Source organism: Pseudomonas sp. F2 (genome assembly GCF_057174385.1).
Genome location: NZ_CM169904.1, coordinates 980418 through 1211103, shown reverse-complemented (window position 1 = coordinate 1211103; position 230686 = coordinate 980418). Strand labels below are relative to the sequence as shown.

At 60.6% G+C, this 230686-nt stretch carries 195 protein-coding genes, 1 tRNA gene and 4 pseudogenes (1 of these 200 running past the window's edge); 100 read left to right on the top strand and 100 right to left on the bottom strand.

What is annotated here, in order from left to right; genetic code table 11:
* Positions 1 to 92 precede the first annotated feature (92 nt).
* The 13 genes from AC193Q_RS05315 to AC193Q_RS05255 all read left to right on the top strand — a co-directional run bounded on the left by AC193Q_RS05315 (position 93) and on the right by AC193Q_RS05255 (position 16632).
* Complete coding sequence (locus AC193Q_RS05315) at positions 93 to 872, top strand: hypothetical protein (protein ID WP_483879623.1); 780 nt, start codon at positions 93 to 95, stop codon at positions 870 to 872.
* 10 nt (positions 873 to 882) lie between these two features.
* On the top strand, positions 883 to 2334 hold the full coding sequence (locus AC193Q_RS05310) for a DUF1254 domain-containing protein (RefSeq protein ID WP_121185258.1): 1452 nt from the start codon (positions 883 to 885) through the stop codon (positions 2332 to 2334).
* Positions 2335 to 2347: 13 nt separating this feature from the next.
* Positions 2348 to 3751: a DUF1254 domain-containing protein gene (locus tag AC193Q_RS05305; protein ID WP_121185256.1), complete on the top strand. Its 1404-nt coding sequence runs from the start codon at positions 2348 to 2350 to the stop codon at positions 3749 to 3751.
* Positions 3752 to 3763: 12 nt separating this feature from the next.
* A complete protein-coding gene (locus AC193Q_RS05300) occupies positions 3764 to 4714 on the top strand; it encodes a SphA family protein (RefSeq protein WP_121185254.1) in 951 nt (316 codons plus the stop codon).
* 22 nt (positions 4715 to 4736) lie between these two features.
* A complete protein-coding gene (locus tag AC193Q_RS05295) occupies positions 4737 to 5717 on the top strand; it encodes an AAA family ATPase (protein WP_121185252.1) in 981 nt (326 codons plus the stop codon).
* Positions 5714 to 6649 (top strand): DUF58 domain-containing protein, encoded by a 936-nt coding sequence (locus AC193Q_RS05290; RefSeq protein WP_121185250.1) that lies wholly within the window; start codon positions 5714 to 5716, stop codon positions 6647 to 6649. The genes AC193Q_RS05295 and AC193Q_RS05290 overlap by 4 nt, the downstream gene beginning before the upstream one ends.
* Complete coding sequence (locus AC193Q_RS05285) at positions 6646 to 7248, top strand: DUF4381 domain-containing protein (protein ID WP_121185248.1); 603 nt, start codon at positions 6646 to 6648, stop codon at positions 7246 to 7248. The genes AC193Q_RS05290 and AC193Q_RS05285 overlap by 4 nt, the downstream gene beginning before the upstream one ends.
* Positions 7235 to 8227: a vWA domain-containing protein gene (locus AC193Q_RS05280; RefSeq protein WP_483879263.1), complete on the top strand. Its 993-nt coding sequence runs from the start codon at positions 7235 to 7237 to the stop codon at positions 8225 to 8227. Before AC193Q_RS05285 ends, AC193Q_RS05280 begins: the two co-directional genes overlap by 14 nt.
* Positions 8228 to 9808: a VWA domain-containing protein gene (locus tag AC193Q_RS05275; RefSeq protein WP_121185244.1), complete on the top strand. Its 1581-nt coding sequence runs from the start codon at positions 8228 to 8230 to the stop codon at positions 9806 to 9808. It abuts the gene before it with no gap.
* Positions 9805 to 11238, top strand: a complete 1434-nt coding sequence (locus tag AC193Q_RS05270; RefSeq protein ID WP_121185242.1) for a BatD family protein — start codon at positions 9805 to 9807, stop codon at positions 11236 to 11238. The genes AC193Q_RS05275 and AC193Q_RS05270 overlap by 4 nt, the downstream gene beginning before the upstream one ends.
* Complete coding sequence (locus AC193Q_RS05265) at positions 11235 to 12257, top strand: HAD family hydrolase (protein WP_121185240.1); 1023 nt, start codon at positions 11235 to 11237, stop codon at positions 12255 to 12257. Before AC193Q_RS05270 ends, AC193Q_RS05265 begins: the two co-directional genes overlap by 4 nt.
* A 69-nt stretch (positions 12258 to 12326) precedes the next feature.
* The gene (locus tag AC193Q_RS05260) at positions 12327 to 13916 is read left to right on the top strand and encodes an arylsulfatase (protein ID WP_121185238.1); all 1590 of its coding nucleotides are present in this window, start codon (positions 12327 to 12329) and stop codon (positions 13914 to 13916) included.
* Positions 13917 to 14127: 211 nt separating this feature from the next.
* Positions 14128 to 16632 (top strand): fused MFS/spermidine synthase, encoded by a 2505-nt coding sequence (locus tag AC193Q_RS05255; protein WP_121185236.1) that lies wholly within the window; start codon positions 14128 to 14130, stop codon positions 16630 to 16632.
* A 133-nt stretch (positions 16633 to 16765) separates the two neighbouring features.
* Here the strand turns inward: AC193Q_RS05255 and AC193Q_RS05250 are convergent, their stop codons facing one another.
* On the bottom strand, positions 16766 to 17443 hold the full coding sequence (locus AC193Q_RS05250; protein WP_121185234.1) for a DUF3313 domain-containing protein: 678 nt from the start codon (positions 17441 to 17443) through the stop codon (positions 16766 to 16768).
* Between the two features lie 213 nt (positions 17444 to 17656).
* On the opposite strand from AC193Q_RS05250, the gene AC193Q_RS05245 reads away from it, so the two are divergent.
* Positions 17657 to 20017, top strand: a complete 2361-nt coding sequence (locus AC193Q_RS05245) for a tetratricopeptide repeat protein (RefSeq protein WP_121185232.1) — start codon at positions 17657 to 17659, stop codon at positions 20015 to 20017.
* Between the two features lie 99 nt (positions 20018 to 20116).
* Here the strand turns inward: AC193Q_RS05245 and AC193Q_RS05240 are convergent, their stop codons facing one another.
* The 3 genes from AC193Q_RS05240 to AC193Q_RS05230 form a co-directional block, all read right to left on the bottom strand.
* Positions 20117 to 21091: a hypothetical protein gene (locus tag AC193Q_RS05240; protein WP_108182587.1), complete on the bottom strand. Its 975-nt coding sequence runs from the start codon at positions 21089 to 21091 to the stop codon at positions 20117 to 20119.
* A gap of 306 nt (positions 21092 to 21397) precedes the next feature.
* Positions 21398 to 21877 (bottom strand): DUF934 domain-containing protein, encoded by a 480-nt coding sequence (locus AC193Q_RS05235; protein ID WP_095666680.1) that lies wholly within the window; start codon positions 21875 to 21877, stop codon positions 21398 to 21400.
* A complete protein-coding gene (locus tag AC193Q_RS05230) occupies positions 21874 to 23547 on the bottom strand; it encodes a nitrite/sulfite reductase (RefSeq protein WP_121185230.1) in 1674 nt (557 codons plus the stop codon). Before AC193Q_RS05230 ends, AC193Q_RS05235 begins: the two co-directional genes overlap by 4 nt.
* A 344-nt stretch (positions 23548 to 23891) precedes the next feature.
* On the opposite strand from AC193Q_RS05230, the gene ccoN reads away from it, so the two are divergent.
* Together ccoN and AC193Q_RS05220 are read left to right on the top strand one after the other, a co-directional pair.
* Positions 23892 to 25319 carry a cytochrome-c oxidase, cbb3-type subunit I gene (gene ccoN, locus AC193Q_RS05225; protein ID WP_047294666.1) on the top strand — a complete coding sequence of 476 codons (1428 nt, stop codon included), beginning with the start codon at positions 23892 to 23894 and terminating at the stop codon, positions 25317 to 25319.
* Between the two features lie 18 nt (positions 25320 to 25337).
* Positions 25338 to 25556 (top strand): cbb3-type cytochrome c oxidase subunit 3, encoded by a 219-nt coding sequence (locus tag AC193Q_RS05220; protein ID WP_483879262.1) that lies wholly within the window; start codon positions 25338 to 25340, stop codon positions 25554 to 25556.
* Positions 25557 to 25671: 115 nt separating this feature from the next.
* Here AC193Q_RS05220 and AC193Q_RS05215 read toward each other — a convergent pair whose 3' ends face one another.
* The gene (locus tag AC193Q_RS05215) at positions 25672 to 26163 is read right to left on the bottom strand and encodes a hypothetical protein (protein ID WP_047294136.1); all 492 of its coding nucleotides are present in this window, start codon (positions 26161 to 26163) and stop codon (positions 25672 to 25674) included.
* Between the two features lie 205 nt (positions 26164 to 26368).
* Here AC193Q_RS05215 and AC193Q_RS05210 point away from each other — a divergent pair, with 205 nt between their 5' ends.
* Entirely contained in the window at positions 26369 to 27061 is a 693-nt protein-coding gene (locus tag AC193Q_RS05210) for an aspartate/glutamate racemase family protein (protein ID WP_483879261.1), read from the top strand.
* Positions 27062 to 27082: 21 nt separating this feature from the next.
* Here the strand turns inward: AC193Q_RS05210 and AC193Q_RS05205 are convergent, their stop codons facing one another.
* Complete coding sequence (locus tag AC193Q_RS05205; protein WP_095666684.1) at positions 27083 to 27592, bottom strand: GNAT family N-acetyltransferase; 510 nt, start codon at positions 27590 to 27592, stop codon at positions 27083 to 27085.
* A 387-nt stretch (positions 27593 to 27979) separates the two neighbouring features.
* Between AC193Q_RS05205 and AC193Q_RS05200 the strand changes: the two are divergent.
* The 4 genes and pseudogenes from AC193Q_RS05200 to AC193Q_RS05185 all read left to right on the top strand — a co-directional run bounded on the left by AC193Q_RS05200 (position 27980) and on the right by AC193Q_RS05185 (position 34545).
* Positions 27980 to 28350 (top strand): annotated as a pseudogene (locus tag AC193Q_RS05200) (DUF6124 family protein).
* Positions 28351 to 28534: 184 nt separating this feature from the next.
* Positions 28535 to 30976, top strand: a complete 2442-nt coding sequence (locus AC193Q_RS05195) for a hypothetical protein (protein ID WP_483879260.1) — start codon at positions 28535 to 28537, stop codon at positions 30974 to 30976.
* 462 nt (positions 30977 to 31438) lie between these two features.
* On the top strand, positions 31439 to 31810 hold the full coding sequence (locus AC193Q_RS05190; RefSeq protein WP_047294128.1) for a DUF6124 family protein: 372 nt from the start codon (positions 31439 to 31441) through the stop codon (positions 31808 to 31810).
* Positions 31811 to 31980: 170 nt separating this feature from the next.
* Positions 31981 to 34545, top strand: coding sequence for a hypothetical protein (locus AC193Q_RS05185; RefSeq protein ID WP_483879259.1), 2565 nt, complete (start codon positions 31981 to 31983; stop codon positions 34543 to 34545).
* Between the two features lie 93 nt (positions 34546 to 34638).
* Here the strand turns inward: AC193Q_RS05185 and AC193Q_RS05180 are convergent, their stop codons facing one another.
* The 13 genes from AC193Q_RS05180 to AC193Q_RS05120 all read right to left on the bottom strand — a co-directional run bounded on the left by AC193Q_RS05180 (position 34639) and on the right by AC193Q_RS05120 (position 48098).
* Positions 34639 to 35616 carry a LysR family transcriptional regulator gene (locus tag AC193Q_RS05180; RefSeq protein ID WP_483879258.1) on the bottom strand — a complete coding sequence of 326 codons (978 nt, stop codon included), beginning with the start codon at positions 35614 to 35616 and terminating at the stop codon, positions 34639 to 34641.
* Between the two features lie 165 nt (positions 35617 to 35781).
* Positions 35782 to 36729, bottom strand: a complete 948-nt coding sequence (locus tag AC193Q_RS05175) for a peptidylprolyl isomerase (protein WP_131670337.1) — start codon at positions 36727 to 36729, stop codon at positions 35782 to 35784.
* Positions 36726 to 37196, bottom strand: a complete 471-nt coding sequence (locus AC193Q_RS05170; RefSeq protein WP_047294122.1) for a YbjN domain-containing protein — start codon at positions 37194 to 37196, stop codon at positions 36726 to 36728. Before AC193Q_RS05170 ends, AC193Q_RS05175 begins: the two co-directional genes overlap by 4 nt.
* Positions 37197 to 37217: 21 nt before the next feature.
* Entirely contained in the window at positions 37218 to 37847 is a 630-nt protein-coding gene (locus AC193Q_RS05165) for a DNA repair protein (protein ID WP_483879257.1), read from the bottom strand.
* A gap of 18 nt (positions 37848 to 37865) precedes the next feature.
* Positions 37866 to 39563 carry a putative porin gene (locus AC193Q_RS05160; protein WP_483879256.1) on the bottom strand — a complete coding sequence of 566 codons (1698 nt, stop codon included), beginning with the start codon at positions 39561 to 39563 and terminating at the stop codon, positions 37866 to 37868.
* Positions 39564 to 39602: 39 nt separating this feature from the next.
* A complete protein-coding gene (locus AC193Q_RS05155; protein ID WP_086791030.1) occupies positions 39603 to 40307 on the bottom strand; it encodes an energy transducer TonB family protein in 705 nt (234 codons plus the stop codon).
* 3 nt (positions 40308 to 40310) lie between these two features.
* The gene (locus tag AC193Q_RS05150; RefSeq protein ID WP_007955109.1) at positions 40311 to 40736 is read right to left on the bottom strand and encodes an ExbD/TolR family protein; all 426 of its coding nucleotides are present in this window, start codon (positions 40734 to 40736) and stop codon (positions 40311 to 40313) included.
* Positions 40737 to 40747: 11 nt separating this feature from the next.
* A complete protein-coding gene (locus tag AC193Q_RS05145; protein ID WP_483879255.1) occupies positions 40748 to 42547 on the bottom strand; it encodes a DUF2341 domain-containing protein in 1800 nt (599 codons plus the stop codon).
* Between the two features lie 12 nt (positions 42548 to 42559).
* Positions 42560 to 44158, bottom strand: coding sequence for a ShlB/FhaC/HecB family hemolysin secretion/activation protein (locus AC193Q_RS05140; RefSeq protein ID WP_483879254.1), 1599 nt, complete (start codon positions 44156 to 44158; stop codon positions 42560 to 42562).
* 57 nt (positions 44159 to 44215) lie between these two features.
* A complete protein-coding gene (locus tag AC193Q_RS05135; protein WP_080963271.1) occupies positions 44216 to 44827 on the bottom strand; it encodes a transposase in 612 nt (203 codons plus the stop codon).
* A gap of 229 nt (positions 44828 to 45056) precedes the next feature.
* Positions 45057 to 46265 (bottom strand): DSD1 family PLP-dependent enzyme, encoded by a 1209-nt coding sequence (locus AC193Q_RS05130; RefSeq protein ID WP_483879622.1) that lies wholly within the window; start codon positions 46263 to 46265, stop codon positions 45057 to 45059.
* Positions 46266 to 46339: 74 nt separating this feature from the next.
* The gene (locus AC193Q_RS05125; protein ID WP_483879621.1) at positions 46340 to 47668 is read right to left on the bottom strand and encodes a D-arabinono-1,4-lactone oxidase; all 1329 of its coding nucleotides are present in this window, start codon (positions 47666 to 47668) and stop codon (positions 46340 to 46342) included.
* A gap of 76 nt (positions 47669 to 47744) precedes the next feature.
* Positions 47745 to 48098, bottom strand: coding sequence for a c-type cytochrome (locus AC193Q_RS05120; protein WP_483879253.1), 354 nt, complete (start codon positions 48096 to 48098; stop codon positions 47745 to 47747).
* Between the two features lie 381 nt (positions 48099 to 48479).
* On the opposite strand from AC193Q_RS05120, the gene AC193Q_RS05115 reads away from it, so the two are divergent.
* The 3 genes from AC193Q_RS05115 to AC193Q_RS05105 all read left to right on the top strand — a co-directional run bounded on the left by AC193Q_RS05115 (position 48480) and on the right by AC193Q_RS05105 (position 53160).
* Positions 48480 to 50105 carry an NADP-dependent glyceraldehyde-3-phosphate dehydrogenase gene (locus tag AC193Q_RS05115; protein WP_182400965.1) on the top strand — a complete coding sequence of 542 codons (1626 nt, stop codon included), beginning with the start codon at positions 48480 to 48482 and terminating at the stop codon, positions 50103 to 50105.
* Between the two features lie 46 nt (positions 50106 to 50151).
* Positions 50152 to 51192, top strand: coding sequence for an FUSC family protein (locus AC193Q_RS05110; RefSeq protein WP_179294985.1), 1041 nt, complete (start codon positions 50152 to 50154; stop codon positions 51190 to 51192).
* A gap of 78 nt (positions 51193 to 51270) precedes the next feature.
* Entirely contained in the window at positions 51271 to 53160 is a 1890-nt protein-coding gene (locus AC193Q_RS05105) for an acyltransferase family protein (RefSeq protein WP_483879252.1), read from the top strand.
* Here AC193Q_RS05105 and AC193Q_RS05100 read toward each other — a convergent pair.
* Positions 53147 to 54043 (bottom strand): DMT family transporter, encoded by an 897-nt coding sequence (locus AC193Q_RS05100; RefSeq protein ID WP_095666699.1) that lies wholly within the window; start codon positions 54041 to 54043, stop codon positions 53147 to 53149. The two genes, AC193Q_RS05105 and AC193Q_RS05100, sit on opposite strands and share 14 nt — an antisense overlap.
* Before the next feature lie 151 nt (positions 54044 to 54194).
* Between AC193Q_RS05100 and AC193Q_RS05095 the strand changes: the two genes are divergently transcribed.
* Together AC193Q_RS05095 and AC193Q_RS05090 are read left to right on the top strand one after the other, a co-directional pair.
* Positions 54195 to 54632 (top strand): Lrp/AsnC family transcriptional regulator, encoded by a 438-nt coding sequence (locus tag AC193Q_RS05095; protein ID WP_007915449.1) that lies wholly within the window; start codon positions 54195 to 54197, stop codon positions 54630 to 54632.
* 59 nt (positions 54633 to 54691) lie between these two features.
* Positions 54692 to 55018, top strand: a complete 327-nt coding sequence (locus AC193Q_RS05090; RefSeq protein ID WP_047294089.1) for a YceK/YidQ family lipoprotein — start codon at positions 54692 to 54694, stop codon at positions 55016 to 55018.
* Positions 55019 to 55081: 63 nt separating this feature from the next.
* Here AC193Q_RS05090 and AC193Q_RS05085 read toward each other — a convergent pair whose 3' ends face one another.
* On the bottom strand, positions 55082 to 55753 hold the full coding sequence (locus tag AC193Q_RS05085) for a Bax inhibitor-1/YccA family protein (RefSeq protein WP_027613775.1): 672 nt from the start codon (positions 55751 to 55753) through the stop codon (positions 55082 to 55084).
* 123 nt (positions 55754 to 55876) lie between these two features.
* Here AC193Q_RS05085 and AC193Q_RS05080 point away from each other — a divergent pair.
* From AC193Q_RS05080 to AC193Q_RS05065, 4 genes and pseudogenes are all read left to right on the top strand, one after another.
* Positions 55877 to 55964, top strand: a tRNA-Ser gene (locus AC193Q_RS05080).
* A gap of 258 nt (positions 55965 to 56222) precedes the next feature.
* Positions 56223 to 56387: pseudogene (locus tag AC193Q_RS05075) on the top strand (DUF159 family protein); the annotation flags it as partial.
* A gap of 426 nt (positions 56388 to 56813) precedes the next feature.
* Positions 56814 to 57263, top strand: a complete 450-nt coding sequence (locus AC193Q_RS05070; RefSeq protein WP_041072612.1) for a hypothetical protein — start codon at positions 56814 to 56816, stop codon at positions 57261 to 57263.
* A 973-nt stretch (positions 57264 to 58236) separates the two neighbouring features.
* Complete coding sequence (locus AC193Q_RS05065; protein ID WP_483879251.1) at positions 58237 to 58416, top strand: hypothetical protein; 180 nt, start codon at positions 58237 to 58239, stop codon at positions 58414 to 58416.
* A 102-nt stretch (positions 58417 to 58518) separates the two neighbouring features.
* Here the strand turns inward: AC193Q_RS05065 and AC193Q_RS05060 are convergent, their stop codons facing one another.
* From AC193Q_RS05060 to AC193Q_RS05045, 4 genes are all read right to left on the bottom strand, one after another.
* Entirely contained in the window at positions 58519 to 59895 is a 1377-nt protein-coding gene (locus AC193Q_RS05060; protein WP_095666709.1) for a GntP family permease, read from the bottom strand.
* Positions 59896 to 59985: 90 nt separating this feature from the next.
* Positions 59986 to 60816: an amidohydrolase family protein gene (locus AC193Q_RS05055; protein ID WP_483879250.1), complete on the bottom strand. Its 831-nt coding sequence runs from the start codon at positions 60814 to 60816 to the stop codon at positions 59986 to 59988.
* A 28-nt stretch (positions 60817 to 60844) separates the two neighbouring features.
* Positions 60845 to 62134: an MFS transporter gene (locus tag AC193Q_RS05050; protein WP_483879249.1), complete on the bottom strand. Its 1290-nt coding sequence runs from the start codon at positions 62132 to 62134 to the stop codon at positions 60845 to 60847.
* Positions 62135 to 62267: 133 nt separating this feature from the next.
* On the bottom strand, positions 62268 to 62999 hold the full coding sequence (locus AC193Q_RS05045; RefSeq protein WP_047294081.1) for a GntR family transcriptional regulator: 732 nt from the start codon (positions 62997 to 62999) through the stop codon (positions 62268 to 62270).
* 718 nt (positions 63000 to 63717) lie between these two features.
* On the opposite strand from AC193Q_RS05045, the gene AC193Q_RS05040 reads away from it, so the two are divergent.
* The gene (locus AC193Q_RS05040; RefSeq protein WP_483879248.1) at positions 63718 to 63933 is read left to right on the top strand and encodes a hypothetical protein; all 216 of its coding nucleotides are present in this window, start codon (positions 63718 to 63720) and stop codon (positions 63931 to 63933) included.
* A gap of 211 nt (positions 63934 to 64144) precedes the next feature.
* On the opposite strand, the gene AC193Q_RS05035 is transcribed toward AC193Q_RS05040, so the two are convergent.
* Together AC193Q_RS05035 and AC193Q_RS05030 are read right to left on the bottom strand one after the other, a co-directional pair.
* Positions 64145 to 66535 carry a membrane-bound PQQ-dependent dehydrogenase, glucose/quinate/shikimate family gene (locus AC193Q_RS05035; RefSeq protein ID WP_095666711.1) on the bottom strand — a complete coding sequence of 797 codons (2391 nt, stop codon included), beginning with the start codon at positions 66533 to 66535 and terminating at the stop codon, positions 64145 to 64147.
* Between the two features lie 93 nt (positions 66536 to 66628).
* A complete protein-coding gene (locus tag AC193Q_RS05030) occupies positions 66629 to 67393 on the bottom strand; it encodes a glucose 1-dehydrogenase (RefSeq protein WP_086791013.1) in 765 nt (254 codons plus the stop codon).
* A 358-nt stretch (positions 67394 to 67751) separates the two neighbouring features.
* Between AC193Q_RS05030 and AC193Q_RS05025 the strand changes: the two genes are divergently transcribed.
* Positions 67752 to 68213, top strand: coding sequence for a (R)-mandelonitrile lyase (locus tag AC193Q_RS05025; protein ID WP_373557820.1), 462 nt, complete (start codon positions 67752 to 67754; stop codon positions 68211 to 68213).
* Between the two features lie 90 nt (positions 68214 to 68303).
* On the opposite strand, the gene AC193Q_RS05020 is transcribed toward AC193Q_RS05025, so the two are convergent.
* Both AC193Q_RS05020 and AC193Q_RS05015 read right to left on the bottom strand, forming a co-directional pair.
* Positions 68304 to 69221, bottom strand: coding sequence for a LysR family transcriptional regulator (locus AC193Q_RS05020; protein WP_086791012.1), 918 nt, complete (start codon positions 69219 to 69221; stop codon positions 68304 to 68306).
* A 171-nt stretch (positions 69222 to 69392) separates the two neighbouring features.
* On the bottom strand, positions 69393 to 69623 hold the full coding sequence (locus tag AC193Q_RS05015; protein WP_027613841.1) for a hypothetical protein: 231 nt from the start codon (positions 69621 to 69623) through the stop codon (positions 69393 to 69395).
* A gap of 214 nt (positions 69624 to 69837) precedes the next feature.
* Between AC193Q_RS05015 and AC193Q_RS05010 the strand changes: the two genes are divergently transcribed.
* Both AC193Q_RS05010 and AC193Q_RS05005 read left to right on the top strand, forming a co-directional pair.
* On the top strand, positions 69838 to 70362 hold the full coding sequence (locus tag AC193Q_RS05010; RefSeq protein WP_047294079.1) for a GAF domain-containing protein: 525 nt from the start codon (positions 69838 to 69840) through the stop codon (positions 70360 to 70362).
* A gap of 371 nt (positions 70363 to 70733) precedes the next feature.
* Complete coding sequence (locus AC193Q_RS05005; protein ID WP_095666713.1) at positions 70734 to 71282, top strand: Hsp20/alpha crystallin family protein; 549 nt, start codon at positions 70734 to 70736, stop codon at positions 71280 to 71282.
* A 95-nt stretch (positions 71283 to 71377) separates the two neighbouring features.
* Here the strand turns inward: AC193Q_RS05005 and AC193Q_RS05000 are convergent, their stop codons facing one another.
* The 4 genes from AC193Q_RS05000 to AC193Q_RS04985 form a co-directional block, all read right to left on the bottom strand.
* Positions 71378 to 71632 carry an Lpp/OprI family alanine-zipper lipoprotein gene (locus AC193Q_RS05000; protein ID WP_047294075.1) on the bottom strand — a complete coding sequence of 85 codons (255 nt, stop codon included), beginning with the start codon at positions 71630 to 71632 and terminating at the stop codon, positions 71378 to 71380.
* A gap of 190 nt (positions 71633 to 71822) precedes the next feature.
* Positions 71823 to 72710: a universal stress protein gene (locus tag AC193Q_RS04995; protein WP_095666714.1), complete on the bottom strand. Its 888-nt coding sequence runs from the start codon at positions 72708 to 72710 to the stop codon at positions 71823 to 71825.
* A 66-nt stretch (positions 72711 to 72776) separates the two neighbouring features.
* Complete coding sequence (locus AC193Q_RS04990) at positions 72777 to 74171, bottom strand: MBL fold metallo-hydrolase RNA specificity domain-containing protein (RefSeq protein WP_095666715.1); 1395 nt, start codon at positions 74169 to 74171, stop codon at positions 72777 to 72779.
* An 82-nt stretch (positions 74172 to 74253) separates the two neighbouring features.
* A complete protein-coding gene (locus AC193Q_RS04985; RefSeq protein WP_047294072.1) occupies positions 74254 to 74487 on the bottom strand; it encodes an Lpp/OprI family alanine-zipper lipoprotein in 234 nt (77 codons plus the stop codon).
* Positions 74488 to 74720: 233 nt separating this feature from the next.
* Here AC193Q_RS04985 and AC193Q_RS04980 point away from each other — a divergent pair, with 233 nt between their 5' ends.
* Entirely contained in the window at positions 74721 to 75368 is a 648-nt protein-coding gene (locus AC193Q_RS04980; protein WP_047294071.1) for a BON domain-containing protein, read from the top strand.
* Positions 75369 to 75395: 27 nt separating this feature from the next.
* Positions 75396 to 75821 carry a potassium channel family protein gene (locus tag AC193Q_RS04975; protein WP_108182555.1) on the top strand — a complete coding sequence of 142 codons (426 nt, stop codon included), beginning with the start codon at positions 75396 to 75398 and terminating at the stop codon, positions 75819 to 75821.
* Between the two features lie 4 nt (positions 75822 to 75825).
* Here the strand turns inward: AC193Q_RS04975 and AC193Q_RS04970 are convergent, their stop codons facing one another.
* Positions 75826 to 78201: a phosphoketolase family protein gene (locus AC193Q_RS04970; RefSeq protein WP_483879247.1), complete on the bottom strand. Its 2376-nt coding sequence runs from the start codon at positions 78199 to 78201 to the stop codon at positions 75826 to 75828.
* Between the two features lie 176 nt (positions 78202 to 78377).
* On the opposite strand from AC193Q_RS04970, the gene AC193Q_RS04965 reads away from it, so the two are divergent.
* Entirely contained in the window at positions 78378 to 79361 is a 984-nt protein-coding gene (locus tag AC193Q_RS04965; protein WP_483879246.1) for a zinc-dependent alcohol dehydrogenase family protein, read from the top strand.
* 55 nt (positions 79362 to 79416) lie between these two features.
* On the opposite strand, the gene AC193Q_RS04960 is transcribed toward AC193Q_RS04965, so the two are convergent.
* Positions 79417 to 80922: a sensor domain-containing diguanylate cyclase gene (locus AC193Q_RS04960; RefSeq protein ID WP_483879245.1), complete on the bottom strand. Its 1506-nt coding sequence runs from the start codon at positions 80920 to 80922 to the stop codon at positions 79417 to 79419.
* 401 nt (positions 80923 to 81323) lie between these two features.
* On the opposite strand from AC193Q_RS04960, the gene AC193Q_RS04955 reads away from it, so the two are divergent.
* Both AC193Q_RS04955 and AC193Q_RS04950 read left to right on the top strand, forming a co-directional pair.
* Complete coding sequence (locus AC193Q_RS04955; protein WP_047294060.1) at positions 81324 to 82019, top strand: SDR family NAD(P)-dependent oxidoreductase; 696 nt, start codon at positions 81324 to 81326, stop codon at positions 82017 to 82019.
* A gap of 120 nt (positions 82020 to 82139) precedes the next feature.
* The gene (locus AC193Q_RS04950) at positions 82140 to 83129 is read left to right on the top strand and encodes an AraC family transcriptional regulator (RefSeq protein ID WP_483879244.1); all 990 of its coding nucleotides are present in this window, start codon (positions 82140 to 82142) and stop codon (positions 83127 to 83129) included.
* 6 nt (positions 83130 to 83135) lie between these two features.
* Here the strand turns inward: AC193Q_RS04950 and AC193Q_RS04945 are convergent, their stop codons facing one another.
* Positions 83136 to 83549 carry a cupin domain-containing protein gene (locus tag AC193Q_RS04945; protein WP_483879243.1) on the bottom strand — a complete coding sequence of 138 codons (414 nt, stop codon included), beginning with the start codon at positions 83547 to 83549 and terminating at the stop codon, positions 83136 to 83138.
* Between the two features lie 301 nt (positions 83550 to 83850).
* Between AC193Q_RS04945 and AC193Q_RS04940 the strand changes: the two genes are divergently transcribed.
* Positions 83851 to 84885 carry an alpha/beta fold hydrolase gene (locus AC193Q_RS04940; protein ID WP_483879242.1) on the top strand — a complete coding sequence of 345 codons (1035 nt, stop codon included), beginning with the start codon at positions 83851 to 83853 and terminating at the stop codon, positions 84883 to 84885.
* Between the two features lie 25 nt (positions 84886 to 84910).
* Here the strand turns inward: AC193Q_RS04940 and AC193Q_RS04935 are convergent, their stop codons facing one another.
* From AC193Q_RS04935 to AC193Q_RS04915, 5 genes are read right to left on the bottom strand one after another with little or no spacing between them, the layout of a single operon-like run.
* A complete protein-coding gene (locus AC193Q_RS04935) occupies positions 84911 to 85933 on the bottom strand; it encodes a GlxA family transcriptional regulator (RefSeq protein WP_483879241.1) in 1023 nt (340 codons plus the stop codon).
* A 50-nt stretch (positions 85934 to 85983) separates the two neighbouring features.
* Positions 85984 to 87105 carry an agmatine deiminase family protein gene (locus AC193Q_RS04930; RefSeq protein ID WP_483879240.1) on the bottom strand — a complete coding sequence of 374 codons (1122 nt, stop codon included), beginning with the start codon at positions 87103 to 87105 and terminating at the stop codon, positions 85984 to 85986.
* A gap of 47 nt (positions 87106 to 87152) precedes the next feature.
* Complete coding sequence (locus AC193Q_RS04925) at positions 87153 to 88256, bottom strand: extracellular solute-binding protein (protein WP_182404432.1); 1104 nt, start codon at positions 88254 to 88256, stop codon at positions 87153 to 87155.
* Between the two features lie 2 nt (positions 88257 to 88258).
* Positions 88259 to 89167 carry an N-carbamoylputrescine amidase gene (gene aguB / locus AC193Q_RS04920; RefSeq protein WP_483879239.1) on the bottom strand — a complete coding sequence of 303 codons (909 nt, stop codon included), beginning with the start codon at positions 89165 to 89167 and terminating at the stop codon, positions 88259 to 88261.
* Between the two features lie 3 nt (positions 89168 to 89170).
* Positions 89171 to 90223, bottom strand: coding sequence for an agmatine deiminase family protein (locus AC193Q_RS04915; RefSeq protein WP_483879238.1), 1053 nt, complete (start codon positions 90221 to 90223; stop codon positions 89171 to 89173).
* 111 nt (positions 90224 to 90334) lie between these two features.
* On the opposite strand from AC193Q_RS04915, the gene AC193Q_RS04910 reads away from it, so the two are divergent.
* Complete coding sequence (locus AC193Q_RS04910) at positions 90335 to 91195, top strand: LysR substrate-binding domain-containing protein (RefSeq protein WP_483879237.1); 861 nt, start codon at positions 90335 to 90337, stop codon at positions 91193 to 91195.
* Here the strand turns inward: AC193Q_RS04910 and AC193Q_RS04905 are convergent.
* Positions 91173 to 92099, bottom strand: a complete 927-nt coding sequence (locus tag AC193Q_RS04905; protein WP_483879236.1) for a LysR family transcriptional regulator — start codon at positions 92097 to 92099, stop codon at positions 91173 to 91175. The genes AC193Q_RS04910 and AC193Q_RS04905 overlap by 23 nt on opposite strands.
* Positions 92100 to 92221: 122 nt before the next feature.
* Here AC193Q_RS04905 and AC193Q_RS04900 point away from each other — a divergent pair, with 122 nt between their 5' ends.
* The 5 genes from AC193Q_RS04900 (at position 92222) to phnE (ending at position 96020) form a co-directional block, all read left to right on the top strand.
* Positions 92222 to 92626: a RidA family protein gene (locus AC193Q_RS04900; RefSeq protein ID WP_047294050.1), complete on the top strand. Its 405-nt coding sequence runs from the start codon at positions 92222 to 92224 to the stop codon at positions 92624 to 92626.
* 151 nt (positions 92627 to 92777) lie between these two features.
* Positions 92778 to 93641: a putative selenate ABC transporter substrate-binding protein gene (locus tag AC193Q_RS04895; RefSeq protein ID WP_483879235.1), complete on the top strand. Its 864-nt coding sequence runs from the start codon at positions 92778 to 92780 to the stop codon at positions 93639 to 93641.
* A complete protein-coding gene (locus AC193Q_RS04890; RefSeq protein WP_239777368.1) occupies positions 93638 to 94435 on the top strand; it encodes a phosphonate ABC transporter ATP-binding protein in 798 nt (265 codons plus the stop codon). Before AC193Q_RS04895 ends, AC193Q_RS04890 begins: the two co-directional genes overlap by 4 nt.
* Positions 94429 to 95256, top strand: coding sequence for a PhnE/PtxC family ABC transporter permease (locus AC193Q_RS04885; protein WP_047294048.1), 828 nt, complete (start codon positions 94429 to 94431; stop codon positions 95254 to 95256). Before AC193Q_RS04890 ends, AC193Q_RS04885 begins: the two co-directional genes overlap by 7 nt.
* Positions 95253 to 96020 carry a phosphonate ABC transporter, permease protein PhnE gene (phnE, locus tag AC193Q_RS04880; protein WP_483879234.1) on the top strand — a complete coding sequence of 256 codons (768 nt, stop codon included), beginning with the start codon at positions 95253 to 95255 and terminating at the stop codon, positions 96018 to 96020. Before AC193Q_RS04885 ends, phnE begins: the two co-directional genes overlap by 4 nt.
* Positions 96021 to 96030: 10 nt before the next feature.
* On the opposite strand, the gene AC193Q_RS04875 is transcribed toward phnE, so the two are convergent.
* Complete coding sequence (locus AC193Q_RS04875) at positions 96031 to 96804, bottom strand: PAS domain-containing protein (protein WP_483879233.1); 774 nt, start codon at positions 96802 to 96804, stop codon at positions 96031 to 96033.
* 200 nt (positions 96805 to 97004) lie between these two features.
* Between AC193Q_RS04875 and AC193Q_RS04870 the strand changes: the two genes are divergently transcribed.
* From AC193Q_RS04870 to AC193Q_RS04845, 6 genes are all read left to right on the top strand, one after another.
* Entirely contained in the window at positions 97005 to 98633 is a 1629-nt protein-coding gene (locus tag AC193Q_RS04870) for an APC family permease (protein ID WP_483879232.1), read from the top strand.
* A 22-nt stretch (positions 98634 to 98655) separates the two neighbouring features.
* Positions 98656 to 99582: a 4-hydroxyproline epimerase gene (locus AC193Q_RS04865; protein WP_483879231.1), complete on the top strand. Its 927-nt coding sequence runs from the start codon at positions 98656 to 98658 to the stop codon at positions 99580 to 99582.
* A 51-nt stretch (positions 99583 to 99633) separates the two neighbouring features.
* Positions 99634 to 100581: a dihydrodipicolinate synthase family protein gene (locus AC193Q_RS04860; RefSeq protein WP_047294039.1), complete on the top strand. Its 948-nt coding sequence runs from the start codon at positions 99634 to 99636 to the stop codon at positions 100579 to 100581.
* A gap of 58 nt (positions 100582 to 100639) precedes the next feature.
* Complete coding sequence (locus AC193Q_RS04855) at positions 100640 to 102217, top strand: aldehyde dehydrogenase (NADP(+)) (protein WP_483879230.1); 1578 nt, start codon at positions 100640 to 100642, stop codon at positions 102215 to 102217.
* Between the two features lie 2 nt (positions 102218 to 102219).
* Positions 102220 to 103485, top strand: a complete 1266-nt coding sequence (locus tag AC193Q_RS04850) for an NAD(P)/FAD-dependent oxidoreductase (RefSeq protein ID WP_483879229.1) — start codon at positions 102220 to 102222, stop codon at positions 103483 to 103485.
* 68 nt (positions 103486 to 103553) lie between these two features.
* Positions 103554 to 104516: a Dyp-type peroxidase gene (locus AC193Q_RS04845; RefSeq protein ID WP_315438413.1), complete on the top strand. Its 963-nt coding sequence runs from the start codon at positions 103554 to 103556 to the stop codon at positions 104514 to 104516.
* A 27-nt stretch (positions 104517 to 104543) separates the two neighbouring features.
* On the opposite strand, the gene AC193Q_RS04840 is transcribed toward AC193Q_RS04845, so the two are convergent.
* The 3 genes from AC193Q_RS04840 to AC193Q_RS04830 all read right to left on the bottom strand — a co-directional run bounded on the left by AC193Q_RS04840 (position 104544) and on the right by AC193Q_RS04830 (position 107199).
* Positions 104544 to 106532 (bottom strand): peptidase U32 family protein, encoded by a 1989-nt coding sequence (locus AC193Q_RS04840; RefSeq protein ID WP_047294032.1) that lies wholly within the window; start codon positions 106530 to 106532, stop codon positions 104544 to 104546.
* Between the two features lie 150 nt (positions 106533 to 106682).
* Positions 106683 to 106847 (bottom strand): hypothetical protein, encoded by a 165-nt coding sequence (locus tag AC193Q_RS04835; RefSeq protein ID WP_179294925.1) that lies wholly within the window; start codon positions 106845 to 106847, stop codon positions 106683 to 106685.
* 109 nt (positions 106848 to 106956) lie between these two features.
* Complete coding sequence (locus AC193Q_RS04830; RefSeq protein ID WP_042559423.1) at positions 106957 to 107199, bottom strand: DUF465 domain-containing protein; 243 nt, start codon at positions 107197 to 107199, stop codon at positions 106957 to 106959.
* Between the two features lie 203 nt (positions 107200 to 107402).
* On the opposite strand from AC193Q_RS04830, the gene AC193Q_RS04825 reads away from it, so the two are divergent.
* Positions 107403 to 107924, top strand: coding sequence for a DUF4142 domain-containing protein (locus AC193Q_RS04825; RefSeq protein WP_121185148.1), 522 nt, complete (start codon positions 107403 to 107405; stop codon positions 107922 to 107924).
* A gap of 62 nt (positions 107925 to 107986) precedes the next feature.
* Here the strand turns inward: AC193Q_RS04825 and AC193Q_RS04820 are convergent, their stop codons facing one another.
* On the bottom strand, positions 107987 to 108253 hold the full coding sequence (locus tag AC193Q_RS04820; RefSeq protein WP_047294029.1) for a hypothetical protein: 267 nt from the start codon (positions 108251 to 108253) through the stop codon (positions 107987 to 107989).
* A gap of 251 nt (positions 108254 to 108504) precedes the next feature.
* Between AC193Q_RS04820 and AC193Q_RS04815 the strand changes: the two are divergent.
* The 6 genes and pseudogenes from AC193Q_RS04815 (at position 108505) to AC193Q_RS04790 (ending at position 113931) form a co-directional block, all read left to right on the top strand.
* Positions 108505 to 109355, top strand: a pseudogene (locus AC193Q_RS04815) (STAS domain-containing protein).
* A gap of 4 nt (positions 109356 to 109359) precedes the next feature.
* Positions 109360 to 109722: an STAS domain-containing protein gene (locus tag AC193Q_RS04810; RefSeq protein ID WP_041072523.1), complete on the top strand. Its 363-nt coding sequence runs from the start codon at positions 109360 to 109362 to the stop codon at positions 109720 to 109722.
* Positions 109719 to 110123 carry an anti-sigma regulatory factor gene (locus tag AC193Q_RS04805; RefSeq protein WP_041072521.1) on the top strand — a complete coding sequence of 135 codons (405 nt, stop codon included), beginning with the start codon at positions 109719 to 109721 and terminating at the stop codon, positions 110121 to 110123. The genes AC193Q_RS04810 and AC193Q_RS04805 overlap by 4 nt, the downstream gene beginning before the upstream one ends.
* A complete protein-coding gene (locus AC193Q_RS04800; RefSeq protein WP_483879620.1) occupies positions 110120 to 111130 on the top strand; it encodes an ATP-binding protein in 1011 nt (336 codons plus the stop codon). The genes AC193Q_RS04805 and AC193Q_RS04800 overlap by 4 nt, the downstream gene beginning before the upstream one ends.
* Positions 111123 to 111998 (top strand): sensor histidine kinase, encoded by an 876-nt coding sequence (locus AC193Q_RS04795; RefSeq protein WP_239777386.1) that lies wholly within the window; start codon positions 111123 to 111125, stop codon positions 111996 to 111998. The genes AC193Q_RS04800 and AC193Q_RS04795 overlap by 8 nt, the downstream gene beginning before the upstream one ends.
* Positions 111988 to 113931 (top strand): response regulator, encoded by a 1944-nt coding sequence (locus AC193Q_RS04790; RefSeq protein WP_483879228.1) that lies wholly within the window; start codon positions 111988 to 111990, stop codon positions 113929 to 113931. Before AC193Q_RS04795 ends, AC193Q_RS04790 begins: the two co-directional genes overlap by 11 nt.
* A 1678-nt stretch (positions 113932 to 115609) precedes the next feature.
* Here AC193Q_RS04790 and AC193Q_RS04785 read toward each other — a convergent pair.
* The 3 genes from AC193Q_RS04785 to AC193Q_RS04775 form a co-directional block, all read right to left on the bottom strand.
* On the bottom strand, positions 115610 to 118243 hold the full coding sequence (locus tag AC193Q_RS04785) for an excinuclease ABC subunit UvrA (RefSeq protein WP_483879227.1): 2634 nt from the start codon (positions 118241 to 118243) through the stop codon (positions 115610 to 115612).
* Between the two features lie 173 nt (positions 118244 to 118416).
* A complete protein-coding gene (locus AC193Q_RS04780; RefSeq protein WP_121185137.1) occupies positions 118417 to 120528 on the bottom strand; it encodes a hybrid sensor histidine kinase/response regulator in 2112 nt (703 codons plus the stop codon).
* A gap of 135 nt (positions 120529 to 120663) precedes the next feature.
* Positions 120664 to 121353: a GntR family transcriptional regulator gene (locus AC193Q_RS04775; protein WP_047294016.1), complete on the bottom strand. Its 690-nt coding sequence runs from the start codon at positions 121351 to 121353 to the stop codon at positions 120664 to 120666.
* Positions 121354 to 121372: 19 nt separating this feature from the next.
* Here AC193Q_RS04775 and AC193Q_RS04770 point away from each other — a divergent pair.
* A pseudogene (locus AC193Q_RS04770) lies at positions 121373 to 121471 on the top strand (hypothetical protein); the annotation flags it as partial.
* A 121-nt stretch (positions 121472 to 121592) separates the two neighbouring features.
* Here the strand turns inward: AC193Q_RS04770 and AC193Q_RS04765 are convergent.
* From AC193Q_RS04765 to AC193Q_RS04730, 8 genes are all read right to left on the bottom strand, one after another.
* A complete protein-coding gene (locus tag AC193Q_RS04765) occupies positions 121593 to 122252 on the bottom strand; it encodes a DUF799 domain-containing protein (RefSeq protein ID WP_027613674.1) in 660 nt (219 codons plus the stop codon).
* Positions 122249 to 122617 (bottom strand): DUF4810 domain-containing protein, encoded by a 369-nt coding sequence (locus AC193Q_RS04760; RefSeq protein ID WP_003225593.1) that lies wholly within the window; start codon positions 122615 to 122617, stop codon positions 122249 to 122251. The genes AC193Q_RS04765 and AC193Q_RS04760 overlap by 4 nt, the downstream gene beginning before the upstream one ends.
* Positions 122618 to 122646: 29 nt before the next feature.
* Positions 122647 to 123333: a CsgG/HfaB family protein gene (locus AC193Q_RS04755; RefSeq protein WP_177325722.1), complete on the bottom strand. Its 687-nt coding sequence runs from the start codon at positions 123331 to 123333 to the stop codon at positions 122647 to 122649.
* Between the two features lie 253 nt (positions 123334 to 123586).
* Positions 123587 to 126664: an error-prone DNA polymerase gene (locus AC193Q_RS04750; RefSeq protein ID WP_047294012.1), complete on the bottom strand. Its 3078-nt coding sequence runs from the start codon at positions 126662 to 126664 to the stop codon at positions 123587 to 123589.
* The gene (locus tag AC193Q_RS04745) at positions 126661 to 128076 is read right to left on the bottom strand and encodes a Y-family DNA polymerase (protein WP_483879226.1); all 1416 of its coding nucleotides are present in this window, start codon (positions 128074 to 128076) and stop codon (positions 126661 to 126663) included. The genes AC193Q_RS04750 and AC193Q_RS04745 overlap by 4 nt, the downstream gene beginning before the upstream one ends.
* 7 nt (positions 128077 to 128083) lie before the next feature.
* Positions 128084 to 128701, bottom strand: coding sequence for a translesion DNA synthesis-associated protein ImuA (gene imuA, locus AC193Q_RS04740; RefSeq protein WP_483879225.1), 618 nt, complete (start codon positions 128699 to 128701; stop codon positions 128084 to 128086).
* Positions 128701 to 129318, bottom strand: a complete 618-nt coding sequence (lexA, locus tag AC193Q_RS04735; protein WP_239777416.1) for a transcriptional repressor LexA — start codon at positions 129316 to 129318, stop codon at positions 128701 to 128703. The genes imuA and lexA overlap by 1 nt, the downstream gene beginning before the upstream one ends.
* A gap of 207 nt (positions 129319 to 129525) precedes the next feature.
* Entirely contained in the window at positions 129526 to 130443 is a 918-nt protein-coding gene (locus AC193Q_RS04730; RefSeq protein ID WP_121185129.1) for a LysR family transcriptional regulator, read from the bottom strand.
* Between the two features lie 103 nt (positions 130444 to 130546).
* Here AC193Q_RS04730 and AC193Q_RS04725 point away from each other — a divergent pair, with 103 nt between their 5' ends.
* The 3 genes from AC193Q_RS04725 to AC193Q_RS04715 all read left to right on the top strand — a co-directional run bounded on the left by AC193Q_RS04725 (position 130547) and on the right by AC193Q_RS04715 (position 135025).
* Complete coding sequence (locus AC193Q_RS04725) at positions 130547 to 132289, top strand: amidohydrolase (RefSeq protein WP_483879224.1); 1743 nt, start codon at positions 130547 to 130549, stop codon at positions 132287 to 132289.
* A 139-nt stretch (positions 132290 to 132428) separates the two neighbouring features.
* The gene (locus AC193Q_RS04720; RefSeq protein ID WP_121185125.1) at positions 132429 to 133166 is read left to right on the top strand and encodes a TorF family putative porin; all 738 of its coding nucleotides are present in this window, start codon (positions 132429 to 132431) and stop codon (positions 133164 to 133166) included.
* A 200-nt stretch (positions 133167 to 133366) separates the two neighbouring features.
* Positions 133367 to 135025: a phosphoethanolamine--lipid A transferase gene (locus AC193Q_RS04715; RefSeq protein WP_121185123.1), complete on the top strand. Its 1659-nt coding sequence runs from the start codon at positions 133367 to 133369 to the stop codon at positions 135023 to 135025.
* Between the two features lie 125 nt (positions 135026 to 135150).
* Here the strand turns inward: AC193Q_RS04715 and AC193Q_RS04710 are convergent, their stop codons facing one another.
* The 11 genes from AC193Q_RS04710 to AC193Q_RS04660 form a co-directional block, all read right to left on the bottom strand.
* A complete protein-coding gene (locus AC193Q_RS04710; protein WP_121185121.1) occupies positions 135151 to 135429 on the bottom strand; it encodes a DUF971 domain-containing protein in 279 nt (92 codons plus the stop codon).
* On the bottom strand, positions 135426 to 136388 hold the full coding sequence (locus AC193Q_RS04705; RefSeq protein ID WP_121185119.1) for a HEAT repeat domain-containing protein: 963 nt from the start codon (positions 136386 to 136388) through the stop codon (positions 135426 to 135428). The genes AC193Q_RS04710 and AC193Q_RS04705 overlap by 4 nt, the downstream gene beginning before the upstream one ends.
* A complete protein-coding gene (locus AC193Q_RS04700; protein ID WP_121185117.1) occupies positions 136385 to 137233 on the bottom strand; it encodes an ABC transporter ATP-binding protein in 849 nt (282 codons plus the stop codon). The genes AC193Q_RS04705 and AC193Q_RS04700 overlap by 4 nt, the downstream gene beginning before the upstream one ends.
* Positions 137233 to 138015 carry an ABC transporter permease gene (locus tag AC193Q_RS04695; RefSeq protein ID WP_121185115.1) on the bottom strand — a complete coding sequence of 261 codons (783 nt, stop codon included), beginning with the start codon at positions 138013 to 138015 and terminating at the stop codon, positions 137233 to 137235. Before AC193Q_RS04695 ends, AC193Q_RS04700 begins: the two co-directional genes overlap by 1 nt.
* Before the next feature lie 133 nt (positions 138016 to 138148).
* Positions 138149 to 139552 (bottom strand): ABC transporter substrate-binding protein, encoded by a 1404-nt coding sequence (locus AC193Q_RS04690; RefSeq protein WP_483879223.1) that lies wholly within the window; start codon positions 139550 to 139552, stop codon positions 138149 to 138151.
* A 240-nt stretch (positions 139553 to 139792) separates the two neighbouring features.
* Positions 139793 to 140038, bottom strand: a complete 246-nt coding sequence (locus tag AC193Q_RS04685; protein ID WP_042559450.1) for a 4Fe-4S dicluster domain-containing protein — start codon at positions 140036 to 140038, stop codon at positions 139793 to 139795.
* A 25-nt stretch (positions 140039 to 140063) separates the two neighbouring features.
* Positions 140064 to 141794: a fumarate reductase/succinate dehydrogenase flavoprotein subunit gene (locus AC193Q_RS04680; RefSeq protein WP_483879222.1), complete on the bottom strand. Its 1731-nt coding sequence runs from the start codon at positions 141792 to 141794 to the stop codon at positions 140064 to 140066.
* Positions 141791 to 142543 carry a GntR family transcriptional regulator gene (locus AC193Q_RS04675; RefSeq protein ID WP_483879221.1) on the bottom strand — a complete coding sequence of 251 codons (753 nt, stop codon included), beginning with the start codon at positions 142541 to 142543 and terminating at the stop codon, positions 141791 to 141793. The genes AC193Q_RS04680 and AC193Q_RS04675 overlap by 4 nt, the downstream gene beginning before the upstream one ends.
* Before the next feature lie 186 nt (positions 142544 to 142729).
* Positions 142730 to 143695, bottom strand: a complete 966-nt coding sequence (locus AC193Q_RS04670) for a Gfo/Idh/MocA family protein (protein ID WP_047293973.1) — start codon at positions 143693 to 143695, stop codon at positions 142730 to 142732.
* A 27-nt stretch (positions 143696 to 143722) separates the two neighbouring features.
* Complete coding sequence (locus AC193Q_RS04665; RefSeq protein ID WP_095666760.1) at positions 143723 to 144610, bottom strand: Dyp-type peroxidase; 888 nt, start codon at positions 144608 to 144610, stop codon at positions 143723 to 143725.
* A 141-nt stretch (positions 144611 to 144751) separates the two neighbouring features.
* Positions 144752 to 145792 carry an AraC family transcriptional regulator gene (locus AC193Q_RS04660; RefSeq protein ID WP_095666761.1) on the bottom strand — a complete coding sequence of 347 codons (1041 nt, stop codon included), beginning with the start codon at positions 145790 to 145792 and terminating at the stop codon, positions 144752 to 144754.
* Positions 145793 to 146002: 210 nt separating this feature from the next.
* Here AC193Q_RS04660 and AC193Q_RS04655 point away from each other — a divergent pair, with 210 nt between their 5' ends.
* The 3 genes from AC193Q_RS04655 (at position 146003) to AC193Q_RS04645 (ending at position 147672) form a co-directional block, all read left to right on the top strand.
* Positions 146003 to 146950 carry a SphA family protein gene (locus AC193Q_RS04655; RefSeq protein ID WP_121185105.1) on the top strand — a complete coding sequence of 316 codons (948 nt, stop codon included), beginning with the start codon at positions 146003 to 146005 and terminating at the stop codon, positions 146948 to 146950.
* A 253-nt stretch (positions 146951 to 147203) separates the two neighbouring features.
* Complete coding sequence (gene relB, locus AC193Q_RS04650; RefSeq protein WP_095136765.1) at positions 147204 to 147398, top strand: type II toxin-antitoxin system RelB family antitoxin; 195 nt, start codon at positions 147204 to 147206, stop codon at positions 147396 to 147398.
* A complete protein-coding gene (locus AC193Q_RS04645) occupies positions 147304 to 147672 on the top strand; it encodes a type II toxin-antitoxin system RelE/ParE family toxin (protein ID WP_483879220.1) in 369 nt (122 codons plus the stop codon). Before relB ends, AC193Q_RS04645 begins: the two co-directional genes overlap by 95 nt.
* A 48-nt stretch (positions 147673 to 147720) precedes the next feature.
* Here the strand turns inward: AC193Q_RS04645 and AC193Q_RS04640 are convergent, their stop codons facing one another.
* The 9 genes from AC193Q_RS04640 to gspG all read right to left on the bottom strand — a co-directional run bounded on the left by AC193Q_RS04640 (position 147721) and on the right by gspG (position 170467).
* Complete coding sequence (locus AC193Q_RS04640) at positions 147721 to 160212, bottom strand: filamentous haemagglutinin family protein (protein WP_121185101.1); 12492 nt, start codon at positions 160210 to 160212, stop codon at positions 147721 to 147723.
* A 203-nt stretch (positions 160213 to 160415) separates the two neighbouring features.
* On the bottom strand, positions 160416 to 161528 hold the full coding sequence (locus AC193Q_RS04635; protein ID WP_121185099.1) for a substrate-binding domain-containing protein: 1113 nt from the start codon (positions 161526 to 161528) through the stop codon (positions 160416 to 160418).
* Between the two features lie 490 nt (positions 161529 to 162018).
* On the bottom strand, positions 162019 to 163233 hold the full coding sequence (gene gspF, locus AC193Q_RS04630) for a type II secretion system inner membrane protein GspF (protein WP_121185097.1): 1215 nt from the start codon (positions 163231 to 163233) through the stop codon (positions 162019 to 162021).
* Positions 163233 to 164639, bottom strand: a complete 1407-nt coding sequence (gene gspE / locus AC193Q_RS04625) for a type II secretion system ATPase GspE (protein ID WP_121185095.1) — start codon at positions 164637 to 164639, stop codon at positions 163233 to 163235. The genes gspF and gspE overlap by 1 nt, the downstream gene beginning before the upstream one ends.
* A gap of 307 nt (positions 164640 to 164946) precedes the next feature.
* A complete protein-coding gene (gspD, locus tag AC193Q_RS04620; RefSeq protein ID WP_483879219.1) occupies positions 164947 to 167328 on the bottom strand; it encodes a type II secretion system secretin GspD in 2382 nt (793 codons plus the stop codon).
* Positions 167325 to 167873 carry a type II secretion system protein GspM gene (gene gspM / locus AC193Q_RS04615; RefSeq protein WP_476284450.1) on the bottom strand — a complete coding sequence of 183 codons (549 nt, stop codon included), beginning with the start codon at positions 167871 to 167873 and terminating at the stop codon, positions 167325 to 167327. The genes gspD and gspM overlap by 4 nt, the downstream gene beginning before the upstream one ends.
* Positions 167866 to 169050, bottom strand: coding sequence for a type II secretion system protein GspL (gene gspL / locus AC193Q_RS04610; RefSeq protein WP_483879218.1), 1185 nt, complete (start codon positions 169048 to 169050; stop codon positions 167866 to 167868). Before gspL ends, gspM begins: the two co-directional genes overlap by 8 nt.
* A complete protein-coding gene (gene gspK, locus AC193Q_RS04605) occupies positions 169047 to 170000 on the bottom strand; it encodes a type II secretion system minor pseudopilin GspK (protein WP_483879217.1) in 954 nt (317 codons plus the stop codon). The genes gspL and gspK overlap by 4 nt, the downstream gene beginning before the upstream one ends.
* A gap of 8 nt (positions 170001 to 170008) precedes the next feature.
* Positions 170009 to 170467 carry a type II secretion system major pseudopilin GspG gene (gspG, locus tag AC193Q_RS04600; RefSeq protein ID WP_003225640.1) on the bottom strand — a complete coding sequence of 153 codons (459 nt, stop codon included), beginning with the start codon at positions 170465 to 170467 and terminating at the stop codon, positions 170009 to 170011.
* A 148-nt stretch (positions 170468 to 170615) separates the two neighbouring features.
* On the opposite strand from gspG, the gene gspI reads away from it, so the two are divergent.
* Both gspI and AC193Q_RS04590 read left to right on the top strand, forming a co-directional pair.
* Entirely contained in the window at positions 170616 to 170990 is a 375-nt protein-coding gene (gspI, locus tag AC193Q_RS04595) for a type II secretion system minor pseudopilin GspI (RefSeq protein ID WP_483879216.1), read from the top strand.
* A 247-nt stretch (positions 170991 to 171237) separates the two neighbouring features.
* Positions 171238 to 171876, top strand: coding sequence for an EcsC family protein (locus AC193Q_RS04590; RefSeq protein WP_047293947.1), 639 nt, complete (start codon positions 171238 to 171240; stop codon positions 171874 to 171876).
* Between the two features lie 246 nt (positions 171877 to 172122).
* On the opposite strand, the gene AC193Q_RS04585 is transcribed toward AC193Q_RS04590, so the two are convergent.
* The gene (locus AC193Q_RS04585) at positions 172123 to 172482 is read right to left on the bottom strand and encodes a DUF6124 family protein (RefSeq protein ID WP_095666773.1); all 360 of its coding nucleotides are present in this window, start codon (positions 172480 to 172482) and stop codon (positions 172123 to 172125) included.
* 900 nt (positions 172483 to 173382) lie between these two features.
* Between AC193Q_RS04585 and AC193Q_RS04580 the strand changes: the two genes are divergently transcribed.
* From AC193Q_RS04580 to AC193Q_RS04565, 4 genes are all read left to right on the top strand, one after another.
* Positions 173383 to 174021, top strand: coding sequence for an HIT family protein (locus tag AC193Q_RS04580; RefSeq protein WP_483879215.1), 639 nt, complete (start codon positions 173383 to 173385; stop codon positions 174019 to 174021).
* Positions 174018 to 175277 (top strand): phosphotransferase family protein, encoded by a 1260-nt coding sequence (locus AC193Q_RS04575; RefSeq protein WP_483879214.1) that lies wholly within the window; start codon positions 174018 to 174020, stop codon positions 175275 to 175277. The genes AC193Q_RS04580 and AC193Q_RS04575 overlap by 4 nt, the downstream gene beginning before the upstream one ends.
* Positions 175226 to 176323, top strand: a complete 1098-nt coding sequence (locus AC193Q_RS04570; RefSeq protein ID WP_483879213.1) for a thiamine-phosphate kinase — start codon at positions 175226 to 175228, stop codon at positions 176321 to 176323. The genes AC193Q_RS04575 and AC193Q_RS04570 overlap by 52 nt, the downstream gene beginning before the upstream one ends.
* A gap of 281 nt (positions 176324 to 176604) precedes the next feature.
* The gene (locus AC193Q_RS04565; RefSeq protein WP_483879212.1) at positions 176605 to 177186 is read left to right on the top strand and encodes a hypothetical protein; all 582 of its coding nucleotides are present in this window, start codon (positions 176605 to 176607) and stop codon (positions 177184 to 177186) included.
* Between the two features lie 170 nt (positions 177187 to 177356).
* Here the strand turns inward: AC193Q_RS04565 and AC193Q_RS04560 are convergent, their stop codons facing one another.
* From AC193Q_RS04560 to AC193Q_RS04545, 4 genes are all read right to left on the bottom strand, one after another.
* Positions 177357 to 177587 carry a hypothetical protein gene (locus AC193Q_RS04560; RefSeq protein WP_483879211.1) on the bottom strand — a complete coding sequence of 77 codons (231 nt, stop codon included), beginning with the start codon at positions 177585 to 177587 and terminating at the stop codon, positions 177357 to 177359.
* 236 nt (positions 177588 to 177823) lie between these two features.
* Complete coding sequence (locus AC193Q_RS04555) at positions 177824 to 178762, bottom strand: SIR2 family protein (protein ID WP_483879210.1); 939 nt, start codon at positions 178760 to 178762, stop codon at positions 177824 to 177826.
* Positions 178743 to 179756, bottom strand: coding sequence for a ParA family protein (locus AC193Q_RS04550; RefSeq protein WP_483879209.1), 1014 nt, complete (start codon positions 179754 to 179756; stop codon positions 178743 to 178745). Before AC193Q_RS04550 ends, AC193Q_RS04555 begins: the two co-directional genes overlap by 20 nt.
* A 432-nt stretch (positions 179757 to 180188) precedes the next feature.
* Complete coding sequence (locus tag AC193Q_RS04545) at positions 180189 to 180620, bottom strand: type II secretion system protein N (protein ID WP_483879208.1); 432 nt, start codon at positions 180618 to 180620, stop codon at positions 180189 to 180191.
* A gap of 132 nt (positions 180621 to 180752) precedes the next feature.
* On the opposite strand from AC193Q_RS04545, the gene gspH reads away from it, so the two are divergent.
* Together gspH and AC193Q_RS04535 are read left to right on the top strand one after the other, a co-directional pair.
* The gene (gene gspH / locus AC193Q_RS04540) at positions 180753 to 181205 is read left to right on the top strand and encodes a type II secretion system minor pseudopilin GspH (RefSeq protein WP_047293930.1); all 453 of its coding nucleotides are present in this window, start codon (positions 180753 to 180755) and stop codon (positions 181203 to 181205) included.
* Positions 181202 to 181810, top strand: coding sequence for a prepilin-type N-terminal cleavage/methylation domain-containing protein (locus tag AC193Q_RS04535; RefSeq protein ID WP_483879207.1), 609 nt, complete (start codon positions 181202 to 181204; stop codon positions 181808 to 181810). The genes gspH and AC193Q_RS04535 overlap by 4 nt, the downstream gene beginning before the upstream one ends.
* 141 nt (positions 181811 to 181951) lie before the next feature.
* On the opposite strand, the gene AC193Q_RS04530 is transcribed toward AC193Q_RS04535, so the two are convergent.
* The 3 genes from AC193Q_RS04530 to AC193Q_RS04520 are packed head-to-tail and all read right to left on the bottom strand — an operon-like array spanning position 181952 to position 184135.
* On the bottom strand, positions 181952 to 182890 hold the full coding sequence (locus AC193Q_RS04530) for a FecR family protein (RefSeq protein WP_483879206.1): 939 nt from the start codon (positions 182888 to 182890) through the stop codon (positions 181952 to 181954).
* Positions 182891 to 182921: 31 nt separating this feature from the next.
* A complete protein-coding gene (locus AC193Q_RS04525; RefSeq protein ID WP_041062424.1) occupies positions 182922 to 183473 on the bottom strand; it encodes an RNA polymerase sigma factor in 552 nt (183 codons plus the stop codon).
* Positions 183470 to 184135 carry a secretin and TonB N-terminal domain-containing protein gene (locus AC193Q_RS04520; RefSeq protein ID WP_483879205.1) on the bottom strand — a complete coding sequence of 222 codons (666 nt, stop codon included), beginning with the start codon at positions 184133 to 184135 and terminating at the stop codon, positions 183470 to 183472. Before AC193Q_RS04520 ends, AC193Q_RS04525 begins: the two co-directional genes overlap by 4 nt.
* A gap of 207 nt (positions 184136 to 184342) precedes the next feature.
* On the opposite strand from AC193Q_RS04520, the gene AC193Q_RS04515 reads away from it, so the two are divergent.
* Positions 184343 to 184687, top strand: coding sequence for a hypothetical protein (locus AC193Q_RS04515; RefSeq protein ID WP_047293921.1), 345 nt, complete (start codon positions 184343 to 184345; stop codon positions 184685 to 184687).
* A 217-nt stretch (positions 184688 to 184904) separates the two neighbouring features.
* On the opposite strand, the gene AC193Q_RS04510 is transcribed toward AC193Q_RS04515, so the two are convergent.
* Together AC193Q_RS04510 and AC193Q_RS04505 are read right to left on the bottom strand one after the other, a co-directional pair.
* The gene (locus tag AC193Q_RS04510; protein ID WP_041062432.1) at positions 184905 to 185345 is read right to left on the bottom strand and encodes a carboxymuconolactone decarboxylase family protein; all 441 of its coding nucleotides are present in this window, start codon (positions 185343 to 185345) and stop codon (positions 184905 to 184907) included.
* A gap of 56 nt (positions 185346 to 185401) precedes the next feature.
* Positions 185402 to 185671: a hypothetical protein gene (locus AC193Q_RS04505; RefSeq protein ID WP_483879204.1), complete on the bottom strand. Its 270-nt coding sequence runs from the start codon at positions 185669 to 185671 to the stop codon at positions 185402 to 185404.
* Between AC193Q_RS04505 and pdxR the strand changes: the two genes are divergently transcribed.
* From pdxR to AC193Q_RS04485, 4 genes are all read left to right on the top strand, one after another.
* Entirely contained in the window at positions 185660 to 187093 is a 1434-nt protein-coding gene (gene pdxR / locus AC193Q_RS04500; RefSeq protein ID WP_483879203.1) for a MocR-like pyridoxine biosynthesis transcription factor PdxR, read from the top strand. The genes AC193Q_RS04505 and pdxR overlap by 12 nt on opposite strands.
* 123 nt (positions 187094 to 187216) lie before the next feature.
* Complete coding sequence (locus AC193Q_RS04495) at positions 187217 to 187510, top strand: putative quinol monooxygenase (RefSeq protein ID WP_047293918.1); 294 nt, start codon at positions 187217 to 187219, stop codon at positions 187508 to 187510.
* A 188-nt stretch (positions 187511 to 187698) separates the two neighbouring features.
* Positions 187699 to 188100, top strand: a complete 402-nt coding sequence (locus AC193Q_RS04490; RefSeq protein ID WP_476284439.1) for a cupin domain-containing protein — start codon at positions 187699 to 187701, stop codon at positions 188098 to 188100.
* A gap of 241 nt (positions 188101 to 188341) precedes the next feature.
* Positions 188342 to 189055, top strand: coding sequence for an ATPase (locus AC193Q_RS04485; RefSeq protein WP_483879202.1), 714 nt, complete (start codon positions 188342 to 188344; stop codon positions 189053 to 189055).
* A 192-nt stretch (positions 189056 to 189247) separates the two neighbouring features.
* Here the strand turns inward: AC193Q_RS04485 and AC193Q_RS04480 are convergent, their stop codons facing one another.
* On the bottom strand, positions 189248 to 194143 hold the full coding sequence (locus AC193Q_RS04480; protein WP_483879201.1) for an NAD-glutamate dehydrogenase: 4896 nt from the start codon (positions 194141 to 194143) through the stop codon (positions 189248 to 189250).
* A gap of 646 nt (positions 194144 to 194789) precedes the next feature.
* Here AC193Q_RS04480 and AC193Q_RS04475 point away from each other — a divergent pair.
* Both AC193Q_RS04475 and cui read left to right on the top strand, forming a co-directional pair.
* Positions 194790 to 195986, top strand: a complete 1197-nt coding sequence (locus tag AC193Q_RS04475) for a colicin-like pore-forming protein (RefSeq protein WP_483879200.1) — start codon at positions 194790 to 194792, stop codon at positions 195984 to 195986.
* 117 nt (positions 195987 to 196103) lie between these two features.
* Positions 196104 to 196640: a colicin immunity protein Cui gene (gene cui / locus AC193Q_RS04470; RefSeq protein ID WP_483879199.1), complete on the top strand. Its 537-nt coding sequence runs from the start codon at positions 196104 to 196106 to the stop codon at positions 196638 to 196640.
* 49 nt (positions 196641 to 196689) lie between these two features.
* Here cui and AC193Q_RS04465 read toward each other — a convergent pair whose 3' ends face one another.
* Positions 196690 to 198084: a hypothetical protein gene (locus AC193Q_RS04465; protein WP_483879198.1), complete on the bottom strand. Its 1395-nt coding sequence runs from the start codon at positions 198082 to 198084 to the stop codon at positions 196690 to 196692.
* A 358-nt stretch (positions 198085 to 198442) separates the two neighbouring features.
* On the opposite strand from AC193Q_RS04465, the gene AC193Q_RS04460 reads away from it, so the two are divergent.
* From AC193Q_RS04460 to AC193Q_RS04415, 10 genes are all read left to right on the top strand, one after another.
* Positions 198443 to 198796, top strand: a complete 354-nt coding sequence (locus AC193Q_RS04460; protein ID WP_483879197.1) for a hypothetical protein — start codon at positions 198443 to 198445, stop codon at positions 198794 to 198796.
* 290 nt (positions 198797 to 199086) lie between these two features.
* Positions 199087 to 200046, top strand: coding sequence for an AAA family ATPase (locus tag AC193Q_RS04455; RefSeq protein WP_003218556.1), 960 nt, complete (start codon positions 199087 to 199089; stop codon positions 200044 to 200046).
* A gap of 5 nt (positions 200047 to 200051) precedes the next feature.
* The gene (locus AC193Q_RS04450; protein ID WP_047293911.1) at positions 200052 to 200996 is read left to right on the top strand and encodes a DUF58 domain-containing protein; all 945 of its coding nucleotides are present in this window, start codon (positions 200052 to 200054) and stop codon (positions 200994 to 200996) included.
* Entirely contained in the window at positions 200993 to 201490 is a 498-nt protein-coding gene (locus tag AC193Q_RS04445; RefSeq protein WP_047293910.1) for a DUF4381 domain-containing protein, read from the top strand. Before AC193Q_RS04450 ends, AC193Q_RS04445 begins: the two co-directional genes overlap by 4 nt.
* On the top strand, positions 201483 to 202562 hold the full coding sequence (locus tag AC193Q_RS04440) for a vWA domain-containing protein (protein ID WP_483879196.1): 1080 nt from the start codon (positions 201483 to 201485) through the stop codon (positions 202560 to 202562). The genes AC193Q_RS04445 and AC193Q_RS04440 overlap by 8 nt, the downstream gene beginning before the upstream one ends.
* Positions 202559 to 204295 (top strand): tetratricopeptide repeat protein, encoded by a 1737-nt coding sequence (locus AC193Q_RS04435; RefSeq protein WP_483879195.1) that lies wholly within the window; start codon positions 202559 to 202561, stop codon positions 204293 to 204295. Before AC193Q_RS04440 ends, AC193Q_RS04435 begins: the two co-directional genes overlap by 4 nt.
* A complete protein-coding gene (locus AC193Q_RS04430) occupies positions 204292 to 205929 on the top strand; it encodes a BatD family protein (RefSeq protein ID WP_483879194.1) in 1638 nt (545 codons plus the stop codon). Before AC193Q_RS04435 ends, AC193Q_RS04430 begins: the two co-directional genes overlap by 4 nt.
* A gap of 299 nt (positions 205930 to 206228) precedes the next feature.
* Positions 206229 to 207473, top strand: a complete 1245-nt coding sequence (locus tag AC193Q_RS04425; protein WP_483879193.1) for an exonuclease SbcCD subunit D C-terminal domain-containing protein — start codon at positions 206229 to 206231, stop codon at positions 207471 to 207473.
* On the top strand, positions 207470 to 211111 hold the full coding sequence (locus tag AC193Q_RS04420; protein ID WP_483879192.1) for an AAA family ATPase: 3642 nt from the start codon (positions 207470 to 207472) through the stop codon (positions 211109 to 211111). Before AC193Q_RS04425 ends, AC193Q_RS04420 begins: the two co-directional genes overlap by 4 nt.
* Positions 211108 to 211692: a glutathione S-transferase gene (locus tag AC193Q_RS04415; protein ID WP_483879191.1), complete on the top strand. Its 585-nt coding sequence runs from the start codon at positions 211108 to 211110 to the stop codon at positions 211690 to 211692. Before AC193Q_RS04420 ends, AC193Q_RS04415 begins: the two co-directional genes overlap by 4 nt.
* Positions 211693 to 211852: 160 nt before the next feature.
* On the opposite strand, the gene AC193Q_RS04410 is transcribed toward AC193Q_RS04415, so the two are convergent.
* From AC193Q_RS04410 to AC193Q_RS04375, 8 genes are all read right to left on the bottom strand, one after another.
* Complete coding sequence (locus AC193Q_RS04410) at positions 211853 to 212110, bottom strand: hypothetical protein (protein WP_047598405.1); 258 nt, start codon at positions 212108 to 212110, stop codon at positions 211853 to 211855.
* Positions 212107 to 212316 (bottom strand): hypothetical protein, encoded by a 210-nt coding sequence (locus tag AC193Q_RS04405; protein WP_047293899.1) that lies wholly within the window; start codon positions 212314 to 212316, stop codon positions 212107 to 212109. The genes AC193Q_RS04410 and AC193Q_RS04405 overlap by 4 nt, the downstream gene beginning before the upstream one ends.
* A gap of 261 nt (positions 212317 to 212577) precedes the next feature.
* A complete protein-coding gene (locus AC193Q_RS04400; protein WP_041062495.1) occupies positions 212578 to 212757 on the bottom strand; it encodes a hypothetical protein in 180 nt (59 codons plus the stop codon).
* Positions 212758 to 212914: 157 nt separating this feature from the next.
* Entirely contained in the window at positions 212915 to 214090 is a 1176-nt protein-coding gene (locus tag AC193Q_RS04395) for a lactonase family protein (protein WP_131670257.1), read from the bottom strand.
* Positions 214090 to 214389, bottom strand: coding sequence for a DUF5629 family protein (locus tag AC193Q_RS04390; RefSeq protein WP_041062501.1), 300 nt, complete (start codon positions 214387 to 214389; stop codon positions 214090 to 214092). The genes AC193Q_RS04395 and AC193Q_RS04390 overlap by 1 nt, the downstream gene beginning before the upstream one ends.
* A gap of 155 nt (positions 214390 to 214544) precedes the next feature.
* Entirely contained in the window at positions 214545 to 216125 is a 1581-nt protein-coding gene (locus AC193Q_RS04385) for an aldehyde dehydrogenase (NADP(+)) (RefSeq protein ID WP_483879190.1), read from the bottom strand.
* A gap of 9 nt (positions 216126 to 216134) precedes the next feature.
* Positions 216135 to 217127, bottom strand: a complete 993-nt coding sequence (gene araD1 / locus AC193Q_RS04380; RefSeq protein ID WP_121185031.1) for an AraD1 family protein — start codon at positions 217125 to 217127, stop codon at positions 216135 to 216137.
* A 158-nt stretch (positions 217128 to 217285) separates the two neighbouring features.
* Positions 217286 to 218608: an MFS transporter gene (locus AC193Q_RS04375; protein ID WP_095666800.1), complete on the bottom strand. Its 1323-nt coding sequence runs from the start codon at positions 218606 to 218608 to the stop codon at positions 217286 to 217288.
* Between the two features lie 194 nt (positions 218609 to 218802).
* On the opposite strand from AC193Q_RS04375, the gene AC193Q_RS04370 reads away from it, so the two are divergent.
* Positions 218803 to 220539, top strand: coding sequence for an IlvD/Edd family dehydratase (locus AC193Q_RS04370; protein ID WP_483879189.1), 1737 nt, complete (start codon positions 218803 to 218805; stop codon positions 220537 to 220539).
* A gap of 186 nt (positions 220540 to 220725) precedes the next feature.
* On the top strand, positions 220726 to 221445 hold the full coding sequence (locus AC193Q_RS04365; protein WP_483879188.1) for a FadR/GntR family transcriptional regulator: 720 nt from the start codon (positions 220726 to 220728) through the stop codon (positions 221443 to 221445).
* 178 nt (positions 221446 to 221623) lie between these two features.
* On the opposite strand, the gene AC193Q_RS04360 is transcribed toward AC193Q_RS04365, so the two are convergent.
* Positions 221624 to 224008 carry an efflux RND transporter permease subunit gene (locus tag AC193Q_RS04360; RefSeq protein ID WP_483879187.1) on the bottom strand — a complete coding sequence of 795 codons (2385 nt, stop codon included), beginning with the start codon at positions 224006 to 224008 and terminating at the stop codon, positions 221624 to 221626.
* Entirely contained in the window at positions 224005 to 225048 is a 1044-nt protein-coding gene (locus AC193Q_RS04355) for a WD40/YVTN/BNR-like repeat-containing protein (RefSeq protein WP_047293884.1), read from the bottom strand. Before AC193Q_RS04355 ends, AC193Q_RS04360 begins: the two co-directional genes overlap by 4 nt.
* A gap of 462 nt (positions 225049 to 225510) precedes the next feature.
* Between AC193Q_RS04355 and AC193Q_RS04350 the strand changes: the two genes are divergently transcribed.
* From AC193Q_RS04350 to AC193Q_RS04320, 7 genes are all read left to right on the top strand, one after another.
* Positions 225511 to 226101: an amino acid synthesis family protein gene (locus tag AC193Q_RS04350; protein ID WP_007968626.1), complete on the top strand. Its 591-nt coding sequence runs from the start codon at positions 225511 to 225513 to the stop codon at positions 226099 to 226101.
* A 31-nt stretch (positions 226102 to 226132) separates the two neighbouring features.
* Complete coding sequence (locus AC193Q_RS04345; protein WP_095666804.1) at positions 226133 to 226966, top strand: alpha/beta fold hydrolase; 834 nt, start codon at positions 226133 to 226135, stop codon at positions 226964 to 226966.
* Positions 226963 to 228444, top strand: coding sequence for an aldehyde dehydrogenase (locus tag AC193Q_RS04340; protein WP_047293879.1), 1482 nt, complete (start codon positions 226963 to 226965; stop codon positions 228442 to 228444). Before AC193Q_RS04345 ends, AC193Q_RS04340 begins: the two co-directional genes overlap by 4 nt.
* Positions 228445 to 228456: 12 nt before the next feature.
* Entirely contained in the window at positions 228457 to 228942 is a 486-nt protein-coding gene (locus AC193Q_RS04335; protein WP_041062538.1) for a flavin reductase family protein, read from the top strand.
* 131 nt (positions 228943 to 229073) lie between these two features.
* The gene (locus AC193Q_RS04330; RefSeq protein ID WP_007968634.1) at positions 229074 to 229463 is read left to right on the top strand and encodes a carboxymuconolactone decarboxylase family protein; all 390 of its coding nucleotides are present in this window, start codon (positions 229074 to 229076) and stop codon (positions 229461 to 229463) included.
* 58 nt (positions 229464 to 229521) lie between these two features.
* Positions 229522 to 230274 carry a GntR family transcriptional regulator gene (locus tag AC193Q_RS04325; protein ID WP_007968636.1) on the top strand — a complete coding sequence of 251 codons (753 nt, stop codon included), beginning with the start codon at positions 229522 to 229524 and terminating at the stop codon, positions 230272 to 230274.
* 1 nt (position 230275) lies between these two features.
* Positions 230276 to 230686, top strand: partial view of an NUDIX hydrolase gene (locus tag AC193Q_RS04320; RefSeq protein WP_098964282.1) — the 5' portion only. Its footprint extends 153 nt past the window's final position; the window shows 411 of its 564 coding nt (coding positions 1-411); it begins with the start codon at positions 230276 to 230278; the stop codon falls past the right edge of the window.

Here is a 230686-nt window from a genome sequence, read left to right as displayed (position 1 = left end):
GCTTGATAAGAAAGGAAATACGTCCAACGGCCGGGAAGCGCCGGGACGTCCATGCAGTAGCCACCAGGGAAACGGGGATCATGTCGAAGAAAATGGGGAGTCGCGCCTTGCTGCTGGCGAGTTCGCTGGTGCCTGTGGTGTGTGCCTTGGCGAATAACGCCGAAGAGGCCAACAAAAGCAACAACCCGCTGAACCTGGCGCCCGGCGCCAACCTGCAGGATTACTACACGCCGAAGCTGTTCGACAGCAACCTGCACACCAACGACGCTCTGCTGCGCGGCACTTTGCCGATTGCGCCCAACGATTTCATCGGCGTACCGCAACTGCTCCGCGCAACGATGCCGATCAGCACCCGACCCGATCCGCACGGCGGCTACAGCACCGGCATCGGCGATCTCAATCTGTTCGACATCTTCCTGCTCAAGACCGACGGCGTGCAGTTGGGCATCGGCCCGCAAATCACCGCACCGACCGCTGCCGAAGATGAGCTGGGCACCGGCAAGTGGCAGGCCGGCCTCTCGGCGGTGGCGATTGATTCGTCGCCGCGTGGCCTGCTCGGAGCGCTGGTGCAGTACCAGAGTTCGTTCGCCGGCGACCACGACCGTGCACACGTCGAAAGCGCAACCCTGCAGCCCTTCATCATCCGCAACCTCGACAAGGGCTGGTACCTGCGCTCCACCGGCATCTGGACGTTCGACCTGAAGAACAACACCCACTACATCCCGATCGGCCTGGGTGCGGGCAAGGTCTGGAAGTCCGGCAGCAACATTCTCAACGCCTTCCTCGAACCGCAGTGGACCGTCGAACGCAAAGGCGATGGTGTGCCGCAGTTCACCCTGTTCGCGGGGATCAACGTGACATTCGGAAAATAAGGACATGGCCATGCACATCGCTTTACGCGCCGCCGGTTTCAGCCTGATGACCCTGTTCGCCAGCTGCGGCGTCGGTGCTCAGGATCTGGACACCCGTATCGGCAAGATCGCCATGGAAGGCGAACTGCCGGCCCATGAGTCGATTGCCAGACTCTACGCCGAACTGGATTTCCAGCAGGCCACCCAGAGTTACCTGTGGGCCTTGCCACTGGTGTCCTACGCGCAGTGGCAGGAAGAATTTCGCGACAAGCTCGGCGCGCGCAGCGGCGACTTGCTGGTGCTCAACAGCTACGAAGACAAGCTCGGCGTGATCACCGCCAACGCCACCACGCCGTACATTCTCGGTTTCGTCGACCTGAGCGAAACCGGGCCGCTGGTGATTGAACTGCCACCGGGACCGACCGCCGGCGGCATTGGCGATTTCTGGCAGCGGGCAATCATCGACATGGGCCAGACCGGCCCGGACAAAGGCCAGGGCGGCAAATACCTGGTGCTGCCACCGGGCGCGGAGCCACCGGCCGATGCCGACAAGTATTACCTGGCCAAATCGGAAACCATGAACGTGCTGGTGGGCTTCCGTGTGCTGGATCCGGATCCGGCCAAGGGCAAGGCACTGGTCGAAAAATTCAAGATGTACCCGTACGCCAAACGTGCCGAGCCGAGCAAGACCCGCCTGCTGTCGCCTGACGGTAAAAAGTGGTCGGGTACCCAGCCACGCGGCATCGCTTACTGGCAGCGGCTGCACCAGATCATCCAGAAAGAACCGGTCAATGAACGTGATCGCTTCTACATGGCGATGCTCGCCAGTCTCGGCATCGAGAAGGACAAACCCTTCAACCCCAACACTCAGCAGCGCCAGGCTCTGGAGTCCGGCGCGCAGGTCGGTGAGCTGATCGCCAAGGCCAACACGTTTGCCAAGCGCTTTCCTGACGCGCAGTACTGGCCCGACCGGCATTGGGACACGGTGCTGAACATTGCCGAACCGTCGCAACGCGTGGCCTATTACGACCAGTTGTGGGAACGCAGCGCCTGGTTCTATGAAGCGGTAACCAACACCAAAGGCATGGTCTCCAAAACCCCGGGCCTCGGCCAGACCTACCTCGGTGCCTACACCGATGCCAAGGGTGACTGGCTCGACGGCGGCAAGACCTATCGCCTGCATGTCGGTGCCAACCCGCCGGCCAAGCAGTTCTGGTCGATGACCGTGTACGACATCGACAGCCGTTGCCTGATCGACAATCCACAGCGCAAGGCCGATCTGTCTTCGCGTCAGGATCTGAAGAAAAACCCCGATGGCTCGGTGGACCTGTACTTCGGCCCGAGTGCGCCCAAAGGCTTCGAAAACAACTGGGTGCAAACTGTGCCCGGCAAGCACTGGTTCAGCTATTTCCGCCTGTACGCGCCAACCGAAGCCTATTTCGACAAGAGCTGGAAACTTGACGACATCACGGTCGTGCAATGAATAAGGACGCCGCATGAACGCACGCAATCTATGGCTGGCCGCTCTGACCCTCGCCCTGAGCAGCAGCGCCTGGGCCGATTTCAGCGCCAGCCCCGAAGAAGCCCGAAGCATCGCCAAGGACGCCTACTTGTATGGCTTCCCGGTAGTGGAAATGTACAAGACCCTGTACACCCAGGCCGTGGACCGCAAGAGCCCGAACTTCAAGGCACCGTTCAACCAGATCGGCAACACCGCCAAGGCCTTCACCGCCAAGGACACCGCGTTCGTCACACCGAACGCCGACACGCCCTACTCGTTTGTCTGGATGGACCTGCGCAGCGAGCCATTGATCCTGACCTTGCCGCCGATCGAAGAGCACCGTTACTACTCGGTGCAACTGATCGACGCCTACACGCAGAACTTCGCTTACCTGGGCACCCGCAGCACCGGCAACAACGGTGGTCATTTCATGATCGCCGGGCCTGACTGGCAGGGTCAGCAACCGATCAACATCGACCGCCTGGTGCGCAGCGAAAGCAACATTGCCTACGCGCTGTACCGCACGCAGCTGTTCGACGAAAAAGATCTGGGCAAGGTCAAGCAGATCCAGAAAGGCTACAAGGTCGAGCCGCTGAGCAAATACGTGAAACAGAAAGCTCCGGCGCCGGCACCGAAAGTCAGTTGGCCGAAACCGACGCCGACCATGAGCGAAACCCCGGATCTGTTCCGCTACCTGAACTTCATGCTCGCCTTCACCCCGCCGCAGGACGTTGAAAAAGACCTGCTAGCACGCTTTGCCAAAATCGGCATCGGTGCCGGTCAGCCATTCGACCTGAAACAGCTCAGCCCAGAGCAACGCATGGCTCTCGAAGACGGCATCAGTGACGCCAAGGCTGAATTCGCCGCGTTCAAGAAAGACAAGGTCGACACGCACGAACTCAGCAGCGGTGACCTGTTCGGCACCCGCGATCACCTCAAGGGCAATTACCTGTATCGCTACGCCGGCGCCAACATGGGCATTTTCGGCAACTCTGCCGAAGAGGCGAACTACATCGGTTATTTCGTCGACAAGGACGGCCAACCGGCCGACGCGGCGAAACACGACTACACCCTGCATTTCGACAAGGGCGCCCTGCCCCCGGCCGACGCCTTCTGGTCGCTGACCCTGTATGACGGCAAGAGCAAATTGCTGGTGGCCAACCCGCTCAATCGCTACCTGATCAACTCGCGAATGCTGCCCGACTTGAAGCGCGATGCCGACGGCGGCCTGACCCTCTACGTGCAGCACAAAAATCCCGGCAAGGACAAGCAGGCCAACTGGCTGCCGGCACCGGACGGGCCGTTCTACGGTGTGTTGCGCCTGTACCTGCCGAAACCGGAAGTGGCCAGCGGCGAGTGGAAGATGCCGCAGCTCGACCCGGTCAACTCAAAACAATAAACGGAGCCAGTGATGGTCAAGCCTTACGTTGTGCGTCCGCTGCTGGCGCTGTGCATGATCGGCAGTCCTCAACTCTATGCAGCCGAAGGTGGCGTGGGCCGACCGATTACCGGGCAACAGGTGTACTCCAACGCCGGGATCATCCCGCCCGAACCGGGCTGGGTCGTCTCGGTGACCAGCATCTGGTACGACGGATCGCTCAAGGGCAGTCGCGGCGCGCCGATTTCCGGTGAGGTCAGTGCCGGGATCGACATGAAAGTCTCCTACACCATGACCAACCTGACGCACATCTGGGACACCGGCAAAGGCCCATGGAACTTCGCCTCGGCAATCGGCATACCGCTGCAATACACCGACATCGACGCGGCCATCACCGGCCCGCGCGGGCGCACCCTCGGCACCAGCGATTCCGGCACCCAGTTCGCCGACGCGCTGATCACCCCGATTGCCGCCGGCTACCACTTCGACGAGCTGAACCACATCGCGTTGTCCCTGCCGATCTATGTGCCGACCGGCGCCTACAACGACAATCGCCTGGCCAACCCGGGCCAGAACAACTACACGTTCATGCCCACCGTGGCCTTCACCCATCTGGACGGCAAGGGGGGCGAGTTCACCCTGTCCAGTGGCCTGGAGTTCTATACCGAAAACACCGCCACCGATTACCGCAACGGCAACATCTTCACCCTCGAAGCCCTGTGGACTCACGGCTTCGGCAGTGGCTGGAGCGCAGGCCTCGCGGCCGGTTATGTCCAGCAAGTCACCGACGACAAGGGCCAGACCGCCGACAGCCTCAATGGCTTCCGTGGCCGCTCCGTCGGCGCCGGGCCGGTGGTGGTCTGGACTGGCAAATTCGCAGACGCCCAGGCCAGCTTCAGTGCGCGCTGGGTGCCGGAGTTCGACACCAAGAACCGCCCTGAAGGTAACGGCATTGCCGCCAACATGACCCTGGCGTTTTTCTAGACCGGCCACCAAGGACTGTCCCATGACCGCACTCACCGACCTCAACGCCCTGCAAGCAAGCATCGCCGAAGCCGTGCTCGGCCAGGATCAAGTCATTCGGCAGCTCCTTCTCGGCCTGCTCGCCAACGGGCATTTGCTGCTGGAAAGCCTGCCAGGGCTGGCCAAGACGCGCACGGTCAAGGCGCTGGCCACCCATCTGGACGCGAAGATGAGCCGCATCCAGTTCACCCCCGACTTGCTGCCCTCGGACATCACCGGTGCCGAAGTGCTGCACCAGGTCGCCGGGCAGAACGAGATCCGCTTCCAGCCCGGCCCGCTGTTCGGCAATCTGATCCTCGCCGACGAGATCAACCGCGCCCCGGCCAAGGTGCAGGCGGCGCTGCTGGAGGCCATGGAAGAACGGCAGATTACCGTGGCCGGCACCAGCCACGTGCTGCCGGAGCTGTTCATTGTGGTCGCCACACAAAACCCGATCGAGCAGGAAGGCACTTATCCGTTGCCGGAAGCGCAGATGGACCGGTTCCTGATGAAGGTGTTGCTGGATTACCCCAGCGCCGATAACGAAAGCCAGGTGCTGCGCCTGTTGCGCGCCGAAGAGTTTGCCCAGGGTGCGAACACCGCGCCGGGCAAGGGCTTCACATTGCCGCAGGAGGTGATCTTCGCTGCGCGCAAGGAGGTCAGCGCGGTGCACGTATCACCGGCCATCGACCGCTACCTGATCGACCTGATCAACGCCACTCGCCACCCGGCCAATTACGACGAAGACCTCGGACGCTGGATCAGCATTGGCGCCAGTCCCCGTGGCGGCATCGGCCTGGATCGTTGCGCGCGGGCCGACGCGTGGTTGCAGGGCCAGGATTTCGTCTCGCCGGATAACGTGCGCGCGGTGGTGCATCCGGTGCTGCGTCACCGCCTGCAATTGAGCTACGACGCAGTCGCGGATGGCGTGACAGCCGATCAGGTGCTCGACCGGTTGCTGGATAAAGTGGCGATTCCGGCATGAACACGGAGGGACTGGTCTACGTCTCTCTGGCGCAATTGATGGCGCTGGAGTTCAAGGCCCGTGACCTGAGTTTTCTGGCGCGCCAGCCCCAGGGCAGCATTCTTGCTGGCAACCATGCCTCGCGCTTGCGTGGCCGTGGCTTGAACTTCGATGAGCTGCGCCGCTACCAGCCCGGTGATGATTTACGTCACCTCGACTGGCGCGCTTCGCTGCGCACCGGCAAACCGGTGGTACGCACTTTTACTGAAGAGCGCGATCGCCCGGCGCTGATCGTGGTCGATCAGCGCATGTCGATGTTCTTCGGCTCGCAACGCAGTTTCAAATCGGCCCTCGCCGCTGAACTCGGCGCACTGGCGGCGTGGATAGTGTTCAACGCCGGTGACCGGGTCGGCGGTCTGGTGTTCAACGATCAACGCATCGACAGCATCGCACCGCTACGCAGCCGCAAACGGGTCGAAGCCTTGCTCAGCTGCGTGGTGCAACAGAATCAGGCGCTGAACGCCGCCAACCCCGACGCCGAGGACGAAGACCAACTGGACAAGGCCTTGCAGCGTTGCCTGGTGCTGGCCGGTCACGACCATTTGATCTGCATCGTCAGCGACTTCGCCGGGGCGGGTGAACGTACCTTGCAATTGATGCGGCAACTGCGCGCGCACAACGACGTGATCGCCCTGCAAGTCTACGACCCGCTGGCTCTGAAGTTGCCGAGTGATGGCCGGCTGCTGATCACACAGGGCCAATTGCAGGTGGAACTGGCTGTCGATAAGCGCAGCGTGCATCAGCCATTGGGTGATTATCTCGGTGGCCGCCTTAAGGACGTCGCCACCCTGCTGCGCCGCAGTCAGGTGCCGCTGATGATGTTCAGCACCGCCGAAGAGGCCCACGCGCAATTGCGCGCCGAGCTTGGCAAGTCTGCCGGCCCACGGCGATGAACCCGACTATTCCTGACATCAGCCAGCTCAAGGAGCTGAGCCTGCCGGCGCCAGTGAGTTATGCGCCGCAGACCTGGGGCTGGTGGCTGTTACTGGCGCTGTTGGTTGTGCTGGCACTGGTGGTTGGCGTGCGGCGCTATTGGCAATGGCGACGGGATCGATATCGGCGCGAAGCGTTGGTGCGGCTGGCACAGCTGCGTGAGCGCAGTGATGATCTGAATGCCCTGCGCGAACTGCCCGAGTTGCTCAAGCGCGTGGCCGTTTCGATGCCCATACCCAGCGCTCGCTGGTGGAACACAATAGCTGTGGGAGCTGGCTTGCCAGCGATGAGGCCATCTCCTGCAACATCCGAGCTGAATGACAGGACGCCATCGCTGGCAAGCCAGCTCCCACAGGATCCTGCGGCGTTGGGGGGATCGGTTTGGCAGGCGTTTCTGCAGCAGCACAGTAAAAACAAGCTGCCCGACGACTTCAGCGCCCAGCTCGCCCAACTCGCCTACGCCCCCGACGCCACCCTGCGCGCGCTCCCGGCCGAACAGCGCCAGGCGCTGTTTGACACCTGTCAATACTGGATGGAGCAGCACCATGTGGCAGCTTGATTACCCGTGGTTGTTGCTGCTGTTGCCGCTGCCGTGGCTGACCTTGCGTTATCTGCCGGCGTATCAGGAAGCCCGCAGCGCCGTGCGCGTGCCGTTTTTCGGCGCCATGAGCCGTGCCGTCGGGGAAGCGCCGAGCCGGGTTGGCAATCGTCAGAACCCTTGGCAACGGTTGCTGAATCTGTTGGTGTGGATGTTGATCCTGCTCGCCGCTGCGCGCCCGGTGTTCGTTGAAAAACCCATCGAGCGCCAGCAACCGGTGCGCGACCTGATGCTCGCCATCGACATTTCGCAATCGATGGAAACCGAAGATTTCAGCAATGCCGACGGCCAGAAAATCAATCGCCTCGCCGCCGTCAAACAGGTGGTGCAAGGGTTCATCGACAAGCGCAAGGACGACCGCATCGGCCTGATCGTGTTCGGCAGCGGCGCCTATCCGCAGGCGCCGCTGACCCTTGATCACGCCAGCCTGTCGCTGTTGCTGGCCGATACCGGCATCGGCATGGCCGGGCCGAACACTGCCATCGGTGACGCCATCGGCTTGAGTCTGAAACTGCTCGACCAGGCCCACGAGCAGCAGAAAGTGCTGATCCTGCTCACCGACGGCAACGACACCAGCAGTGCGATCACTCCTGACCACGCCGCCGAAATGGCCGCCAACAAAGGTGTTGTCATTCATACCATCGGCATCGGCGACCCGACGGCTTCCGGCGAGGCGCAGGTCAATCTGCGCGGGCTGCAACAGATCGCCCAGACCACAGGCGGGCAGTTTTTCCGCGCCGAAGACCGCGCAGCACTGGATCAGGTCTACACCACCCTCGACCGCCTCACGCCACATCAGGTGAAAACCCTCAGCCATCAGCCGCAACGTGAGCTGTTCCAATGGCCGTTGGGCGCGGCACTGGGGTTGTTGGCGCTGTATCACCTCGGTGCCCTGCTACGCCCGCGCCTGGCGCTTGCCCGCCAGCGGCAGGAGGCCTGAATGGAGATCAATCTCGGTGACTTCCACTTCCTGCGCCCGCTGTGGTTGCTGCTCGCGCTGTTCGCCGCGCTGCTGCCGCTGCTCTGGCGCCGCAGCCGCGACTTGCAGCGCCGGCTACGCAACAACATCGCCGAACATTTGCTGCCGCACCTGCTGGTCACGCCAAAGGATCAGCAGCACCTGCGCCCGGTGCACTGGCTATGCGCGATGCTGCTCATCGGCGCCATTGCCGCCGCCGGGCCGACATGGGAGCAGGATCGCCCGGACTTTCTGGAGAATCGTGCGCCGCTGATCGTCGCCATGGACCTGTCGCCGTCGATGGACGCCAACGACGTTCAGCCGACGCGGCTGGAAGCGGCCAAGCACAAACTGCACGACCTGATTCAGCGTCGCGCCAGCGCCCGCACCGCGCTGATCGCCTATGCCGGCAGCGCGCATCTGGTGTTGCCGCCAACCGACGATCCGGCGTTGCTCGACACCTTCATTCAGGCGCTGGGCACTGGCCTCATCGACAAACCCGGCAAGGACGTCAGCGCGGTCATCGAGCAGGCCAAACGCCTGCTCCGTGCCGAGAAAACCCCGGGCAGCCTGCTGCTGATCACCGACGGTGCCGACACCGCGCAACTCGATGGCCTCGACAAACAACTCGATGACAGCCAGTTGCAGGTGCTGGTACTGGCGGTCGGCAATGAGGACGGCGGCATGATTCAGGGAGCCGGCGGACAGCCGAAAGTCGACAGCAACGGGCGCCCGGTAGTCGGCCGCTTCGATATGGCGGCGCTCAAGCAACTGGCCGCCGCTGCCGACGCGCCGCTGGGCAGCCTCACCCTCGACGACGATGATCTGGACTGGATCGAGTTGCACGCGCAACAACACTTCCAGAGTGCCAGCGCCGAACAACAGCAATTGCACTGGAAAGACGCCGGTTACTGGCTGTGCTGGCCCCTTCTATTGTTGGCGCTGCTCGGTGTGCGCAAGGGCTGGAGCGTCAACTGGGTACCGGCGCTGCTGTTGGCCACAAGCCTTGGCTGGCCCGCCGCGCCCGCTCAGGCCAGTGCACTGACCGATGCATTCTTCACCCGCGATCAACAAGGGCGCTGGGCCGCCGAGCATGAGCATTGGCCGCAAGCGGCGGCGCTGTTTGTCGATCCGTACTGGAAAGGCGTGGCGGCCTATCACGCGGCGGACTACGACCTCGCGCTGGCAACCTTTGCACGCCTGGACACAGCGCAAGCATGGTTTTATCTGGGCAACATTTACGTGCGGCGTTTCAAGTTCGATCAGGCGATTGCCGCTTACACCCAGGCCCTGCAAAGACAACCGCAATTTCCCGAAGCCACGGCCAATCTGGCGCTGGCGCAGGCGTTGCTCAAGGACACCGACAGCGCCGAAAAAAATGCCCCCGAGACCAAACCGGATGAAGTGAAATTCGACAAGACGCCGGGCAAGGGTCAGAGCAAAAAAGTCGAGACCGAGCAGGCAGCGTCCGACGCGTTGTGGCTGCAGAACCTGAGCACCTCGCCAGCGAAGTTTCTCAAGCAGAAATTCAGTTTGCAGGATCAAACGGGGGCGAAACCATGAACCGGGTTGGCTTCATCGCTGGCAAGCCAGCTCCCACAAGGTTTTGCGCTGTTAACTCGATTGGCGATAACACAGACACCCCCTGTGGGAGCTGGCTTGCCAGCGATGAGGCCAGATCTGCCGGCAAAAAAATCTGCACCTTGCTCATAACCAGCTTGCTCAGCCTGAATGCCTCTGCCGCCGAACCCCAACTGAAAATCCACGCCCACCTGCAACCCGCCGAAGGCGTGATGGTCGGCGGACTGGTCGAGCTGCAAGTCGACGTGCTCACCGACACCTGGTTCACCAGCGCCGCGACTCTGCCCGAACTGAAACTCGACGGCGCCCTGGTGACGCCGCCCGATGGCCGCGCCCAGCACCTGAATCAGACGATCGACGGACAATCCTTCAGCGGCTTGCGCTACAGCTACCTGATCACCCCGAATGTCGCCCGCCGCTTCGACATCCCGCCGTTGACGGTCTCTGCGACACCGGGTCAGGCCAGCAATGCAATCAATGCACACAGCCAACCCTTGCACTTCAGTGCCGCCCAGCCGCCAGGCTTTCAACCCGGAGAAACGCCGTTGGTGGCCAGCGATGTGCGCCTGAGCCAAAGCCTGATCAACTCGGCAACCCCGTTGAAAACCGGCGACAGCGTGACCCGCCAACTGACCCTGCAGGCCGATGACGCACTGGCGATGGCGCTGCCGATTCCGCCACTGGGTGAGGTAGCCGGTCTGAGTCGTTATCCGCAGACCCCACAAGTCAGCCGTCTGGATGATGGCCGCGGCAACGTGCTCGGTGGTCAGCGGATCGACGCTGTCACCTACCGCATCGACAAGGCTGGCGCCTACACCCTGCCGGACATCGCGGTGAAATGGTGGGACGTCAAAACGCAGCAGAGCCGCATTGCGCAAGTGCCCGCCGTGACCTTCGAAGCCGCAGCCAACAGCGCCTACAAACCGGTGTTTTCGATCACCGATGATCTCAGGCAGCTTGGCCGCGACAATGTGCACGTCTCCGCACGCTGGCTGCTGTGGCTGGCGCTCCTCAGTGTCTTCGTCGGTGCTGGTTATTGGCTGCACCCTGTTGTGCTGCGCGCCCGGCGCCAATGGCTGGCACGCAAGCACGCGCGGCAATTGGCCCGAGAGCAATCGGCGGATTACGCCTGGCAGCAGATCAACCCGCAACTGCAGGCTCGGCCGGCGCAATTGAGCGCGGTGTATGTGTGGCTGCGCCGCCGTCGCCTCGGGCTGCGACTGGTGAATGCCGGCCCGCGCTTGCAGGGCCTGTTGCGCGGACTTTACGGGCGTGATCCGCAGACCGAACAAACACTTGTTCAACTGCGCCAATCGTTGACTACGCTTCACAGTCAGGTCGAACAACAGCCGCACAAACCAGCGTCGGCCCTGCGCCCACTCAACCCTGTTCAGGAAAGGGAATTCCCATGACCACCCCGCCGCCGCAGCGTCAACGTTTCAGCCTGGCATTGTTGTTTGCGCTGGCATTGCCATTGCTGGCCCAGGCCAGCGAACCTTTGCCGTCATGGAATGACGGACCTGCGAAAAACAACATCATTGCGTTCGTGCAAGCGGTTACCGACCAGAGCAGCAAGGACTTCGTCAAACCCGCCGAGCGTATCGCGGTGTTCGACAACGACGGCACCCTGTGGAGCGAGCAGCCGATGTATTTCGAGTTGCTGTTCGCCCTCGACGAGGTCAAGCGCAATGCGTCACAGCATCCGGAATGGAAAACCACTCAGCCATTCAAAGCGGTGCTGGAAAATGACCACAAGGCACTCGCCGCCGCTGGCATGGACGGCATCCTCAAGATCTTCGCCGCCACCCACACCGGCATGACCACCGAGGCTTTCGACGATTACGCCAAGACCTGGCTGAGCCAGGCGCGGCATCCGAAGACCGGCAAGCCCTACACCGAAATGATCTTCCAGCCGATGCTGGAAATGCTCGACTACCTGCGCAGCCAGGACTTCAAGACCTACATTGTTTCCGGCGGCGACACAGGGTTCATGCGCGCCTTCGCCGAGAAGGTCTATGGCATCCCGCCGGAACAGGTGATCGGCACCACGTTCGTCACCGCATTCCAGTTCAAGGACGGCCAGGCCTCGATCCTGCGCACCCGAAAACTGGCACACAACGACGACGGCCCGGGCAAACCGGAGAGCATTGATGCGGTGATCGGCAAACGGCCGATTCTCGCGTTCGGCAATTCCGACGGCGACCTGCAAATGCTGCAGTGGACCGCCGCTGGCCCCGGCAAACGCTTCATGGGGCTGGTGCACCACACCGACGCCAGACGCGAGTGGGCCTATGACCGAAAATCCGATATCGGGCGGCTCGACAAAGCCCTCGACGAAGCAAATTCCCGTGGCTGGACCGTGGTCGACATGGCGTCCGAATGGCGCCGGATCTACCCGTACGATCCACCGGCAAACGAGCAGGTGCAATAAGAAAAGCGTGATGCAGGACTGCAGGAAACGTAAGTCGCAATAAACGACCCCCGAAAAGGAGCAAGTCAGATGACTCGCATACGCAAATGGCTGCCGAAACTTGCCCTGGTGGCAACCTCGGTGATGGCGCTGTCGGCGACCGCCACAGCGGCTGAAAAACCCAACATTCTGGTGATCTTTGGCGATGACATCGGCCAGACCAATATCAGCGCCTATTCCATGGGCGTGGTCGGCTACAAGACCCCGAACATCGACCGGATTGCCAAAGAAGGCATGATGTTCACCGACTACTATGCCGAGAACAGCTGCACAGCTGGGCGATCGTCGTTCATCACAGGGCAGACGCCGCTGCGAACCGGCCTGTCGAAGGTCGGCTTGCCAGGTGCAACTGTCGGCCTGCAAAAGCGTGACATCACCATTGCCCAGGCCCTCAAGTCCCAGGGCTACGCCACGGGTCAGTTCGGTAAGAACCACCTCGGCGACCGCGATGAGTACCTGCCGACCAACCATGGCTTCGACGAGTTTTTCGGCAACCTGTATCACCTCAACGCCGAAGAAGAACCTGAGCGTCCGAACTGGCCCAAGGACAATCCCGAATTCACCAAGGCCTTCACGCCGCGTGGGGTGATCCACAGCTTCGCCGACGGCAAGATTGAAGACACCGGTGCCCTGACCACCAAGCGGATGGAAACCATCGACGACGAAACCACCGCCGCGGCCCAGGCGTTCATCGAAAAACAGGCGAAGGCGGACAAACCGTTCTTCGTCTGGATGAACACCACCCGCATGCACTTGTTCACTCACGTGCGTGATTCGATGAAAGGCCAGAGTGGCATGGCCGGTAACGAATATGCCGACGGCATGATCGAGCATGACGGCGACGTCGGTAAACTGCTGAAAACTCTCGACGACCTGAAAATTGCCGACAACACCATCGTTGTCTACACCACCGATAACGGCCCGAACCAGTTCTCCTGGCCGGACGCGGCGACCACGCCGTTCCGTAACGAGAAGAACTCCAACTGGGAAGGTGCCTATCGCGTACCGGCTATGGTCCGCTGGCCGGGCAAGATCAAACCGGGTGAAGTGTCCAACGAACTGTTCTCGGGCATGGACTGGTTCCCTACGCTGCTCGCCGCTGCGGGCGAAGCCGATGTGAAAAACAAACTGCTCAAAGGCTGGGCACCCACTTCCGGTGGCACCAGCTTCAAAGTGCACCTGGACGGTTACAACCAACTGCCTTACCTGACGGGCCAGGCACCGAAGAGTGAGCGCCGTGAGTTCTACTACTTCAACGACGACGGCGTGCTGGTGTCAATGCGTTACGACAACTGGAAAGCGGTGTTCTGCGAACAACGTGCCCCCGGTGGTTTCAAAGTCTGGAGCGAGCCTTTCGTGTGCCTGCGGGTACCGAAAATCTTCAACTTGCGCATGGACCCCTATGAGCGCGCCGACGTGGTTTCCGATCAATACTATGACTGGACCACCAAGAACGTTTACCTGACCGAAGTGGCAGTGATGAAGTCGGCAGAGTTCCTGCAAACCTTCGTCGATTACCCACCAAGCCAACGGCCGGCGAGTTTCAGCATCGACCAGATCCGTCAGGCGGTGGACGCCAAAATCGCTGAAAAAATGAAAGCGGCTCCGGCTGCACAGTAAGACCGTTGAACTGCCGCCCGCCCTCATCGGCGGGCGGCCCTGATTTTCACCTGAGACCGTGCGGGACCCAATCGCTGGCAAGCCAGCTTCCACAGGTATTTCTGTCGACCACAACATGAGTGTTCACTGAAGATCCCTGTGGGAGCTGGCTTGCCAGCGATGAGGCCCGCACCGTCACAGATATTGTGTGATTTGAACAAGGCCCCCCCGCATGTCCTCACGTATCGCCAGCAAGCCGTCGGCCATACCCACCGCCCGAGCCGCCACCCCGGCGCTGCTGATCCCCGCCCTGCTGTTGTGCATCTCTGGCGCCGCCGCGCTGGTATATCAGGTGCTGTGGATCAAGCAGTTGTCGCTGGTGGTCGGCGTCGAGGTCTATGCCATCACCACCGGCATCAGCGCGTTTTTCGCCGGGCTGGCCATTGGCGGCTGGCTGTTCGGGCGCTGGGCTGATCGCTTGCAGCAACCGGTGCTGCTCTACGCCGGGCTGGAAGTGCTGGTGGCGATACTTGGTGTCGGCGCCACGGTTGCGATGAGCCTGGCGGCAAGCCCGTTTGCCTGGTTGCAAAGCCATGTCGGCCTGCTGGCCTGGCTGTTGCCATTCGCGCTGGTGGGGATTCCTGCGGTATTGATGGGCGGCACGCTTCCGGTATTGGTGCGCTCGCTGGCGGCTGACCCGGGCAAGGCCGGCGGTCAGCTGTATGCGGCCAACACCCTCGGCGCAATTGTCGGCACCCTGCTCGCCGCGTTCGTGCTGATCGCCACCCTCGGTGTGCGTGGCAGTGCGCTGTTTGCCGCAATGCTCAATCTGCTGGCCGCAACCGCTGCGCTGTGGCTGCAACGTCAGCGTCCGACGCCAGTTGCAGCGCCCGTCAAACCTCATACCGGGAAAGCCGCAGACCGCACCGCACTGTGGCTGTACGCCATCGCCGGCGGCGTGGCGCTGGGGTATGAAGTGGTCTGGTCACAGTCGATCGTGCAGTTCATGAGCACCCGCACCTACGCGTTTGCCGTGGTGCTCGCCACGTACCTGACCGGGCTGTTCATCGGCAGCGCCGTGCTCGCTCGTCGCGTCGAGCGCATTCGCGATCCGTGGGGCGTGTTCGGTCTGCTGATAGCCGGTGCCGGGCTGATCGCTTTGCTGGAAATTGCCCTGCTGGGGCGCTGGCTGGTGTTGGCGCAAAGTCAGGCCGAGCAGTGGGTGCTGGCGTTTGGCGCCAGCGAACTGGCCGGCATGAGCGCACGCTTTGCAGTGGCGGCGCTGAGCATCGTGTTCGTGCCGACGCTGTTGCTCGGCGCAGCGTTTCCGCTGGCGCTGCGGCTGAGTGTGGGTCTCGAACGAATCGGTCGTGACGTGGGTGCCGTGGTCGCGTTCAACACGCTGGGCGGGATTGTCGGGGTGATGCTCTGCGGTTTTCTGCTGATTCCGCTGCTGGGGCTGGTGCGCACGCTAGGCCTGCTGGCAATCATCGCGGCCGGCACTGGCTACTTGGCTGTGCGCAAGGGTCACCACGTCAAAAAAGGCCGACGTCAGGCAGTGGTCGCGTTGGGCCTGGTATCGGTGGTATTGGCCGTACTGACGCCGGTCGACAAACTCGCCAGTCTGCTGCCCGGTGCGCGCAACGGCACGCTGGCGTTCTACGAGGAAGGCCGAGGCGGCACCGTGGCGGTGGTCGCTCAGGGCCGCGGTGAGAACAGCTTCCACCGCCTGTACATTCAAGGTGTGTCGAACACCGGCGATGCCATGCCGTCGCTGCGCTACATGCGCATCCAGGCCCTGCTGCCGTTGCTGATCCACAACGGCGAGCCACGCTCGACACTGGTGATCGGTTTCGGCACCGGGATCACCGCCGGCGCCCTGCTGCGCTATCCGGGCCTGGAACATCGGGTGGTTGCCGAGTTGTTACCGTCGGTGGTCAAGGCTGCGCCCCTGTTCAAGGGCAACTTCAATGCCGCCAGCGATCCGGGAATCGATGTGCGCCTTCGCGACGGTCGCCAGGAACTGCTGCGCAGCCCGCAGACCTACGACCTGATTACCCTCGAACCGCCACCGCCGTCGGCAGCCGGCGTGGTCAATCTGTACTCGCGAGACTTCTATCAGTTGGCGGCCAGTCGGCTGGAGCAACACGGCATCGTCGCGCAGTGGTTACCGTTGCCGACCCAGAACATCGACGACTCGCGCGCACTGGTACGCAGCTTCCTCGACGTGTTCCCGTATGCCTCGCTGTGGACCAGCGAGTTCCACGAGATGCTGCTGGTCGGTTCGCTGCAGCCGATGCAACTGGACGCGGCGAAAATCACCGAGCGCTTCCAGCAGGCCAGCGTGCGCAGCACTTTGCAGGATGTCGGGATTGGCTCGGCGGCCGCGTTACTCGCGACCTGGGTCACCGATCGCGCAGGCCTTGAACGTTTCGCAGCCAATGCCCCGGCGGTCACGGACGATCAGCCCCGGATCGAATACGCGCCATGGGTACGCAGCAAGGAAATCACTCGGGTGTTGCCGGCACTGCTGGACTTGTATCAGCCACCGCCGCTAGTGAATGCCGATGCCGGGTTCACTGAGCGACTGGAGACGCAGCGCCAGCGCCTGATGCAGTTCTACCGCGCCAGCCTGCATGCGTATGACGGGGATCGGGATGCGTGGGGGCGGGATATGCGTGAGGTGATGCGTTGGGATGGCGGCAACCCGTATTTCCGCTGGTTTACCGGGCAATGATGTAGCGCCTGACCGAATGCCATCGCGGGCAAGCCCGCTCCCACTTGGACCGATGTGAATCAATAATCGCATTCACAGCACAGAACCCTGTGGGAGCGGGCTTGCCCGCGATGAGGCCATCAGCCCCGCTGCATTATTTAGCCTCTGCCTTGAGCTTCACATACATCTGATGCATGTCATTGGCCCAGCCATCAATCACCGGTTTGACGTCAGTGGCCTTCATGGCTTGCGTGTCGTTCTCCAACGGTTTGCCGGTGCCTTTGCGCACCACCTGCGCCACGACCTTGTTGTTCGCACCGTCAAGGAACACCGCTTCGGTGGCCAGCGTGGTTTCCTGATCACGGATACCGCTGGCAGTGCTGACGGCTGCCGCCACCAGAGCCACCGGGATCACTTCATAAGCGTGCAGGCCTTCGGTCTTGCTGCTCACAGCAGTGATGGCCGCACGCACCACAATCACGCCTGGGCCAGGGCCATTGGCCAACGGCAGATCCTTGCTGATTTCACGCTTGAGCGCCTGATCGTAATAGGAGGTGATGCCGTTGAGGGTCTGTTGGGAAATCTTCGCGGTCGGTTGCGGCTTTGGATAGAGCTGGGTCGGCTCGATGTACACGCTGGTGAACTTGCTGATATCCACTTTCGGATCAATCCAGCGCATCACCTCGGCACCGGACGGCGACTTGGCCTCCTTGAGCTGGCTGTAGTCCTTGAGAAAGCCGGAATACTCATCGGGAGCGACGGTTTTGCTGGAGCAACCCACCACGCCAAGGGTGGCAATGCAGAGGGTGCCCATCATTACTGCTAGCTTCATGCTGTAACTCCTGTCAGAAGGCCTGAATGTATTGCGTAGGGGGAGTTACAGGTATAGCTAAAACCGCGGCAATTGCGCTGAAAACCAGAAAATTCAGACAACACCGGGCGCCGTGTCACAACTGACGTTTGACAGATGGCGGGCATCCGGCAAAGCTGCATCAAGCTTGAACGCACGCCAGCAGGCCAATGCACCTGGACCATGGAAGTCGTAATGCCCAAGCATAAAAATAACGTCGTACCGCCTGAACCTGATTCGTCCCGACCGTCCCTTTCGCGTTATCTGTTCCCTCTCACCATTGGCGTGCTGCTGGCCGCTGTGGCGGGCATTGGCTGGTTTCTGTTCAGCCCTGCGCCCGCGCCGTACAAGGCCCCGCCGATCAGCGCGGCGGCGCCTGTCGTCGCCAGACCGCAACCGGTGGCACAGAAGCCCGCCAGCATGGTCGATGAGCAACAATGTCAGGGCTGCCATACTGAGCAGGTCAAGGACTGGCAAGGCTCGCATCACCAATTGGCGATGCAGCCAGCGAATGCCGACACCGTGCTTGGCGACTTCAACAACGTCACCTTCAGGGCCGAAAACGAGACCACCCGGTTCTCCCGCAAAGACGACCAGTTCCAGGTCAATACGCCGGGTATCGATGGCAAGAACGCTGACTTCAAAGTCGCCTACACCTTCGGCATTGCACCGTTGCAGCAATACCTGATCGACGTCGGCGAAGGTCGTTTGCAGGCGCTCGGTGTGGCGTGGGATACCGAGAAACACCGCTGGTTTCACCTCTATCCCGGCCAAGGCGTGAATTTCAAGAATCCGCTGCACTGGAGCAAGCCCAGCCAGAACGCCAACTTCATGTGCGTCGAATGCCACACCACTGGCTTCAAGCGCAATTTCGATGCGGCCAGCAACACGTTCAACAGCCAGTGGAACAGTCTCGGGGTTGGCTGTCAGGCCTGCCACGGCCCGGCCTCGAATCACCTGGAGTGGACGCAGAAAAAAGACGACCTGATCCACAAGGGTTTTGCCGTCGACCTCAAGGACAAGAATGCTACCGTCGAAATCGAAACCTGTGCCCGCTGCCATGCGCGCCGTGCGCCGCTGGGCGATGGCTTCACCGTCGGCAAGCACTTGATGGACGACTACCTGCCGAGCACTCTCACCCGCGAACTGTATGCGCTGGACGGCAAGATCAAGGATGAGGTGTTCGAGCACGGTTCGTTCCTGCAGAGCAAAATGTTCGACAAAGGGGTGCGCTGCAGCAATTGCCACAACCCGCACAGCAGCGAACTCAAGGCGCCGGGCAACGCGGTGTGTCTGCAATGCCACAACACGGCGGGCAAGACCTCGGTCGAAGGTGTCGATGGCAAGGGCCTGCAAGCGAAGAACTACGACTCCATCGAACACACCCGCCACACCCCGGGCCAGCCCGGCTCGCAGTGCGTGGATTGCCACATGCCCGGCAAGTTCTACATGGGCAACGACTGGCGCCATGACCACAGCTTCAGCATCCCCAACCCGGAACGCGCGCAAAAACTCGGTACGCCCGATGCGTGTCTGAGCTGCCACCAAGGCAAGGCCGGTGACAAGGTCACCGCGCAATTCAAGGTGTGGAACGCCTCCGCGGCGACCCCACAGGCACCGCGCTATGACGAGAGCCTGTGGCTGATTCGCAACGGCCAGCCCGGCGCAGCAAACGCTCTGTATGAGCAATTGCAGCGCAGCGATCTGCCGGCGATTCAGCGGGCAACGTTGCTGACTGAACTGCCGCTGTATCCGAGTGATCAGGCTTTGAAACTGGCGACTCAGAATCTGAAAGATCCAGCGCCGCAGGTTCGCGAAAGCGCGGTGCGCGCCATCAGTGCCTTCCTGCCGCCCGCCGAGCGCGCCTCGTTGCTGACACCGCTGCTCGGCGATCCGGTGAAAGCCGTGCGCATCGTCGCGGCGCGGGACCTGCTCAGCGTGGCGCGCAACAACGGCCTCGGCGCCGCACAGCCCCATTGGGACGCGGCGATTGCCGAGTATGAGGCGGTGCAGAACAGTCTCGCGGAACGGGCCGAGGCCAACCTGAACCTGGCAATGCTGTATCAGGCCAGTGGCCGTGCTGCCGAGGTCGAAGGGTTGCTGCGCACCGCACTCAAACGCGATCCGGATTTCTACCCGGCGCTGGTGACGCTGGTGCAATGGCTGGAGGCCAATGGTCGGGTTCAGGAAGCGCAGACCCTGCTGGACGACGGCCTCAAGGCGCACCCGGACGCTGCATTGCTGCAGCACACCCGTGGCCTGTCATTGATCCGCGCCGGCAAGACTGCCGAAGCCATGACCGCGCTGCACAAAGCCGCACAACTGGAGCCGCAGAACCCGCAGTACGGTTACGTGCTGGCGGTGGCGTTGCACGACAGTGGCAAGGTGACCGAGGCGTGTGACGAGCTGGAGCGTCTGCTCAAAGTCCAGCCGGCGAACCGCAATGCCCGTCTGTCGCTGATCCAGTACTACCTGGAGAACGGCCAGGAGCCGAAGGCCCAGGTGCTGTTGCAGGGGTGGAAGAAGATGAACATGGGCGATCCGGCGCTGAAATAAAGCGCCCTGTAGGAGCTGCCGCAGGCTGCGATCTTTTGATGTTGCTTTTAAAAGATCGCAGCCTGCGGCAGCTCCTACAGGGTCATGTTCAGGCCTGTGTCACCAGGAGGATGTCGCCCCGCTCTTCAACGCCATCTCCCGGCGACTGTTGGCGCGCATCGCCTTGATCAGCGACACCGAGCCCACCAGCAGAATCGCTGCGCCAAACAGGAAGTCGATGTTGTACAGCTGGAAGTCCTGCACCGGTCCCACCAGCAGCACGCGCACCACGGCAATCGCCACCAGCGTAGCGAGGAAGTCGATCCCCGGTTCGTCGCGATAGAACACGTGCAGCAGCGGCAGGCACAGCACCAGCAGCAACAACAGCACCACAACCTTGAACGAGCCTTTGCGCTCGACGCTGAACGCGCATTCGTGCGGGCCGTAGGCCTTGTAGTCCTCGTCGCGGATCATCGAGTTTTTCTCGTTGATGTACTCGACTCGGTTGTATTTCTGAATCGGGGTGAAGGTGTTGGACAGGTCCATCAGCGTGGTGATGTTCTTGAAGCGCAGGTCGATGCGCTCGCTGCCCTTGAGGTAATACAGCACCGGTTTGTAGCCGTAACGATAGGTGTCGAACGGAAAGTCGGTGACCTGACCCTGCACGCCGATTGGCCGTGGTTCAAGCTCGGCGTAGGCGCTTTTGGTCGGTGAGGCGAGGTTGCGGCTCAGCGGCTGAACCTTGACCTGCTCGAGGAAGATCGGCGTGACGCCGTAGGACCACTGTAACGGTTCGAGGCGCAGACGCAGTTCGTTGCGACCCAGATCGTAGCGGTTAAAGGTGCGTTCGGAGACCACCAGCGAGCCACTGAGCATGAACTCGCCGCGCAGGTTGTTGGTGACGCGCAGGGTCAGTTGATCCTTGCCCAACAGCGCCGCTTCAGTGGACGGCGGCGTGCCGCACCACGCGGTGCTTTCACCGGCGCCGCCCAACTGGCCGTCGCGGTTTTCCTTGAACACATAGAAGTAACTGGCCCACAGCGTCAGCATCAACAGCAACGCCGTGAGGCCCAAAATCTTTTTGCCCGCACTCACTACCCAGACTCCCTTCTTCGTTCCGTCGTCCAGCCGAAAACCCGCTGGCGACGGCGACTCTACCAAAAGGCCAGCATCGACCCAAGGGAAAATCCGGGAATGGTGCGGGGTGTAAGGGTTTCCCCTGTATAGAAGGGGCGCTAGACAATTGTGGTGAGGGGATTTATCCCCGACCGGCTGCGCAGCGGCCGCAGAACCAGCCAACAGGTTTTAGCTGAAGAAATGCTTCGGCAGATTTTAGGTCTGCTTCGCAGCCCATCGGGGATAAATCCCCTCACCACAAAGTATCTATCAAGCAATGGATATTCAGCGTCTGCGGAATAGCGGGCGCGGCTCGATCACCGAGCGGCCGTACAGCACGCTCATCCCCGCCAGGCCCTTGAGCGCATCTTCGGCCGACTTGTCCTCGCGCACTGCGAAGCTGTCGAATCCGCATTGGCGCATATGGCTGAGCTGGTCACGCAATACATCGCCAATCGCCCGCAACTCACCGCTCCAGCCAAACCGGCTGCGCAGCAGATAGGCCTGACTGTAGGCGCGACCATCGCGAAAGCTCGGGAAATCCAGGGCAATCAGCGGCAGCGAAGCCAGCCACGGCACCACGCTTTCAACGTCGTCGTCCGGCCCCAGCCACACCGCGTGCGTCGACGGCGATTGCAGCCAGTGCGCCAGCGGCAGGATCAGCAATCCTTGCGGCCTGCCCTGCTCCGGCTCGCGGATCAGCGTCCACGGATCATCCTCGACCTGCCGCGCCACACCCTGCTCCAGCCGCAGCAGATTGTTCATGCCGACACCTCCAGCGCTTTCGGGTAGACCCGCTCCTTGAACGGCTCCAGGCCAATGCGCGCCACGGTGTCGACAAATAACTCCTCGCTTTCGCGGTATCGCACGAAGGTGCCGATGATCCGCTCGATCACCTGCGGCACCTCCGCCGCGCTGAAGGACGGGCCGATGACTTTGCCCAATGCGCTGTGTTTGCCCTGCGCGCCGCCGAGGGTGATCTGGTACCACTCGCTGCCGTTCTTATCGACACCGAGAATGCCGATATTGCCAATGTGGTGGTGGCCGCAGGCGTTCATGCAGCCGGAGATGTTCAGGCTGATGTCGCCCAGATCGTGCAGGTAATCGAGGTTGGCGAAACGCGCCTGAATCGCCTGGGCAATCGGGATCGACTTGGCGTTGGCCAGCGCACAGAAATCACCGCCCGGGCAGGCGATGATGTCGGTCAGCAGGCCGACATTGGCGCTGCCCAGCTTGTGTTCGCAGGCCAGTTGCCAGAGCGCATACAGTTCAGACTTCTGCACATCGGGCAGAACGATATTCTGTTCGTGGGCAATGCGGATCTCGCCGAAGCCGAAACGCTCCGCCCAGTCGGCCACCGCCAGCATCTGCAACCCGGTGACATCCCCCGGGGGCGCACTCAGGCCGGGTTTGGTCGACAGCACTACGCTGGTGTAACCCGCTTTCTTGTGCGGCTGCACATTGCGCGCAACCCAGCGAGCGAACGCCGGGCTTTCGGCCAGACGCGTGCCGAAATCCAGATCGGTATCGGCCAGGGTGTGATAGATCGGCGGCACGAAGGCACTGGCGACTCGCGCATATTCAGCCTCGGTCAACTGCGCCGGGCCGTCCTTGAGGTGTTGCCATTCTTCCTCGACCTCTTTGGCGAACGCCTCGATGCCCAGCGCCTTGACCAGAATCTTGATCCGCGCCTTGTACTTGTTGTCGCGCCGGCCGTGGCGGTTGTAGACCCGCAGGATCGCCTCGACGTAGGACAGCAGATGCTGCCACGGCAAACCTTCGCGGATCTGCACACCGAGAATCGGCGTGCGCCCCAACCCGCCACCGACGATCACACGCAACAGCATTTGCCCGTCGCGCCCCGGATAAAGATAGAGGCCGATGTCATGCATCATGATCGCCGCGCGATCCTGTTTTGCCGAGCAGATGGCGATCTTGAACTTGCGTGGCAGGAAGAGGAATTCCGGGTTGATCGTCGACCATTGCCGGAGGATTTCTGCCAGCGGGCGCGGATCGATCAGCTCGTCCGCCGCGACCCCGGCGAAGGCTTCGGTGGTGATGTTGCGCACACAGTTGCCGGAGGTCTGGATCGCATGCATGTTGACCTGCGCCAGACGTTCAAGGATGTCCGGCACCTGCGCCAGTTCGATCCAGTTGAATTGCAGGTTCTGCCGCGTGGTGAAGTGGCCGTAACCGCGATCGTAGTCGGCGGCGATGCTCGCCAGCGTGCGCATCTGCTCGGCACTCAGGGTGCCGTAGGGAATCGCCACCCGCAGCATGTACGCGTGCTTCTGCAGGTAGAGGCCGTTTTGCAGGCGCAGCGGCAAGAACTCCTCTTCGCTCAATTCACCGGCCATGAAGCGCTCGACCTGATCGCGAAACTGCGCAACGCGCTCGAACACCAATGCGCGGTCGTAATCGTCGTATTGATACATGTGCCTGCCCCACCTCATCAATTAATTCTGTGGGAGCGAGCCTGCTCGCGAATGCGGTGTGTCAGGCAACTGCATTGTTGGCTGACACACCGCATTCGCGAGCAGGCTCGCTCCCACAGTTTTCGTAAAGGCACTATGGACGAGCAGCGCAGCACGCAACAGATTCACCTGAAACGATAAAAACCGTATCAGGACGCGGCGGAACGCCGCAGGCAGCACTCCAATCTGATCCGCACAAATGAAATATTCCTGAGCCTGTTTTGTTTCTGGCGGTATTCCTACAGTGCAGCTCGTGCCAGACCAGGGTGGCCTGGCAAGACTTTGCAACCGTGGAAGAACTGACCATGAGCACAGCAACAATCGGACAGGCTTATAACTACAAGGTCGTCCGCCAATTCGTTATCGCGACGGTGTTCTGGGGTGTCGTCGGCATGGCGATGGGGGTATGGATCGCCTCGCAACTGGTGTGGCCGGACATGAACCTCGACCTGCCCTGGACCACCTTCGGCCGCTTGCGGCCATTGCACACCAGCCTGGTGATTTTCGGTTTCGCCGGCAGCGCGCAATTCGCCGCCAGTTACTACGCGGTGCAGCGTACCTGCCAGGTGCGGCTGTATTCGGACAAGCTCGCCGCCTTCACGTTCTGGGGCTGGCAATCGGTGATCGTGATCATGCTGATCACCCTGCCGCTGGGCTACACCACCACCAAGGAATACGCCGAGATCGAATTCTCCGGCGCGGTGTGGATGGCGGTGGTCTGGGTGGCGTATGCCATCGTGTTTTTCACCACCGTGGTGCAGCGCAAGACCAAACACATCTACGTCGGCAACTGGTTTTTCGGCGCGTTCATTCTGGTGATCGCCATGCTGCACGTGGTCAATCACCTGTCGATTCCGGTGGACTGGTTCAAGTCCTATCCGGTGTATTCCGGGGCCACCGATGCCATGGTGCAGTGGTGGTACGGGCATAACGCGGTGGGGTTCTTCCTGACCACCGGCTTCCTCGGAATGATGTATTACTTCGTGCCGAAACAGGTCAATCGCCCGGTGTATTCCTACCGGCTATCGATCGTGCATTTCTGGGCACTGATCACCCTGTACATCTGGGCCGGCCCGCACCACTTGCACTACACCGCGCTGCCGGACTGGGCCCAGTCCCTCGGTATGGCAATGTCGCTGATCCTGCTGGCGCCGAGCTGGGGCGGGATGATCAACGGCATGATGACCTTGTCGGGCGCCTGGCATAAGTTGCGCACCGACCCGATCCTGCGTTTTCTGGTGCTGTCACTGGCGTTCTACGGCATGTCGACGTTCGAAGGCCCGATGATGGCGATCAAGACCGTCAACGCCCTCTCCCACTACACCGACTGGACCATCGGCCACGTTCACGCCGGGGCGCTCGGCTGGGTGGCGATGATCACCTTCGGCGCGACTTATCACATGGTGCCGAAAGTCTTTGGCCGCGAGCAGATGTACAGCACACCGCTGATCAACCTGCACTTCTGGCTGGCGACCATCGGTACGGTGCTGTACATCGCCTCAATGTGGGTCAACGGCATCACTCAGGGCCTGATGTGGCGGGCGATCAACGAGGACGGCACGCTGACCTACTCGTTTGTCGAGGCGCTGCAGGCCAGTCATCCGGGCTTCATCGTGCGCTTTGCCGGCGGGGTGTTCTTCCTCAGCGGCATGCTGCTGATGGCCTACAACGTCTGGCGCACGGTGCGGGTCGCCGACGTGGCGCTGGCGCGCAGTCAGGCGCAGATCGCCTGAGGCCGGGAGCTGAAGAGGATGGATATTTTCTTGAATTTGCTGGGCGTGGTGTTTCTGTGGCTGGCGGTGGAGTACTGCCTGCGCCACCAGACGGCGGAAAGCCTCGACGATGCGAGCATGGTGCCATTTGCCGATGATCCGGAGGTGGCACGGCGGGTGGAACTGGCGACCGGAAAACCCGTGAAAGCGGTGGCGCCGGAAGAGGCGAAACCGGGCTGGATCAACCTGGAGATGTAGCCCCACCACCGCCCCTGTAGGAGCTGCCGCAGGCTGCGATCTTTTGATTTTGATTTTCTAAAAACAAGATCAAAAGATCGCAGCCTTCGGCAGCTCCTACAGGGTTTGTGGCGGGTCAGGCGCGATCGCGGGGAATCAGGCTCTGCAACTGCTGCGCGAGAAAGTCTGCATCAAACACAAAGGTGTCCGGATCCTTCAGGCCATTGGTCTTGCGCCACTGCCACTCGCCGCTCGGTAATCCCACCAGCGAAATGCTGCCATAGCGCGCCGCGGTCAGGCCCATCACCGCCAGGGAAATCTGCCCGGCGCTGCCCATCACGTCCGGCACGAATTCCACCATTTTGCCGGCAATCACGATGCTCAGTTTCTCGGTCTTGAAGGTCGAGGTTTCTACCGGAGTGCTCGGCCCGAATGCGACGTAAGCTTCGCGGCTCACCGCCAGCAGGTTCGGTGCCTGCACCGGTTCCAGCCATTGCTGGATCTGGCCGAACAGTTCGGTGATGCGGCTGGCCCACGCCTGCGACTGGGTTTCGAACAGTTGCTTCTTGTGCGCTTCACTCTCGGCATAGTGACGAAGCATTTCGCCCAGTTGTTGTACGTCGTTCATCGGTACGTTCCTCGGGGAGAGCCTGCGAGAGTCGATAGTGACAGATCGAGGCGCCGGCGTACGTTTAACCTCGAACGCCGACACCGTGACACTTGGCAAATGGATCAACGGTACAGTTGCTTTGTACTGGCATCCGTCGTGCAACCGATGGACACTCGGCCGGAGCCCGACTTTTCCAATACGGGCCATTGAACGAGGAACTTCAATGCGTACCATCGGCTTGATCGGCGGCATGAGCTGGGAATCCAGCGCTGAATATTATCGACTCATCAATCAACAGGTCCGCGACCGCCTCGGCCCGCTGCGCTCGGCGCAAATCCTGATGTACAGCGTCGATTTCGGTCCGGTCGAACAGGCCCAGCATGCCGGGCGCTGGGACGATGCGGCGGCGATTCTAGTGGATGCCGCGCGCAGGCTGCAGGCCGGCGGCGCCGAATGCGTGGTGCTGTGTACCAACACCATGCACAAGGTCGCAGAGCAGATTCAGGCAGCGATCAGTATTCCGTTCCTGCACATTGCCGAACCGGCAGCGCAGGCCGCGCTGAATATTGATGCGCACACGGTGGGCCTGCTCGGCACGGCATTCACCATGGAGCAGGACTTTCTCAAGCAGCGGCTGATTGCGCAGGGTCTGACGGTACTGGTGCCGGACGACGTCGAGCGCAAGGACGTGCACCGGATCATCTACGACGAACTGTGCGTCGGAGTGATCAGTGACGAATCACGCAAAATCTATCAGCGAGTGATCGAATCGCTGACCGCGCGCGGTGCCCAGGCGATCATCCTCGGCTGCACGGAAATCGGTCTGCTGGTCAAACCCGAACACAGCGCCCTGCCCCTGCTCGACACCACCGAACTGCATGCGCAGGCGGCGGTGGCGTTTGCATTGAGCGACTGACTCCCACAGGATTTTTTTGGCTTATCGACGGCGCAGGCGGGCCATGCTCAGGGTGTCGACCCATTGCCCGTCGCGCACCGCGTAGTCACGGAACAGGCCTTCGTTCTCGAAGCCGAACTTGCGGTAGAGCCCGATGGCCGCCTCGTTGTCGGCGTACACCGAAAGCTCGACCCGGTGCAGGTTCATCCAGTTGTCCGCCACGTCCAGCGCCGCTGCCAGCAGCTTCGAACCGACGCCCTTGCCCTGCCACGCCAGCGCAACGGCCATGCCGACACTGCCGGCGTGGCTGCGACGAATCCGCGAAAAAGCCTCCAGTCCGAGATGCCCGATCACCGCACCTTGATGCAGCGCCACCAGTTTCACCATCCGCTCATTTTCCGGCATCAGTCGTTGGCGCCAGATCTCGGCAGACTGAAACGGCATCTGCAACACCTGCCGGGTCACGGCCGGGTCGTTGTAAAGCGCGGTGACGCCCTCGACGTGGGATTCGCTGAAGCGTTCGAGGTGAATGGCGGGGTTGTGCTCAGGCATGAAAGATCCCTCCTGGATCAGTGCGTGGCCGGTCACTTTAAACTGCTTCTTCACGGACTCGCCACGACTGTTTAAAGCCGTTGACCGAAACGTCCGGTGAGCCACAACGCCTTGCGCCATTGCCTACGCATCCGCCAGAATCCGCCGGCTTGTACGCCTTGAGGGCCGGCTCTATCGTTTCCGGGTCGCTGATGAATCAGCGATCGGGTTTAGCAGCTCGGCAATTCTCAAGGCACGCTGGTTTCGCCATTTCTGTTTTATGGCGGCTTGCGTGGGGCACTTCGGTGCGCCGGGATCCTTGAGCCTGGACTGCTAACCCGCGTACAGCCGCCACCCCATTCGTTTAGCAGCGATGGATGACGGCTCCATTTCTCAAGGAGCTTCACCATGAGCAAACCAACGCCAAACCCACCCGAACCGACACCACCTCGCCTTACGAATCCGTGGATTCGAAGACCTTCCACGAAGCCGCCGAACGCGCCCTCGACCACTACTTCAATCCCCTGCTCCCCAGAAAACCGCTGCTCAAACCCAACACCCGCTACCTCATCGCCCCCGGCATCGACAGCGAAGAACTGCTGGCCGACGCCTGCGAAACCCTGACCTCGGCTAAAACCATGGCCGCCGACTTCGCCGGGCTGGTGGACGGCTCGCATCGGCATGTGCTGCTGGGGATTGCGCAACTGATCATGCTGGCGGAACTGGCGGTGAACCGGGTGCTGGATAATCTGGATGTGGCGGCTGAACCTCAGCCCTGAGTGTTGAAACTGAAACGGCCCCTTCGCGGGCCGTTTGTGCGTCTGCAGGAAAACTGTTCATTGATGACCATTCGTCTTGAAACCACGCTCACCTGTCAGATCTGACAGGTGACGGTTCTCTTCTATCGCGGTGTGATGGGGCACGTCCCGAAGATAGCTACGCACCCTACGCCAGGAGAGCAGCATGAGCACGAGCATCAACATCAATTCGACACAGATCAGCGCCTTGCTCCAGCTATATCCGATGGCCATCCCGGGCGCAGTAGAAAACCTGCAACCGCCAGGGGCCTACCATCTCGGCATTCCCGAAAGCATTCATTCGCCATCCACCAAACTCTTCATGGTGATCGACCCGGTCACGTTGTTTTCTACTCCCTCTGAAGCAGGTAACTCCGTAAGGCTGTGGGTCAACGGCCAGGCGACATCCGTGATCAAGCCGATCAAGCCGGGCGAAGAGAACAACCGCATTTTTATGGAGTTGCTTTGGGGAGTGATGAAGGATGGCCTCAATACGCTGTACTACGAAGTCACCCGGGTCAGCGGTAATAAAGATCAATCCACCCCGATACTGAATGTGCTGTTCAACAACCCGGTCTCCGGTATCACGGTCAGCCATCCGGCCAGCATTGGCCCGGGGCAGCCGGCCACGTTCACCCTCACGCGCGACTACCCGCGCGAATATGACGTGATGACGCTGACCGTGGGGACGTGGAGCAAAACAATTCCCTACGTCCATCCTGCCAACCCGGTTACCTACACCCTGACGACCCTTGACCTCCAGCAGATCGGTGACGGTACTCGTTCAGTGAGCGCCACCAATGAAGATCAACTGAGTAACCTCAGAGTGTCGCCGACGACCTCCATCGTCATCACTGCCAACACACTTGTTTTACCGCCCCCTTCCGTCACAGGGCAGACAGGCAACAACTTCAATCCGACGTTGCAGAATGTCGAGGGAGTGGTGCCTGCGGGCACTTTGCTGCCCAGCGACAAGATCCACTTCGTGTGGGAGGGCGCGATCAGTGCGCCAGGGGCTTCCTTCACCAGTCCGCAACGCCTGGTCAGTGCCGGTCTGAAATTCGTGGTACCGCGCTCGGTGCTGGCCTACAGTCTGGGCAACGGGATCAAGGTCTCCTATGTCATCGAACGCAATGGTGTTACGACCTCGTCGAAAGTCTTGCCACTGAATATCCTGCCATTGCCCGCCACGGCGTTGGTCCCTCCGAAGATTGTGGAAGCGGACGCGAACAACGTGCTGGACGTTATCGCGCTGGGCGCGAAGAACGCGACGATTCACGCCTTGCTCTGGACGCTGATTGCCGATGGCATGCCGTGCTGGCTTTCGCTGGAGGGCAAGAAGGCGGACGGCACGGCGCACAATCTGGTCTTGTGGAATGGTCTGCCGGCGCGGGTCAATCCGACTTGGGTCAGCCAGGGTTTCTGGCCTCAAGCGTTGGTGAACAGTTACTTGAAGCAGCTGGGAGATGGCACTTCACTGATCATCAAGTTCGCGGTGTCGATGGACATGAGCAATGTCAGGGCGACGGCCGTGGAGTTTCCGGATCGGGCCTACATGATCAAGGCTGTGGCACTGGTCGTGCCGACCATCGGCAACGTGAACGAGGACACCGCCACCGGTAAACCTGTTGCGGGCGCAGGATTCACCACAGCGACCACGCTGGTGATTAGAGGCAAGCTGAGCCCTGACCAGCAGGGCGAGTTGTACGATGGCAGCGGCGCGAGCGCGAAGCCGTTGGGCAAGATGACCGCCAACCCGGCGGGAGACTATTCGATCACCATCACGGTCGCTCAGGGCGCCCATCGGTTCTACATTCAGTCGCTGTATCACCCCGGGACTGTGTACTCCAATGTCTGGACCCTGACTGTGGTGGCCAACGTCAACGCAATCATTGACTGGATAAAAGAAAACAGCGCCACCGGTGCACTCGTTCCGAAGGGAGGGTCGACCACGGCGACCACGCTGGTGATCAGCGGTAAAGCGAGTGCCGGTCACACGCTCCAGTTGCTGGATCATGCTGCCTTTAAAGCCACGATCCCGGTCGATGTTAAAGGCGTTTACACTTACACACTCACGGGCCAGGCACCGGGGGAGCACAGTTATACGGTAAAAGCGAATTATGGGAGTGGAGTGGAGTCTTCAGCGTGGGCTCTCAGAATTATCCTGTTTTCTCCACTATATGATCTGACTGACTTTAATGATCTATCAATGCGTGGTTGGATAAAAGGTCCTGCAGGTAGGGAACTCCAATTCTGGCCTACTCAAGATCGCCCTGGATATCATTTATTTAACAATACTTCCGGCTCGGGCTCTCATGCTGGAACAGTGTTGTCGAAGGAGTTTGAGGTTTTCAGCGGACGAACATATGAATTTAGAGTAACCGCAAAAAAAGTTAATCCCGGCACACCTAATGATGCACTTTTAGTTTTGTACATTGGAAATAGTGCTTCTTCAACATTTAGAATTTCCAGTAATCCGTTTCAGGATTATTCATTTAGAGCTGTGGCCCTGACAACGGGAAAAATTGCTTTTCAGATTGTCAATCTTCAAAGTGCTATGGATGGTAACGACTATGATATTGATAGCCTTCTGGTTCGATCATTGTGATTTTTTTGGGGAATGATAAAGGGGACGCATTTATTTAATTCTGAAGCGCTCGAAGTGAATGGCGGGGTCGTGCTCAGGCATGAGAAATCCCTCCTGGATCAGTGCGTGGCCGCTCAATGTAAACCGCTTCTTCACGGATTCGCCACGACTGTTTAAAGCCGTTGACCGAAACGTCCGGTAAGCCACAACGCCTTGCGCCATTGCCTACGCATCCGCCAGAATCCGCCGGCTTGTACGCCTTGAGGGTGGGCTCTATCGTCTCCGGGTCGCTGATGAATCAGCGATCGGGTCTCGCAGCCCGCGATCTCTAGACGCACAACATCCTCCAGTTTTATGGCGGCTGTACGTGGGAGACCCTCGGGTCTGCCGGTTCTAGAGTCCCGGTCTGCGACCCGCGTATAGCTGCCCCCCCCTTCGTATCGCAGCGAATCGTGGCGGCTCCATGACTCTGGAGATTCAATCATGATCAAACCAACACCAAACCCACCCGAAACCGACTCGACCTCGCCCTACGAAACCCTCGATTCAAAGAAATTCCACGAAGCCGCCGACCGCGCCCTCGACCACTACCTCAATCCGTTCCACCCCAGAAAGCCGCTGCTCAAACCCATCACCCGCTACCTCATCGCCCCCGGCATCCCGAATGAAGAACTGCTGGCCGACGCCTGCGAAAACCTGACCTCGGCCAAAACCATGGCCAGCGATTTCGCCGGGATGATCGATACGCCGCAGCGGCATGTGCTGCTGGGCATCGGGCAACTGATCATGCTGGCGGAACTGGCGGTGAACCGGGTGCTGGATAATCTGGATGTGGCGGCTGAACCTCAGCCCTGAGTGATGAAACCAAAACGGCCCCGCATGGGCCGTTTTCGCGTCTGTAGGAAAACCGTTCTCCGACGACCATTCGTCTTGAAACAGCGCTCACCTGTCAGATCTGACAGGTGACGCTTTCACGTATCCAGCGTTTGATGACGCCTGCATCCCTACCTCGCCGGAGCATCGACATGACTACGCCTACCTCACTACAAAACACCAATCTGGTGCTGGCACCTCCTTTCGTGCAGGGCGCCACTGATTCAGTTATCGGCGCGCGCATCGGTGTCCCGCTTGCCATTTACAATCTGGTGCCCGACGGCCTGGGCGCGAGAGTTCGAATCGATCCGCCACTGGCAGGCACGGTCGATCCGACTGATACCATCGTACTGAAGCTCAAGGGTGAGGTGGCGCCACTGGACAGCAAGCCTGTCGGCAACCCGGACGCCCCGATTGAAATGCGTATTCCAGTGGGGCGACTGCACTCCGACCGAGTCAACGAGCTGTACTACGAAATTTTTCGCAACAGCCAGAACTTCAGCTCTTCCACGCCGATGCTGGAAGCGCTCTTCAACATGATCCGGCCTGGCTTGAAAGACGTCCGCCCCGATATCGTGGGCCATTCCGAACTCGGCATGACGCTGCCTGACGAGATCAAGAATGGCGTCGGGCCAGGGTTTGTCAGCGCACAGGTGTGCTTCACCTATCCCTATTGCCGGGCCTACGACACGATCACACTCAAGTGCAATGGGGAGATCGTCACTTTCGAAGTGGGCGCCAACGACGCACCGCAACCACCTGCCCCCGGCTCGCCGGCACCGACCACCGTGTGTTTTATCGTGGATCGCGCATTCCTCGACAAGGCCATCAGGCCGAGCGGCAAACTGGACTTTTCATTCACCGTGACTGACCAACTCCTCAATACACCCGACCCCGACGCCGTGTGGTCAGCCTCGCAAACCGTCGACGAGGACCTGGATGGCAAACGCTTGCAGGGGGTGATCTATCGTGAGCGCCCGAACGATCCTGGCGATGTGTCCGAGATCATCGACCTGGAGTTACTGGGTACCAATCGACTGCAAGTGATTGTGCTGACCAACGACCCGCGCCTGCTTGCGGGGGATGTAATCGATGGAACCTATACGGCAAGCGCTGAAGGTAAACTCGACGTTGTGGTGCCGTTGAAGGGAGTCGTGGAAGCCGACGAGTTCGGACAGAAAAAGGTCTTGATCCTGTGGGTAGACAATAACAAGGTGATCGCCGGCAGCACAGTGAAGAGCATGTATGCGGTGCTGCGCAATGGCACATCTATCGGCCAATCGGTAGCGGCCATGGCCCGAGTGGTGGGTGAAGGGTTACCGGATCTGCTGCCACCACGTTTTCAGAAATCGCTGGGTGGTGTTCTGGACCCGTTGGATCCCGCTAACCTGAAAGGTGCAAACGGCCAGGTGGAAGTGCTCGGTTTCCGTTCAGGCGATGTCGTAAAACTGATTGGCTCTTGGGCTGGCTCACCGACATTCGATTTCAAACCATTGAATTCCGCAAGCCGGGCCAACTTTCCTTTGGACAGCGCATTTCTCGCGGCGAACATGGGTAAACAGTTGAAGTTACGTTATGTACTGCAACGTAGTGGCAAGCTGTACGACTCGCAAGTACTGGACGCTTCAGTAAAGAGAATTGCGGATCACGATCCGAGACTGCCTGTGCCGACGATTGATGGGAACGACACATCTAACCTGGACGCTACAAAACTGCTTCCGTCCTCCGTGCTTCAGTTGCCGGCGTACGCACATCAAGTGTCGGGACAGAGCGGATGGTTACGCTATGAGGGGGTGGACAGCAAGGGTAATCCGGTCTTCCACGACGACCTGAATGGTGACGCCCTGAGCGCCGGACCGGGACTGGTCCGGCCTGTACCGTTGACTTGGTTGCAAGGGCTCATGGATGGCAGTGTGTTGACCATCCTGTTCAGTTTGAACTATGACGGGGTGGCCAATGCGGGATTGGCGGTGAAGTTTCCGGTTCGCAGTTACACCGTTCAGGCACAGCCTGATGTCGTGGTGGCGTTTCTCAATGCGCCTTACACCGCTACGACGGGCGAACAGGTGACGGGGATTGAACTGCTTGTCACTCAGGCAGGGCTGCCCAGTGCAGGACAGACTGTCACCATCACCTTGCCACAGGGGACGACGTTTGCCGGAGGGGCGGGAACCAAGGACTTCGTGACCGGCGTTGACGGGAAGATAGCGGTTAATGGGGTTAAGGCGGGGAGTGTGGAAGGGGATCATTCAATTACTGCTGTCAGTGGTAGAGCAACGGCCAGCGCGAGGTTGAGCATTCGTGCGGATGAAGGAGAAGTGATCGACCATACGGACTTCACTAATGGTACAAATGGTTGGTCGGTTCGTACCAGAGCTCAGACATTAATGAAGGAAGGCCAAGATGGATTCTTACGATTCGTCTCCGATCCCAATTCCCTCTCAGCCATTACTAAGACATTCAGCTTAACCAAAGGAAAATACCAACTCACAATAACAGCGAGAAGGACTCTTCAAACTTCGAACTTATACTATATTTTCAATAGTACTGACTGGACAATAGCGCCGCTCGGCACATTCTGGAGCGAAGTTAGCAGCGAACTAACCTTAAACGCAGACGTAAATAAATCCGTATCTTGCGGCTTTGCATGGGCCGGTACCTATGGCAATCAGGGCGACATAACCTCTATAAAAATCATAAAACTAAAGACCAATTAACCCGACACATCCAATACAGCAAAAAAAATGAAAAATGGGACAAGGAAAAAGTGGACGGATTTATTTAACTGGATAAATCCGTCTTTTTTACCGTTATTCAAACCACTCCCCACGTTCGCTAAACGTCCGCCGAATCAACTCCACGAGCACCTGTACCTCTTCAACACCCTGCGAGTCACTGTTCACCGCCAACCACGCCTGCAACCGCATCGCCTCCTCAAACAACCCCGGCAACGCCACCAACCCGCGATCAAACCGGCTCATGTACATCGGCAACAAACCAATGCAAGCGCTGCACCGGATCATCTCCAGCATCAGCTCGTAAGACTGCATCTGCACCACCCCGGCCAAGCGCTGTTCGACGAGATTGTTCCACGGCCGGAAGCTATCGATCTGCCGGTCATGCTGCCATTGCACCAGCATGAAATCGGCAAGATCATCCGGGCTCCCTGGCCGTGCGGTCACGCGGGAATAGCGTTTGGCAATGTGCGGCTGGTATTCCAGTTGCGCGAGGCGTTGCGGTTCGCTGGTGGCGAAGGTCGGGCCGGGGTACGGGATTTCACCATGGGCGAGCCACAGCACGATGTCGGCGCTGACGGCGCGCAGAGCCAGTTCGCTGTCGAGGGCGATGATCTCGAGGCGCACGCTGGCGTTGCGGCGCAGCAGTGCGATGAGGTCGCGGCCGAGGATGTCATGCAGGATAGATTCGGCGACCGCCAGCCTGATCAGGGGTTGCTCGATCACCGGCAATTTGCGTTCGTGAGCCAGCGCGATCAGTTGCGCCTGCAATTGCTGGCCTTCGCGGGTCAGGCTCAAAGCGCTGCCCTGAAAGCTGAACAGCGCGCATTGCAGTTGTTGTTCGAGCTGCGCCAGTTGTTTGCGCAGCAGGGTCGAGCGCACGTTGAGGCTGCGGGCGGCCTGCATGAAGCAGCCGCAACGGGCGCTGACCAGAAAGTATTGCGCGACCTCGGCATCGATGCTCGCGACTTGCGCCAGCCAAGGCTCGCGCTCGTCCTGTGCCCAGCGATAGTCGGGGCTACCCTGTCGTCCTGCGGGTTCGGTGAATGACATCGATGACTCCCTGTCGATCTTTGTTGTTGATGCTTCCGGCGCGGTATGGAACGTCTGAACCTGTGAAGATCCTGTGGGAGCTGGCTTGCCAGCGATGGGGGACTCACATCCAGCCCCTGTGTTGCCTGACACTCCGCCATCGCTGGCAAGCCAGCTCCCACAGGGTTATTGGTGGGTTTCGAGGACCTTGTTCAGCTCGGCCCCGTCGATACTCAGCGTTGCGGTATTGAGCATCCCGTCCAGATACGCCTGGGCAATCTGCTCCTGCCGTTGCGCCCGCAAGGCCTGGGTCAGTTGATCGCGCAATTCATCCAGAGTCGCGGTACGCGCCGGTTGCTGTTCAGTGAGTTTGATCACATGGAAACCGGCTGCGCTCTGCACCGGGTCGGACACCGCGCCGACCTTCAACTTCGCCACCACGCCCCGCACCTCCGGCACCAGTTGCTGCAACGGTTGCAGCCCGCTGTCGCCGCCGCGTTCGGCGGTCAGCCGATCCTGCGAGTACTGAGTCGCCAGCGCGGCAAAATCCCCCGGCGTGCCCTGGGCTTTCTTGCTCAGCTCGGCCGCCTGTTTGCGCACGGCGTCCAGGCTCTGGGCATCCGGCACTGCGAGGAAAATCTGGCTGACCCGATACAACGGCGGCGTCATCCAGTTGGCTTTGCCGGCGTCGTACGCCTGTTGCAACTCGGCCGTACTCGGGTAGTCCGCCGGCACGGTGCTGACCGAGCGCAAATAATCGCGAAAGACGATCTGCTCGCTGGCCGCGCGGGTTTGCCGCACCACGTCCGGACGCTGCGCCCAACCCTGAGCGTCGGCCTGCTCGAGCACGGCTTTCTCCGCCAGACGGGTACGAATCCAGCGCTCCAGTGCTTCACGGTTGCCGCGCAGTTGCTCGGCACTTGCCGGTGGCAATGTCGCCAGCAACGCCTGCAACTCCTGCGGCGTCACCTGCTGATTGCCCAGTCGCGCCACGGCCGGCCCCGCAGCAACCGCCGCCAACGGCGACGATTGCTGGGCGGCAACCGGGTCAGTACCCGGTCGCAGCACCAGCGCCACGGCTACCACCAACAGCGCCACTGCCCCGGCGCCGATCACCATGGCAGGCTTTTTCACAGCGCGACTTCCTCTTGCTCAGTGGTAGCGACTTTGGCTGTCGAGGCTTGCGCGGCCTGGGTGAAATCACGCAGGTAGACGATGAATTCCTGCAGCAAACGGTCCCACAGCTCCAGGCTGCCACGCAGGTGATCGTTGCTCACACCCGCCGCGACCACCACGTCCATTTCCATCACCAGAAACTCGCCCTGCAACGACAACCGGGCAAAACGCCGGGTGGCGTTCCACTGCTCGGCCACACCTTGTGGCAACTCACCTTGCACCCGCAGCGCACAGCTGAAGGTGAAATCGACATAGCTGCCCTGCTCCACCGCCGGGTTGCCGAAACGCACGGCATAACCGATGCCCTGACTGGCGCTGAGCAACTGCACGATGCCGTTCTGTTCCGTCTGGTTGACGCGATAACCGGCCGCTTGCAGGACTTCGGTCAGGGATTGCGGGGATACATGGCTGATCAATTGAGTCATGACTTCTTCCTTGTTTGTTAATCAATGCGCGAGCGCAGCTTGCGGCGCGTCGAATTGAGTCTTGTAGAGCTCGTCACCGAACCCCTGCGCCAGTTCATCGAACTTGACCCGGGCGCTGCCCGCGAAGGGCTGGCGGATCTTCATCACCTCGGCCACATCAATGTTTTCGTAGGCGCTGAGGATCTGCTTGGCGACGCCGTACATCTGCTGATTCTTGACTGAACATTGCTGCACTTGTGTGTCACGTTCAGCCAATTGCGCTTGAAGCTTAGACCGTTCTGCCTCTTTGGCACGGGCCATGACCAGCAACTCGTCGTAGGCCTTCTTGAACTTGCCGACCTGTTCGCTACTGGCGGCGACTTGCGCTTGGGCCTGGTTGTGCAGGTTCTGCTGCTGGCCGGCCAACTGCTCGGCCAGGCCTTTAGCCTTGGCCAGTTCAGCGGTCAATTGCTTGATCTGCGCCTGCGCGGCCTTGGCCTCATTCTGCGCCGCCAGTTGCGCGGCGCTGGCCTGGGCCTGCTGGCTCTGCAGGGCCTGCAATTGCTGGGTGGTGCTGCGCAACTGGGTGCGCAGACGCTCCTCCATGCCTTCGGCGTGCGCGCCTTGCGCGATGAAAAAACTCAGCCCCAACCATAAAACTCGTGCGTGCATGACCGTACTCCCGGCGCCTTAGAAGCGCGTGTTGATCTCAAGCTGCAAGACGTCGATGTCGAACGGCGCACCGTACACGGCCTCGGTACTCATCCAGCGGCCGGTGGCGTAGACATTCTTCGCCAGACCGTAGTTGCCGCCGAGGATATAGCCCTTGGCGTTGGTGCCGCCGAGGTGGAACGACGAGTCGTTGAAGCCATCAGGCAAGGCGTCCGGCTGGATGTACTTGTAGCCGGCGAACAGGTTCCAGTCGCCCTGCTTCTTCAGGTCCAGCGCGTTGCCGAGGGTGAACTGGACCATCCACGCATTGGCGCCGCTTTCGATCTCGCCGTTGCTGTTGAGGTTGTTGACGATCTGCCCCTCGGAACGCTTACGCATGTCGCCTTCGTCGTAACCGAGGTTGTGGATGTAGTTGCCCTGGCTGCGCAATTTGAAGTCTTGTGGCAAATCGGCGTCCCACACCAGGTTCAGGTCGAGCAGGTTGAATTCCGACGCCAGGCCGACGAATTGCGGCTGCGGCGTGGTGGTTGGATTGGCCGGGTTCGGCGTGATGTCACGCAGCAGGAACACGCTGTTACCCTTCTGCATGAACGCCGCCCGAGTGCCGTCGGTGTCGCAGCCCGGCGCACCGGCCCACGGTGCGCAGGGGCTGGAACGCTGCCCCTGAATGTCGTCGAAACGGTAGTAGGCCAACGCGCCCTTGAGGCGGTTGTTGCTGTTGATTGCCCACTTGGCGCCGAGCTGCGCGCCGTACAGCCACTTGTTGTCGCTTTCTTCCTTGTCAAAGCCATTGCTGGTGCTGGTGTCGTTGGTGTAATCCACCGGGAACGCCCCGACGGTGCCGAACACGCCCCAGTCGCGGTTGAGCGTGTGATCGAAAATCGCCGCCACGCCGTCGAAGTTGAGGTCGTTGGAATAGAGCATGTCGGTGGACATGAACGGGTTGGCGAAACGCCCGCCGGTCAGGGTCAGCTCATCGGTCGGCTTCCAGTTCAGATAGCCCTGATCGAGCCAGATATCCTTTTTCGAGAAGCCGCCGCCGAGGTTCTGCGTGGTCGATACCGGGTTGTTGTCCGAACCGGTGCCGATGCGGATGCCGGCGGTCCATTCTGGCGAGATCACCGCTTTCATGCCCAGCCGCGCGCGCAGCCGGAACAGGTTTTCGCGATCTTCGCGGGTGTTGAGCAACGGCGGCAGGTTGGTGCTGCTGTTGGGGTTCACGTCGTACGGGCCGTTGTTGTTGAGTTTGGCGAAGTCGACGATTTCGTTGCTGTTGCTGCCCGAGTAGTAGCGCGATTCGTCACGCAGACGAATGTCGCCGTCGAAGCTGATGCGCGATGCCCAGTCCGGGAAGGTATTGGGCGCGGCCCAGTTTTCCTGCTTGGCGGTGGCCATGACTTCGGCCTTGACCTGATCGCGGATCTGGTCGCGCACTGCCGCTGGCACGTACTGCACGCGCACATCGCCCGGAGCGGCCACCGGACCGGCTGCGACCGCTGTCGAAGCCGCTGCCTGTTTGGCCTGAGCGGCTTCGTTCTGCGCCTGCGCGATCAACGCGTCGGCCTTGTCTTGTTTCAGAATGCCCTGCTCGACCAGCAAGCGGATCAGATTGATCGTGGCGTTCTCCGAAGGCGCAGGCGCTGCCGCGGCCTGACCGACCAGGGTCGCGATGACCATGCCGACCGCCAGGGACAATCGATTCACGTTGGAAATCATCTGCACACAACTCCTTTTCATACAGCTTTATGAATTCGGTTAACCCGGACGCCGCCCTTGCAGGGACAGGCGCACAGGCAAGGTGATGGAGGCCGGTGGCCGTTCGCTCAGATGCGGCGCGTTACGCAATGCGGCCAGCACCTGAGTGTCGATCTCGGGCTTGCCGCTGGACTTGACCAGCTCGACCCGGGTGATTTCGCCGACGCTGCTCAGCCACACATCGGCCTGCAACGAAAACGCGAGGTTGCGCAGGTCCGGGTTCTCGCGCAGCAAACGCTGGAAGGTGAACGCCAGGAACTGGCTGTAGGTGCCGGTGCCCAAGCGTCCGCCACCGGCTCCGGCCATGCCGCCGCCCTTGCCGGCGCCGATGTTGAAAGCGTCATTGCCGCTCTGGGCGTCGCCGTCGATTTGCATCGGGTTGGCCAGATCGTCCGCCGGTGATGGCGGCGCCTCCTCCTCGGGCTTGACCTCTTGCGGCTCGGGCGTGGGTTCGGGCTCGACGACTTTTTCTTCCACCGGGGTTTCCGGTTCCGGCGGTTTTTCCGGAGGTGGCGGTGGTGGTGGCGGCAACGGAATGATCGTCGGCACCTTCGGCGCTTCACGGCGGATGCCGCTCATGTCATTGGCCCACTGCCACAGGAACCACGCGGCGAGCGCGCCGAGCAGCAGCCCGGCGCCCCACTTCAGGTAACGCAACGGCGAGCGCTTCACCGGCAGCGGCTCAATCGGAAGTTGTGCGGTCATCACTCAACCCTGCGTCGGTTTGCCGGTCACCAGACCGACCTGAGACAGTTCGAGCCGGCGCAGCAGATCCAGCACTTCAATGACCTTCTGGTACTGCACCGTGGCGTCGCCGCGCACGATCACCGGGAAGTCCGGGTTCTGCGCTTTCTCGATGCGCAGGCGCTCTTCCAACTCCGGCAGGGTCACCGGGTAGGCATCGAGGAACACCTGACCGCCATCATTGACCGAAATCGCCTTGGTCTTGGCCTCCGACAGCGACACCGCGGCGCTGGCCTTGGGCAGGTTGATCTGGATCCCGGAGACCTGCGCGGTGGCAGTGAGGATGAACATCACCAGCACCACCATCAGCACGTCCACCAGTGGCGTGATGTTGATGCTGTCCACCGCTGCATCTTCGTCATCGTCGTGGGAGGCATTTACGGACGCCATGGCAATGCTCCTCAGGCCGGTACGGAGTGGTTGGCGTGATGGCCGCGCTGATGCGCCGCTTCACTGGACTGACCTTCACCGTGCATCTCCGCCAGACGGGTAATGAACTCGTCGACGAACACGCGCATGTCGGCGCTGACTTCCTTGTTACGGGTGATCAGGCGGTTGTAGCCAAACAGCGCCGGGATCGCGACAAACAGGCCCATCGCCGTGGCGAGCAACGCCGCCGCCATGCCCGGCGCGATGGCGTTGATGTTGACGTCGCCGGCCATGGCGGTGCCGAGGAACACCACCATGATCCCCAGCACGGTGCCGAGCAGGCCGATGTACGGGCCGCCAGCAATGGCGTTGGACAGGGTCGAGAGTTTCGAACTGAGCGCCTGGTTCTCGCGGGTACGTACGCCGTCCATCGAGCAGCGAATGGCTTCGATGGTCGCTGCGGACACCGAAGAGGTGTCGGCGCCCTGCTCGCGGCGAGTACGGATTTCCTTGACCGCCACCGAGTACAGACGCCACAGCGGCGAGTGCTGCAGACGCTGGGCCAGTTGCGCGTCGTCGGCGAACATCTCCAGACGGGTACCGACCTTGGCGAACTGCTCGCGGAAATCCTCGTTGGCCTTGCTCACGCGGCTGAGGGTGCGGTTCTTGCGCAGCATGATGATCCACGACTGAAACATCATCAGCACCAGCACGGCGATGATCACCCAGGCGTCGACCGGCACCGCGTTGAGCAGGAAACCGAGGCTGCCGAAGCCGAAACCGGACTGTTCTTCGTCGACGCCGTAGGTCACCAGTTTCGACTCGGCACCTTGCGCGGTGGCATCGGCCAGCAGCAACGGCGCCGGGCGGGCAACTTTGGAAAGGCGCAGTTCGTCGATAGCCCCTACAAATGGCTGGTACGGGCCAGCGGCCAGATCACCGCCAACCGCCATCACTGAATTGAACGCCGGCATCGCTTGCGCGAGGGTCGCACCCTCACGACCGTTGATGTACAGGCTGACTTTCGAACCTTCCGCGGTCAGCGCAACATGCTGCCATTGCCCTGGATTCAGCGGCTGAGTGGCCACGGCGCGCTGGCCGTCTATCTCCACAAACGGCACGCCTTGATTGACCCCGACCAGCAGACTGTTGGCGCCTTCGCGACGGGCCAGAATCAGTTGCTCGCCATTGGCCTGATCCAGCCGCAGCCAGGCACTGAAGGTGAACGCACTGCCAGCGCTGTGCTGCAACGACGGACTGGCCGGCAGCAACAACGGCTGGCCGCTGAACTGCAAGGCGCGCCCGACCACGCCGTCAATCGCCGCGCCGGTGGCGCTTTGTGCGGTGTTGCCGTAGGCGGTGGTGTCTTTGGCCGGAGTGCTGGTGGCGCCGTCGAAGTGATACAGCGCGGTGTAATTCGGATCGAAGGTCAGCTGGCCGTTGCCAGTGGCCGGGGCCTTCTGGTTGCCGTAATACATCCAGATGTCCTGACGCTGGCCGCCCTCGACATTCGGCACATCGACCCAGATCAGCGCCATGCCCATCAGCGCGTCGAAGCTTTCGATCTGGTGATTGAGCACGGTCTTGTCATCGGCGGCGACGAAGCGCAAATCCGCGCCGTCTTCCTTGACCCCGTCGAAGGTGAAATTGCCGGTGTGCAGGCGCACCAGCAGCGCGGTGCGGCCCAGGGCCTGATTGATCCCGGCGCCCTGCGGCGTGGTGTCGACGGCGATCTGTTTGCGGTAATGCCAGTCGTCCTGCCACCAGGCCTGCGCCGTGGCCGGGAGCACGAAGCCCAGGCAGATCAACAACGAAAGAATGAGGCGCTGCATGAACGTGCTCCTTTAGAACGTGGCTTGAAGGTTGAAGTGCAGGCGCGATGCCTGCTTCGAGGTGTTCGGCCCTTCGAGTAGCGGGTAGCCCCAGTCGAGGCTGCCGGACAGCCATTTGCTGAGGCTGGCGCGGGTACCGAGGCCGACGCTGGCCAAGGCGTAACTGGCGTCCTGGTCCGGTAACTCGTCGCGCAGGTACAGTTGCGCGCCTTCGGCAAAGGCGTAGAAGCGCCATTCCTGCATCCAGTTGCCGGCGTATTTCGCCAGCGACGGCGTGCGCAGTTCCTGACTGAGCAGCACGCCGTCATCCCCGGTGCGTTCAGCGGCCAGATAGCCGCGCACCGAAGTGGCGCCGCCGGCGGAGAATTGTTCGTTGGAGACCAGTGGCCCCGACGCCAATTGGAACGCGCCTTTGCTCGCGCTTTGCCAATCGTTGTCGAAGGTCCAGGTGAAGGTGCTGTCGCCCTTGACCACCGCGAAACTCGGGTTGGCGCGGTAGCGTTTGTAGTCGAAGTCTTCGTCGGAACTGCCGTAGCCGAAGATGCTGCGGGTGGCCGCCACCAGGCTCAAACCGAGGCCGAGCTGACTCTTTTCGGTGTAACGGAAGCCGTTGTAGGCGAAGGTGAACGGCGCGTATTTCAACGGCACCTTGTCGCTCTCGCCGGACAGGGTCAGGCGCTCGTCGAAATCCTTGAAGTCGATGCCGGCCGACAGCGAGTTCGACCAGTTGCCGCTGGACGGCAACGTGTAGATCGCCGACACGCCATAGGAATGGCCCTTGCCCAACACGTTGCTGCCGCCGAGGGTGGCGACATTGCTGTCGGACTGGTAACCGGAGAACTGCACGCTCCAGCGCTCGGTCAGCGGCGCGCTGTAGGACGCCGACCAGACCTTGGCGTTGTCGGTGTCCTGCGGCGCGGTGAAGTACGTCAGGTTGATGCTGTGGCCAAGCTGCCAGAGGTTGTTGTAGCCAAGGCTGGTCACGGCGCGGAGCTTTTCGGTGTCGGCGCTGTAGTCGTTGTTGAGGCCGACGCTGGCGCTCCACGGGTTCTGGTCTTCGACCTGCAAGTCGACGTCCATGGTCCCCGGGCGTTGACCTTCGCGCACCAGCGGCATGACCTGGCGCCCCGGGGTTTTATTGAGCTGCGCCAGTTCACCCTGGACCTTGGCGAAGTCCGGCACTTCGCCCTCTTTCAGCGCCGGGACGTTGTCGCGGATGTCCAGCGGCGAATAGTGTTTGGCGCCGACCACCCGCACCCGGCCGACCTTGGTTTCGCTGACTTGCAGGTAGACGATACCGTCAGCCACTGCTTGCTCCGGCAACTCGACGAACACCGATTGATAGCCACGCTCCTGATAAGCCTTTTGCAGGGCATCGCGGGCGCCTTCGATGTCAGTCATGGCTTTCTGCGGGCCGAGAAACGGGTACACCGCCTCTTCGATCGCCCGCGCGTCGAGCACGGTGTTGCCGCGCACGAAGTATTCGTTGACGTCCACCAGACGCTGCGGCGCGGCATTTTCGGCAGCCTCTTCGGCGAATGCCGGTTGCGCGCCGACCGTCACCAGCAGCCAGCCCCACAGCGCCAGCCGTGACGTGAAAATCTGATCCACACTACCCCCTGAATTCGCGATGACCTGTTGGCGCTGTCGCGCGCCTTGTGAATTGCGTCAGTTGCTGACTGTCGAGGCACCGCTGTGCTTGCCGAGCCAGGTGTGCAGCAGCGCGAAGTTCAAGGAGAACTCAGGCATTTGCAGCAAGGCACCGCAGAACACTTCGCCAATGATTTTTTGAATGAGCAGCACCGCACGCGGCTCGTTGAGCAGCGTGGCGATGTCGCGACTGAGGACGTTGAAGCTCCAGACTTTCTGGTTCAGGCCAAGACCGACGAACCAGCGGAACAGCAGGTTGTAATTGAGCTGTTCATACAGTTGCTGCTCGCTGGGCACCGAATACAGCAGTTGCAGGAGCAGGATGTGCATGACCGTTTGCGCGGGAATCAGCATGCCGGGCTCGGCATTGAGGTCATGCAGCAGGTCTTGGTGGGCCGCAAACAAGTCGTCGATCTGCGGGCGCAGCAACACCAGCGAATGGCCTGGCGGAATGTAGCTGGAGACCTCTTTCAAGGCGCCCTGCCAGTCATCCTGCGACACGATCCAGACCCACGGCGCACCGTAGCGATACACCGACACCGGCTTCTTGCGCGCCGCTTCGACGATCTTCGACAGGCGCTGATCGAGTTCCTGCATGCCCACTTTCGAGTAGCGTTCCATAGTCCCCATTGCCTCACTCCCGGCGTCCCGCCTCGGCTTGTGAAAAGCGCCCCGTTGGGCCCCTCAAGCGCGTTACATAGGCATGACCGGACTGGCTATGTGCTACCGAACTTTTGTCATGAAAGCTTCATGCTGGAATTGATGGGAGAGCAAAATCAAAAGATCGCAGCCTTCGGCAGCTCCTACAGTGGGACTGAGTAGACCCTGTAGGAGCTGCCGAAGGCTGCGATCTTTTGCTTCAGGAATAGACCGGCCAGGTATCGACGATCTTGCCGCCACGCACCGCCAGCAGATCACCGAATTGCAGGAGGACGGCTTCGGTCTGGGTCGGGCGCAGGAAAACTTGATCCTCGACGGTCAGGCCCACCGCATTCGAACCGTTGACCATTTCCTGATTCGAGCTGCGCCCGTACACCCCATTGCTCTGCAGTCCGGGCGGCGATTCGAACTCGGCCATCCAGTTGCCGCCGTAGATGAAAAAGGTCTGGCGCTGGTTGGTGTCCCACCAGGAGAACAGTTTCGACTTGTCGTCCAGCGCCGGGATATTTACCGCACCGGTACTCTTCAGCACCGGGGTGGCGATGTAGGTCGCCGGCACGTGGTCAACCAGCGATGGCAGGTCGTAATGCGTCGGTTTGAGCATCGCCGTGCCCACTGACACCTCGGTGCTAAGTTTCTCGTTTTCGTGGATGCGGTAACTCGGGCTGCCGGCGGTGTTCAGGCACAAGTGAGCATTCCATAACGCCGGAAACTGCTGGCGAGTGAAATCCACGCAACGCTGATAAATCAGCATCACCTTGGCGAATAGTTCTTCCGGTGAGCCGAGTATCCCCGGCACGCCCATGCCCACAAACGGGTCGTAACCCATAAACCCGGCGAACACCAGGTGCTGCGGGTTGGCGCTGATCAGCGCGAGCATCTGCCCCAACGCACTTACATCACTGGCCCCGCCGCGATGCAGGCCGACATCCAGCTCGATGTTGATGCGCATCCGTGTGCCCAATCCCTGCGCCAGCGCCAGGTATTGCTGCAGACGTTCGGGGTTGTCGATCAGCCATTGCAACTGCTTCGCCGGGTCGAACGGGCCTTTGTGGGTTTGATAGAACAGCTGTGCCGTACGCACCGGCAGCGGCTTGCCGAGCAGGATGTCAGACTGGGGAAACATGACGGCATCGTGATTAAGGAACGGCTGGTGAAACGACATGAGCTTTTGCGTCCCGGCCCGTTGCGCGATGTAGCTCAACAGTCCGGGTGACGGCAGGGATTTCTCCACCAATCGCAATTGCTTGCCGCCGCGTCGCACCGGCTGCATGACCACGTCGATGTTGTGGTCGAGCCGATCCAGATCGATCAAAAGCACCGGACGCATTGGGCCGTGGTCTTTCAACTCTTTATTCAGGGCGCGGAAATACTCGCTGTACGGGCCGCCGTGATCGCCCGGTCGCAACCAGGCACCGACTCCCAGCAAGAAGGCGCCAACGCCCACGGTGCCCAGCATGAAATTGCGTCGATTGACCGCCATCAGCTCACCCCCAGAATTGACGACAGATGCGCATTGAGAAAACGTCCGCAGGGGTCCAGTGCCTGGCGTACGTCGACAAACTCACGCCAGCGCGGGTACAGCGGTTGCAGGGTGCGCGCATTGAGCGTGTGCAATTTGCCCCAGTGCGGGCGACCGTTGTACTTCCAGAAAATCGGTTCGATGGCGGCGAAGAAGTTGTGATGGTCCATCTGATAATGCTGGTGCACCGAGATCGAACAGCTGTCGCGGCCCTCGAACATGCTCAGCGCAATGTCGTCGGCCTTGACGTAGCGGTACTCGATGGGAAACCAGGTGCGCAGGTCCTTGTCCTGAATCAGCTTGAGGATTTCGCGCAGGCAGGCCGGGCCGTGTTCGGCGGGCACCGAGTACTCCATCTCGTTGAAGCGCACGGTACGCACGTTGGCGTAGATGTCGAACGAGTCGCCGACCCGATCATCGAAACTCGCCAGATGCCGCAAACTGTTGAGCAACGAGGTGCGCAGGCCGGGGAAATCACTGCCGTACTTGTCGATCTTCTCGATCAGGGTCACGAACTCGTTGCCACCCTCCTCCTCGGGCGGGATCGGCGGCGTGGCCGGGTCGCCGGTTTCGTTGAGGGCGATGGACAAGGCGTAGTCGGAATGGGTGACCACGAGCATTTCCCAGTGCTGGTTTTCGCGGGTGTTCTTGTCGAGGTCTTCCAGCAACTCTTCGGTCCTGGCGATCCACTGGGTTTCCCGCAGACGATACGCCGGACGGTTTTGCAAACGGATTTTAGTGGTAACGCCCAACGCGCCGAGGGATACCCGGGCAGCGTTGAATACGTCCGGATGACGCTGGCTGTCGCAGTCCAATACCTCACCACTGGCGGTCACCAATTGCATCCCGCAGACGTGGGCCGAATAAGACTGAAAGGTCTTGCCGGTGCCGTGGGTCGAGGTGGAAACGGCGCCGGCGAGGGTCTGGTAGTCGATATCGGCCATGTTCTGCAGGGCCTGGCCAATGTCCTTGAGCGGCTTGCCCATACGCGACATCGGCGTGCCGGCGGCGAATTCGGCCTGCAGGGTTTTCGGGTCGTGATCGAGCAGACCGTTGAAGTAGCTCAGCGACAGCAACGTGCCGTCGGTGGGCACCAGCGCACTGAAGGAATGCGCCGAACCGACCGGACGAATCTTGCCCGGTGCCTGTTGGATGACTGCGGTCAATTCGTCCAGATTTTTTGGTGCTATCCGCGCCGCCGGCAGGCAACTCTGCCCGCCCGACCAGTTGCGCCAGGGAATCAGCCGTGGCGCGCGCATCAACTGGCCCAGCGCCGGATTGGAAGCCAGCGCGCTGAACGCGCCGACGATACTTGCCCGTTGCAACAACTGACGGCGTGTCAGATCCATGCTCATGCGCGCGCCCTTATTGTGGGAGGGGCTGATCGGCCATGAAGCCGATCAGTTGCAGGAATTGTTCTTCCGAACACTCGACGCACTGGCCCATCGGCGGCATGCCGTTGTAGCCGTTGATGGCGTGATCAAGCAGGGTGTCGGTGCCCTGCCGCAGGCGTGGTTCCCAGGCCTTGCGGTCGCCGGTCAGCGGCGCGTTGGCGGCCGGGTTGGCGTGGCACAGCTGGCAGCTGTTGGCGTAGATCTGCGCCAGTGCCGGGTCGGAGGGCATGGCGTTGTGGGTGGTCGCCGGCGGTGCGGCTTTTTCGCCGCAGCCGCACAGGGCGACAGACAGCGCCAGCATTAAAGTGAGTGGGATTGCCCGCATAACGATCCTCGCCTGGGTAGCGCTTTTTGTTGTGATCACACCTTAAGGCAGGCACGGCAGCGGGTTGAGGGCATTGCGGGACAACGAGGGGGGCATCCGGGGCCAGCCAGAATTGAGCTCGGGCTCGGACAGCACCACAAAACCTGTGGGAGCTGGCTTGCCAGCGATAGCGGAGTGTCAGCCAATGAAAGTCGCGCAAGTGCCGGCCTAATCGCTGGCAAGCCAGCTCCCACAGGGTAAACGGCGTTGCTGATTCCGCTCTGTTCCGCCTCTCTGCGTGACATTCGCGTGACATTCGCGGGTTTAAATTCCCGCGTATTCAGGCGTATAACCTGTACTGACTTTTGGATCTGCATACGGACATCAATACGGGGTAGCGACATGACCACAGCAAACATCCTTGGCAACCTGTTCCCTTCTGTCAGCGACATCCCGGAAAAATACCGCCTCGACGCTCAGGTCGAGCAACGCGAATACCTCGTCGATGGCGAACTGCGGCGCTGGGACGGCCCGCTGGCCACGGTACGCAGCCCGGTGTACCTGCACGGCGAGAATGGCGATGAACAAGTGATTCTCGGCAGCACCCCGCTGCTGGATGCCGACACCGCCCTCACCGCCCTTGATGCCGCCGTACGCGCGTACGATCGCGGTCAGGGCCTGTGGCCGACCATGCGCGTGGCCGAACGCATTCAGCACGTCGAAGCGTTCCTCGGCCGTATGCGTCAGCAGCGCGAAGCCGTGGTCAAATTGCTGATGTGGGAGATCGGCAAGAACCTCAAGGACTCGGAAAAAGAGTTCGACCGCACCTGCGACTACATCGTCGACACCATCAACGCGCTGAAAGAACTCGACCGCCGCTCCAGCCGGTTCGAACTGGAACAGGACACCCTCGGCCAGATTCGTCGCGTGCCGCTCGGTGTCGCGCTGTGCATGGGCCCTTACAACTATCCGCTGAACGAAACCTTCACCACGCTGATCCCGGCGCTGATCATGGGAAACACCGTGGTGTTCAAACCGGCCAAACTCGGCGTGCTGCTGATCCGCCCGCTGCTTGAAGCGTTCCGCGACAGCTTCCCCACCGGCGTGATCAACGTGATCTACGGCAGCGGCCGCGAGACTGTCAGCGCGCTGATGGCCAGCGGCAAGATCGATATTTTCGCCTTCATCGGCACCAACAAGGCCGCCAGCGACCTGAAGAAACTGCACCCGAAACCACACCGTTTGCGCGCCGCGCTGGGTCTGGATGCGAAGAACCCGGGTATCGTCCTGCCGGAAGTCGATCTGGACAACGCGGTCAGCGAAGCGGTCACCGGTTCGCTGTCGTTCAACGGCCAGCGCTGCACCGCGTTGAAGATCCTGTTTGTGCATGAGGATGTGGTCGACGCCTTCATCGAAAAATTCAACGCCAAACTCGCTACGCTGAAACCTGGCATGCCGTGGGACAGCGGCGTGGCACTGACCCCGCTGCCGGAGTCGGGCAAGGTCGACTACCTGCACGGTCTGGTGGCTGACGCGCAGAGCAAGGGCGCGCAAGTGGTCAACCCCAATGGTGGCGAGAGTCGAGAGTCGTTCTTCTACCCCGCCGTGCTATACCCGGTGACGCCGCAGATGCGCGTGTACAACGAAGAACAATTCGGCCCGGTGGTGCCGATCGTGCCGTACCGCCACCTCGATACCGTGATCGATTACGTGCTGGAATCGGACTTCGGTCAGCAACTGAGCCTGTTTGGTACCAACCCGGTGGCGATCGGCCGACTGGTCGATACCTTCGCCAACCAGGTCGGGCGGATCAACCTCAACGCCCAGTGCCAGCGCGGCCCGGATACCTACCCGTTCAACGGGCGCAAGAACTCCGCCGAGGGCACGCTGTCGGTACACGATGCACTGCGGGTGTTTTCGATCCGCACACTGGTGGCAACCAAGTTCCAGGACAGCAACAAGGAGCTGATCAGCGAAATCATTCGCGGCCGCGATTCGAGCTTCCTGACCACCGACTACATCTTCTGACGAGGACCTTGCACTGAGTACATTCAGCACCCACCGACTGCCACCGCTGCTGCGGCGAATCCTGCGTCCGTTGCTGGACCCGTACCGCCGCTACCGGCATGCCCGGCTGATCCACGCGGTACGGGTCGCGTTGGGGCTGCTGGCGACCATCCTGCTGACCACCGGCATCAACCTGCCCCATGGCGAATGGGCGTCGGTGACCATGCTGGTGGTGATCGGCGGCTTGCAGCATCACGGCAACATCGGCAAAAAAGCCGCCGAACGCGCCACCGGCACCCTGATCGGTGCCGGCGTCGGACTGGTGCTGGTGGCGCAACAGGCATGGCTGGGCCTGCCATGGCTGACCTACTTTGCCATGGCGGTGGTCTGCGGATTCTTCTCCTATCACGCGATCGGCAAAGGCGGATACACCGCCCTGCTCTCGGCGATTACCGTCTTCATCGTTGCCGGTCATGGCGACAACCCGATCACCGACGGCTTGTGGCGCGGGGTCGACATCCTGATCGGCATCGCCCTGGCCCTCGCCTTTTCCTTCGCCCTGCCGCTGTACGCGGTGTATTCGTGGCGCTACAACCTGGCCGATGCCCTGCGCGACTGCGCCACGTTGTACGGGCGAATCATCAGCGGCCAACCGGTCAGCGCCGATGAACACCTGAAGCTGATGGGCAGGGTGACCGCGGTGATGGTGCAACTGCGCTCGCTGATGCCTTCGGTGTCCAAGGAAGTGAAAATTTCCATGACCGAACTGGACGCGATTCAACGCAACCTGCGCATGTGCGTCAGCACGCTGGAAATCCTCGGCAACACCCGCCCGGATGCGAACGACCCCGACGCCATGGCGCACCTGCAATCGGCACTGCGGGCCGAGCACCGGGTGATCCGCGTGCAACTGATCGGCATGGCCCGGGCCTTGAAGTCCGGCGCCACGCAGCGCCTGCAGCGCCCGCTGGAATTGCCTGACGCGAGCCTCGACACACCGGTCTACAGCACACTGGACGGTTACCGGTTACTGACCCGACAACTGGCCGCGAACATTGGTGAACTGCGCCAACGCCTGGCGATGACGGCGCCGCGCTGGAACATCTGAATCAGCGGAAAAATCCGTGTAACAAAGCGGACACCATCACTACAATGCGCCCACAACGGATGTGACATGGACGCATAAATGCAATTCAGGAAGAGTATCAACGCCCTGCGGGCACTGGCCGTGCTTTCGGTCGTGCTGTTTCATTTCAAGGTGCCAGGGTTCGAGGGCGGGTTTGCCGGGGTTGACGTGTTCTTCGTCATCTCCGGATTCCTGATGACCGGCATCATCGTCAATGGCGTGCAACAACAGAACTTTTCCTTCCTCGGCTTCTACGCCTCCCGCGCCCGCCGCATTATTCCTGCCCTGTTGGTGCTGTGCGTTACGCTGCTGGTCTTCGGTTACCTTTACTTGCCGCTGGACGACTTGCGCGAGACGATCCGCACGATCAAGAGCAGTCTGCTATTCAGTTCGAACTTCAGTTTCGCCGACAGCGGCAATTATTTTGCCGCGCCGCTGCATGAAAACTGGTTGTTGCATACCTGGTCACTGTCGGTCGAATGGCAGTTCTATCTGCTCTATCCCGTGCTGATCATGGGTTTGCACAAGTGCTTCGGCGCCGATAAAACCCGCTTTGCCCTGGTTGCCCTGGCGTTGATGTCGCTCGCGGCGTCCATCGTCGTGACCCGCGTCAACCCGACGTTCGCTTTCTACATGCTGCCCACCCGCGCCTGGGAAATGATCGCTGGCGGCCTGGTTTTTCTGTTTCCGCTGCGATTGAGCCCGCGCGGCGGCGCGATTTGCGAAAGTCTAGGCCTGCTGGCGATTGCCGTCAGTGTGCTGGGCTTTTCTGAAGCCGATCTGTGGCCGGGCTACCTGGCACTGCTGCCGGTGCTGGGGACGATGCTGGTGATTCACGGCAATACCCGGTCGGTGTTCAGCAGCAATTTTGCGCTGCAATTTGTCGGGAGTATTTCCTACTCGGTGTATCTGTGGCATTGGCCGCTGGTGGTGCTGCTGTACTTGTGCGGGCTGTTGACCAGTTGGCCACATGTGATCGGCGCGATCATCGCCTCGTTCACGCTCGGCACCCTGTCCTTCTACAGGGTTGAGTCGAAGGTGAACAAAGGTACGACCGCCACACGCACAGTAATCAAGTTCGCGTCGCTGACGGTGGCTGTGGTTGCCGTGTCGGCAGTCACGTCGTCGCTGGTCAAGCAGCATCCCGATTGGCGCCCGGCGCTGGTCGAACTCGGTCAGCCGGAATACACCAGCAAGCTGTATCCGCAGGAATGCTACCCCAACGCTTATGCAGCGGCGGATTGCAAACTCGGCACAGGCGAGGTGTCGGTGATTCTGTATGGCGACAGCCACGCGCAATCGACTGCAGCAGCGGTGCAGATAGACAACCCTCAAGCCGCGCTGTCTTGGTCACGGGGCGGTTGCCCGACCCTGGCGCACTTCGCCATGCACGACAAAACCGTCGAAAGCCAATGTCGAGGCTTCAATCAGGAAAAGCTGCAACAACTGAAAACCGCGTACGCCGGCGTGCCCGTGGTGCTGTTCAGCCGCGCGGCGCTGTACGCGGATTCAGGGCGGGAAAACAGCTATCGGATTTCCTTTCCCGAGCGTCAGGCCGCGTTTGCCGAAGCCTATACCGAAGAGTACGTCAGCACGGTCTGCTCAATCGCTGAAAACCATCCGGTGTATATCGTCAAACCGATCCCGGAAATGCCCTTCAGCGTCTACAAGGGTTTGAATCTGAATCAGCGGTTGTTCGGGCAAACCTCGGACATTTCCCTGCCGTTACAGGCTTACGAGAAACGCAATCGCATCGCCATCGCGACCATCGAAGCGGCGGCCAGCCGCTGCAACGCGACGGTGATCGACCCGACGCCGTACCTGTGCCCCGATGGCCACTGCATGGGCTCCATGGACGGCGTCCCGCTGTACTTTGACGACAACCATCTGGTGGATGCCGGCAATCAGCAGTTGAAAGGACTGTTCCGGGCTGTGATCAAACCGATCTGAGCTGACGCCGGGCTTTCAAGCCCCAGCCCTGTTGCATCCCGGCGGCGGCCAGCAGAATCGCCGCCACGCCGACCCATTGCAGGATCTGCAGGCGATGGCCGAAGGCAAACCAGTCGACGAAGATCGCCGCAATCGGGTAGATGAACGACAGCGCACCGGTCAGGGCGGTCGGCAGTTTCTGGATCGCGCCGTACAGCAGCACATACATCAGGCCGGTGTGGACGATGCCCAGCGTCACCAGACTGGCCCAGGCTCCGTGTGTTTGCGGCAAGCCGTTTAGGTGCGCGAACGGCGCGAGCAACAGCACTCCGGTGCAGACCTGGATCAGCGCGATCAGATGCGGCGGCGTGCCAGTGAGGCGCTTGATGATCAGCGCCGCCATCGCGTACAGCAACGCCGCGCCCAGCGCCAGCGCAATGCCCAGCAGATATTCGTGACCGCTCTCGCCCTGCCCGCCGTGGGCGCTGACGATCGCCAGCATGCCAAGGAAGGAAATCGCTAGCCAGAACAGTTTCTGCAAGGTGATTTTCTCGCCGAGAAACAGTGCCGCCAGGCCAACCAGCATGAACGGCTGCACGTTGTAGACGGCCGTCCCGATGGCAATTGAGGCCCGGGAATACGAAGCGAACAACAGCACCCAGTTGCCAACAATCGCGGCGCCGCTGAGGACGGCCAACAGGAACGTGGTACGGGTCAGAATGCCCGGACGCAGGAAGCCGAACGCGGCACAGATCAGCAGCAAGGTGCCGGCGCCGAACACGCAGCGCCAGAACACTACGTCCAGCACCGGCTGCCCGGAGACCAGCACGAACCAGCCAATGGTCCCGGAAATCAGCATGGCAGCGGTCATTTCCAATGAACCACGGCGGATTGAGTTGTCCATCATCGATCTCCCTAAACGTTTTGACGAAAGCGTGGGCAAAGTATGCCAAGCCGGCTCCCTGCGCCTCCAGCGCAAAAAGCAGGCTAAACTCGGTTTCTGCCTTTTTTATCGCGGGTGGTTTCCCGCAAATGCCTTATGCCGGAGTTGCGCCATGACCGACGATATCGACCAGATCCTCATCAGCGCCCTGATGGAAGACTCACGCCGCTCGCTCAAGGCACTGGCGCAGATCAGCGGCCTGTCGTCGCCCAGCGTGGCCGAGCGCCTGCGCCGACTGGAGGAGCGCGGCGTGCTCAAGGGCTATACGGTTGAGATCGACCCGAAATGCTTCGGCTATCAACTGCAGGCCATCGTCCGGGTGAGACCGCTGCCGGGGCAATTGCAGGAAGTGGAACGACAGATCCTGTCAATTCCGGAATTCACCGAGTGCGACAAAGTCACCGGGGAGGACTGCTTCATCGCCCGCCTGCACGTGCGCTCGATGGAACAGCTCGACACCCTGCTCGACCGCCTCAACACGCTGGCCGAAACCAACACTGCGATCGTCAAGAAGACGCCAGTCAAGCGCCGGTTACCGCCGATGGCGTAAGTGCTTTTTGTACCTGTTCGGCGTAGATTGAGGTTTTTTCCGGCTAAGGATTGGCGGTGATGAAGGTTCAGGCATTGATGCTGTCGGCAGTATTGCTCACTGGCTGCGGGACGGTGCAAACGGTTGCGTTCAGCGACAAGTTTTCCGTGGACCAGCTGAAAACCAAGAAAACCTACTGTGGCGCCGTTCCGCGCATATACAGCGGTGCGACCTACGACTTTTGCATGCTGCACGCCGAAAAACCGGATGACGTCGACGCGTTCAATTACAACAATGCCTCGTTTGGCCTGGTGGTAGATGCCGCGGTTTCGGGTGTGCTGGATACATTTCTGCTGCCCTACACCATTTACAAGCAACAGGCCGATGGCAGCATCGTGATCAACTGATCTGCTTTTCGCAGACAACAAAAAACCCGCCGATGCGGGTTTTTTGTTGTTTCAGGCCAGCGATCAGTCGTCGCGGCTCATGATGCCGAAGATCTGCAACAGGCTGATGAACAGGTTGTAGATCGATACGTACAGACTGATGGTCGCCATGATGTAGTTACGCTCGCCACCGTGGATGATCGCGCTGGTCTGGAACAGAATGCAGACCGACGAGAACAGCACGAAACCGGCGCTGATCGCCAGTTGCAGGCCGCTGATCTGGAAGAACATGCTTGCCAGAGTGGCACCCAGCAACACGAAGAAACCGGCGGTGATGAAACCACCGAGGAAGCTCATGTCCTTGCGGGTGATCAGCACGTAGGCCGACAGACCACCGAACACCAGCGCGGTCATCGCGAACGCCGAACTGACCACTTCAGCGCCGCCCTGCATGCCAAGGTAACGGTTGAGGATCGGGCCGAGCAGGAAGCCCATGAAACCGGTCAGCGCAAAGGCGGAAACCAGGCCCCACGCGGAATCACGGAGTTTGTTGGTGAGGAAGAACAGCCCGTAGAAGCCGATCAGCACCACGAAAATGTTCGGGTAGCCAACACGCATCTGCTGGGCCACAAACGCCATCACACCGCTGAATGCGAGCGTGAGCGCCAGCAAGCCGTATGTGTTGCGCAGGACGCGGCTAACCTCTAGCTGCTCAGCCTGCACGCTGTTGTGAACTGCGTAATCCTGTTCGCGCATGGCGACACTCCTGTTGGTTTGAAACGTTCAGTGGCAAAGATCATAACAGACGCTCTGTAACAAGCCATGCACAGAGTTTGACAGTGTGTTTCATTCAGGTATTATGGCGCCCGCAACGCAAACGGAGGTGTGGCCGAGTGGTTTAAGGCAACGGTCTTGAAAACCGTCGACTGTAACAGGTCCATGAGTTCGAATCCCATCGCCTCCGCCATCTTATGTACGACAAAGCCCTGATTATTCAGGGCTTTGTCGTTTCTGGCGTTTACTAAAATTTATGCCTTTCGATATGTGTTCCATAACTTTTGTGGGCGCGTTCCATAACTCCGACCGATTTCTCCCCTCTCCGGCGTCCTGCCAATCGTTAAAACACTCTTCATGTAACACGGTGCTACGCCGATGCCTTGGCTGCCAAGGAAACCAAAATGCCCAACTCCGACCTGCTCCCTTCCCTGCTCTTCAAGATCAACGAAAACTCGCCCGGGAGTGGTTGGACCCGGCCACGCCGAAAGAACGCGCCGAACAGATGGCGCTGCACCAAGGTGAACCGACAGAGGCGTTCGAGTGGTTCAAGGTTGACCAGGCCGTGGGGAACGTCCGGAATCAAGGCCCCGACCTGATTAAGCCTATCGGATGATGGTTAGAACAGCCGGTGACCAACAACGCCAGAACGCATGCCCACAGGATTTTCATGGTAGCCCCTATAAAAAATAGGAATGTGCCGCCGCGAATGCAAAAATGAGCAGCGTTACTGAGAAATTTCACGCACATAGGCTAGCTCGGAAAAATGGGTGTGGGGAGCCGGAAACGAAAAAGCCCCGGCAAATGCCGAGGCTCGTTGACTTCCTTAACACGAAAAACTCGTCTTCGCGACAGTCTTTGCACGAAAAAATCGAAAATCAACTGAAATTTATAGCAGTCTTTGGCCTGCCTTCACTCGGACGACTTAACTTAAGACCAATCTGCAGAGCACGTGTAATATTACGTCGCCATCAGCCCACTGCTGATCGAGCGCTTTGGAAAGCGCCGGAAACAACCAATGCTTTCAAGAATGGAGTTATAAATGCGCAAGCTCTTCGCCTTTGCACTTGCATCTGCCCTGTCTTTTACCGCCCAAGCAAACGAGTGGCGGCAGTTCACCTCAACGATGTACGTTCTCGACCCGGCCGGAGAGCAACCGTTGCTTGCGATGGCAAGCTTGTTTGAAGGCGAACACGTGGTCATGAATTTGGTGGACTTGTCGGGGGCATTTTGTGAAAAAGGGGAAAACTCTAATCCTAGACCCGCAGGCCCCTTTCAAATAAACGGAACCAATGTGAAGTTCGTTCAAGCCTGCCTCGGTGGGAAAAGAGTTCTGTCTCCGGAGACTGAAAAAGGAAAAGCCTTCTTGGCTAATGCAATCCTCGGCGGCCCAGCAACCGTAGTGATTGAGGGCGGCGACGTCGTCAAGTTCTCTTCAGAAAACTTCGAGGCTGCGAAAAAGGCAATGCTCGATACCAATTCGGCACTCTGATCCAAAAAAAAGATCTAGGAGGCGCCGAACAGGATTCATGCTCAGCGTCTCCAGCTTTAAATCTCGCCCCACCCCGAAAGCAAGTTTGAGGTCAGGGTACGCGGGCTGCCGGTGTTGATTTCGTACGTCGCACTATCCGGCTATCGACGTCCAGCCATTCCCGAGTGCTGCCCTGGCTACAGGTGAATTCGAGGCATAAAAAAACCCGCAGTGGGCGGGTTTTCTGTTACCTGACACTACTTATTTTCCTGGCGGCTACTCGCGAAACCTTGAGTACTACCAGCGCTATTAGCGCACCGACAACCCCGCCAAATAGTCCCATCTGAAATGCTGCTGATGGCTCCATCCAACAAGGGCTCAATGGCTTAAAAGGATAGTAGAGGCATGGCTCAGGAAAGAGTGCCCGCCATACTGGTAACGCACCGCCGATCATCAGCAACCCTATCGTAAAAAGCGCAAAAGCTTTCCATTGCGGTATGACGAGAAACTGCCTCCGAAGCACTGCTAAGGCGATGACTAATACAAACGAAAAGAAACCGGGAAGGTAAAGTGTCACGAAGTAGATTTGGTCGAGCTCGTGGCCGGCAGTATCCATATCACCTCAGCAAAAAAACCGGCGATTGGCCGGGCTTGAATGTCTATGTGCGTTTCGCGTTACTTGTGCACCATGGGAAAACTACCTTACAAATCCCAACATAGAAATACCTTTATGCCGCATCTTCAGAATTTTCATCAAAGACGACCTGCCACACAGGCTTTAACGCCTGAACATCCACTTCTGAAATAGCTTCACGCAGGAAATTCCACACCTCCTTCCAGTCGCGATCCCAAACTTTTGGCTCGCCATGTATGCCTATGAGTCCCTACACAGAAAGCTCACCCAGGCGCGCAAGGAGTACTGCTCGGCAGTCAGGTCTGGAGTACGTCGCAGTGACCAAGCGCTGCGCCAAGAACAGCCGACGCAGGTGGCGGCGTGAAGCGCTTCATCCGCCGCAAGGTTGAGGCCTGGTTGATATTGGTGGCCGCGAAGATCCTCGAAGGCCGGAACGTCCACCGCTCGCCCGTCGTCTTCCGACATCACTTGTTCGACCTTGACATGATGAGAGATGTGGCGGTCTTCAACAGGCAACTTTCGGCCAAAAGCGATCGGTGAGTCACTGCGCGAGTCCAATCCGCTTCCACTGCCGCGCCTGATCGACGGCCAATAAGGGGGTTCACAGATGGCGGCGTCCTGATTGGACGCCGCCTCAGGTCATTACACGACCACGTTCAACAGCAACACCACAAGCAAACCGACCACGGCGACGATCGATTGCACCACCGAAATAGTCTTGGTGGCTTCGCCCATCGTCATGCCGAAGGATTCCTTCACCATCCAGAAACCTGCATGGTTGGCGTAGTTGAAGAACAACGAGCCGCAGCCAATGGACAAGGCCAGCAGCGGCAGGTTGAGGCTGGGATCAGCACCGGCCAGCGGCGCCAGCAAGCCGGCAGCCCCCACGATACCTACCGTGGCGGAACCGGTAGACACCGAAAGCAACATGGCGATCAACCAACCGAGGATCAGCGGAGGAAACGCCGACTGCTGAGTCAGGTGCACAATCGCATCGCCCACCTTGGCGCTGGTCAGCAGTTCCTGAAAGGCACCGCCGCCGGCGATGATCATGATGATCGAGGCGATTGGCTTGAGGCTCTTGCCCAGCGAGTCGCGCAATTGCCCCGCATCACCGCCGCGCGCGAGTACCAGACTGGCCCCGGCGAACAGCACGCCCAGCAGCATCGCTATCAGCGGATTGCCGAGGAAACCGGCCATTTTCAGCAGCGCATTGTCCTTGGCCAATACCATCTCGGCGACGGCATGGAACAGCATCAGGATCGCCGGCAGCAAGGCTGCCAGCACGCCAAGGTATACGCTGGGGCTTGGTTTATCGTCGGCTTTTTCAGCCAGGGTGAACTGATCCAGCAACACCTGATCGGGCCGAGTGCTCATGCGCGGGGAAATGAATGCGCCATACAATGGGCCGCCTAAAATCATGGCCGGGATAGCCGCCAGGAAGCCATAGAGCATGGTCGGCCCGACCGAGGTTTTCAGCGCGGCGATGGCCGTCAGCGGGCCAGGGTGCGGCGGAACCATGCCGTGCATGGCGGCCAGTGCGGCAATCACCGGAACGCCCACATAGATATACGCTGAACCCTTGAAGCGCGCCTGACTTTCCAGCTTGCGCGCCACGCTGAAGATCAGCGGCAGCATGATCACCAGGCCGACCTCGAAAAACATCGGTATGCCAATCACAAACGCGACCATCATCATCGCCCACGGAATCATCCGATCCGTTGTGCGCTTGAGGATGACCGCAGCAATCTGCTCGGTGACGCCAGCGTCAGCAAGAATTTTGCCGAGCATCGCCCCCAGCGCAATGACCACCCCCACTGCCCCCAGTGTCTTGCCGGCGCCGGTGACCAAGTGGGAGACGATGCCATCTGGCTCCATACCGGTTGCAAAGCCTACGCCGACGGAAACTACCAGCAAAGCCAGCAGCGGGTGCATTTTGAGGCGCGAGACGATCAGCGCTACCAGCACCAAGACGCTGATCAATGCGGTCAGTAACAGATCTATATCTAAGGGAGTCATGAAAGGTTCTCGGTTGGGCTGGTGCCCAAATTCTTGTATGTGGGTGAGATGAATGGCATCTGCAACGGCCAGGTTTCAGCGTTCGACTTTCTAAAAACCGAATAACCTTCGAGGCGCTTGCACCAGCAGCGAGTCGCTGGCTTGCGCCGAAAGTTCCAAGGCTTGCAACTGGTCGACGACGGTGGCGAAACCGATGCTTTGCTCATGCTGCGTATGCGGCCAGTCACTGCCCCATACCAACTGATGCAGGCCGAAGCTTTGTTCCAGCAACGGTAATGCCCTTCGAGCGAAATCAATGTTCTGTTGTGGCGTACCTCCCAAACGATAGATTCCCGATACCTTGATCCAGATCGGACTTTTCGATCCGGCCTCAAGCAACTCGCCAAACCCGGGCTGATCGAGACCCGCATTCGCGTCCGGCCGCCCAAAGTGATCGATCACCAACTTCACGCCGAACGGCGTCAATTGCTGGATCAGGCCCGGCAGTTCCTTGACTTCCCGGTGCAACTCGACATGCCAGTCGAGATCAGCGATATCGCTGAAAAACCCTTGCCAGGCACTGTCACGAAAATCAGGTAACGCCTTGCCGATCAGGTTCAAGCGCACGCCGACCACGCCCAGTCGAGCCATGTCATTCAAGGTAGAACGACTGACGCTTGGCTCCAGCACTACCACACCGCGCAACTGCTGCGGCGCGTGCTTCAACGCCGCCAACAGGTAGCTATTGTCGGTGCCAAGGAAACTGGGTTGCACCAATACACCGTGACTCAGACCATGCGTTTGCAAATGCTCAAGGTACTGGCCAAGCGTGGCGTCGTACTCAGGGGTGTAGCGCCGTGCACCGATCAGATGCAGATCACGGCTGAACACATGGGCATGGGAGTCGATGCCGGCGATCGACTTGGGGCGGGTATCTGACATGGGTTTTATCTACTGAAGGTTAGGATCATCACGCCCGAGCGCGTTGATTGCCGCTGATACCGGCCGAAACGGAGGTGGCATTGGCTTCAAGGTCCCTGCCCCGGGTTTCAGGCAGGCACAGTGCGGCAAACACCGCCACGCCGTAGGCGATCCCGGCATCGATACCAATCGCCGAACCCAGCGACATGGAGTCACTCATGTGCCCGACCAGGAATGGAAATACAGCGGACAGCACCCGGCCAAAGTTGTAGCAAAAGCCAACGCCGCCGCCGCGTACATCGGCAGGGTAAAGTTCGTTGAAGAGCGCTCCCAGACTGGCCGGAATACCGGCGGCAAAGAACCCCAACGGGAACCCCAGGAACAGCATCTGCGTATTGGTCAGCGGCAAAAATACGTAGCACTGCACCGTGACCACGCAGCACAAGGCAAACAGCACAATGTTTTTACGACGGCCAATGCGATCGATCAAATAGCCGCTGGCCACACAACCACACCAGAAGGCGAAGATGATCACCGCCAGATAGGCGCCCGAGTTCAGCACAGAGAGATTGCGCTCGGTCTTGAGGAAGGTCGGCAACCAGGTCATTACCGCGTGATAGCCACCGTGCGCGCCCAGTCCCAGCAGCCCGCCAAACAGGGTCACGCGAATCAGTTCCGGGCGAAAAATGCCGGCGAGCGACTTGAAGAAACTCTGCGGGATGGCGTTGTCTTTTTGCAGACGCTGGAAGCTGTCCGGCTCCTCAACGTTACGACGTACCCAGATGATCAGGAACGACGGCAGCAACCCGACAAGGAACATCACACGCCAGGCCATGTCCTGTGGCACCCAGGTATAGATCAGCGTGAACACCCCGACCGCCAGGCCCCAACCCACCGCCCAGGCACTTTGCACAGTGCCCATGACCTTGCCGCGATAGTGCGGATTGATCGTCTCGGCCATCAGCACCGCGCCGGCCGCCCACTCCCCGCCAATCCCGAAACCCTGCAGCGCCTTGACCACCAACAGCTGATTGAAGCCCGTGACGAAGGCCGAGAGAAAGGTGAAGAACGAGAACCACACAATCATCAACTGCAACGTGCGCACACGGCCATAGCGGTCAGACAACGTCCCACCCACCCAGCCACCGAGTGCCGAGGTGACGAGGGTAACGCCGCTGATCAATCCGGCATCGCCCTTTGTCAGCGCGAAAGCGGCGATCAGCGCCGGAATCGCCAGACCGAACATTTGTACTTCCAACGCGTCGAGCGACCAACCGCCGAAGCAGGCCCAAAACGTTTTGCGCTCCCGAGGAGTGACTTGGCGATACCAGCTGAACATGATTCTTATCCTTATAGGTGTTACGCAAGGCAGCCGACAGCCAACCGCACCGCGACAGGGTCAGCTTTGGCAAACAAACAGAAATCGGGCGGCGATCTAGCCGCCGCAAAACGCTCCGCTACGCAGGCAGACGTCAGCGAATATCCACGCTGTAGCGAAAGTGCTCCGCGTGGCCGCGCGAGCGACGCCATTCCAGCGGGCTACCCGCGTAATCGCGGGCCAGACGCTCGATCACGATCACCGGACTGTTGACCGCTACCTGGAGCAATCGGGCATGCACGTCATTCACCGATTCAGCGGTCAGCGTCTCTTCGGCCGATGCAACAACCTGTCCGCATACTTCTTCGTAGATCGGATACAGCAGCGGTCCTTCGCGACTGAGGTCGATCTCCAGCAGCGCCTGAAACCGCTGGCGGGGCAACCAGATTTCTTCGGCGAGCACCGGCTTAACATCGAGCAGACGCACGCGAACAATACGAATGACCGGCGCATCGGCGGGCAACCCCAGTGCTTGCGCTACGGCCGACGGTGCGGCAACGGGCTCGATCGAGAGGATGCGACTCTCCGGGACCTGACGCTCACCGGAAACAGTCTGGAATCGGAAGAAACGGAACAATGAGGATTGAAACTGCGCCCGGCGAATGAACGTCCCTCGCCCTTGCTGACGCTCCAGAATGCCCTCACTGACCAACGCATCAATCGCTTTGCGCACCGTGCCGGTGGACAGTTGGTATTCCGCAGACAGCGCCGCTTCAGTAGGGATCGCCTCCCCCGGACGCCAGCGATTATTGGCGATCTGCTCAGCCAATTGGTCACGCAGGCGTTGGTAGAGCGGGAGTCGGGCATCACTGGATAAAGAATTCATCGACTTTATTCACCTTGTTATCTAGTCATCTATATGAATCTTGCGGCGAGTATTTGCCCAGATAACTTGCCTGTCAAGGAGCGGCTGTTCGCCCTGCTGACGAATGGCTGCCCCACTGCCCTTTTCATAGACATGCGGGGTTGAGCTGGCGATGTCAGATGCTGGCCGAATGTGGGGGGTCAGGAATGACAGCCGAAAGCTGACGGCCGAGGATGACCGCTCCTGGTCGAAACCCGCCTGTCACGAAGGGCAACCTAATCATTAACCTGGTGCGATTTCAACATGTTAAAGCGTCGTTCCCAAAGACCGCTTCTGCCCGGTAGCGGTCGGTTTCCCGAAGTCCGCTTCTGGCTGTTTCCTGCCTGTCATGACTGACTAGCGCAATCTCTCAGCGGATCGATGCCGTCGAGATTTCTGGTTCATCAATGATGAAACCTCTCCAACTTGAGATGGTGCGATCGGCATGGTCAAATGAGTAATGGCCTTTTGCTACGGTACTCTCAATTGAAACAGAATCGCGGAATCATCCTATTTTTTTCGGCAATGACTTTGCTCTTTATCCTGGTGCAGGTGTGGCACGCAAAATCTGCCCAGGAAGAGAAAAAGCAGGAGCGGGAGCGCCAACTCAAAGGGCTCGCACTCATCATGAGTGTTGCAGTCCGGAAAAGTATCTGATGACTCAACTCGCGTCGATTCTGTGACCTACAGCGATGAGGTCATGCGTATCTCTTACACACTCACAAAAGTTACCAAAGACGAAATCGATTCTGAAGAATTCACCAAAAATGCAAGAGCGATTGCAGCTTCTGCATTCTGTAATGAAAAAGGTTTGGGACAGTTCGTGAAATCGGGTCTTTCCATTGACCTCCTCTACAAAGATTCAACCCGTTCACCGATCGTCAATTTTCAGATAGGCAAGTCCGACTGCCTCTGAAGCCCCCCTTGAAGCCCGCCTCTCTCGCGGGCTTTTTTCGCCGTGTCGTACCACAGTGAGTCCACGCAGCAGACACAACTTCCGGTGGCTGCATCAATCATTTCTGTTCGGAAGATCTGTCAATCCCCTCACGCGCAGGCGTTGTCCAGTCAGTGGCGCGCCTTTCATCAATTGAGTCGTGCTTGTGCTTTCCGTAAGCAGGCATGCGGAGTTACTGCACGCCGTGCTCAGGTAACGCAAAGGCCATCACATAGTCCCCCTTTTGCGTCGTCGCCGAGTTACCGCCGGCACTGATGACCAAAAATTGTCTGCCGGTGTATGGGGAAACATAAGTCATTGGAGTCGCTTCGGCTCCGACAGGCAGACGGCCCTTCCACAGTTCTTTGCCGGTGCGAACATCAAGGGCACGGAGGTAAAAGTCCTGAGTGCCGGCCATGAACACCAGGCCGCTTGATGTAGTCACCGGACCGCCCCGAGTGGGCATGCCAATCGGCATCGGCAAGTGCGTGGCAATGCCCAGCGGACCCGTTTGCTCGGTGGTCCCCAAGGGCATCGACCAAGCCACCTTTCGAGTCGCCAGGTCGATTGCACTGATGGTGCCGAAAGGCGGCTCCTGGCACGGAATACCCAACGGCGACAGGAAGCGGCCTTGCTCGATACCCCACGGTGTCCCCGCCTGCGGAGCGTTCCCTTCATGGCCGCCGCCACTAAGGATTTTCGCATCATAAGCGGCACGGGGGATCATTCGGTTCCAGATGGCTACCCGGGTGTCATTGACGATCATGTAGCCGAGGTTTTCCGCAATGGACACCGATCCCCAGTTCATGCCGCCCAACCAGCTTGGGTACTGGAGCGTCAGGTGCTCGCTCGGCGGCGTGAACTCACCTTCATATCTAGCCTTGCGAAAGTCGATCCGGCATATCAATTGGTCCAGCGGCGTAAGCCCCCACATGCGCTTTTCGCTGAGCGGCTCAGTGCCGATGGCGGGCATTCCGGTCGAATAGGGTTGAGTCGCAGAAATTCGCTCATCCGCCACACCACCTTGAGGAACAGGGTGTTCTTCGACTGTCGCAATTGGCTTTCCGTTACGCCGGTCAAGCATGAAGATCTGGCCACGCTTGGTGGTCTGAATCAGTGCCGAGAGCATTCCTCCATGGCCATCAGGAACATCGTAAAGCGCTGGTTGCGAAGGTACATCGTAATCCCAGAGATCGTGGTGAACCGTCTGGAAGCGCCAGCGCTCGAGGCCAGTCGCGATGTCGAGTGCGACGACGGAAGACGAGTAGCGATCATCGGCCTCGGAGCGATGACCGCCCCAAAAATCCGGAGTGGCATTGCCGGTGGGCAAGTAGATGAGTCCAAGCGCATCGTCAAAGGCCGGTGTCGACCAGACATTCGGCGTACCTGCGGTGTAAGTCTGCCCCTCGGGAGGCTCGCGGGTAATCGCCGGATTGCCCAGATCCCAGGCCCACACCAATGCCCCCGAGCGCACATTGAAGGCGCGGACCACGCCAGACGGTTCACCTGTTTTCTGGTTGTCCCACACCAGCCCACCGACCACTACCAGATCACGCACAACCGTCGGTGCGGCCGTCGGAAAGTACAAATCCTGATCTGTATCGCCCACGCCGATACGCAGGCTTACGCTGCCATGCTGACCAAAATCGCTGCACGCCTGGCCAGTCTGCGCGTCTACTGCAATCAACCGTGCGTCAACCGTGGTCGCGATGATTCGCCGCAAACAGGGCTGCGCTGCAACAGCGTTGTTTGAGGCGGCCAGCTCGTGGGCTTCTTCGTAATAGCCCACGCCTCGGCAACGCGGGTAAACATTGTTTGCCTGGGTTTTGGGGTCGTGATGCCAAATCTCTTTGCCGGTATCCGCGTCCAGGGCGAACAACTGGCTCGACTGCGTACAACCGTAGAGCACGCCATTGACGTGAAGGGGGGTCACCACATGCCCTTGCGCACCTTTGGGTATTTCACCTGTGCGATATGTCCAGGCAAGCGTCAGATTCGACACGTTCTGCGGCGTTATCTGATCGCTCACGGCATGTCGTGTTCCTGAAGGTGTATGACCGAAATAACGCCAGTCGGTCGTGGGTTCGACTGTGCCGACCGCTTTCCCCGGTACAGGCGCCGGCATCCTCTCGGCGGTCAGAATGGGTTGCGGTTGCAAGGCTGCGTAGAGCGTTGCGCACAGCCCCACGACCATGCCCGCAGCCGCCACGCAAGCCAGCCGCGCCAGTGTGCCACGCTGGCGACTGCGCAAATACGGGATCGCCACCAGCACCGGTACGCTGATGACAGCCAGCGCGAAGAGGCGCGAAAACAGCGGCCAGAACGTCAACCCCACATCCAGAACCGACCAGCAGACAGAGCCGGCGAACACCAGCAGGTACGCCAGTGCTCCGGATCGACGTCGACGCAACATCAACACACCACTGATGGCCAATCCTGCACCTGCCAGGGCGAAGTACCACGAGCCGCCCAGCGCAACGAGATAAAAACCACCCGCTAGCAGCGAAAGTCCGATGAGCAAGATAAAGGAGCCAAGGACAATCAGCAGCGTGGCGGTTAACCGGGAAGTGTTCGATGGCGGCATGGCTTACTCCTTTAAGTGATTACCGACAGAGCCTGCGGTTGGCCGATCGTCAGGCCGTATGTTTCGACCTACCGATACTTCGGTGGACGCGCCTCAGCGCATGACAAAACCACCATCCACCGAGATGGACTGCCCCGTGACGTAGCTTGAGGTCGAGCTGCTCAGCCAAAGCACAGCGTCAGCGATTTCTTCCGGCTTGCCGTGACGTCCCATGGGGATAGCCTTGGTCATGCCTGCCAGCGCTTCCCCCTGCCCCGCTTCGACCATCCGCTCGGCCATCGGCGTCCAGATCAAGCCAGGGCACACCGCATTGACGCGGATGTTGCGTGCGGCATACTCCAGCGCTGCGCTTTTGGTCAGGCCGAGGACACCGTGCTTGGCCGCGTGATAGTTGCCCCGCTCGGCACCTCCGATCAGACCGCCCAAAGACGAGCAGTTGACGATCGTTCCGCCGCCCTGGCGGCGCATATGTTCGAGTTCGAATTTCATACACGCCCAGACGCCGCGCAAATTGACCGACATGACCCGATCGTAATCCTCGACCGTGGCGTCGGCTGTCTCAGCTAACAGGTTCTGAATACCGGCGTTGTTGAACGCAGCGTCCAGACGACCGAATGTCGCGACCGTTTCCTTGACCATGGCTTGAACCTGACCGACGTCCGCCACGTCGCAGCGAATGCCGATAGCGCGATGTCCTGCAGCTATCAAGGCCTGCGCCGCTGCCTGTGCAGCGCCGCCATCGATATCCGCCAACGCTACGGCAGCGCCGGCCCGTGCGAACGCCTGCGCGGTGGCCAGACCGATACCGGAAGCCGCGCCGGTCACCAGGGCGACCTTGTTCTCGAACGAAAAACTCATCGAATGTTCCTCACTTTGCAGCTGCGCAGAATGTTTATGAGCAATAGCCTCATAACGCACTGAGCAGACATTGTTTGATGTAACCAAGGTAATCGACGCTCGGAGAGCTGAATACCGGCCCTGAGTGGGATGTTCCGATGAGCAATACTCATCAATCGTGAAGAAAGGCGAGATCGCCGTGACAAAACACCGAGTGCGATGAAACAGACGATTAGTGAGCGCTGCTCATCGTTTCATGCAGGTTTTTCCCGGTAGTCGCGCGGAAGTTGGTGCACTAGCGTGGAGGCGCATTTCTTCAATCAACAGGAATCTGCCGATGAAAACACGTGTCGCCTTACCCATGCTGGCAATGACCTTGATGCCTGCGTTCGCAAGCCATGCTGCCGAACTGCCTGCCGACGAGACTATGAGCGTGGTCAGAAATGGCGAACAAGCATCCATCACCGGGGCGCCCGGCAACTTCGTTGGCAACGCGCGCATCGATCCACTGTTTGCAGCGCGGGCACCCTCGACTGTTTCGGCAGGCGCAGTGACGTTTCAGCCCGGCGCACGCTCGGTCTGGCATACCCATCCTCTGGGCCAGACGCTGGTGGTCACCTCAGGCACAGGCTGGATACAACAAGCCGGGGGCGAGAAGATCGTCATCAAACCGGGTGATGTGGTCTGGACACCACCGGGCGTGAAGCACTGGCACGGCGCCACATCCACGAACGGCATGACCCACATTGCCATTCAGGAAGCTCGGGACGGCAAGAACGTCGAGTGGCTGGAACCGGTGACCGACGCGCAGTACCAGGCATTGCTTGGCACACAACACTGAAACGTTGCGCCGAGCTCAGGCGTGGGCGCATCGATGCCCGCCGCGACACCTCGCGGGTATCAGGCCGGAAGCAGGCAACGCGTCACGGGCTTACGCCTGGTAATCGCCGATGGGCTGAAGTTCACGGATCAAGTCAATCAACAGACGCAGCCCTACCGGCAATTGACGGTGACTGGGATAGTACATGTGAAACCCGGAACCTGTGCTGGACCAGTCGTCGAGCACCCTGATCACCTCACCACTTTCGAGCAGCGGCATCATCGCCGGCTCAGGGGCGTACATGAGGCCCGCGCCTTGACGAGCCAGTGAAAGTCCGACGCGAGTTTCATCGATGGTGATGCACCCCGGGACAGCAATGGAGAGCTGCTGTCCTTCTTTCTCGAACTCCCAATCGTACATGGCGCCATTGCCCAGCCGAATCCGCAGGCAACGGTGGTGCATCAAGTCGTTCGGATGTTGGGGAACGCCGAAGCGTTCAAGATAGTCCGCGCTACCCGCGACCACCCAGCGGATATCCGGTGACAAGCGCTGAGCGATCATGTCTTCCGGTACCGTTCCGCCATAGCGGATCCCGGCATCATGGCCGCCGCCGATCACATCGACGATGAGATTGGTGACCGTCAGATCGACCTGGATTTCCGGATACCGATCATTGAGCACCGGCAATACGGGCCCCAGTAACAAGTCGGCAGCATCGCTTAAGGTATTCAGACGAATACGTCCGATCGGTTCATCGCGAAAGCGATTAAGCGCTTCCGTCGCCAAACCGATTTCATCCATGGGTTTGCTGATGACGCTGTGCAGCTCCTCGCCCGCAGCGGTCAAGGTGACACTGCGCGTCGTTCGGTTCAGCAGACGGACCCCCAACCGCGACTCAAGCCCCTTGATCGCATGGCTCAACGCCGAAGCACTGATACCGACTTCCTTCCCGGCGCGACTGAAACTCTGGTGGCGAGCAATGGCCAGGAAATAAACGAAATCGGCAAGATTGGCACGACTGGCCTGCATTGGATGCCTCAATGGGGTGACGGGAGAGAATCATTCGCGGTGCGGCGGCTTCGTGCTTGATACTAACCAAGACAAACCGCAAACACTAATCAACTGGATTCGACAGACAGCGGTGCTTGGCTCACCGGTCTTGACCTGCCTGCAAAATACAGTTGAAGCCTGACAAGCCGCTCACGACCGTGAAAGCGTTTTCAGACGCTCCACCAACGCCGCTTCAAAAATGACGTACAGCTTTTCAGCATCGCCTGCACGCAAAACCTCACTGGTTTCCAGCCCCAGCACGAAGCCATCCGCACGCGCCCCCGCCTTCACCGCAATGATCATCGAATCTGCCCGGACAATCTGCGCCAGCAGCCGATCAGCTTCGCGCTGCATCTTCTCGCTCAACACTACGCCTTCCACTTTCTCACCTTGCCTTCAATGCGACATCGAACAAATGTGTGTTCAAGGCTACGCTGCCGATAACGGTGCCTCAAGCCACACGCAAACGATCCTTAATTATGGTAGCCATCAGACCCCTTCAAGTGAACGAATCCGTTTTGCCGGCAATCAAACGCGAAGTTTCAAACGCGTTTAGCCGTTGCCAGCTCGAACAATCATGACCGGAGAACACTGCATGCCTCTCAGTGACACCATTCACAGAGCGTTGCTAAGCGCAGAGGAACGTTCCTCTATCGCTGAAATTGAAGCCACTACCAATATTCTGCAACTGGTCACACGCATGACCGGGACGCGCTTCGCGGCGATCGCCAAATTCACCGACACGGAATGGATTGTCTGTTCCGCCTACGATCCGATCGAGCTTGGAATCCACACCGGTGACACGCTGGAACTGGAAACCACGCTGTGCAGTGAGTTTCGCAGAGACCCTCAAGTGCTGTTCGTGCCACAAATCAGTCGCGATGGCAGGTTCTCCACGCGTCCCGTGGTGAAGCAATACTTGATTGAAAGCTACGCCGGCGCGCCCATTTTCCTTCCCGACGGACAACTGTGGGGTGCGCTGTGTGCCTTGGACTCCAGGGCGGTCATATTCGACGACCCGGATCTGGCGGACACGTTAGGCCTGTTCGCGAGGCTGATCGGCTGTATCTTTTATTCGAATCTGACAGACGTCGGCAGCGGCTACAGCAAGAACGGATGAAGTATTTTCGAATAACTAAAAAACAGCCCTGAATATTCAGGGCTGTTTCATTTCTGGCGTGTGAGATTGGCGCTCCCTCCTTCAACACCGCGCAGGAAACATCGACGTGGTGCGCAAAACCTGGTTCCAGGACAGGAGCTACCAGTCCGTCGCCCAAGAGCGGGCCGACGTTTGCATAGGGCTGGGCCGCACGCTGCCATTTGGCTTCTGAGCGAAACGCCGTTCCCCCAGTAATTGACTTTTATCAACCACTGACACGCTGTTCTCGCCGACATTGAAGCTGACGTGGCAGGGCGAAATCTATGCCGACCAGTGAGCGCTCCGGTTCGGATGTCCGTAAGCCGCCGTCCATTCGCAAAGGAGAATTCAAAATGAGCAACTCCGTGAAGAAAATGCCGGTCACTACCGATACCAAAGACAAATCCCTTCAGCATCCGCTGAATGCAGACTTGTGGCGCCCTCTGGAAAAACTGCGCCAGCAGGTCGATCACCTGTTCGAAGACTTCAACCGCGGTTCGGGGCTTTCACCCTTTGGTCGTGGGCTGTTCGACGTCGAACCGCTCTGGCGGCGCGAACTGATCGGTCACGGCATGCCGGCCGTGGATATCAGTGAAAAGGACAAAAGCTACGAGATCACCGCCGAATTACCCGGCATGGATCACAAGAACATCGAGATCAAATTGTCGAACGGCAGCCTGATCATCAAGGGCGAAAAGAAAGAGGACAAGGAAGAAAAAAGGAAGGGCTACCACCTGAGCGAGCGTCACTATGGTTCCTTCGAGCGGGTCTTCAACCTGCCCAAAGGCGTCGACGCCGAGAAGATCGACGCGAGTTTCAGCAAAGGTGTGCTGAGTATCTCGTTGCCGAAAAAGCCTGAAGCCATTAAAGCGGACAAAGTCGTACCGATCAAGGGCGAGTAAGTTTCGCGCTGTCGTACCCCTTGCCGGGAAACCGGCAAGGTTTTTTTTCCGCCACCCTTTGCACAACTGCTGCAAACGCTGGCCGCACGGACTCACTATTTGCGGCTGGCCTTTTCCAGCATCCGGCTGGCGCGTTCATTGGCCTCATCGGCCGTACGTTGTGCCTGACTGGCTGCAGCGGCTGCCTGATCCGCCCTGGAGTAAGCCGCGTCGGCACGGGATTGTGCCGCGTTTGCAGTGCTCTGGGCGGCGTCGATTCGCGTGTCCATTTCCTGCGCCTTTTTATTGCTGCACCCCGCGCTCATCGCCAAAAGGACGCTGAGCAGAACCACAGATAAACGCTTGTTCATGATGACTCTCCTTGGGTGATTGCGCCGGGAAAAGTCCGGCGCCCCCTGAAGTATCTGGCGTCAGCACGGCCGGCCTCTGATTTTTGTCAATGAACGGCCAACCGGCAGGCAACTGGATGTTGGCAGTGTTAATCACCGGTCGACACTGCAATAAACCCATCACGGCATTTGTCGCAGGCAGACGTCGCTGTCAGACCGCCAACAGGTTGCACGGCACCTGATAAAGAATATGTTCGGTGGTGCTGCCCAGCAGCTTGTCCAGCCCGTGGTATTGCACCCGGCCCATGACGATCACATCCACATGCTGTGCATCGGCGAACTCACTGAGTGCGGCAACCGGGTGGCCGACCACGAAATGCCGGCGCTCGGCGGGTACTCCATAGCGCTTGGCCAGGTCGATATAAGCGCTCTCGAACTCTCTGCGCAGTTCCTTGGTCAGCTCTGAAACCGTCAAGCCTTCGCCCAGCTCCTCCAGGTACTCCTGCGAAATGTCGTAGGCGTACAACAGATGCAACTCGGCGTCACACTGGATCGCCATGGCCGTGGCCTGATCGATGATGCGCTTGTTCAATTGGTCGTTGACCGGGTCGCTTGCGGAGGCGTCGACCGCTGCCACGATCTTGCGTGGCAATGCCTGGCCTGCCCCGCCCAGCAGATAGACCGGGACCGGGCAATGACGCAACAGGTGCCAGTCCAGCGGGGTGAAGAAGGCGCGTTTGAGCAACGACTCATGCTGCACTTGCTTGATCAGCAGGTCGGGCATCATCTCGGTGACGAGGTCAAGGATCTCTTGCTTCATGTCATCCGACCAGGCGACTTCGACTGTCACGTCAATGCCTCTGTCGCGCAGGTTGCCGGCCTGATATTTGAGCCAGTCGCGGTGATCCTGCAAATAGTTCGCCCGGGCTTTTTCCCGGTCGCCTTCTTCAAGCAACCAGAGAATGTCCAATGACTTGACCAGCGCCACGATATGCAAGGTCGCCCCGCTGGCCTTGGCCAGCGCAGCCGCATGACTGATCGCCGGAGAGCGGCGCAGAGCCGGATTGATCACCAGCAACAGACTTTGATATTGGCTCATGATTGTTCTCCAGTCGGATGAATCGTGCGGGACGGTCAAGATCGTCAACAGCGGATCTTGAAGCGGTCACTCCTGCCGTTCGGCGGAAAGCACATCGGCAGCGGCACCCAGTTCGGCGCTGTCCCGGTACTCCGGCACTGACACCGACCAGCCCAGTTCCAGGCTGATACGCCGCCGCAGAACGTCCGAGGCGTTGGGTTCGCCATGCACCACGTACGTGTGTTTCGGTGCACGTTTGAAACCGCGCAGCCACTGGATGATTTCATCGGCATCGGCATGCGCGGACAGGGTCTGCATCGGTACCACTTCAGCGCGGATCGGCACCTCCTGACCGTGGATACGCACTGACGGCGCACCGGCAACGATCTGTGCGCCCCGCGTGCCGCCGGCCTGGAAACCGGGCATCAGTAGCGAGTTGGCCGGGCTCGGCGCCAATGCCTTGAGGTGGTGCAGCACCCGTCCGCCGGTGGCCATGCCGCTGGCGGCGATGATCACGGCCGGAATGCGCTGATGATCGAGATCGATCGACTCCTGGGTCGAACGTATGAAACGCGTGCCTTGGCACATGCCCTCGCATTCTTGCAGCGACAACCGGTGCTCACTGCGAAAACGCTGATACAGACGCGTGACATCCGTCGCCATCGGGCTGTTGAGGTAGATCGGCAGATCCGGAATCGCGTGTTTCTGCTTCAAGCGATACAAGTGATACATCAGCAGTTGCGCCCGACCGACCGCAAATGACGGTACCAGGGTAATGCCATGGCGCAACGCCGTGCGGTTGATCACGTCGGTCAGTTGTTGCTCGGGGTCGTCGTCAGGGTGCTGGCGGTCACCATAGGTCGACTCGATCAACAGGTAATCCGTTTGCTCGATGGTTTCGGGGGCAAACATCAACGGATCGTTGGGCCGCCCCAGATCGCCGGAGCAGACCAGCGTGACACCGTCGGCAACCACCTCGACAGTGGCCGCACCCAGAATGTGTCCGGCACCGCGCAGCAAGATGCTCAGACCGGGAACAATCTCGACCCGATGATGCAGCTCCACCGGCTGCAACAGTTTCAATGCCTGCTCGGCGTCCTGTTCGGTGTACAGCGGCAACGCCGGCGCATGCCTGGAAAAACCATGTCGGTTGGCGAATCCGGCCTCTTCTTCCTGCAGGCGCCCACTGTCGAGCAACAGGATTTTCACCAGTTCACAGGTTGCTGCGGTGGCATAGATCGGGCCACGGTAGCCGTTGCGCACCAGCACCGGCAGGTAGCCACTGTGATCCAGATGAGCGTGAGTCAGCACGATCGCGTCGAGATCCCGCACGGGCAGTTGGAAAGGATCCCAGTTGTGCAGGCGCAATTGTTTGTAACCCTGAAACAGCCCGCAGTCGATCAGCACATGCCGGTCGCGGTGATCCAACAGGTATTTGCTGCCGGTGACCGTGCCTGCCGCTCCCAGAAAAGTGATTCGCATGGCCGTCTCCTGAATGTGGATGAGAACGCCGGTACTTTCAGCCCAAAACACCGATTCATGGCTGTTTCGAGATGGTTGCCGGCTACTTGCGATTGGCCTTCTCAGCCAGCCGTTTGGCGCGCTCATTCGCTTCATCGGCAGCACGTTGCGCCTGTTCCGCCTTGAGCACCGCCTCATCGGCCCTCAGCCTGGCAGTCGCCGCGTTGTCTTCAGCGGACTCCAGCCGCGCGTTGAGTTCATCGGCCTGCCGATGACTGCAACCAGTGGTCGCTGCCAGCAGCACACTCAGCACCACAATCGGCAAGCGCTTGTTCATGGTTGTTCCCTCGATTGCTCACGACGGCAAAGGTCATGATTCGAGTATCTGGCGTTATCCGGTCACCACTCTGATCTTTGTCAAACAATCACCGACTTGCAGACGCCATCAGCCAATGCGAGGGCGAGGCCGGCATTGTTGATATACCTCAATGCGCGCGCGTCACCGCGGTGTAGAAAAACAACAGCAGGCACGTTTGACCGATCGACACCTACCTGAAAGAGGACACCGTCATGAGCGACTTGAACCTGCGCAAAAATATTCTCGAAGAACTCGAGTTCCAGCCGGAAATCGATGCCGCCAACATCGGCGTCACGGTGGAGGACGGTGTGGTCACCCTCAGCGGGCATGTCAAAAGCTATGCCCAGAAGGTCAGTGCCGAGCGCGCGGTGAAGCGCATGAAAGGCGTGCGCGCAGTGGCTGAAGAGCTCCAGGTACGACTGGACAGGAATGCCGGCACCGCGGACGACACCATCGCTGCCCGGGCGCTGAAGATAATCCACTGGAGCTGCGACATTCCCGAAGGTGACGTCAAGATCATCGTGCAGAGCGGACGCATCACCCTGGAAGGTGAAGTCGACTGGCAGTATCAGAAGGAAACCGTCGAGCGTTCGGTACGCAAGCTGTCCGGTGTGACCGGCGTGAGCAATTGCATCACCCTGCGTCCACGGCTGGATGTCTTCGATATTCAGCAACGCATCGAGGCCGCGCTCAAACGTAACGCCGAAGTCGATGCCCAGGACATTCACGTCAAAGTCGAAGGCGATGTGGTGCGGCTCGAAGGCCGGGTTCACCTGTGGCGCGAACGCCAGATTGCCGAGCGCGCGGCCTGGTCAGTGCCCGGCGTCGGCCGGGTCGAAGACCATCTGCTGCTGGCGTGACACGCTCGTCTTCCTGGAGCCAGGCCAATGCTTGCCGTCACCCTGATCAACAGCCTGGTCGTGATCATCGCAGTAGTGATCCACTATGAGTGTCTGCTACGCCTGAATGACTGGATGCCGCGCCTGAAAATCTGGAGCCGGTTCAGAATCGTTGTCGGGGTGTTGGGCAGTCTGCTGGCCCATGCCATCGAGGTCTGGGCGTTCGCCGTGGTTTATTTCCTGATGTCCCGCGCGGGCGAATGGGGACAGCTGACCGGCAACTTCGACGGCTCTTTGATGGATTGCGTGTACTTCTCCTTCACGACGTACACGACCATCGGTTTCGGCGATATTTCGCCGGTTGGCCACCTCAAGTACCTGACCGGGCTTGAGGCCTTGACCGGCCTTGTCCTCATAACCTGGACCGCGTCGTTTCTGTTTCTGGAAATGCAGAAATACTGGAAGAACAAATAGCCGCTCATGGCGTCTGGCGGGGAGTCCATTGCCAGTTGCGCACTTCGGGAAGGTCTTCGCCGTGCTCGATGAGGTACAGCTTGTGTTGCTCCATGACGGCCCAGTAACGCTCCCGCGCAACGTTTACGAGATCCTGCAGGCGTGGCACCCGCTCGATCACGTCCAGCGCCAGTCGGTAGCGATCAAGATCGTTGATCACGGCCATGTCGAACGGCGTAGTGGTCGCGCCCTCCTCCTTGAAACCTCGTACGTGAAAGTTGCCATGATTGGCGCGTTTGTAGACCAGCCGATGGATCAGCGCCGGATACCCGTGAAAGGCAAAAATCACCGGTCTGTCGACGGTGAACAGCGCATTGAACGCGCTATCCGACCAGCCATGAGGGTGCTGACTGGACGGCTGCAGCAGCATCAGGTCGACGATATTGACCACCCTGACGCGCAAGTCCGGCACATAGTCGCGCAACAGGGTCAAGGCGGCCAGGGTTTCCAGCGTCGGCACATCGCCGGCGCAGGCCATGACGACGTCCGGATCCTGATCATCGTGACTGGCCCACGCCCACCGGCCGCCACCTGCCTGGCAGTGTTGCTGTGCCGCGTCGATGCTCAGCCACTGCCATTCCGGTTGCTTGCCGGCGACGATGACGTTGATGTAATTACGGCTGCGCAGGCAGTGGTCGGCGACCGATAACAGGCAGTTGGCATCGGGCGGCAAGTAGATGCGCGCCACGTCCGGCTTCTTGTTCGCCAGCATGTCGATGAATCCCGGATCCTGATGCGAGAACCCATTGTGGTCCTGACGCCAGACGTGGGAGGTCAACAGCAGGTTCAGCGATGCCACAGGTTTGCGCCACGGCACCTCGGCGGCTGTCTTCAGCCATTTGGCATGCTGATTGACCATCGAGTCGACGATATGGATAAACGCCTCATAGCACGACAGCCATCCATGCCGACCTGTCAGCAAATAGCCTTCCAGCCAGCCCTCGCACACCTGCTCGCTGAGAATTTCCATCACCCGGCCGTCCGCCGACAGGTTCAGGTCGTCAGGTTCCAGCGGCTCGATCCAGGTTTTGGCGCTGACCTCATACACCGCATCAAGGCGATTGGAGGCGGTTTCGTCAGGGCCAAACAGCCGAAAGTTGCGGCTGGCCAGGCTGTTTTTCATCACATCACGCAGGAATTCTCCCAGCACTCGGGTGGCTTCGGCGCGCAAAGTCCCCGGCCCAACCACGCTCACGGCGTAATCGGCAAAACCCGGCAGGTCCAGCGCACGCAGCATCACACCGCCATTGGCGTGGGGATTGGCACTCATGCGCCGGTGTCCGGTGGGCGCCAGCGCGGCGATTTCCGGTATCAAGGCACCTTGGGCATCGAACAATTCCTCGGGACGATAACGGCTCAGCCACTCTTCCAGTTGTTGCAAATGGAGCGACTGGGTGAAGTCGGCCAGCGGCACCTGATGCGCGCGCCACGTGCCTTCAACCCGATGGCCGTCGACAAATCCGGGGCCGGTCCAACCCTTGGGCGTGCGTAACACCAGCATCGGCCAGAGCGGCCGTGACACTGCCCTCGACGGCGGCCGTTGCCGCGCTTCGAGCTGAATCTGGCGAATCTTAAGCACGATGGTGTTGAGTGTCTGCGCCAATGCCTGATGCACTTGCACCGGATCATCGCCCTCAACGAAAAAGGGATCGTAGCCATAGCCGTACATCAGCGCCGAGAGTTCATCCTCGCTGATTCTGGACAGCAACGTCGGGTTGGCAATCTTGTAGCCGTTGAGGTGCAGGATCGGCAGCACCGCCCCGTCACGCACCGGGTTGAGGAATTTGTTCGAGTGCCAGCTGGCCGCCAGCGTGCCGGTCTCCGCCTCACCGTCGCCGATCACGCAGGCGACAATCAGGTCAGGGTTATCGAACGCGGCCCCATAGGCATGCGCGAGGCTGTACCCCAACTCCCCGCCCTCGTGAATCGACCCTGGAATCTGTGCCGACACATGACTTGAAATTCCGTACGGCCAGGAAAACTGACGAAACAGGCGCAGCAGACCGTTGGTATTGCGCTCCACCGCCGGATAACACTCGGTATAGGTGCCTTCCAGATAGGTCTGCGCCACGATCGCCGGCCCGCCATGACCGGGGCCGGTCACAAAAAGCATGTTGAGGTCGTACTGTTTGATCAGCCGGTTGAGGTGGGTGTAGATCAGGTTAAGCCCCGGCGTCGTGCCCCAATGCCCCAGCAAACGCGGTTTGATATGAGCCCGGCGCAACGGCTCCTTGAGCAGCGGGTTGTCCTTGAGGTAAATCTGCCCGACAGCCAGGTAATTGGCAGCGCGCCAGTAAGCGTCCAGGCCTTCCAGTTGTTGCGCATTGAGGAAATCGCTCATGAGGTTTACCGCCCCGGGTTCGCTGAACAGAGATTCGTCCGTCGATTCTGAAAGCCTGAAACCTGCAAGACTTGATTTAAATCAAGCGCCGTCATCAGTGCTCCGGTTCTATGGGAAACAGACGCTGCAGGAGGGAGCGCAACTCAGCGCTTTCTTGCAACGCGAGGAGAATCATCGTGCGTGCCATGATCCTGTATTCACCCGGGCAACCGCTGCAATGCGAAGAACGGCCGATCCCCACGCCCACCGCGCAGCAACTGTTGCTCAGGGTACTGGCTTGCGGGGTGTGTCGTACCGATCTGCACCTGTTCGACGGCGAGTTGCCACAAGCGGTTCTGCCCCGCGTGCCGGGGCATGAAATCGTCGGAGAAGTCATCGCCGCAGGCGCCGATGTGGCCGCTGAATGGATTGGCCGTCGGGTTGGCGTGCCGTGGCTGGGCTGGACCTGCGGCGAATGCGTCTTCTGCCGCTCGGGGCGGGAGAACCTCTGCGATCAGGCGCAGTTCACCGGTTGTCAGCTGGATGGCGGCTATGCCGAATACACCGTCGCCGATCAGCGCTTCTGCTTTGCAATCCCGGATACGCTGAGCGACATTCAGGCGGCACCGTTGTTGTGCGCCGGCCTGATCGGCTTTCGCGCCTTGCAAATGGCTCAGGGCGCGCAACACCTGGGGCTGTACGGATTTGGCGCGGCGGCACATCTGGCAATTCAGATTGCCCGCGGTCGCGGGCAACAGGTCTACGCCTTTACCCGAGCGGATGACCACGAAGGCCAGGCCTATGCACGCACCCTGGGCGCCGAATGGGCCGGGCCTTCGGATCAGCCGCCACCCCATGCGCTGGACGCCAGCCTGATCTTTGCGCCCGTCGGGGCGCTGGTGCCACTGGCGCTGTCCGCCACCGTCAAGGGCGGCTGCGTGATTTGCGCCGGCATCCACATGAGCGATATCCCCGCCTTTCCCTATCGTTTGCTGTGGGGCGAACGCAGCGTACGCTCCGTGGCCAACCTGACCCGTGAAGACGGCACCGCGTTTTTTGCGCAGTTGCAGCACACCCCCGTGCATTGCGACGTCACCCGTTTTGCCCTGAAGGACGCCAATCAGGCGCTGACGTGTCTGCGCAGCGGGCACTTCAACGGCGCCATCGTGCTGACACCCTGAGACTCTGCGGGAGGCGCCCGACGCCACTGATTGACAACGTCCTGCTCGCCCCCCGTCACCACTCGGCCGGTACAAACCGGTTACGCCCCGCCGTCTTGGCGTTATACAGCGCCTGGTCGGCCACCTCGATCAAACCTGGCACGTGATCCAGTCGTGCCCCCGACGCCGCCGCAATCCCGATGCTCACGGTCACACGCCCGACCGGGCTGGAGGGGTGCGCAATATGCGCTTGCGCGAGGCGATCCAGGATCAATTGCGCGACGACCGTTGCACCGGCGACGTCGGTGTCCGGCATGATCACCGCCATTTCTTCTCCGCCATAACGCGCCAGCAGATCCGACGGGCGCCTTACGCAACCCTCGAGGATTCTGCCGACCTTCTGCAGACAAGCATCGCCGGCGACATGCCCGAATGAATCGTTGAACAGCTTGAAGTAATCGATATCGATCATCAGCAACGCCAGCGTCGTGCCGTCACGTTGCGCGCGCCGGGCTTCCATGGCGAGGCTCTCATCGAAGCAGCGCCGGTTGGCCAGACCGGTCAGGGCATCCTTCATCGCCAGCAACTCAAGCTGGCGATTGGAGGAGAGCAACTGCTGCTGCGTGCCACGCAATTGCTCTTCAGCCCTGGTACGCCGGCGGATATCCAGCATCAGGCACCAGCCGATCAGCCCGGTCAGCCCCAGCAATCCCGTGACCACCACAGCCGACAGCCAGGCTTCCATGCGCCACGCCGCGAGGGCCTCGCGCTTGCCGAGAGCGACGGTGGTGATCAGCGGCAGCCGGTCGCTCTTGCGGAAAGCGTAAAGCCGCTCGACGCCATCCAGGCTGGAGGTAAACGACGCGGTGCCGACGGATCGATCGACCAGATACTTCGCATAAATCGGCGACTTGGAAAAGTTGCGCCCCATGTCCTGCTCGCGGAAGGGATAGCGCACCAGCAACGTACCGTCGGTATAGGACAAGCCGATGGCGCCCTCCTGCCCCACATCGATCTTGCCGAACAGGCGCAGAAAGTTTTCGACCCCCAGCGTCACCGCCACCACCCCGGCAAATTCGCCGTGCGCATCGTTGAAACGGCGGCTGACGGTTATCACCCACTCCTGATTGGAGCGGCTCTGGATCGGCGGACCGATAAAGGTGTCGCGGCTCGGATCGTCGCGATGATGGATGAAGTAGGCGCGATCACGGCTGTTGGCCCCGGCCGGAATCGGTCGGTTGGACGACATCAGCCAGCGGCCCTGATTGTCGTAGATGGTGATGCCGCTGAGCTGCGGCATCAGCGGTTCCTGACGGTTGACCAGTGCGCTCAGACGCTGGATCTGCGCGGGGCCACTGCCTTCGGTTTCCAGACGTTCGACGAGCCCGAGCAGCAGCAACGAACTCTGGCGCACAATGCCCTCGGAATAAGTCGCCAGCGCCTGGGTCAGGTTCAAGCCATGAACGTTGACTTCCTCCAGCGCACGCTCGCGAGAGGCCAACACTTTCCATACCGTCAGCGACGCGAGGGAACAGCCGATCACCAACAACAACAGCACTAACAGGCGGGTATCACGCTTCACATCACTACCTTTGGGCAAATCCGGTTTCCGTTCCTGCGGCGGGTCGACCGACTCGATGACTACAGCCGCTTGTCCTTGTCGCGGGCAAGGATACAAGTCGCACGGGCTTGCTGCAGCAACAGAATAGGTGGCGCAAAAAACACGCCGCAGACTTCAGAAAAGCCATCGCGCCTGGGGAAACGATGACAAGCATGCCAGACCAAACCATCGCCAGGCTTTCAGGACTGGACGGCTGAAGAGCGGCAGAAGCCAACTTTCTGACGCCTGTTTCACGACCCTTGGCCGAAGATTTGCCAAGCAAAAAAAATTGGCACTTTTGCACAACAAGTTGACATCCAAAAGCATGCCACGGGCGACCGATATCATTAGAGTATGCGCCCTTAAAAAGGAAAGGACTCTTGATGACTCAGTCACTCTCACGGCGCGTTGTGGCGATTACCGGCGCCCTGGGGAATCTCGGCGAGACCCTGGCGGACATGGCCGCCGCCCGGGGCGCGGATCTGGTGCTGATCGATCAGGCGACGATCACGCTGCCCAGTTCCCATAACCGACTGGTCCTGTCCGGCATCGACCTGACTTCCTTTGCCGATTGCCAGGACGTCGCCCACCAGATCAATCGCTACTTCGGGCGCCTCGATGCATTGGTAAACGGCGCCGGCGGTTACGCGTGGGAGCCATTGCTCGGTGGTGCGATAGAAGCTTGGGATCGGCTCTACTCGCTGAACCTTCGAACCGCCTTGAACGCCAGCAAAGCCCTGCTGCCGTTGCTGCTGCAATCCTCAGCGGGGCGCATCGTCAATATCGGCGCGAGCATGGCAGCCAGGGCCGGACTGGGGATGGGCGCTTACGCTGCGTCGAAATCCAGCGTACTGCGCCTGACCGAAAGCCTCGCCGAAGAGCTCAAGGACATGAGCATCACGGTCAATGCCGTGCTACCGAGCGTGCTCGACACCCCGCAAAACCGTGAGGCCATGCCCGACGCCGAGCACCAGCGCTGGGTGACGCCCGCGCAACTGGCGGCGGTCATTCTGTTTCTGATTTCGGAACAGGCGTCTGCGGTCACCGGCACCGGCATTCCGGTGATCGGGCGCATGTAGGGTCTACTGACGCCGCGCGCCTTGGCGACGTCGCTTTCTTCACCTTTCGGAAAAGCAAGATCACCGGATGACCGGACTTCCCCTCCCCCCATGCGACCCGCCACTTCCAGCGCTGCTTTCGTGAACCACGTCCTTGATGTCGCCGAGCAACACGGTTGCGATAGCGACTGGCTGTTGCAGCAGACCGGACTCTCACGCGAGCAGTTGTCCGATTCGATTGTGCGCATTCCCATGCGCCAACTGCGGACCTTGCTGGAACTGGCGGCGCGCAGCAGCGACCTGCCGCATTTCGGTCTGCTGGTCGGCGCCGCCGTGCGCCCCGGCACCTACGGCGTACTGGGTTACGTGCTGATGACCAGTGCGACGCTCGGCGAGTCGCTGAACATGATTCTGCGGTTCGGCAAGATCGTTTATGACAGCCCGTCCAGCCAGACCCGGATCGTCATCGGCGACGGCCGCGTGACCCTCGAAGATCAGCGCATCAATGAACTGGAGCCTTACTGCGCCCTGCATCAGGAAACGTTAATGGCCGGCTGGGCAGCGTTCGGCCGCTGGTTGATCGCCAGCAACTCGCCGATGCTGGAGGTCAGAATGAGGCATCCGGCGCTCGGCGAGCCGGCACTCTACGAAGCGTTTTTTGGTTGTCCGGTGCAGTTCGAAGCCGGGAGCAACGCGCTGGTGTTCGCCGAGTCGACCCTCTCGTCACGCATCCAGGGCGCCGACCCGCGCATGCATCGCAGCATGCTGCTGGAGGCCGACTGGCAGCTTTGTCTGTCGTACCCGGCGTTTTCCGTGACCGACCGCTTGCGTGCCTTGCTCACCGAACAGTTGCCGACCGGCGATTTCAGCCTGAAAAGCCTGGCCCGGCAGCTGGCGATTTCGCCGCGCACCTTGCAACGCAAACTGGCGGCGGAAGGGGAAAATTTCAATCAGGTGCTGGAAACCATGCGCATGGAACTGGCCGACCATTACCTGCGCCGCACCGAGACCAGCATCATGAACATCGCCCTGATGCTGGGTTACTCGCAGGCCAGTTCTTTCAGCCATTCCTTCCGTCAGGCGCGCGGGATTTCGCCGGTGGATTACCGCAAGTTGCTGCGCGCCAGATAAGCTCGATCACGGTTTCAGCTCCAGCAGCGGCTGACCCTTTTTCACCACATAGGTTGCCAGTTCCACGCCTTGGTCCTGACCGACGTTCCTCGCCACATGAGCAACACCTGCCGGGATGAACAGCGAGTCCCCGGCTTTTAGCGTGACCGCTGGCCGCCCCTCCAGTTGATACTCCAGCGTGCCGCTGAGCACATGCGCCACCTCGACACCCGGATGCGCATGCCGCGGCGCGGTGACACCCGGGTCGAAGTCGATACGCGCCTGGATCACTTCGCGATCCGCGTCCCCCAGGTCCTGACGCATCAGCTCGGTACGGCTCAGGCCCTGTTGCCAGCTCATGGCCTGAGCCTCCGCCGCCTGCGCCAGACCGGTGAATGAAACCAGTGCGGCCACAGTGGCCAGAATCAGTGTGCGTTGCATGCAGTTGCCCTCTCGACAGTGGTGGTGTGAAGGCCTGCACTGTGAGCGCCGGGTGTAGCGCCGATGTGTCGAAAAACCCGGGTTTGGTTTCGCCGTGTATCGTGCGCACCGCTGAATACACGGCCGTACAAAACACACCGGCTGTGTATCACAGTGTGTACAGACGCCCCGGCGATACATGAACTTGAATCACCGCGTTTTTTCGACATGGGCCAGATACGTCCCGGCGTTTCAATGCCTGCAAGGTTTGCCGGGTTAAGCCCGCACCTGCCCCCGACAGGTTTGCCAAGGAGACTTCAGCATGAAAAACGCAGCACTCAACCGTATGAACATCCTCGCCGTGGCGCTGTTCGGCGCGCTGGCGGCGACGCAAATGCCAGTGGCCGCCGCCGCGCAGCCGGCTCCCGCTAACCCCGGCGCCAGCTATGCCGCCCCCTCGCCGTTCGGCCCGCTCAAGCATGTGCAAGCCGGCCTGCTGGATGTGGCCTACGCCGAAACCGGTCCGGCGCAGGGGCCGGTGGTGATTCTGCTGCACGGTTGGCCATACGACATTCACAGTTACGACGAAGTCGCGCCGTTGCTGGCCGCCAAGGGTTATCGGGTGTTGATGCCGTATGCGCGGGGTTATGGCGACACGCATTTCCTCTCGGACCAGACACTGCGCAACGGTCAACCGGCGGCACTGGCCAGCGACGTGATCGACTTCATGGATGCGCTGAATATCCAGCAAGCGGTACTCGGTGGCTACGACTGGGGCGCGCGCTCGGCAGACATCGTTTCGGCGTTGTGGCCGGAGCGGGTCAAGGCATTGGTCTCGGTCAGCGGCTACCTGATCGGCAATCAGGCTGCCGGGCAGAATCCATTGCCGCCCAAGGCCGAATTGCAATGGTGGTATCAGTTCTACTTCGCCACTGAACGTGGCCGTGACGGCTACCGGAAAAACACCCACGACTTCGCCAGACTGATCTGGCAGCTCGCCTCGCCGAAGTGGGCGTTCGATGACGCCACGTTCGACCGCAGCGCCAAAGCGCTGGAGAACCCCGATCACGTCGCGATCACCGTGTTCAACTACCGCTGGCGTCTGGGCCTGGTGCAGGGCGAACCGCAATACGCAGCGCTGGAACAGAAACTCGCCAGCGCCCCGTCGATCAGCGTGCCGACCATCACCCTCGAGGGCGATGCCAACGGCGCGCCGCACCCGGCGCCCGAGGATTACGCCAAGCGTTTCACCGGCAAGTACCAGTACCGCCTGATCAACGGCGGCATCGGCCACAACCTGCCGCAGGAAGATCCGCAGGCGTTCGCCCAAGCAGTGATCGACGCCGATCACCTCTGAGACCGAAGGCAGAAAACGCCTCGGTCTACTTGACCAGGCGTTTTTCCCTGGACGGTCGATACCCGAAAAACGCGCTGTAGCATTTGCTGAAATGGCTCGGCGAAACGAAACCACAGGCCACCAGCACTTCCATCTGCGACAGCTCGGTGTGCTGCAACAGGCGCCGGGCTTCAGTGATGCGCAATTCCAGGTAATAGCGTTGCGGCGTGGTGCCCAACTGCTCCTTGAACAAACGCTCCAACTGGCGCCGCGAGCGCCCGGCGTACACCGCCAGTTGCTCCAGCTCCAGCGGCTCTTCGAGGTTGGCGTCCATCAGTTTGACCACCTCGCGCAACGGTGCGCTGACGCAGAGGTTTTCATCCGGTTTGATCCGCCGATAGCGCGACTCCTCGAACGCCAGAATGTCCTCGATACCCTCGACCAGCGCCTTGCCGTGCAGGCCCTTGATCCAGTCCAGCGCCATGTGGAAGGCGCCGGACGGGCTCGACGCCGTGAGCCGGTCGCGATCGATCACATAAGGCTCGCTGCTGACCTGAGTGGCCTTGGCAATTTCCGTGAGCGCCGGACGGTGTTCCGGATGAATCGCGCAACGGTAACCATCGAGCAGGCCGGCCCGCCCGAGAAACCACGCACCGTTCCACAATCCAGCCAGACTGACACCGCGTTCCGCTGCCGTGCGCAGCAGGCTGATCAACTCTTCGCTGGCCTTCAGCTCAGTGCGGTAACCGCCACACACCACCAGCAAGTCCAGATCCGCAAGGCTGGCGGCGTCAATCCGCGCATCCGGGCGAATCACCAACCCCAGGTCGCTGATCACCTCTCCCTCGCCCAGCCCGAACGTGCGCGAGCTGAACAGTCCGGAGCGCAACAGGTTGGCGGTGATAATCGTGTCCAGCGTCTGGGTGAAGGCCGGCAGCGAAAAATGCTCCAGCAACAGAAAGCCGGTGCGGGTGATGCGGGTCTCGGCGGCTTGCTCATTCAGATAGCGGAGGTTTTTGCCCTTCATGCCTCCGCTGAATTGACGTCGTTCGATCAAGGTCTGGCCCATCGGTCATGTTGTTATGCGCCGATAGTTGGCTTGATGGGCCAAAGAGTCAATCACGCTTGCGGCTGATGACTGGTCACGCAGTGAATCCCGCCGCCACCGGCAGCGATCGCATCGATGTTCAGTAGCTCGACTTTGCGTTCCGGGTACAGCTTCGACAGCAAGTCACAAGCCTTCTGATCGGCTGCCTTGTCGCCGAATTCCGGGGCGATGATCGCGCCGTTGATCACGAAGTAGTTGATGTAACCGGCGGCGAAATCCGGGTTGTTCTGGTTGAACTTGCTCTTGCGCGGTTTGAGTGGCGGCGAAATCGTGTGGACCTGCAGCGGGCGACCATCAGCGTCGGTGGCTTTCTTGAGAATTTCCAGGTGCGCCAGCGTGACCTGGTGATCATAGGACTGCGGATCGGTGTCGAGGTTGACGATCACCACGCCGGGCCTGACGAACCGCGCATAGAAATCGACGTGGGCGTCGGTGATGTCCTTGCCCTTGATCCCCGGCAGCCAGATGATTTTGCGCAGGCCCAGACGTTCCTTCAGTTCGGCCTCGACATCGGCCTTGCTCCAGCCGGGATTGCGGTTGCTGTTGATCCAGCTGCTCTCGGTCATGATCCCGGTGCCGTGGCCGTCGACTTCGATGCCACCGCCCTCGCCCACCAATTTACTGCGCAGGTACGTCGCTTGCGCGTCGCTGGCCACTCGCGCAGCGATTTTCGCGTCCTTGCTGTGCCGCTGCTTGTTGCCCCAACCGTTGAAATTGAAATCCACGGCGCCGAGTCCGCCCTTGTCGTCGATGACGAAATTGGCGCCGATATCGCGCATCCAGATATCGTCGAGCGCGGCGGTCACGTAGGTGACGTTGCCGGTGCCGCAATACTCTTCGGCGAGGCTGCGTTCGCCACTGCGACACAGCACCGTGACTGGCTCATAACGGGCAATGGTGCGGGCAATCCGGCCCAGCGCCGCCTGCACATCCGCGGTGAAATCTTCCCAGATCGCCTCCTGTGCGCCGAAAGCGATGAAGGCGCGCTCATGCGGGTCGCCCTCGTCGGGCATGAACCAATCCCCCGTGCTGGCCGCCAGCAGTTTGCCGGGTGCCAGGCCAAGGCCCATGATCGCGGCGCTGATGCCTGCAGCGACCGATACCTGTTTGATGAAATCACGACGCGTCGACATAACGGGCTTTCCTGAAAGGAGCCGGCGACCGGGCGCCGACCGTTGAATCATGGGTGGGTGGCGGTTTTGAATTTGGTCCAGGTGCGCATGCGGGCGCGCATATCGGCCTGGGGAATGTCCTTGCCCGGGATCAATCGAGCATAGGTTGCCTCGTCGAGGTAGATGTCCGGGTTATTGCGCATCGCCGCGTCGACGCTGCCCCGCGCCTTGGCGTTGGAAGTCGGGTAACCGGTGAAATTACTGATCGCCGCCATGTTCTGCGGGCGCATCACGAAGTTGATGAAGGCGTAGGCGTATTCCGGGTGCTGCGCATCGACCGGAATCGCCATGGTGTCCATCCACACCGTGGTGCCTTCGCGCGGGATGCGGTACTCGAAGCGGGTGCTCTTGCCAGCGCTGTCCGAGGTGCGCTGGGCCTGGGTCATGTCGCCGCTGTAACCCAGCGACAGGCACAGGTTGCCATTGACCAGATCGGTCACCGGTTGCGACTGGAACTTGCGCACGTAAGGCCGCAGCTTCATCAGCACCTCACCGGCCGCTGCCAGATCCGCCGGTTTCGCGCTGCGCGGATCACGGCCCAGATAATTGAGCACGACTGCCAGCACTTCGTCCGGCGAATCGATCAGCGAAATGCCGCAGTCGGCAAACTTCGCCGCCAGCTCCGGCTTGAACAGCATGTCCAGGCTATTGACGGGTGCATCGGCCATGCGCTGTTTGATCTGCGCTGCGTTGTAAGTCAGGCCGATGGTGCCCCAGGTATAGGGCACGGTGGCCTGGCTGGAGTGTTCGTAATGGCTGCGCAGTTTCTGCAAACCGGGCTCGATGTCGGCCAGCGCTGTGAGCTTCGATTGATCCAGCGGCATCAGGCTGCCGGCACGCATCAGGCGCTCGGCCACGGTGTCGCCGGGGAAAATCAGGTCATAGCCGCTGCCACCTGAAAGCAGCTTCGCTTCGAGGGTTTCACTGCCGTCCATGACGTCGTAGATCACCTTGATCCCGGTTTCGGCGGTGAAGCGGCTCAGGGTGTCTTCGGCAAAATAATCGGCCCAGTTGTACAGCCGCAGGGTTTTGTCCTCGGCATGCAGCGACGGGATCACGCAAATCAATGTCAAGCCCAGAACACCGAGCAGTCGTTGGTGGTGCGAAGCCATGTTCAAACCCCTTGAGTGGTCCAGCGTGCGTGGAGGTGGTGGCCGTCCTGACTGAGCAGCGCGCCATACATGTCCGGGCGCCGGTCGCGGTAAATGCCCCAGCTCAGGCGCTCTTCGCGCATCGCGTCGAGATCGAGGCTGTGCACCAGCACGCCAGTGCTGTCGCGGTCGGCTTCGGCCAGCAATTGGCCCTTGTGATCGCTGATGAACGACGAACCGTAGAAGCTCATCTGCAGCGACTGATCGGTGCTCGCCACTTCTCGCCCGACCCGGTTGGCCGCCACCACCGGCAGCAGATTGGCGGCGGCATGGCCGCGCATGGTCATCTGCCAGTGATCGCGCGAATCCAGCGCCGCGCAACCCGGCTCGGAGCCGATAGCCGTGGGAAACAGCAACACTTCAGCGCCCATCAGCGCCAGACAACGCGCGGTCTCGGGAAACCATTGATCCCAGCAGATGCCCACGCCGAGGCGGCCGAACGCGGTGTCCCAAACACGGAAACCGCTATCGCCGGGGCTGAAATATTCCTTCTCCTGATAGCCGATGGCGTTGGGGATGTGCGTCTTTCGATACACCCCCGACAGACGCCCGTCGGCATCGGCCACGCTCAGCGAATTGAAGTAGACATTGCCAGCCTTTTCGAACCAGCTCAGCGGCAGCACCACGCCCAGCTCTTTGGCCAGCGCGGCGAAACGCTGCAGCACGCGGCTGTCGCGATACTCCTCGGCCAGCGCCAGATGTTTGTGGCTCTGTTCGATGCAGAAATACGGGGTGGCGAACAGCTCCTGCAACAGGATCACCTGCGCGCCCTTCAAGGCCGCGTCGCGGACCAACTGCTCGGCCTGATCGAGGTTGCGCGGCAGGTCCCAGGTGCACGGCATCTGGGTGGTGGCGATGGTCAGATGGCTCATCGTTCAACCCTCCACTGGCCAGGCGGGTTGCTGCTGGGTGATGCAATGCACCCCGCCGCCGCCATGGGCCAGATGATTAATGCGCACCGGCACCACTTCGCGTCCGGGGAACGCCTGCGCCAGCACTTTCGCCGCCGCCTCGTCGGCCTCGATGCCGTAAGCCGGCATGATGATCGCGCCGTTGGCGATGTAGAAATTGGTGTAAGAGGCGCAGAACACTTCGGCTTCGGTATCCACGGCTTCGCTGGCTTCGAACAGTTCGATCAGCTCGAACTTGCGCCCCTGAGCGTCGGTCGCCAGCTCCAGAGCGCGGCGGTTTTCGCGCACCACTTCGGCGTACACCGAGCGTTGGTCGTGGGTCGCATCCACCAGCAACACGCCGGGACGGGCGAAGGCGCAGACGCCATCGACGTGGCCATCAGTCATGTCGCCGGTGACGTAATCAGGATCGCCCGGCAGCCAGATGGTTTTCTTCACGCCGAGCAAGCGACTGAAGATTTCTTCCATTTCAGCCTTGCCGATGTCCGGGTTGCGATTGGGGTTGAGCAGCACCGACTCGGTGGTGATCAGCGTCCCCTCGCCGTCAACGTGAATCGCCCCGCCTTCGTTGCTCAGCGGCGTGCCGAAGCATTCCAGCCCCAGATGATTGAGTGCGCGGCGTGCCAGGCTTTCGTCCAGCTCGTGCGCCGACTTGCCGCCCCAGGCGTTGAAGCGCCAGCTGACACCGGCCAGCCCTTGCTGTGGGTGGCAGACAAAGCTCGGGCCGGAGTCGCGGCACCAGCTGTCGTTGACCGCCAGCGGGATCAGCTCGATGTTCGGCCCGCACAGCGCTTTGGCACTCGCCAGCGCCGACGGATCGACGACCATTTTCACCGGCTCGAAACGAGCAATGGCATTGGCGACTCGGGCGAAATCCTCTTGCACCTGCGGCAAAGTCACACGCCATCCCGATTCCCACAGCGCCTGATTGTGCGGCCAGACCATCCAGGTGGCAGCGTGGATGGCCCACTCCGCCGGCATCATCCAAGCGCTGTTTTTATTGTCATTGTGCTGCATGATAAGTCTCGTAAGTTAAGCCAATGTGTTCACGACGACCATGCTACGGACGCGTAAACAGGCAAACAAACGATGGATTTTGCGCAGAAATGATTAGAGGAACTTATCGATATGCTCAAACACTGGCCACCGCTCAGCTCCCTGCGCGGCTTCGAAGCGGCGGCGCGCCTCGGCAGTTTTCACAAGGCTGCCGATGAGTTGCACCTCACCCAATCGGCAATCAGCCAGCAGATCCGCAGCCTTGAGGCGTACCTCGAACAGCCGCTGTTTTTTCGCAGCGGACGCAGCGTCGCCCTGACCGATGCCGGCCACGATTTGCTCAGCACCACTCAGGCGATGTTGCAGCAACTGGCGGTCGGCATCCGGCGTCTGGGGCAATATCAGAAGCCCAATCAACTGGTGCTCAACACCACGCCAGCCTTCGCCCGACATTGGTTGTTGCCGCGTCTGGCGGATTTTCGGCGCCAGCATCCGCAGGTTGATCTGTGGATTTTCAGCACCGATGAAGTGCCGGACATGGCCACGCAAACCATCGATCTGGCAGTGCGCGACGACATCAGCTCGCAGGCTGAATGCAGCTTCAAGGTGCTGCATGCCGACCGCCTGTTTCCGGCGTGTCATCCAAGCGTTTTGGCGCAGCCCGCCGCGCAGCGCACCACCCTGCACGGTGAGCGGGAAATGGACTGGAGCCATTGGGCAGTGGAAGCCGGGGTCGATGTCGGGCAGCAGGATCAGGGGCTGAATTTTTCCGATCCGGGCTTGTTGCTCGATGCCGCTGCGGCAGGGTTGGGGATCGCGCTGGTCAGTCAGTTGCTCAGCCAACAGGCGCAGCAAAACGGACTGTTGCAGCCCCTGGTGGAGCAAACCATTCGTGGCCCGAACTGGGCGCTGCTGACCCATCGCGACAGCGAGAATGACCCGATGGCGCGATGCTTCAGTGAATGGCTGATCAATCAACTTGGCGAGTCATGAGCGGCGCATGTTGCGCCATCAGCTCGACGATCCAGTCAATGAACACCCGCAGTTTCAGGCTGACATGCCGGTTCGGCGGGTACGCCACGTAGAGCGGCATCGGCTCGAGTTGCCAGTTTTCGAACAGCGGCACCAACTCACCCCGAGCCTGATGCGCGTGCGACATGTACCGGGGTAACCACAGCACGCCCATGCCGGCCAGACCTGCCGCAAGGTAAGCGTTGCCGTCATCGACGGCGAGTACGTGGCGGCCCTTGATCTGCAGATGTTCGCTGCCATTGCGCAAGGCGTAAGGCACGGGTTTGCCGGTGCGCGCCCAGAGAAATCCGACCACCCGATGAGGGGAGTCCTCCAACTCGCGGGGATGCTGCGGCGTACCGGCGCGGGCCAGATAACTCGGCGCGGCGAAGACCCCGAGCTGCAGGTCGGCCACCCGCCGGGCCATCAGTGACTGATCGAGCAATTCACCGCCGCGCACCACGCAGTCGACATTCTCATCGATGATGTCGACGATGCGGTCACTGACCCCCATGTCGATCTGGATATCCGGATAACGCGCATGAAACTCAGGCAATGCCGGCAGCAGAATCAGTCTCGCCAGCGGGCTCGGCACATCGACGCGCAAGCGCCCTCTGGGCAATGCCGAGGCGCCGGACAGACTGGTTTCAGCGTCGTCCATGTCGGCCAACAGTTTGATCACTCGCTCGTAATAGATCGCACCGTCGGCCGTAACGTTGACCTTGCGCGTGGTGCGGTTGAGCAACTTGACCCGCAGGCGTGCCTCCAACTGCTGCACCAGTTGCGTCACCGTGGTCTTGCTCATGTGCAAGGTCTCGGCGGCCTTGGTGAAACTGCCCGCCTCGACCACCCGGGCGAACGCCTGCATTGCATCGAAACGGTCCACTTCGCGCCCTCTGATTGTTTGGAAAATGCAAACAGTGAACGCCAAGGTTGCGCGTTTATCACCCCTGCGCAAGTCCCTAAAGTCACTCCATCAACGATCACCAAACAATGATGGAGACACCCATGACCCAACGCGACGTTGTTTTCCCGCCTGCCCGCCATGCGCTTTACGAGCGTCATCGTTATTCACCGGCCATTCGTTCCAACGGTTTTCTGTTCGTCTCCGGGCAAGTCGGCAGTCGTGAAGACGGTTCGCCGGAGCCGGATCTGCAGGACCAGGTACGCCTGGCCTTCAACAACCTCAATGCGATCCTCGAGGCCGCCGGTTGCAGCTTCGCCGATGCGGTGGACGTCACGGTGTTCATGATCGATCCGCAAGCGACCTTCGAAACCATCTGGGCAGTGGTCCCGGAATTCTGGGGCAGCGCGCCGTATCCGACGATTACCGCGGTCGGCGTGACCTGGCTGGCCGGGTTTCAATTCGAGATCAAGGTGATTGCCAGACTGCCGGAAAATCCTGCAGCGTAACCTCGGGTAAAACATCCCCGGACACCGCTGCTGGCCTTTGACAGTGCAGCTGCGTATAACCTCGCCGTTTCGTCTAACCTGATTGAGCGCCCGGGCGCGACACCGCGCCCGGTGGCGCTTAGAATGCGACGCTCATGAAACGGAGATTTCCATGCTCAAACGAACCCTGGCACTGACTGCTGGTCTGGCCCTGTCTTTTTCTGCTTTGGTGGCGCATGCCGCCGATGTGTTGCGGGTCAGTGCAATTCCCGATGAAGCCCCGACCGAATTGCTGCGCAAATTCGAACCACTGGGGGCCTATCTGGAGCAGCAACTGGGCATGAAAGTGCAGTTCGTTCCGGTGGCCGACTACCCGGCAGTGGTTGAAGCGCTGGCGACCGATCGCCTCGACATGGCCTGGCTGGGCGGTTTCACTTTCGTTCAGGCACGCCTGAAGACCGACGCCACCACCCCGGTGATTCCGCTGGTGCAGCGCGAGCAGGATGCGCAGTTCACCAGCAAGTTCATCACTGCCGACCCGAACGTGAAGAGCCTGGCCGACCTCAAGGGCAAGACCTTTGCCTTCGGCTCCGTGTCGTCGACCTCCGGCAGCCTGATGCCGCGTTACTTCATGCTGAAGAACGACAACATCAAGCCTGAAGCCTATTTCAGCCGCGTCGCCTACTCCGGTGCGCACGACGCCACCGTCGCCTGGGTCCAGGCCGGCAAGGTCGATGCCGGTGTGCTGAACGCCAGCGTCTGGCAGAAACTGGTGGACGCCGGCAAGGTCGATACCAGCAAGGTGCACGTGTTCGCCACGACCCCGGCCTACTTCGATTACAACTGGACCGTGCGCGGCACCCTCGACCCGACGCTGGCAGCGAAGATCAAGAAAGCCTTCCTCGACCTCGACCCGGCCAACCCGGAGCAGAAGAAGATTCTTGATCTGCAGGCGGCCAGCCGTTTCATCGACACCAAGCCCGAGAACTACAAGGGCATCGAGGAAGCTGCTCGCGCCGCCGATCTGTTGAAATGACCCTGAGCCTCAAACAAGGCCGCCTGCACCACGCCAATGGGGTCGACGCACTACGTGGCGTCGACCTGCAGATTGCGGCGGGTGAACAGGTGGCGATCATCGGTCCGTCCGGGGCCGGTAAATCCAGCCTGTTGAACCTGCTCGCCACCGCGTTGCGCCCCAGCAGCGGTGAAATCGAGGTACTGGGCGAACGCCCCTGGCACCTCCCCGCCCGTCAACGGCAACGCCTGCGTGCGCGCATCGGCCTGGTGCACCAAGCACCCCCGCTGCCGCCGCGCCAGCGCGTGGTGACGGCGGTGCTGGCCGGCAAACTCGGGCAGTGGAGTCTGGGCAAGAGCCTGCTCAATCTGCTGCATCCGACGGATATTCCCGGTGCCCGTGCCGCCCTCGCCCGCCTGGATCTGAGCGACAAACTCTTCGCTTACTGCCAGCAATTGTCCGGCGGCCAATTGCAGCGCGTGGGCATTGCCCGGGTGCTGTATCAGGCACCGGAGATTCTGCTGGCGGACGAACCGGTGTCGGCGATGGACCCGGTGCTCGCCGGGCACACCCTGTCGATCCTCTCGCAGCACGCGCGGGCGCATAACGTCACGCTGGTGGCGAGCCTGCATGCGGTGGAACTGGCGCTGGCACACTTTCCGCGCATCATCGGCTTGCGCGACGGCCAGATCCTGTTTGACAGCCCGGCCGAGCAGGTCAGCCGCGAAATGCTCGACACGCTGTACGCCAATGAGCAATTGCAAAGCCCGACGACGCCCAGTGCGCCGCTGATTGTGCAGATCCCGCGATGCTGACGGCTGATTCCCGCGACCCGGCCGCTGCGCCGCGACTGCTGCTGACCCTGCTGGCGATTGCCCTGCTGTGGCCGGGCATCCAGCTCAGCGAACTGGACCTTGGCGTGCTGCTGCACAGCGACAGCCAGACCGAAATGGGCCGCTTCATTTCCGGGTTCTGGCCTCCGGCGCATGACCACGATTTTCTCCAGTTACTGCTCAAGGCGACCCTGCAAACCCTGGCCATCGCCACCGCCGGCATGGCGTTGGCGTTGCTGCTGGCGGTGCCGGCCAGCCTGATAGCCAGCCGCGCGCTGTCGTTGTCGGCGGCGTCCCGCAGCGGTATTCCCAGTCGGCTCGGGCGCTTGCTGCGCTGGCCGGTGCGCGGGCTGCTGATCTTTTTGCGTAGCGTGCCGGAAATCGTTTGGGCGCTGCTGTTCGTGCGTGCCGTGGGCCTCGGCCCGGCGGCGGGTGTACTGGCGATCGCGATCACCTACAGCGGCATGCTCGGCAAGGTCTACGCGGAAATCTTCGAGTCCACTGACCAACGTCCGGCGCATGCCTTGATGCAAGCCGGCAGCGGACGGCTCGCCGGTTTTGCCTACGGAATCCTGCCCAATGTCGCGGCCGAGTTGCTGTCGTACACGGTGTATCGCTGGGAGTGCGCGATTCGTGCCTCGGTGGTGATGGGGTTTGTCGGCGCTGGTGGCCTCGGCCAGCAGATCGACCTGTCGCTGCGCATGTTCGCCAGCGGTGAAGTGGCGAGCATGTTGCTGACGTTCCTGATTCTGGTACTCGGTGCCGACCAACTCAGCCGCCTGTTGCGCTGGAGGCTGACATGAATCGCCTGATCAATCTGTTGCTGATCGTCGGCATTGGCGTCGCGGTGATCGCCTCGTTCGGCTACCTCGAACTCGACCTCGGTGAACTGGGCAGCGCCACCAGCTTCAAGCAGATGGGGGCCTACGCGCAGCGCTTTCTCAGCCCGGACCTGAGCGTCACGCACTTGCAGGCGATCCTCAAGGGCGCGCTGGAAACCCTCGCCATGTCGGCCCTCGGCACCCTGCTCGCGGCCGTGTTCGGCATTCTCCTCGCGCTGCCCGCGGCCGGGCGTTTCGGCTGGCCGCTGCAAAGCGCTTCGCGCCTGTTGCTCAATGGTTTGCGGGCGATTCCGGAACTGGTGTGGGCGGCGCTGATGGTGCTCGCCGCCGGCCTCGGGCCGAATGCCGGCACTCTGGCGTTGGCCCTGCACACCACTGGCGTGCTCGGTCGACTGTTCGCCGAAGCGCTGGAAAATACCCCGCCGGAACCGGCCGAAGCGATCCGTTTGCAAGGCGGCAATCCCGTGCTCGCCTTCTGCTACGGCACCCTGCCCAACCTCGCCCCGCAATTGCTCGCCTATTGCTTGTATCGCTGGGAAAACAACATCCGCATGGCCAGCGTGCTGGGCTTCGTCGGGGCCGGGGGTTTGGGGCAGATGCTGTATGTCAGCCTCAGCCTGTTTCAGGAAGCGCAGGCCAGTACGGTGATTCTGGCGATGCTGATTCTGGTGCTGGGCGTGGATTCGCTGAGTGCCTGGAGCCGGCAGCGCTGGGTCAAGGCCTGACAGGCAAGCCTCACTGCGCCGTCGCCAACCGATACTGGCGCGGGGTGAATCCGGTCGAGGCCTTGAACTGCCGGGTGAAAGCGCTGTGGTCGGTATAGCCGCACTGCAGCGCCACCTCGGTGATCGGCAACTCGCCGTGCAACAGCCGATGCGCGTGCTCAAGACGCACTTTCTGGATCATCTGCCGCGGCGTCAGGTGGAACACCCGTTTGCAATAACGCTCCAGTTGCGCCACTGAAATACCGGCGATGCGCGTCAGTTCGCCAAGACTGACGCGGCTTGCGAAGTTCGCCCGAATGTACTCGTCCACCGCCGCCAGTCGCTGATACGCCGGATGGGTTTCGCTGGCGGTTTGCAGGTCGACGGAAATGCCCGCCAGGCCAATGATCCGGTTATCACGATCGTACAGCGGACGCTTGTGGGTCAGGCACCAGCCGGGTTCGCGGCTCCCGTACAAATGCAGCTCCAGCTGATCCTCCAGCACCAATCCCTCTTCCAGCACGCGCCGATCCTGCTCGGTGTAGCCCGGGCCCAATTGCGCCGGAAACACTTCGGCGCTGGTCTTGCCGAGTAACGGTCGCAGGTCTTTCAAACCGCAGCGCTGCACCAGCGTCTGGTTGGCCATGACGTAGCGTGCCTGCGGATCCTTGATGAAGATCGCCGCGTTGGGAATCACGTCAAGCATGGGCAACAGCAGCGCCATGCTGGCGAGCAGATCGTCGAGGCATTGCGCTCGGCTCGCCTCGTTCTGCTGGCTCAGGATCGCAAACGCATTCTGCGTCATGACTGTCACTCCCCACGGTGCGCATTGGCTTGCGCGCAGATTGCCCGATGGCTGGCGGCCTGTCGAGCCGGGGCTTTGCCGTGGGCCATTGTGCTGATTTCGTCATCGACACCGGCAAAAAACATCAATCGCGCATCGCCTGATCAGTTCACTGTAGCGCCACTGCACGCCCCTCCAACAACCAACAAGAAGGCGACGCTATGACAGGCCAAGGCAAGTTCAAGAAACAACTTTCACTGATAGACCTTACGTTCATCGGACTGGGGGCAATCTTCGGTTCGGGCTGGTTGTTCGCCGCCAGTCATGTGTCGGCCATCGCCGGCCCGGCGGGGATTTTTTCCTGGCTGCTCGGTGGTTTCGCCGTGTTGCTGCTGGGCATCGTCTACTGCGAATTGGGCGCCGCGCTGCCCCGTGCCGGCGGCGTGGTGCGTTACCCGGTTTACTCCCACGGGCCGCTGCTCGGTTATCTGATGGGCTTCATTACGCTGATTGCGTTTTCCAGTCTGGTGGCGATCGAGGTGGTCGCCTCGCGCCAATACGCGGCAGCGTGGTTTCCCGAGTTGACCAAGGTCGGCTCCAGCGACCCGACCGTGCTCGGCTGGTTCGTGCAGTTCGGGTTGTTGTGCCTGTTCTTCCTGCTCAACTACCGCAGCGTGAAGACCTTCGCCATGGCCAACAATCTGGTCAGCGTGTTCAAGTTCATCGTGCCGCTGCTGGTGATCGGCGTGTTGTTCAGCTTCTTCAAACCGGCGAATTTCGAAGTGCACGGCTTTGCGCCGTTCGGCCTGTCCGGGATCGAAATGGCCGTGTCGGCCGGCGGGGTGATCTTCGCGTATCTGGGCCTGACACCGATCATTTCGGTGGCCAGTGAAGTGAAGAATCCGCAACGCACGATTCCGATTGCGCTGATCCTGTCGGTGCTGCTCTCCACCGCGATCTACGTGCTGCTGCAGACCGCGTTCCTCGGCGGTATCCCGACCGAAATGCTCGCCAATGGCTGGGCCGGTGTCGCCAAGGAACTGGCCCTGCCGTATCGCGACATCGCGTTGGCACTGGGCGTCGGCTGGCTGGCATACCTGGTGGTGGCGGACGCGGTGATCTCGCCCAGCGGTTGCGGCAACATTTACATGAATGCCACGCCGCGAGTGATCTACGGCTGGGCGCAGACCGGGACCTTCTTCAAGATCTTCACCCGCATCGATGAAAAATCCGGCATCCCGCGCCCCGCGCTGTGGCTGACCTTTGGCCTGTCGGTATTCTGGACCCTGCCGTTTCCGTCGTGGGAAGCGCTGATCAACGTGGTCTCCGCCGCGCTGGTATTGAGCTACGCCGTGGCCCCGGTGTCGGTCGCCGCCCTGCGCCGCAGCGCGCCGGGCATGCCGCGTCCGTTCCGGGTCAAGGGCATGAATGTGCTCGGGCCACTGTCGTTCATCATCGCCGCGCTGATCGTCTACTGGTCGGGTTGGGGCACCGTGTCGTGGTTGCTCGGCCTGCAAATCCTGATGTTCGTGATCTACCTGCTGTGTGGTCGCCTGGTGCCGACCGCGCACCTGAATCTGGGCCAGCAAGTGCGCTCTTCGGCGTGGCTGATCGGCTTCTACGCGCTGACCATCCTTCTCTCCAAACTTGGCAGTTTCGGCGGTATCGGCGTGCTCAGTCATCCGTTCGACACGGTGATCGTCGCGGCCTGTGCACTGGGCATCTACTACTGGGGCGCGGCCACCGGCGTACCGGCACACCTGATTCGTCTGCAAACCGAAGACGACGAAAGTGAAGCCGTTGAATCCTCCACCCGTTCGGCAACGGGCCAACGCCCGGCGCACGCCTGATATTCACTGAAGGGACGCGTTCATGAAACGACTGCACATCATCGACTCCCACACCGGCGGCGAACCCACGCGTCTGGTGATGAAAGGCTTCCCCGACCTGCCCGGCAACAGCATCGCCGAGCAGCGCGATGCCTTGCGCGAAGGCTACGACCAATGGCGCCGCGCCTGCCTGCTGGAACCGCGCGGCAACGACGTGCTGGTCGGCGCGCTGTACTGCGCGCCGGTCTCGCCGGACGCCACCTGCGGGGTGATTTTCTTCAACAACGCCGGTTACCTCGGCATGTGCGGCCACGGCACTATCGGCCTGGTCAACTCGCTGCATTATCTGGGCCGCATCGAACCGGGCGTGCACACGATCGACACTCCGGTCGGGCCGGTCAGCGCGACCCTGCACGAGGACGGCGCGGTGACCCTGGGCAACGTCCCGGCGTACCGCTACCGCAAACAGGTGCCGGTGGACGTGCCCGGTTACGGTCGCGTGTTCGGCGATATCGCCTGGGGCGGCAACTGGTTTTTCCTGGTTTCCGAACACGGCCAGGACCTGCAGATGAGCAACGTCGAGGCCCTCACTGATTACACCTGGGCGATGCTCAAGGCCCTGGAAGCCCAGGGCATTCATGGCGAGGACGGCGCGCTGATCGATCACGTCGAACTGTTCGCCGACGATGCCAAGGCCGACAGCCGCAATTTCGTCATGTGCCCAGGCAAGGCCTACGACCGCTCGCCCTGCGGCACCGGCACCAGCGCCAAACTGGCGTGCCTGGCCGCCGACGGCAAACTCGCCGAAGGCCAAGTCTGGACGCAAGCGAGCATCACCGGCAGCCAGTTCGAAGGGCGCTTCGAATGGCACGGCGAACGCGTGCGCCCGTTCATCACCGGGCGCGCCTACATGACCGCCGACGCCACCCTGCTGATCGACGAGCAGGACCCTTTCGCGTGGGGCATCTGACCTGCCCCGCTTTTTTACCGATCTGAATGAATGTCCCGAGGAGCTACAACAATGAGCGATAACATCTTCACTGGCTGCATTCCCGCGCTGATGACCCCGTGCACCGCCGCACGCAAACCGGACTTCGACGCCTTGGTCGCCAAAGGTCGCGAACTGATCGATATCGGCATGAGCGCGGTGGTTTACTGCGGCTCGATGGGCGACTGGCCGTTGCTGACCGAGGCCGAACGTCAGGAAGGCGTGGCGCGGCTGGTGGCCGCCGGGGTACCAACCATCGTCGGCACTGGCGCGGTCAACAGCCGTGAAGCGGTGTCCCACGCCGCCCACGCTGCAAAAGTCGGCGCCCATGGCCTGATGGTGATTCCACGCGTGCTGTCCCGTGGTGCTTCGGCGACTGCGCAAAAAGCCCACTTCGCCGCGATCCTCAAGGCCGCACCGAACCTGCCGGCGGTGATCTACAACAGCCCTTACTACGGCTTCGCCACCCGCGCCGAGCTGTTCTTCGAACTGCGCCGCGAGTATCCGAACCTGATCGGTTTCAAGGAATTCGGCGGCGGCGCCGACTTGCGCTACGCCGCTGAGAACATCACCTCGCAGGACGATGCCGTGACCCTGATGGTCGGCGTCGATACGCAAGTGGTGCACGGTTTCGTCAACTGCAACGCCACCGGCGCGATCACCGGCATCGGCAACGCTTTACCGCGCGAAGTCCTGCAACTGGTGGCGCTGAGCAAACAAGCGGCCAAGGGCGACGCCAAGGCCCGACGTCTGGCGCGCGAACTGGAAGCAGCGCTGGCAGTGCTGTCGTCGTTCGATGAAGGCTGCGATCTGGTGCTGTATTACAAGCACCTGATGGTGCTCAACGGCGACCGCGAATACGCCCTGCACTTCAACGAAACCGACGCCTTGAGCGATGCCCAGCGTCGTTACGCCGAGACCCAGTACGCGCTGTTCCGTCAGTGGTACAAAAACTGGTCCGCCGAGCAGAACCTCGCCTGATCGCAGTCCCTGCCCCGGTGCGATATCGGGGCCTCACCTCTTTTATCAAGGAAGCGCCATGACTCTGACAGGCCACATGTTGATCGGCGGCCAAGGCATTGCCGGCAGCCGTGAAGCGATCCGTGCGATCAACCCCGCCACCGATGCGGTTCTGGAACCCGCGTACGCTGGGGGCAGCAGCGAGCAGGTCGACCAGGCCTGCGAACTCGCGTGGCAAGCGTTTGATCCATATCGCGAGACATCCCTCAGTGCTCGCGCCGAATTTCTCGAAACCATCGCCGATGAGATCGAAGCCCTCGGTGATGCGCTGATTGACCGCGCCGTGGCCGAAACCGGCCTGCCGCGCGCACGGATTCAAGGCGAACGCGGACGCACCTGCGGACAATTGCGCACTTTTGCCCGCACCGTCCGCGCTGGCGAATGGCTGGACGTTCGCGTCGATCAGTCACAACCACAACGCCAGCCACTGCCACGCGCGGATCTGCGCCAGCGGCAGATCGCGCTGGGGCCAGTGGCGGTGTTCGGCGCCAGCAACTTTCCGCTGGCGTTCTCCGTGGCGGGCGGCGACACCGCGTCTGCACTGGCCGCCGGTTGCCCGGTGATCGTCAAGGCGCACAGCGCGCATCCCGGCACAAGCGAACTGGTCGGCGAAGCGCTGGCTCGCGCCGTGAAAAAGTGCGCGTTGCCCGAAGGTGTGTTCTCCCTGCTGTTCGGTTCCGGCAATGAAGTGGGGATTGCGCTGGTCAGCGATTGGCGCATCAAGGCTGTGGGCTTCACCGGCTCGCGCAGTGGCGGCCTTGCCTTGAGCCGAGCGGCGCAGGCACGGCCGGAACCGATTCCGGTGTACGCGGAAATGAGTTCGATCAATCCAGTGTTGTTGTTTCCCGCAGCGCTAGCCGCTCGCGGTGAGGCGTTGGCGCAAGGCTTTGTCGCCTCGCTGACTCAGGGCGCCGGGCAGTTCTGCACCAATCCCGGGTTGGTCATCGCTCGCCAAGGCGCGGCGCTGGACGCTTTCATCGCCGCTGCCGCCGAGCTGATCGAGCGCAGCCCCGCGCAGACCATGCTCACGCCAGGGATCTTCCGCGCGTATGAAACTGGCGTCGGCGCGCTGGCCGAACATCCGCAGGCACAACGCCTGGCGAGCGGTCTTGCAGCTGAAGGCCCTAATCAGTGTCAAGCGCAGTTGTTCCTCACTCAGGCGCAGAACGTCCTCGCTGACGTGCGCCTGCAAAGTGAAATTTTCGGCCCGGCGTCGCTGATCGTACGTTGCGCCAATGACGATGAAATCCGTCAGGTCTGCGAGCATCTCGAAGGCCAGTTGACCGCCACACTGCAACTGGATGACGCTGATCTGGAACGTGCCCGGGCCTTGTTGCCGACACTGGAACGCAAGGCCGGACGCCTGCTGGTCAACGGCTGGCCGACCGGGGTCGAAGTGTGCGATGCGATGGTGCATGGCGGGCCGTTCCCGGCGACGTCGGACGCGCGCAGCACCTCGGTCGGCACCGCGGCGATTCTGCGTTTCCTGCGCCCGGTGTGCTATCAGGACTTTCCTGACGGTTTGCTGCCGCTACCGTTGCAACAGGCAAATCCGCTGCACTTGCGGCGCTTGCTCGACGGCCAGAGGGAAGCCTGAACATGCCGGACAACCTCACAGCAGACCACGCCGATATCGCCGTGATCGGTGCCGGCATCATCGGCGTCGCCTGCGCTCTGCAACTGGCGCGCCAGGGTAAACGGGTGGTGGTCATCGACAAGCAGCCGCCCGGTCATGGCGCCTCGTTCGGCAACGCCGGACACTTGGCCACCGAGCAGGTGTTTCCGATTGCCGACGCGTCGATCCTCAAGCGTCTGCCGGCGATGCTGATGGACCCGATGGGCCCGCTGCGACTGGACTGGAAATACCTGCCGTGCGCCGTGCCGTGGTTCACCCGCCTGCTGCTGAACCTGCGTCCGGCGCCGTTCCGGCGCACCATCGCAGGCCTGCGTGCGCTCAACGAAAGCAGTCTGGACGCCTGGAAGCGCCTGCTGCACAGCATTGCCCGCCCCGACCTGCTCAAGGAGGACGGCTCGCTGCTGGTGTTCGAGCGTGCCGAATCGCGACAAGCCGTCGACGCCTTGCAGGCGCGCATGCGTCAGCAGCAGGTGCCGGTGGACTTCTGGTCCGCCAACGTCGTCAGGGAGCGCGCGCCGCAGCTCAGCGAGCAGATTCAGGGCGGGTTGTTCTACCCGCATACCGGGCACTTTCTCGACCCGTATCAGGTGGTGTGTGAACTGGTGAGTGCGGCGAAAACGGCCGGCGTGCAGTTCATTCAGCAGGACGTTCAGGGCGGCCAGTTGCAGGCGCATGGCGTGTCGTTGCTTACCGATCAGGGGCGTTTCAGCGCGCGGCAGGTGCTGATCGCCTGTGGTGCGCATTCGGCAAAGCTCACCGCCGCGCTGACCGGCAAGCAGGTGCCGCTGGACACCGAGCGCGGCTATCACCTGATGTTGCCGCACGAGCACGGGCGCCTGCCGTTTGCGGTCACGTCACTGGAGCGCAAGTTCATCATGACGCCAATGACCGGCGGCCTGCGCCTGGCCGGTACGGTGGAGTTCGCCGGCCTGCAGCGCCCGCCGTTCATGCAGCGCGCCTGGCAATTGCATCGCTTGAGCAAAGGTTTGTTCCGCCATGATTTGAACGCTGAAGACGCGACGCCGTGGATGGGCTTTCGTCCGTCGCTGCCGGACTCGCTGCCGGTCATCGACCAGGTTTGCGACGGCAAGGTGCTGCTCGCCTTCGGCCATCAGCATCTGGGGCTGACGCAGGCGGCGGTGACTGCTGAGATGATTGCGCAACTGGCGTCACCCTCGACCAATTCCGGCGTGCCGACGATGGATGCCTATCGACTGGGTCGCTTCTGAGATACCGATGAAACGTTTTTGGTTTCATACTGAGCGCCGACCTTGGCCCCGCGCATATGGAACCGACGATGACCTCAGCAATGGATACCCCCGAGCCGCAAGCGATCTGCAACCCCATCACCAGCAGCGCGATCTTCATCGTCGCCACGTTGCTGCCCGGGAACGACGCCGCCAGTCAGGTGCGCGGCTGGTGCGGCGACATCGCCGCCCTCACCCGTTCGGTCGGCAAACGCGTGCCCAACGGCAACCTGTCGTGTGTCTGCGGGTTCAGCGCCAGCGCCTGGGACTCCCTGTTCGGCAGCCCGCGCCCGGCCTCGCTGCATCCGTTTCGTGAGTTCGGCGTCGAGGGCCGCCGTGCGGTGGCGACGCCGGGGGACATTCTGCTGCACATCCGTGCCGAGCAGATGGACCTGTGCTTCGAACTGGCCACGCAGCTATGCAGCGCACTCAACGGCGCAATCACGGTGGTCGATGAGGTGCAGGGTTTCCGCTACTTCGACATGCGCAGCATCATCGGTTTCGTTGATGGCACCGAGAACCCGGTGGGCCGCAAGGCCGATCACTTCACACTGATCGGCAACGAAGATCCGGCGTTCGAATCCGGCAGCTATGTGCTGGTGCAGAAGTACCTGCACAAGATGCAGGCGTGGAATGCGTTGAGCGTCGAGGCTCAGGAGAAGGTGATCGGCCGCACCAAACTGGCTGACATCGAACTCGGTGAGGAGGTCAAGCCGAGCAACTCCCACAGCGCCCTGACCACCATCACCAAGGACGGCCAGGAGCAGAAGATCCTGCGCGACAACATGCCGTTCGGTCGCCCGGGGGCTGGCGAGTTCGGCACTTATTTCATCGGTTACGCGCGCTCGCCGGAACCGATCGAGCAGATGCTGGAGAACATGTTTGTCGGCAAACCTGCCGGCAACTACGACCGTTTGCTGGACTTCAGCACGGCAGTCACCGGAGGTTTGTTTTTTGTACCATCAGCCGACTTGCTCGAAGACCTCGCGGAGCGCGAGCCCGAGCAGGCGTGACAGCGTTGTGCCACGCTCGCCCGTCACTCAGTGTGGCGCGCGCGGGATGGTTTTCAGCAGGTCTTCGGGGCTGATGTGGCCCACCACGCTGCCCGGCTGCGGCATGTTGAGGATGTGGCCTTTCATCTTGCCGATGATGTGCATCTCGCACGGCTTGCAGTCGAACTTCAGGGTCAGCACCTCGTCGCCGTGAATCAGCTGCATCGGCGCGACTTTGGTGCGCACGCCGGTCACGCCCTTGGCCTGTTTCGGGCACAGGTTGAACGAGAAACGCAGGCAGTGCTTGGTGATCATCACCGGCACTTCACCGGCTTCTTCATGGGCCTCGTAAGCCGCATCGATCAGCTTCACGCCGTGGCGGTGATAGAAGTCGCGGGCCTTCTGGTTGTAGACGTTGGCCAGGAACGACAGGTGCGACTCCGGGTACACCGGCGGCGGCGTGGTTTCGGCCTTGCGGCTGCCACGCGGGTGCGCCGCAACGCGGGCGGCGGTCAGCGCTTCGATGACTTCGCGACGCAGGGCTTTGAGCTGCGAGTTCGGAATGAAGAATGCCTGCGGTGCGTCCAGTTTCACGTCGATGGCGTGATATTGGGTAGTGCCGAGCTGGCCGAGCAGATCCTGCAATTGCTCCAGCGCCTGCTCCGGCTTGTTGGCCACCCCGAACGGGCCGTTCAAGGTCACGCTGGCGCTGATGCCCTCTTCACTGGTGGCGGTCAGTTCCAGCAGCTCTTCACGCAGACGCGCCACCCAGCTCAGGGCCACGCGGCGTTCGGCGGAGGTCTTCAGCAGTGCCTGTTGCCAGTTGTGGTCGAGGTTGCGGTTCAGCGGATGGTTCGGGCGCAGCTTGTACAGGCCTTCGGGCATTTCGTTCGGCTCGACGCGGTAGCGGTAGCGCTTCTCGCCGTCTTCTTCGAACTCGCCTTTCGGCTCGGCGATGTTGGCGCGGAAACCCACCACTTCACGCTTGACCAAAACGTTGAGGCCATCGCCGTTGGACAGCGGCTCCTGCGTCACCACCTGCATGTCACGCTTGCCGACTTTCTCGACGGTGCCCACGGGCAGGCCGGTGAAGGTCGGCGAGTCGAACGCGCCGATGTCGATCTTGCGATCGGTGACGAAGTAGTCGGTGCTGCCACGGTGGAAGGTCTTTTCCGGGTCCGGCAGGAAGAAATGCGCGGTGCGGCCGCTGGAAGCGCGGGCCAGATCCGGACGGTCTTCGAGCACATCGTCGAGACGCTGGCGGTAATAGGCCGTGATGTTCTTCACATAGCCCATGTCCTTGTAACGACCTTCGATCTTGAACGAGCGCACACCGGCCTCGACCAGCGCGCGGATGTTGGCGCTCTGGTTGTTGTCCTTCATCGACAGCAGGTGTTTTTCGTAGGCGATCACGCCACCCTTTTCGTCTTTGAGGGTGTACGGCAGACGGCAGGCCTGGGAGCAGTCGCCACGGTTGGCGCTGCGCCCGGTCTGCGCGTGGGAAATGTTGCACTGCCCGGAGAACGCCACGCACAGGGCGCCGTGGATGAAGAACTCGATGGCAGCATCGGTTTCATCGGCGATGGCGCGGATTTCTTTCAGGTTCAGCTCACGGGCCAGCACCAGTTGCGAGAAACCGGCCTGATCGAGGAACTTCGCCCGCTCCAGGGTGCGGATGTCGGTCTGGGTACTGGCATGCAGCTCGATCGGCGGAATGTCCAGCTCCATCACGCCCAGATCCTGAACGATCAGCGCGTCGACGCCGGCGTCGTACAACTGGTGGATCAGCTGGCGGGCCGGTTCCAGTTCGTTGTCGTGCAGAATGGTGTTGATGGTGGTGAAAATGCGCGCGTGATAACGGCGGGCAAATTCCACCAGTCCGGCGATTTCACTCACTTCGTTGCAGGCGTTGTGGCGCGCGCCGAAGCTCGGGCCACCGATGTACACGGCGTCGGCGCCGTGCAGGATGGCTTCACGGGCGATGGCCACGTCACGGGCGGGGCTGAGCAGTTCCAGGTGATGCTTGGGCAAGGACATAGTTTTTTTAGTCAGGCGGTCACGGTCAAGGCGCGCATTGTAGCCGCGAAACGCCCGAGCGGCACGCTTGTGCTGCCAAGTGGCAAATGTCCCGACGCCACTGAAAGACACATCCCCTGCGATAACCGGCTTGCCAGCGCTCAGGGCCTGTCAATTGCCGGATCGGTCGAACGTGTCCGGATCTTCGTCTTCAGGAAGATCTTCGTCCGGCTCTTCGGGAAACGTGGTGGTGTGCGCCGGGCTGTTGGGCTCAGGATGCGTGGGAACCGGGTCGAAACCGCCCTGCTCTTCACTGGGGAATCTGGGTGTGTTCATGAGGCACCTCGCAAAGAGTCGCTAAATGAAGACTCTGTACATTCGAGGTGCCGAGGGTGGTTGTCGTTCCAGTCAATCCGCAACCGTGGGTCGGCGGATCATCCGGGGATCAGGACGGCGCCTGCAAATGGCTGACTATTTCGTCCTTGACCTTCAGACGCTTCTCTTTGAGTTTTTTCAGTGCGTCGTCGCTGGGGGCGTCCGAGGTGGCCGTTTCGGCCTTGACCACGTCGGCGTCAGCCTGGGAATACTTGTTGATCAGTGAATCCAGTCGTGGATCCTGGGTGCGTTTTTGCTGGATCTCTTCCTTCGTGCAGCTCAAGTCCTGAAACAGGTCATGGGGAACCGGCATGGAACACCTCCGTCAGTTGATCGGCAGCCAACGCGACCGATGCGTCAGCCCGTATCAGAATGGCCTCGGTTGAGGGGTTCTGTCGACCACCTGTCAGACCAGCGGTGGCCGTTCGTCGCCCTGTCGTAAACGCGATCAAACCTTTGCCTGCGCCATTGCCTCCATTACATAACGTCAACAAAAACCTGTGTGGAGAAATACCAATGGACGGATTCAACCTGCGTCACCTCGTTCTGGCTGTCGCGTTGAGCAGCGGCATGGGCAGTGCCTTTGCCGCCACTTCCAACAGTTTCGTCGACAATGCCGCAGCCGGTGGCATTGCAGAGATCGAGACCAGCCGCTTGGCCCTGGAAAAAAGCCAGTCGGCCGACATCAAGGCCTTCGCCAACATGATGATCACCGACCACGGCAAGGCCAACGATGAACTGGCGAGCATCGCCAAGGCCAATGACATCGAGGTGCCGGACAGCACCACCCTGGTCAAGCAGGCCAAGGAGAAGATCCTCGACATGCGTGACGAATCCTTCGATGCGGCCTACGCCAACAACCAGGTCAAAGCCCACGAAGAAACCATCGAATTGTTCAAGAAAGAAGCGAACACGGTGACCGACGACAAGGTCAAGGGCGCCACGGAATTGAAAGCCTTCGCGCAGAAGATGTTGCCGGCGCTGGAAAAACACCTGGCGGCCGCCAAAGAGTTGCAGGCCAAGCACCCAAGCAAGTAACCCGGGCGCTGCACAACGAAAGGCCGCATTGATTAATGCGGCCTTTTGTCATTTCAGCGTGATCAACCGCCGTCAGTATCGATGTCGGCATCGGTTTTCTCACCGGGCTTCGGACGATCGGGCTCAGGTTCGAAACCGGGGCTGAACTCGTTGTCGTTGTCGGTGTGTTTGTTCTTCTGGTCCACCGCAGGGTCAGCGCTCTGGACTTGTTCGCCCTCGCCCTTCGGCGGGATGGGTGAGCTCTGTCCCGGCACTTGCGGATCGATGGCCGGGTCGTTGCGATTGATCGGTTCGGCACCCGGTTGCTGCTGTTGCGATTGCTCGTTCATAGCCACCTCGTTTTTCTAATGCTGGCGCGACTCAAACCCGCCGGCCCTGAATGTTCGAAGCCGCTACACGGCCAACGTTCAAAACATCGCTGGTTTCAGGGGCGCCGACTACAGTTACCGGGGCCTTTCTTGCGCCAGATCAAAAATATCCTTGCGCAACCGAACAACTATTTTGAACGGCAAAGGTCACTGAGTTCGCACCGGTCACTTTTTACAGAACCGGCCCCCATACGCTACGGAGCAACAGGCACATGGCAGCACTGCAGAACAGCACATTCGATGCGATGAAAAACAAACAATCCCAACTGCTGAGCGAATGGATCAACGCCTGGAAGCCAGCGGCGCCACCCGCAACCTCAAGGACCATGACCTGCAACAACAGACCAGCGAATTCCTGCAACTGGTGATCAATGGCTTGCAGGATGACAACGGCACCCACATCAATGCGCCGGGTTGGGAAGCCACCCGCCAGTTCCTCGAAAAGCTTTCCCACAGCCGCGCCCTGCTCGGTCAGGATTCGCAACAGACCGCCAGCTTCATTTTCGCGCTCAAAGGCCCGCTGTTTGCCTTGCTGCAAAGTCACTATCGCGAACAACCGGCACTGCTGGCCGAACAACTCTGGGAGATTTCCGAACTGTTCGACGCCTTCGGCATGCACACCATCCGTACCTTCCAGAAGTCCCGCGAAGCGGTGATCAAACGTCAACAGGAAGAATTGCTGGAGCTCTCCACGCCAGTGGTCAAGCTGTGGGATGGCGTGCTGGCGCTGCCGATGATCGGTACCCTGGACTCGCAACGCACCCAGGTGGTGATGGAGTCCCTGCTGCAACGCATCGTCGACACCGGTTCGGAAATCGCCATCATCGATATCACTGGCGTCCCCACCGTGGATACCCTGGTCGCGCAACACCTGCTGAAAACCGTGACCGCGATTCGCCTGATGGGCGCCGACTGCATCATCAGCGGCGTGCGTCCGCAGATCGCCCAGACCATCGTGCACCTGGGTCTGGACCTGCAAGGCGTGGTCACCAAGGCCAATCTGGCCGATGCGTTGAAACTCGCGCTTACCCGCCTGGGCATCAGCCTCGGCAAAGTGGTCTGAGCCGATGGAGCGTATTCCGATTCTTCAAATGGGCGACTTTCTGCTCGTCACCATCCAGGTCGACATGCATGACCAACTGGCCCTGACCCTGCAGGACGACCTGTCCGAGCGCATCAGCAGGACGTCGGCGCGCGGTGTGTTGATCGATATCTCGGCGCTGGACATGGTCGACTCGTTCATCGGGCGGATGATCGGCACCATCTCCGGCCTGTCAAAAATCATGGACGCCGAAACCATGCTGGTAGGCATGCAACCCGCCGTGGCAATTACCCTGGTCGAACTCGGCCTGACCCTGCCCGGCGTCAGCACCGCGCTGAACGTCGAGCGCGGAATGAAACTGCTGCAGGAACGAGTACGCCAACAATGACCGTACGCAGCAGCGGTACTCAACCGATCAGCATCGAGCAGGACGTGGTGCTCGCCCGGCAGACGGCGCGCAAACTGGCCACCGAATGCGGCATGCGGCTGATCGACCTGACCAAACTGGTGACGGCCGTTTCAGAGCTGGCGCGCAACACCATGGTCTACGGCGGTGGCGGCGACATGGATTGGCAGATCCTCGACGAAAACGCACGTGTCGGCCTGCGCCTGACTTTTCGCGATGAAGGCCCGGGCATTCCCGACATCAAACTGGCGATGACCGATGGCTGGACCTCCGGCAGCGGTCTGGGCCTGGGGCTTACGGGCGCGAAACGGCTGGTCGATGAATTCGAACTGGACACCGAGCCCGGCAAGGGCACTCGAATAACGATCACCCGATGGACATGAATATCGCTGGGTCGCTGACCCAGGTGCTGCTGATCGAAGACAGCAGCCAGATCGGCCACGCCCGGCGCACCGCGCAACGGCTCGCCGAGCAACATGGCTTCGATGCGACCGAAGCCGGACGTGTGGCGCTGGTCGCCACCGAACTGGCCAGTAATGTGCTCAAGCATGCCAGCCGTGGCGAGTTTCATCTGCGGCTGCTACCGCGAACCGGCGGCTTCGGCATCGAAATGCTTGCGGTCGATCGCGCTCAAGGCTTTGACCTGGACGCGTGCCTGACCGATGGCTTTTCCACCGGTGGCACCCAGGGCATCGGGCTGGGCGCCGTGGCGCGCCAGACCGACGTGTTTGACGTTTATGCCGACACCCGTGGCGCGGTGCTGCTGGCGCGTTTGTATCCACGCGCAGACCGTCAGCCCGACCTGCGTTACGGCGTCAGCCAGCACTCACTGCACAACGATCCGGCGTGCGGCGACACCTGGCACCTGGCGTACAACGGTACCAACGTCAGTGCGCTGATCATCGACGGCCTCGGCCACGGTGAAGACGCCGAGCGGGCGGCCAAGGCCGGCGAACAGGTGTTCGCCCAGAGCCCGTTCGCCAGCCCGGTGCTGCTGATGGAGGACATGCACCGCGACATGATCGGCAGCCGCGGTGGTGCTGCCGCGTTCGCGCAGTTCAATGCCGCCCGCGACGGCCTGACCTATACCGGCGTGGGCAACATCGGCGCCAGCCTGATCAGCGCCGACAAGTCGCGCGGGCTGGCCTCTCACCCGGGGATCGTCGGCGGCCAATACCGGAAAGCCCAGCCCTTTGACTATGCTCACGTGAACGGACATCTATTGATCATGTACAGCGACGGCCTGCAGTCCCGTTGGAATCTTCAAGACTACCCCGGTCTGGTGCACCGCCATCCCGCCGTGATAGCCAGCGTCCTGCACCGCGATTTCTGTCGCGGACGCGACGACGTAACGGTGCTGGTCGTTGCCCTGGAGGCCGCCCATGGCTGAGTCGCCCACCCTGAACGCGGCGGAGCAGGCTGCGCTGATCGCCCAGTTGCAAAGCGAGACCGCCGCCCTGCGCGACGAACTCGACGAAACCAACCAGGGCGTGCTTGCGCTTTACGCCGAGCTCGACACCCAGGCCGAACAACTGCGCCAGGCTTCGGATCTGAAAAGCCGTTTCCTGTCGTACATGAGCCATGAGTTCCGCACGCCGCTGGGTTCGATCCTGAGCGTCAACAGTTTGCTCGCCGACGAGCTCGACGGCCCGCTCAGCCCCGAGCAGCACAAACAAGTGGCGTTCGTCAGCAGCGCCGCCCGTGAATTGAGCGACATGGTCGACGACTTGCTCGATCTGGCGAAGATCGAAGCCGGACGAATCAGTATTTCTCCGGCGTGGTTCGACATGTTCGATCTGTTCAGCGCATTGCGCGGCATGTTTCGGCCGATTGTCGATGCATCGGCGGTTGATCTGATTTTCGAAGAGCCGGTCGGATTGCCGCGCCTGTACACCGACGACAAGAAACTCGCGCAGATCCTGCGCAATTTCATTTCCAACTCGCTGAAATTCACCACCCGTGGCGAAGTCCGGGTCTCGGCGCGCCTGGAAGGTGCGGACAGAGTACGTTTTGCCGTCAGCGACACCGGCATCGGTATCGCGCCGGAGCTGCATGGTGCATTGTTCGAGGACTTTTCTCAGGTCGACTCGCCATTGCAGAAACGCCTGCGCGGCACCGGTCTCGGCCTGTCGCTGTGCAAGCGCTTCGCCGCCCTGCTCGGCGGCGAGGTCGGAATGGACAGCAAGCCAGGGGTCGGCTCGACCTTTTTCGTGATCATTCCACTGGCGCTCGCCCTGGAGAATGTCGATGAAACGTGACATCCGTCTGCTGATCGTCGACGACAACGTCGCCACTCGCTACGCCTTGCGCCGGCGTCTGGAGCGCCATGGCTATGAGGTGCTGGAGGCCGGTACCGGCAGCGAAGGCCTGACACTGATCGCCAGCGAAGCGCTCGATGCCCTGATCCTCGACGTCAATCTGCCGGACATGAGCGGTTTCGATATCGTGCGCATTCTGCGGGCTGATGCGCATACCGCGCTGCTGCCGGTGATCCATGTGTCTGCCGCATCGATCCAGACCGGCGACATCATCACCGGGCTGGACGCCGGGGCCGATGCCTACCTGATTCACCCGGTGGACCCGGACGTGCTATTGGCGACCCTGCGCACTTTGCTGCGAGTGCGTGATACCGAAAATGCGCTGCGTGAGAGCGAGGCCCGGTTCCGCGAGATTTTCGTCAATGTCTCGGCGCCGATTGCCGTGCTCGATGCCAACCTGAAAGTGCATGAGTGCAACCACGCCTTCACGCAGATGATTCAGGACAACCGCAACCCGCACACCCTCAGCGAATGCTTCGACGATGACCAGGGCGCGATTCTCGACGAGTTGCGTCTGCGACTGGTCGATGGCGAGCGCTGGAAAGGCACGTTGAACATGCGCGTACAGGGCGAGATTCGTGAAACCGAGTGGCAGATTTCGCCGTACCGCACGCCGCAGCTCAGCCTGGTATTCGTCGAAGACGTCACCGAGCATCGCCACCGCGAACGCTCGCACCTGGCACAGCTGGACGACACCACCACACAACTGGCCAAGGAAGTCGCCGAGCGCGTGCGTGCCGAATCGCAGCTGCTGCAAGTGCAGAAAATGGACGCGCTGGGCAAGCTCACCGGAGGCATTGCCCACGACTTCAACAATCTGCTGACCGGGATCATCACCAGTCTGGAACTGATCCAGAAACGCGTGGCCGATGCGCGTCCGGACAAGGTGCAGTTCTACGCCGAAGCCGCACTGAATTCGGCGATGAGTGCCGCGTCACTCACTCATCGCCTGCTGGCCTTCGCTCGCCAACAGCCATTGGATACCCGACCGGTAGACATCAATGAGCAAGTGCGCTCGCTGGAAGAGTTGCTGATGCGCACCATCGGTGAACGCATCACGCTCAAACTTGAGCTGACCAACAAACCGGCGATTGCCCTGGTCGATCCGGTGCAACTGGAAAGCGCGGTGCTGAACCTGGTGATCAATGCCCGGGATGCGCTGCCCAGAGGCGGCAATATCTGGGTCAACACCTATGCGGCATATTCCCACGGCGACCCGAACCTGGCCGATGGTGCGTATGTGGCGCTGTCGGTGCGCGATGACGGCACCGGTATCGAGCACAGTGTGATCGACAAAGTGTTCGATCCGTTCTTCACCACCAAACCGCTGGGTCAGGGGACCGGTCTGGGGTTGTCGACGATCTACGGTTTCGCCCGCCAGTCCGGCGGCGATGCGCACATCCGCAGCGTGGCACGGCGCGGCACCGAAGTGACCCTCATGCTGCCGGCGACCAACGACCCGACCGGGGCCGATATCCCGGCACCGAAAATTGATCCGCAGGGCGCCGGTGAACATGTCCTGATTGTCGAAGACATGCCGGCGGTGCGCATGTTCGTCACCGAAGTGCTGGAGGATGCGGGTTACCGCTGCACCCAGGCGGCGGATATCGAAACCGCGCTGGAGCGCTTGCAGAATGATTCGACCATCGACCTGTTACTGAGCGACGTTGGCCTGCCGCGCATGAGCGGTCGTGAACTGGCGGACGTGGCGCGGGGCTGGCGTGAAAGCCTGCCGATTCTGTTCATGACCGGTTATGCCGAGACCGCGATCAATCGCCAGGTATTTCTGGGCAGCGGCATGGAAATGCTGGTCAAGCCGTTCCAGATCAGCGAATTGCTGGACAAGGTCCGGCGCACGCTTGATGGCGCCTGACACACCGCCATCGCCAGCAGGCTGGCGCCCACAAGGTTCATGATCACCCGATAACCTGTGGGAGCGGGCTTGCCCGCGATGGCGTCGGCACATCCAGCTTCTCATTGCCTGACATTCCGCTATCGCTGGCAAGCCAGCTCCCACAGGACTGATGCCATCCGCAGGTGTTGTGAACACCGTAAAAACCTGTGGGAGCGGGCTTGCCCGCGATGGCGTCGGTACATTCCGCCTCTCATTGCCTGACATTCCGCTATCGCTGGCAAGCCAGCTCCCACAGGACTGATGCCATCCGCAGGTGTTGTGAACACCGCAAAAAACTGTGGGAGCGAGCTTGCCCGCGATGGCGTCGGTACATCCAGCCTCTCATTGCCTGACATTCCGCTATCGCTGGCAAGCCAGCTCCCACAGGACTGATGCCATCCGCAGGTGTTGTGAACACCGCAAAAAACTGTGGGAGCGAGCTTGCCCGCGATGGCGTCGGTACATCCAGCCTCTCATTGCCTGACCTTCCGCTATCGCTGGCAAGCCAGCTCCCACAGGACTGATGCCATCCGCAGGTGTTGTGAACACCGCAAAAACCTGTGGGAGCGGGCTTGCCCGCGAAGGCGTCGGCACATTCCGCCTCTCATTGCCTGACCTTCCGCTATCGCGGGCAAGCCAGCTCCCACAGGACTGATGCCATCCGCAGGTGTTGTGAACACCGCAAAAACCTGTGGGAGCCGGGCTTGCCCGCGATGGCGTCGGTACATTCAGCCTCTCATTGCCTGACCTTCCGCTATCGCTGGCAAGCCAGCTCCCACAGGACTGATGCCATCCGCAGGTGTTGTGAACACCGTAAAAACCTGTGGGAGCGGGCTTGCCCGCGATGGCGTCGGTACATTCCGTCTCTCATTGCCTGACATTCCGCTATCGCTGGCAAGCCAGCTCCCACAGGACTGATGCCATCCGCAGGTGTTGTGAACACCGCAAAAACCTGTGGGAGCGGGCTTGCCCGCGATGGCGTCGGTACATCCAGCCTCTCATTGCCTGACATTCCGCTATCGCTGGCAAGCCAGCTCCCACAGGACTGATGCCATCCGCAGGTGTTGTGAACACCGCAAAAACCTGTGGGAGCCGGGCTTGCCCGCGATGGCGTCGGCACATTCCGTCTCTCATTGCCTGACATTCCGCTATCGCTGGCAAGCCAGCTCCCACAGGGCTGATGCCATCCGCAGGTGTTGTGAACACCGTAAAAACCTGTGGGAGCGGGCTTGCCCGCGATGGCGTCGGTACATCCAGCCTCTCATTGCCTGACATTCCGCTATCGCTGGCAAGCCAGCTCCCACAGGACTGATGCCATCCGCAGGTGTTGTGAACACCGCAAAAACCTGTGGGAGCGGGCTTGCCCGCGATGGCGTCGGTACATCCAGCCTCTCATTGCCTGACATTCCGCTATCGCTGGCAAGCCAGCTCCCACAGGACTGATGCCATCCGCAGGTGTTGTGAACACCGCAAAAACCTGTGGGAGCCGGGCTTGCCCGCGATGGCGTCGGCACATTCAGCCTCTCATTGCCTGACATTCCGCTATCCCTGGCAAGCCAGCTCCCACAAGGTTTTATGTTGATCAACAGCCTTGTGCACACCGCAAAAAACTGTAGGAGCCAGCCTGCTGGCGATGGGGCCGGTCGGGACGGCGTCGCTATCGGCTCAAGGCCCGCGCCAGAAATGGCGCCGTCCGGCTCTTCTTGCTCGCTGCGACTTTCTGCGGTGTGCCGGCCACGACAATCCGGCCGCCCTGATCCCCGGCCCCCGGGCCGATGTCGATCACCCAGTCACTCTGCGCGACCACACGCATTTCATGCTCGACCACGATGACCGTGTGCCCTGCCGTCACCAGGTTGTCCAGTTGTTCCAGCAGCCGATCGACATCCCGCGGATGCAAGCCGGTGGTCGGTTCATCCAGCACATACAAGGTCGCGCCGCGCTGATTGCGCTGCAGTTCGGTTGCCAGTTTGATCCGCTGTGCCTCGCCACCGGACAGCTCGGTAGCCGGCTGCCCGAGCCGCAGATAACCGAGGCCGATGTCTCGCAGCACTTCCAGCGAACGGCGAATTGCCGGCTGTTCGCCGAACACCTCGACCGCCTCATCCACGGTCAGTTGCAACACCTGCGCAATGCTCAGGCCTTGCCACTGAATCATCAACGTCTGCGGGTTATAGCGCGCGCCATGGCAGGTCGGACACGGTGCATACACGCTCGGCATGAACAGCAACTCAACGCTGACAAACCCCTCACCCTCGCAGGTCGGGCAACGGCCCTTGGCGACGTTGAAGGAGAACTGCCCGGCGTCGTACCCCGCCGCCCGCGCCTCGGGGGTGGCGGCGAACAGTTTGCGGACGTTGTCGAACAGCCCGGTGTAGGTCGCCAGATTCGAACGCGGCGTACGGCCAATCGGCTTCTGATCGACCTGCACCAGTCGTTTGATCGACTCCAGCCCTGAAGTCACCTGACCGCTGCTGGCCTGCGGCGCGTCGTCTTCGAGACTGAGTTCTTCCGGCGCCTCTTCAATCACCGGCCGGCCGAGTTGCGCACCGACCAGTTCGAGCAACGCCAGACTGACCAGACTCGACTTGCCGGAACCCGATACCCCGGTCACCGAGGTGAAACAGCCCAGCGGAAATTCAGCGCTGAGGTTGTGCAGGTTATTGCGGCTGATGCCATCGAGTTTCAGCCAGCCGCTCGGCTTGCGCGCGGTGCGGGTCTGCCGCTGGCTCTCGGCAAACAGATAGGCGCGGGTCTGCGATTCGTCGATCTCGGCCAACCCGGCCGGAGGGCCGCTGTACAACACCTGCCCGCCCTTCTCGCCCGCCGCCGGGCCGACATCGATCAGCCAGTCGGCCCGGCGCATGGTTTCCAGATCGTGCTCGACCACAAACAGCGTGTTGCCATCGGCCTTCAAGCGCTGCAAGGCCTCGAACAGCGCCTCGCCATCGGCTGGGTGCAGGCCGGCGGACGGCTCGTCGAGCACGTAGATCACGCCGAACAGCTGCGAGCCCAATTGTGTCGCCAGACGCAGGCGCTGCAGCTCGCCGGACGACAAGGTCGGCGTGCTGCGCTCCAGCGCCAGGTAACCAAGGCCCAGATCGGTCAGGGTGCTCACCCGTTCCAGCAAGTCCTCGGCAATGCGCTGCGCCGCCAGACGCTTTTCCAGCGACAGGTTCGGCGTGTGGCGTACGTCCGGCGCGCTGGCGTGGCCACTGGCACCGTGGGCGACGCGTTGCTGACGCGCCTCGCGGGTTTGCGCATGGCTGAGGGTTTCACCGCTTTCCTCGGCCAGTTCCAGGTACGTCGCCGCGGCCACGGGCTTCAATACTTCGGCCACTTGCAGCAACGGCATCTGCGACAACTCGCCAATGTCGTAGCCGGCAAAGGTCACCGACAACGCTTCACGCTTGAGGCGCTTGCCGTCACACAACGGGCACTGGCTGCCGAGCATGAATTGCGCAACGCGCTTCTTCATCAGTGCACTTTGCGAGTGGGTAAAGGTGTGCAGGATGTAGCGCCGGGCGCCGGTGAACGTACCCTGATAACTCGGTTCCATCTTGCGTTTGAGCGCGACCCGGGTTTCCTCCGGGGTCAGCCCGGCGTACACCGGCACGGTGGGCGTTTCTTCGGTGAACAGAATCCAGTCGCGCTGTTTTTTCGGCAGCTTCTTCCACGGAATGTCGACGTCGATGCCCATGGTCACAAGAATGTCGCGCAGGTTCTGCCCTTGCCACGCCAGCGGCCAGGACGCCACGGCGCGCTGGCGGATGGTCAGGTCCGGATCGGGCACCATCAGCGCCTCGGTCACTTCGTAGACCCGGCCAAGGCCGTGGCACTCAGGACAGGCGCCCTGCGGCGTGTTCGGAGAAAAATCCTCGGCATAGAGCATCGGTTGCCCCGGCGGATAACTGCCGGCGCGGGAATACAGCATGCGGATCAGGCTGGACAAGGTGGTCACGCTGCCCACCGACGAGCGCGTGCTCGGCGTACCGCGCTGCTGTTGCAAAGCCACGGCGGGCGGCAAGCCTTCGATGGCATCGACGTCCGGCACACCGACTTGATCGATCAGGCGCCGCGCGTACGGCGCCACCGATTCGAAATAGCGCCGTTGGGCTTCGGCGTACAAGGTCGAAAAGGCCAGCGACGACTTGCCCGAACCGGAAACGCCAGTAAACACCACCAGCGCATCGCGAGGGATGTCGACGTCGACGTTCTTCAGGTTGTGCTCACGGGCGCCACGCACCCGGACCATGCCGGCGGGTGCTTTGGAATTACGCTTGGAAGTCATTGGCTGTCCCTGCAGAAAAAATAGGGGCGAAGCTGAACCCTGTGGTGAGGGGATTTATCCCCGATCGCCGGCGCAGTCACTGCAAATGCCATATAGCTGGAAAAATGCAGGGGAGTGCTGCGCACTCCATCGGGGATGAATCCCCTCGCCACAGGGAATCGGGAATTGGCCAGCTAGGCACTGAGCACCGATCGAATCATCTGCAACAGTGACTTCGGGCCATACGGTTTGCTCAGCAAGTGCGTGTCCGGGCTCAACTGGTGGTTGCGTGAAATGATGTCGCGGGTGTGCCCAGAGGTGAACAGCACCGCCACCGGCGGCACCTGCACCTTGGCCCATGCCGCCAGATCGGAGCTTTTGATCAGCCCCGGCATCACCACGTCGGTGAAAATCAGATCCACTTCGATACCTTCCAGCAGCCTCTGCATCGCCACGTCGCCATTGCTCGCAGTCAGTACGCGGTAGCCTTCCTCGCGCAGCAATTCCACGGCCGAGGCGCGCACCGCGTCGTTGTCTTCAACCACCAGGATGGTTTCGTGGCCGCCGCTCTGCTGCGGGTCGACGCTCGGCGTTTCATCAAGGACCGGACGCAGGCTGCGCGGAAAGTACAGTTGCACCCGCGTGCCTTCGCCCACGGTGCTGTCGATCTCGACATGGCCACCACTTTGTTTGACGAAGCCGAACACCATGCTCAAACCGAGCCCGGTACCCTGGCCGTCAGCCTTGGTGGTGAAGAACGGCTCGAATACCTGCTCAAGCATTTGAGGCGCAATGCCGACGCCGCTGTCGCTGACCATCACCCGCACGAAATCGCCGGCGACGATGCCTTTGCCTGCGCAAAAAGTGCTGTCCAGCCGCGTATTGATGGCGCTGAGGACAATCGTGCCCTCGCCTTTCATCGCGTCCCGGGCGTTGATCGCCAGATTGAGAATGGCGTTTTCCAGCTGATTGCGGTCGACGTTGATGTGCCAGGGGTCCTGCGGCAATTGCACGTCGATCTGAATGGTTTCGCCCAGCGCACGCTGCAGCAATTCGCCGACGCCGTCGAAGATCTGCCGTGGATCACACACCGCCGGCGACAACGGTTGGCGCCGGGCAAAAGCGAGCAATTGTGACGACAGTTTCGCACCGCGTTCCACCGCTGCCAGCGAGGCGCTGACCCGGCGTTGCACGTTGGCATTGTCCGGCTCATGCCGCGCCAGCAAATGCAGGTTGCCGGCAATCACTTGCAGCAGGTTGTTGAAGTCGTGGGCCACGCCGCCGGTCAGTCCGCCGATGGCTTCAAGTTTTTGCGACTGGCGCAATTGCTCCTCCGCCGCCAGCCGGGCATCCACTTCACTGGCCACCCGCTGCTCCAGGTTGCGCGTGAATTTGAGCAGGGATTCTTCGGCAATCTTGCGTTCATGGATGTCGATCAACACCCCGGGGAAACGAAACGGCGCGCCGTGTTCGTCGAACTCGCAGGCGCCACTGGCGAGCACCCACAGGTAGCTGCCGTCCGCGCGCCGCACGCGGTATTCGGCGTTGTACGGCTCGCCGGTCTGCAGCGAATGATTGACCCGGTCCTGCACCCACGCCAGGTCATCCGGGTGAATCCGCGACTCAGTCAGGGATTGCGGCAGGTTGCTCAGATCCTGCTCGGGCGGATACGAAAACGTGCGAGCGAAACGCTCGTCCGCCGACAACACATTGTTCTTCACATCCCAGACAAACGAGCCGAGCAACGCCCCGGCATTCAGCGCCAGACGCACCCGTTCGTTGTCGGCCCGATAGGCGTCTTCTGCCGCCTGACGCAGGCGCTCGGAGCGCACCAACTCGGTGGTCTCGACCACCATCGCCATCACCCCGGAAGGCACGCCGTCGTCGTTGGCCACCGGGCTGTAATACAGATCCATCCAGACATCTTCAGGCACGCCATCGCGCAACAGCACCAGTTCCTTGTTGCGGTAGGACAAGGTGCCGCCCGCCAGACAGGTGTCAACCACGTGCCGATTGAAGTCGGCGACTTCCGGCCACCCCAGTTCCACGGGTGCACCCAGCAGATACGGGTGGCGACCACCGGCAAACTGCGAGTACGCGTCGTTGTAGATCATGTACCCGGCGTGGCCCCAGAGCATGACCATCGGCAAGGGCGAGGCCAGCATCAATTGCACGGCGCTGCACAGGCTGGCAGGCCAGGTGTCGAGCGGGCCGAGTTCGGTGTGGCGCCAGTCGAACGCGCAAATGCGTTCGGCCATCTCGCCTTTCCAGCCGTCACAACCGTGGCTATCGGATAAAAACTGCATCGATTGACTCGGTGTCCTGTGGTGTTTGCCCGATATATCGCAACGCTGAACGGACGCAGCGCCCCTGTGTTTCGAGCGCCGCCGGTCGCATTGGTTTCATTGAAGGTATAGCCGATTTCTCGCGGCGCCCGGGGTTCAGACCCCGATCAGGTGTTTGAGCGGATGGTAGCCAGTTTTCATCTTCGCAGCGACGTCGAGAATCGCCTTTTCGACGCCATTGAGGTGCAGGCAGGTCAGCTCGATGGCGGCGTTCTGGTCGCCTGCCTCGATGTATTCGATCAGGCGCAGATGTTCGTTGTCGCGGCAGGCTTCGTGGCTGTCGTCATCCAGTGCGGCAACGTACAGCGAGGCACGGGAAATCAGCTTCTGGAACCAGTCCAGCAGCACCGGATTATTGAGGCTGCGCGCCAGTTTGATATGGAACTCGCCGAGCAGGTGGATCAGTCGTTCATGATCGCCGGCGGCGTGGGCTTCATCTTCCAGCAACAGGTGTTTGCGCAGGTCTTGCATCGCCGCGGCGTCCTTGCGGCGGCACAGCTCGGTGACGATGCCGATCTCGATCAGCCGCCGGGTTTCGAACAGCGAGCGGATCTCTTCATTGCTCGGCAACGACACCGACGCCCCCTTATTGGGCTCGGTGGTGACCAGGCCTTCGGCCTCCAGTTGCTTGAGCGCAGCGCGCACCGACGTACGGCTGACATTGAACAGTTCGGCCAGCGAAGCCTCGCCCAGCTTCATCCCCGGACGCAGCGAACGTTTGCTGATCGCCTGGTAAACCCCTTGGTAGACGCGGTCGACCGTGGTTTCCAGTTTCTTCTCGGTCATTCGAACACTCCTTTAGCCTCGGGCAAACACGGTGTTCCAGAGTTTTGCGCTGTTTGCTTCGATAAGTGTGGCGCAGGATATCGCCTTTGGTGGCGAGATGCAGGGGATGAATCGCAAGTCAGGCGGGGTCAAGTGAGCGGGAGGCCGTCATGATGCAAAAAGATCGCAGCCTGCGGCAGCTCCTGCATTTGGGATGCGTTTCCCTGCAGGAGCTGCCGCAGGCTGCGATCTTTTGATCTTCAGTCAGTACCGTATTTCGGCGAACGCGGACCGTACAACAGGCCGGCGTGCTGACCGGCCGACAACAGACGATTGCTCGCCACACCGGCAATCGGATACCCGGCGTCGGTCGAACTGTTGATCACCTGCTTCACTGCGGCGGTAATCAGCATGCCGACCAGACCGCCACCGCTGTTGTTACCGCCCTCTTCGCTCGACGCCCGCGCCGAACCGGTCCACAGCGTGGTGCCGGACTTCAGGTCCACCAGTTTGGCGGTGGCGGTCACGGCGGTTTCGCTGCTGATGACCATGTAACGCGTACCGTACTCGGTCACGGTGATGTACAACGCAGCGTCGGCGCCGAAGATTTCCTTCAGCTTGTTCGCCGGAGCCTGATGGATGTCATCCGGTGTGGTCAGACCGTTCTGGCGGAAGGTTTCGTCCACCAGCGTGATCGGCAGTACGTAGTAACCGGCTTCAGCGAGTGGGAATGTCACCTGCGACAGCAGGCTGTACGACGCCTTCACGTCGGGCGAGGTGTTCAGCGGCGGCAGCACCAGAATGGTCTTCGGCCGTGCCTGCTTGTACGCCGAGTAATCCACGGTTTTCGGCGCGACGCAGCCACCGAGCACGGTCAGGGCCAAACCGGCGGCCAGCAGTTTCAGGGTGCGCGAAATCATTTGGCGTCTCCGGTCTTGGCGTTTTTAAGCAGAAAATCCATGTACGGGCCGGACTCGGGGAACAACGCTTTTTCGGTGCGGAACTGCTGCACCATCTGATCGTCCTTGCCCATGCTCAGGTACAGCAGGCCCAGGTGCGCGTGATAGCCCGGCGGCACGGCCTTGCCAGTGGAACGGATCTTTTGCAGATCGCGCTCCAGCACTTCGGCCTGGGCTTCCTTCGGCTCTTCGCCTTTGAAGTATTCGTAGACCTGCGGTTGATAGTCTTCCCACTGGTACAGGGTTTTCGGGCTGCTGCAACCGGCCAGCAAGGCGCTGGCGGCCAGCGTCAGGGCCAGCAGCGACCGCGACAAAGTCAGATTCATGGGGTGTTGCTCCTTGCAATGAATAACGATCAGTTAGCCGGTTTCCAGGCACCGGCGTTCATGCCATCGACCAGACGATTGATCGCCTCGCGCATGGCCAGATCAAGGACTTTGCCGTTGAGGGTGGAGTCGTACGCGGCGGTACCGCCAAAACCGATGATTTCGCGGTTGGACAAGGCGTACTCGCCGGCGCCCTGCGTCGAATACACCACTTCGGAGGTGCTGATGTTGACGATGTTCAGGTTGACCTTGGCGTAAGCGACCTGAGTCTTGCCCCGGCCGAGAATGCCGAACAGTTGGTGGTCGCCGGTTTCCTTGCGGCCGAACTCGGTGACGTCACCGGTGACCACGTAATCGGCGCCCTTGAGGCGCTGGGCCTGGCCCTTGATCGCGGCTTCCTGCTGGATCTCGCCCATGTTGTCGCGGTCCAGTACCGAGAAACGGTTGGTCTGCTGCAGGTGAGTGATCAGGATGGTCTTGGCCTGGCCGCCGAGACGATCGACACCGTCGGAGAAGATCCCGCGCATGTAGCTGGAGCGGTTATCGAACTTGCCCACCGCCATCGGTACGCGAGCGCCGGTCCAGACTTGCGTGGCGCTCTCGACCTTGGCCACCGGCAGTGCGCGGGAGCTTTCGGTGGCGCAGCCGGCAAGGGAGCTGGCGAGGGTGCCGAGCACGGCAATCGCAACGCCTGAGACCAACATCCGGGAGATCATTCTCACTGTGCATTCCTTCTGAAAAAACGGTGTGTCCCGGCACGGCAAAGCGGTGGGGAGCAGGAAAAGGGGCGGCATTATGACAAAGTGCCATCATTCGCGACAGATTTTTTTGACGCCAATGAATTGGCTGATCTGAACACCACAAATCCCCCTCTGTAGGAGCTGCCGCAGGCTGCGATCTGTTGATCTTGTTTTTAAAAATCAACGTCAAAGGATCGCAGCCTGCGGCAGCTCCTACAGGGGATCGGTGTTAATGGAAGTCGCGGCTCTGTACGCGGATGCCGTCGAGCAGCGGACTCAGATCGCTCAGCCGCCCGGCGATCAGGTGCCGCACTTCGCCCTCACGCTCCCAGCGGCCGTCAACCTTGAGCAGTTGCGAGCCGACCAGCACCTGACGCTGACGCTCGGCCAGATCGCGCCAGACCACCACGTTGACGTTGCCGAACTCGTCTTCGAGGGTGACGAAGGTAACGCCGCTGGCAGTGCCCGGTCGCTGACGCCCGGTGACCAGCCCGGCGATGCTCACTGGCCGACCGTGTTCCACGTCCAGCAACTCCTGTGAACTGCGGCAACGCCGGGCCTTGAGTTCGCCACGCAGCAACGCCAACGGATGCGGCCCCAGGGTGGTGCCAAGCGTCGCGTAATCGGCCTGCAAGTCCTCGCCGACACTCGGTTTGGGCAGCAGCACATCGGGCTCTTCCTGGCTCGGCAAGCCGGCAAACAGACCCAGCTGTTTCTGCACCCCGGCCACTTCCCAGCGCGCGCGATGCCGATGCCCGGCCATCCCGCGCAACGCCCCGGCATCGGCGAGCAACGCCTGGGTCCGACTGTCGAGCGCGGCCCGTTCGCCCAGGTCGGCGACATCGGCAAACGCTCCCCGCGCCCGCGCCGCCTCAATGCGCCGCGCATCGTCCTCGCGAAAGCCCTTGATCATCCGCAGGCCCATGCGGATCGCCGGTTGCGCGCCGCTGATCGGTTCCAGGCTGCAATCCCAGTCACTGGCGCGCACGTCCACCGGACGGATCTGCAATTGATGGCGGCGTGCGTCCTGAAGGATCTGATCCGGGCTGTAGAAACCCATCGGCCAACTGTTGATCAGCGCACAGGCGAACGCCGCCGGTTCATGGCACTTGAGCCAGCAACTGGCGTAGGTCAGCAAGGCGAAACTGGCGGCGTGGGATTCGGGAAACCCGTAACTGCCGAACCCCTTGATCTGCTCGAAGATCTGCGCGGCGAACTCCGGGCTGTAGCCGTTTTTCTTCATCCCGGCAGCCAGACGCTCCTTGTGCGGCTCCAGCCCGCCGTGGCGCTTCCACGCGGCCATCGAGCGACGTAACTGATCGGCCTCACCGGGGCTGTAGTCGGCGGCGACGATGGCGATCTGCATCACCTGTTCCTGAAACAGCGGCACGCCGAGGGTGCGCTTGAGCACCACTTCCAGCTCCGGCGAGGGATAGGTTTCCGGCTCTTCCTTGTTCCGGCGACGCAGGTACGGATGAACCATCCCGCCCTGAATCGGCCCCGGGCGGACGATGGCGACCTCAATCACCAGGTCGTAGAACTTCGCCGGCTTCAGGCGCGGCAGCATCGACATCTGCGCCCGCGATTCGATCTGGAACACGCCGATGGTGTCGGCGCGGCTGATCATCTCGTAGGTCGGTTTGTCTTCTGCGGGAATTGTCGCCAGGCTCAGATCCAGATGCCGATGCCGACGCAGCAAGTCGAAGCAGCGACGGATCGCACTGAGCATGCCGAGGGCGAGTATATCGACCTTGAGCAGGCCGACCGCGTCGAGGTCGTCCTTGTCCCACTGAATGATCGTGCGCTCGGCCATGGCCGCGTTTTCCACCGGCACCAGGGTGTCCAGTGGCTGTTCGGAAATCACGAAACCGCCGGGGTGCTGCGACAGGTGCCGGGGGAAGCCGATCAGTTGCCCGGTCAGGCTCAGCACCCGGCGCAGTACCGGGCTGTCGGGATCGAAGCCGCCTTCGAGCAAGCGTGCCAGCGGCGGTGTTTCATCGCTCCAGTGACCGCAGCAATCGGCCAACGCATTGATCTGATCCGGCGGCAAGCCCAAGGCCTTGGCTACATCGCGCACCGCACCGGCGGCGTGGTAGGTACTGACCACCGCCGTCAGCGCTGCCCGCTGGCGACCATATCGGCGAAACACGTATTGCAGGACTTCTTCGCGGCGTTCGTGCTCGAAATCCACATCAATGTCCGGCGGCTCGTTGCGCTCCTTGGACATGAAGCGTTCGAACAGCAGCGTGGTGCGATCCGGGTCGATCTCGGTGATGCCCAAGGCAAAACACACCGCCGAGTTGGCCGCCGAACCGCGGCCCTGACAGAGAATCCTTTGCTCGCGGGCAAAGCGCACCACGTCGTGCACGGTGAGGAAGTAGCTTTCGTAGCCGAGTTCGGCGATCAGTTTCAGCTCGTCATCAATTTGCTTGAGCACTTTGGCCTGTGGTCCTTGCGGCCAGCGCCAGGCAATGCCTTCTTCGGTCAGTTGCCGTAACCAGGAACTACCGGTGTGTCCCTCTGGCACCAGCTCTCTCGGATACTCATAGCGCAACTCGCCAAGATCGAAGGTGCAGCGCCGCGCCAGTTGCACCGAGGCGTCGAGCAACGCTTGCGGATACAGCTCGCGCAACACCTCGAGGCTGCGCAGATGGCGCTCGCCGTTGGGATGCAGGCGCAACCCGGCCTCGGCCACCGGGACGTGATGGCGGATCGCAGTCATGGTGTCCTGCAAAGCGCGCCGGCCACGGGCGTGCATGTGCACATCACCGCTGGCCACGGCGGCAATCTGCAGTTGCTCGGCCAGACTCAGCAGCGCCGCCAGCCGGCGCTGATCGTCTTGCCCGCGATGCAACTGCACCGCCAGATACAGGCGCGCGCCGAACGTCTGTTTCAGCCAGCGCCCCTCTTGCACGTCATCGACGCTGTCCGGCACCCACACGATGAACAGTCCCGGCAGCGGCTCGCTGAAATCCTCACGCAGCACCTGGTACTGGCCCTTCTGCGTGCGCCGCCGAGCCTGGGTAATCAAGCCGCACAAGGTCTGATAGCCCGCCAGATTCTCTACCAACAGCAGCAGTTTCGGGCCGTTGTCGATGCGCACTTCGCTGCCGATGACCAGCGGCAGTTCCACTGATTTCGCCGCTTGCCAGGCGCGGACGATCCCGGCCAGCGTGCACTCGTCGGTGATGGCCAGCGCCTGATAACCGTGTTTTTTTGCCCGCTGGAACAGCTCAAGGGCGCTGGAGGCACCGCGCTGGAAACTGAAGTTCGACAGGCAATGCAGCTCGGCATAACCATCGCTCATGCAAACCAGCCCTGCAGCCACAACGGCCCGCCCTCACCCACGGCTCGATAGGCCCAGCCCTGCTGACCGGCGCGGTTCTGGATCAGGTAGTAATCGCGGCGCACGTCGTCACCGTCCCACCAGCCGGATTCGATGCGCTCCGGCCCCATGAGGATTCGCGCCGAACCTTCGGGCACGCTTTGCGGTTCGCCGAGCAACCAGCCCGGACGCTGCACACTCGGCAAACCACTGCAACGCTGCTTGTCGACGCCGTTCTGCCAGGCACATTCGGGGCGGTGGTCGGCCTGAAAGCGCAAACCCTGCACCGCGTCATCGCCGAGCCGTGCGCGCAGGCGTTCGCGCAACTGTTCCCAGGGCAAGGTCTGTTGCGGACGGTCATCGAACAGTTCCTGAAACTGCGGCACAAAACTCGGCAGGTCTTCGGCACGCAGGCGAAAACCGCGCACCGGGGCCTCGACCTGGACTTGCTCCAGTCGCCCGCGGGCCAGTTCAAAGAGCATCGCCGGATCGCGCTCGGCGCTGAGCAGGCCGACCTTGATCAGCGTGTCCGGCAGCCCGGCGTGCTCCAGATGCAGGTCGAAACGCTGCACGCCGCTGTCACGTCCGCAGAGGAACGCCGACAGGTCAGCGGTCAAGCGGCGTAACGGGAACAGCAGCGCCTGATGCGACTGCACATCGAAATTGAGTTCGATGCGCACATCGAAACGATCCGGCGGCAGGTAGAACGCCAGGGCCAGCGGCCGCGCGCCAAACAAGGTGTCGAGGTGTTTGAGCATCGACGCTTCGAAACGCCGGGCCAGGGCCTGACGTGGCAGGCTCTGCAGCTGGCTCAGGTGGCGCAGGCCCATGCGCGTCAGCGCCGTGGCGACTTGCGGCTCCAGCCCGACGCGGTCGACGGGCAACTGCCCGAGGTGATGTTGCAGGGCTTCACCGTCCGGTACGACGAGACCGTCGTAGGCGTTGGCCAGCACCCGCGCCGCCACCGGATTCGGTGCCGCGACGATGCGATGGCGGAAACCCAGCTCGGTCAACTCCTCGCGCAGCCGTGCTTCGAACTGCGTCCAGGAACCGAACAGGCCCAGACTGGATTCGATCTCGAACACCACGGTACGCGGGTAATGCACGCTGACCTGGGCGCTGAACCGATAAGCCCATGCCGCGAGAAATTGCTGCCAGTGCTCGACCTCGGCAAGGTCGTAATCGGCCGTGGCAAAGCCTTTGCACAAGGCTTGTGCGGCGGTCATCGACTGGCCGGCACGCAGCCCGAGCTGGCGCGCCGCCGGATTGACCGCTTGCAGCACCCGGCGCTGGGCCGGGCCGCTGAGCAGCACCAACGGCTCAGCAGGATCGGCACGCTGACGCAACACCGCGTCGAGGGCCAATTGCGGGAACAGAATACACACCCAGCGCATGACGACCTCAGTGCCCCACGACAAACGCAATCGGCGCCGTGCGCGCCAGTCCGCCCCGGCATTTGAGCACGCGCAACTGGGCCGGTCTGGCATCGATGGCAATCCGTAGCGCGGCCGGCGACGGGTTGACCGCCTCGCTCAGCGGGCGCCAGGCAAACGCCAGGGTCTGGCCGGTTTCCGCCGCCACCTGCAAGCGCCGCAACGCGCGGTCATCGGCCTTGTGCGGCCAGCACAGTACCGCGCCGCAACTGCCCGAACGCAGGCATTGTTCCGCCGCCCACAAGGCATCGCGTTCGCTGGCCTGGATTACCGACAACTGACGCAGATCGACCCCGGCGTTCGCCCACGCCTGCGGGTACGGTACGAACGGTGGCGCCACCAGCACGATGCGCTCGCCCGCCGCCGACAGCCGCGCCAGCGTCGGCCACACCAGTTGCAGCTCGCCAACCCCGGGCCCGGCCAGGAGGATTTCGCTCAGCGCCGCTTCCGGCCAGCCGCCGCTGGGCAACGCCGCATCGAGGGCTGAATGCCCGGTGGGTTGCGGGCTGGCCGCCGGTGGCGCAGGCCGGCCCTTCCAGACCTGGCCACCATTGAACAGCGTATCGAGTGCAACGACGGCGCCCATCAGCCTTGCCTCACCAGACCGCAGAACACCCCTTCGATGGCCAGGTCCTGATCGTCGCGCACGACAATCGGCTGGTACGCCGGGTTGCGCGGTAGCAGGCGCACTGTAGTGCCGACACGTTCGAAGCGTTTGATCGTCACCTCACCGTCGAGTCGCGCCACCACGATCTGGCCGTTGAGCGCCTCGGGATTGCGCTTCACTCCCACCAGATCACCGTCGAGAATGCCGTCCTCGATCATCGAGTCGCCCTGCACCCGCAACATGTAGTCGGGCGCACGGGAGAACAGCGCGGGATCAAGCATCAAGCGGTTATGGATGTCGGCATCGGCACCGATCGGTGCGCCGGCAGCGACCCGGCCGAGCACCGGAATATCCAGCAGCTCCGGGCGCGGCGCTTGCCCAAGCAGGCGAATGCCCCGGGCCTGGTGCGGGTTGACCTCGATAAACCCGGCTTCGGTGAGCGCCAGCACATGCTTGCGCGCCACGCTGCGCGAGGCAAAACCAAAAGCCTCGCTGATTTCAGCGAGGCTTGGGGGCTGACCGTGTTCGGCGATGCGTTCGCGGATAAAGGTCAGGATGGCGGTACGGCGGGGAGTCAGGTTTGTCATGGAGTACATTTGTACTCCTGTGGGATTTTACTGACAAGCACCGCCAGTCGGCCTGGATTGATCATTCACAAAAATCAAAAGATCGCAGCCTCGTTTCACTCGTCAGCTCCTACAAAGAAGACGACTCGGGAACCTGTAGGAGCTGCGGAAGGCTGCGATCTTTTGATCTTTTTTAAAAATCGCAGCCTGCGGCAGCTCCTACAGGGGAACGGGGCTTCAGTTGAGGCCGCGTTCGGCGAGGAAGGCGGCAATGTAATCGATGAACGCCACGACCTTGGCCGTGGCCCGCCGATGGCTCGGGTACACCGCGAGAATGTGCGGGCCGAAGCTGTCCGGGTCGATTTCGTAGTCAGCCATGACCCGTACCAGACGCCCGTCGGCGATGTACGGCGCGGCGCTCCACAGCGGTGTGTGCAGCAAACCGCGTCCGGCCAGGGCGCCGGCCAGCAGCAGGTCGTAATTGTCACTGCGCAACCGCGGCGCCGTCGGCTGTGGCAGGCTCAGACGCTGGCCGTCGCGCTCGGCCCACCAGAACTCGCGACTGAGCAACGGGTGCTGATACAACAGCCATTCATGCTGCTCAAGGGTTTGCGGATTCACCGGCAAGCCCTTGCGCGCCAGATACTCCGGGCTGCCGCACAAGGCCAGACGATTGCTGCCGACCACCCGCGCAATCAGCCCCGGCAGGTCGTCATGGCCCTCGCGCAAGGCCAGGTCATAGCCGCTTTCCAGCAGATTGACGAACGCGTCGCACAGATCCACTTGCAGGCTGATCTGCGGGTATTGCTGCAAGAAACCGTCGCACACCTGATCAAGAAACGCCCGCCCATAAGCCAGTGGCGCGGTGATTTTCAGATTGCCGCGCAGACCGTGCTGCAATTGCTCGATCTCTTCGCCGGCCTCCTCCAGCCGCTGCAACACCAGCCGTGCGGTTTCCAGGTAGACCCGGCCGATTTCGGTCAGCAGGATCCGCCGCGTGCTGCGCTCGAACAGTCGCGCACCGAGTTCCGCCTCCAGGTGATTGACCGCTTTGGTCAGGGCCGACGGGGTCTTGCCCAGTTGCTCGGCCGCGCGACTGAAACTGCCGAGTTGCGCGGTGACCACGAACATTTTCAGTGCACCCAACTTGTCCATGCTTTTTCCATTCAGGCAAAAACGTTTTTCGTGAGGAAGGCGTTCTGTTGGCCAGTGTCAGCCACTAATCTGGCCATCAGACGCAATAACAAGGAAATCTTCAATGAAAAGATTCATCCCGAGCCTGCTGGTGAGCGCTATAAGTTTTGCCTCGATGGAAGCCATGGCCGCCACCGATCTGGTGCTGGTCAACGGCAAGATTTTCACCGCCGACCGTGCACAGCCAAAGGTTCAGCCGCTGGCCGTGGAGAACGGCAAAGTGCTGAAAGTCGGCACCAATGCGCAGATCAAGGCGCTGATCGAACCCGGAACGCAGGTGATCGACCTCGGCGGCAAGACCCTGATGCCAGGCTTGATCGACAGCCATTCCCACGCGATTTTCGGCGGTCTGGAAATGGTCTCGGCCAACATGGAGGACGAAGTCGTCGCCCTCGATGAATTGCAAAAGCGTCTGCGCGCCTGGCGTGATGACGGCAAGGCGAAACACGGCGACGTGCTGAGCATCGCCGGCATGAGTTCAGCGTACTGGGCGCAGGCCGAAGCGCTGGGCAAGACTTTCAACCAGGGTGAATGGGCCGACGTGCCGGTGGTGTTCACCGGCAGTGACCACCACACCGCGTGGGCCAACAACGTGATGCTCAAGCGCGCCGGCATCGACGCGGCATTGCTCAAAACCCTGCCCGCTGCGGAAAAAGACACGATCGGCACACTGGCGAACGGTGAACCCAACGGTTTTCTGGTCGATGCTGGCTGGGACCGGGTCGCAGCCAAAATGCCGGTGCCGAGCCCGGCCGATATGCTCAGCGCAGCCAAATCCGCCGTGCGCTTCAACAACAGCCTCGGCATCACCGCGTGGATGGACCCCGCCGCCAACGCCGCACCGGGCGAGGCCGTGTTCGCGCTCAAACCCACCGAGAAAACCGTCGGCGTGCTGCCGGCCTACAAAGCGCTGTCGGCAAGCGGCGACATGAGCGTGCACGTCGCAGCGTTGCTGGTCGCCAACCCGAAAAGCCTGCCGGCCGATCTCGACACGCTGGATAAAGTGCGCCAACAGTTTCAGGGCATCCCCAATCTGACCCTGCCCGGGATCAAGATCTTCGCTGACGGCGTGATCGAGTACCCGGCGCAGAGCGCGGCGATGATCGATCCGTACCGCAATTCGCACAAACAGGGCGAGCTGCTGATCGATCCAGCGCATTTCGGCGAACTGGTCAGCGCCATCGATCAACGCGGCTGGCTGGTGCACATTCACGCCATTGGCGACCGCGCGGTGCGTGAGTCGCTGAACGGTATCGAACGCGCGCGCAAGGATCGGCAGAGCGGCATCACGCACTCGATCACCCACTTGCAGATGGTCAACCCAAAAGAGTTCGCCCGCTTCAAGCCGCTGAACGTGATCGCTTCAATGCAACTGCTGTGGGCCAGCGCCGACGACTACACCACCGATATGATCAAGCCTTACGTCAGCGCACTCGCCTTCCGCTATCAATACCCGGCGCATTCGCTGCTGAAACAGGGTGCGACGATTGCCGGCGCCAGCGACTGGCCGGTGTCCTCACCCAATCCGTTCAATGCCATGGCTCAGGCCATCACCCGCGTCGGGCCGATGGGCGTGCTGAATGCCGACGAGCGTCTGGATCGCGAAACCATGTTTTACGCCTATACCGCCAACGCGGCGCGGACCATAGGCCTGGACAAACAGATCGGCTCACTGACGCCCGGCAAACAGGCCGATTTCATCGTGGTCGATCGCGACGTGTTCAGCGTCGACGAAAAGGCCCTGCATGACACCCGGGTGCTGCAGACCTGGTTCGCTGGCCGTCAGGTCTACACCGCCACCCCATAACAACTCGTTCCCCGTGTAGGAGCTGCCGAAGGCTGCGATCTTTTGATTTTTCAAGATCAAGATCAAAAGATCGCAGCCTTCGGCAGCTCCTACAGGTTTCCCTTTCTGCCCAAAAATAATCACAACACCGGGACTTCACATGAAAGCCTTGCCCTTGCTCGCCCTGAGTTCCTTGAGCCTGCTGCCCCTGAGCAGCCACGCAATTCCCTTGAGCGACGATTTCGCCATGCTGGTCGACCTGACGCTGGCCAGCGACTACCGCACTCGCGGTATCTCGCAAACCCAGAATGACCCGGCGGTGCAGGCCGGTCTGACGCTGGCCCACAGCAGCGGTTTGTACGTGGGGGCCTGGAGTTCCAATGTCGATTTCGGCGGTGGTCTGAAAACCCGGCAGGAAGTCGACTACTACGCGGGCTGGCTGTGGCAGGCCACCGAGGATGTCAGCCTCGATCTGGGCTACATCAAGTACGCGTACCCCAAGGAAAGCCAGTTCAACCAGAGCGAGGTTTACGGGATTCTCGGCGTCTACGGAGTGAAGCTGGCGGCGTATTACTCCAGCGATGCGCCGGGGATCGACAGCAAGCAGAGTTCGCTCTACAGCTATGTCGGTTATGAAACCGAACTGCCGTTCGACTCTGGCTTGAAACTGCGTTACGGCACTATGGATTTCAAGGATCCGCATTTGTACTCGGCGTCCGGGCATGGCGAGGACAGCTACCGCGAATGGGAGGTCAAACTGACGCACAACCTGGCCGGCGTGGTATTGGGCCTGAGCTACATCGATACCGATCTGTCGCAGAGCCAGTGTCTGAGCAACTGGGGGTTCAAGGATGTGTGCACGGCGACGGTGGTCGCCAGCCTGAGCAAATCCTTCTGACTCCCCGCCTTGTGTAGGAGCTGCCGCAGGCTGCGATCTTTTGATTTTGAAAAGCAAGATCAAAAGATCGCAGCCTGCGGCTGCTCCTACAGGGAACGGGGTTATTTGTTACAGGATGTTTACGAATTTTTTACTATTGTTCTTCTACAGTTACGCGCGTTACCGCGCGTGTTTTCTATTCTGCTAGAGGAATGTCTGTAATGGCTTTGGGCAAAGGACTGCGTTTACCGTCCATCACTTCCACCCGTCTGGTGCTGCTGTTTTCCCTGGCACTGGTGACGCTGTACAACCTGGCGACCTGGAAGGCGCTGGGGAATCTGATCACCTTGCAAGGCGCGCACAAACTGGCGTTTTTCGCCTCGTTCGGGCTGTTCCTGTGGGCGGCGATCACCCTGCTACTGACCCTGGTGTCGTTTCGCTGGACGCTGAAACCGGCACTGACCGTGGTCGCCCTGCTCTCGGCCTGCGCCGCGTATTTCATGAACGAATACGGGATCACCATCGATACGGTGATGATCCAGAACGTATTCGAAACCAATCCCGCCGAGGCTGCCGCGCTGTTCAACGGCAAGCTGCTGGCTTATGTGTTGCTGCTCGGCGTGCTGCCAGCGGCGTTGATCTGGCGCTGGCCGGTGAGTTATCGACCGTTCTTTCGCGGCCTGCTCAACAAGCTGCTGGTGATTGCCGCCTGCGTGCTGGTGATCGCTGCCTCGGTGGGCGCGTTCTATTCGACTTATGCGCCGATCTTCCGTGAAGAAGACAAGCTCACCCACTTCATCAACCCGACCAACTACATCTACGCCATCAGCAAGTACACCAAGCAGCGTCTGGGTATCAAAAAGCACTTTGTGGTGCAGACCATCGGAGAAGACGCGGTGATGAGCGCCAAAGCCGCCAGTCGCGAGAAGAAGTCGCTGATGGTGTTTGTGGTCGGCGAAACCGCCCGCGCCGATCATTTTTCGCTGAACGGCTATGCGCGCGAGACCAATCCCGAGCTGAGCAAACTGGACATCCTCAACTTCACTCAGGTGCATTCCTGCGGCACGTCCACGGCGGTGTCGGTGCCGTGCATGTTCTCGATGTTCCCCCGTGAGGATTACAGCGACAAGAAAGGCAAAACCTACGAAGGCCTGCTGGATATCCTGCAACGGGCCGGCGTGCAGGTGCTGTGGCTGGACAACAACAGCGACTGCAAGGGCACCTGTCTGCGCGTACCGCACCGCGACATCGCGAAGAACCAGCCGGGGCCGTTCTGCGACGGCAACAACTGCCTGGACGAAGCGCTGCTGGCCGACCTGCAAGGCTACATCGACAGCCTCAAGGGCCACGCGATCATCGTCCTGCACGCCGACGGCAGCCACGGCCCGGAATACTACGAGCGCTACCCGAAAAGCATGGAGCGCTTCGCCCCGATCTGCCACACCAACCAGCTGGGCAGTTGCAGCCGCGATGAACTGGTGAACGTGTACGACAACACCATCCTCTACACCGACCACTTCCTCGCCAAGGTCATCGAGTTGCTCAAACGCAATCAGGACTCACTGGACACCTCGATGGTGTATGTCTCCGACCACGGCGAATCCCTGGGCGAAAACGGCCTGTACCTGCATGCGGCGCCGTATGCGCTGGCGCCCGAGGCGCAGACTCATGTGCCGATGGTGATGTGGTTTGGCAACAACACGCTGGCGCAGTTGGGGATTAATCGCGATTGCCTGCAAGGCAAGACCGGGCAGCCGGACCTGAGCCATGACAACCTGTTCCATTCGGTGCTGGGCTTGTTCGAGGTGAAGACCGCGTTGTATCAGCCGGGGCTGGATGTGTTTCGCGGATGCCGGCCAGCCATGACGGCTGCGCAATAATCCGGATATTGCACAAAACCCTGTGGGAGCTGGCTTGCCAGCGATGGCGGTCTGTCAGTCACATAGATGCCTGATATGCCGGCCTCATCGCTGGCAAGCCAGCTCCCACAGGGAAAGCAGTGTTCTCAAGAACTGAGTTGTGCCAAATAGTCCCACGGGTAAATTCCGCGTTGATGGCCGTCACTGAACACCAGTTGCACACCATAGCCCTGCGGGTTGATTTCGATCAGGCGAACACGCTCATCGACCTGCGGAGTCACACCTTTCAGGCGAAACGCGCGGCACTGCGAGCACGGGCACCGGCGGCGCAGTTCGGCATGGTTGAACAGCGATTCACGGCCGTCCGGCCAGCTCAGGCGCAGTGTCCGTTCGCTTTGCGAGTTGCCCACCGACAGCGGATTCATTGCAGCTGACTCAAGGCAATCCGCACCGCTTTGCGCACTTCCGGATCACCGTCATCCTGCGCCGCCTGCAACGCCGCCACCGCACCGCGATCATTCAACTCACCGAGGGCCAGCGCGGCTTCCTTGCGCAGGTTACTGATGCGATGGCCGAGGGTCTCAATCAAGGCGTCCAGCGCTGGCGCAAAACGCAGGCGACCGAGGCTGCGGGTGGCGCGCAGGCGCACTTGCCAGTAGTCATCGCTCAGGGCATCGATCAATGCCGGGCCAGCATCGCCGTGGCCGACCTTGCCCAACGTGGTGGCCGCCTCTTCGCGCACTTGCCAGGCGTGATCGTGCAAGGCCTGACGCAGCGCCGGCAATACCTCGGCGCCAGACGCCAGACCGAGAGCCCCGGTGGCGGCGCGGCGCACTTCGGTGTCCGGGTCGGCGCTGGCCAGTCGCGCCAATGCCGGCAGTGCGTCGAGCTGCTTGAGCCAGCCGAGCACGCCGATGGCTTCGCGGCGCACGCTGGCGTCGGCATCATCAAGTGCCGCGACAGCAGCAGGCGCTGCAGCGGCGAAACGCAGTTCGCGCAAGGCGCGGAACGCGGCGATCCGCACACTGACCTCGGCATGCCCGGTCCACGGCAGAATCACCCGGCCGGCGGCTTCAGATTTAAGCAGACTCAGACTTTGTGCGGCGGCGGCCTGCACTGCCGCAGACGGATCGGTCAGCGCCTGGCACAGCGCAGCCACCACCGGTTCGTCTTCCCACGCTTCCAGCAGCCGCGCGGCTTCGGCGCGGACGTCTTCAGCCGGATCATCGGTCAGCCTTTCGACCAGCCACAGCAGGCCGTCCGGTTCTTCCAGATCTGCCAGCTCGATCAAGGCAATGCGCCGCACACCGGCATCGTCAGCGGTCAGACGCGATTGCAGGGCGAGGATGTCGTCATTGTCAGTCACAGCAAAAAATGAGGTCATAAGGCAAATCGCGGCAAGGGGTTTTCGGGCGGCAGACCGAGCGGGTTGAGGCGCGGCAGCGGTCGGTCGTTGTCGTGGCGCAGCAGGTCGAGACAATGGCGCTTGAGGCGGGAGAATTCGGTGCTGGTGACCAGCTCAGAGGTACGCGGACGCGGGAAGTCCAGGCGCAGGTCTTCGATGATTCGCCCCGGACGTGCGCTCATCACCAACAGTCGATCGGCGAGGAACAACGCCTCGTCGATGTCGTGGGTGACGAACACCACGGTGGTGCGAATCCTCGTCCAGATGTCCAGCAACAGCTCCTGCATGTTCAGGCGGGTCAAGGCATCCAGCGCGCCGAACGGCTCGTCCATCAGCAACAGCCGTGGACGGTTGACCAGCACCCGGGCGATTTCCACCCGTTGCTGCATGCCGCCGGACAGCTGATCCGGCCAGCTTTCGGCAAAGCCTTCAAGGCCCACCAGTTGGAGGATTTCATCGGCTGCGCGATGGCGTTCGGTTTTGCCGAGGCCGCGCATTTTCAGGCCGAAAGCCACGTTGTCGCGTACCGTGCGCCACGGGAACAGCGTGTGGTGCTGAAAGACCATGCCCCGTTGCGGCGATGGCCCGCTGACCTCGCCGCCGTCGACTTTGAGGCTGCCGGCATGGGCGCTCAAGTGTCCGGCGAGTGCGCCGAGCAAGGTCGACTTGCCGCAACCGGACGGGCCGAGAATGCACACGAACTGGCCCGGTTCGATCTGGCAGTCCAGACCTTGCACGGCTTCGAAAGCCTGTTGGCCTTCGCCGAGCACGATCGACAACTGGCGAATATCGATCCGCCCTTCCGGGGTTTGCATCGCGCTCATCAGGCTTTTCCTCGTGGTCGGTGCCAGGGCGTGAAGAGCCCGCCCAAGCGTTTGATCAACAGGCTGCTGCCCATGCCCAGCACACCGATCAGCAGCATGCCGACGACGATGTCGGCGTAGTTCTGGATGGTGTAGGACTCCCAGGTGTAGTAACCGATACCGAACTGGCCGGAGATCATTTCTGCCGTCACCAGGCAGAACCACGAGGTGCCCATGCCGATGGCCAGGCCGGTGATGATGCTCGGTGCGGCGCCGGGCAAGACCACTTCCAGCAGAATCGCCCGGCGCCCTGCCCCGAGGCTTTTCGCCGAGGCGATCAGCCGTGGATCAACGCCTTCAACGCCGTGCACGGTGTTGAGCAGGATCGGGAACAGCGCACCGGTAAAGGTGATGAACACCATCGACAGCTCCGACGACGGGAACATCAGGATCGCCAACGGTATCCACGCCACCGCCGGGATCGGCCGCAGCACTTCCAGTGGTGGCAGCAGCAAGTCTTCAGCCCATTTCGAGCGGCCGATGGCCAGCCCCAGAGCGATGCCGATGAAAAGTGCCGCGAGGTAACCGGCGAACACGCGGCTGAGACTGGCGCTCAGGTGCTGCAGCAGCTTGCCGGAATCGCCCAGGCCCAACGCCGCTTCGATCACCGCCAATGGGGTGGGCACGTTGGCGAAAGTGACCAGACCGAGATTCCAGTGGTGGCTGGCGGCGAGTTGCCAGAACAGCAGGCAGAGCAGCAACGACGCCGTTCTTGGAATCCAGCGTAAATAGGATCGGTACACAATTCTTCCTCTCAACCGAGATCCCCTGTAGGAGCTGCCGAAGGCTGCGATCTTTTGACTTTGATTTTAAAAAGCAAGATCAAAAGATCGCAGCCTTCGGCAGCTCCTACAGAGAGGCGCGGTGTTCTTCGGGTTAGCGGCTGGCTACGGCCTGGGTTGTGGCATCGATAAAGTCGAAAACCTTGCCACCCTGCGCCGCCGCATAGTGCTGCGCCTGGCCCTTGAGCAGGAACGCACTCAACCGCCCCTTGGCATCGCTGGCAAACCACGCCTGATCGGCGAGCAATTTGATCCCGCTGTCACTGGCCTGGGCATACACCGCGCGGATGTTTTTGCCTTCCTGCTTCAACGCGGCCAGCGCAGTGAAAGCGGATTCGGCGGAGGCGTACTGGCGCACCGTGTCTTCACCGCGCACCCAGATTTCGGCGACGTGGCTAACGTCGGTGATGGCTTTGCCGGTCGCTGCATCCACGGCTTTCAACGGCGTCTGCGCGTATTTGGCGAGTTGCGCGCTGTAGTCCAGATTCGACGCCTTGAAGGCGGCGCGGATGTACTGATCGTCGATGAAGGTGTTGAGGTCGAGGCCGCGATCGGCTTTCTTCAGCAGCTTCAAGGTGTCGATCGCCGTCCCCACGGCCTGGCGGTATTCCGGCTTCCAGCTCAAGTCGCGGGTCTGCACGCCCAGCGGGCCGTGGAACAGGTAGTTGACCTCGGCATCGACGCCGGTGACCTTGGCGATCAGCTCGCTGTACTTCTCAGGCTCAGCAGCCAGCAACTGGTTGGCCTCGATGCTTGCGCGCAGGTAGGCGACGACGATTTCCGGGTATTTTTTCGCGTAAGCCTGATCGACCAGCGCGCCGTGGAACGTCGGCGCATTGGCCTGAGCGCCGTCGTAGATCTTGCGGGCGAAACCACGGCTGGGGAACAGTTCGGCGAACGGCACGAAGTCGGCGTGGGCGTCGATCTTGCCGGCCTGCAACGCGGAGCCGGCGACTTCCGGTGGCTGGGCGATGATGTTCACGTCCTTGAGCGGGTCCCAGCCCTGCTCCGCCACCGCGCGCAGCAACATGCCGTGGGCGGTTGAAGCAAAGGGCACCGAAATGGTCTTGCCCTTGAGCTCGCTCAGCGCCTGCACCCCGGACGCGCTCGGCACCACGATGCCGTTGCCGCTGCCCTTGATGCTGCCCGACAGCACGCTGATGAACAGGCTGTGCTTGCCGGCGGTTTCGAACGCCACCCCGTTGAATGCGCCGGGGAAATCGGCCATGGCGCCGAAATCGAGTTTGCCAGCGACCATCTCGTTGGTCAGCGGCGCGCCGCTGGTGAAGTTTTTCCACTGCACATCGTACTTCGCGTCTTTGTAGGCGCCGTCGTGCGGCAGGTATTTGTCGAGCAGACCGAGTTCACGAATCAACAGCCCGCCAGCGGCGCAGTTGATGGTGGTGTCCTGGGTGCCGATGGCAATGCGGATGGTTTCGGCCGAGGCCGACAGGGTGAATGAAGCCAGTACCAGACCGGCGAGTGCTGCACGCAACATGGTGTGTTTCCCCTCGAATCATTGATTGGATGTTCGTCTCCGCCGCGATCAGGGCGCGGTGGGAAACGAGGGGGTTTCGGTTTTTCCAGCGTCCGGGGTATGCCGGATGGCTTTTGTGCTGTCCAGGGGGGCCTCATCGCTGGCAAGCCAGCTCCCACAGGTTTCTCGGGTGTTCGCAAAATCCATGTCCCACTACAAATCCTTGTGGGAGCTGGCTTGCCAGCGATGGCGTCAGCCCAGTCACCGCAGTAAATAAGGGATGTCGACCTTTACGGCACCGGTCGGGCAATCCTTTTCACAGGGCATGCAGTACCAGCATTCATCGAACGCCATGTAGGCCTTTTGTGTGGCCGGGTTGATCGCCAGCAGGTCCATCGGACAGACGTCGACGCACACGGTGCAGCCCTTGTCGGCGATGCATTTGTCCTCGTCCACGGTGACCGGGGCGTTGGAGCGGAAGAAGATTTCCTGGGCTTGATAGGCCATGGTTCGGACTCTCTCTGGTGATGCATCAAGCGGCAAAAGCGCCCACTCGCAAGCGGTCGTAAGCCTGCATGTCTTCGGCATCGAGCGCGATGATGTAAGGCTCGACGGGTTTCTTGAAACTGGTCATCCGGCCGTCGTCACCCTTCTTCAGGTGGCAGTGGCAGAACCATTCGCTGTCGTTGCGCTGCGGATGATCGACGCGGTAGTGGTACAGGCCCCAGCGACTCTCGGCGCGGAACAGCGAGGCGCGCGCGGCCATTTCGGCGCAGTCGCGGATCACGCTGGTTTCCATGGCGCGCATCAATTCGTGGGCGTTGTTGGCCTTCATCTGCCCAAGGTCGCGTTCGATGTCGCTGAAGCGCTGCAAGCCGATCTGCATTTTTTTGGTCACTTTCGGCGGTTGCAGGTAGTCGTTGACGAAGCGTCGCAGCTTGTACTCGACCTGCGCCGGAGGCAGACCGTGTTCACGATCCAGCGGCGCGTAGACCCGCGCTTTCTCTGTTTCGATCTGCGCGGCATCCAGCGTCGAGAACTCGCGCCCGGCGACGAAATCCGCCGCGTTCTGCCCGGCGAACCAGCCGTAAGTGAACGCGCCGAGCATATAGTTGTGCGGCACGGCGGCCATGTCACCGGCCGAGTACAAACCTTTGACCGAGGTCTCGGCGCGCTCGTTGACCCACACCCCGGACGCCGAATGGCCGCTGCAAAAGCCGATCTCGGAGATGTGCATCTCGACCATCTGCGTGCGGTAATCGGTGCCGCGATTGGCGTGAAACTGGCCGCGACTCGGGCGTTCGTTGCTGTGCAGGATCTCTTCGATGTTCTGGATGGTTTCCTCGGCCAGGTGATCGAGTTTGAGAAACACCGGGCCGTTGCCGCTTTCCAGTTCCTGGTGGAACTCCCACATCATCTGCCCGCTCCAGTAGTCGCACTCAATGAAGCGTTCGCCCTTGTTGTTGGCGGTGTAGCCGCCGAGCGGGCCGGTGACGTAGGCGCAGGCCGGGCCGTTGTAGTCCTTGATCAACGGGTTGATCTGGAAGCACTCGAGGTTCGCGAGTTCGGCTCCGGCGTGATAGGCCATGGCGTAGCCGTCGCCGGCATTGGTCGGGTTTTCGTAGGTGCCCATCAGGTAACCCGAGGACGGCAGCCCCAGGCGACCGGCCGCGCCACAGGCGAGAATCACCGCTTTGGCCTTGATCACATGGAAGTCGGCGTTGCGGCAATCAAAACCCATCACGCCGTTGACCGTGCCCTCCTCGTCGGTCAGCAAACGGGTGCAAACGAGGCGATTGGTGATGCTCACCCGCGCCCGTTTCAACTGGCGGTAAAGGACTTTCTTGATGTCGTGCCCTTCCGGCATCGGCAGCACGTAGGCGCCCATGTGGTGGACTTTTTTCACCGCGTAATCGCCGGTCTCGTCCTTCTCGAACTTCACCCCCCAGCGATCCAGCTGTTCGATGGTTTCAAAGCTGTGAGTGGCGTAGGCGTACACCGCGGCCTGATTGACGATGCCGTCGTTGGCGATGGTGATTTCCTTGGTGTACTGCTCCGGCGTCGAGTGCCCGGGGATGATCGCGTTGTTCAGGCCGTCCATGCCCATGCTGATCGCGCCGCTGCGCTTGACGTTGGCCTTGTCCACCAGCAACACGCGCAAATCACGGTTCTTTTCTTTGGCCTTGATCGCCGCCATCGGCCCGGCAGTGCCGCCGCCGATCACGACGATGTCGTATTCCTGCTCCAACGTGTTGCGCGTCATGCCTGCTCCCCTTTTTGCCGGTCGATCCGCAGGCGGTACTGGAACGCATCGCCACGGTAGTAAAGGTGTTCGAAGTCCAGCGGCTGGCCGTCGGCGTCGTGGGTCAGGCGCTCAATGCGCATGATCGGCGAACCGGCTTCGACGTTCAGCGCCTGGGTCAAATCGCTGTCGGCCAGTACCGCGTCGATCGCCAGATCCGCGTGGCCGAGGGCAATGCCGCAGTCGTTTTCCAGAATCAGGAAGATGTCGCGCGTCACCAGATCCGCCTTCTCCAGGCGCTCGCCGATGGCTTTGGGCAGGTAGGTGATTTCCAGCGAAATCGCTTCGCGGTTGATCAGGCGGACGCGTTTGATCTGCGCCACAGTCTCGCCTTCCGCGACCTGCAGGCGCTCGGCCACACGTTTGTCGGCAGGAATGAATTTGAAGCTGCGCAGGCGGTTGATCACCTCGTAACCGCGCCCGGTCATGGACTCGGCGAGGCCTTGCAGGCTGCTGACGTTCTGGAAGGTTTTCGGCTTGGCGACGAACGTGCCTTTGCCGTGGATCTTGAAGATCAGCCCTTCTTTCTGCAGATCGCCCAGTGCCTGACGCACGGTGATGCGGCTGACTTTGAACAGCGCGCCGAGCTCGCTTTCGGAGGGCATTTGGCTGTCTTGCGGGTATTCGCCGTCAAGAATGCGGGCGCGCAGCACGTCGCGCAGTTGCGTGTGCAGCGGGACACTTGCCAGGGACAGTACGTTATCGGTCATCACGGGATCACTTGTCATAACGAGTTATGACGTGATCTTAGAGACGTTATGACAAGCTTGAGAAATATTGTTTGGGCATAACCTTAGACGCGCTGTTGAAAAGCAAAGATCGCAGCCTTCGACAGCTCCTACAGTTTGAAAATGCGATCCCCTGTAGGAGCTGCCGAAGGCTGCGATCTTTTGACTTTAGCGTTTGAGGATCTGGTCCATCACCCAGTCGGTCTTGACGGCTTGCTCGGCGACGGCCGGATGCTGCGAATCCCCCCGAATATGCGCATTCATGCCGAGCACGTGGTGCCACTGAATGTGCTCGTGATGCGGGATCTCCAGGCTGATCTGCTCATCGGCGAATAGCTGCACCGGATGTTCGTCAAACACGGAGAACGCGATGCGCCCCTGACTGCCGATCATCTCCACGCGGTCCTCGCGCCGATCCGCGACAAAACTCCAACAGCCCATGCCCAGTGCTCCGGAGGCGAAGCGCCAACTGGCACTGACCGCGTCTTCCGCCGCATACAACCCGGCTTGCCGGGCGGTGAAACCGGCGACTTCAACGATGTCGCCGAGCAGGTACTGAAACAGGTCAAAACCATGGCTGGCCAGATCAGCAAAGTAGCCGCCACCAGCGACGCTCGGGTCGGTTCGCCAATTGGCGCTGCCGCCCAGATCCGCCGCCGAGGGGGCTTTGGTCAGCGTCCAGCTCAGGTGTCGTACCTCACCGATGCGGCCCTGCGCCAGCCATTGCCGCACTTGAGCAAAACGCGGCAGCGAACGGCGGTAGTAGGAAACGAAAAGGTGCAGACCGGCGTCGGCAAACGCCTGCTGCATCTCGCGGCTTTGCCCGGCGTTGAGCGCCATCGGTTTTTCGACGCAGCAATGCTTGCCGGCGGCAGCGACTTTCAGGCTGTAGGCGTGGTGGCTGTCGGGTGGCGTGGCGATGTACACCGCGTCCACCTCGGGGTCGTTGATCAGCGCATCGACATCGGTGTAGATCCGGGCGATGCCATGGCGCGCCGCGTAATCGCTCACCGCTTCGAGGCGCCGGCCCATCACCGCCACCAGCGCTGAACCCGGGGCCTTGTAGAAGGCCGGCCCGCTCTTGCGCTCGGCGACGCTGCCGCAGCCGATCATGCCCCAACGCACCACGTCCATGGTCAAACCCTCCGTGCTTGCAAAACCTCAGCCCAGGCGCAGCGCGCGCAGATCGAGGTGGCCGTCCTTGATGGGCGGGCACCAGTAATAGCCGCCGGTAATCGGTCGGCTGATGCGGTACAGACCATCAGCGATACCGTCTTCCAGACCGCTCATGCGCCGCAGTTGCGCCTCGAAGGCGTCCAGCGAGAACCCGAAGGCGAGGAACATCAGACCGGCCCGGTCACCTTCAATCCATGGCATCGAACGGCGCACGACGAAGGCTTCGGGGGCGAAGCTTTCCTGGGCGGTGCGTTTGACGTGGGCAGAGACTGGCGCATCGTCGATCTCTTCGTTGTCGCTCAGGCGACGGCCCATGATGTTGTCTTTGTCTTCGCCGGACAATTGATGAAAACCCTTGAGGTCGTGCTGCCACTGCTGGATCGCGGCGAAGCTGCCGCCGACCAGCCCTTCTGCGCCCTCGCCCAACAAGGCTGCAGCGATGGCGGCTTCGTCGTGCGGGTTTTCGGTGCCGTCTTCGTAGCCGGTCAGGTCATGGCCGTCCTTGTGGCGGAAGGCTTCCTGCCTGTCGACCAGGCGCAGCGCCGGGGCCAGTGCGGCCTCGACGGCGTTGCAGCGGTTGAGCAGTTCGCCACGGTCGTCACCATGCAGCCAGACCCACAGCGCGTGCTGGGTCGAGGGGTTTTCCACGCCGACGCCGGTCATGGCCGGGAAGCTGCGCAGACCGTCAATCTGTACGTTCAGCGCCTTGGTCAGGGATTCACCGAAACCGACCACCGCCGACTTGCCGTCCACCAGGCTCAGCAGGTTGTCGATCGCCTGCGGCAGTGCTTCAACCGACGCCAGGGCGAAAAACAGGTGACGCGCTTGTGCAGGAACGGGGGTGGCGAGAATGCCCGGCTGGTAGTAACTCATGTGAACTCCTTGGGAAAGTGCGCGGGAGTTTACCTGTAGCCGGAGATTTTGTGGGGGCTCTGAAAGTCAAAAGATCGCAGCCTTCGGCAGCTCCTACACCGATCCCTGTAGGAGCTGCCGAAGGCTGCGATCTTTTGATCTTCAGAGAGTTACGATGCTCTCCTGCCGCCACGCACTCGGGCTCATCCCGGTCCAGCGCTTGAACGCCCGGCGAAAACTGCGCACGTCGCTGTAGCCGACTTCTTCGGTGATGCGTTCAATCGGCATGTCCGGATTGGCCAGCAGACTCAGGGTCCGCGCCTGCCGCACCTGTTCCAGCAGCGCTTCGAAGGTCAGTGCGTGCTCGGTGAGGCGCCGGCGCAAAGTGCGGCTGCTCATGTTCAGGTCGCCGGCGATTTTTTCGATATGGCTGCCCCGGCTCAGGTCCCGGGCAATCGCCCGTTCCACCGCCTGAATCAAATCGAGTTTCTGGTGCACCTGCGCCGCTTCCAGCTCCAGCAAGGCAACCGCCTGGCGCAGCGCCAGCGAATGATGATTGGGCAAGTTGACGTCCAGCCACTGAACATCGATCAACATACGATTGTGCAGACAACCGAAACGCACATCGGGCCCGAGCAAGCGGTGGTATTCGCTCAGGTAATCCGGTGCGGCATGCACAAACTCCACGGCAATCGGCTTGAATTCACTGCCGGCCAAGGCCCGGCCATACACCAGCAGGCTGGCAAAGAATTCTTCGACGGCGAACACCTGAACCTCGGCGAACGGCAAGCGGCACTCGGCGTCGAGGTGCACCTGATCACCCGCCACATCGACGCTGGACACCACGATTCCGCCGGAGGTGTGCTGATGGCGGATGCCGAGGGCAAAGGCATCGCGCAAGGTCTTGCACAGCGACAGCACGTGCCCGAGCAGCCCCAGCGTACCCAGCACATTCTGCGCGCCGACCCACAACCCCAAACCCTGATTGGGCAACACTTTGAGCGCGCGCTGAATCATTGCCACAGCCTGGCGATAGGAAATCCGTTGCGCCGGATCCTGCAGATCATCGAGGGTGAAGCCCAGGCCACGGCACAGGCTTTGGGGGTCGATGCCTTTGTTGTGCACGACTTCGGCGAGGGTTTGCAGGAGAAACGGCGAGACCAGCGCCAATTCGAAAGTGGGGTCTTGGACTTTTACGTTCATGGGGACTGACATTCCGGATCACGCTTGATTGTTATTTTTGTTACCGGTTATGTCGAAGGAAGTTAGCACAGGGTTGGCCGACTGTCCGCAGAAGTCCCCCTAACTGTCCGCCAATACCCTGCCCCGTCGGGCCTCTAGCGCTTATTTCTATGGTGCCGGACGTTTCGCGTACCGGCGCCACGTCCCACCACAATAATAATGAGGACAGCCATGAGCCCGAACCGCGCCACTTTTCCCTTGCGTCTGGCACTGACTTTGCTCGGTTGCACCGCGTCCTTGTCGGCCCTGGCCACCGAAGCCGGCGTCGACAACATCGGCCCCGGCACCGACGGGTTCTTCATGCTGCCGCTGGAAGTCGACAGCCTTCCGGAGAACATGGTCGCGTTCAACCTTTACTACAACCATTACAAGTCGACCAAGCTCAACATCAGCTCGTTGGGCGGCAAGGTGCCGAATGTCGACATCGAATCCACGGCGGTCATTCCGCGCATCGATTACCTGAGCCCGGTACGCGTGTTCGGTGGACGCCTGGCCGGCTACATCGCCCAGCCCTGGTTGAAGCAGGAAGTGTCGGTATTCGGTCTCAGCGATACCCGCGAAGGCATGGGCGACACCACGATTGCACCGATCATCCTGTGGGACATGGGCAAGCACCTGACCCTCGGCGCCGCCCTGGAAATCACGGTGCCCACCGGTGAATACAGCGTCGATCGGCTGGCCAATACCAGCAACAATTTCTACACCTACAAGCCGCTGTTCTCGTTCACCTGGCTGCCGACCGACAAGACCGAGGTGTCACTCAAGACCACCTACAGCTTCAACGAAAAGAACAAGGACACCGACTACAAGTCCGGACAGATTTTCCACTTCGATTATTCGGCCAGTTACAAGATCACCGACGATGTGATGCTCGGTATCAACGGCTATTACCTCAAGCAGACCACCGACGACAAACAGTACGGCCACACCGTGCAATTCGCCGGGCAGGAAGTGGACGACGGCGTGCGCGGCCAGGTCTTCGCGATTGGCCCGGCGTTGCACTTCACCTTCCTCAAATACGCCAGCGCGGAGATTCGCTGGGCCAAGGAGTTTGACGTGGAGAACCGGCCGGAGGGGGAAATGTTGTGGGCGAAGGTGAGTATTCCGTATGCGTTCTGAGTGCATTTGTAGGAAGGTGCGCGCGGATTTGTAGGCTGGAAACCTGAAAAACAGAGTGGAGGAATAGGCCTACAACGGCGGTCGAGATTGCCGGACAACGGAGGGAAACGTCCGGCAGATTCCAAAGGGGCGCTTGCAGATACTGGGCTTCGTTATCCCATAGTTCTTCGAGAGCTCATGGGGTACATCGTCTGCCAGTGACGACAATGGGCCATCCCCCCTTAAACTGCTGAGATTGATCACGGAGATCACTATGAGCTTATTACTTTCCCCGTTTTACTCTGACTTCGAATCCGAAGAAGAGGCAGAGAGCTACGATCGCTGGTTTCGTGCCAAGGTGCAGGAGGCACTCGATGACCCCAGCCCTGGCATTCCTCATGATGAAGCTATGGCAATGCTTGACCAGATGCTGGAAGAGATGCGCAGGAAGCGCCGCGCTGCTGCTTGAATGGAGCGATCAAGCTCTGAACGATCTGGCTGACATTATCGATTACGTTGAACAATACAATTCCAACGCTTCAGTGGCTCTACAGCACAAGGTTGGTGCAGCAACGCAAAGGCTTTCATCAATCCCCTATGCTTACCGGGCCGGTCGAGTGCCAGGCACTCGGGAAATGGTGGTCAATCCGAACTATCTGCTGGTCTATCGAGTGAACGGGCGCATCAAAATACTGACGTTAGTCCACACCCGACGACAATACCCACGAACCTCATCAACATAAAAAAAGGGCGGCCAAAAGGCCGCCCGAAGCGTACTACACGAGAGTCCTTTACAACGTCAGCTGCCCCCGTTCCTCCTCGGTCAGCTGCTGTTTCGCCTGTTCATCCAGCGCCCCGGCGCCCAGCACCTGCACCGGGCTGTCCGGGTTGTATCCGGTCGTCGGCGCACGGCTGGCGCCATCGCGGTTTGGCGCCAGTTGCTCGTTACCGAAACTCAGCACCTGCACGGTGAACACCGAGGCCTGACTCTGCCGTGCTGCCGCCTGCTGCTGGCGCGCCACGTCCTCCGCAGCCTGGGTAGCCGACGATGCCGCGGAACTGGCCGAGGTGATCGCGCCGGTATTCACCGAAGCCACCACCGGTACGCCACTGGTCTTGCCCTGCACCGCGATGTTGGCGGCGTTGACCACGGTCAGCGCGGCGATGTTGACGTTGCCCGAGACACGAATCCCCGCCTCGCCCGCATCAATGGTGCCCAGCGGCGCGATCAGGTCGATGTCGCCGGGGGCGACTTCGGCAATCGGGTTGAGTGTGGCGATACCCGCACCGGTGCTCGGCACCGATGGTGACAGGGTCACGTTGCCCCAAGTGTCATAGACGCGTTTTGGCGGGGTGTAGACCACGGTGGTTTTCGAGCCGCGACCGGCGTTGATGTCGCCCTCGGCCGACCAGCCGAGGATCGAGCCGCCGAAGGTCGTCATGATCCGGCTCTGCCCCAGCAGAATGCTGCCCTGCGAGTAGAGCTGAATGTTGCCCGAACCCTGCGTAATGATCCCCGCCGTGGACGGTGGCGCCGCGCCTTCGATGCCGAACACCTGACCGCCGCCCGGCGTGAGCATCTGGATGTCGCCGCCGAACAGGGTCTTGACCCCGGCGCCGCCGTACAGCGTGATGTCGCCGTCGTAGCGGATCGGATTGCCCGCCACATCAGTGCTCGGGAACAGCGCCGCAATGGCGTTGCGACCACGCAGGTAACTGCCTTTGCGCGGACCATCGACGTCGTTGTATTCCAGGCCACCGGCGCGCAGTTCGGCGAAGTACACCTGCCGCGCAAAGATCGCCTGCTCGGCACTTGGCAGCGCGGCATAGAAAGCCTGTGCCTGCTCTGCGTTGCCGCTGAAGCCGTAGCCGAGGGTCAGCCAGCTCTGCAACTCGTCGAGGTAGGTCTTGACCACCTTGCCCGGCTGGCTGTTGAGAGCGGCATCCGGATTGGCAAGGTTCTGCGGGCTCAGGTAACGCGCGATGAACCTTGTGTAATCCGGCCCCTGCGCGCCCGTGCCCGCCTGCAATACCACGCTTGCACCGGGCTGCGTATCCCCGGCCACTATCGCGCCGAGGCTGGTAATGCTGGCGCGATTTTCCATCAGGATGTTGCGCCCGGCATTGATATCCAGCGTGCCAGGGCCGGCGATATCGAAGCTGCTGTAGAGAATGTCGCGACCTGCCGAGACGCGCGATACATCTCGCACGTCGTTATGAACGAACAGGTTACCGGTCGAGGTAATGCCCTCCTGACCGACGCCCATTTCCTCGGGCTGCACGGCTGTCGGTTGGCCCAAGTGGGTTCCGGATGCCACGATGTCACGTCCGGCAATCATCCAGACAGGGCCTGCTGCTTCGTACCAAGTGCGTTTCGAGGTATCGAAACTCAACGTCTCGCCACTGCGTACCCCCACCAGATCGCCGGTCAGGGCATAGAACCGTGCGGGCCCCTGCACTTCACTCAAACCGGAATAGCTGTCGGGCCCAAAAGCGAACAATGGATAACGCGAATTACCTTCCGGTTTAACACCGTCACTGCCGTAATTGCTGTTGAGTGGCTTGTTGGGGTTATTGCCGGCAAAGGCCAGGAATGACGGCCTGAACGGGGTGGCGATGGCTAGCGGACTGGCACCCGACTGATTGATCGCATAGCCGCCGGCGTAGATCGAGTCCCCGGCCAACAGTTCGAGTTGTCCGGATGTCGAAGGGGCCAGTAACAGTGAATAAGCGGTTGTCCGTGACAAGTCACGCTCGCTGTAAGCCGCCGATGGCCCGGCATAAATCGCCCCCTGCGCCGCCACCGCCCGAAGAATCGACGGGTACACAAAACGTCCATCGGTGGGCGACGAGTTGGCGCCGCTCACAGGGGATAGATTGGCCTCGGTCTCGGCCAATTGAGTACTCGGCGTGAGATTGCCTCCAGCGGAAAAAAGATTGATGGCGGTGTGATCAGTCCACAGCGAGAAGCCGCTCAGGATGCCACCAGTGCGGATATTGCCGTTGTCATCAAGCAGTGGCGTGGCATTGAGCAGGCGCACACGTCCGGGATCTGCCGCACCGCCCAACACCAGGTCTCCACGGGTACTGAGGCTCATGCCCGAGTCGCCGGGAATCAACACCAGGCCACCGGAGGCGTTGCTGGTCGTCGAGGTGAACGGATCCAGCGGTCGGGTTTCACGGACATCATGCAACTGCGAGCTGGCACCGTATTGCAGATTGAGGCCGCCCAGCGCCCCTCCGGTCAATTGCGCCGCACCGCGCAAGTTGATCAGTGCGCCTTGCAGGTCGTGCCTCGGCGGCTGAGTCCCGCTATCCCCGGCCCGCGCTTGCAGCGATGGGTTGAATGCGCCGCCAATGCGAATGTCCATATCGCCACCGCCAGTCATCTGCACGCTGCCATCGTCGGCGACACGCCCGGTGCTGCCCACGGCAACGATCAGCCCTTGGCTGCGCGGATAATTGACCGCATCGCCCAACGGTCTGAGCATCCCGGCGTCGCCACCGGCACGCAGGCTGATGTTGCCGCCGCCCAGGGTGCCGAACCCGGTGAAGCCCACCAGGTAAGGTTCGGTATTGCCGTCAGGCGTCATCAACCGAGTAGCGTAACTGCCAAAGTTGATCCACCACGCTGTGGGCACATCCGGGTTGCCCGTGCCTTGGCGCCACAGCCAGTTACCCATTGCCACACTGGCGATCTGTTCGCGGAAACCGCCATTCACCGATTGTGCTTTTGTGCCGACGGAATCACCGGAAACCGAGCCACCGGCATTGATGTGCAGATTGCCACCCAATTGCGGATACCAGGCCTGATAGAGGCTGTCGCTACCGCCGTTGACCCACTTTTCATAATCGGCACCAGCGGTGCCCAACACCGAGTTATTGTCCGAGAGATGCCCGCGTTTCTGGTTATACAACGGGTCGACATTCGATGACTGTGTACCGGCGGTGTACACGCCGAAAGGCGAATCCATGCTCAGGTTGCCGGCAGCCATCAGATCGAGATCGCCAGTACCGGTGCGCAGAACACTGAACATCTGCGTATGGGCCTTGGCCGTTTTCCCCGGATTGTTGCCGATGCACAGCTCTGGCTGCAGATCACAAATGAATTGAGCCTCCTCGGGAACCGGTTCGTAGTCCGGCCCCATTCCGCTACCTGGCGCCCAGACCCAGCGGGCCATGGGTACGCACAAGTCGGCAATCTGCTGACAGTACTCGAGCATGTCATCAGGGACCGGCTCGTAGGGGGTAAAGAAGGGATTATCCGGAGCCCAGACCAGCTTGCCCGCCGCCGTGGTGATGTTGACGCCGTAATGACTGTCCGCCAGCCGCAGATTGCCTTCAGGGGTCAGCGGTTTGACCGCACGGCTGTCGGCCGCAGCAAGATCTGCACCGGCGACCACGCGCATCGACCAGGAGGCACTGCCCGACGGCAGCATGCTGGCCAGCGCCCAGTTCTTGCCTTGTTGTGTGCCGTTGAACGGGCGCAACTCGATCAGCGAAGTGCCTTCGGCGAGCTTCACATCGGTCATCGACGGAATCAGCGAGCCGCGCAACAAGGCCAGTTCGCCCTTTAACTTCACCCCGGAGAACGTAGTCAGGTCTGCATCGTAAACGCTGGGCAACGGCACTCCCTTGGGCCAGTTCATTGCTTGCAGGGCGGTGGCCTTGTTCAAACGGATCCCGGCACCCAGGCGTGTGTCGGCAGGCAACGTCACACTGTCGCTGAGCAGCGTACCGGCGGCGTACAGCAGATGACCGCTGCTGTCGTGGATCGCCCCCGCCAGCACGGTGCCGGCGCTGAAGGTATACGCTTCACCCAGCACCGCCTGAGTCGGCAACAACGTGCCACTGGCCAACACTGCGCCCTGAATGGTCACGTCGTAATTGAGCGTGACGCCGATCGGGAACTGTGTCCCTTCAGCCAGCGAAACACCGCTGCCCGGCACGATCAGATCGCCACCGAACGGCTGCACACCGGCAATCAGTTTCCAGCCGGCATCGTCCTGGGTTTCCGGTGGCGGCGCGAAGCCGTCGTTGATGCTGCCGTAAATATCGAGGTTGCCACCGGCACGAATCACCAGGCTGCCCGCTTCCCCGGAACCATATACGGAGGGGTTCAGCTGCGTGTGCGGATTGAGGCTGACATAGCGATAACCCGAAAGGTCCAGATCGCCCTCCACCACCAGATCACCGTCAGCCGTCTTGCTGGCGATCTCCACACCGGGCCGCAGATGGAATGCATCGGCGTAAGTGGCGTTATTCAGCCCGGCGAGTTTGCGTTGCAGCAGATCGTTATTGCCCAGTGCGGCGTTGATAAAGTCAGTGCTGTCGCCATGAATGCGTTCGAGCATGGCCTGATCGGTGACTTGATACGGCCGGCCACTGACCGCCTGATCGACACCCTCGCGGGCATCGGTGTAGCGGCGCATACCGTTGAGGCCGATGGAGCGTGCGCCCTGAATGGTCAGCGCACCGCTGGCGTCGATGGCGATGTCATTGCTGCCAAGACGCGGCGCGTTCAGCTCCAGCGTACCGCGCAGCATTCCATCGTGCTGCCCGGCGAGGACACCGGGCACGGCATCGGTGCCGTGACGCAGGTCGATGCGCGCACCGCTGCCCAGCGTGAGCAAACCATCGCCGGAATTCAGTTCGACCGTGGCGCGGTTGGGTGCATCGATGATCTTGCCGTAGCTGTCGACACGCAGCACGCGACCATGGGCATCGAGCACGCTGCTGCCAGCCAGGGTCAGGCCATTTTTCGCCGACAGGCGAATGCTGCCGACACGCTCGCCGCTGGCATCGATCAGACCGGCCACCGTCAGGCTGCCATTGTCCACCGACACATTGACCTCACCGGCCTTGAGACCGTCGCCGATCACCAGGTTGCCTTGTTTGAGTTGCAGGCTGCGGCTGCCGTAAACCTGCCCGGCATTCAAGCGCTGATTGAGCGCGGCGAACTGCTCGGTGGCGTCACCGCCCAGACGCTGCGCGCGAATGTCCACGCCAGCGGCCCTGTACGGAACCAACGTGCCGCCGGCGTCGTAATAACCGCTGCTGCCGCCGGCAATCTCGCCTTGCAGATCGACCGTCCCGGCCGCATCGGCCAGTGCGATGACGCTGAGGTTACCGGCCTGATTGTTCTTCGCCGACAGATCGATCCGCGAGCCCGCAGCCTGACGGATATTGCCGTTGGCGCTGTACAGCGATACGTCGCCGCCCCAGCTGTACTTGCTGACATCGTTGAACGGCAAGGTCCGCCCGGCCATGTCCAGCACGGCACGAGTGCCCAGCGTCAAATCGCCCTCGGACTTGACGGTCAACTTGCCGCTGGCCAAGGCGATACGGCTGTCCAGTACGATGTCGCGGGCTTCAAGATTCAACTCCGCACCCAAGGCATTCGCCAACCCGGCAGTCCCGCCGCCGCTGAGCGTCAGGCTGTTGCCGGCTTTCAACAGGCTGACCGAAGCTGCTTCACCGGTGAGCAACGGCGTGCGCAGGTTCAGATTGCCGCCGCTGTAGCGGTAACCCTTGAGCGGATCGTAAGCGCCCTGCTCCTGATACACCGCCAGGCTGCCCTTGTGATTGGCGGTGATGCGCTCGCTGGCGCTGAGGTTGACGTTGGCAAAACCCAGCGCCAGACGATTGTTCTGATCCAGCCCGCTGGCCTGAGGCATCGGGCCGTAACCCAGCTCGATCCGCTGGGCCTGAATATCCAGCGTGCCGCTGCCCGTACCGGCGCCACCGGTGATGACGCTGCCAGCACTTTGCGTTGCGCCGTTCCAGATCAGGTTGGCAGTACGAATGCTCGCCACATCGTTGGCATCGCCCAGGCCGTAGATCGCCGGGGTGACCAGCAGCAGGTTCTGCAGTTTGCTTTGGCCGGTCTGCGGATCGATTGTGTCGAGGCTCACGCTGCCGTAGAAATTGAAGGCATCGCGGGTGGTCAGGCTCAGGGTTTCCAGGGCCGGCGCGGCAAACTGCGTATCACCGCGCAGCAAGCGGTCGAGTACGTTCTGGTTCAGCGTTAGACCGGCGGGCACACGGCTGCCTGCCGCCGCCAGCGCTTCGGCGCTGCCGGCATTGACCGCACCGACCGACAGTGCCAGATGACGGGTGCCGAAACGCACCGCTTCACCGAGTTCGAACTGGTTATCGGTGGCGGCAGTGATACTGCCGTTCGAATAGAGCAGCGCCGGATCATTGCAAGATGACGTGACACACACGCCAATCCGGATGCTGCCCGCGCCACTGATGCCGCTGGCCGCTGCCGGCGCCAGCACATTGGTCCAGCCGTTGGACACTACCAACAGGCTCGAGGCTTGCGGCTGGTAGAGGTAGCCGGACGTTGAATCGAAGGCCACATTGCCACGCCCCAGGGTGTTGATCCCGGCGCCCGCTTCGACCGTGATGCCACCGGTGGTCGAGGTGGTGCGCAACACGACTTCCGGCGCAGACAGGATGGCCCCTTCACGCAGCGTGATGTTGTCCGAGGCCCCCAAAAACTTGATGATGTTGCCCGTCGTGTTGTAAATCACCTCCGGCAGCGCACCGAGCGTCAGACGTCCGGCATTGAGGTTGTTCAGCGTGTCGGCGTACACCGACACGCCACTGAAACCCGGCGTCGGCGCATGCCCCGCAGCGAGCACCTCGAACTCGGCGCCGGCGTAACCGCCGCGTAATGCCGCCGTGCCGATCAGCCCACCCTCGGCGGCATCAAACAGCGCTCGCCCATCGAACTGCAACGCAGTCTCTTGCTTGCCCCCCGTGCTCAGGCGCAGATCGAGCACCTTGCCGTCCATTGGCGCCAACGCACGGGGCACGCCACGCCGGGCGGCATCGCTGCGGATGAACTGGGTGAACGACGTTTCGTTGTACTGCGAGTAACGGCGCAACACCTCAGCCGACGTCAGGATCACCTGACTGGCCAGACTGTCGCGCAGTCCGGTGTTGGCAATCGACATCTGCCCGCTGCTGGTCCACGAACCGTTGCGCAGTTGCAACGCTGCCGTCGTCGCAGCCGGCGTCGCCTGACCGTTGACCTCGACCCGGAATGCGCCCGGCAACAAGGCAAAGGTGGATGGCAGCAGCGTGTAAGTCCCCGCCGCCAGCCCCGGCACGCCGGCGCCAATAGTGACCTGCTGGCCGATGCGCGGATCGACCGCTCCGGCTTCGGCCAGGATCGGCGCGTAACGGCTCTGATTGCCCGGCACGATGGCGTAGACCGGATTACTCGCCAGCCCCGGCAGACTGAAGGTGCCATCGGTGGCATTGCGCACCAGCGGATTGAAGCGCGCATCGGTAGAGCCGCCGCGCCCGGAAATGAAACCGGCGCCGCGAAGATCGCCACCGCCGGACAGATCGATCAGCGCACCGTTCTGCACCTCGATGTATTGCCCACCGATCGCCACACCGTTTTTATCGCCCGTGATGCCGTTCAACACCACCGATTTACCGTTGTAGAGATAGTCGATGCCGTCCGTGGTGCCGCCGTATGGCATGACCAGACCGGCGCCGCTGACCGACGTGGTGCTGCCCGACAGCAGTCGAACCTCATGACTGGTGGTCTGCAAATCGTCACCCAGAACAATCTTGCCCAGCGGGGCCCGCACCACCCCGCCCTGCTCGATGTACGCCGCGGAAAAACTCAGATTGCCGAATACCGAATACGGCACCTCAGCGGGTGCCGCACCGTGGCTGCTGATCCGCAGCGTATGGTCGGACACCGCAACGGCGCCCTGATAGCCAACGCGCACTTCAGCCTGGACATCACTGGCGGGATAGATTTGTGCAGCACCGAGGTTCAAGTCACCCGGCGTCCACAACCGGGTTTTTTCGGCACCGTCGTTGGGCGCGAGGAAACGCAGATCGCCACGACTGTCGAGGTTCACCAGGCCAAATGCCCGTCGGCCATACGCAACCGCCGGCGCGCCGAGTTGCAGGATCGAACCCTGTGTACCGAACGACAGGCCATTGCCCACATCCAGCAGGTCGGCTGATGCGTTGAAGGTCGCGTCCGACAATTGTGTCGTCGGATTATTGGTCAATCGCGGCCGTATCAGGCCAAAGCCGGCGTGGTAAGTGCCCACGCCGGACAGACGCAGGTACGGCGCGCTCAAATCGACGCGGGTCGTACTCGCGGAGGCGTCGGCCAGCGACAACGCCCCGGCGTACAGCGTCAGGCTCTGGTTCATGTGCAGATTGACGTCGCCGTCAAACGACAGCAAACCGTTGCTCAACAGGCTCAGGTTATCGAAGCCGCCCGCCATCAGGCCGTCTGCGCTCAAGCGCGTCTGACCGTAGCGCAGGCCAGCGGCGCCCTCGCCCGGACGCAGATCCGGCGCGAGCGGTTTGTCCGCAGGTGCCTGGCCAATGATCATCTCTCGCGGCGCCCGCACGGCATTGCTTGCCGAGTCAACGTACAGCGGTGTCTCAAGCGCAATGTCCAGACGACCGCCGGCAGCCCCGACACCGCCCGCCGCTGCACGCAGGTGGCCCTCAAGGAACAGGCCGTTGTAGGAGCTCAGGCTGATCCGCCCGCCGTCGGTTGCGACGCGGGTCGGCCCTTGGCCGGCGATATCCAGAACGGTCTCGCTGCCGGAAGCCTCCAGCCGAGCGCCTTCACGGACGATCACATAAGCATCGGCGGCCGTGGCAGTGGCCAGTTTCGCATCGATTTCACCGCCGATGATGATGCTGCCACCCTTGGCGACCTGACCGTAAGTGCGGCCCAGCGCATCGACTGCCGTATTGGCGCGTCCGGCGACATCCAGCACAGCCTGTTCACCGATCCAGATGGAACGGTCATGTGCGCCCGGATCGGCCACGACAATGGAGGTCGCCGGCTTGTTCGAACCGAACTGTTGCTGACGGATATCAATCGTGCCGCCCCAGGCATTCAGCTCACCTTCCACGGTGATCTGCCCGGCACCGCGCAGTTTGATGCTCTGCCCCGGATCGACGCTGATCCGCGAACCGCGGCCCAGGGTCAGGGGGCTGTTGGCGGCATCGATCAAACCGATCAGGCTGGCCCCGCCCTGCAACGTCAGGCTGGCGCCGGCGCGTTGGGTCAACAGGCCCTTGGTCGGGTTTTCCTGGAACAGCGTCGGCGTCCACAGCTCCAGTGCCGTTTGCGGATCGACACCACTGACCTGATTCGGCGCGGCATCAGCGAAACGGTACACCGGCATGTGCACATCGATCGCCGTACCTTCAGCAACGTCCAGCCCATTCAGGCCAATCAGGTTGTAGGCGGAAAAGCCCTTGCGCAACAGATCGGCAGACAGCTGCAGGGTATTGTCGGCCAGCGCCTTGTCGGTCTGACCGATGAGAATCCTGTTGGCCTGCACCGTCAGCGTGCCGCCGCCCGTGACACCGTAGCCACGCAGATCGCCCGCAAGGTTCAGGTGGGTTTCACCGGGCGCCGAAATCGCACTGGATTGCAGCGTCAGGTCGCCGCCCTTGCCACCCTGGGTCTTGCCGTTGGCCAGCACAGCGCCACCGGAGGAAACATCGAGCAGACTGCCCGCGCCAAGGTCGATATCGCCGCTGCTGCGGATCGATACCAGGCCACCATTGAGAGACGCCAGGCTCGCACCGTCATCCGGGTTGCTGCGCAGGTTGCTCCATACACCACGGGTATCGAGTTGCACACCGTCGGCCACAGTGACTTGCGTCGCCTTGCCGACCTTCGCCGTTAGCCGAGTGTCAGCGGTATCGCTACTGAGAAACTGATTGAGCACATTGCCCAGACGCAGGCTACCGCCACGCGCGGTCAGGTCGGCGCCGATCTGCACATCCGGGGAATACAGGGTGATGTCGCCACCGTTGTCGACCGTGAGCGCACCGTGAACGGCAATCTGATCCTTGGTCGAAACCTTGAGCGCACCGAGGTGGAATCCGTTGAGCAGATCGTTATCGAGATAGAGCTTGCCCTTGCGGGCATCGGACACCGCGCCGGTCAAATCAAGATCATTGCCGGCGGCCGGGCGCGTGCCACCGATCTGCACCTGATCGAGCAAGGGATTGAGGGTGTAGAGCAGGCCATTCGACGCCGCGACGAAGGTCGGGTCGTAACTGCCGACGATCAACTGCGCCCGGCGGGCCAGCGCGGTCTGGCTCTGCTGATAGCCGTCGAGCAGCGGTTTCGGCGCCTGATTCTGCCGTTCGCCCTGATACACCTCGCCGATCATCTGCCCGTCAAGCACGGCGCTGGTCGTGGAAACCACCAGTTGCCCGGCATCGCGGCCCACGGTGTAACCCGACTCGAAGCGTGAGCGCGGAGCAATCAGCGGGCTGTAGTAATAGCTAGTCTGACCCCAGCGTTCGCTGCTGTCTTCATAGCCTTTGTACAGACCGGTGTAGAGCAGATCCCCCGGCGCGCGCGACACTTCATACAACTTGCCGTCGGCGCCACGCAGCCAGCTCTGGCGGATCTCGCCGCTCTGCACATCCAGGGTGCCGCCGGACAGGTTGATCAACGAACCTTTTTCCGTGACCACGTCGTTGCCGGCAAAACTCACCGTGCCGCCCTGAGCCATCCATTCGCCGACGCTGTGCCCTTGGGTGCCCAGATAACCGCCGACTTCGAGCAAACCGCCCGCCGTGTACCAGCGATCCGTGGCGTAGCCGTTGGTGCCCGCCGGCACATACACCAGCTCGCGCACATCGACCCAGATGTCATTGCTGTTGAGCGCGCCTTTCTCGCGGTTGACCGACGCATCACGCTGCTCGTTACCCTGCACGTTGATCTTGATGCTGTTGTTTTCCATCGCCACTCTGACGCCGAGGGCACCGGACACATCGATCATTGCACCGTCACGCACCAGGCTGCGGCGTTGTGCATTGACCGCAACTTGGCCGCCAGTGGCCAGGGTGATCGAACCGCTCTGGAACTCGACACTGCCACCGCTCTGAATCTCGACGCGTGACTGATCGCCACGGATCCGGTTATTGGCCGTGACGCCCGTCAGCGCGGCCTGATGCTGACTGTCGAGGGCGGTCATGTCGCTGCTGTCGAGCATGATCGCCGTCGCACTGCCCTGCCCCAGCGTGACGCTGCCGCTGCTGTCGGTGCTCGGGTTGGTGAGGTGAATCGTGCCCCGCGTCGCCACTGACGTGCTGGCGAGCAATACGCCGTTTTGCACGACCTCGTGCCCCGTCAGAGTGATGTCGCCGGTGGCAGACTGGATCAGTCCGTTGTTAGTGACTTTGCCCGCAACGGCACCGGCCTTGAAGCCCGGAATGACTTCGCTGCCGAATGTGCTGGACAGCGCATTGCCCTCGGTGCCCGAGCCCTTGCGGATGTAGAAACGGTCGCCGGCCGCCAGCACGGTCTGGCCCTTGACGGTGTTGATGCTGCCGTCGTTCTGCACTTCATTGCCGAGCAGCAAGGCATACCCCCCGGCAGCGGTAGACGATGCCGGTTTGTGGGTGTCGATGGAGGCACCGCGTTCCACCAGCACTTTGCCAGCGGCATCGGTGAAGGTTGGCTGAGTGCCGGTGCTGTCGAAGTACAAGCCACGATCACGGAACTGGATATCGGTGATGTTGGCGGCAGCGGCCACCAGGTTGCGCACGTTGACCTGGCTGCTGCCGCTGAACACGATGCCATTGCGGTTGATCAGCATCACCGTGCCGTCGCCCTTGATCTGGCCCTGGATCTGGCTGGCCCGGGCATTCGGGTCGTTGACCCGGTTGAGCACCGCCCAGTTGGACTGTTGGGCGAATTCAACGGTGGTGTTGCGGCCGACGTTGAAGGTTTCCCAGTTGAGGATTGCCTTGTCGGCGGTCTGCTCGATCTTCACTGTGGTCTTGCCGTCGGCCTGGGTCTGTTGCGGGCCCTTGGCGTTCTGCCAACCCTGGGTCAGGCTGTTATCGACTTTCAAACCGCCCTCGCCCAGTCCGTCCGGTACAAACTGTACCGTGCCCAACGCAGCAGCGCGTCCGGCCGCCTGCGCCGCTTGTTGCGCGGCAATCGCGGCGACGGTGTTGTTTAGGGTCTGGATCGAACGCTGCAATTGCGCATTGGCTTTTTGTTGCTGGGCCAATGGCGGTGTCATCCCCGGCAATCCGCCAACGCTCGGACGCGCCGCTGCGGCCTGCTGCGCCGCACCTTTGGCAGCAAACCAGCCCGAGCTGAACGCCGTCTGCGCCTGCGCGCTGCCCGCCACCAGACACAACGCCACTGCGTGCGCCAACGGCTTGAGCAACCACAGCGCCGGCTCGACGGTTTCACGCTTGGAGGACAGAACGTTGGTACGACGGGATGGGCGAGCGAGCATCACTACGAGATCCTTTTTGATTGCCACACTTGGGTTGCCAAAGATGCCGCAGGCCTGCAAAAACCTGCTGTTACGACATAGGCCGTTGGCGAGGGGCGCGACCGAACGGATGTCACACAAACTTCATGTTCGGCGTGTATTCGAGCCAAAAAAAATGACGGCAACCCCAAGGTTGCCGTCATCGGTGTTACGACCGCGCGAGCTTACAAAGGACGGCCGATAGCGTTGCAGACGCTGGCGTTGTTGATGTCCAGGTTGTTGCCCGACGTGTTGGTGATGAAGTTGGCGGTCACAGCAGTTTTCCAGGCGTTAGGCACGGCGACGAACTTGTGGGCCTGAGTCGCAGTGTTGTTGCCCGGGTTGCTGTAGTGCTGAGTCAGGAAGGCTTTGACGTCCGCGGCCACGGCTGCATCCTTGTAGCACTGACCGAAGATGAAGTTGGTGTAGGCAGCCAGTTTGTAACCCGAAGCCGGGTTAGCCACCACGGGCGACCAGTTGGCAGGGTTTGCAGCCTGGGCCGGGGTCGAAGGAGCCGACACCGACGACAGTGCCAGGGTGACGTTGAGCGAAGTTGGCTGAACGCCGTTAATACGAGCAACAACAGCGTTGCTGGTGGCGTCGACACCGTCCGGACCGACATAACCGATCGAGCCGTCAACCGCGTTCACGGTAGTGGCGACATCAGAAGTGTTGGCGACGCCGACCCAGTTCGACGGCAGTGTCGAACCGGCTGGCAGACGCGCGTTGGTGAAGGTGGAGCTGGTGGCGAACTGAGTCGGGCAGACCGAGTTCAAGTGACGGCTGAGGATTTCCGAAGTGCCGCTGGAAACGTTGCGGTACACAACGCGAATCGGCGTGGTGTCGGTCGTGCCGAGCAGCTGGCCCCAAGTGGTCTTGGCACCGGAGAACGCATCGCACAGCTGAGCGCTGGTCAGGTTCAGCGCGGTCTGGCCGGCTTTTTTGTACGGGATGGCAACCGAAGTGGCCACCGAAGGCAGTTGAATCAGCGGGCCGTACGAAGCGCCGTACGTGGTGTTGTAGGTGCTGATTTCCGAAGCGCTGAGGATCGAGTCGCTACCGGCGAAATGCACGGTGCCGGTGGTGCTGAAGCCGGCCGGGTTGTTGGTCAGGAAAGCGGTCTTGCCGGCACCGCTACCCACGGCGGCGTAGCTGAAGTTGGCAGGCAGGATGCTGTCGGCCGAACCTTTGTACAGAGCGGCTGGCAGCGTGGCGCCACCACCGGTAACGGCCATGGCCTGGGCGGAAGCCAGAGCGGCGACGGTCAGGGAAGCGGCGATCAGAGTGCGCTTGAACATGAAGAATCTCCTTTTCAACGATGGTTGTGAACACAGGTTTTCAGGGGTCTTGCATGACACTGGGAAGACTCACCGCTGACCTTCGCAAGCGGGGTCCGTGGTTAAGTCGCAATGAAAAATTCGCAGGTTCCGGTGACAGATAAAGGAAAAAACCTCGGGAGCTGCGCGGGGATTTTCCGACGGTTTTCTCGGGTGTTTGTGAGGGATGGCGCGGCGTCTGGATCGTGGGTTTGGCTGAAACTGGCTGCAGCCGTTGCGGGGTGGTTGCAGATGACAGAAAGGAGAACCCGAGGATGGTTCTTTTGAGGGTCGGGTGATGCTGAAGTCCTGGTAAAAAAGTCTGAGTTATTTGTTGTGCTGCATGGCCCTATCGCTGGCAAGCCAGCTCCCACAGGTTTTGATGTTGTGACGCAGGTCGCATTAACAACACTGCCCCCTGTGGGAGCTGGCTTGCCAGCGATGGGGCCCGGGCAGACAACATCAATCGCAGCTACTGCACCAACTGGTTGATCTCAATGATCGGCAACAACACCGCCATCACAATCACCAGCACTACCCCACCCATCACCACAATCATCAGCGGTTCGAGCAACGCGGTCATGCCCATCGCCCGCCGTTCGATATCGCGCGACAGGGTTTGCGCCGCGCGTTCGAGCATCGGCGGCAGGGCGCCGGTTTTCTCGCCGCTGGCGATCAGGTGAATCAGCACCGGCGGAAACACGTTCTCCACCCGCAGCGCCGCCGCGAGGTTGACCCCTTCGCGAACCTTGGCCGTGGCGTCGCTGACACTCAGGCTGAGTCGATCATTGGATAACGTCTGCCGCGCCGCCTCCAGCGCGCGCAGCAATGGCACCCCGGCACCGCCGAGAATCGCCAGGGTCGAGGCGAATCGCGCAGTGTTCAGGCCCAACACGAAACGCCCGATCAGCGGCAATTTCAGCACCCGATGATGCCAACTCAAGCGCGCCGCCGGATTGCGCAGGTACAGGCGCCAGCTCCAGAACGCCCCGGCCATGATCGCCGCACACAACCAGCCCCATGCGCGAATGAAATCACTGGCGGTGAGCATCGCCAAGGTCAGCCCCGGCAAGTCCTGCCGCGCCTGGGAAAACGCACTGACCACCTGCGGCACCACATAGCTGAGCAGGAAGATCACAATGCCGATCGACACCAGCCCGACCACACCGGGATAGATAAACGCGGTGAGAATCTTGCCGCGCAGGTTGTTGCGTTCTTCGATGTAGTCGGCCAGCCGCTCCATGACCTGCGCCAGATCACCAGATTCTTCCCCCGCAGCGATCAACGCGCGGTAGATCTCCGGAAAATCCCGTGGCCGTGCGGCCAGCGATTCGGCCAGACGCATGCCGCTGCGCACGTCGGCACGCACCGCGCTGAGGGTGTGGGCGATGTGTTTTTTCTCGGCCTGCTCCACCGTCGCGCTGAGCGCCGCCTCCAGTGGCAGACTGGCCCCGAGCAGGCTCGCCAGTTGCCGGGTGGCCCAGGCCAGGTCGTTGTCCGACATCCGCGCACTGAACAAGCCACTGCCGCCGCCATGCTGGGCGACGTTGTTTTCCTTGTGCACCGACAACGCGGTCAATCCACGACTGCGCAACACGCCGAACGCAGCACCTTGGCTGTCCGCTTCCAGGTACCCGGACTCGATCTTGCCGGTGGCGTCGGCGGCTTCAAAACGATAGCGATTCATCAGGCGTCCCGGGTCACACGGAGGATTTCTTCAGGCGCAGTGGCGCCGCTGCGAATCCAGCGCTCGCCGTCCTCACGCAGGCTGAACATCCCGGCCTTGGCCGCTGCCGCGCGCAAGGCCTGTTCCCCTGCCCCTTGGTGAATCAGGGTGCGGATGTCGTCATCGATGCAGAACAATTCGTGGATGCCGGTGCGGCCGCTGTAGCCGGTGTGATTACACGCCGCGCAACCGACCGGGCGCCATGTGCCCGGCGCTGCCGGGTCTTCCTGTTTGCACTGATTACACAGCCGTCGCACCAAGCGTTGCGCCAGAACGCCGAGCATCGACGATGCGAGCAGAAACGGCTCGACGCCCATGTCGATCAAGCGGTTGACCGCCGACACCGCGTCGTTGGTGTGCAGCGTCGCCAGTACCAGGTGCCCGGTGAGCGAGGCCTGCACGGCGATTTGCGCGGTTTCCAGGTCGCGGATCTCGCCGATCATGATGATGTCCGGGTCCTGACGCAGAATCGCGCGCAAGGCCAGGGCGAAGGTCATGTCGATCTTGGCGTTGACCTGAATCTGGCTGATCCCCGGCAGGTCGTATTCCACCGGGTCTTCGACGGTGAGGATGTTGCTGGTGCTGGCATCGAGACGCGCCAGCGCGGCGTAGAGACTGGTGGTCTTGCCGCTGCCGGTGGGGCCGGTGACCAGCACGATGCCGTGGGGCTGGCGGATCAGCTGATCGAGCTTGGCCAGCACCTGTGCGTCCATGCCCAACGTTTCCAGATGCAGGCGCCCGGCCTGCTTGTCGAGCAAGCGCATGACAACACGCTCGCCATGCCCGGTCGGCACGGTGGAGACGCGAATATCAATCGGCCGCCCGGCCACCCGCAGCGCGATACGGCCGTCCTGCGGCAAGCGTTTTTCGGCGATGTCGAGCTGGGCCATGATCTTGATCCGCGACACCAGCGCGCCGTGCAATGCCTTGCGCGGCGACACCACGTCGCGCAGCGTGCCATCGACCCGGTAGCGCACCACCGAATGGGTTTCGAACGGTTCGATGTGAATGTCGCTGGCCTCATCGCGCGCGGCCTGGGTGAGCAAGGCGTTGATCATGCGGATCACCGGCGCACCGTCCTGGGTGTCGAGCAGGTCGGTAATTTCCGGCATGTCCTGCATCAGGCGGTCGAGGTCGACTTCGTTTTCTGCCGCACCAACGACCGCCGCCGCACTGCCGGTATCCGCGTAAGCCGTGGCGAGCAGGCCGTCGAGTTCGTCGTCGCGCACGCGCCGGAGCGACGTCTCACCGAACTGCCGCCGCACCTCGCTGATCGACCAGCCGGGGGTCGATGGGCATACGGTCAGCACACCGTCGCACAACAGAATGCGCTGGGCCTTGGCCCAGGCGTAGGGAAGCGAACTCATCTACACCCTCCCCCCATGGCATTACATTCCCGTGTAGGAGGTGCCGCAGGCTGCGATCTTTTGCTTTTAAAGATCAAAAGATCGCAGCCTTCGGCAGCTCCTACAGGTCCAGCGTCGTCCCGGCTTTCTACGGTGAGGGGAATTCTTGTGGTGAGGGGATTTATCCCCGATGGGCTGCGCAGCAGCCCCGAAACCTGATATCCGAATCCATCTGACTGACCGCGCGCATAGGTTTTGGGGCCGCTTCGCTGCCCATCGGGGATAAATCCCCTCACTACAGAGTTACTTCTCAGATTGAGGGTCGGATTCAAAAGCGTGTACTCCCTTCAATCGGCACCGCTTTGATCGTCGCGCGAGGTCCCGAAGCCGGAACCGGACTCGGCACCCCCTGCGCCGCCGTCGGCAACTGCGGCGCCTGCATGTCCGGCATTGCCCAGCTGCGTTCCGGTTGCAGGCCGCCCTGGGCGCGGCGCATGAAGTCGTAGCGGTTGAGGGTGATGCTGCGCCCCGCTTCGCTGTCACGGATGATGTACGGGCGCAGGAACACCATCAGGTTGGTCTTGCTGATCGCACGGCGCTCGTTGCGAAACAGCGCGCCGATCCCCGGCAAGGTGCCCAGCCATGGCACCGCTTCATTGCTCTGGCTGTAACCGTCCTGCAACAGGCCGCCGAGGACCATGATCTGGCCGTCGTCGAGCAGGATGCTGGTGTCGATCGCGCGTTTGTTGGTGACGATCCCCGCCGACGTCGCGCTGGCCGACGCGCGCTCGTCGATGCTGCTGACTTCCTGATAGATATCGAGCTTGACCGTGCCGCCCTCGGAAATCTGCGGCCGCACGTTGAGCTTCAAGCCCACCTCTTCCCGGGTCACGGTCTGGAACGGGTTGTTGCTGGTGCCCCCGCCGCCAGTGACATAGCTACCGCTGACAAACGGAATGGTCTGGCCGACAAAAATACTCGCCGCCTCGTTATCCAGGGTCAGCAGATTCGGCGTCGACAGCACGTTGGTGCCGCCCTTGCTCTTCAGCGCCCGGGCCAACACTTTCAGGTCGAGAATCTTGCCGATGCCGGGGATATCGACGGTGCCGTTGACGTAACCGAGGTTCAAACCCTGCGGCAGCACATCGAGGCTGGTCTTGCCGTTGAGGTTGATCCCCGAACCGCCAAGATTCGCCCCGCCAATCACGCCTTTACCGCCGAGATTGCCGGTCTGCCATTGCACGCCGAATTCGCTGGCATCGTCCTCGCCGACCTCAACGATCAGGCTCTCGATCACCACTTGCGCACGGCGCTGGTCGAGCAAATCGATGACCTCGCGCAGGTTGCGATACAACGGCTCCGGCGCGGAAATCAGCAAGGTATTGGTGGTGGCGTCAGCCTGAATCGTCACCCCGCCCGCGCTGAACGCAACGTTCTGTTCGCTGGCCTGATTGCCGCCGCTGCCGGTCGAACTGCTGCCCTGCGCATAACTGCCGCCGGTACTGCCAGTGCTCGACGTGGTCGAGATGCTGCCGCTGGTTTGCGTGCCGCTCTGCGCACCCGATCCGCCATTGTTGTTGCCATTGCTACCCATGGCGCTGAGCACCGAGCGCGCACTGTCGCTGGTGCCGCTGTCGCTTTCGCCGGTGAGCAAACCGCGCAGGGCCTGCGCCAGTTTCGCCGCTTGCGCGTTACGCAAATAAACCACGTGCAGGTTGCTCGGATTGCTCTGCGCGTTGTCGAGTTTGTAGATCAGATTGCGCGCCAGCTCCGTGCGCTCGGGGCTGCCGGCGCGGATGATGATGGTGTTGGAGCGCGGGTCACCGATCACCGCGATTTTCTGCGTCGGATCGTTGCCCGGTGCGTCGAGCAGATCCGCGACCATCGGCGCGATGTCAGCGGCGATGCCGTTCTGGATCTGCACCACGTCGGTGTCGATCGCGCTCGGGGTGTCGATGGTCTGGATCAACTGGGCGACGCGAGTCAGGTTCTCGGCGTAATCGGTGACGACGATGGTGTTGTTGCCGGGGTAGGCATTGATCGGGTTGTTCGGCGAGACGATCGGGCGCAACACCGGAATCAGGTTCACCGCGTTTTCGTATTGCAGGCGAAAGGTACGCGTCAGCATGCCGTTGCCAGCGGGTTTGTCCGGGCTGTAGATCGGCCCGCCGAGCAGTTTCGCGTCGGCTTCCGGCACCACCTGGGCGACGCCGCCGACATCGACCACGCTGAAACCCTGCATGCGCAACGCCGCCAGCAACATGTCATAAGCCTGCCGCGCCGGCACCTGCCCTTCCGAGACCAGCGTCAGGCTGCCCTTGACCCGTGGGTCGACCAGAAACTGCTGGCCGGTGGAACGCGACAACGCGCGCACCACCGCTTGAATATCGGCATCGACAAAATTCAGCGTCACCGGCTGATCGCCCAGCGGATTGCTCGGCAGTGTGCTGCCGCGTGGGGCGCCGCCACTGCGTGCGCGTTCGGTGATGTTGTGCATTTGCTTGGGCACGGGTCGCGCCTGGGACTGCGCCCGTTGCCGATCCAGTACCGCATCGCCACTGCGTTGGGTGTTGGCCAGTGGCCGACCGAGTTCGCTGTCCACCAGCAACGGCGGCTGGTTCAGCGGCGTGGTGGTGTTGCTGCACGCGCTCAATGCCATCAGCAGCATCGGCAACGCCATGCGCGCCGGTTTGGATCCTGACCCCTTCATGAAGCTTCCTTAGCGCCCAGCGCCTGATCCATGCGAACGGTGCCTGACAATGTGCCGGCAGTGACTTCGGTCGAAGCGTTGTCGGCGCGTTGCAGACGGGCCTCGACCACTTGCAGAGAAAGTTGCGCCGGGGTGCTCAACAGCCAATCGAGCACCGCGTCGGCCGGTGCCGCGTCGAACGTCAGTTGCCACGCGCCGGCCTCTCCGGCTTGCAATTGAAAGTGTCCGGCCAGGCCGCTGGCCTGCAGCGTCTGCTCAAGAGACTGCGCAAGACTTTGCCCGTCCGGGCGCACGCTGACTTCGCGCAACAGCACTTCAAGGGCTTCGGTCTGCGCACGCAACTTCGGCGTTTCGCTTTGCCAGTAAGTGATTTTTTTCAGCGGCGGCTGGATCAGTGCGACCCACACCAACAGCGCCAGCAGCACCGCCGCCATGCCGCCGACCATGCGCTTTTCGCGCAGGGCCAACGCTTGCCAGCGCGCCTGAAACTGCGCGCTGAAACGCTGCCAACGGGCGCGATAGACCGCGAGCGATGCCTTATTCATCTTCTGCTCCGCTGTCGTCAGCGCTGTCCTCGGGGGTGGTGACTTCGTCGCTCGGGCGCAGCAGCCAGCCTTCATCGTCAGCCGTCGCACTGATCCCGATCTGGGCCAATGCGGCTTGCCAATCCTTGTCCTTGTCATTGGCGCTGCGCCGGGCGTCGGCCAGCAGACTCAACTGCAAGCTGCCGTCGACAAACGTCAGGCGCTCGACCGTGCCGGCCATGAACGGCATGCCATTGCCGGCCTGCAACACCAGCCGATTGAACGGCTGCGCCGGGTCCTCCGCCGCGCCCTTCTGCCGCGCCGCCAATTGCTGACGCGCCTGCTGCAGCGGATTGAGGATCACCGGCAACTCGGGAAAAGCCTGCTTCACCCGCAGCGTCATCCGCGCCTTGAGCTGCTGGCCCTGACTGGCTTCGCGGGCGGCATACAGGTTCAGGCCGATGACCCACACCGCCACCGCCAAGGCGCACAGCCCCAGCGCCCGGCCCCAACCGCGATGCTCGCTGCGCTGCTGTTGCACCGCGCCGTGCAGGCCCCAACCGGGCAACGGCCCGGTCCAGCGCTGCGCCTCGGCCATCGGCAATTGCGCATCCGGCGGCGGTGCAGAACCGATCCAGTGCAGCGGCGTACCGCAACTCAGCAGCCAATCGCCAATCTCGTCGTCGAACAGCGGCTGCACCCGGGCCACCTGCACGCTTTCGCGCAGCAACAAATGGCCGTCCTGCCGACAGGCCACCGTGCCCGGCAGCACCGGCAAGCTGTACGCCGCCGGGTACAAGCCGCGCAGATTCAGTCCAGCCTGCTTCAGCAATTGCCCCAGATGCTGCAAACGCTGACGCGGCGCCCAGGCGATCTGCACCTGCCCCGCTTCATCCCGCGAACTGTGGGCGATGTGCATGTCATTGCAGTCGCCGAGCATCAAGGCCTGCGCCGCGCATTGCACCGCCGCTGCGGTCTTGTTCGCCGGCAATGGCGGCAGGTCGATGCTCGCCAGCAGACTGTCCGCCGGGTGCAGAAAAACGCTCAGCGCTGGCTGCTTCGCTGACTGCCCCAGTTGGCTAAAGGTCAGGCGCTGCTCACGAATGACCTGCCCCTGCCGGTCCAGCCACGCGCAGTCCATTTCACTGTCGAGACTCAACTGCGCCAGTGGCGGCAAACTCACACGCAACTGGCTCATGCACCCACCCGCGACCAGATCACTTGCGGCAGACGATCCTCGCTGCGGTGCAACAACGCATCGAGACTGACCCGACGCTGCTCACGCCGCGCCTCGCCACGCAGGCGAAACCAGTCACTGGTGATGCCGACCTTGACGCTGGTCAGCTCCAGATTCGGCATGCGCAAGCGGTTGACGAAATCGCCACGGTTGATGAACCAGCGCCCGGCATCGCGCTCATTGATCAGCGCCTGCGCGCGCTCCAGCGACAACCCCGGCACATACGCGGCCAGCACCGGCGCGGTGGCGGTATTGCCGTTGAGCCAGGTGGTCGCTGGGATTACCGTCAGGTACGGCGCCAGTTTGCCGATGACCGCCTCATTCACGCCCTCGACGCTGCGCAGATCATCGACACTTCGCAGCATCGGCAACTTCGGATGCTGTGGCTTGCGCGACGCATTCGGCGACGTGGCGCGGCCACTGTCAAAGGCGTTTTTGCTCGTAGTGTTTTCGCCAATCTGCGGGTTCAACAGGTACGGATAAGAGCCGATCACCCGCTGACTGATGCGCTGACTCAACCCGGCGCTGATGCCGATCAGCTCGCACAGCCGCTGAAACGCCTGCACCTGCGCCTCATCGACACGCTCGTTGGCCACCAGATTGCGCAGGTTGAACTTGCCCTGCTCATCCTCCAGCCGCCCCTCGAAACCCTGCGCATTCAAGCGCTGCGCCCACGGCTGATCGAGCCGGGTCAACGGATCACGCTGCCGCGCATCCCAGAGCAATTGCCGGCTGATCTCCAGCCCGCCGTGCAACAACCAGCGCCCCTGAACCCGCTGCTGATCCGCCTCCAGCGCACGGGTCGAAACGCTCTGCCGGGTCAACATCCCCGCTGCAATCACCGCGACCACCGCCGCAATCAACAGCGCACTGATGATCGCCATCCCCTGCTGGTTCGATTGGCTGTTCATCGCCGGCCTTACAGCTGCCAGGAACCGATATCGGCATTCACGCCGTCGCCGTCAGGCTGACCGTCGGCACCGAGGGAAAAGATATCGATCTCGCCATTCGCGCCGGGGTTGAGGTACTGATAAGGACGGCCCCACGGGTCATTTGGCAAACGCTCCAGGTACGAACGCCAGTTACTGTTCTTCGCATCCGCCGGACGCTCCACCAGCACTTTCAAACCCTGACTCTGGCTCGGATAAGTACCGTGATCGAGGCGATACAACTTCAGCGCCTGCATCAAACCACCAATATCCTGCTTCGCCGCCGTGGCCCGCGCCTGATCCGGCCGATCCAGCACCTTGGGCACCACCATCGCCGCCAGAATCCCGAGAATCACCACCACCACCATGATCTCAATCAGGGTAAAACCCTGCTGCCCACGGGGCATCCGGCTCGGTCGTCTGGGCTGTTTGAACTGCGCGATATCCATCTCGACATTCCCTTGGCTTGATTCGATTCGACGCGCAGTGTTGCAAGAAGATATGTCAGGGATGTTGAAAATCCTCGGGAGTTTTCGTCGTCAAGCCGTCAAGGACGCGGGTTAGGGTCGAGGGCTGTGTTTTGGTTTTGGGCCTTATATGCGCGCGTGTTCCCGAGAAGCGGGTTTCACCCTGATTGAAGTGCTGGTGGCGCTGGCGATCATTGCCGTGGCGATGTCGGCGGCTGTGCGCGTGGCCGGGTTGATGACGCAGAGCAGCGGGGGTTTACGGGATCGGTCGGTGGCGATGATTGCGGCGCAGACACGCATGGCGGAGCTGCAACTGGAAGGTCGATTGCCGACCGGTGTGAAAGCCGTTGATTGTGATCAGGGACGGTTGTCGTTGCGGTGTGAGCAAGCAATCGCAGCGGCTGAAAATGGCCGACTACTCAAAATCGCCATCCAAGTCTTCAACCGCAACCAGGACGCCCCGCCCCTGGCCCGCCTGGAAACCCTATTAAATCGCCCCCTGTAGGAGCTGCCGAAGGCTGCGATCTTTTGACTTTGATCTTTTAAACGCTGGCGTTTATCGAGCTCGCAAATGCGTTCCCTCTGTACCGCAGCATGTAATCGCGGGGGTCTGGGCGAGTATTTTAAAAGTGGAGTTATGCCATCAGCGCGGCGGCGAAAGTATTTGGAGGGAATTTGTTCAAAGCGAAGTGATGCAAATAAGCCGGCAGACATGGCATCATAAGGCCACTATTCATGCGCTGAGACTGAAGATGGAACTGATAAGTCAAGAAAAGATAATGCAGGTCCTTGATTGGGCCTACGAGAGATCTGTGAATGGGTTCTCCGGTCTTGATTCCGCCGAGGAGCTCGCAGCCAGCTACGCCAAGGAAGAAAGCCCTGCTTACGATCAAGCTAACTCACTGATTCGCTGGCAAAACACCAAATCGGCCACCTCAGGCTTCATTACCGGCTTGGGTGGATTGATTACACTGCCCGTAGCGTTGCCCGCCAACATCACAAGTGTGCTTTTCGTGCAAATTCGCATGATCGCCGCCATCGCCCACCTGGGTGGCTACGACGTGAAGGATGACAAGGTAAAGACCCTCGTTTTCGCCTGTCTCACCGCCAACTCCGCCAAAGAAGTGCTGAAAGACATCGGTATTGTCGTGGGCAACAAACTCGCGATGAATGCCGTGAAGTCGATTTCCGGCAAGACCTTGCTCGAGATAAATAAAAAGGTCGGCTTCAAGCTGTTCACCAAGTTTGGTGAAAAAGGCGTGATCAATCTTGGCAAAGCCGTGCCGCTGCTGGGAGGCTTGATTGGCGGAAGTTTCGATGCCTACACGACCAACACCATCGGTAATGTAGCGCGCGATACATTCACACCAAAAGATGTGGCGACTGCATAACGGGCCACCTCAGCGGTAGCTGCATTTCCCGTTTTCAAGGGAATGCAGAGCCAAAATCAGCAAATGCGACAGAGGGGACGGATTTATTTTCTGACAATAAATCCGTCCCCTCTGTCTTTGGCTCCCACCGGTTCCAGCGACTTACACAAAATCTGTGATCAACATAAATCCCTTTGGGAGCGAGCTTGCTCGCGAAGACGCCAGATCTGACACAAGATCAATCACCAGCTGATCCTGATACGCGTATCACCCCTGCAACTGCAAATTATCCAAAGCCCGATTCACCGCCAACTCCCCGAGCATAATCAACTGCGCAATCCCCAACAGCGCCCGACGCTGCGACACCGGCACCAAACTGGCAATGTTCTGCGCGATGTTTTTGGCCGAAGCAAGCGTCTCACTGGCATCCACCAGCAGCTCTTCGGTTTTGTTGTCCGCCGTCACGGCATACATCCCACGGGTTTTACGCGGCGGTGGCGTGGAACCGGGCGGACAGAGGTAATGGTCGAGCGCGCGGTCGGCGGCTTCGTGGAGTTTTTTTGAATCGATGGATTCGTAGGGGGAAACCGAGGCGGTTTCGGGCGGGTTGGGTGTTGGTTTGATCATGGTGAAGCTCCTTGATTGTTGGAGCCGCCACATTTCGCTGCGAAACGACGGAGGTGGCAGCTGTACGCAGGTTCGCAGACCGGGAATCAAGGAACCCGGCATACCCGAAGGTATCCCGCGCACAGCCACCATGAAGCACCCTTGCCAAAAATGGCAACGATATGGAGCGCTGTGCGCCTTGATTAATCCGGGCTGCGAAACCCGATCACTGATTCATCAGCGACCGAACCACAATAGAACCCGCCCCAAAGGCGCACAAGCCGGCGGATTCTGGCGTAGCTGTAGGCAACGGCGCAAGGATGTGTAGCCTGAGAGAGTGTCTGGAGATGTATTTTTAAACGTTGGTGTTTAACAATCCACAATCTATCGCCTCCCCCTAAGGTTGATCTGCCCCAAAATTGGATCGATTGCTTTTTTTGAAAAAACTTATGTCAGACTATTTGACCACTTCAGTCAGCCATGCGAGTTAAGAAAATATCCCCCTCTCCATGGCTGTGCGGAAGCAAGTCCGACATTCATGCTAAAGGGGACATAGAATGACACTGGTGGAAAAAACTGCTGATGGGCGATAGCGGCCTGTAACTGCCTACGTGATCGGCCTCTATCAGGACTGCAACACTACGAGCGCCGCTAGTTTAGTACGTCATCCAGCCCATCAGGGTCACGGTTGATCCAATCGAGAAAGGCACTGGAGCACCTTGATGTGCAGCACCCTGAAATGCTGCCCGAACCCCACACCGGCTGTGTCGATACAAGAATGTGTACGCGTTATGCAGCATGAGCTGAATGGGGCGTTAGGTCAGAGTAAGGGAAAAGGATATAATCTAGGTCATTCTCTGCGAACTAGAATCATCGGCCGAAAGTGCCTCTCATCAACATGTGAGCTGAAAGGACTGCGTAATGCTAAATGACTGCGTTTTTTGTCGTGAACTGCAAGGAGGCCGAGACACCAATTTTGCTCGGCTCTATCCGGAGCTCCGTAGTAGGGTCATAGCAGAAACTGAATCGTTTGTTGCATTCCCTTGTATCGGCCAGCTTGTAGAGGGACACTTTTTAGTCGTCCCGAGAGATCATGATTGCACCTTAGCTCAGGCTCGCGGCCGAATCATGTCTGCGGCAATCGAGCTGACAGCTTTGCTTAACTCTGTCCACGAGGCGTTAGGGCGGAAGCTCAGTGACAGCCTTCTTTTTGAACATGGTGCACTGAGCCCTAGCGATGGCGGATGCGGGATTTACCACGCGCATCTACACGTGTTACCAAATGCAGGGCACATTAATTGCCGCAGCTTTATTGAAAGCACTAACGCCTTCGAAAGTGCGTCTTTGGAGTTGCTATACGAGGGCATTCCTCGTAAGCAATCCTATGCATTGATAGGGAGTGCTGAACACGGATTTACAAGCTGGAACCTCACCGCTCCACTCCCCAGCCAAACATTTCGTAAGAAGGTCGCTGCAGCGCTCGATATAGGCGACTGGGATTGGCGACAGGCTGGCCGAGAAAGATCCCTACTGAAGTTACTGGAAGGAATTAATCCATGATTTCTGAAATGGAAAATTTCGAATCTTTGATAAAATTTGAGTATCGTTTTAAAGAAGATTTGAAGCAGCATCGCCAAGACTTAGCAGACCGTAAGCATCTCATGGTTGAATTTACTAAAAGATATTTAGGCGACGCACCAGATGAAACAGAACTCGAAAGCGTAACTCTCTTTCCGGTAGAAAGGGCTGGCAAAAGCGGCAGCGAAGTATTTTATCTAGATGTAAGAATCAAAAATCTGGATTACCCCAGACGTTTCATTGCGAAATTTCAAAACATTAAAAGCACAAGAAGAGAGCATTCATCTGCGTTTAAAGCAAGTACGGCTCAAATGGCAACTGCCGTAACGAAATTCGAGTTACCTGAGAAAGACCTTGGCATGCTGATCTGCGATCTGGCGCGGGTCGGTAATCATATAGAATTCCGCAATTTTTTCCTAAGCGATACCAGTACGAAGAGTTGTGAAAGCGCTCTTGTTTCAGCGTTCAAATTTATAGGAAAAAATCCCAATCCTACAGCTTCGGATGAGTATCTATTTTATAGCGACTATAAGAGATACGTGGAGCGATCAGCTATGCCGCTTGAACGTCTAAGAGCGATGCAAGGTGGGCAGATGACTAACATTGGCCTCCAGGAAGTTGCACAAGAAATAGTTAAATACCATGATGATATTCTAGTGGCGTTTAACTTTAAGATCGTGCCCTATCTTGTTCATGGTGACTTACACGCTCGTAACCTGATGGTCAATTCTGAGGATCCTACCCGGACGGAGCTGATTGATTTTGGTTGGGTAAACTATGGGCATCCTGCCAAGGATTTCGTTCTTATGGAGGCCACGCTGAAATTTATGCTACTCCATGAGTTTTTGGCTGGCTTAACAAAGAAAAATAAAATCTCGCTACATCTTCCCGTAGCCACCTATGAAAGATTCGAATACTTTCTATGTGACCACGGACTGCAACTTCCAGAGCTGGAAGATTTCAATCGCTTCCTCCTTGATCTAGGCGAGCTTCACGAACTTCAAAAAGATGCGCTTATTCGTGTCTATACTTGCTTGAGAGTTGTTCGAAACTCAGCTAATGATTTGCTGAAAAAGTACTGTAACGAGTACATGGAGGACGAGCATAACTCGGCAGAGCGCCACTATTTTGTAAGTCTTTTTCTAGTCGTACTTGGGCTGAGCAGCATGTCGGAAATGGAACCGATATGGACCTTGCTTGGGCTGCAAAAAATGGGTGCCAAAATATGGAGCAGCTAGAGCAAACCGTTTCTGATCTCGGTGAAATTCGCCTCCTCCAAGAGGTCATTTTACCTGACGTGTCTGTGAATCAAAGCTCGCAAAATGACGACTGCGCGCTTCTCCAGGCTCCGCAAGGGACACTGCTATGGTCAATGGATCCGTGCCCAACACCAGTTGCAGACTGGTTCGGCAAAGCATCGCCAGAGGTTTGGGGTTGCTATACCGCAGCAATAAATCTCTCCGACATAGCAGCATCAGGTGGCCAGCCGATCGGCATGCTTGTATCAATAGAAATGCCTGACGATACCACTGTTTCTTTCGTTCGGGGCTTTCAAGCTGGGCTGATGGCTACTTTGAAAGACGCAGATACGAAGCTACTTGGTGGAAACGTGAAAAGCGCTAAGAGATTTTCTGCTACTGGAACAATTCTCGGTGTCGCCGGTGACAGAACAGTTACCAGGAAGATTGAGAGCCCGCTCATCACCGCATATTTAGTCGGCCCGAGCGGGGCGTTTTGGTCATCAGTTGTGGCAAATTTTTTTGGTGCATCGGGTCTTTCTGCCCCGACACAGCGGTACTTGGATAACGCTCTCTGTTTTCCTCGCCCTCAGGTACAAGCCGGCATAGCTCTTGGTCGCCTGCCATTTTCAATCGCTTGCATGGACTGTTCAGATGGACCAGCCAACGCAATGTATCAACTGTCTCAGTTGAACAAGATAGATCTTACCCTCTTCGCAACACCTGACTGGTCCTTACCTGAAGAACTAATTATATTTCTAGCCCGGAAAGGAATTTCACTCGAGAATGCCTGCTATGGCTTCGGAGATTGGCAGTTAGCATGCCTAGTACCAGATGAGTTCTGCGCGCTCTTCGAGAGCGCTTTGAGCCATTTCCCGCTAACAAAGCTTGGTCAAGGTCGTAAAGGTACCGGCCATGTAACCGTCGAAGATGGCCGGACGTTACAGCTCAGCGCGCTGAACCAGAATTTTCAAGGTGGCTACAACTCCGTCAATAAAGTTGAGGAGCTGATTGAGCGGTACCTTCGCCCCCCCATATTTGGATAACGTGCAAAACTGATCGCCACTGTCACGTGTATTTGCTGGCTGCTCTTTTTTGCTGCCGATTTCCTGAAGTCGCGCCGATACCATTGGTAAATAGCTCAAAGGCATGACGGTTACGCTGTCGAGCGATGAATGTCCGGATGCGTCTTCAGAGCAAAAAACGGTGGCGCGAGTTAAGAAAAAAAGGGGAATCTATTGAAGTTAATCCGCCTTCACCTTTTTCGCCTCTCAAACTATCACTTGATGGTCCACAATGAATCTGACTACGAGAATTCTGGTGAAGCATGGGCGCTATTTCGAATTGCCATTTTATTCAACCCATCCTGATAGCATGCTCACTAGCGACTGGACCATTTTTCGGACTAGTAGAAGAAGGCCTGTTAAATCTTTCAGGCTGGGCTGAAGCCCTAATCCGGAGTCGCTACGGCAATAGCACTAACTCTTGCTATCGCAACATACATAGGGTAGGACAAACAAAAACTAGAGAGGAAGCGTATTCAACAACGAAACTGTATTTTTCAATACTCGTTCTGATCGAATCAACCACGATACGAATACCAAACCTGCTATTCAATCTCATCCCGGAAGGTGGCATGTTGGTGCCTAGTGACTCTCAAGCAAAGTCCTATCTTGAGAAAGAAATTGAAAAAAAATTACGAATTGAAACTCTCCATGCCCAATCACTTACTTCCGTTAATAGTGAGCTGGCTTTTTTTTGGGGGGTATCCTTGACCTCGAACTCAGCCGCCGAGCACGTCAATCCGACGGATTCAAAAAACGAATACTTAACGCCCCTCCATCAGCTTCACAACTATCTCATTAATTTCTATATCCATAAATCCAATGACAATGCCATTGAGCAATGAAAAACAAGGTTTATCGAGACCAACAAGACCATATTAGACCTTTCAACTCAATAAAGAAAAAAGCATGAGCACAGTTTCTCTAGGCGAGATCTAATACATAGACTGACTTTCCTCTAAAATAATCAACTGTTTTTTAGTGTATTTTTTTGGAATCCCTCTTAATCTTTATACTATAAAAATTCGTCCCACTCAGTCTCAGGCGCCGTATAGTTAAAACTGTAACTACCCAAGGTGCCTGATTGCACACCTTCCGCAGATTTGGAAAGGGGCTGCTGAAAGCCGTTATCATCGGTACTGCTTAGCTTGAGCTCAAACAATGCCTGCTCAAGAAGCTTTTCAAGGGCTTGCGAAGAGGTGGCCTCGACAGTGATAGTAGCCTTTCCTGGTTTCTTTGTATTCATGCTCATATTCCTTTCATTTTTAGAGACAAGGAGTCTTTTCACTTCTAACGCCGTAGGCTCCGAGCTATAGATCTAGCGTCAAAAGAGACTTACGGATACTGATTTAATTTCTGAAAAAAATTATTTCCCTACTTTCATCGACTGATATCGACCAGAAGCAACCATTCAAATAGCAATACATTCAATTAAAGAACATCAAAAAAGCAGAATCCGGAACATCTAGATATCAGACATCTTCAGACCTGAGGCTCGATTGATTGAAGTGACCTAATCACTTCGACACTCAACTCGCGCCGCCTTCCATCCACAAGACTAGTTATTTTCTTGAAAAGCTCAGTTAATTCTACATGATTATCCCTTTTATCGTATGGAACTATAAAAATCCGACGAAGCTCTTTATTAATTTCAACAAATTTATCAGTATGAGTGCCTGAGAGAAAAATATAATGCGGGCGAGCATTAGGAATGTTATGCGCATAGTTTTCGATTACCTGAGATATTGCAGGATCGCTTAGCGAAAAACCTACAAACAGAACAGTATGTGTCAAAAGCACTGTTTCAATAAATTTCGCGTACGCCCAATTCCCATAAGCCTTGTCTGAATAGTCCTTCTTAGTAAATATCATGGTGTCAATTTCATCAATAGAACCATGAATTTTGAAGATGTAGTTTTGCGAATCTCTAAAAGCTTGAAATGAGTCCTCACCGATGGATTTCACAACGTGGGGATGGTGCGTTGCGTTTTGATTTACATCATTCCAAGCCCCTTCTAGGTACAAATCAAAATTCGTAGTCAGAACTATTCTTTGGTTAAGACTCATGAGGGTTTTTTGTAGCTCAGTAGGCGTTCCTCTTTGAGCATATTCCGATATCAGAAGTTTTTTCCATTCGTCTACACCCAATCCCCGACTGATCATTTCGCAAGCCATTAAGTAGTCTTGACTCTTGATCATTTGCTTGGCGTGAGTCTTTAATTTTTTATCATCAAGTAGATCCGCAGCATCTTCTAAAAATTTTGACCAAAGTCTAATTTTACCGCCTGCAACAGTTGTAACGCCAGCAGATACTCCTGCGCCTATAAATATTGCGGCCCGGCGTTCTGCTAGATCATTGATCAAATCTGGATTTATCGTTCGCATATTTCCTGAGCCTATCTCAATCAGCCTTTGAAACAACAAGATTTTCCAAGAATCGCAACGCTAACGAACTATAAATTTCCCGAGCCTGCTTCCTCATTAGTGTATAACTACCTAACGCACTAACGTTAATCATTGGCTGGTGAAGTGTTTGAGATTTTGGAGCCAAGCTCGCTAGATGCTTGATCTCCCCAATGTGCGGATTTAAGTTTTTAGAATAAAAATAACTTAAATTCTTTTTAACAACTTCCGGCAACTGTTTGCTGATATGATTATAAGCTTCCACAATGCGAGTACCTTCCTTCTCCCTTCGCTCTTTATGCTGCTGGGTTACATACCCTAAAAATCGCAATTTTTTATTATTTACCAAAGGCAGTTCAGATGGATCTTCCGAGTTCCTCATTCCAAACTCCAGATCTTTCTCCCACACCTTTACAGCCTCGCCAATATTTTTTAATGCCCAACTAGAAAAAATATCTATAGACATAGGCACTAGGAAATAATCCACAGCTAACAATATCGCTCTATTAATAGCACCAAGCGACGGCCCCATGTCAAAAAATATATAATCATAATGCTTTGTTTGCTCTATTACATTATGAAAAACCAGTGTTGTTCTCAACCCACGAATCCCACCTGCTTTTGCATCTCTCCAATCCTGCGCCAAAAGATCTTCTTTCAAAGCAAGTCTCGGATCGCCAATTATAACGTCAAAGCCGAAATTTTTAGATTTTAGAATCGGCAATTCAGTTTTGTAACCTTTGCCAGTGGACAGAGGATGAATCACACTATATATCGTCTGTGGGTCTGTAGAACCGTATATTTCAAGAAACTGCTCATCTGGCAGCACATATTGAGTTAAGTTACACTGAGGATCCGCATCAATCACTAATACTTTATAGTTGTGATTCAACGCTAGCTCGGCTGCAAGATTTGCAACAAGCGTTGTTTTACCTACCCCACCTTTGTTGTTAAAAAAACAAATTGCTTCTGCCTTGCTTGTTTTAGATTCTTTCAGATCATATTCAGACATAGAGTAGCTCTCATCAAGACCAAAAATATGCATCGTACGCTAGGGCGCGCTTTGAGGGTATAGGCACATGACTTTTCATCAGGTATCGTCCGAATCATACGTAGGATTTCCGCAGAAGCAGAAAGCGGTATGCCCTGAAAACAAATACATCGACTAATTTGAAGCATCCTATAGCCAACAATCTCTTATTTCGAACGGCTGATGGTGGCCGAAAATGGATTTTTTGCTTCATATGGTTGGCTAAGCGCACTCCGCCCGCAAAGCAGGAGCTGAGCGAATTCCCCGTGGCTTATAGATCCGAAATGGCTGCTTCTGGCCGAAAATGATCATTCAGGACATGCCTCTCTTGTTGGTCAATAACAATCAAGCACATCCCCGCCGCTTCAGCACCATCATCTGACTGAAGCCTCAAAATAACTACCTCACAAAAAATCACGGCCTCACCAACCTAGGCAAATCAACTTCCTCCCCCAACCTCTCCACCCCCAACCTTACCCTCTCCCCCCCCTGCTCAATCACCACCCCTTCCCCCTCCACCGCCACCAACTTCACCCCAAGCCCCACCCTCTCCCCCTGCAAAAAACTCCTCGGCGGGCCATCGTTCAAACTCAAAATCGCCACCGCTCCCCGACTCCCCGCCATCACCCCGCTCACCTTGATGTCCACCGGCGCCGTCTGGTTGGAAAACCATTGCAGCGCCGGGCTGTCACTGCGTGCCGCGAGCATTTGCGGTGGCGCTGGTGGGGTGTGGGATTCGGCGGAGGTCAGGAGCAGCGACGACCAGGTCGCGACGCCGACCAGGGCGGCGAGCAGTGCGAGGGCCTGGACGGTTTGCGGGGGGGATGTGCGGGTGGTGAGCATCATGGGCTGAATCTCCTTTTAGTCCCTGCTGACAGGCTACGCGGCAATTCTCACGGTTTTATTTCACACGCCTTACATGTTGGCCGTGCAGGATGTTTTTTTGGACGGGGCTGGACGCAACGGAGTGCGCAACCGATGAAGGTGGGCAAGCAACAAGGCTTTACGCTGATCGAGTTGATGGTGGTGCTGGTGATCATCGGGATTGCCAGTGCGGCGATCAGTCTGAGTATCAAGCCGGATCCGCTGCAGTTGCTGCGCAAGGACGCCGAGCGGGTGGCGCAGTTGCTGCAGGTGGCGCAGGCGGAGGCCCGCGCCGATGGCCGGCCGATTGTGTGGGTGAGTGATGGCAAGGGCTTTCGCTTCAGTCGGCGCGGTGACGGTGGTCGGGGGTTTGAGCATTTCAAGGATGACCCGCAGTTGCGGCCGCGCACCTGGCAGAGTCCGAAGCTGGAGGTGCGGGTGGAGCCGAAGCAGAAGGTGGTGCTTAACGCCGAGTGGATCAATCCGCCGCTGCAATTGACCCTGTCAGATGGGCTCAATCGGCTGAGTGTGCTGCGTGATGCCAGTGGCAGGATCAGTGTGCAATGAATGATCAACGGGGCTTTACCCTGATCGAGGTGATGGTCGCGATTCTGCTGATGGCGGTGGTCAGTTTGATTGCCTGGCGTGGGCTGGACAGTGTGACGCGGGCGGACAGTCATTTGCAGGCGAGCAGTGAGCAGAGCGACCGTTTGTTGCGGGCGTTGAATCAGTTGCAGCGTGATGTGGAGATGCGCGCGGGTGTTGAATTGAGTGAGCCGAAGAAGGTTGGCGTGGATGATGAGCCGCCGAGTGCGCCACCTGCGTTGACGGTGCGCAGCAGTGACGGCAAGGGGTTTCGGCTGGACATTATTCGCCGTGCGGCGGATCAGGTTGGGGCTTTGCAGCGGGTGCGTTGGTGGGTCAAGGGGGATACGTTGTATCGGGCGGTGGCTGAGGGGCGCAGTCGGTATCCGTTGCCCGCGCCGGGGAATGGAGTGGCGGTGTTGCAAGGCGTGAGTGATGTGCAGGTGCGGGTTTGGGAAGTGGATAAGGGTTGGCGGCAGTTGAGTGGGAATCGGCGGGAGGATCCGTTGGGGTTGGAGGTTCGGTTGACGCGGGAGACGGCGCAGGGGGTGGAACGGTATCGGCAGGTGATGGGGCCGCTGCAATAATTTGGATTACTGAGGTCCCTGTGGGAGCTGGCTTGCCAGCGATGGGGTATTCACATCCAACATCTCATTGCCTGACATGCCGCTATCGCTGGCAAGCCAGCTCCCACAGGGTTTTATGGTGTTTGTGGGTGTTGGGTTGGACTAGCTGAGGACGACGACGCCGCCGGGGAGTTCGGTGCATTTGACGCCGTAGGCGTCGCGGATCAGCAGGGCGACGCCGGCGAGTTGGTCGAGGCTGAAGCGGGCCTGGACGCGGCGTTGGCCGAGTTCACGGTTGAGCAGCAGCAACATGCCGGGGCGGTAGCGGTTGATCTCGTCGATCATCTGGCTGAGGGTTGCGCCGTTGAATACCAGCACTTGTTGGCGCCAGTTCATCACTGCGGCGGTGTCGACGCTTTGCACTGCGCCCACTTGCTGCGCGTCGTAGGTCAGTTGTTCACCGGGCTGCAGGCGCAGGCTGTGGCCATCGACATTGACGTCCACCGAACCATCAAGGCACGTCACGCACACTTGCTGATCGGTGTTGCGCAGGTTGAACCGTGCCTGACTGGCGCGCAACCACCCTCCTCCGGCCTGCATCGCCAATGGCAGCCGCGCGGTTTGTACTTCGACTTCGCCGCTGACCAGTTCAAAACCCTGCACACCATCATCGCCGGCGCGCTGGTTGATGCGGGTCTGGGTGTTGAGTTCCAGGCGCACGCCGTCGGCGGGTTCGAAGCGCTTCTGCTGGCCGACTTCGGTGATGTAATCGGCGCCGAGCCCTTCAAAGCCACCGGGGATCGTGCCGCGCACCAGCAGGAACGCCGCCGATGCAGCGATGGCGCCACCGAGAAAGGCCCGTCGGCCAAACCGCCGAGCCGACTGCAGCCTTTCAGCGGCAGGCTGCAGGTTGTGCCACAACACCTTGGCCTGCTCGAAAGCCTGAGCATGTTCGGCGCTTTGCGCACACCAATCGCGCAAGGCGCGGGCGTCGGCCACGGTGGCGCGGCCCGAGGTCAGCAAGATCAACCAGTCGTAGGCTTCGCTGTGCAGATTGTCGGCCGCCGATGGCTTTGCAGGTGTCAGTCGAAAGATGTTCAAACGCGCAGATTCTCAACGAAATGATCGGGCACTATTCAGAAGACGGTTTTCCGGCCCCGCGACCGAACCGCTGAAACACTTTTCTTTCCAGTTTCGCGGCGCAGAAGCCCAATGCAGCTTTGATTTCCTTTTCGACCATGCGCGTGGAGATGCCGAAACGCTGGGAGATTTCCAGGTGCGGTGCCTCCTCCAGCCGCGCGGCGATGAAGATTCGGCGACGCCGCGCGGGCAGCTCGTAGAGAGCACTGAGCAGCGACTGAATTTCCTTTTGCCCGCCCACCACCCGCGCCGGGTCCAGCGCCTCGTCGCCGACTTGCAGCAGCTCTTCGACTTCCTCGCCGGTGAGCAGGCGCGCATCGGCCTGACGGCGGTCGGCGGCGATGTTCAGGGCCATGCGATAGAGGTAGGCGTTGGGCCGCAGCAGGTTCGGCGGCGTCTCCATGCGGTCGACCCGCAGGTAGGTTTCGTGCAGCACGTCGTTGGCCAGGTCTTCCGAGCCGAGACGGCGTCGCAAGCGCACCCGAAAGTCCTCATAGGACGTCAGGAACAGCTGGACCATCGAACCTTGTCCGGTGTCTTTCATCCCCCGGAAACTCCTTCCCATTTGGTGCATTCCATGCGTTTCCCTGACGACTCCGGTAACAACAGCAACGTGACCGGCTGACGCAACGCGCTGGGCGTCGGCCGGTCGATCCTCAGATTGCGAAAGCTCTCCACCAGCGCGGTATCGCGCCGTACATCACCGGTGGTGGTGACCAACCGGTTGTGCTGCACCACGCCGTCGCGCCCGACCCAGACCTGCAACACCGCGCGATAACTACCCGGACGGGTCAGCGGCGAACGGCACAGGTTGCGCTCGATCGCCGCTTGCACGGCGGTGGCGTAACTGCGACTCACGGCGGCGCTGGCCGGCGTGGATTTGTCCGGGGCCGATGGCACGTCCTCGACCTGCGCCACTTGCAGGGTGAATGCATCGTCGCGGGCATAGCGCGCCATCAGGCCACTGCCGCCGAGCAAACGGCGCAGCGCATCGGCAGCGGTGTATTCGCCATCGACCGCCAACGAGCGCCGACCGCGACTCAACTGGCTGTCGACCAGTACCGCAACACCCGTAGCGTGGCTGTACTGATCCAGCGCCCGGGCCAGGTCCTGCGCCGGAATGTGCAGGGTCATGCGCAAGTCGGCCGACACCGGTCCGGCTGTCGCCCCGCCGCTGAACCAGCCAAGCAGCAGCCCCAGACTCACCCGGCGCACGAGAGTCGCTGAACGCTGAAGACCGTCCCTGGAACTGCCTCGCTGCACGGCTGACGTACCCCTGAAAACCGTCATCCTGATGGCTGTTTATGAATCTGGTGTGACGGGCGGTGCAAAAAAACCATCACGGGATTCGCGCAAGGCTTGCACTAGACTGCAATCAGAGAACGGCCGCTTCGGGCCGGCCAGGAGGCTTGCATGAAATCACTGTGGAAAATCGCCCTCGGCGGGCTGCTGCTGAGCGCCTTCGCCAGTGCCCACGCTGAACAGCCGCTGGGCTGTGTGGAGGTAACGGTGGGCGGCTACAAGGCGCCGAATTACGATTGTCTGAGCCAGCAGATGGGCAACAATCCCGAGGGTGCTGCTGCTGCGCAGAAGAATCAGGAGGCAATGAACGCTCCCGTGAACAAACGGCCGCCAAATCAGGTTGGCCTCGCGACGCCGGCCGCAACAGGCACACGCATGGGCAACACCTTCGGCACCTCAGTCAAACCACAACGCCCAGCCGCGAATAACGGAACCTCCCCATTAACCAATAAATGAGTCAAACACCTGAGGCTAAGAAACTCACACACCTACAGGAAGGGGAAACACACCTGTGGCGAGGGGATTTATCCCCGATCGGCTGCGCAGCAGTCGTCAATCCCGCTGACTCGGTTTATCTGACGGACCCGCGTCGGATAGTGTTGGGCCTGCTACGCAGGCCATCGGGGATGAATCCCCTCACCACAAGGAACACCTCAATCACAGGGTGTGTACGTCAGTCGCTTGGGATTTGGCGGAAGCTCACCGCCAGGCGATTCCAGCTGTTGATGGTGGTGACGGCCATGGTCAGATCCACCAGTTCGGCTTCACTGAATTGCGCTTTGGCCAACTGGTAAACATCATCCGGCACATGACTTTCAGCCAACAACGTCACCGCCTCGGCCCAAGCCAGCGCGGCGCGCTCGCGCGGATTGAAAAAGCCGCTGTCGCGCCACACCGCAATCGCATACAAACGCCGCTCACTCTCCCCGGCGCGCCGCGCATCCACTGAATGCATGTCGGTGCAAAATGCGCAGCCGTTGAGCTGCGAAGCGCGGATCCTGATCAGTTGCAACAGCGGCGCCTCGATGCTCAGGTCGCGGGTCAGCGCTTCCATGGCGAGCATGGCTTTCATCGCCTTGGGTGAGGCGTTGTAGTAGTCCAGACGCGGGGACATGGGCAGGTCTCGGAATGCGGGATAGTGGATTTACGGTAAGCGCTGATGCGCCTGCGTTACAGCCCCAATTCCACGAAAAACCGCCACACCATTGCCCCCCGGCCAAACACAAATCCCCTGTAGGAGCTGCCGCAGGCTGCGATCTTTTGACTTTGATTTTTTTCAAACAAAAGCAAGATCAAAAGTTCGCAGCCTTCGGCAGCTCCTACACGGGTTGGGGCCAATTTGGAGTTTTTCGGGTAGGCAACTATTGTCGATCCGGCAACAGCGGTAATCTGGCCGACACCCCAATCGCCCCCCGGAGCCGCGTCGGTATGGAACTTCACGTCGTGATCAATGGCCGCAAGGACCTGGCCGGCCAGCTGTACAACCAGCTGCGCGGCGCCATCGAGTCCGGGCGTCTGGCCGCCGGCACCCAGTTGCCGCCGAGTCGCTTGCTGGCCGAGCAACTGGGGATCTCGCGCAAGACCATTTCCGACACCTACGCGCAGCTGACTTACGAAAACTTCCTTACCGGCGTCATCGGCAAAGGCACTTACGTCAACGCCCGTCCGGCGCAGGTTCAGCGCAAGCAAAGCCACACCGAACTGGCCAGCGCCGAACAGATCGAGCGCTGGCGCAACCTGCCGATGTTCCTGCAGCACCCGACGCTGGAAGGTTCGCTGCGTTACGATTTTATCGGCGGCGCCACCAGCAAGGGCCAGTTCCCGCATGACGACTGGCGCCGTTGCGTATCGCATGCGATGCGCCAGATGGCCGGCTCCAAAGGTTTCTACAGCGTCCCCGAAGGCTTGCCGGCACTGCGCAATGCGATTGCCCGGCACATCGCGTTTTCGCGCGGGATCAACGGTCGGGACGAGGACATCGTGGTGTGCAACGGGGCGCAGCAGGCGCTGGACCTGATCACCCGCGTGCTGATCAGCCCCGGCAGCCGAGTGGCGATGGAAGACCCGGGTTATCCGCCGGCCCGCCTGCTGTTCGGTAGCCACGGCGCCGCAGTCAGCGGAGTTCCGGTGGATGCCGAAGGCATTGTGGTCGAACAGATTCCCGAGGGTACGCGGCTGATTTACGTCACCCCGTCGCATCAGTTTCCGCTGGGCATGCCAATGAGCCAGGCGCGCCGCGAGGCGTTACTCGCCCGGGCGTATGAACTGGGCGCGATCATCATCGAGGACGACTATGACAGCGAATTCCGCTACGAAGGCCGGCCTACGGACTCTCTGTTCAGCCTCGACCAGCGCGGGATCGTTGCCTACGTCGGCACCTTCTCCAAGACCCTGCTGCCGGAGCTGCGCCTGGGTTACGCAATTCTGCCGCCGGCGATCCTCGAAGCGGTGATCCGCGCGAAAAAGCTCACGGACCAGCACGCTTCGACCTTGCCGCAATGGGCGCTGGCCAAGTTCATCGCCGAAGGTTGCCTGCTCAAGCACATCCGCCGCTGCCACGCGATTTACGCCCAGCGCCGCGAGCGGATTCTGGCGCGCATGGCCACGGATCTGTCGCCGTGGCTGGAGGCGATTCCGCCCAGCGCCGGGTTCCACATGGCGGTGCTGTGCAAGGTGCCGGTCGATCTGGCGCTGGTGATCGAGCTGGCGAGAAAGGTCGAGGTCGGGTTGTATCCCATCGACATTTTCTATTATCAACAGCCGGTGAGGAGCGGCCTGTATTTCGGCTTCGGCGCCATCGAAACCCTCGACATCGACACCGCTCTGGATCGCCTGCGCGACATTCTGCAACAAGTGGCGTGAATGATTGGTCTGCGCGATTAACCGCCGATTGGTTATTGGTGATCAACCGGTGCGGGCCTATTCTGCATGGGCGTTATCCCTCAATGAGCAGGATTCGTCCGGCCTGATTCAGGAGAGTGAGCAATGTCCAACGAAGTGATCAACACCGTCCAGGTGCGCGCTGCCGCCGGCCGTTCGGAAGAGCTCGGCCGGCAGTTGCAGAAGATCGTCGACACCCTGCGTCAGACACCGGGCTGCGACGCCTATATGGTCGACCGCTGCCCCGAGGACAACCAGCGCTGGATGGTGAGCGCACGCTGGCAGTCGGAAGCGGCGATGCAGGCGCACTTCAACCGGCCCGAGGCGCAGGGGTTTATTGACCTGATCGATAGCCGTCTGGCCAATAGTGTGGATTTCAATAGTTTCCCTATCGTTTAGAAGCAAGATCAAAAGATCGCAGCCTTCGGCAGCTCCTACACTATCCCTGTAGGAGCTGCCGAAGGCTGCGATCTTTTGCTTTTTGGCGGCAGCCGATTGGTCACCCGATCTTCCCGAATATTGGCCGTTTGCACGCCCCACCCCGCAGACTACTGTGGTCACCACCCCTCCCCAACTGGTGATCGAACATGAAAGCCCTGCACCTCTTCACCGCCGTTCTCGCCCTGTCCATGTCTGCCGCCACCCTGGCCCACGACCCATCCGAGAAAGTCACGGTCCTGCAAGACCAGATGCTGAAAAACGCCCCCGGCAAGAAAGCCATGATGATTGAAGTCGACTACAAACCCGGCCAGTCCTCGATCGCCCACAAGCACGACGGTACCGCCATGGCCTATGTGCTCGAAGGCGAAGTGATTTCCCAGGTCAAGGGCGAACAGCCGATCACCTACAAGAAAGGCCAATTCTGGTACGAACCGGCCGGTTCCGAACATCTGGTGTCGAAAAACGCCAGCAAAAGCAAACCGGCGAAGTTGCTGGTGTTCATGGTATTGGCGCCGGACGAACAAGTGCTGATCCCTTTGAAAAACTGATGGTTGTTGGCACAGCCATAAATAAAAAGGCGCAAAACCCTGTTTTGCGCCTTTTTATGTCCGGACGAAATTAACCGTTTTGCCTTAAAGCCAATAAAACTAATACATCGCCACAACACGGAAAATTGTCAGCTTATTTACAGGTTGGCGGGTTTAGTCTGAATCAACTGTCGTGCGCCCGTCACAAACAGCCGCGACAACTATGACGTTCCGACTGAAGTTGCTTCACGGGAGACTCACCATGAAACTTGCGTTTGCCAGTACCTTGGCGATATCGGTTTTAGCTTTGTCCGCCTGCTCAGTACCCACCGCGCCGAAAGCGGTTTCGTCCCTCGACACGCTGTTTACCCAACCGGTCGGCCGCAGCAGCGCCGCCCAAGTGCAAAGCGGTCCCGACGTGTCACTGGGCGTGGTCTACAGCCCGAGCACCCAGACCAACCGCGAATACCTGCGTGACTATCAGGCCAACGCCGGCACCGGTTTCGGCCAGAGCCTGCTGGTGCAGCCGATCCACGACGCCTACGTCAACACCTCGAAACCGGACATGGCCGTGGACTGGGTCAAGGCTTCGCTGCAACGCCAGTTCGGCTCCGTCACGGTGTACCCGGACATGCAGAGCCTGCGCGCGGCGCATCCCGACGTGGTGGCGATCATCGACACCCACAGCCAGTTGATCACCTCGCGCAGTTCCGACATCAAGGCTGATGTGAGTGCGGATTTTTATGATGCAAAGTTGAACTACATCGGTACAGCAAAAGGTTCTGAAGCGAAAGAACTGACGCCAGTTTGGGCCGACTTCAAAGGCTCGGAAGAAATCGTCGCGGATATTAATCAGCAACAGGATGTGCAAGTTCGGGCGTTGCAGAAGTTTGATCAGTCGTTGAGTAATTTATTGACCAAGGCGACAGATAAAGTGTCGATGCTTGATAACAAACAAACACCTGACTTGTATTGAAAGTAAGGCCCTCATCGCTGGCAAGCCAGCTCCCACAGGGATCTGCGGTGAACACAAATTCTGTGAACAATCGAGAAACCTGTGGGAGCTGGCTTGCCAGCGAATGAGGCCCGATTAATCAACACAAAATCCATCAGACATAAAAAAGCCCCGGCATCTCACGACACCGGGGCTTTTTCATTCAACCACTACTCAGGCCGGTTCAAGCTCGGCATTCGCAGCAGCCGCAGGCACCACCGCCTGACCGCTCAACGCGAGGTCCAGCAGCTCACGGTTGGCCACGGCGTACATGGCGTAATCAGTGCCGCTCGCAGCACGGATTTCCACCAGCATGGCGCGCCAGCGTTCGATCATGCCTTCGTGCTGTGCCATCCACAGCGCCAGACGTGCTTCCACGTCCTGGGTGCCGTCGCCCTGTTGCAGGACGGAGATGGTGATCGCACGTTGCTGCCAGTCCACATCATCACGGAACGCTTCACGGGCCAGAGCCTGCCAGTTGTTTTCAACCGGCAGCGCGCTGATCTGTTGCAGGTACCAGGTGATGTCCAGCGCACTGCCCACGGCGAAGTAGGCCTTGGCCACTTCGGCCGGATCCTGGCCAGTGACGTCGGACGCTTCGATGATCGGCAGCAGCGTGTACAGGTGCGAGGTACCCGCCACCATACGCGCCAGCAACTCCGGCACACCGGCCGCGACGTAAGCCTGATAACGCGCCTGCCAGTTTTCACGGATTTCGCCGCTCAGCAGTTCGTCGAGCTTCAGACCCAGCTCCTTGAGGTGCGGACCGAAGTGCGCGACGTCACGGGCAGCGTTCTGCTCGTTGCGACGGGCACGCAGGAACCAGCGGGTAGCGCGACGGCCCAGACGCATCAGCTCGTCCATCAGCTCCAGTTGCACGTCAGCGGAGACTTGGTAGTCCAGTGCTTCGATCTGACGGAACCAGTGCGGGAGGTGGAAGATGTCACGCACGATCACGTAGGCGCCGGCCACGTTCGCCGGGCTCATGCCGGTCGACTCTTTGAGTCGCTGCACGAAGGTGATGCCCATGTGGTTGACCAGATCGTTGGCAATCTGGGTGCTGACGATCTCGCGCTTCAGACGGTGACGACGCATGGCTTCGGAGAACTTGCTGACCAGGGTCGGCGGGAACGCCGTTTCCATGTCGCGAGTCAGGTAGTCGTCGTCCGGCACCAGCGAGTTCAGCAGCTGTTCCTTGAGGTCGATTTTGCTGTACGAGATCAGCACCGACAGCTCGGGACGGGTCAGACCATGGCCTGCCGCAACGCGCTCGTTGATCTGCTCTTCGGTCGGCAGGAACTCGATGGCACGGTCCAGCTTGCCACGGCCTTCCAGATCGCTCATCAGACGCTTGTACTCGGCAATGCGCTCGTAGGCACGACGCGCTGCCAGGGACAGGGCCTGGGTCTGCTTGTAGTTGTTGCCCAGCACCAGACCACCGACTTCGTCGGTCATGCTCGCCAGCAACTGGTTGCGTTGCTTGTCGGTCATGTCGCCGGCCTGAACCACTTCGTTCAGCAGGATCTTGATGTTCACTTCGTGGTCGGAGCAGTCCACGCCACCGGCGTTGTCGATGAAGTCGGTGTTGGAACCGCCGCCATTGAGACCGAACTCCACACGACCCAGTTGGGTCATGCCGAGGTTACCGCCCTCGCCCACGACTTTGCAGCGCAGCTCGTTGCCGTTGACGCGCAGTGCATCGTTGGCCTTGTCGCCGACGTCGGCATGGCTTTCGCTGCTGGCTTTCACGTAAGTACCGATACCGCCGTTCCACAGCAGATCCACCGGCGCCTTGAGCAAGGCGTTCAGCAGCTCGGTCGGGGTCAGCTTGTCGGCCTTGATGTCGAAGCGTTCTTTCATCTGCGGCGAGATGGCGATGCTCTTCGCGCTGCGCGAGAAGATGCCGCCACCTTCGGACATGATGCTGGTGTCGTAGTCGGTCCAGGCCGAACGCGGCAGGTCGAACATGCGCTGACGCTCGACGAAGCTGGTCGCCGGGTTCGGGTTCGGATCGATGAAGATGTGCATGTGGTTGAACGCGGCAACCAGTTGCAGCTTGTCGGACATCAACAGGCCGTTACCGAACACGTCACCGGCCATATCACCGACGCCGACCACCGTGATGCTGTCTTCCTGGACATTGATGCCACGCTCGCGGAAGTGGCGCTGTACGCCGACCCACGCGCCCTTGGCGGTGATGCCCATTTTCTTGTGGTCGTAACCGGCGGAACCACCGGAGGCGAACGCGTCACCCAGCCAGAAGCCGTAGTCGATGGCGATGCCGTTGGCGATGTCGGAGAAGGTCGCAGTGCCCTTGTCCGCAGCCACCACCAGGTACGGGTCATCGTCGTCATGCCGCACGACGTTGGCCGGCGGTACCAGCGCGCCGTCTTTCAGGTTGTCGGTGATGTCCAGCAGACCGGAAATGAAGATGCGGTAGCAGGCGATGCCTTCGGCCGCGATCTCGTCACGGCTGCCGCCCAGTGGCAGACGACGCGGCAGGAAGCCGCCCTTCGCACCCACCGGCACGATGACCGAGTTCTTCACTTGCTGGGCTTTTACCAGGCCGAGGACTTCGGTACGGAAGTCTTCTTCACGGTCGGACCAGCGCAGACCACCGCGCGCCACGTTGCCGAAGCGCAGGTGCACGCCTTCGACGCGTGGCGAATACACGAAGATTTCGAACTTCGGTACTGGCTTGGGCAGCTCAGGGATCGCGTGCGGGTTGAACTTGAAGCTGAAGTACGACTTGTTCTGGCCGTTGGCATCAGTCTGATAGAAGTTGGTGCGCAGGGTGGCTTTGATCAGGTCCAGGTAACGACGCAGGATGCGGTCTTCGTTGAGCACCTGAACATCGTCCAGTGCGGTCAGAATCGCCTGCTCCAGACGCTGTTGCTTGTCTTCCAGATCATCGCTGCCCAGCTTGCGCGCCAGGTAGAAACGGGTCTTGAACAACCGGGTCAGCTCGCGAGCGATGTCGGTGTGGTTGTTCAGGGTGCTGGCGATGTAACCCAGGTCGAAGCCCAAGCGGATCTGCTTCAGGTAACGGGCGTAAGCGCGCAGCAGCGCCACGTCGCGCCATGGCAGACCGGCGGTCAGCACCAGACGGTTGAACGCATCGTTCTCGGCATCGCCACGGACGATGTGGACGAACGCGTCCTGCAGGGTGTCGTTGAGTTGCTGGATGTCCAGTTCCAGACCTTCAGCGGCAGTGAACGCGAAGTCATGAATCCAGAACTCGCGGCCGTTGGTGTGACGCAGACGGTACGGGAACTCGCCCAGTACGCGCAGGCCGAGGTTTTCCAGAATCGGCAACACGTCGGACAGCGCCAGCGGGGTGTCGGCGTGGTACAGCTTGCAATGCAGCTCGCGCTGACCAGACACCTGGCCCAACGGCTGATAGAAGCTCATCACCAGCGGATTTTTTTCGTTCAGGCTCAGCAGGTGCTGCATGTCGACCACGGCCGAATGCGCCGCGAAACGCTCGCGGTAGCCGGCCGGGAAGCCTTTCGGGAAGTCCGCCAGCACGTTGGTGCCGTGGGCTTCGCCGAAGCTTTCGACGGTCAGGGCGGCGTAGTCGTCCTGCCAGCTGCGGCAGGCCTGCACAACTTCTTTTTCCAGCAGCAGCGGGTCGATGTCGATGCGGTTCTTCGGATCGACGCGCAGGATCAACTGCACGCGAGCCAGCACGGACTCGGAGAAGAAGGTCCAGAACTCGCAGTCGGTGGCCTTCAGGCGCTCCATCAGCACCTGCTGGATCTTCTGGCGCACTTCGGTGGAATAGATGTCGCGTGGCACGTAGGCCAGGCAGTAGCAGAAGCGACCGTACGGGTCTTTGCGCAGGAACACGCGGATCTTGTTGCGTTCCTGGATCTGCACGATCGACATCACGGTGCTGAACAGTTCGTCGACCGGGGTCTGGAACAGGTCATCACGCGGCAGCACTTCGAGCACCTGCGCCAGTTCCTTGCCCAGGTGAGCCTTGGACTGGAAGCCGGAACGGCGTTCGATTTCTTCGACCTTGCGGCGGATGAACGGGATGACCCGCACGCTCTCGCCATACACCGAGGAGGTGTACAGGCCCATGAAGCGGTGTTCCTTGATGACTTTACCGTCGGCGTCGATTTCACGGATCGACACGTAGTCCGGGTAGGCCGGACGGTGTACCCGGCTCGGGTGCGCAGCCTTGGCGAACGACAGCAGGGTCGGTTCGCGCAGGTAGTTCACCGCGTAGTCTTCGATGTGACGGTCTTCGTTGGTCAGACCGGTGCGCAGCAGTTTGGTCAGGCCAAGGAAGGAATTCTGGTCGTATTCGATATGGCCGCCATCGGCCTGATCGACAACGGTGAACTCTTCGTAGCCGAGGAAGGTGAAGTGGTTGCCCACCAGCCATTCCAGGAAGCTCTTGATTTCGCTCTTTTCGTCGGCGTCGACGGCGAATGCGCTGTGATCGAGCTTGGTGAGGATCTCCTGCACCTTGGCCTTCATCGGCTCGAAATCAGCGACCGCGACGCGCACTTCACCGAGCACCTGCTCCAGCTCTTTGCTCAGCACATTCAGTTCGGCCGCGTTGGCGCAGCGGTCGATTTCCAGGTACATCAGCGACTCGTGCAGCACGCCTTCGCCGGTACTGCCTTTTGGCAGGATTTCCAGCAGTTCGCCCTTGCTGCCACGACGCACGCTGAGCACGGTGGTCTGCAGGGTGTGGATGCTGTAGCCGCGACGGTTCAGCTCGGTGCGGACCGAGTCGACCAGGAACGGCAGGTCGTGGTGCAGCACTTCGACCGCGGTGTGGGTCGACTGCCAGCCATGACGCTCGTAATCAGGGTTGTAGACGCGCACTTGCGGTTGCGCGTGATCGAAGCGCTCAAGCAGGCGCCACGCGGAAAGAGTACAGCCAGCGAGGTCGGAGAGGCGACGTTGAGTCAGCTCGTCCAGGGAAATGATGCCGAAGAATTGTTCAGCGAACAGCGCCACTTGTGGCAGTGCCTGTTCACTGATGTGCTGCGCCAGTGCCGCTTGCAGTTGGTGCTGGAAGTCGGCTTTGCTGGCTGCGGTGAAGAACGCCATCTGTGGTACTCCGCTTAAGCTTGTTATTGATGGAAAGCGTCGCGTGCAACACCCCTTGCGGGGCTTGTGTCGCCCTGTTCCTGAATCTCGGGCAGAGGAAACAGGGGGACAGGTGGGTGAAGCTGGACGAGACACTCAGGTCACATTCACCTTCCATTGAATGGGCATCTGCAAAAACGACTGTCGAGGCCGCCGACAATGTCTTTACGGGTGCTCATCCGTTGCGCAGCTTAATGGGTGCGACAATGTGTCTGCTTGCGGTGCTGCGACATATTCGGTCATTGGCACGTAAACCACGGCTGGGGCATGGCACAACACTAGCAGTGGATGGGCAAACTGGTCGGATTAAAACCCTATTTTCCACACATTCGTATCGAAAATGACTGCCTGAACAACGAACGTTCCCGCGCGTTCGGCCCTGCGCCTCCCTGCTTTCAGCCCCCCTCCAAAAAATGGCAACGATTTAGAGAAAAAACAAGTAGTTACAAGGCTTTTCCACCTTCTTACAAACAGCAAAGAAAAAGCCCACAGAAACTTCAGAACATATTCTTACAACCTGAATTGTTTGAATTTCAACGCAATGCTATCAATGTAAAAACATTCTCCGCCCGAAGGATCGGGCATTAAATGCACAAGGAACTTGCACATGTCACAACTGGAACTTCCCGGGATAATCACCTATGCCGATGGCACGTGGGAAATAATCAATTTAAACCCAAACACGATAAGAGGCGACATCCGCAGGAACTATCCCTTGGGAAATCCGATGCATGGGTTCACCCTTGCACTACAAAATGACTACAACACACGCAAGCAAAATCTTGAAGCCAACCTTCAATCCGAACTGAACATCAAAGAAAGCAGCTATCCGCCTCTGACGGCCATTACGCCGGACTCATGGTTATCCCGGGCAACAAACATCGTCAACGAACTGTTATTTCAGAAAAACGCCGAACTCCAACAACAATTGAAAACTGTAAAGACTGCAAAACTTTATGCAAAGCTGGAAGCAACTTACAACGCCATGATCCTCACCGATCAGATTGCAAGCCTGCAATCCCGGCAAACACAGTTATACGCCGAAACAAACCGCCGACAAGCCGAGGCCCTGGCCTTGCAACAGGCTGCCGAAGCCGCGCGCCGGATAGAAGAAGCACGCAGGCAAGCGCAGGAGCAGGCGCGCCTCGCAGCCCTTGCCGAAGCCCAACGAATCGCCGAGGAAAACGCGAGGCTCGCGGCAGCAGAGGAAGCCAGGCAGATCGACGAGCACAAGCGCGCCGTGGCGTTCGTTGCCGACGCCAATAAATACATTCTGGAGAAATACGGCGCGAACCTGCATCAGGTCGTGATGGATCTTCAAAAGGACATTTCAGGCAAGAAGATCCGAAGCTACACCGAAGCCATGCAGACCTTCGAAAAAGTGCGCACCAACCCGAATGCAAGGCTCAGCCCGCAGGATACCCGTGCGGTTGTCGACACACTGAACGCTCTGGACAAGGCGACCTACACGGACAGTGTCAATCGGCTCGCCAAAGGATTTGGCGTAACCGGAAAAATTGTGCAGGTGCACTCGGTGATCGGGAAAACTGCGATTGGTTTCCAGGAAGGCAATTGGAAACCGTTGATGCTGGAGCTTGAGAGTATTGCGGCTGGTATGGGGGCAGGCGCACTACTGGCAGTGACCGCCGCCTACTTTTTCCCGGCACTGGTTACTACCGTACCCGGTATCGTGGTAGTCGGCTTATTGATTGCCTTGGCAGCAGCCTTTTTGAGCGCTGATAACGTGGAAAAAATAAATACACTGATCCTTGATCAGTTCAATAGCGCTTCCTCAAAAGGATAGCAAACATCTGTAACGGGCCAGCCTTCCGGCTGGCTCTGTTAAACAGACAACACCGCCAGCCTACTGGAGAACACCAAGATGAATTAAAACCCGCCTGAACTGACTGTACCTCCATTATTGATTTCCCTTTTCTGCGCGCCGATCTTTTTTATAAACCTTCTTCTTCCCGCACTCCCGCAAAGCAGCCTGGATTTTGCCATCAACGACTTCCTGGACAACCAGCTTTTCGGCTTGAGCGGATTCTGGTCTTCCTTATTCCCCCTCAGCTCCAAAGCAACTGCAAACTATGTAGCGGTTGTCGGGCCAATATTTGCACCAATTCTATTCTACAAAATTTACAAAACAATGAAGATTGACCCGACCCAGTACAAAAACAGGATTTTAACTCGACTCATCACCGGAATATTCCTTACAGCCTTTATGATTATATTTTTTATATTAGCTTTTTATTTAACCGAAACAGATCTTGGAAAAGGCACCGGAAAATATGGAAACCTGTTTGGACAAAACATATTGTTTTACTCGATATTCTCTTCAGGCATGTTGATACTTTTCTTTGTCATCCCATTTCTGATCCATCGAATCTTTTTTTACTTTCCGTACTTGCTGATCAAGAACTGGAAGGAAAAAAGGGAACGCCGCCACTCTTATTGAGCGCTACGCCTTCCCTTTTTCCTGAGCTGTTTACAGCCCCCCATCAACATCAGTCGGGCAGCTCCTCGAACGCTTTGAATTTGCTCACCGTGGCACAGTCGTAACACATGGTTTTCAGGACCAGTTTATCCATGCTGGCATCGATATTGCTGGAGTCACACTCTCGGCAGAACAGCCTCAAATGACCGAGCAGGTCGCTGTCAAAAGCTGTAGCGGAAAAGAACTGCGGCACCAGTTCATCGCGCCAATACATTCCCGGCGACTTGGAAAAGCCGGCTCCGCTGTCCTTGAGCACTACGTCGTACAACAGCCGATGCAGCGCCGATTGCGGTACCCGCGAATCGCGGTGTGCGTTTTTGCGCCAGTTCCGAGTCAGGGCATCCTGAGCGGTCCCGAGCATGTTGCGCGGGATGGTGTTGGACGCATGATTGCGACCTTTGGAATTGCCGGTGGCGTAGAAATGCGCAGCGTTTTTTACTGCCAGACGGGCAAAGTAATAGAGCTGGCTTACAGAAAAATCCTGCAGGAGTTGCCCCACAACTGTTTCAGCACGCGCCTCGGCCGTGAACGAAAAACTGACTTCATTGGCCAGTACGCGGATGTATTGAAGCGATTCTTCTCGGGCCAAATCGAAGATCAGCCCGTAGAGTTCGCTCTTCCAGGCGACCTGAATGTCGCCGGACAATTCCTGATAGAGCGCCAGGTAAAGGCTTTCCCGATTACAGCGCGCAACCCCGCCGAGTGCCACATTGGGCTGCCAGCGCACTGCAGAATAGTCACTGATACTGCAACCCTCAGTGCGATCAAAGGCCCTGATATCAGAGCTCGTCGCGACCGTTACCACGCCGGCCTCGTGCAGACTCTTCAATCTTTCCTCACTTGCCTCGACGCTCGGTGCCAGACGTTCGCTTCGGGAAGACGCGTTCAACGGAGCGATCCATTCGGGATGGCTGACGTTGCCATCGTCCAGCAAGGCCAACAATGTCAGTTTCTGCACAAACCCAAGGGCCCCATATGGCACCGCGAGCCTCGGTATGCCGAAGTGCGATTCAAGTTCCCGTCGGTCACGCTCGGCCTGCGCCGCCAAGTGTTGCTGATGAACCTGCCAGCACGCCTGGCAAGTACAGGCCATGCGCCGGCCATGGCGGGCGAATTCAGAGTATCGGTGCTCGCACCGTACGCACTTGTAAGGATGCCGCTGCGAGACCGAAGTGCCCCGGGCGTGCCGACGTACCCACATGGGTAAATCACAATAAGGGCATTTCAGGTCTTGACTGACAATCGGCGGCAACACCTTGAGCAAGCTGCGAACAGTGACAGGGATCTGATACTCGACCAGGAGCGCGGCGCTTTTTTCGCCGTCCAGATACCGTTGATAAATCTGCTCGACCTGAGCGTCAGAAAGGTGAGCGATTTCCTCTGCGCGTTCGAAATACGGATGCATTGAAAGAGGTCCTTTTTTTCAGTTTGTATTGACGCACTCCTTTGCGTTTGAACGGCAAAATAATGACAATCGTGTCGATAAAACAAGCGAAAAAGCGGAAAACAGCTACCGAATTCAAACAGGTAACGCCTCCTGCGGCGTCCTCGGAAATTTCAGCCCACTGTCCAGGATTCAACTGTCGGATTTCCCCTTCTTCATTGATTTCGACAAGTTTTATGCGAACCACTATTGCGAATATCAATAAGACAGAATCGAGCCCCAACAGCCTTTGTCTACACAAGAGAGCAGCGCGAATGTGCGAAGGCTGGCAAAATCGCGCTTTCGATTGCACACAGCGCCCGTTGGCCAGGAACTCCCCATGCAAATGACCACCGCCCTACTGATCGTCAACCCATGCGACGACGAAGAAGACAACATGGCCATGCTCTGCTGCCATAGCGACAAGGGCGAGATGTTTCTGATGAGCCGCTATCCGGACGAGGACGAGCTGGAGATCACCCTGGATGGCGAGCCTTCGACCCTCGACGGGGTGAAAGTCACCCTGGGCAAGACGCTGCTGAAGATCGAGATCGCGTCGGCGGATGCCGATGCGCTGAATGGCGATGATGTGCTGGAGATCACTTTCAATCCGGCCATGGTGGATCTGGATGAGGTTGAGCAAACCCTGAAGAATATTCTGGATGGCACCGGGACCTATATCAGCCAGATTTAAGGGTGCCTGAGCCGGCCTCTTCGCCGGCAAGCCAGCTCCCACAGAGAGCGATGTGTTGCATAAATCGCATTCGCACCGCTGATACCTGTGGGAGCTGGCTTGCCAGCGATGGGGCCAGAACTGCCACCTCACCACTCCCCTGCTACAAAATTCCAACAAATCCCCCGGTCATTTCCCGCACTTTGCGCAAAATGCCGTTAGTCGCCACCCCCCTCGATGGATTAAAGTAACGCCCCCAGCCCCGGCGTTATCCGAACGCCTGCGGCCACCCTTTCCAGGAACAGTCACCGATGGAACATCGTGAAGCGCTGCTGGCGCTGCGAACCTTTCTTTCAACGCAGATTCTCGGCCAGGAAAAACTCATCGAGCGTTTGCTCATCGCCCTGCTCGCCGACGGCCACATGCTGGTCGAGGGCGCTCCGGGTCTGGCCAAGACCAAAGCGATCAAAGAACTCGCCGAGGGCATCGAAGCCCAGTTCCATCGCATCCAGTTCACTCCCGATCTGCTGCCGGCCGACATCACCGGCACCGAGATATATCGCCCGGAAACCGGCAGTTTCGTGTTCCAGCAAGGGCCGATCTTCCACAACCTGGTATTGGCGGACGAAATCAACCGGGCCCCGGCCAAGGTGCAATCGGCGCTGCTCGAAGCCATGGCCGAGCGTCAGGTCAGCGTCGGGCGCAGCACTTACGAGCTGTCGCCACTGTTTCTGGTGATGGCCACGCAAAACCCGATCGAGCAGGAAGGCACCTACCCGCTGCCGGAAGCCCAGCTCGACCGCTTCCTGATGCACGTCAAGATCGGTTTCCCGGACGCCGCCGTCGAACGCCGGATCCTGCAGCAGGCCCGTGGTGAAGCGCTCAATGGCGAAACCAAGCCTGAACGCCGGGTCAGCCAACAAGCGATCTTCGCTGCGCGCAAGGAAATCCTCGGTCTGTACATGGCCGACGCCGTGGAGGAATACCTGGTGCAACTGGTCATGGCCACGCGCACCCCGGCCAAGTTCGACCCGGAAATGGCCGAGTGGATCGCCTACGGCGCCAGCCCGCGCGGCTCTATTGCCCTCGACCGTTGCGCCCGGGCTCACGCCTGGCTGGCGGGTCGCGATTTCGTCAGCCCGGAAGACATTCAGGCGGTGCTGTTCGACGTGTTGCGTCACCGCATCATTCTGTCGTTTGAAGCCGAAGCCGCCGGCATCGATCAGGATCGGGTGGTGCAGCGGATTCTCGACGTCGTAGCCGTCGCTTGACCCCCATGAACGCCCCCCTGCCGTCCGAACCGGGCATCCGCATCAGCCTCACCGACCTGATCGAGATGCGTCACCGTGTGCGTGAAGTGCAGTTGTTTTCCACGCCGAGTCAGCGCAGCCCGCTGATCGGCCTGCATCACTCGAAATTCCGTGGTCGCGGGGTCGACTTCGATCAGGTGCGGGTCTATCAGGCCGGCGACGACGTGCGCACCATCGACTGGCGCGTGACCGCGCGCACCCAGGAGCCGCACACCAAGCTGTTCCACGAAGAGCGCGAACGACCGATTTTCATCATGGTCGAGCAAAGCACGCGGCTGTTTTTCGGCTCCGGGCTGATGTTCAAGTCAGTGCTGGCGGCGCAAGCGGCGGCGCTGATCGGCTGGGCGGCGCTGGGCCACAATGATCGAGTCGGCGGACTGGTGTTCGGCGACAACGAGCATTACGAAATCAAACCGCGCCGCAGCAAGCAGAGCCTGCTGCAACTGCTCAATCGCCTGGTCAAGGTCAATCAGTCGCTGCACAGCGAACGCGAGCCGGACCGCGACGCCCTCGGCGTGGCGCTGCGCCGGGCGCGCGAAGTGTTGCGCCCGGGCAGTCTGGTGATCGTCATCTGTGACGAGCGCGCGCTGACCGACAGCGCCGAGCAGCAACTGAGCCTGCTGGCGCGCCATTGCGACCTGCTGATGCTGCCGCTGTCCGATCCACTGGACCACGCCCTGCCCGCCGCCGGGCTGCTCAGATTCGCGGAAAGGGGCGCGCAACTGGAACTCGACACCCTCAATTTCGAGCTGCGTCAAACCTATCGCGCCCAGGCCGAGGCCCGTATCGCCCGCTGGGAATTGCTCGCGCAAAAACTGCGGGTGCTGCTGATGCCGTTGAGCACGCAAAGCGAAATGGTCGAGCAGATGCGCGAGTTCCTCAATCCGCAGCGCCCGGGGAGCAGTCGATGAACGGCCTCGAGCAACTGCAACCGCTGATTTCGCCACCGCCGATCGACTTTTGGCCGCCAGCGCCGGGCTGGTGGCTGCTGCTGTTATTGCTGCCGCTGCTCGGGTTCGCGGCGTGGCGTTTGCGCCGGTTCATTCCGGTCAAGAAACGCCCGATCGTACGCGCCGAACAGCCGCTCGATCCGGTGCGCATCGCCGCGCTGGCCGAACTGGCACAAATGCCCAAACCCTACGACGGCGCACCGGCCGGGGCCTGGCTGCAGCAGCTCAACGGCCTGCTCAAACGCCTGTGCCGCAACCACTACCCTTACAGCCAGAGCCACACCCTCAATGGCCGCAAATGGCTGGCGTTCCTCGACAACCGCTGCCCGGCGGCCGGTCTGACGCGCTGGATGGTGCTGGTCGAAGGCGCCTACAAACCGGAATGCAAACTCGACGACAAAGCCATCGCCGGCCTGACCCAAGCCGTCGACACCTGGATTCGCAAGCATGTTTGAGTTCGCCTGGCCGTGGATCTTCGTGCTGCTGCCGCTGCCGTGGCTGATGCGTCTGGTGTTGCCGGTGGCCGACAGCGGCGAGCCGGCGTTGCGCGTCAGTTTTCTCTCGGACCTCGAAGGCCTCGCCCGTCGCCGGGCCCGCGCCAACCTGCCGGCGTGGCGCCAGCAGGCGCCGTTTCTGTTGCTGTGGCTATTATTGCTGAGCGCCGCCGCCCGCCCGCAATGGCTCGGCGAACCATTGCCGATTGCCGCCAGCGGCCGTGATCTGCTGGTGGCGGTGGACGTGTCCGGTTCGATGGATTTTCCCGACATGCAGTGGCAGGACGAAGACGTCAGTCGCTTGTCGCTGGTTCAGCATCTGCTCGGGGATTTCCTCGAAAGCCGCGATGGCGACCGCGTCGGTCTGATCCTGTTCGGCAGTCAGGCGTATCTGCAGGCACCGCTGACGTTTGACCGCCACACCGTGCGCGTGTGGCTTGATGAAGCCCGCATCGGCATTGCCGGCAAGAACACCGCCATCGGCGACGCAATCGGTCTGGCGCTCAAGCGTCTGCGCCTGCGTCCGGCGCAAAGCCGAGTGTTGATTCTGGTCACCGACGGCGCCAACAACGGTGGCGAAATCGATCCGCTGACCGCCGCAAAACTGGCGGCCAGCGAAGGGGTAAAAATCTATCCGATCGGCATTGGTGCCGACCCGCAAGACAGTGGCAGCACCGGTCTGCTCGGGGTCAATCCGAGCCTGGACCTCGACGAGCCGGCGCTCAAGGCGATTGCCGCAGCCACCGGCGGCCAATACTTCCGCGCCCGCGACGGCAAAGAGCTGCAAGCGATCCGGGACACCCTCGATCAACTTGAACCGGTGACCCAGCAACCGACCCAGGCGCGCCCGGCGCAAGCCTTGTATCAGTGGCCGCTGGCCTTTGCCCTGCTGCTGAGTCTGTTGCTGGTCGCCCGCGAATTGTGGCCGGACAACCCCCTGCAACGCCTGTTTACCAAGGAGCTGTATCTGCAAAGTCCGTTGCCTGACTGGCGTGAGCGTCTCAAGCGCCTGCGTTTGCGGAGGCGCCGATGATCGCGCTCTGGCCGCACTGGTTCCGCCCCTGGTGGCTGCTGCTCCTGCCGCTGCTCGGCTGGCTGATCTGGCAACTCTGGCACCGGCAGAAACGCGCCGGACGCTGGCAGATGATTCTGCCGCCGGCGTTCCACTCGACGCTGCTCAGCGGCGGCAATGGCCGCGCCAGCAAGCTGCCGTGGGTCGCCCTCGGCGTGGCGTGGCTGCTGACCCTCGTTGCCCTGCTCGGCCCCAGTTGGGAACGCGTCGAACAGACCAGCCAGAAACCCGCCGACCCGCTGGTCGTCGTTCTGGAACTGACCCCGGAAATGCTCGCCACCGACTCACCGCCAACGCGACTGGAACAGGCCCGGCGCAAGCTGTTCGACCTGTTGCAGGCGCGCAGCGATGCGCAGACCGCGATCGTCGTCTACGCCGGCAGCGCGCACACGCTGGTGCCGCTGTCGGATGACCTGGCGACCAGTCGCAATCTGCTGGACGCGCTCAAACCGTCGCTGATGCCGGAAAGCGGCCATCGCGCTGATCTCGGCATAAGCAAGGCACTGGCCTTGCTCAAGCAAGGCGCACTCGGTCAGGGGCGAATTCTGCTGATCGGCTCCTCGCTGACCGAGGAAGAACGCCAAGGTATTCGTCGAGCCCTCGGCGAGCAGTCAGCACAACTATTGATGCTCGGCATCGGCACAGCTGAAGGCGCGCCCATCGCTCAGGAGGACGGCAGTTTCCTCAAGGATGAACAAGGCGCGATTCGCGTGCCGCAGCTCGACAGCCCGGGCCTCGGCGCGTTCCTCGCCAGCGTCGGCGGTGAATACCACAGCGCGCGTCTGGACGAATCCGACTTGCGCGCCCTCGGCCTGCTCGATGGCCCGCGCAGCCTGCGCAACGATGGTCAGACTGTGCGTCTGGACACCTGGGCCGATCAGGGTTACTGGCTGTTGTTGCCGCTGTTGCTGCTCGCCGCGTGTGCTGGACGGCGTGGCTGGTTATTCTGCCTGCCGCTGCTGCTGTGCTTGCCGCAGCCGAGCTACGCTTTCGACTTCGAAGACCTGTGGCTGCGTCCTGACCAACAGGGTTTGCACTTGCTCAAGCAGAAGCGCCCGGCCGAGGCCGCCGAACACTTTGAAGATCACCAGTGGCAAGGGCTGGCGTTGTATGAAGCCGGCGATTACAGTGGCGCCGCTCAGCGTTTCGCCGAAGGCAGCGACGCCCGCGCCCACTACAATCGAGGCAACGCGCTGGCGAAAAGTGGCGAGCTGGAAGCGGCGATTGATGCCTACGAGCAAGCGCTGGAACTGCAACCGGATTTGCGCCCGGCGCTGACCAACAAGGCCCTGGTGGAAAACCTGCTCAAGCAGAAGAACACCCCGCCGCCGGCCGAACCACAGCCGCAACCGGCACAGCCGAGCGTGCCCGGCGATGAACCACCGCCAGCGACCGCGCCGCCACCGACGGTCAAAAACGAGACCCCGAGCGAGGCCCAACCCGGCGAGTCGGCCAGCGAGCCGCCGCCGACCACCCCGCCGCAACCGGGCCCCAACGAGGTGCCGGGCATCGACGAGACGGAAGAAACAGACACCGTGCCGACGCTGCGCCCGAGCGAGGACAACCTCGAAGGCGAGCAACGTCAGGCGCTGGAACAATGGCTGGGCAAGATCCCGGACGACCCGGGCGAACTGCTGCGACGCAAATTCTGGTACGAACAGCAACAACATCAGGATCAGGAAAAAACTCGATGACCCGCTTCAGCGCCCTCTTGCTGCCCCTGCTGCTCTGCACGGCCATCGCTCAGGCGGCCGAGTTGACGGCCAGCGTGGATCGCAGTCGCCTGAACTCCGGCGAGACGGTCGAGCTCACCCTCGAAACCAGCGATGTCACCCAGTTCGGCAAACCCGACCTGACCCCGCTGGAACCGTTGTTCGAGGTGCGCGGCACGCGTCAGGTCAACCAGTTGAACACGCTTAATGGCGACAACCGTGCCACCACGCGCTGGATCATTACCCTGCTGCCGAAAGAGAACGGCAGCGTGGTCATTCCGCCGCTGCAACTGGGTGACGTGCAGAGCCAGCCGATCACCGTGCAAGTGGTCGAGAGCGATACTCGCGCAGAAAAAAACAACCCGAACCCGGTGTTCATCGAGGTCAGCCTCGATCAGTCCAGCGTTTACGTGCAAGCCCAGGCGATCCTGACCCTGCGCATCTACCATTCAGTGTCGCTGTACGACGACAGCAGCCTGACGCCGCTGCAAATCGCCGATGCGCGGATCGAACAACTGGGCGACATGCGTACCTATGAGAAAGACATCAACGGCGTGCGCCATGGCGTGATCGAGATGCGCTATGCGATCTACCCGCAGCACAGTGGTTTGCTGCTCATCGCTCCGCAAACGTTCAGCGCCACGCTGGTCGACACCCAGCCCAGCCAGGACGCCACCGCGCAAGGCCCGAAACCAGGCAAATTGCTGCGGGTCAATTCCGCCGAGATCGCCCTGACGGTCAAACCGAAACCGCTGACCTATCCGGCCGATGCGCCGTGGCTGCCCGCTCGCAGCCTGAGCCTGAGCGAAAGCTGGAACCCCGAGCCTGAGCACATTCAGGTCGGTGACTCGCTGACCCGCAGCCTGACCCTGAAAGTCGAAGGCCTGGCCAGCTCGCAGCTGCCGGCCCTGCCCGGCACCGAAGCCAACGGCCTGCGCCGTTACCCGGATCAACCGGTGCTGAGCAACCAGAGCGGCGAGCGCGGCCTGATCGGCAGCCGTGAAGAACGCGAAGCGCTGGTACCCAGCCGCAGCGGCAGCATCGAGCTGCCCACCGTCGATGTGGTCTGGTGGAACACCTTCGAAGATCATCTGGAACACACCAGCCTGCCCGCGCGCACCCTGCAGGTGGCGAACAACCCGAGCCTGCAAGTCGACACCCCGGCCGGCACCCTGCAAGCCAACGCCGTCGACAACGACGTGTTGTGGTGGTGGAAGCTCAGCACCCTGATCCTCGCCTGCACCACCCTGCTCGGCTTCGGCCTGTGGTGGCGTGCGCGCTGGCAACCGGCGGTGCATCGCGCCGCCCAGACCGGCCCGAGCCCGCGCACCTTGCTGGATGACATCAAACGGGCGTGCCAGGCGAATGATCCGCAAGCGACCCGCCAGGCACTCGATGCCTGGGCGCGGCAGCAGCCGGAGACCCTGGCGGACATGGCGGCGCGGTTTGTGCCGTTGTCGGATGCGCTGGATGGGCTGAATGGTGCGCTGTACAGCGAGACGGGGCAGCATTGGCAAGGCGAAGATCTGTGGCGGGCAATCCGCACTATTCCGGCGGCGGAGCGGGTGCAGGACCCGGTGGGTGACAGCGGATTGCCGCCGCTTTATCCGAAGTAACCCTCCCCAAGAGGGTAGTGAAACCCTGTGGCGAGGGGATTTATCCCCGATGGGCTGCAAAGCAGCCCCGAACTCTACAAATCAAGTCTGCCTGACACACCACATAGCCTGATTTTACGACTGCTTCGCAGTCGATCGGGGCGGTGCGACGTTTCGCTAAATCCCCTCGCCACAGAGACCTTCACTTGACTTGGGCACTGCTCGACCACAGCGAGTGCTTTTGCCAGTAAACTCCCTCCTCTTTCGCCGCCCATCATTTCCCCCCGCGGCCATCACCTTTTTCTGTAGCGGAGTCCACCTTGCGTCTGTTCCACACCTCCGACTGGCACCTTGGGCAAAACCTGCATGGCCAGGAGCGCGATTTCGAGCATGCGTGCTTTCTCGAATGGCTGCTGCGCCAATTGCAACTGGCGCAGCCGGATGTGCTGCTGATTGCCGGGGACATCTTTGACACGGTCAACCCGCCGGTCAAAGCCCAGGAACGCCTCTACGATTTCATAGTCAGTGCTCACGAGCAGCAGCCGTTGCTGACCATCGTGATGATTGCCGGTAACCACGATTCCGGCTCGCGCATCGAGCTGCCCGCGCCGTTGATGCGCCGTTTGCGCACCCATGCGCTGGGCCGGGTGTTGTGGCTGGATGACGGTCAGCTCGACGCCGAACGTTTGCTGCTGCCGTTGCCGAACGCTGAAGGCGAGATCGCCGCGTGGTGCCTGGCGCTGCCGTTCCTGCGTCCGGCGGAAGTGACTGGTGCGCATCTGGGCGACGACTATCTGCGCGGTATCGGACAGGTGCATGAATGGCTGATCGAAGCGGCGAATGCCAAGCGCCAGCCGGGTCAGGCGCTGGTTGCCATCAGCCACGCACACATGGCTGGCGGTTCGGTCTCGGAAGACTCCGAGCGCAGCCTGATCATCGGTAACGCCGAGGCGCTGCCCGCCAGCCTGTTCGGGCCGAGCATCAGTTACGTTGCCCTCGGCCATTTGCACAAGCCGCAGAAGGTCAACGGTGAAGAACGCATTCGCTACAGCGGCTCGCCGATTCCGCTGTCGTTTTCAGAGATCGGCTATCAACACCAGATTCTCGACATCACCCTCGACGGCGAAACCCTGGTCAGCGTCGAGCCGAAACTGATCCCGCGCTCGGTCAACCTGCAACGCATCGGTCCGGCACCGCTGGCGGAGATTCTGCTGCAACTGGCTGAACTGCCGAATATCGATCTGCTCGCTGAAACCCAGCGTCAGCCATGGCTGGAAGTGCGCGTCACCCTCGACGAGCCGCAGCCGGATCTGCGCCATCAGGTGGAAAACGCCTTGCAAGGCAAAGCCGTGCGCCTGGTGCGGATCGCCGCTGAGTACGCCGGCAACCGTGGCGCCGAGGGCAGCGACGACGGCAGCGCGCTGGTCGAGCTGGATCAGCTCACCCCGCAGGAATTGTTCAGCCGTGCCTGGCTCGACAACTACGGCAACGAGGTCGATGAACAGACGCTGAAGGACTTCGCCGAGCTGCTGCAGGACGTACAACTGGAGGGCGAGCAGCCATGAAGATTCTCGCCATTCGTTTGAAGAACCTCGCCTCGCTGGCCGGGCCGTTCGAGATTGATTTCACCGCCGAACCGCTGGCCAGTGCCGGTCTGTTCGCGATCACCGGGCCCACCGGCGCCGGTAAAAGTACCTTGCTCGACGCCTTGTGCCTGGCGCTGTTTGGCGCCGTGCCACGGCTGAACAACACCGGCCGTGACGCCAAGGTGCCGGATGCCGACGGCGAAATCGCCACCGGCGACCCGCGTACCTTGCTGCGCCGTGGTACCGGTGAAGGTTACGCGGAAGTGGATTTTGTCGGCGTCGATGGCCGCCGTTATCGCGCGCGCTGGGAAGCCAACCGCGCCCGGGAAAAGGCCGGCGGCAAGTTGCAGGCCAGCCGCCAGAGCCTGCGCGACATCGATCAGGATCAACTGCTCGCCAGCCAGAAAGGCGAATACAAGACCCAACTCGAAGCCGCGCTGGGCCTGAACTTCGAACAGTTCACCCGCGCCGTGCTGCTGGCCCAGAGTGAGTTCAGCGCGTTCCTCAAGGCCGACGACAACGACCGCAGCGAACTGCTGGAGAAACTCACCGACACCGCGCTCTACACCCGCCTCGGTCGCCGCGCCTTCGACAAGACCAAAGAGGCCCGCGAAGCACACAAGTTGCTGCAGGATCAGGCCACCGGCGTAACCCCGCTGACGCCCGAGGCGCGGGCCGAGCTGGACGAACGCTTCAACGCCGCCCAGCAACAGCTGAAGTTGCAGCAGGCGCAGCTCAAGCAACTGGAGCAACAACACAGCTGGCTCAAAGATTTGCGCCAGTTGCAGGATGCGCAACAAGCGGCCGCCGAACAACTGCAGAGTGCGCAGCAGCAGTGGGAAGGTCTGGCTGGCGAGCGCCTGAAGCTGACACGCCTGGAGCAACTCGCGCCGCAACGCCACCAGTTCGCGCGCAAGACTGAACTGGATGCGCAACTGACGCCGCTGGCGGCACAGATTGCCGCGCATACCCAGCAACACGGCGAGCTCAACGAGCGCCAGACGCTACTGGAACAGGCGCTCAATGCGGCAAACATCGCCCTGAGCGAAGCGCAGCAGCGGCACAGCGAAAGTGCCCCGCTGCTGCGTCAGGCCTTCGACGAGCAAAGCACCCTTGCCCGCCTCGCCAAGGACACCGCCCTCAGCGCCGAGGCCCGCCAGTCCGCCGAGCAAGCCTGCACGCAAGGCCAGAGCGCGATTCAAGCCTTGCAGGCGAAACAGGCCGAGGTCGCTGAGCGCCTGCAGAAAATCGCCGCCGGGCTGGAACAGAGTGCGGGCCTGGCGCCGCTCAGCGATGCATGGAATGCCTACCGCGATCGCCTGCAACAGCTGATGCTGATCGGCAATCGTCTGAACAAGGGGCAGGCCGAACTGGCGTCCCTCGAACAGAACGCTGCGCTTAGCGCCGAGACGCTGGCCGCGCAAAAACAACAACTGGAAGTGCTGTTCAAGGAGGCCGGCGCCGAGCCGAATGCCGTCGCCGAACAGATCGGCATCCTCGGCACGCTGTTGCAGGACAATCGCAAACAACTGCGCGCCATCGAAGACCTGACGCGACTCTGGGCCAGTCAGCAGGAGCTGGAAAAACGCGGCGCCGAGCTGCAACAGCGTCTGCTCGATGCGCAGCAGGAACGCGAGCGCCTGACCCAGGACGGGGTGAAAAGCAAAGCCGAACTGACCGTCGCTGAACAAACCCTCAATGTCACCCGTGAACTGCTCGAACGCCAGCGTCTGGCCCGCAGCGCCAGTGTCGAAGAGCTGCGCGCGCAGTTGCAGGACGACCAGCCGTGCCCGGTCTGCGGCAGCCACGAGCATCCGTATCATCAGCCGGAAGCGCTGCTGCAAAGCCTCGGCCGGCACGATGAATCCGAGCAGGCCAGCGCGCAGCACGCGGTGGATCAGCTCAAGGAAAAACTCACCGAGTTGCGCGCTGAAGTCGGTGGCGTGATCGCCCGGCAGAAAGAGCTGCTGCAACAGCAGGAACAATTGACCGTCCAGTTGCAGGCATTGGCGCCGAGCCTGGAGGCGCATCCGCTGGCGCCTCAGTTGCTCAATCAGGACGCCGACAAGCGCGATGCCTGGCTGACCCGGCAGAACGAGCAACTGAACCAGAGCATCACTCAGGACGAACAACGCCAGAGCGCCCTGCTCACCCTGCAACAGGATGCGGCGCGCCTGACCCAGCAACTGCGCAACGCCGAAACCGCACATCAGCAAGCGGCGCAGCACCTGAGCAATCAACAGCGCGAACTGAGCAGCGACCGTCAGCGTCTCGACGAAGAGCTCAGCGCGTTCGCCAGCCTGTTGCCGGCCGACACCCTCGAAGCCCTGCGCGTTGAACCGGCGGCAACCTTCATGCAACTGGATCGGCAGATTGCTGAGCGTCTGGCGCAGGTCGAGCAGCAGAAGGAAGAGTTGGCCGAACAGCAGCAGCGCCAGCAGACGCTGGAGAAAGAACAGGATCGCCAGCTCAGCCGCGTACAGCAGCTGCAAAGCGTCGAGCAGCAGTTCAGCGCCCTGGCCGAGCAGCAACAGGCCAGTCAGGAAAAACTCGCGCAGTTGCTGGGCGAACACAGCAGCGCCGAGCACTGGCAGCAGCAACTGGAACAGGCCGTGGAACAGGCGCGCAACGCCGAAACCAGCACCGCAGCGGAACTGCAGAGCGTGCGTACGCAACTTGTGCAGATCAGTGCCGAACTCAAGGCGCAGCAGGAACGCTTGCAGGTACTGCAAAGCGAAGACGACGAACTGACGCAGAAGATTGCCGAATGGCGCGGGCGTCATCCGGAACTGGATGACGGCGGTCTGGAAGATCTGCTGCGCGTCGATGACACACAGCTCAGTGAACTGCGCCAGCGCTTGCAGCACAACGAAAAAGCCATCGAACAGGCCAAGGTGCTGCTGCAGGAGCGCGATCAGCGCTTGGCCGATCATCAGGCGCAGCACAACGGCAATCTCGATGCCGAGCAACTCGCCAGCGCCCTCGCCGAGCTGCAGAACCAGTTCAATCTGAGCGAGCAACAGTGCGCCGAATTGCGCGCAGAACAAGCTGAAGATCAGCGCCGGCAGAACGCCAATCAGGCGCTGGCACAGCAGATCGCCGACGCCTATGCCGAGTACCAGCGCTGGGCGCGCCTGAATGCGTTGATCGGCTCGGCCACCGGCGACACCTTCCGCAAGATCGCCCAGGCCTACAACCTCGACCTGCTGGTGCATCACGCCAACGTGCAGTTGCGTCAACTGGTCAAACGCTATCGCCTCAAACGCGGCGGCAGCATGCTCGGCCTGCTGGTGCTGGACACCGAGATGGGCGATGAATTGCGCTCGGTGCATTCGCTGTCCGGCGGCGAGACCTTTCTGGTGTCACTGGCCCTCGCACTGGGCCTGGCCTCGATGGCGTCGAGCACGCTGAAAATCGAATCGCTGTTCATCGACGAAGGCTTCGGCAGCCTCGATCCGGAATCGCTGCAACTGGCCATGGATGCCCTCGACGGCTTGCAGGCGCAGGGGCGCAAGGTCGCGGTGATTTCCCACGTGCAGGAAATGCACGAACGGATTCCGGTGCAGATTCAAGTGCAGCGCCAGGGCAACGGCTTGAGCACCCTGGAGGTGAAATGAACACGCTGTATTCCTTCCGCCGCTGCCCCTACGCGATGCGCGCGCGAATGGCCCTGCGCTATTCGGGGGTACCGGTGGAGATCGTCGAAGTCAGCCTCAAGGCCAAACCGGCCGCGATGCTGGCGATCTCACCCAAAGGCACGGTGCCGGTGCTGGAGGCCGATGGCCGGGTGATCGACGAGAGCCTGGAGATCATGCGCTGGGCGTTGGCGCAGCATGATCCGGACGATTGGCTGCTCGGCGGTGATTCACGAATTGCCGAATTGATCGAAGCCAATGATCAAGTGTTCAAAGTGCATTTGAACCGCTACAAATACGCCGAGCGCTATCCCGAGCAGCCAATGGAGGTTTATCGGGCCGAAGGGGCGGTGTTTCTGCAGCGGCTGGATGGGTTGCTTGAAGGTCGGGATTATTTGCTGAGTGATCACTTGAGTCTGGCGGATGTGGCGTTGCTGCCGTTCATTCGACAGTTTGCGCATGTCGATCGCGAGTGGTTCGCGCAGACGCCCTATGTTCGCTTGCAGGCGTGGCTACAGCGCTTCCTCGAATCCAACCTCTTCACCTCCATCATGAAGAAATAACCCCAGGGAATCCCTGTGGCGAGGGGATTTATCCCCGATGGGCGGCGAAGCTGCCCTGAAATCAGACACCTTGGTGTATCAAAATAATCCGGTTTGCCGGGTCTGGGGCCGCTTCGCGACCCATCGGGGATAAATCCCCTCACCACAATGATCGGGTTGTCTAAGCCAGTGCGTTGCACATGCCCAGTGCCATGCAATCCACTTCAAACGGCCCAAGAAAATCGACCTCAGCCTTGATCGGCGGATTGCCGGCCAGCAACCCTTGGGAGTTGGCCCGTTCGATATTGTGCGCAATGCTGTGATTGGCCTCTATGGCCCGCGCCAGCGCACCGACCGAGCCTTGACCAAAACCGAGTAACGCCGCGCCATTGGTCATCAATGCCAGACCGGCGATGACCCAGAGTCTGTAGCCTTTCATGCGCCGCTCACTCCTGCGAGTTCAGCACGATCAACCAGCACGTCTGCGCGGTGTTCGAACTGGATGCCGGGGTGTGCGACTTCGATCGGTGCGTCGACGCTGTGTTGGGTTTGCGCGGCGATGCTGACGAATAGCACCAGGGCCAGGTAAAGACCGATGGCCAGGTAGGCGCCGCGCTTGGCTGAGGTGATGATTGAACTGGCCATGATGTGCTCCGTGGGCATGTTTCAGTGCCGTCAGGATCAATCAAAAAAGCCGTGGTAACCACTCAGGGTTTGCCATAGTAAACATCAGCTTGGTTGATTATTTAGGCCTTCTATCTCAGCGTTGGAGATAACCTATCGAGCGGAGATTTTTTGATCACGCATACGTGTAGGAGCTGCCGAAGGCTGCGATCTTTTGACGTTGAAGATCAAAAGATCGCAGCCTTCGGCAGCTCCTACAGGGAGTGGTGCCAAATCAGACTTTCAGTGTTGGGCTTTGTGATCCAGTGCGGCGTAGAAGTTGGCGCTCTGTTGCAGGTATTTCTGGGTGTAGCTCTGGGTGTGGGATTTTTTGCTGGCGATTTCAACGTTGGCACTGGCTGGCAATGCAACGGTGGCGGAGATAGCGGAAGCGGCGATGACGGAGAAGAGATTGAAGTTCATGGCGGTAACCCTCGTGTTCGGTTGGCTTGCTTTGCCCGGTTGGGCCGTGAAGCAAACTTAACGCTCGAGGGTTGATCGCTTGAAATGCTTTGTAGCATTACCGGATATCAGCGCGATTAATACAAAGAGACAGGCCCCGTAAACCGGGGCCTGTGGCTTATTGTCGCACGATAAACTTCAGGTCACTGGGCGCGTCCATCGGCAGTTTCTGCACGGTTTTGCCGAGCAGACCGGTCTTGGCGTCACGCTCGACGACGACAATTTCGTTGCTCTTCTGGTTGGCGATCAGCAGGAATTTGCCACTTGGATCGAGGCTGAATTCGCGCGGGTGATCGCCCTCCACCGAACGTTTTTGCAGTTCCTTGAGCTGGCCGCTCGCCGGATCGATCGCAAAGACCACCAGTTGGTTGGCGGTACCACGGTTGCTGACGTAGAGGAACTTGCCATCGGCCGAGGCATGTAGCGCGGCGGCGGCTTTGTCCGAGGTCGGCTGACCGGCAGCCAGATCGACCAGTTGCGTCTGGGTCAGCACGCCGTCGTGATAGTCGAACACTGCGACCTGTGCGCTCATTTCCATGGTCAGCCAGGCATGCTTGCCGTCCGCGCTGAACAGCAAGTGACGCGGGCCGCTGCCGGCCGGCAGGCTCACCGAAGCAGTTTTCGCCGGGGTTAATGGCAGCTCCGGGTTGGCTTTCGGGTCGAACTGGTAGATGAAGACCTTGTCCGCCCCCAGGTCGTTGGAGAACACGTAGCGACCATCCGGCGAGGACACCGTCGAGTGCACGTGGTTCGAGGCCTGACGCTCGGGGTTGACCCGGCTCGCCGGGTGCGCGCTCATCTGCACCACCGGTTTGAGTTTGCCATCGGCACCGACCGGCAACACCGCGAGGGTGCCACCCGGATCTTCCATCACCGAATAGTTGCTGACGAACAGATGGCTGGCATCGCCGCTGAGGCTCGAATGGGTCGGCTCGTTGCCCAGGCTCTGCACTTGATTGATCAGCGTCAGGACGTGGGTCTTGGGATCGATCGAATAGCTGCTGACGCGGCCGACCGGGTCTTTCTGGCCGGGACCGTTTTCATTGACCACGAACAGCTGCTTCTGGTCTTTGGACAAGGTCAGCCATGACGGGTTTTCGCTCTTCACCACTTGCAGCGGCTTGGCGGCGATCTGGCCGGTGGCGCTGTCGAAATTCATTCGATAGATGCCCTGGCTGGTGCCGGCGGTGTAGGAACCGACCAGCAATTGATAGCTCTCGGCGCTGGCACTGGACAGGCCCATCGCACCGACGCTGCCGGCCATCAGCAGTGGCCAGAATTTACGCATGTTCATTAATTGTCATCCTCGTCGTCGCTGCTGCTGAGCACATCACCGAGACACACAAGACGGTGTTCGCCGGTGGTCTTGGTGTCGCTGGCGTAGCCAATGATCAGCCAGCTCTGCAGGTCTTCATCAAACGTTGCTGCTTCAACCTGAGCCGGCGTGAATTCCCAATGCTTGGCCTCTCGGCCGTCGATGCATTCAATGTGCAGGTTGTCGTCTTCGTCGAGGGCGAATTCGAAGGCGTGCAAGCCATCGATTTCGACCATGCCGCAGTGTTCGAGGGCGTTGAGAAGGGTTTGGGCAGTCATGGCAAACAGTCTTTCTAGGGGGGAAAGGGCCAATGATAGCTTATAGCGCCTCGATCCCTCTGTAGGAGCTGCCGAAGGCTGCAATCTTTTGATCTTGTTTTTTAAAATCAAAGTCAAAAGATTGCAGCCTTCGGCAGCTCCTACAGAGTGATGGGTCAGAGGGCGTCGCGCGAGGGCTTGCCGTCTACCAGCCGCTGAATGCGCAACGGGTTGGCGTTTTTCAGTGGTTCGGGCAGCAAGAAATCCGGGTAGTTCTGAAAGCATACCGGGCGCAGGAACCGATCAATCGCCAGCGTCCCCACCGAGGTACCGCGCGCATCGGAAGTCGCCGGATACGGCCCGCCATGCACCATTGAGTCACACACCTCCACACCCGTTGGATAACCATTGAGCAGAATCCGTCCGACTTTCTGTTCGAGCAGCGGCGTCAGTTCCGGGAAGCGTTCGAAGTCGGCCTGCTCGCCGATCATCGTCGCCGTCAGTTGCCCGTGCAGGCCCGACAGCGCCGCGCTGAGTTCGGCCTTGTCCGCCACTTCGACGATCACCGTGGTCGGGCCGAACACTTCTTCCTGCAGCACTTCATCGCCGTTGATCAACAGGCTGACATCGGCCTTGAACAGTTGTGGCTGCGCCTGATTGCCCTGTTGCGGATTACCCGCCAGATGCTCGATGCCGGAATGCGCCAGCAACTTTTGCAGACCCTTGCCGTAGCTGCCGAGGGTGCCGGCGTTGAGCATGGTTTGCGCCGGTTGGTCGCCAATCAGCCCGGCGACTTGCTGGACGAAGGCGCTGAACTGCGGCGAGCGAATACCAATGACCAAACCCGGGTTGGTACAGAACTGACCGCAGCCTTGCACCACCGAAGCGGTCAGGTCGCGGGCGATGGTTTCCGAGCGCTCAGCCAAGGCTTGAGGCAGAACGATCACCGGGTTGATGCTCGACATTTCGGCGAACACCGGGATCGGTTGCGGCCGTGCCGCGGCCATGTCGCACAGTGCGCGGCCGCCCTTCAGCGAACCGGTGAAACCAACCGCCTGAATCGCCGGATGCTTGACCAGCCATTCGCCAACGCCAGCGCCGTAAATCATGTTGAACACGCCTGCCGGCATCGCGGTTTTTTCGGCGGCGCGAATCAGGGCCTCGGCCACACGTTCAGCGGTAGCCATATGACCTGAATGCGCCTTGAACACCACCGGGCAACCGGCGGCCAACGCGGCAGCGGTATCGCCGCCCGCTGTAGAAAACGCCAGCGGAAAGTTGCTCGCGCCAAACACCGCCACCGGGCCGAGGCCGATGCGGTATTGACGCAGGTCCGGGCGCGGCAACGGCTGACGATCGGGCAGTGGCAGATCGATTCGCGCGCCATAGAAATCACCGCGCCGCAGGACTTTGGCAAACAGGCGCATCTGCCCGCTGGTGCGCCCGCGCTCGCCCTGAATGCGTCCGGCGGGCAGCGCGGTTTCACGGCAGACCAGCGCGACGAAATCATCATCCAGCGCATCCAGTTCGTCGGCAATCGCGTCGAGAAATTGCGCGCGGCGTTCGGCGCTGAGGCTGCGATAGGCCGGGTACGCTGCGGCGGCGGCTTTGGCGGCGGCATCGACTTCGGCTTCAGTCGCTTGAATGAATGCGTACGGCAGCTGTTCGCCGGTGGTTGCGTCGACGCTGTGCAGTGTCACGTCGCCCGCTGCGCTGCGCTGTCCGCCAATGAAGTTGTGTCCAAGAATCTGCGTCATGGGAGCTCCTTAAAGGGTGCCGATACTGTCCGGTTGAAAGGCCGCTGCTGCTGGCGCGATGCCGTTGACCAGCGGGGCGCCGAACTCGGCCTGGCTGATTTCAAACTGATCGCCCGGTTGGGTGCGAACGCCATCGGCGAACGACAGGGTCGCCGTGCCGAAGAAGTGAATGTGCACGTCGCCCGGGCGCAGGAACTGGCGGTATTTGAAATGGTGGTATTCAAGGTTGGCGAGGCTGTGGCACATGTTGGCTTCGCCGCTGAGGAATTCGTTCTGCCACAGCACTTCGCCGTTACGCAGGATGCGACTGCTGCCAGCCAGATGTTGCGGCAGTTCACCGGTGCGCAGTTCCGGGCCGTAGCTGCAACTGCGCAGTTTCGAGTGGGCCAGGTACAGGTAATTCTTGCGCTCCATGACGTGATCGGAGAACTCGTTACCCACGGCGAAACCGAGGCGATACGGTTTGCCGTCGTGGCCAATGACGTAAAGGCCGGCCATCTCCGGTTCCTCGCCAGCGTCTTCGGCGAACGGCGGCAACGGGAATGCCTCACCCGGACGCACGACGATGCTGCCGTCGCCCTTGTAGAACCATTCCGGTTGCACACCGGCCTGCCCTGCCGCCGGTTTGCCGCCCTCCACGCCCCATTTGAAGATGCGCATGGTGTCGGTCATTTGCGCTTCGTCGCCGGCCTGCTGGTGCATCTTGTCCCGCGCCGAGGCGCTGCCCAGATGCGTGAGGCCGGTGCCGCTGACCAGCAGGTGTGCCGGGTCCGGATGATCCAGCGGCGGCAGGATGCGCCGGTCTTTGAGCAACTGCGCATAGTCATGACCGATGCCCAGGCCGTGGGTTTGTACTTGCTGCTCCAGAGTGCCGCCGGCTTCGATGGCGGCCAGCGCGAGATCGCGTACGCTACGGGCGTCCTGCACTTCGCGGATCAGCCCGTTGTCGACCACGCCGACGCGGCGCTCGCCGTTGATCAATTCGAATTGAACCAGATGCATAAATTTCTCCTGTAAACAAAACTTCGAAACACTGCAAAACCCTGTGGGAGCTGGCTTGCCAGCGATAGCAATCTGTCAGATACCGCTATGTTGGATGTGCCGCCGCCATCGCTGGCAAGCCAGCTCCCACAGGGTTTGCGGTGATGGTTCGTTTGATATCAGGTTCGGGTGGCACCGCGTGCGCTGGCGGCGAATTGCTCGGCTGGCAGGACGTGTTTGCGCTCAAGCACGCGGTAAACCACGCCGGTCAAAATCAAACCGAACACCATCACCCCACTGAGGAAATACAACCCCGAACCCAGATTCCCGGTATATTCCTTCAACGCGCCAATCACGAACGGCCCGATGTAACCACCGAGGTTGCCCACCGAGTTGATCAGGGCGATCCCCGCTGCCGCACTCGCGCCGGCAAAGAACCGCCCCGGCAAGGTCCAGAACACCGCCGTGCAGGAAAACAGCGCGAACGCCACCAGACACAGCGCCGCCAGTTGTGCCACCGGCAGGGTCAGCCAGGCGCTGAAAAACAGGCCCAGTGCACCCAGCACATAGAGCACCGCCAGGTGGCCGTAGCGATCGTTCATGCGGTCGGAGCTGCGTGGCACGATCAGCAGACCGACGATGCCGAAGATGTAGGGCACCGACGAGACGAAACCGGTCACCAGATCGCTGCCGCCAAACTGTTTGATCAGCGTCGGCAGCCACAGGCCAAGGCCATAAATGCTCAGGGTCACCGGCAGGTAAAACAGCGCCAGCAGCAACACCCGTTTGTCTTTGAGTGCATGCAGCGGGTTGCCGTGACGGGTCTGGCCGTATTCCTGCAAATCCTTTTTCAGCTCGCCGGTCAGCCAGTCTTTCTCGGCCTGATCCATCCACTTCACGTTTTGTGGGCCATCGGGCAGCCAGCGCAGGACCGGCCAGGTCAGCAGGATCGCCGGGGTGCCGATGACGATGAACAGCCACTGCCAGCCGTGCAGCCCGAGGATGCCGTCCATACCGAGCAAACCACCGGACACCGGGCCGGTGATCATCATCGCAATCGGTTGGGAGAGGATGAACAGGCCGAGAATCTTGCCGCGATGGCGTACCGGGAACCATTGGGTGATGTAGTACAGAACGCCGGGGAAGAACCCCGCCTCCGCCGCGCCGAGCAGAAAGCGCATGACGTAGAAACTGTGCGGGCCCTGGACAAACGCCATGCCGATGGTGATCGCGCCCCAGGTGATCATGATCCGCGCAAACCAGCGCCGCGCGCCGAAGCGTTCGAGCATCAGGTTGCTGGGGATTTCGAGAAGAAAGTAGCCAATGAAAAACAGCCCGGCGCCCAGCCCGTAGGCCGCATCACCGATGCCGATGTCAGCGCCCATGTGCAGCTTGGCGAAGCCGACGGCGGAGCGATCCACATAGGCGATCAGGTACAGCAGGATCAGGAAGGGAATCAGTTTCAGCGTGATGCGGCGGATAAGCCGCAGTTCCTGGCTCATGGGATCGGTCTCCGATTGTTGTTTTTATAGAACCTCGGGGGACGCCTCTCGCGAAAAATCGCCAGGGCCGATCCCTCCGTCGAAAACGACTATATAGTAATACTAATTACGCAACAACACTTCCAAAGCGACGATTTTACGCTTATGTTTAGCCATGACTCGCAAACAATAGTCTTACAATAAGAGAATCGATCATGTCTGAGAAGAAACCCACCCTGCGCTCCGCCCAATGGTTTGGCACGGCCGACAAGAACGGCTTCATGTACCGCAGCTGGATGAAGAATCAGGGCATCGCCGACCACCAGTTCCACGGCAAGCCGATCATCGGCATCTGCAATACCTGGTCAGAACTGACCCCGTGCAACGCGCATTTCCGCCAGATTGCCGAGCACGTCAAACGCGGCGTGATCGAGGCCGGTGGCTTTCCGGTGGAATTCCCGGTGTTCTCCAATGGCGAGTCGAACCTGCGCCCCACCGCCATGCTCACCCGCAACCTGGCGAGCATGGACGTCGAAGAAGCGATTCGCGGCAACCCGATTGACGGCGTGGTGCTACTGACCGGCTGCGACAAAACCACCCCGGCGCTGCTGATGGGCGCGGCCAGTTGCGACGTGCCGGCGATCGTCGTCACCGGCGGGCCGATGCTCAACGGCAAGCACAAGGGCAAGGACATCGGTTCCGGCACGGTGGTGTGGCAGCTCAGCGAGCAGGTCAAGGCCGGCGCCATCACCCTCGACGATTTCCTCGCGGCCGAGGGCGGCATGTCACGCTCGGCGGGCACCTGCAACACCATGGGCACCGCGTCGACCATGGCCTGCATGGCCGAAGCGCTGGGTACCTCGTTGCCGCACAACGCGGCGATTCCGGCAGTGGATGCGCGGCGTTATGTGCTGGCGCACATGTCCGGCATGCGCGCGGTGGAGATGGTGCGCGAAGATTTGCGCCTGTCGAAGATCCTGACCAAGGAAGCGTTTGAAAACGCCATTCGGGTCAACGCGGCGATCGGCGGTTCGACCAACGCGGTGATCCACCTGAAAGCCATCGCCGGGCGCATCGGCGTCGAGCTGGATCTGGACGACTGGACGCGTATCGGGCGCGGCATGCCGACCATCGTCGACCTGCAACCGTCCGGGCGCTTCCTGATGGAAGAGTTTTACTACGCCGGAGGCTTGCCCGCGGTGCTGCGGCGTCTCGGTGAGGCCAATCTGATCCCCAATCCGAACGCGCTGACCGTGAATGGCAAAACGCTGGGCGAGAACACCAAAGACGCGCCGATCTATGGCGAGGACGAAGTGATCCGCACCCTCGACAATCCGATCCGCGCGGACGGCGGTATCTGCGTATTGCGCGGGAATCTGGCGCCGCTGGGAGCGGTACTCAAGCCATCCGCCGCGACCCCGGAATTGATGCAGCATCGGGGGCGCGCGGTGGTGTTCGAGAATTTCGACATGTACAAGGCGCGGATCAATGACCCGGAGCTGGATGTCGATAAAGACTCGATTCTGGTGATGAAAAACTGCGGGCCGAAGGGTTATCCAGGCATGGCCGAGGTGGGCAACATGGGCTTGCCGGCCAAGCTGCTGGCCCAAGGCGTGACCGACATGGTGCGCATCTCGGATGCGCGGATGAGCGGCACCGCGTACGGCACCGTGGTTCTGCACGTTGCCCCGGAAGCGGCGGCTGGCGGGCCGTTGGCGGTGGTGCAGGAAGGCGACTGGATCGAGCTCGATTGCGCCAGCGGGCGTTTGCACCTGGACATTCCGGATGCCGAACTGGCAGCGCGCATGGCGGATCTGCAGCCGCCGCAGCAGCTACTGGTCGGCGGCTATCGTCAGCTGTACATCGATCATGTGTTGCAGGCGGATCAGGGTTGCGATTTCGACTTCCTGGTCGGTTGCCGAGGGGCGGAAGTCCCGCGCCATTCCCACTAACACCGTCGCCCCTGTGGGAGCTGGCTTGCCAGCGATTACGGTCTGCCAGCTGACATTCATGTTGACTGACACCCCGCCATCGCTGGCAAGCCAGCTCCCACTTTTGCTTTGTGTATCCACCTCAAGATTGTCTGGTGCCTGCTATGATGCGCGGCATCTCCATCGCTCAGGATCGCGCCGTTCCCCATGGATTACCGCAAACCTTCCGACCGTAAAAGCATGCACTCGCGCATTGTCCAGGAACTGGGCATGCAGATCGTCTCCGGACGCTTTTTGCCCGACGACAAACTGCCCGCCGAAGCGCTGTTGTGCGAGGAATACGCGGTCAGCCGCCCGGTGTTGCGCGAAGCCACGCGGGTGCTGGTGGCCAAGGGGCTGGTGTATTCAAAACCGCGCGTCGGCACGGTGGTCAAGGCGCGCCGCGAATGGCACATGCTCGACCCGGACGTGCTGCACTGGCTGATGCAAAGCAGCCCGCAGAATGAATTCTTCAATGTGCTGACCAGCGTGCGCAGCATCATCGAACCGGCCGCTGCCGCCCTCGCCGCCCAGCACGCGACCGAGGCCGACATCGCCGCCATTGGCGAGGCCTATCAGCGCATGGTAGCCGCGCCGACCCCGGAGGCCTTGCTGCAACCGGACCTGGACTTCCATAGCCGGATTGCCGACGCGACCCATAACGATCTGCTGGCGAACTTGTGCAACATGCTCTCGGTGGCGATTGCCGAGGCGTTGAAGCATTCCAACCAGCGGCCGAATCTGCATGAACTGGCATTGCCACGGCACAAGGCGATTCTTACCGCGATCGAGAACCGTGATGCCCTTGGCGCGCGCCATGCGACGCTGGTGCAGCTGGATGATGCACGCAGTGCGTTGAGTGTTGTGCTGGGTACCGAGCTCTCTTGACCAACACAAATCCTGTGGGAGCTGGCTTGCCAGCGATGACGGCTTAACATTCAACATTGATGTTGGCTGATAGTCCGCTATCGCTGGCAAGCCAGCTCCCACAGGGTTTTGTATGGATCCTAAAATGGAAAAAAGCCGCAACCCTCGGGTTGCGGCTTTGTCGTTTCAGACGCCCGGATCAGTGAGCAAACAACGAATTGCCCTTCTGCCCCGCCAGTTTTTCCGGCTTGATCAGGAACTTGGCCAGCGCTGGCAACAGCCACAGCGCACCGAACATGTTCCACAGCAACATGAAGGTCAGCATCAGGCCCATGTCGGCCTGGAACTTGATTGCCGAGAAGATCCAGGTGCATACGCCGATGGCCAGGCACAGGCCGGTGAACAGCACCGCTTTACCGGTGGATTTCAGGGTCTGGTAATAGGCTTCCTGCAATGGCAGACCCGCGCGCAGGAAACTCTCCAGACGGCTGTAGATGTAGATGCCGTAGTCCACGCCAATCCCCACGCCCAGCGCCACCACCGGCAGGGTCGCAACCTTGACGCCGATGCCCATGAACGCCATCAGCGCGTTGCCCAGCACCGAGGTCAGCACCAGCGGCAGGACGATGCACAGCGTCGCCGCCCACGAGCGGAAGGTGATCATGCACATCACTGCGACGCAGATGTACACCAGAATCAGGATGGTCAGCTCGGCCTGTTTGATCACCTCGTTGGTGGCCGCTTCGATGCCGGCGTTACCGGCGGCGAGGATGAATTCCAGACCGTCCTTGTTGTTGGCCTTGGCAAATTCCTGCACCGCATGCACCGCTCGGTCGAGGGTCTCGGCCTTGTGGTCGTTGAGGAAGATCAACACCGGCGCCAGCGAACAGCTGTTGTTGTACAGGCCGTCGGCGCGGGCAATCGAGTTGTTCAGCACGTCCGGGTTGCGCGACAGGGTTTCCCACTTCAGGTTGCCCTCGTTCATGCCCTTGATCATCTGTTTGGACACGGTCACCAGCGAGATCGCCGACTGCACGCCCTCGGTGTTCTGCATCTTCCACATCAGCTCGTCGATCGGTGCCATCGCTTCGTAGCGCGAGCACCCTTCGGTGGAGGTCTTGACCATCACCACCAGCACGTCGGAACTGGTGGAATAGTTGTTGATGATGAAGTTGTTGTCCTTGTTGTAGCGCGAGTCCGGACGCAGCTCCGGCGCGCCCTGGTCAAGGTCGCCGATCTTCAGGTTCTGGCTGTACCAGAGGCCGCCACCGAAGGCGAGCAGCGCCAGGGCAATCGAGACCGGCGCGACTTTCGGGCTGGCGAAGTTCGACAACAGGCGCCAGAACGGGTGTTCGCGGTTCGCGTCCTTCTTGCTCTTGGCGATGGCGCGCTTGCTGATGCCGACATAGGAAATCGCCACCGGCAGCAGGATCAGGTTGGTGAACACGATCACCGCCACGCCGATGGACGCGCCGATCGCCAGTTCGCGGATCACCCCGATGTCGATGATCAGCAGGGTGATGAAGCCCACGGCGTCGGCGAGAATCGCGATCATCCCCGGCAGGAACAGTTGCCGGAAGGTGCGCCGCGCGGCAGTCAGGGCGTTGTCCGCCTCACTCGACTGCAGGGCGATGCCGTTGATCTTCTGCACGCCGTGGGAAATGCCGATGGCGAAGATCAGGAACGGCACCAGCATCGAATACGGATCCAGCCCGAAACCGAAGAAGTGCATCAGCCCCAGTTGCCAGACCACCGCCACCAGCGTGGTGCTCAACACCGCAATGGTGCTGCGCAGGCAGTTGGTGAACCACAGCAGCAGAATCAGGGTGATGACGAACGCGATGCCGAAGAACATCACCACCATCACCAGGCCGTCGATCAGGTCTCCGACCTTCTTGGCGAAGCCGACGATGTGGATCTTGACGTTGGGGTTCTGCGCTTCGAACTTGTTGCGGATCTTGTCTTCAAGCTCATGGGAGAACTGGCGGTAGTCCAGCGCCAGCAGCTTGCCCTGATCCTGCGGGTCCGGGTAGGACTCCAGCAGCGGGATGTCGACGATGCTCGATTTGAAGTCGTTGGACACCAGGCGCCCGACCTGCCCTGACTTGAGCACGTTGTTACGCAGCATGTCGAGGCTGTCCGGCGAGCCGTCGTAGCTCTGCGGAATCACTTCACCGCCAGCGAACCCCTCTTCGGTCACTTCGGTCCAGCGTACGCTCGGACTCCACAGCGATTTGAGGCCGGAACGGTCGACGCCGGAGATGTAGAACACCTCGTCGTTGATCTGGCGCAGGGTCTCCATGTATTCCCTGGAGAAGATGTCGCCGTCTTTGGCTTCCACCGAAATCCGAACGGTATTGCCCAGGTTCGCCAGATCGTTGCGGTGCTCCATCATCTTCTCGATGAACGGATGCTTGAGCGGGATCATTTTTTCGAAACTGGTGGAGGGACGAATCAGCGTGGCCTGCCAGAACAGGAAAATACTGACCACCAGACAGATCAGGATCACGGCCGGGCGGTTGTTGAAAATCAGACGCTCGAGGAACGTCGCCTTGTCCTGATGATGAGTGCTCAAGGAAGTCATAGCCCCGCCTTCTTATTATTGATTTCGGCGCCGTTGGGCTGCGTGGTGTGCACGCCGCCCTGCCCGGTCAGAATCAGATTGCCGTCGCCGGCCGCTGTCACCGAGGACAGCGAAATGCGGTCCGGGCGGTTGAACACGCTGAAGGTTTCGCCGTTGTCACTGCTGCTGATCACCGAGCCGCCGTTGCCAACGATCACGATCGAGCCGTCGGCGAGCAGCGTGGCGCCGGACAGACCGAACTCCAGCGCACCACGCGCGGCTTTGAGTTCGACCTGCTGCCAGGTGCTGCCGAAATCGCTGGAACGATAGAGGTTGCCGCGCAGGCCGTAGGCCAACAAGGTCTGCGCCTGGGCGGTGCCGATCACGCCGAACAGCGAGCCTTGATATGGGCCCTGGAGTTTTTCCCAGGTCTGGCCCCAGTCCGGGGAGCGGAACATGCTGCCCTGCTCGCCGACGATGAACAGCCCGGCGTCCTTGACCGCCGCGATGGCGTTGAGGTGGAACTGGTCCTGGTTGTCGAGGCGGTCGCTGACGTCCTGCCAGTTCTTGCCGCCATCGGTGGTTTCCAGCAATGCGCCGTAGGCACCGACCGCGACGCCGTGGTTGACGTCCTGGAACCAGACGTCGAGCAGCGGTGCTTCGCGCTTGAGGTCTTCGAATTGTTTGCTCCAGGTCAGGCCGCCGTCGGCGCTGGCGAGGATCTGCGCGTCGTGGCCGACCGCCCAGCCGTGCTTGTCGTCGACGAAGTACACCGCCGTCAGCAATTGCCGGGTCGGCACTTTGGCCTGGGTCCAGGTCTTGCCCTGGTCGTCGGAAAAGAGAATGTGCCCGCGGTCACCCACCGCCACCAACCGGGTGCCGGCGTGGACAACATCGAGTATCAGGCTTTTGGCGGCTTTGGCCGATTCGGTGGAGTACACCCCGTCGGCGGGCGCTTCGGCAGCCAGAACGGGTGCCGACAAGGCAGCACAGCCCAGCAGTGTGAGTGCTGTGGCCAGCAACGCGGTGTTGCGTAACGCCGGCGGGCGGCAACGACTCATAGACCTTCCCCTATTTATTATTGTTAGGCCGTACGGCCTTAGGGCGCCGCAAGGGTGCTCGTGGTGACTGATGGGTCACAAGCATAGCCGTGAAACCCGCAGTCCAGAGCGCCTTGGGAAGCTGGCTCATCCTATCGGGCTTTGGAAACGTCTGACAATCGGCGCCACGTTATCTTTTGTTAACCAAAAGCGGCCCCCTGTAACGAAGGAATTTCCCTGTGGGAGCGAGCCTGCTCGCGAAGATGCCCTTGCAGTCGCCATCATCATCGGCTGACCCACCGCATTCGCGAGCAGGCTCGCTCCCACAAGGGTTAGTGGCGTATGGGGGAATTGTGGTGGCGGATGAATACACCGCCATTCGCCGGATCAATGCGGCAAATCTTGTGTGGGGGACTTGCACGATCGGTATTATGGTATACCATCAGACGCACAGACACTCTCAATCCCCCTACGGAGCAGCTCATGAGTTTCGAAATTCGCAAGATCGTCAGCTATGTCGAAGAAACCTTCATCGAAGGCGGCAAGGCCACGGACAAGCCAGTGACCATGGTTGGCTTGGCTGTAGTGATGAAGAACCCGTGGGTCGGCAACGGCTTCGTCGAAGATCTGAAACCGCAAATCCGCGCCAACTGCTCCGACCTCGGCGCAATGATGGTCGAGCGTCTGGTGGGCATCATCGGTGGCGCCGAGAAAATCGAGGCTTACGGCAAAGCGGCAGTGGTCGGCGCTGACGGCGAAATCGAACACGCCTCGGCCGTGATCCACACCCTGCGCTTCGGCAACCACTACCGCGAAGCGGTCAAGGCCAAGAGCTACCTGAGCTTCACCAACAAGCGCGGCGGCCCGGGCACGTCGATCCAGATCCCGATGATGCACAAGGACGACGAAGGTCTGCGCTCGCACTACATCACCCTGGAAATGCAGATCGAGGACGCGCCGCGTGCCGACGAAATCGTCGTGGTGCTCGGTTGCGCCGACGGTGGTCGCCTGCACCCGCGCATCGGCAACCGCTACATCGATCTGGAAGAACTGGCCGCCGAAAAAGCCCAGTAATCACAATAAAAAGGCATTGCAGGAGCGCTCCATGATTCGGCTCACCGCTGAACTCACCCCGGCTGGCACCAGTTACCTGGCGACCGGCCAAGGCCAGCCCGTGGTCTTGATCCACGGCGTGGGCCTGAACAAAGAAATGTGGGGCGGCCAGATCGTTGGCCTGTCTGCCCAATACCAGGTGATCGCCTACGACATGCTCGGCCATGGCGCCAGCCCGCGCCCGGCCAGCGGCACCGGCCTGCTCGGTTATGCCGATCAGTTGCTGGAGCTGCTCGATCACCTGAATCTGCCCCAGGCAGCGGTGATCGGTTTCTCCATGGGCGGCCTGGTGGCGCGGGCGTTTGCCCTGCACTACCCGGAGCGCCTGCAAAGCCTGGTGGTGCTCAACAGCGTGTTCAACCGCAGCGAAGAACAGCGCGCCGGGGTCATCGCCCGCACCGCGCAGGCCGCTGAACACGGGCCGGACGCCAATGCCGAAGCGGCGCTGTCGCGCTGGTTCAGCCGCGAGTATCAGGCGGCGAACCCGGCGCAGATTGCGGCCATTCGTCAGACACTGGCCGGCAACGACCCGCAGGGCTACCTGACCACCTACGAATTGTTCGCCACTCAGGACATGTACCGCGCCGACGACCTCGGCAGCATCCAGGCACCGACGCTGATCGCCACCGGCGAACTTGACCCCGGTTCCACCCCGGAAATGGCCGAGCAACTGGCCCGGCGCATCCCCGGTGCGAAGGTTGCGGTACTGCCCGAGCAACGGCATATGATGCCGGTAGAGTCGCCGCGCCTGGTCAACCAGACGCTGCTGCAATTTCTCGACTACGCACACGCCCGACAAAACCCTATAAAGGGGATCGTTGCATGACACTCCAACGCTTCCAGATGTGCATCGGCGGAGAATGGGTCGACGCCCTCTCCGGCAAGACTTTCGAAAGCCTCAACCCGGCCAGCGCGCAAGCCTGGGCCGAACTGCCTGACGCCGATGAAGCCGATGTCGAACGCGCCGTGCAAGCGGCGCAGACTGCCTTCGACAGCCCGGCCTGGCGCGGCCTCACCGCCACCGCGCGCGGCAAACTGCTGCGGCGTCTCGGTGACCTGATCGCGGAAAACAAGGAACAACTGGCGCAGCTGGAAAGCCGCGACAACGGCAAGCTGATCCGCGAAACCCGTGGTCAGGTCGGTTACCTGCCGGAGTTTTTCCATTACACCGCAGGCCTGGCCGACAAGCTCGAAGGCGGCACCCTGCCGCTGGACAAGCCCGACCTGTTTGCCTACACCGTGCACGAAGCGATGGGTGTGGTTGCCGCGATCATTCCGTGGAACAGCCCGCTGTACCTGACCGCGATCAAACTGGCGCCGGCCCTCGCCGCCGGCAACACGATTGTGATCAAGCCGTCCGAGCACGCTTCGGCAACCATCCTTGAGCTGGCGCGTCTGGCCCTCGAAGCCGGGATTCCACCGGGCGTGGTCAACGTTGTCACCGGTTACGGCCCGAGCACCGGCGCCGCCCTCACCCGCCATCCGCTGATCCGCAAGATCGCCTTCACCGGCGGCGCGGCCACGGCCCGGCACGTGGTGCGCAGCAGCGCCGAGAACTTCGCCAAGCTGTCGCTGGAACTGGGCGGCAAATCGCCGAACATCATCTTCGCCGACGCCGACCTGGACAGCGCGATCAACGGTGCCATCGCCGGGATCTACGCGGCTTCGGGCCAGAGCTGCGTGTCCGGTTCGCGCCTGCTGGTACAGGACGAAATCTACGACGAATTCGTCAGCCGACTGGTGGAACGCGCCCGTCGCATCCGCATCGGCAACCCGCAGGACGACCACAGTGAAATGGGTCCGATGGCCACTGCGCAGCAATTGGCGGTGGTCGAAGGTCTGGTGGCGGATGCCATCGCTGAAGGCGCGCGGTTGCGCACCGGCGGCAAGCGTCCGGCCGACCTCGGTGACGGCTGGTTCTACGAGCCGACGCTGTTCGAGTGCGACCGCAACTCGATGAAGATCATGCAGGAAGAAGTCTTCGGCCCGGTGGCTTCGGTGATTCGCTTCACAGATGAAGCCGAAGCGCTGGCGATTGCCAACGACTCGCAGTTCGGCCTTGCCGCCGGCATCTGGACCCGCGATCTCGGTCGCGCCCATCGTCTGGCGCGGGATGTGCGTTCGGGGATCATCTGGGTCAATACCTACCGTGCGGTGTCGGCGATGGCGCCGATCGGCGGCTTCAAGAACAGTGGCTATGGACGCGAAAGCGGCATCGATTCGGTGCTGGCCTACACCGAACTGAAAACGGTGTGGATCAACCTCTCTCAGGCACCGATGCCTGATCCGTTTGTGATGCGCTAGGAGTCCTGCGACATGATCGAACCCGGCATTTACAAAGACGTCATGAGCTCATTTCCGTCCGGGGTCACGGTGGTCACCACCCTCGACCCGGACGGCGCCATCGTCGGCATCACTGCCAGCGCCTTCAGCGCGCTGTCGATTGACCCGGCGCTGGTGCTGTTCTGCCCTAACTACGCCTCCGACACCTACCCGGTGCTGCGCGACAGCCAGAAATTCGCGATCCATTTGCTGTCCGCCGAGCAGACCGCCGAGGCCTACGCCTTCGCCGGCAAAGGCAAGGACAAAGCCAAAGGCATCGAGTGGCACTTGAGCGAACTGGGTAACCCGATCCTCGCCAAGGCCACGGCGATCATCGAGTGCGAGTTGTGGCGTGAATACGACGGTGGTGATCACGCAATCATTGTCGGCGCGGTGAAGAACCTGATCCTGCCCGAGCAACCGGTGACGCCGATGATTTATCACAAGGGCAAGCTCGGGCCGTTGCCGACCCTGGCCTGAAAGAACAATGCAAAACCCTGTGGGAGCTGGCTTGCCAGCGATGACGTCGGAACATTCAACATCAATGCTGACTGAACCACCGCTATCGCTGGCAAGCCAGCTCCCACCGGGATTGAGGTGAGCCGAAGAATATGAGTAACGAAAAGTACGAAAAAGGCCTGAAGATCCGCACCCAGGTGCTGGGCGAAGCCTACGTGCAACGCTCGATCGAGAATGCCGACGACTTCACCCGCCCGCTGCAGGAAATGGTCACCGAATACTGCTGGGGCCATGTCTGGGGCCGTGAGGGTTTGTCGCTCAAGGAGCGCAGCATGATCAACCTGGCGATGATCTCGGCGCTCAACCGTCCGCACGAACTCAAGCTGCATGTGCGCGGCGCCTTGCGTAACGGCCTGAGTCGTGAGCAAATACGCGAAATTCTGCTTCAGGTCGGTATTTATTGCGGCGTCCCGGCAGCCGTGGACAGTTTCCGGCTCGCCCGTGAAGCCTTCGCCGAAGCCGACGCCGAGGCCTCCAGTTAACCCCTCGGCTGTTTAGATGCCCGTCTGGCATGGACAGCCAACATCAAGAGCGGACCCCATGAAACGCCAGCCACTCGACGACAGCTTCAAGGTCAATCGCAACCCCGTTACCCTGCGCGAAATCGTGCTGGACAAACTGCGTAGCGCGATCATGAATTTCCAGCTCATGCCCGGCGATCGTCTGGTTGAGCGCGATCTGTGCGATCGCCTCGGTGTCAGTCGCACGTCGGTACGCGAAGCCTTGCGTCACCTGGAGTCCGAAGGCCTGGTCGAATTCGCCGATGCCAAAGGCCCGCGCGTAGCGATCATCACCCTCGCCGATGCAGTCGACATCTATGAACTGCGCTGCGTGCTCGAAGGCCTGATCGTCCAGCTGTTCACCCTGCGCGCCAAGGCCAAGGACATCAAGGCCCTGGAAAAAGCCCTCGACGAGAACCGCAAGGCGCTCAAGGACGGCGAACTGCAACAGGTGATCGACTCGGTGCAGGGCTTCTACGACGTGCTGCTCGAAGGCTCGGGCAACCATGTTGCGGCCACGCAGTTGCGCCAGTTGCAGGCGCGCATCAGCTACCTGCGCGCAACCTCCGTATCGCAGGAAAACCGGCGCGGCGCGAGTAACCACGAAATGGAAAAAATGGTCGAGGCGATCAAGAGCGGCGATCCGCTGGCGGCGCATCAGGCCTGCGTCGACCACGTGCGTGCGGCAGCCGCCGTGGCCCTCGATTACCTCAAGCGCAAACAGGAAGAGACCGGCGCCACGCCGAACATCACCCTGCCGATCGCGCTGAAAGAACCACGCATAGGTCACTGACATGTTCAGCCCGAGCTTTTGCCCGAAATGCGGTGGCCCTGACCTCGGTCAGCAGGTGCCGCCGGGCGATACGCACGAGCGCCTGATGTGCCGCGGCTGCGGCTACATCCACTATGTGAACCCGAAAATCATCGCCGGCTGCATCATCGAGCAGGACGGCAAATACCTCTTGTGCCAACGGGCGATCCCGCCGCGCCCCGGCACCTGGACGCTGCCGGCCGGCTTCATGGAAAGCGGCGAAACCACCGAGCAGGCCGCCCTGCGCGAAGTCTGGGAAGAAAGCGGCGTACGTGCGGAAATCGTCTCGCCGTATTCGATCTTCAGCGTGCCGAAGATCAGCGAGGTGTACATCATCTTCCGCGCGATCGCGCTGGAGATCACCGGCCAGTTCGGGCCCGAGACGCTCGACTAC

What these genes read in the sequence shown, in the direction of transcription:
- AC193Q_RS05315 (WP_483879623.1), top strand. Translation starts at nt 93, where the DNA reads ATGGGGAGTCGCGCCTTGCTGCTGGCGAGTTCGCTGGTGCCTGTGGTG.
- AC193Q_RS05310 (WP_121185258.1), top strand. Translation starts at nt 883, where the DNA reads ATGCACATCGCTTTACGCGCCGCCGGTTTCAGCCTGATGACCCTGTTC.
- AC193Q_RS05305 (WP_121185256.1), top strand. Translation starts at nt 2,348, where the DNA reads ATGAACGCACGCAATCTATGGCTGGCCGCTCTGACCCTCGCCCTGAGC.
- AC193Q_RS05300 (WP_121185254.1), top strand. Translation starts at nt 3,764, where the DNA reads ATGGTCAAGCCTTACGTTGTGCGTCCGCTGCTGGCGCTGTGCATGATC.
- AC193Q_RS05295 (WP_121185252.1), top strand. Translation starts at nt 4,737, where the DNA reads ATGACCGCACTCACCGACCTCAACGCCCTGCAAGCAAGCATCGCCGAA.
- AC193Q_RS05290 (WP_121185250.1), top strand. Translation starts at nt 5,714, where the DNA reads ATGAACACGGAGGGACTGGTCTACGTCTCTCTGGCGCAATTGATGGCG.
- AC193Q_RS05285 (WP_121185248.1), top strand. Translation starts at nt 6,646, where the DNA reads ATGAACCCGACTATTCCTGACATCAGCCAGCTCAAGGAGCTGAGCCTG.
- AC193Q_RS05280 (WP_483879263.1), top strand. Translation starts at nt 7,235, where the DNA reads ATGTGGCAGCTTGATTACCCGTGGTTGTTGCTGCTGTTGCCGCTGCCG.
- AC193Q_RS05275 (WP_121185244.1), top strand. Translation starts at nt 8,228, where the DNA reads ATGGAGATCAATCTCGGTGACTTCCACTTCCTGCGCCCGCTGTGGTTG.
- AC193Q_RS05270 (WP_121185242.1), top strand. Translation starts at nt 9,805, where the DNA reads ATGAACCGGGTTGGCTTCATCGCTGGCAAGCCAGCTCCCACAAGGTTT.
- AC193Q_RS05265 (WP_121185240.1), top strand. Translation starts at nt 11,235, where the DNA reads ATGACCACCCCGCCGCCGCAGCGTCAACGTTTCAGCCTGGCATTGTTG.
- AC193Q_RS05260 (WP_121185238.1), top strand. Translation starts at nt 12,327, where the DNA reads ATGACTCGCATACGCAAATGGCTGCCGAAACTTGCCCTGGTGGCAACC.
- AC193Q_RS05255 (WP_121185236.1), top strand. Translation starts at nt 14,128, where the DNA reads ATGTCCTCACGTATCGCCAGCAAGCCGTCGGCCATACCCACCGCCCGA.
- AC193Q_RS05250 (WP_121185234.1), bottom strand. Translation starts at nt 17,443, where the DNA reads ATGAAGCTAGCAGTAATGATGGGCACCCTCTGCATTGCCACCCTTGGC.
- AC193Q_RS05245 (WP_121185232.1), top strand. Translation starts at nt 17,657, where the DNA reads ATGCCCAAGCATAAAAATAACGTCGTACCGCCTGAACCTGATTCGTCC.
- AC193Q_RS05235 (WP_095666680.1), bottom strand. Translation starts at nt 21,877, where the DNA reads ATGAACAATCTGCTGCGGCTGGAGCAGGGTGTGGCGCGGCAGGTCGAG.
- AC193Q_RS05230 (WP_121185230.1), bottom strand. Translation starts at nt 23,547, where the DNA reads ATGTATCAATACGACGATTACGACCGCGCATTGGTGTTCGAGCGCGTT.
- ccoN (WP_047294666.1), top strand. Translation starts at nt 23,892, where the DNA reads ATGAGCACAGCAACAATCGGACAGGCTTATAACTACAAGGTCGTCCGC.
- AC193Q_RS05220 (WP_483879262.1), top strand. Translation starts at nt 25,338, where the DNA reads ATGGATATTTTCTTGAATTTGCTGGGCGTGGTGTTTCTGTGGCTGGCG.
- AC193Q_RS05215 (WP_047294136.1), bottom strand. Translation starts at nt 26,163, where the DNA reads ATGAACGACGTACAACAACTGGGCGAAATGCTTCGTCACTATGCCGAG.
- AC193Q_RS05210 (WP_483879261.1), top strand. Translation starts at nt 26,369, where the DNA reads ATGCGTACCATCGGCTTGATCGGCGGCATGAGCTGGGAATCCAGCGCT.
- AC193Q_RS05205 (WP_095666684.1), bottom strand. Translation starts at nt 27,592, where the DNA reads ATGCCTGAGCACAACCCCGCCATTCACCTCGAACGCTTCAGCGAATCC.
- AC193Q_RS05195 (WP_483879260.1), top strand. Translation starts at nt 28,535, where the DNA reads ATGAGCACGAGCATCAACATCAATTCGACACAGATCAGCGCCTTGCTC.
- AC193Q_RS05190 (WP_047294128.1), top strand. Translation starts at nt 31,439, where the DNA reads ATGATCAAACCAACACCAAACCCACCCGAAACCGACTCGACCTCGCCC.
- AC193Q_RS05185 (WP_483879259.1), top strand. Translation starts at nt 31,981, where the DNA reads ATGACTACGCCTACCTCACTACAAAACACCAATCTGGTGCTGGCACCT.
- AC193Q_RS05180 (WP_483879258.1), bottom strand. Translation starts at nt 35,616, where the DNA reads ATGTCATTCACCGAACCCGCAGGACGACAGGGTAGCCCCGACTATCGC.
- AC193Q_RS05170 (WP_047294122.1), bottom strand. Translation starts at nt 37,196, where the DNA reads ATGACTCAATTGATCAGCCATGTATCCCCGCAATCCCTGACCGAAGTC.
- AC193Q_RS05165 (WP_483879257.1), bottom strand. Translation starts at nt 37,847, where the DNA reads ATGCACGCACGAGTTTTATGGTTGGGGCTGAGTTTTTTCATCGCGCAA.
- AC193Q_RS05160 (WP_483879256.1), bottom strand. Translation starts at nt 39,563, where the DNA reads ATGATTTCCAACGTGAATCGATTGTCCCTGGCGGTCGGCATGGTCATC.
- AC193Q_RS05155 (WP_086791030.1), bottom strand. Translation starts at nt 40,307, where the DNA reads ATGACCGCACAACTTCCGATTGAGCCGCTGCCGGTGAAGCGCTCGCCG.
- AC193Q_RS05150 (WP_007955109.1), bottom strand. Translation starts at nt 40,736, where the DNA reads ATGGCGTCCGTAAATGCCTCCCACGACGATGACGAAGATGCAGCGGTG.
- AC193Q_RS05145 (WP_483879255.1), bottom strand. Translation starts at nt 42,547, where the DNA reads ATGCAGCGCCTCATTCTTTCGTTGTTGATCTGCCTGGGCTTCGTGCTC.
- AC193Q_RS05135 (WP_080963271.1), bottom strand. Translation starts at nt 44,827, where the DNA reads ATGGGGACTATGGAACGCTACTCGAAAGTGGGCATGCAGGAACTCGAT.
- AC193Q_RS05120 (WP_483879253.1), bottom strand. Translation starts at nt 48,098, where the DNA reads ATGCGGGCAATCCCACTCACTTTAATGCTGGCGCTGTCTGTCGCCCTG.
- AC193Q_RS05115 (WP_182400965.1), top strand. Translation starts at nt 48,480, where the DNA reads ATGACCACAGCAAACATCCTTGGCAACCTGTTCCCTTCTGTCAGCGAC.
- AC193Q_RS05105 (WP_483879252.1), top strand. Translation starts at nt 51,271, where the DNA reads ATGCAATTCAGGAAGAGTATCAACGCCCTGCGGGCACTGGCCGTGCTT.
- AC193Q_RS05100 (WP_095666699.1), bottom strand. Translation starts at nt 54,043, where the DNA reads ATGGACAACTCAATCCGCCGTGGTTCATTGGAAATGACCGCTGCCATG.
- AC193Q_RS05095 (WP_007915449.1), top strand. Translation starts at nt 54,195, where the DNA reads ATGACCGACGATATCGACCAGATCCTCATCAGCGCCCTGATGGAAGAC.
- AC193Q_RS05090 (WP_047294089.1), top strand. Translation starts at nt 54,692, where the DNA reads ATGAAGGTTCAGGCATTGATGCTGTCGGCAGTATTGCTCACTGGCTGC.
- AC193Q_RS05085 (WP_027613775.1), bottom strand. Translation starts at nt 55,753, where the DNA reads ATGCGCGAACAGGATTACGCAGTTCACAACAGCGTGCAGGCTGAGCAG.
- AC193Q_RS05070 (WP_041072612.1), top strand. Translation starts at nt 56,814, where the DNA reads ATGCGCAAGCTCTTCGCCTTTGCACTTGCATCTGCCCTGTCTTTTACC.
- AC193Q_RS05060 (WP_095666709.1), bottom strand. Translation starts at nt 59,895, where the DNA reads ATGACTCCCTTAGATATAGATCTGTTACTGACCGCATTGATCAGCGTC.
- AC193Q_RS05055 (WP_483879250.1), bottom strand. Translation starts at nt 60,816, where the DNA reads ATGTCAGATACCCGCCCCAAGTCGATCGCCGGCATCGACTCCCATGCC.
- AC193Q_RS05050 (WP_483879249.1), bottom strand. Translation starts at nt 62,134, where the DNA reads ATGTTCAGCTGGTATCGCCAAGTCACTCCTCGGGAGCGCAAAACGTTT.
- AC193Q_RS05045 (WP_047294081.1), bottom strand. Translation starts at nt 62,999, where the DNA reads ATGAATTCTTTATCCAGTGATGCCCGACTCCCGCTCTACCAACGCCTG.
- AC193Q_RS05040 (WP_483879248.1), top strand. Translation starts at nt 63,718, where the DNA reads ATGCGTATCTCTTACACACTCACAAAAGTTACCAAAGACGAAATCGAT.
- AC193Q_RS05035 (WP_095666711.1), bottom strand. Translation starts at nt 66,535, where the DNA reads ATGCCGCCATCGAACACTTCCCGGTTAACCGCCACGCTGCTGATTGTC.
- AC193Q_RS05030 (WP_086791013.1), bottom strand. Translation starts at nt 67,393, where the DNA reads ATGAGTTTTTCGTTCGAGAACAAGGTCGCCCTGGTGACCGGCGCGGCT.
- AC193Q_RS05025 (WP_373557820.1), top strand. Translation starts at nt 67,752, where the DNA reads ATGCCTGCGTTCGCAAGCCATGCTGCCGAACTGCCTGCCGACGAGACT.
- AC193Q_RS05020 (WP_086791012.1), bottom strand. Translation starts at nt 69,221, where the DNA reads ATGCAGGCCAGTCGTGCCAATCTTGCCGATTTCGTTTATTTCCTGGCC.
- AC193Q_RS05010 (WP_047294079.1), top strand. Translation starts at nt 69,838, where the DNA reads ATGCCTCTCAGTGACACCATTCACAGAGCGTTGCTAAGCGCAGAGGAA.
- AC193Q_RS05005 (WP_095666713.1), top strand. Translation starts at nt 70,734, where the DNA reads ATGAGCAACTCCGTGAAGAAAATGCCGGTCACTACCGATACCAAAGAC.
- AC193Q_RS05000 (WP_047294075.1), bottom strand. Translation starts at nt 71,632, where the DNA reads ATGAACAAGCGTTTATCTGTGGTTCTGCTCAGCGTCCTTTTGGCGATG.
- AC193Q_RS04995 (WP_095666714.1), bottom strand. Translation starts at nt 72,710, where the DNA reads ATGAGCCAATATCAAAGTCTGTTGCTGGTGATCAATCCGGCTCTGCGC.
- AC193Q_RS04990 (WP_095666715.1), bottom strand. Translation starts at nt 74,171, where the DNA reads ATGCGAATCACTTTTCTGGGAGCGGCAGGCACGGTCACCGGCAGCAAA.
- AC193Q_RS04985 (WP_047294072.1), bottom strand. Translation starts at nt 74,487, where the DNA reads ATGAACAAGCGCTTGCCGATTGTGGTGCTGAGTGTGCTGCTGGCAGCG.
- AC193Q_RS04980 (WP_047294071.1), top strand. Translation starts at nt 74,721, where the DNA reads ATGAGCGACTTGAACCTGCGCAAAAATATTCTCGAAGAACTCGAGTTC.
- AC193Q_RS04975 (WP_108182555.1), top strand. Translation starts at nt 75,396, where the DNA reads ATGCTTGCCGTCACCCTGATCAACAGCCTGGTCGTGATCATCGCAGTA.
- AC193Q_RS04970 (WP_483879247.1), bottom strand. Translation starts at nt 78,201, where the DNA reads ATGAGCGATTTCCTCAATGCGCAACAACTGGAAGGCCTGGACGCTTAC.
- AC193Q_RS04955 (WP_047294060.1), top strand. Translation starts at nt 81,324, where the DNA reads ATGACTCAGTCACTCTCACGGCGCGTTGTGGCGATTACCGGCGCCCTG.
- AC193Q_RS04945 (WP_483879243.1), bottom strand. Translation starts at nt 83,549, where the DNA reads ATGCAACGCACACTGATTCTGGCCACTGTGGCCGCACTGGTTTCATTC.
- AC193Q_RS04940 (WP_483879242.1), top strand. Translation starts at nt 83,851, where the DNA reads ATGAAAAACGCAGCACTCAACCGTATGAACATCCTCGCCGTGGCGCTG.
- AC193Q_RS04935 (WP_483879241.1), bottom strand. Translation starts at nt 85,933, where the DNA reads ATGGGCCAGACCTTGATCGAACGACGTCAATTCAGCGGAGGCATGAAG.
- AC193Q_RS04930 (WP_483879240.1), bottom strand. Translation starts at nt 87,105, where the DNA reads ATGTCGACGCGTCGTGATTTCATCAAACAGGTATCGGTCGCTGCAGGC.
- AC193Q_RS04925 (WP_182404432.1), bottom strand. Translation starts at nt 88,256, where the DNA reads ATGGCTTCGCACCACCAACGACTGCTCGGTGTTCTGGGCTTGACATTG.
- aguB (WP_483879239.1), bottom strand. Translation starts at nt 89,167, where the DNA reads ATGAGCCATCTGACCATCGCCACCACCCAGATGCCGTGCACCTGGGAC.
- AC193Q_RS04915 (WP_483879238.1), bottom strand. Translation starts at nt 90,223, where the DNA reads ATGCAGCACAATGACAATAAAAACAGCGCTTGGATGATGCCGGCGGAG.
- AC193Q_RS04910 (WP_483879237.1), top strand. Translation starts at nt 90,335, where the DNA reads ATGCTCAAACACTGGCCACCGCTCAGCTCCCTGCGCGGCTTCGAAGCG.
- AC193Q_RS04900 (WP_047294050.1), top strand. Translation starts at nt 92,222, where the DNA reads ATGACCCAACGCGACGTTGTTTTCCCGCCTGCCCGCCATGCGCTTTAC.
- AC193Q_RS04895 (WP_483879235.1), top strand. Translation starts at nt 92,778, where the DNA reads ATGCTCAAACGAACCCTGGCACTGACTGCTGGTCTGGCCCTGTCTTTT.
- AC193Q_RS04890 (WP_239777368.1), top strand. Translation starts at nt 93,638, where the DNA reads ATGACCCTGAGCCTCAAACAAGGCCGCCTGCACCACGCCAATGGGGTC.
- AC193Q_RS04885 (WP_047294048.1), top strand. Translation starts at nt 94,429, where the DNA reads ATGCTGACGGCTGATTCCCGCGACCCGGCCGCTGCGCCGCGACTGCTG.
- phnE (WP_483879234.1), top strand. Translation starts at nt 95,253, where the DNA reads ATGAATCGCCTGATCAATCTGTTGCTGATCGTCGGCATTGGCGTCGCG.
- AC193Q_RS04875 (WP_483879233.1), bottom strand. Translation starts at nt 96,804, where the DNA reads ATGACGCAGAATGCGTTTGCGATCCTGAGCCAGCAGAACGAGGCGAGC.
- AC193Q_RS04870 (WP_483879232.1), top strand. Translation starts at nt 97,005, where the DNA reads ATGACAGGCCAAGGCAAGTTCAAGAAACAACTTTCACTGATAGACCTT.
- AC193Q_RS04865 (WP_483879231.1), top strand. Translation starts at nt 98,656, where the DNA reads ATGAAACGACTGCACATCATCGACTCCCACACCGGCGGCGAACCCACG.
- AC193Q_RS04860 (WP_047294039.1), top strand. Translation starts at nt 99,634, where the DNA reads ATGAGCGATAACATCTTCACTGGCTGCATTCCCGCGCTGATGACCCCG.
- AC193Q_RS04855 (WP_483879230.1), top strand. Translation starts at nt 100,640, where the DNA reads ATGACTCTGACAGGCCACATGTTGATCGGCGGCCAAGGCATTGCCGGC.
- AC193Q_RS04850 (WP_483879229.1), top strand. Translation starts at nt 102,220, where the DNA reads ATGCCGGACAACCTCACAGCAGACCACGCCGATATCGCCGTGATCGGT.
- AC193Q_RS04845 (WP_315438413.1), top strand. Translation starts at nt 103,554, where the DNA reads ATGACCTCAGCAATGGATACCCCCGAGCCGCAAGCGATCTGCAACCCC.
- AC193Q_RS04840 (WP_047294032.1), bottom strand. Translation starts at nt 106,532, where the DNA reads ATGTCCTTGCCCAAGCATCACCTGGAACTGCTCAGCCCCGCCCGTGAC.
- AC193Q_RS04835 (WP_179294925.1), bottom strand. Translation starts at nt 106,847, where the DNA reads ATGAACACACCCAGATTCCCCAGTGAAGAGCAGGGCGGTTTCGACCCG.
- AC193Q_RS04830 (WP_042559423.1), bottom strand. Translation starts at nt 107,199, where the DNA reads ATGCCGGTTCCCCATGACCTGTTTCAGGACTTGAGCTGCACGAAGGAA.
- AC193Q_RS04825 (WP_121185148.1), top strand. Translation starts at nt 107,403, where the DNA reads ATGGACGGATTCAACCTGCGTCACCTCGTTCTGGCTGTCGCGTTGAGC.
- AC193Q_RS04820 (WP_047294029.1), bottom strand. Translation starts at nt 108,253, where the DNA reads ATGAACGAGCAATCGCAACAGCAGCAACCGGGTGCCGAACCGATCAAT.
- AC193Q_RS04810 (WP_041072523.1), top strand. Translation starts at nt 109,360, where the DNA reads ATGGAGCGTATTCCGATTCTTCAAATGGGCGACTTTCTGCTCGTCACC.
- AC193Q_RS04805 (WP_041072521.1), top strand. Translation starts at nt 109,719, where the DNA reads ATGACCGTACGCAGCAGCGGTACTCAACCGATCAGCATCGAGCAGGAC.
- AC193Q_RS04800 (WP_483879620.1), top strand. Translation starts at nt 110,120, where the DNA reads ATGAATATCGCTGGGTCGCTGACCCAGGTGCTGCTGATCGAAGACAGC.
- AC193Q_RS04795 (WP_239777386.1), top strand. Translation starts at nt 111,123, where the DNA reads ATGGCTGAGTCGCCCACCCTGAACGCGGCGGAGCAGGCTGCGCTGATC.
- AC193Q_RS04790 (WP_483879228.1), top strand. Translation starts at nt 111,988, where the DNA reads ATGAAACGTGACATCCGTCTGCTGATCGTCGACGACAACGTCGCCACT.
- AC193Q_RS04785 (WP_483879227.1), bottom strand. Translation starts at nt 118,243, where the DNA reads ATGACTTCCAAGCGTAATTCCAAAGCACCCGCCGGCATGGTCCGGGTG.
- AC193Q_RS04780 (WP_121185137.1), bottom strand. Translation starts at nt 120,528, where the DNA reads ATGCAGTTTTTATCCGATAGCCACGGTTGTGACGGCTGGAAAGGCGAG.
- AC193Q_RS04775 (WP_047294016.1), bottom strand. Translation starts at nt 121,353, where the DNA reads ATGACCGAGAAGAAACTGGAAACCACGGTCGACCGCGTCTACCAAGGG.
- AC193Q_RS04765 (WP_027613674.1), bottom strand. Translation starts at nt 122,252, where the DNA reads ATGATTTCGCGCACCCTGAAACTGCTGGCCGCCGGTTTGGCCCTGACC.
- AC193Q_RS04760 (WP_003225593.1), bottom strand. Translation starts at nt 122,617, where the DNA reads ATGAATCTGACTTTGTCGCGGTCGCTGCTGGCCCTGACGCTGGCCGCC.
- AC193Q_RS04755 (WP_177325722.1), bottom strand. Translation starts at nt 123,333, where the DNA reads ATGATCTCCCGGATGTTGGTCTCAGGCGTTGCGATTGCCGTGCTCGGC.
- AC193Q_RS04750 (WP_047294012.1), bottom strand. Translation starts at nt 126,664, where the DNA reads ATGAGCGATGGTTATGCCGAGCTGCATTGCCTGTCGAACTTCAGTTTC.
- AC193Q_RS04745 (WP_483879226.1), bottom strand. Translation starts at nt 128,076, where the DNA reads ATGCGCTGGGTGTGTATTCTGTTCCCGCAATTGGCCCTCGACGCGGTG.
- imuA (WP_483879225.1), bottom strand. Translation starts at nt 128,701, where the DNA reads ATGGGCGCCGTCGTTGCACTCGATACGCTGTTCAATGGTGGCCAGGTC.
- lexA (WP_239777416.1), bottom strand. Translation starts at nt 129,318, where the DNA reads ATGTACTCCATGACAAACCTGACTCCCCGCCGTACCGCCATCCTGACC.
- AC193Q_RS04730 (WP_121185129.1), bottom strand. Translation starts at nt 130,443, where the DNA reads ATGGACAAGTTGGGTGCACTGAAAATGTTCGTGGTCACCGCGCAACTC.
- AC193Q_RS04725 (WP_483879224.1), top strand. Translation starts at nt 130,547, where the DNA reads ATGAAAAGATTCATCCCGAGCCTGCTGGTGAGCGCTATAAGTTTTGCC.
- AC193Q_RS04720 (WP_121185125.1), top strand. Translation starts at nt 132,429, where the DNA reads ATGAAAGCCTTGCCCTTGCTCGCCCTGAGTTCCTTGAGCCTGCTGCCC.
- AC193Q_RS04715 (WP_121185123.1), top strand. Translation starts at nt 133,367, where the DNA reads ATGGCTTTGGGCAAAGGACTGCGTTTACCGTCCATCACTTCCACCCGT.
- AC193Q_RS04710 (WP_121185121.1), bottom strand. Translation starts at nt 135,429, where the DNA reads ATGAATCCGCTGTCGGTGGGCAACTCGCAAAGCGAACGGACACTGCGC.
- AC193Q_RS04705 (WP_121185119.1), bottom strand. Translation starts at nt 136,388, where the DNA reads ATGACCTCATTTTTTGCTGTGACTGACAATGACGACATCCTCGCCCTG.
- AC193Q_RS04700 (WP_121185117.1), bottom strand. Translation starts at nt 137,233, where the DNA reads ATGAGCGCGATGCAAACCCCGGAAGGGCGGATCGATATTCGCCAGTTG.
- AC193Q_RS04690 (WP_483879223.1), bottom strand. Translation starts at nt 139,552, where the DNA reads ATGTTGCGTGCAGCACTCGCCGGTCTGGTACTGGCTTCATTCACCCTG.
- AC193Q_RS04685 (WP_042559450.1), bottom strand. Translation starts at nt 140,038, where the DNA reads ATGGCCTATCAAGCCCAGGAAATCTTCTTCCGCTCCAACGCCCCGGTC.
- AC193Q_RS04680 (WP_483879222.1), bottom strand. Translation starts at nt 141,794, where the DNA reads ATGACGCGCAACACGTTGGAGCAGGAATACGACATCGTCGTGATCGGC.
- AC193Q_RS04675 (WP_483879221.1), bottom strand. Translation starts at nt 142,543, where the DNA reads ATGACCGATAACGTACTGTCCCTGGCAAGTGTCCCGCTGCACACGCAA.
- AC193Q_RS04670 (WP_047293973.1), bottom strand. Translation starts at nt 143,695, where the DNA reads ATGGACGTGGTGCGTTGGGGCATGATCGGCTGCGGCAGCGTCGCCGAG.
- AC193Q_RS04665 (WP_095666760.1), bottom strand. Translation starts at nt 144,610, where the DNA reads ATGAGTTACTACCAGCCGGGCATTCTCGCCACCCCCGTTCCTGCACAA.
- AC193Q_RS04660 (WP_095666761.1), bottom strand. Translation starts at nt 145,792, where the DNA reads ATGAACGTAAAAGTCCAAGACCCCACTTTCGAATTGGCGCTGGTCTCG.
- AC193Q_RS04655 (WP_121185105.1), top strand. Translation starts at nt 146,003, where the DNA reads ATGAGCCCGAACCGCGCCACTTTTCCCTTGCGTCTGGCACTGACTTTG.
- relB (WP_095136765.1), top strand. Translation starts at nt 147,204, where the DNA reads ATGAGCTTATTACTTTCCCCGTTTTACTCTGACTTCGAATCCGAAGAA.
- AC193Q_RS04645 (WP_483879220.1), top strand. Translation starts at nt 147,304, where the DNA reads ATGACCCCAGCCCTGGCATTCCTCATGATGAAGCTATGGCAATGCTTG.
- AC193Q_RS04640 (WP_121185101.1), bottom strand. Translation starts at nt 160,212, where the DNA reads ATGCTCGCTCGCCCATCCCGTCGTACCAACGTTCTGTCCTCCAAGCGT.
- AC193Q_RS04635 (WP_121185099.1), bottom strand. Translation starts at nt 161,528, where the DNA reads ATGTTCAAGCGCACTCTGATCGCCGCTTCCCTGACCGTCGCCGCTCTG.
- gspF (WP_121185097.1), bottom strand. Translation starts at nt 163,233, where the DNA reads ATGAATCGCTATCGTTTTGAAGCCGCCGACGCCACCGGCAAGATCGAG.
- gspE (WP_121185095.1), bottom strand. Translation starts at nt 164,639, where the DNA reads ATGAGTTCGCTTCCCTACGCCTGGGCCAAGGCCCAGCGCATTCTGTTG.
- gspD (WP_483879219.1), bottom strand. Translation starts at nt 167,328, where the DNA reads ATGAAGGGGTCAGGATCCAAACCGGCGCGCATGGCGTTGCCGATGCTG.
- gspM (WP_476284450.1), bottom strand. Translation starts at nt 167,873, where the DNA reads ATGAATAAGGCATCGCTCGCGGTCTATCGCGCCCGTTGGCAGCGTTTC.
- gspL (WP_483879218.1), bottom strand. Translation starts at nt 169,050, where the DNA reads ATGAGCCAGTTGCGTGTGAGTTTGCCGCCACTGGCGCAGTTGAGTCTC.
- gspK (WP_483879217.1), bottom strand. Translation starts at nt 170,000, where the DNA reads ATGAACAGCCAATCGAACCAGCAGGGGATGGCGATCATCAGTGCGCTG.
- gspG (WP_003225640.1), bottom strand. Translation starts at nt 170,467, where the DNA reads ATGGATATCGCGCAGTTCAAACAGCCCAGACGACCGAGCCGGATGCCC.
- gspI (WP_483879216.1), top strand. Translation starts at nt 170,616, where the DNA reads ATGCGCGCGTGTTCCCGAGAAGCGGGTTTCACCCTGATTGAAGTGCTG.
- AC193Q_RS04590 (WP_047293947.1), top strand. Translation starts at nt 171,238, where the DNA reads ATGGAACTGATAAGTCAAGAAAAGATAATGCAGGTCCTTGATTGGGCC.
- AC193Q_RS04585 (WP_095666773.1), bottom strand. Translation starts at nt 172,482, where the DNA reads ATGATCAAACCAACACCCAACCCGCCCGAAACCGCCTCGGTTTCCCCC.
- AC193Q_RS04580 (WP_483879215.1), top strand. Translation starts at nt 173,383, where the DNA reads ATGCTAAATGACTGCGTTTTTTGTCGTGAACTGCAAGGAGGCCGAGAC.
- AC193Q_RS04575 (WP_483879214.1), top strand. Translation starts at nt 174,018, where the DNA reads ATGATTTCTGAAATGGAAAATTTCGAATCTTTGATAAAATTTGAGTAT.
- AC193Q_RS04570 (WP_483879213.1), top strand. Translation starts at nt 175,226, where the DNA reads ATGGACCTTGCTTGGGCTGCAAAAAATGGGTGCCAAAATATGGAGCAG.
- AC193Q_RS04565 (WP_483879212.1), top strand. Translation starts at nt 176,605, where the DNA reads ATGGGCGCTATTTCGAATTGCCATTTTATTCAACCCATCCTGATAGCA.
- AC193Q_RS04560 (WP_483879211.1), bottom strand. Translation starts at nt 177,587, where the DNA reads ATGAATACAAAGAAACCAGGAAAGGCTACTATCACTGTCGAGGCCACC.
- AC193Q_RS04550 (WP_483879209.1), bottom strand. Translation starts at nt 179,756, where the DNA reads ATGTCTGAATATGATCTGAAAGAATCTAAAACAAGCAAGGCAGAAGCA.
- AC193Q_RS04545 (WP_483879208.1), bottom strand. Translation starts at nt 180,620, where the DNA reads ATGATGCTCACCACCCGCACATCCCCCCCGCAAACCGTCCAGGCCCTC.
- gspH (WP_047293930.1), top strand. Translation starts at nt 180,753, where the DNA reads ATGAAGGTGGGCAAGCAACAAGGCTTTACGCTGATCGAGTTGATGGTG.
- AC193Q_RS04535 (WP_483879207.1), top strand. Translation starts at nt 181,202, where the DNA reads ATGAATGATCAACGGGGCTTTACCCTGATCGAGGTGATGGTCGCGATT.
- AC193Q_RS04525 (WP_041062424.1), bottom strand. Translation starts at nt 183,473, where the DNA reads ATGAAAGACACCGGACAAGGTTCGATGGTCCAGCTGTTCCTGACGTCC.
- AC193Q_RS04515 (WP_047293921.1), top strand. Translation starts at nt 184,343, where the DNA reads ATGAAATCACTGTGGAAAATCGCCCTCGGCGGGCTGCTGCTGAGCGCC.
- AC193Q_RS04510 (WP_041062432.1), bottom strand. Translation starts at nt 185,345, where the DNA reads ATGTCCCCGCGTCTGGACTACTACAACGCCTCACCCAAGGCGATGAAA.
- pdxR (WP_483879203.1), top strand. Translation starts at nt 185,660, where the DNA reads ATGGAACTTCACGTCGTGATCAATGGCCGCAAGGACCTGGCCGGCCAG.
- AC193Q_RS04495 (WP_047293918.1), top strand. Translation starts at nt 187,217, where the DNA reads ATGTCCAACGAAGTGATCAACACCGTCCAGGTGCGCGCTGCCGCCGGC.
- AC193Q_RS04490 (WP_476284439.1), top strand. Translation starts at nt 187,699, where the DNA reads ATGAAAGCCCTGCACCTCTTCACCGCCGTTCTCGCCCTGTCCATGTCT.
- AC193Q_RS04485 (WP_483879202.1), top strand. Translation starts at nt 188,342, where the DNA reads ATGAAACTTGCGTTTGCCAGTACCTTGGCGATATCGGTTTTAGCTTTG.
- AC193Q_RS04480 (WP_483879201.1), bottom strand. Translation starts at nt 194,143, where the DNA reads ATGGCGTTCTTCACCGCAGCCAGCAAAGCCGACTTCCAGCACCAACTG.
- AC193Q_RS04475 (WP_483879200.1), top strand. Translation starts at nt 194,790, where the DNA reads ATGTCACAACTGGAACTTCCCGGGATAATCACCTATGCCGATGGCACG.
- AC193Q_RS04465 (WP_483879198.1), bottom strand. Translation starts at nt 198,084, where the DNA reads ATGCATCCGTATTTCGAACGCGCAGAGGAAATCGCTCACCTTTCTGAC.
- AC193Q_RS04460 (WP_483879197.1), top strand. Translation starts at nt 198,443, where the DNA reads ATGCAAATGACCACCGCCCTACTGATCGTCAACCCATGCGACGACGAA.
- AC193Q_RS04455 (WP_003218556.1), top strand. Translation starts at nt 199,087, where the DNA reads ATGGAACATCGTGAAGCGCTGCTGGCGCTGCGAACCTTTCTTTCAACG.
- AC193Q_RS04450 (WP_047293911.1), top strand. Translation starts at nt 200,052, where the DNA reads ATGAACGCCCCCCTGCCGTCCGAACCGGGCATCCGCATCAGCCTCACC.
- AC193Q_RS04445 (WP_047293910.1), top strand. Translation starts at nt 200,993, where the DNA reads ATGAACGGCCTCGAGCAACTGCAACCGCTGATTTCGCCACCGCCGATC.
- AC193Q_RS04440 (WP_483879196.1), top strand. Translation starts at nt 201,483, where the DNA reads ATGTTTGAGTTCGCCTGGCCGTGGATCTTCGTGCTGCTGCCGCTGCCG.
- AC193Q_RS04435 (WP_483879195.1), top strand. Translation starts at nt 202,559, where the DNA reads ATGATCGCGCTCTGGCCGCACTGGTTCCGCCCCTGGTGGCTGCTGCTC.
- AC193Q_RS04430 (WP_483879194.1), top strand. Translation starts at nt 204,292, where the DNA reads ATGACCCGCTTCAGCGCCCTCTTGCTGCCCCTGCTGCTCTGCACGGCC.
- AC193Q_RS04420 (WP_483879192.1), top strand. Translation starts at nt 207,470, where the DNA reads ATGAAGATTCTCGCCATTCGTTTGAAGAACCTCGCCTCGCTGGCCGGG.
- AC193Q_RS04415 (WP_483879191.1), top strand. Translation starts at nt 211,108, where the DNA reads ATGAACACGCTGTATTCCTTCCGCCGCTGCCCCTACGCGATGCGCGCG.
- AC193Q_RS04410 (WP_047598405.1), bottom strand. Translation starts at nt 212,110, where the DNA reads ATGAAAGGCTACAGACTCTGGGTCATCGCCGGTCTGGCATTGATGACC.
- AC193Q_RS04405 (WP_047293899.1), bottom strand. Translation starts at nt 212,316, where the DNA reads ATGGCCAGTTCAATCATCACCTCAGCCAAGCGCGGCGCCTACCTGGCC.
- AC193Q_RS04400 (WP_041062495.1), bottom strand. Translation starts at nt 212,757, where the DNA reads ATGAACTTCAATCTCTTCTCCGTCATCGCCGCTTCCGCTATCTCCGCC.
- AC193Q_RS04395 (WP_131670257.1), bottom strand. Translation starts at nt 214,090, where the DNA reads ATGAACATGCGTAAATTCTGGCCACTGCTGATGGCCGGCAGCGTCGGT.
- AC193Q_RS04390 (WP_041062501.1), bottom strand. Translation starts at nt 214,389, where the DNA reads ATGACTGCCCAAACCCTTCTCAACGCCCTCGAACACTGCGGCATGGTC.
- AC193Q_RS04385 (WP_483879190.1), bottom strand. Translation starts at nt 216,125, where the DNA reads ATGACGCAGATTCTTGGACACAACTTCATTGGCGGACAGCGCAGCGCA.
- araD1 (WP_121185031.1), bottom strand. Translation starts at nt 217,127, where the DNA reads ATGCATCTGGTTCAATTCGAATTGATCAACGGCGAGCGCCGCGTCGGC.
- AC193Q_RS04375 (WP_095666800.1), bottom strand. Translation starts at nt 218,608, where the DNA reads ATGAGCCAGGAACTGCGGCTTATCCGCCGCATCACGCTGAAACTGATT.
- AC193Q_RS04370 (WP_483879189.1), top strand. Translation starts at nt 218,803, where the DNA reads ATGTCTGAGAAGAAACCCACCCTGCGCTCCGCCCAATGGTTTGGCACG.
- AC193Q_RS04365 (WP_483879188.1), top strand. Translation starts at nt 220,726, where the DNA reads ATGGATTACCGCAAACCTTCCGACCGTAAAAGCATGCACTCGCGCATT.
- AC193Q_RS04360 (WP_483879187.1), bottom strand. Translation starts at nt 224,008, where the DNA reads ATGACTTCCTTGAGCACTCATCATCAGGACAAGGCGACGTTCCTCGAG.
- AC193Q_RS04355 (WP_047293884.1), bottom strand. Translation starts at nt 225,048, where the DNA reads ATGAGTCGTTGCCGCCCGCCGGCGTTACGCAACACCGCGTTGCTGGCC.
- AC193Q_RS04350 (WP_007968626.1), top strand. Translation starts at nt 225,511, where the DNA reads ATGAGTTTCGAAATTCGCAAGATCGTCAGCTATGTCGAAGAAACCTTC.
- AC193Q_RS04345 (WP_095666804.1), top strand. Translation starts at nt 226,133, where the DNA reads ATGATTCGGCTCACCGCTGAACTCACCCCGGCTGGCACCAGTTACCTG.
- AC193Q_RS04340 (WP_047293879.1), top strand. Translation starts at nt 226,963, where the DNA reads ATGACACTCCAACGCTTCCAGATGTGCATCGGCGGAGAATGGGTCGAC.
- AC193Q_RS04335 (WP_041062538.1), top strand. Translation starts at nt 228,457, where the DNA reads ATGATCGAACCCGGCATTTACAAAGACGTCATGAGCTCATTTCCGTCC.
- AC193Q_RS04330 (WP_007968634.1), top strand. Translation starts at nt 229,074, where the DNA reads ATGAGTAACGAAAAGTACGAAAAAGGCCTGAAGATCCGCACCCAGGTG.
- AC193Q_RS04325 (WP_007968636.1), top strand. Translation starts at nt 229,522, where the DNA reads ATGAAACGCCAGCCACTCGACGACAGCTTCAAGGTCAATCGCAACCCC.